Source organism: Xanthomonas sp. GW, assembly GCF_014236815.1.
Classification (GTDB): domain Bacteria; phylum Pseudomonadota; class Gammaproteobacteria; order Xanthomonadales; family Xanthomonadaceae; genus Xanthomonas_A.
In genome coordinates, this window is the sequence record NZ_CP051189.1 from 1,871,262 (window position 1) to 2,101,947 (window position 230,686).

The 230,686-nt window shown below is 66.6% G+C and carries 173 protein-coding genes, 3 tRNA genes and 6 pseudogenes (2 of these 182 only partly in view); 96 read left to right on the top strand and 86 right to left on the bottom strand.

Features of this window, described 5'->3' with window-relative positions:
* On the top strand, positions 1-93 hold the final stretch of the coding sequence (locus HEP73_RS07895) for a PadR family transcriptional regulator (protein WP_053834570.1). Its footprint begins 273 nt before the window's first position; only the last 93 of its 366 coding nucleotides appear in the window; the start codon falls outside the window, past its left edge; it ends in the stop codon at positions 91-93.
* A complete protein-coding gene (locus HEP73_RS07900) occupies positions 90-1,010 on the top strand; it encodes a sensor domain-containing protein (RefSeq protein WP_185822771.1) in 921 nt (306 codons plus the stop codon). Before HEP73_RS07895 ends, HEP73_RS07900 begins: the two co-directional genes overlap by 4 nt.
* A gap of 46 nt (positions 1,011-1,056) precedes the next feature.
* Here the strand turns inward: HEP73_RS07900 and HEP73_RS07905 are convergent, their stop codons facing one another.
* Both HEP73_RS07905 and HEP73_RS07910 read right to left on the bottom strand, forming a co-directional pair.
* Positions 1,057-2,367 (bottom strand): polyhydroxyalkanoate depolymerase, encoded by a 1,311-nt coding sequence (locus HEP73_RS07905; RefSeq protein WP_185822772.1) that lies wholly within the window; start codon positions 2,365-2,367, stop codon positions 1,057-1,059.
* A gap of 63 nt (positions 2,368-2,430) precedes the next feature.
* A complete protein-coding gene (locus tag HEP73_RS07910; protein ID WP_185822773.1) occupies positions 2,431-3,036 on the bottom strand; it encodes a class I SAM-dependent DNA methyltransferase in 606 nt (201 codons plus the stop codon).
* Positions 3,037-3,117: 81 nt separating this feature from the next.
* Between HEP73_RS07910 and HEP73_RS07915 the strand changes: the two genes are divergently transcribed.
* Positions 3,118-3,573, top strand: a complete 456-nt coding sequence (locus HEP73_RS07915; RefSeq protein WP_185822774.1) for a CopD family protein — start codon at positions 3,118-3,120, stop codon at positions 3,571-3,573.
* Positions 3,574-3,627: 54 nt separating this feature from the next.
* Here HEP73_RS07915 and HEP73_RS07920 read toward each other — a convergent pair whose 3' ends face one another.
* The 24 genes from HEP73_RS07920 to HEP73_RS08035 form a co-directional block, all read right to left on the bottom strand.
* Positions 3,628-4,386: a tetratricopeptide repeat protein gene (locus tag HEP73_RS07920; RefSeq protein ID WP_185822775.1), complete on the bottom strand. Its 759-nt coding sequence runs from the start codon at positions 4,384-4,386 to the stop codon at positions 3,628-3,630.
* 24 nt (positions 4,387-4,410) lie between these two features.
* Complete coding sequence (locus HEP73_RS07925; protein ID WP_185815907.1) at positions 4,411-5,370, bottom strand: acetyl-CoA carboxylase carboxyltransferase subunit alpha; 960 nt, start codon at positions 5,368-5,370, stop codon at positions 4,411-4,413.
* Between the two features lie 196 nt (positions 5,371-5,566).
* Entirely contained in the window at positions 5,567-9,157 is a 3,591-nt protein-coding gene (gene dnaE, locus HEP73_RS07930) for a DNA polymerase III subunit alpha (protein WP_185822776.1), read from the bottom strand.
* Between the two features lie 151 nt (positions 9,158-9,308).
* The gene (locus tag HEP73_RS07935; protein ID WP_185822777.1) at positions 9,309-9,989 is read right to left on the bottom strand and encodes a ribonuclease HII; all 681 of its coding nucleotides are present in this window, start codon (positions 9,987-9,989) and stop codon (positions 9,309-9,311) included.
* Positions 9,986-11,269 (bottom strand): lipid-A-disaccharide synthase, encoded by a 1,284-nt coding sequence (gene lpxB, locus HEP73_RS07940; protein ID WP_185822778.1) that lies wholly within the window; start codon positions 11,267-11,269, stop codon positions 9,986-9,988. Before lpxB ends, HEP73_RS07935 begins: the two co-directional genes overlap by 4 nt.
* Positions 11,270-11,292: 23 nt before the next feature.
* Positions 11,293-12,084 (bottom strand): acyl-ACP--UDP-N-acetylglucosamine O-acyltransferase, encoded by a 792-nt coding sequence (gene lpxA / locus HEP73_RS07945; protein ID WP_185822779.1) that lies wholly within the window; start codon positions 12,082-12,084, stop codon positions 11,293-11,295.
* Positions 12,085-12,103: 19 nt separating this feature from the next.
* On the bottom strand, positions 12,104-12,559 hold the full coding sequence (gene fabZ / locus HEP73_RS07950) for a 3-hydroxyacyl-ACP dehydratase FabZ (RefSeq protein ID WP_185815912.1): 456 nt from the start codon (positions 12,557-12,559) through the stop codon (positions 12,104-12,106).
* Entirely contained in the window at positions 12,556-13,578 is a 1,023-nt protein-coding gene (lpxD, locus tag HEP73_RS07955; protein WP_185822780.1) for a UDP-3-O-(3-hydroxymyristoyl)glucosamine N-acyltransferase, read from the bottom strand. Before lpxD ends, fabZ begins: the two co-directional genes overlap by 4 nt.
* Positions 13,579-13,967: 389 nt before the next feature.
* Positions 13,968-16,334, bottom strand: coding sequence for an outer membrane protein assembly factor BamA (gene bamA, locus HEP73_RS07960; protein ID WP_185815914.1), 2,367 nt, complete (start codon positions 16,332-16,334; stop codon positions 13,968-13,970).
* 86 nt (positions 16,335-16,420) lie between these two features.
* Positions 16,421-17,785 carry an RIP metalloprotease RseP gene (gene rseP / locus HEP73_RS07965; RefSeq protein WP_185822781.1) on the bottom strand — a complete coding sequence of 455 codons (1,365 nt, stop codon included), beginning with the start codon at positions 17,783-17,785 and terminating at the stop codon, positions 16,421-16,423.
* A gap of 26 nt (positions 17,786-17,811) precedes the next feature.
* Positions 17,812-18,999, bottom strand: a complete 1,188-nt coding sequence (gene dxr, locus HEP73_RS07970) for a 1-deoxy-D-xylulose-5-phosphate reductoisomerase (RefSeq protein WP_185822782.1) — start codon at positions 18,997-18,999, stop codon at positions 17,812-17,814.
* A 2-nt stretch (positions 19,000-19,001) separates the two neighbouring features.
* Positions 19,002-19,826, bottom strand: coding sequence for a phosphatidate cytidylyltransferase (locus HEP73_RS07975; RefSeq protein WP_185815917.1), 825 nt, complete (start codon positions 19,824-19,826; stop codon positions 19,002-19,004).
* The gene (gene uppS, locus HEP73_RS07980) at positions 19,823-20,581 is read right to left on the bottom strand and encodes a polyprenyl diphosphate synthase (RefSeq protein WP_185822783.1); all 759 of its coding nucleotides are present in this window, start codon (positions 20,579-20,581) and stop codon (positions 19,823-19,825) included. Before uppS ends, HEP73_RS07975 begins: the two co-directional genes overlap by 4 nt.
* 17 nt (positions 20,582-20,598) lie before the next feature.
* Positions 20,599-21,156, bottom strand: a complete 558-nt coding sequence (frr, locus tag HEP73_RS07985) for a ribosome recycling factor (protein WP_185822784.1) — start codon at positions 21,154-21,156, stop codon at positions 20,599-20,601.
* Positions 21,157-21,357: 201 nt separating this feature from the next.
* Positions 21,358-22,080: a UMP kinase gene (pyrH, locus tag HEP73_RS07990; RefSeq protein WP_104558608.1), complete on the bottom strand. Its 723-nt coding sequence runs from the start codon at positions 22,078-22,080 to the stop codon at positions 21,358-21,360.
* A gap of 92 nt (positions 22,081-22,172) precedes the next feature.
* Positions 22,173-23,678, bottom strand: coding sequence for a sensor domain-containing diguanylate cyclase (locus tag HEP73_RS07995; protein ID WP_185822785.1), 1,506 nt, complete (start codon positions 23,676-23,678; stop codon positions 22,173-22,175).
* Between the two features lie 114 nt (positions 23,679-23,792).
* On the bottom strand, positions 23,793-24,671 hold the full coding sequence (gene tsf / locus HEP73_RS08000) for a translation elongation factor Ts (protein WP_185822786.1): 879 nt from the start codon (positions 24,669-24,671) through the stop codon (positions 23,793-23,795).
* Between the two features lie 148 nt (positions 24,672-24,819).
* On the bottom strand, positions 24,820-25,623 hold the full coding sequence (gene rpsB, locus HEP73_RS08005; RefSeq protein ID WP_185815922.1) for a 30S ribosomal protein S2: 804 nt from the start codon (positions 25,621-25,623) through the stop codon (positions 24,820-24,822).
* A gap of 281 nt (positions 25,624-25,904) precedes the next feature.
* Positions 25,905-26,615: a fimbrial biogenesis chaperone gene (locus tag HEP73_RS08010; RefSeq protein ID WP_185822787.1), complete on the bottom strand. Its 711-nt coding sequence runs from the start codon at positions 26,613-26,615 to the stop codon at positions 25,905-25,907.
* On the bottom strand, positions 26,616-26,933 hold the full coding sequence (locus HEP73_RS08015) for a hypothetical protein (RefSeq protein WP_185822788.1): 318 nt from the start codon (positions 26,931-26,933) through the stop codon (positions 26,616-26,618).
* 82 nt (positions 26,934-27,015) lie between these two features.
* Positions 27,016-28,032 carry a Csu type fimbrial protein gene (locus tag HEP73_RS08020; RefSeq protein WP_185822789.1) on the bottom strand — a complete coding sequence of 339 codons (1,017 nt, stop codon included), beginning with the start codon at positions 28,030-28,032 and terminating at the stop codon, positions 27,016-27,018.
* A complete protein-coding gene (locus HEP73_RS08025; RefSeq protein ID WP_185822790.1) occupies positions 28,029-30,392 on the bottom strand; it encodes a fimbria/pilus outer membrane usher protein in 2,364 nt (787 codons plus the stop codon). Before HEP73_RS08025 ends, HEP73_RS08020 begins: the two co-directional genes overlap by 4 nt.
* The gene (locus tag HEP73_RS08030; RefSeq protein WP_185822791.1) at positions 30,346-31,083 is read right to left on the bottom strand and encodes a fimbrial biogenesis chaperone; all 738 of its coding nucleotides are present in this window, start codon (positions 31,081-31,083) and stop codon (positions 30,346-30,348) included. The genes HEP73_RS08025 and HEP73_RS08030 overlap by 47 nt, the downstream gene beginning before the upstream one ends.
* 13 nt (positions 31,084-31,096) lie before the next feature.
* Complete coding sequence (locus HEP73_RS08035) at positions 31,097-31,600, bottom strand: Csu type fimbrial protein (protein ID WP_185815928.1); 504 nt, start codon at positions 31,598-31,600, stop codon at positions 31,097-31,099.
* Between the two features lie 226 nt (positions 31,601-31,826).
* Between HEP73_RS08035 and map the strand changes: the two genes are divergently transcribed.
* The 6 genes from map (at position 31,827) to asnB (ending at position 40,042) form a co-directional block, all read left to right on the top strand.
* Positions 31,827-32,603, top strand: coding sequence for a type I methionyl aminopeptidase (gene map, locus HEP73_RS08040; RefSeq protein WP_255423717.1), 777 nt, complete (start codon positions 31,827-31,829; stop codon positions 32,601-32,603).
* A 29-nt stretch (positions 32,604-32,632) separates the two neighbouring features.
* Complete coding sequence (locus HEP73_RS08045) at positions 32,633-35,239, top strand: [protein-PII] uridylyltransferase (protein ID WP_185823346.1); 2,607 nt, start codon at positions 32,633-32,635, stop codon at positions 35,237-35,239.
* On the top strand, positions 35,239-36,249 hold the full coding sequence (dapD, locus tag HEP73_RS08050) for a 2,3,4,5-tetrahydropyridine-2,6-dicarboxylate N-succinyltransferase (RefSeq protein ID WP_185822792.1): 1,011 nt from the start codon (positions 35,239-35,241) through the stop codon (positions 36,247-36,249). Before HEP73_RS08045 ends, dapD begins: the two co-directional genes overlap by 1 nt.
* Positions 36,250-36,411: 162 nt before the next feature.
* Complete coding sequence (locus HEP73_RS08055) at positions 36,412-36,768, top strand: Spx/MgsR family RNA polymerase-binding regulatory protein (protein ID WP_185822793.1); 357 nt, start codon at positions 36,412-36,414, stop codon at positions 36,766-36,768.
* A gap of 154 nt (positions 36,769-36,922) precedes the next feature.
* The gene (gene dapE / locus HEP73_RS08060) at positions 36,923-38,050 is read left to right on the top strand and encodes a succinyl-diaminopimelate desuccinylase (RefSeq protein WP_185822794.1); all 1,128 of its coding nucleotides are present in this window, start codon (positions 36,923-36,925) and stop codon (positions 38,048-38,050) included.
* A gap of 297 nt (positions 38,051-38,347) precedes the next feature.
* The gene (gene asnB, locus HEP73_RS08065; RefSeq protein ID WP_185822795.1) at positions 38,348-40,042 is read left to right on the top strand and encodes an asparagine synthase B; all 1,695 of its coding nucleotides are present in this window, start codon (positions 38,348-38,350) and stop codon (positions 40,040-40,042) included.
* Positions 40,043-40,341: 299 nt separating this feature from the next.
* Here asnB and HEP73_RS08070 read toward each other — a convergent pair whose 3' ends face one another.
* Positions 40,342-41,382, bottom strand: coding sequence for a right-handed parallel beta-helix repeat-containing protein (locus HEP73_RS08070; RefSeq protein WP_185822796.1), 1,041 nt, complete (start codon positions 41,380-41,382; stop codon positions 40,342-40,344).
* 110 nt (positions 41,383-41,492) lie between these two features.
* Positions 41,493-43,871 carry a penicillin acylase family protein gene (locus HEP73_RS08075; RefSeq protein ID WP_185822797.1) on the bottom strand — a complete coding sequence of 793 codons (2,379 nt, stop codon included), beginning with the start codon at positions 43,869-43,871 and terminating at the stop codon, positions 41,493-41,495.
* A 221-nt stretch (positions 43,872-44,092) separates the two neighbouring features.
* On the opposite strand from HEP73_RS08075, the gene bfr reads away from it, so the two are divergent.
* Complete coding sequence (gene bfr / locus HEP73_RS08080; protein WP_185822798.1) at positions 44,093-44,587, top strand: bacterioferritin; 495 nt, start codon at positions 44,093-44,095, stop codon at positions 44,585-44,587.
* Between the two features lie 128 nt (positions 44,588-44,715).
* On the opposite strand, the gene HEP73_RS08085 is transcribed toward bfr, so the two are convergent.
* The gene (locus HEP73_RS08085) at positions 44,716-45,609 is read right to left on the bottom strand and encodes an SDR family oxidoreductase (RefSeq protein ID WP_185822799.1); all 894 of its coding nucleotides are present in this window, start codon (positions 45,607-45,609) and stop codon (positions 44,716-44,718) included.
* A 98-nt stretch (positions 45,610-45,707) separates the two neighbouring features.
* On the opposite strand from HEP73_RS08085, the gene HEP73_RS08090 reads away from it, so the two are divergent.
* Positions 45,708-46,580 carry a helix-turn-helix transcriptional regulator gene (locus HEP73_RS08090; protein WP_185815939.1) on the top strand — a complete coding sequence of 291 codons (873 nt, stop codon included), beginning with the start codon at positions 45,708-45,710 and terminating at the stop codon, positions 46,578-46,580.
* A gap of 85 nt (positions 46,581-46,665) precedes the next feature.
* Here the strand turns inward: HEP73_RS08090 and parC are convergent, their stop codons facing one another.
* Positions 46,666-48,909 (bottom strand): DNA topoisomerase IV subunit A, encoded by a 2,244-nt coding sequence (parC, locus tag HEP73_RS08095; protein WP_185822800.1) that lies wholly within the window; start codon positions 48,907-48,909, stop codon positions 46,666-46,668.
* A 57-nt stretch (positions 48,910-48,966) separates the two neighbouring features.
* Positions 48,967-49,854: an AraC family transcriptional regulator gene (locus HEP73_RS08100; RefSeq protein WP_185822801.1), complete on the bottom strand. Its 888-nt coding sequence runs from the start codon at positions 49,852-49,854 to the stop codon at positions 48,967-48,969.
* A 140-nt stretch (positions 49,855-49,994) separates the two neighbouring features.
* Between HEP73_RS08100 and HEP73_RS08105 the strand changes: the two genes are divergently transcribed.
* The 5 genes from HEP73_RS08105 (at position 49,995) to HEP73_RS08125 (ending at position 56,406) form a co-directional block, all read left to right on the top strand.
* Positions 49,995-50,444, top strand: coding sequence for a MarR family winged helix-turn-helix transcriptional regulator (locus HEP73_RS08105; protein ID WP_185815942.1), 450 nt, complete (start codon positions 49,995-49,997; stop codon positions 50,442-50,444).
* Positions 50,445-50,452: 8 nt separating this feature from the next.
* Positions 50,453-51,937, top strand: coding sequence for an efflux transporter outer membrane subunit (locus HEP73_RS08110; protein ID WP_185822802.1), 1,485 nt, complete (start codon positions 50,453-50,455; stop codon positions 51,935-51,937).
* Between the two features lie 10 nt (positions 51,938-51,947).
* Complete coding sequence (locus tag HEP73_RS08115) at positions 51,948-53,129, top strand: HlyD family secretion protein (RefSeq protein WP_185815944.1); 1,182 nt, start codon at positions 51,948-51,950, stop codon at positions 53,127-53,129.
* A gap of 8 nt (positions 53,130-53,137) precedes the next feature.
* Positions 53,138-54,715 carry a DHA2 family efflux MFS transporter permease subunit gene (locus HEP73_RS08120; protein WP_185815945.1) on the top strand — a complete coding sequence of 526 codons (1,578 nt, stop codon included), beginning with the start codon at positions 53,138-53,140 and terminating at the stop codon, positions 54,713-54,715.
* A 134-nt stretch (positions 54,716-54,849) separates the two neighbouring features.
* A complete protein-coding gene (locus tag HEP73_RS08125; RefSeq protein ID WP_185822803.1) occupies positions 54,850-56,406 on the top strand; it encodes a GDSL-type esterase/lipase family protein in 1,557 nt (518 codons plus the stop codon).
* A 132-nt stretch (positions 56,407-56,538) separates the two neighbouring features.
* On the opposite strand, the gene HEP73_RS08130 is transcribed toward HEP73_RS08125, so the two are convergent.
* The gene (locus tag HEP73_RS08130) at positions 56,539-56,883 is read right to left on the bottom strand and encodes a helix-turn-helix domain-containing protein (protein ID WP_185822804.1); all 345 of its coding nucleotides are present in this window, start codon (positions 56,881-56,883) and stop codon (positions 56,539-56,541) included.
* Positions 56,884-57,179: 296 nt separating this feature from the next.
* On the opposite strand from HEP73_RS08130, the gene HEP73_RS08135 reads away from it, so the two are divergent.
* On the top strand, positions 57,180-57,377 hold the full coding sequence (locus HEP73_RS08135; RefSeq protein WP_053834605.1) for a hypothetical protein: 198 nt from the start codon (positions 57,180-57,182) through the stop codon (positions 57,375-57,377).
* A 190-nt stretch (positions 57,378-57,567) separates the two neighbouring features.
* Here HEP73_RS08135 and HEP73_RS08140 read toward each other — a convergent pair.
* The 3 genes from HEP73_RS08140 to HEP73_RS08150 all read right to left on the bottom strand — a co-directional run bounded on the left by HEP73_RS08140 (position 57,568) and on the right by HEP73_RS08150 (position 58,721).
* Positions 57,568-57,654: transfer RNA gene (locus tag HEP73_RS08140), tRNA-Leu, on the bottom strand.
* Positions 57,655-58,085: 431 nt separating this feature from the next.
* Positions 58,086-58,172: transfer RNA gene (locus HEP73_RS08145), tRNA-Leu, on the bottom strand.
* Positions 58,173-58,286: 114 nt separating this feature from the next.
* Positions 58,287-58,721: a VirK family protein gene (locus HEP73_RS08150; protein WP_185822805.1), complete on the bottom strand. Its 435-nt coding sequence runs from the start codon at positions 58,719-58,721 to the stop codon at positions 58,287-58,289.
* 428 nt (positions 58,722-59,149) lie between these two features.
* Here HEP73_RS08150 and HEP73_RS08155 point away from each other — a divergent pair.
* The 6 genes from HEP73_RS08155 (at position 59,150) to HEP73_RS08180 (ending at position 68,298) form a co-directional block, all read left to right on the top strand.
* A tRNA-Leu gene (locus HEP73_RS08155) sits at positions 59,150-59,236 on the top strand.
* 136 nt (positions 59,237-59,372) lie between these two features.
* Positions 59,373-61,841, top strand: a complete 2,469-nt coding sequence (gene rnr / locus HEP73_RS08160; protein WP_185822806.1) for a ribonuclease R — start codon at positions 59,373-59,375, stop codon at positions 61,839-61,841.
* A 108-nt stretch (positions 61,842-61,949) separates the two neighbouring features.
* The gene (locus tag HEP73_RS08165; RefSeq protein ID WP_185815950.1) at positions 61,950-62,420 is read left to right on the top strand and encodes a GFA family protein; all 471 of its coding nucleotides are present in this window, start codon (positions 61,950-61,952) and stop codon (positions 62,418-62,420) included.
* A gap of 343 nt (positions 62,421-62,763) precedes the next feature.
* The gene (gene rlmB, locus HEP73_RS08170; protein WP_003467227.1) at positions 62,764-63,510 is read left to right on the top strand and encodes a 23S rRNA (guanosine(2251)-2'-O)-methyltransferase RlmB; all 747 of its coding nucleotides are present in this window, start codon (positions 62,764-62,766) and stop codon (positions 63,508-63,510) included.
* Between the two features lie 34 nt (positions 63,511-63,544).
* Positions 63,545-64,741, top strand: coding sequence for an IS5 family transposase (locus tag HEP73_RS08175; RefSeq protein ID WP_255423718.1), 1,197 nt, complete (start codon positions 63,545-63,547; stop codon positions 64,739-64,741).
* A gap of 548 nt (positions 64,742-65,289) precedes the next feature.
* Complete coding sequence (locus tag HEP73_RS08180) at positions 65,290-68,298, top strand: diguanylate cyclase (RefSeq protein WP_458309658.1); 3,009 nt, start codon at positions 65,290-65,292, stop codon at positions 68,296-68,298.
* Positions 68,299-68,353: 55 nt separating this feature from the next.
* Here the strand turns inward: HEP73_RS08180 and HEP73_RS08185 are convergent, their stop codons facing one another.
* From HEP73_RS08185 to HEP73_RS08240, 12 genes are all read right to left on the bottom strand, one after another.
* The gene (locus tag HEP73_RS08185; RefSeq protein WP_185822807.1) at positions 68,354-68,812 is read right to left on the bottom strand and encodes a hypothetical protein; all 459 of its coding nucleotides are present in this window, start codon (positions 68,810-68,812) and stop codon (positions 68,354-68,356) included.
* Positions 68,813-69,093: 281 nt separating this feature from the next.
* A complete protein-coding gene (rnt, locus tag HEP73_RS08190) occupies positions 69,094-69,738 on the bottom strand; it encodes a ribonuclease T (RefSeq protein WP_179565798.1) in 645 nt (214 codons plus the stop codon).
* Between the two features lie 300 nt (positions 69,739-70,038).
* Entirely contained in the window at positions 70,039-70,785 is a 747-nt protein-coding gene (locus tag HEP73_RS08195; RefSeq protein ID WP_185822808.1) for an HvfC family RiPP maturation protein, read from the bottom strand.
* A complete protein-coding gene (locus HEP73_RS08200; RefSeq protein ID WP_185822809.1) occupies positions 70,778-71,662 on the bottom strand; it encodes an HvfB family MNIO-type RiPP peptide maturase in 885 nt (294 codons plus the stop codon). The genes HEP73_RS08195 and HEP73_RS08200 overlap by 8 nt, the downstream gene beginning before the upstream one ends.
* Positions 71,649-72,011 (bottom strand): HvfA family oxazolone/thioamide-modified RiPP metallophore, encoded by a 363-nt coding sequence (locus tag HEP73_RS08205; RefSeq protein ID WP_185822810.1) that lies wholly within the window; start codon positions 72,009-72,011, stop codon positions 71,649-71,651. The genes HEP73_RS08200 and HEP73_RS08205 overlap by 14 nt, the downstream gene beginning before the upstream one ends.
* Positions 72,012-72,366: 355 nt before the next feature.
* Positions 72,367-73,077 (bottom strand): phosphate signaling complex protein PhoU, encoded by a 711-nt coding sequence (phoU, locus tag HEP73_RS08210; protein WP_185822811.1) that lies wholly within the window; start codon positions 73,075-73,077, stop codon positions 72,367-72,369.
* A 71-nt stretch (positions 73,078-73,148) separates the two neighbouring features.
* Positions 73,149-73,976, bottom strand: coding sequence for a phosphate ABC transporter ATP-binding protein PstB (gene pstB / locus HEP73_RS08215; protein WP_185815957.1), 828 nt, complete (start codon positions 73,974-73,976; stop codon positions 73,149-73,151).
* Between the two features lie 19 nt (positions 73,977-73,995).
* On the bottom strand, positions 73,996-74,862 hold the full coding sequence (gene pstA, locus HEP73_RS08220) for a phosphate ABC transporter permease PstA (protein WP_185822812.1): 867 nt from the start codon (positions 74,860-74,862) through the stop codon (positions 73,996-73,998).
* Entirely contained in the window at positions 74,863-75,837 is a 975-nt protein-coding gene (gene pstC / locus HEP73_RS08225) for a phosphate ABC transporter permease subunit PstC (RefSeq protein WP_185815958.1), read from the bottom strand.
* 240 nt (positions 75,838-76,077) lie between these two features.
* Entirely contained in the window at positions 76,078-77,178 is a 1,101-nt protein-coding gene (gene pstS / locus HEP73_RS08230; protein ID WP_185815959.1) for a phosphate ABC transporter substrate-binding protein PstS, read from the bottom strand.
* A gap of 471 nt (positions 77,179-77,649) precedes the next feature.
* Entirely contained in the window at positions 77,650-78,669 is a 1,020-nt protein-coding gene (pstS, locus tag HEP73_RS08235) for a phosphate ABC transporter substrate-binding protein PstS (RefSeq protein ID WP_185822813.1), read from the bottom strand.
* 165 nt (positions 78,670-78,834) lie between these two features.
* Positions 78,835-80,085, bottom strand: a complete 1,251-nt coding sequence (locus HEP73_RS08240; RefSeq protein WP_185815961.1) for an OprO/OprP family phosphate-selective porin — start codon at positions 80,083-80,085, stop codon at positions 78,835-78,837.
* Between the two features lie 290 nt (positions 80,086-80,375).
* On the opposite strand from HEP73_RS08240, the gene HEP73_RS08245 reads away from it, so the two are divergent.
* From HEP73_RS08245 to HEP73_RS08255, 3 genes are all read left to right on the top strand, one after another.
* Positions 80,376-80,717, top strand: coding sequence for a hypothetical protein (locus tag HEP73_RS08245; RefSeq protein ID WP_185822814.1), 342 nt, complete (start codon positions 80,376-80,378; stop codon positions 80,715-80,717).
* A 180-nt stretch (positions 80,718-80,897) separates the two neighbouring features.
* Positions 80,898-81,587, top strand: coding sequence for a carbonic anhydrase (locus tag HEP73_RS08250; RefSeq protein ID WP_185822815.1), 690 nt, complete (start codon positions 80,898-80,900; stop codon positions 81,585-81,587).
* A gap of 11 nt (positions 81,588-81,598) precedes the next feature.
* Positions 81,599-83,170: a SulP family inorganic anion transporter gene (locus HEP73_RS08255; protein WP_458309659.1), complete on the top strand. Its 1,572-nt coding sequence runs from the start codon at positions 81,599-81,601 to the stop codon at positions 83,168-83,170.
* Between the two features lie 863 nt (positions 83,171-84,033).
* On the opposite strand, the gene nth is transcribed toward HEP73_RS08255, so the two are convergent.
* The 3 genes from nth to HEP73_RS08270 are packed head-to-tail and all read right to left on the bottom strand — an operon-like array spanning position 84,034 to position 85,869.
* Positions 84,034-84,708, bottom strand: coding sequence for an endonuclease III (gene nth, locus HEP73_RS08260; protein WP_185822817.1), 675 nt, complete (start codon positions 84,706-84,708; stop codon positions 84,034-84,036).
* Positions 84,705-85,079 carry a hypothetical protein gene (locus HEP73_RS08265; protein WP_185822818.1) on the bottom strand — a complete coding sequence of 125 codons (375 nt, stop codon included), beginning with the start codon at positions 85,077-85,079 and terminating at the stop codon, positions 84,705-84,707. Before HEP73_RS08265 ends, nth begins: the two co-directional genes overlap by 4 nt.
* Before the next feature lie 7 nt (positions 85,080-85,086).
* Positions 85,087-85,869 (bottom strand): enoyl-CoA hydratase-related protein, encoded by a 783-nt coding sequence (locus HEP73_RS08270; protein ID WP_185822819.1) that lies wholly within the window; start codon positions 85,867-85,869, stop codon positions 85,087-85,089.
* Between the two features lie 161 nt (positions 85,870-86,030).
* Here HEP73_RS08270 and HEP73_RS08275 point away from each other — a divergent pair, with 161 nt between their 5' ends.
* From HEP73_RS08275 to HEP73_RS08290, 4 genes are all read left to right on the top strand, one after another.
* On the top strand, positions 86,031-86,732 hold the full coding sequence (locus HEP73_RS08275; protein WP_145707454.1) for an FKBP-type peptidyl-prolyl cis-trans isomerase N-terminal domain-containing protein: 702 nt from the start codon (positions 86,031-86,033) through the stop codon (positions 86,730-86,732).
* Between the two features lie 115 nt (positions 86,733-86,847).
* Positions 86,848-87,648, top strand: coding sequence for an NUDIX hydrolase (locus tag HEP73_RS08280; RefSeq protein WP_185822820.1), 801 nt, complete (start codon positions 86,848-86,850; stop codon positions 87,646-87,648).
* Positions 87,645-88,526, top strand: coding sequence for a sulfurtransferase (locus HEP73_RS08285; RefSeq protein ID WP_185822821.1), 882 nt, complete (start codon positions 87,645-87,647; stop codon positions 88,524-88,526). Before HEP73_RS08280 ends, HEP73_RS08285 begins: the two co-directional genes overlap by 4 nt.
* Before the next feature lie 74 nt (positions 88,527-88,600).
* Entirely contained in the window at positions 88,601-89,533 is a 933-nt protein-coding gene (locus HEP73_RS08290; RefSeq protein WP_185822822.1) for a DUF1684 domain-containing protein, read from the top strand.
* Between the two features lie 147 nt (positions 89,534-89,680).
* Here HEP73_RS08290 and HEP73_RS08295 read toward each other — a convergent pair whose 3' ends face one another.
* Positions 89,681-90,274: an N-acetylmuramoyl-L-alanine amidase gene (locus tag HEP73_RS08295; RefSeq protein WP_185822823.1), complete on the bottom strand. Its 594-nt coding sequence runs from the start codon at positions 90,272-90,274 to the stop codon at positions 89,681-89,683.
* Between the two features lie 22 nt (positions 90,275-90,296).
* Here HEP73_RS08295 and HEP73_RS08300 point away from each other — a divergent pair, with 22 nt between their 5' ends.
* The 5 genes from HEP73_RS08300 (at position 90,297) to rlmKL (ending at position 96,031) form a co-directional block, all read left to right on the top strand.
* On the top strand, positions 90,297-90,788 hold the full coding sequence (locus HEP73_RS08300; protein WP_185822824.1) for an MOSC domain-containing protein: 492 nt from the start codon (positions 90,297-90,299) through the stop codon (positions 90,786-90,788).
* Positions 90,785-91,312 carry an alpha/beta fold hydrolase gene (locus HEP73_RS08305; protein WP_185822825.1) on the top strand — a complete coding sequence of 176 codons (528 nt, stop codon included), beginning with the start codon at positions 90,785-90,787 and terminating at the stop codon, positions 91,310-91,312. Before HEP73_RS08300 ends, HEP73_RS08305 begins: the two co-directional genes overlap by 4 nt.
* Before the next feature lie 43 nt (positions 91,313-91,355).
* Positions 91,356-91,865 (top strand): GNAT family N-acetyltransferase, encoded by a 510-nt coding sequence (locus HEP73_RS08310; RefSeq protein WP_179565752.1) that lies wholly within the window; start codon positions 91,356-91,358, stop codon positions 91,863-91,865.
* 169 nt (positions 91,866-92,034) lie between these two features.
* On the top strand, positions 92,035-93,648 hold the full coding sequence (locus tag HEP73_RS08315; RefSeq protein ID WP_185822826.1) for an ATP-binding cassette domain-containing protein: 1,614 nt from the start codon (positions 92,035-92,037) through the stop codon (positions 93,646-93,648).
* Positions 93,649-93,850: 202 nt separating this feature from the next.
* Positions 93,851-96,031 (top strand): bifunctional 23S rRNA (guanine(2069)-N(7))-methyltransferase RlmK/23S rRNA (guanine(2445)-N(2))-methyltransferase RlmL, encoded by a 2,181-nt coding sequence (gene rlmKL, locus HEP73_RS08320; RefSeq protein WP_185822827.1) that lies wholly within the window; start codon positions 93,851-93,853, stop codon positions 96,029-96,031.
* A gap of 137 nt (positions 96,032-96,168) precedes the next feature.
* On the opposite strand, the gene HEP73_RS08325 is transcribed toward rlmKL, so the two are convergent.
* The 3 genes from HEP73_RS08325 to HEP73_RS08335 all read right to left on the bottom strand — a co-directional run bounded on the left by HEP73_RS08325 (position 96,169) and on the right by HEP73_RS08335 (position 102,837).
* The gene (locus HEP73_RS08325) at positions 96,169-97,212 is read right to left on the bottom strand and encodes a response regulator (RefSeq protein ID WP_185822828.1); all 1,044 of its coding nucleotides are present in this window, start codon (positions 97,210-97,212) and stop codon (positions 96,169-96,171) included.
* A gap of 57 nt (positions 97,213-97,269) precedes the next feature.
* A complete protein-coding gene (locus HEP73_RS08330) occupies positions 97,270-101,355 on the bottom strand; it encodes a CHASE domain-containing protein (protein ID WP_185822829.1) in 4,086 nt (1,361 codons plus the stop codon).
* Between the two features lie 180 nt (positions 101,356-101,535).
* Entirely contained in the window at positions 101,536-102,837 is a 1,302-nt protein-coding gene (locus tag HEP73_RS08335) for a DUF445 domain-containing protein (RefSeq protein ID WP_458309660.1), read from the bottom strand.
* A gap of 227 nt (positions 102,838-103,064) precedes the next feature.
* On the opposite strand from HEP73_RS08335, the gene HEP73_RS08340 reads away from it, so the two are divergent.
* Positions 103,065-104,522: a hypothetical protein gene (locus tag HEP73_RS08340; RefSeq protein WP_185822830.1), complete on the top strand. Its 1,458-nt coding sequence runs from the start codon at positions 103,065-103,067 to the stop codon at positions 104,520-104,522.
* Positions 104,523-104,677: 155 nt separating this feature from the next.
* Here HEP73_RS08340 and HEP73_RS08345 read toward each other — a convergent pair whose 3' ends face one another.
* On the bottom strand, positions 104,678-105,532 hold the full coding sequence (locus HEP73_RS08345; protein WP_185822831.1) for a plasmid replication/partition related protein: 855 nt from the start codon (positions 105,530-105,532) through the stop codon (positions 104,678-104,680).
* Positions 105,533-105,690: 158 nt separating this feature from the next.
* Here HEP73_RS08345 and HEP73_RS08350 point away from each other — a divergent pair, with 158 nt between their 5' ends.
* The 4 genes from HEP73_RS08350 to HEP73_RS08365 all read left to right on the top strand — a co-directional run bounded on the left by HEP73_RS08350 (position 105,691) and on the right by HEP73_RS08365 (position 107,147).
* Complete coding sequence (locus HEP73_RS08350) at positions 105,691-105,849, top strand: hypothetical protein (protein WP_185822832.1); 159 nt, start codon at positions 105,691-105,693, stop codon at positions 105,847-105,849.
* A gap of 3 nt (positions 105,850-105,852) precedes the next feature.
* Positions 105,853-106,020 carry a hypothetical protein gene (locus tag HEP73_RS08355; RefSeq protein ID WP_185822833.1) on the top strand — a complete coding sequence of 56 codons (168 nt, stop codon included), beginning with the start codon at positions 105,853-105,855 and terminating at the stop codon, positions 106,018-106,020.
* 75 nt (positions 106,021-106,095) lie between these two features.
* Complete coding sequence (locus tag HEP73_RS08360) at positions 106,096-106,491, top strand: ribosomal maturation YjgA family protein (RefSeq protein WP_185822834.1); 396 nt, start codon at positions 106,096-106,098, stop codon at positions 106,489-106,491.
* Positions 106,488-107,147, top strand: coding sequence for a hypothetical protein (locus tag HEP73_RS08365; protein ID WP_185822835.1), 660 nt, complete (start codon positions 106,488-106,490; stop codon positions 107,145-107,147). The genes HEP73_RS08360 and HEP73_RS08365 overlap by 4 nt, the downstream gene beginning before the upstream one ends.
* A 46-nt stretch (positions 107,148-107,193) precedes the next feature.
* On the opposite strand, the gene HEP73_RS08370 is transcribed toward HEP73_RS08365, so the two are convergent.
* The 5 genes from HEP73_RS08370 to HEP73_RS08390 form a co-directional block, all read right to left on the bottom strand.
* Positions 107,194-107,508, bottom strand: coding sequence for an EthD family reductase (locus tag HEP73_RS08370; RefSeq protein ID WP_185822836.1), 315 nt, complete (start codon positions 107,506-107,508; stop codon positions 107,194-107,196).
* A gap of 434 nt (positions 107,509-107,942) precedes the next feature.
* Entirely contained in the window at positions 107,943-108,299 is a 357-nt protein-coding gene (locus HEP73_RS08375; protein ID WP_185822837.1) for an immunity 22 family protein, read from the bottom strand.
* 151 nt (positions 108,300-108,450) lie between these two features.
* Entirely contained in the window at positions 108,451-109,944 is a 1,494-nt protein-coding gene (locus HEP73_RS08380) for a CoA-acylating methylmalonate-semialdehyde dehydrogenase (protein WP_185822838.1), read from the bottom strand.
* 25 nt (positions 109,945-109,969) lie between these two features.
* Positions 109,970-111,082 (bottom strand): alanine dehydrogenase, encoded by a 1,113-nt coding sequence (gene ald, locus HEP73_RS08385; RefSeq protein ID WP_185822839.1) that lies wholly within the window; start codon positions 111,080-111,082, stop codon positions 109,970-109,972.
* A 64-nt stretch (positions 111,083-111,146) separates the two neighbouring features.
* Positions 111,147-112,523 (bottom strand): aminotransferase class III-fold pyridoxal phosphate-dependent enzyme, encoded by a 1,377-nt coding sequence (locus tag HEP73_RS08390; protein ID WP_458309661.1) that lies wholly within the window; start codon positions 112,521-112,523, stop codon positions 111,147-111,149.
* Between the two features lie 260 nt (positions 112,524-112,783).
* On the opposite strand from HEP73_RS08390, the gene HEP73_RS08395 reads away from it, so the two are divergent.
* Positions 112,784-113,332, top strand: coding sequence for a cupin domain-containing protein (locus HEP73_RS08395; protein ID WP_185815986.1), 549 nt, complete (start codon positions 112,784-112,786; stop codon positions 113,330-113,332).
* A gap of 88 nt (positions 113,333-113,420) precedes the next feature.
* A complete protein-coding gene (locus HEP73_RS08400; RefSeq protein WP_185815987.1) occupies positions 113,421-114,923 on the top strand; it encodes an aldehyde dehydrogenase in 1,503 nt (500 codons plus the stop codon).
* A 305-nt stretch (positions 114,924-115,228) separates the two neighbouring features.
* On the opposite strand, the gene HEP73_RS08405 is transcribed toward HEP73_RS08400, so the two are convergent.
* Entirely contained in the window at positions 115,229-115,699 is a 471-nt protein-coding gene (locus HEP73_RS08405; protein ID WP_185822840.1) for a DUF1203 domain-containing protein, read from the bottom strand.
* 227 nt (positions 115,700-115,926) lie between these two features.
* Complete coding sequence (locus HEP73_RS08410) at positions 115,927-116,520, bottom strand: hypothetical protein (protein ID WP_185822841.1); 594 nt, start codon at positions 116,518-116,520, stop codon at positions 115,927-115,929.
* A gap of 447 nt (positions 116,521-116,967) precedes the next feature.
* Here HEP73_RS08410 and fdhD point away from each other — a divergent pair, with 447 nt between their 5' ends.
* From fdhD to HEP73_RS08430, 4 genes are all read left to right on the top strand, one after another.
* Positions 116,968-117,807 (top strand): formate dehydrogenase accessory sulfurtransferase FdhD, encoded by an 840-nt coding sequence (gene fdhD, locus HEP73_RS08415; protein ID WP_185822842.1) that lies wholly within the window; start codon positions 116,968-116,970, stop codon positions 117,805-117,807.
* A complete protein-coding gene (locus HEP73_RS08420) occupies positions 117,804-120,152 on the top strand; it encodes an FdhF/YdeP family oxidoreductase (RefSeq protein ID WP_185822843.1) in 2,349 nt (782 codons plus the stop codon). Before fdhD ends, HEP73_RS08420 begins: the two co-directional genes overlap by 4 nt.
* Positions 120,142-120,390 (top strand): hypothetical protein, encoded by a 249-nt coding sequence (locus HEP73_RS08425; RefSeq protein ID WP_185815992.1) that lies wholly within the window; start codon positions 120,142-120,144, stop codon positions 120,388-120,390. Before HEP73_RS08420 ends, HEP73_RS08425 begins: the two co-directional genes overlap by 11 nt.
* A 75-nt stretch (positions 120,391-120,465) precedes the next feature.
* Positions 120,466-121,746: an MFS transporter gene (locus tag HEP73_RS08430; protein ID WP_185822844.1), complete on the top strand. Its 1,281-nt coding sequence runs from the start codon at positions 120,466-120,468 to the stop codon at positions 121,744-121,746.
* A 13-nt stretch (positions 121,747-121,759) separates the two neighbouring features.
* On the opposite strand, the gene HEP73_RS08435 is transcribed toward HEP73_RS08430, so the two are convergent.
* From HEP73_RS08435 to HEP73_RS08445, 3 genes are all read right to left on the bottom strand, one after another.
* Complete coding sequence (locus HEP73_RS08435) at positions 121,760-123,064, bottom strand: diguanylate cyclase (RefSeq protein ID WP_185822845.1); 1,305 nt, start codon at positions 123,062-123,064, stop codon at positions 121,760-121,762.
* 103 nt (positions 123,065-123,167) lie between these two features.
* A complete protein-coding gene (locus HEP73_RS08440; protein WP_185822846.1) occupies positions 123,168-124,475 on the bottom strand; it encodes an NAD(P)/FAD-dependent oxidoreductase in 1,308 nt (435 codons plus the stop codon).
* Positions 124,476-124,567: 92 nt separating this feature from the next.
* Complete coding sequence (locus HEP73_RS08445; RefSeq protein WP_185822847.1) at positions 124,568-125,947, bottom strand: glutamine synthetase family protein; 1,380 nt, start codon at positions 125,945-125,947, stop codon at positions 124,568-124,570.
* A gap of 259 nt (positions 125,948-126,206) precedes the next feature.
* Here HEP73_RS08445 and HEP73_RS08450 point away from each other — a divergent pair, with 259 nt between their 5' ends.
* The 3 genes from HEP73_RS08450 to HEP73_RS08460 are packed head-to-tail and all read left to right on the top strand — an operon-like array spanning position 126,207 to position 128,777.
* On the top strand, positions 126,207-126,962 hold the full coding sequence (locus HEP73_RS08450) for a gamma-glutamyl-gamma-aminobutyrate hydrolase family protein (RefSeq protein ID WP_185822848.1): 756 nt from the start codon (positions 126,207-126,209) through the stop codon (positions 126,960-126,962).
* 13 nt (positions 126,963-126,975) lie between these two features.
* Positions 126,976-128,355: a glutamine synthetase family protein gene (locus HEP73_RS08455; RefSeq protein WP_185815998.1), complete on the top strand. Its 1,380-nt coding sequence runs from the start codon at positions 126,976-126,978 to the stop codon at positions 128,353-128,355.
* A gap of 35 nt (positions 128,356-128,390) precedes the next feature.
* On the top strand, positions 128,391-128,777 hold the full coding sequence (locus HEP73_RS08460) for a hypothetical protein (protein ID WP_185822849.1): 387 nt from the start codon (positions 128,391-128,393) through the stop codon (positions 128,775-128,777).
* Positions 128,778-128,820: 43 nt separating this feature from the next.
* Here the strand turns inward: HEP73_RS08460 and HEP73_RS08465 are convergent, their stop codons facing one another.
* Positions 128,821-129,138, bottom strand: a complete 318-nt coding sequence (locus tag HEP73_RS08465) for a hypothetical protein (RefSeq protein ID WP_255423719.1) — start codon at positions 129,136-129,138, stop codon at positions 128,821-128,823.
* Between HEP73_RS08465 and HEP73_RS08470 the strand changes: the two genes are divergently transcribed.
* The 6 genes and pseudogenes from HEP73_RS08470 to HEP73_RS08495 all read left to right on the top strand — a co-directional run.
* Positions 129,137-130,501 (top strand): aspartate aminotransferase family protein, encoded by a 1,365-nt coding sequence (locus tag HEP73_RS08470; RefSeq protein WP_185822850.1) that lies wholly within the window; start codon positions 129,137-129,139, stop codon positions 130,499-130,501. The genes HEP73_RS08465 and HEP73_RS08470 overlap by 2 nt on opposite strands.
* Positions 130,502-130,599: 98 nt before the next feature.
* Positions 130,600-131,724, top strand: coding sequence for a polyamine ABC transporter substrate-binding protein (locus HEP73_RS08475; protein ID WP_185822851.1), 1,125 nt, complete (start codon positions 130,600-130,602; stop codon positions 131,722-131,724).
* Positions 131,725-131,883: 159 nt separating this feature from the next.
* Positions 131,884-133,014: an extracellular solute-binding protein gene (locus tag HEP73_RS08480; protein WP_185822852.1), complete on the top strand. Its 1,131-nt coding sequence runs from the start codon at positions 131,884-131,886 to the stop codon at positions 133,012-133,014.
* Positions 133,015-133,491: 477 nt separating this feature from the next.
* The gene (locus HEP73_RS08485; RefSeq protein WP_185822853.1) at positions 133,492-133,881 is read left to right on the top strand and encodes a BlaI/MecI/CopY family transcriptional regulator; all 390 of its coding nucleotides are present in this window, start codon (positions 133,492-133,494) and stop codon (positions 133,879-133,881) included.
* Positions 133,881-135,218: a M56 family metallopeptidase gene (locus HEP73_RS08490; protein ID WP_185822854.1), complete on the top strand. Its 1,338-nt coding sequence runs from the start codon at positions 133,881-133,883 to the stop codon at positions 135,216-135,218. Before HEP73_RS08485 ends, HEP73_RS08490 begins: the two co-directional genes overlap by 1 nt.
* Before the next feature lie 215 nt (positions 135,219-135,433).
* Positions 135,434-136,378 (top strand): annotated as a pseudogene (locus tag HEP73_RS08495) (IS1595 family transposase); the annotation flags it as partial.
* Between the two features lie 56 nt (positions 136,379-136,434).
* On the opposite strand, the gene HEP73_RS08500 reads toward HEP73_RS08495, so the two are convergent.
* The 3 genes and pseudogenes from HEP73_RS08500 to HEP73_RS08510 all read right to left on the bottom strand — a co-directional run.
* Entirely contained in the window at positions 136,435-138,165 is a 1,731-nt protein-coding gene (locus HEP73_RS08500) for a cyclic peptide export ABC transporter (protein WP_185822855.1), read from the bottom strand.
* Positions 138,162-140,618 carry a penicillin acylase family protein gene (locus HEP73_RS08505; RefSeq protein WP_185822856.1) on the bottom strand — a complete coding sequence of 819 codons (2,457 nt, stop codon included), beginning with the start codon at positions 140,616-140,618 and terminating at the stop codon, positions 138,162-138,164. Before HEP73_RS08505 ends, HEP73_RS08500 begins: the two co-directional genes overlap by 4 nt.
* A 246-nt stretch (positions 140,619-140,864) precedes the next feature.
* A pseudogene (locus tag HEP73_RS08510) lies at positions 140,865-141,972 on the bottom strand (IS3 family transposase); the annotation flags it as partial.
* A 263-nt stretch (positions 141,973-142,235) separates the two neighbouring features.
* Here HEP73_RS08510 and HEP73_RS08515 point away from each other — a divergent pair.
* The 19 genes and pseudogenes from HEP73_RS08515 (at position 142,236) to HEP73_RS08595 (ending at position 190,103) form a co-directional block, all read left to right on the top strand.
* Entirely contained in the window at positions 142,236-144,173 is a 1,938-nt protein-coding gene (locus HEP73_RS08515) for a fused MFS/spermidine synthase (RefSeq protein WP_185822857.1), read from the top strand.
* A gap of 211 nt (positions 144,174-144,384) precedes the next feature.
* Positions 144,385-145,227, top strand: a pseudogene (locus HEP73_RS08520) (IS5 family transposase); the annotation flags it as partial.
* A gap of 195 nt (positions 145,228-145,422) precedes the next feature.
* Positions 145,423-151,896 (top strand): non-ribosomal peptide synthetase, encoded by a 6,474-nt coding sequence (locus HEP73_RS08525; protein ID WP_185822858.1) that lies wholly within the window; start codon positions 145,423-145,425, stop codon positions 151,894-151,896.
* A complete protein-coding gene (locus HEP73_RS08530) occupies positions 151,893-158,588 on the top strand; it encodes a non-ribosomal peptide synthetase (protein ID WP_221899388.1) in 6,696 nt (2,231 codons plus the stop codon). Before HEP73_RS08525 ends, HEP73_RS08530 begins: the two co-directional genes overlap by 4 nt.
* Positions 158,585-161,980 carry a non-ribosomal peptide synthetase gene (locus HEP73_RS08535; RefSeq protein ID WP_221899389.1) on the top strand — a complete coding sequence of 1,132 codons (3,396 nt, stop codon included), beginning with the start codon at positions 158,585-158,587 and terminating at the stop codon, positions 161,978-161,980. Before HEP73_RS08530 ends, HEP73_RS08535 begins: the two co-directional genes overlap by 4 nt.
* 58 nt (positions 161,981-162,038) lie before the next feature.
* Positions 162,039-173,060 (top strand): annotated as a pseudogene (locus HEP73_RS08540) (amino acid adenylation domain-containing protein); the annotation flags it as partial.
* A gap of 174 nt (positions 173,061-173,234) precedes the next feature.
* A pseudogene (locus HEP73_RS22815) lies at positions 173,235-174,617 on the top strand (non-ribosomal peptide synthetase); the annotation flags it as partial.
* Between the two features lie 186 nt (positions 174,618-174,803).
* Positions 174,804-175,814, top strand: a pseudogene (locus HEP73_RS22820) (thioesterase domain-containing protein); the annotation flags it as partial.
* On the top strand, positions 175,814-176,617 hold the full coding sequence (locus tag HEP73_RS08545; RefSeq protein ID WP_255423720.1) for a thioesterase II family protein: 804 nt from the start codon (positions 175,814-175,816) through the stop codon (positions 176,615-176,617). The pseudogene HEP73_RS22820 and the gene HEP73_RS08545, both read left to right, overlap by 1 nt.
* Positions 176,589-177,659 (top strand): TauD/TfdA family dioxygenase, encoded by a 1,071-nt coding sequence (locus HEP73_RS08550; protein WP_255423721.1) that lies wholly within the window; start codon positions 176,589-176,591, stop codon positions 177,657-177,659. The genes HEP73_RS08545 and HEP73_RS08550 overlap by 29 nt, the downstream gene beginning before the upstream one ends.
* A 121-nt stretch (positions 177,660-177,780) precedes the next feature.
* A complete protein-coding gene (locus HEP73_RS08555) occupies positions 177,781-178,809 on the top strand; it encodes a TauD/TfdA family dioxygenase (RefSeq protein WP_185822860.1) in 1,029 nt (342 codons plus the stop codon).
* A gap of 10 nt (positions 178,810-178,819) precedes the next feature.
* The gene (locus HEP73_RS08560; protein ID WP_185822861.1) at positions 178,820-179,845 is read left to right on the top strand and encodes a TauD/TfdA family dioxygenase; all 1,026 of its coding nucleotides are present in this window, start codon (positions 178,820-178,822) and stop codon (positions 179,843-179,845) included.
* A gap of 1,305 nt (positions 179,846-181,150) precedes the next feature.
* Entirely contained in the window at positions 181,151-182,365 is a 1,215-nt protein-coding gene (locus HEP73_RS08565) for an HlyD family secretion protein (RefSeq protein ID WP_185822862.1), read from the top strand.
* Complete coding sequence (locus tag HEP73_RS08570) at positions 182,362-183,945, top strand: DHA2 family efflux MFS transporter permease subunit (RefSeq protein ID WP_185822863.1); 1,584 nt, start codon at positions 182,362-182,364, stop codon at positions 183,943-183,945. The genes HEP73_RS08565 and HEP73_RS08570 overlap by 4 nt, the downstream gene beginning before the upstream one ends.
* 7 nt (positions 183,946-183,952) lie before the next feature.
* Complete coding sequence (locus HEP73_RS08575) at positions 183,953-185,449, top strand: efflux transporter outer membrane subunit (RefSeq protein ID WP_185822864.1); 1,497 nt, start codon at positions 183,953-183,955, stop codon at positions 185,447-185,449.
* Positions 185,450-185,563: 114 nt separating this feature from the next.
* Positions 185,564-186,724, top strand: a complete 1,161-nt coding sequence (locus HEP73_RS08580; RefSeq protein WP_185822865.1) for an ABC transporter ATP-binding protein — start codon at positions 185,564-185,566, stop codon at positions 186,722-186,724.
* Positions 186,721-187,680, top strand: coding sequence for an ABC transporter permease subunit (locus HEP73_RS08585; RefSeq protein ID WP_185822866.1), 960 nt, complete (start codon positions 186,721-186,723; stop codon positions 187,678-187,680). Before HEP73_RS08580 ends, HEP73_RS08585 begins: the two co-directional genes overlap by 4 nt.
* Positions 187,677-188,522, top strand: coding sequence for an ABC transporter permease subunit (locus tag HEP73_RS08590; protein WP_185822867.1), 846 nt, complete (start codon positions 187,677-187,679; stop codon positions 188,520-188,522). Before HEP73_RS08585 ends, HEP73_RS08590 begins: the two co-directional genes overlap by 4 nt.
* 216 nt (positions 188,523-188,738) lie before the next feature.
* Positions 188,739-190,103, top strand: coding sequence for an NAD-dependent succinate-semialdehyde dehydrogenase (locus HEP73_RS08595; protein WP_185822868.1), 1,365 nt, complete (start codon positions 188,739-188,741; stop codon positions 190,101-190,103).
* Positions 190,104-190,295: 192 nt separating this feature from the next.
* On the opposite strand, the gene HEP73_RS08600 is transcribed toward HEP73_RS08595, so the two are convergent.
* The 12 genes from HEP73_RS08600 to HEP73_RS08655 all read right to left on the bottom strand — a co-directional run bounded on the left by HEP73_RS08600 (position 190,296) and on the right by HEP73_RS08655 (position 200,677).
* A complete protein-coding gene (locus HEP73_RS08600; RefSeq protein WP_185816009.1) occupies positions 190,296-191,288 on the bottom strand; it encodes a magnesium and cobalt transport protein CorA in 993 nt (330 codons plus the stop codon).
* 25 nt (positions 191,289-191,313) lie between these two features.
* Positions 191,314-192,399: a lipoprotein N-acyltransferase Lnb domain-containing protein gene (locus HEP73_RS08605; RefSeq protein WP_185823356.1), complete on the bottom strand. Its 1,086-nt coding sequence runs from the start codon at positions 192,397-192,399 to the stop codon at positions 191,314-191,316.
* Between the two features lie 215 nt (positions 192,400-192,614).
* Positions 192,615-193,496: an HlyC/CorC family transporter gene (locus tag HEP73_RS08610; RefSeq protein ID WP_184410344.1), complete on the bottom strand. Its 882-nt coding sequence runs from the start codon at positions 193,494-193,496 to the stop codon at positions 192,615-192,617.
* A gap of 112 nt (positions 193,497-193,608) precedes the next feature.
* On the bottom strand, positions 193,609-194,214 hold the full coding sequence (locus HEP73_RS08615) for a hypothetical protein (protein ID WP_185822869.1): 606 nt from the start codon (positions 194,212-194,214) through the stop codon (positions 193,609-193,611).
* A 58-nt stretch (positions 194,215-194,272) separates the two neighbouring features.
* The gene (locus HEP73_RS08620) at positions 194,273-194,743 is read right to left on the bottom strand and encodes a hypothetical protein (RefSeq protein ID WP_185822870.1); all 471 of its coding nucleotides are present in this window, start codon (positions 194,741-194,743) and stop codon (positions 194,273-194,275) included.
* Between the two features lie 49 nt (positions 194,744-194,792).
* The gene (ybeY, locus tag HEP73_RS08625) at positions 194,793-195,278 is read right to left on the bottom strand and encodes an rRNA maturation RNase YbeY (RefSeq protein WP_185816012.1); all 486 of its coding nucleotides are present in this window, start codon (positions 195,276-195,278) and stop codon (positions 194,793-194,795) included.
* 55 nt (positions 195,279-195,333) lie between these two features.
* Positions 195,334-195,486 (bottom strand): hypothetical protein, encoded by a 153-nt coding sequence (locus tag HEP73_RS08630; RefSeq protein WP_185822871.1) that lies wholly within the window; start codon positions 195,484-195,486, stop codon positions 195,334-195,336.
* Between the two features lie 82 nt (positions 195,487-195,568).
* Positions 195,569-196,081 carry a hypothetical protein gene (locus HEP73_RS08635; RefSeq protein ID WP_185823357.1) on the bottom strand — a complete coding sequence of 171 codons (513 nt, stop codon included), beginning with the start codon at positions 196,079-196,081 and terminating at the stop codon, positions 195,569-195,571.
* Between the two features lie 41 nt (positions 196,082-196,122).
* Entirely contained in the window at positions 196,123-197,109 is a 987-nt protein-coding gene (locus tag HEP73_RS08640; protein WP_185816014.1) for a PhoH family protein, read from the bottom strand.
* Between the two features lie 135 nt (positions 197,110-197,244).
* Positions 197,245-198,699: a tRNA (N6-isopentenyl adenosine(37)-C2)-methylthiotransferase MiaB gene (miaB, locus tag HEP73_RS08645; protein WP_185822872.1), complete on the bottom strand. Its 1,455-nt coding sequence runs from the start codon at positions 198,697-198,699 to the stop codon at positions 197,245-197,247.
* 188 nt (positions 198,700-198,887) lie between these two features.
* Positions 198,888-199,958, bottom strand: coding sequence for a DUF4344 domain-containing metallopeptidase (locus HEP73_RS08650; RefSeq protein ID WP_185822873.1), 1,071 nt, complete (start codon positions 199,956-199,958; stop codon positions 198,888-198,890).
* 98 nt (positions 199,959-200,056) lie between these two features.
* Positions 200,057-200,677: a glutathione S-transferase family protein gene (locus HEP73_RS08655; protein ID WP_185822874.1), complete on the bottom strand. Its 621-nt coding sequence runs from the start codon at positions 200,675-200,677 to the stop codon at positions 200,057-200,059.
* 77 nt (positions 200,678-200,754) lie between these two features.
* Here HEP73_RS08655 and HEP73_RS08660 point away from each other — a divergent pair, with 77 nt between their 5' ends.
* The 8 genes from HEP73_RS08660 (at position 200,755) to HEP73_RS08695 (ending at position 207,030) form a co-directional block, all read left to right on the top strand.
* Positions 200,755-201,720 (top strand): helix-turn-helix transcriptional regulator, encoded by a 966-nt coding sequence (locus tag HEP73_RS08660; RefSeq protein ID WP_185822875.1) that lies wholly within the window; start codon positions 200,755-200,757, stop codon positions 201,718-201,720.
* 103 nt (positions 201,721-201,823) lie between these two features.
* The gene (locus HEP73_RS08665) at positions 201,824-202,795 is read left to right on the top strand and encodes a lytic transglycosylase domain-containing protein (RefSeq protein WP_185822876.1); all 972 of its coding nucleotides are present in this window, start codon (positions 201,824-201,826) and stop codon (positions 202,793-202,795) included.
* Positions 202,796-202,932: 137 nt separating this feature from the next.
* Complete coding sequence (petA, locus tag HEP73_RS08670) at positions 202,933-203,556, top strand: ubiquinol-cytochrome c reductase iron-sulfur subunit (RefSeq protein ID WP_009598116.1); 624 nt, start codon at positions 202,933-202,935, stop codon at positions 203,554-203,556.
* A 3-nt stretch (positions 203,557-203,559) separates the two neighbouring features.
* Positions 203,560-204,822 carry a cytochrome b gene (locus HEP73_RS08675; protein WP_185822877.1) on the top strand — a complete coding sequence of 421 codons (1,263 nt, stop codon included), beginning with the start codon at positions 203,560-203,562 and terminating at the stop codon, positions 204,820-204,822.
* Positions 204,815-204,967 (top strand): hypothetical protein, encoded by a 153-nt coding sequence (locus tag HEP73_RS08680; RefSeq protein ID WP_185816021.1) that lies wholly within the window; start codon positions 204,815-204,817, stop codon positions 204,965-204,967. The genes HEP73_RS08675 and HEP73_RS08680 overlap by 8 nt, the downstream gene beginning before the upstream one ends.
* Before the next feature lie 11 nt (positions 204,968-204,978).
* Positions 204,979-205,710, top strand: coding sequence for a cytochrome c1 (locus tag HEP73_RS08685; protein WP_458309683.1), 732 nt, complete (start codon positions 204,979-204,981; stop codon positions 205,708-205,710).
* 170 nt (positions 205,711-205,880) lie between these two features.
* Positions 205,881-206,516: a glutathione S-transferase N-terminal domain-containing protein gene (locus HEP73_RS08690; protein ID WP_009598113.1), complete on the top strand. Its 636-nt coding sequence runs from the start codon at positions 205,881-205,883 to the stop codon at positions 206,514-206,516.
* Positions 206,517-206,595: 79 nt separating this feature from the next.
* Positions 206,596-207,030: a ClpXP protease specificity-enhancing factor gene (locus HEP73_RS08695; RefSeq protein ID WP_185816023.1), complete on the top strand. Its 435-nt coding sequence runs from the start codon at positions 206,596-206,598 to the stop codon at positions 207,028-207,030.
* Between the two features lie 257 nt (positions 207,031-207,287).
* On the opposite strand, the gene HEP73_RS08700 is transcribed toward HEP73_RS08695, so the two are convergent.
* From HEP73_RS08700 to HEP73_RS08715, 4 genes are all read right to left on the bottom strand, one after another.
* Positions 207,288-207,632, bottom strand: a complete 345-nt coding sequence (locus tag HEP73_RS08700) for a DUF3301 domain-containing protein (RefSeq protein WP_184410328.1) — start codon at positions 207,630-207,632, stop codon at positions 207,288-207,290.
* A gap of 253 nt (positions 207,633-207,885) precedes the next feature.
* Entirely contained in the window at positions 207,886-208,968 is a 1,083-nt protein-coding gene (locus HEP73_RS08705) for a DUF2272 domain-containing protein (protein ID WP_185822879.1), read from the bottom strand.
* Positions 208,969-209,033: 65 nt separating this feature from the next.
* Positions 209,034-209,912, bottom strand: a complete 879-nt coding sequence (gene nadC / locus HEP73_RS08710) for a carboxylating nicotinate-nucleotide diphosphorylase (RefSeq protein ID WP_185822880.1) — start codon at positions 209,910-209,912, stop codon at positions 209,034-209,036.
* The gene (locus tag HEP73_RS08715) at positions 209,909-210,178 is read right to left on the bottom strand and encodes a Trm112 family protein (RefSeq protein WP_039005221.1); all 270 of its coding nucleotides are present in this window, start codon (positions 210,176-210,178) and stop codon (positions 209,909-209,911) included. The genes nadC and HEP73_RS08715 overlap by 4 nt, the downstream gene beginning before the upstream one ends.
* Positions 210,179-210,236: 58 nt before the next feature.
* Between HEP73_RS08715 and purE the strand changes: the two genes are divergently transcribed.
* A complete protein-coding gene (gene purE, locus HEP73_RS08720) occupies positions 210,237-210,740 on the top strand; it encodes a 5-(carboxyamino)imidazole ribonucleotide mutase (protein WP_185816026.1) in 504 nt (167 codons plus the stop codon).
* Positions 210,737-211,885 (top strand): 5-(carboxyamino)imidazole ribonucleotide synthase, encoded by a 1,149-nt coding sequence (locus tag HEP73_RS08725; RefSeq protein ID WP_185822881.1) that lies wholly within the window; start codon positions 210,737-210,739, stop codon positions 211,883-211,885. Before purE ends, HEP73_RS08725 begins: the two co-directional genes overlap by 4 nt.
* A 139-nt stretch (positions 211,886-212,024) precedes the next feature.
* Here HEP73_RS08725 and HEP73_RS08730 read toward each other — a convergent pair whose 3' ends face one another.
* Positions 212,025-212,603: a superoxide dismutase gene (locus HEP73_RS08730; protein WP_185822882.1), complete on the bottom strand. Its 579-nt coding sequence runs from the start codon at positions 212,601-212,603 to the stop codon at positions 212,025-212,027.
* A gap of 128 nt (positions 212,604-212,731) precedes the next feature.
* Here HEP73_RS08730 and grxD point away from each other — a divergent pair, with 128 nt between their 5' ends.
* From grxD to HEP73_RS08790, 12 genes are all read left to right on the top strand, one after another.
* Positions 212,732-213,052 carry a Grx4 family monothiol glutaredoxin gene (grxD, locus tag HEP73_RS08735; RefSeq protein WP_179565437.1) on the top strand — a complete coding sequence of 107 codons (321 nt, stop codon included), beginning with the start codon at positions 212,732-212,734 and terminating at the stop codon, positions 213,050-213,052.
* Positions 213,053-213,141: 89 nt separating this feature from the next.
* Positions 213,142-213,789 carry an SDR family NAD(P)-dependent oxidoreductase gene (locus HEP73_RS08740; RefSeq protein WP_255423783.1) on the top strand — a complete coding sequence of 216 codons (648 nt, stop codon included), beginning with the start codon at positions 213,142-213,144 and terminating at the stop codon, positions 213,787-213,789.
* Positions 213,786-214,385: a MarC family protein gene (locus HEP73_RS08745; protein ID WP_185816030.1), complete on the top strand. Its 600-nt coding sequence runs from the start codon at positions 213,786-213,788 to the stop codon at positions 214,383-214,385. Before HEP73_RS08740 ends, HEP73_RS08745 begins: the two co-directional genes overlap by 4 nt.
* A gap of 282 nt (positions 214,386-214,667) precedes the next feature.
* The gene (locus HEP73_RS08750; RefSeq protein WP_185822884.1) at positions 214,668-217,049 is read left to right on the top strand and encodes a TonB-dependent receptor; all 2,382 of its coding nucleotides are present in this window, start codon (positions 214,668-214,670) and stop codon (positions 217,047-217,049) included.
* A gap of 761 nt (positions 217,050-217,810) precedes the next feature.
* Positions 217,811-221,098, top strand: coding sequence for a TonB-dependent receptor (locus tag HEP73_RS08755; protein ID WP_255423724.1), 3,288 nt, complete (start codon positions 217,811-217,813; stop codon positions 221,096-221,098).
* A gap of 105 nt (positions 221,099-221,203) precedes the next feature.
* The gene (gene ppnN / locus HEP73_RS08760) at positions 221,204-222,592 is read left to right on the top strand and encodes a nucleotide 5'-monophosphate nucleosidase PpnN (protein ID WP_185822886.1); all 1,389 of its coding nucleotides are present in this window, start codon (positions 221,204-221,206) and stop codon (positions 222,590-222,592) included.
* Positions 222,593-222,761: 169 nt separating this feature from the next.
* Positions 222,762-223,271, top strand: a complete 510-nt coding sequence (locus HEP73_RS08765) for a GspH/FimT family pseudopilin (protein ID WP_185822887.1) — start codon at positions 222,762-222,764, stop codon at positions 223,269-223,271.
* A complete protein-coding gene (gene pilV / locus HEP73_RS08770) occupies positions 223,268-223,750 on the top strand; it encodes a type IV pilus modification protein PilV (protein WP_185822888.1) in 483 nt (160 codons plus the stop codon). Before HEP73_RS08765 ends, pilV begins: the two co-directional genes overlap by 4 nt.
* A 35-nt stretch (positions 223,751-223,785) precedes the next feature.
* Positions 223,786-224,985: a PilW family protein gene (locus HEP73_RS08775; RefSeq protein WP_255423725.1), complete on the top strand. Its 1,200-nt coding sequence runs from the start codon at positions 223,786-223,788 to the stop codon at positions 224,983-224,985.
* 3 nt (positions 224,986-224,988) lie between these two features.
* The gene (locus HEP73_RS08780) at positions 224,989-225,471 is read left to right on the top strand and encodes a pilus assembly PilX family protein (protein ID WP_185822890.1); all 483 of its coding nucleotides are present in this window, start codon (positions 224,989-224,991) and stop codon (positions 225,469-225,471) included.
* Between the two features lie 10 nt (positions 225,472-225,481).
* Positions 225,482-230,494, top strand: coding sequence for a PilC/PilY family type IV pilus protein (locus tag HEP73_RS08785; RefSeq protein WP_185822891.1), 5,013 nt, complete (start codon positions 225,482-225,484; stop codon positions 230,492-230,494).
* A gap of 65 nt (positions 230,495-230,559) precedes the next feature.
* Positions 230,560-230,686: the 5' end (the start) of a type IV pilin protein gene (locus tag HEP73_RS08790; protein ID WP_185823358.1), read on the top strand. The gene runs 284 nt beyond the window's last position; 127 of the gene's 411 nt are visible here — the first part of the coding sequence; the start codon lies at positions 230,560-230,562; its stop codon lies off the right edge, out of view.

Here is a 230,686-nt window from a genome sequence, read left to right on the forward strand (position 1 = left end):
GAACCCGGCCACGCCACCTTGCAGCAGTGGGCCGCGGCGTGGCGCGCCACCCGCGATTCCGTCGATTCCGTCCTGAAGGGGATTTCAGAATGAGCAGCGAACAATTCCAGGCGCGGCCGTTACCGGCCACCATTCCCGATTACCTGGCGCAACTGCGCGCGGCGCTGGCCGGGGCCGATCCGGCGCTGATCCAGGATGCGTTGTACGACGCGGAGGAATACCTGCGCGCCGAGCTGGCCGAGCAGGCTGGCAAGAGCGAGGCCGAGGTCATCGCCGAAGTGGCCGGCAGCTACGGCGCGCCGGAGGAGGTGGCGGCGATCTACCGCGACACCGAGGTCACGGTGAACCGCGCGCTGAAGCCGCCGGCACCGCCCAAGCGCAAGTCGCTGCTGGGCCGCTTCTTCGGCGTGGCCGCCGATCCGCGCGCCTACGGCGCGTTCTTCTACATGCTGCTGTCGCTGGTCACCGGCATCTTCTACTTCACCTGGGTGGTCACCGGGGTCAGCGTCTCGCTGGGCATGCTGGTGCTGATCATCGGCGTGCCGTTGCTGGTGCTGTTCTTCGGTTCGGTGCGGCTGCTGTCGCTGGTGGAAGGGCGCATCGTCGAGGTCTTGCTGGGCGAGCGCATGCCGCGGCGGCCGCTGTACAGCGCGCCCGAGCAGCCGTGGCTGCGGCGCATCGGGCAGATGTTCACCGACGCGCGCACCTGGACCACGATGCTGTATTTCGTGCTGATGCTGCCGCTGGGGATCTTCTACTTCACCGTCTTCATCACGCTGCTGAGTACGGGATTGGCGCTTGCGGCGGCACCGCTGGGATTTTTCCTCCCGCAGCAGTTCAACATCATGTTCGTCGACTGGAACGTCACCGAAAGCGCGCCGTGGCTGCTGCCGCTGTGGAGTGCGCTGGGAATCGTGCTGCTGTTCGCCACGCTGCACCTGGCGCGTGGCATCGGCAAGTTGCACGGCATGCTGGCCAAGCACCTGTTGGTGCACAGCTCTGCGCAATGATCGTGTCGCCGCGGCCGGCTGCTGCCGGCCGCGAGCGGTACGCCGCTCAGCCTGCCTTGCGGCTGCCGCGGCGCTTGAGCGGGGTGACGTTGCCGCTCGGCGCCTGCGCCGTGGCGGACGCGTTGGCGGCGATGAACGCACGCACCTGCGGATAGACGATGTCGCGCCAGCGGCGGCCGCTGAAGATGCCGTAATGGCCGGCGCCTTCCACTTCCAGATGCTGGCGGCGGTGCGCGGCGATGCCGGTGCACAGGTCCTGCGCGGCGGCGGTCTGGCCCAGGCCGGAGATATCGTCCAGTTCGCCTTCGATGCTGAGCAGCGCGGTGTCGCGGATCGCCGCCGGATCCACGCGCTCGCCGCCGATCACCCATTCCCCGCGCGGCAGCAGGAATTCCTGGAACACCACCCGGATCGTGTCCAGGTAGTAGGTCGCCGGCATGTCCAGCACCGCGTTGTATTCGTCGTAGAAGCGGCGGTGCGCCTCGGCGTCCTGCAGGTCGCCCTTGACCAGGTCGGCGTAGAAATCCCAGTGCGACATGAAGTGCCGGCTGGGGTTCATCGCCAGGAACCCGGTGTGCTGCAGGAAGCCCGGATACACCGCGCGGCCATGCCCCGGATACGCCTGCGGCACGGTGTGGATGACGTTGTGCTCGAACCACGACAGCGGATTGCGCGTGGCCAGGTTGTTGACCTGGGTGGGGCTGCGGCGCGCGTCGATCGGCCCGCCCATCATCACCAGCGAGCGCGGCGTGGCTTCGCCGCGGCCGGCCATCAGCGACACCGCGGCCAGCACCGGCACGGTCGGCTGGCATACGCTGATCACGTGCAGCTTGTCGGCGCCGATGTGGCGGATGAACTCCTGCACGTAGTTGACGTAGTCGTCCAGGCCGAAGTCGCCTTCGCTCTGCGGCACCATGCGCGCGTCGATCCAGTCGGTGACGTAGACCTTGTGGTCGCGCAGCAGGGTGCGCACGGTATCGCGCAGCAGCGTGGCGTGGTGCCCGGACAACGGCGCCACCACCAGCACCGCCGGCTGCTGCTTGAGCCCGGCCACGACCTTGGCGTCGTCGCTGAAGCGCTTGAAGCGCAGCAGGCGGCAGAACGGCTTGCGCAGCACTTCCTGCTCGACGATCGGCAGCGGATGGCCGTCGACCTCGACATGGTCCAGCGCCCAGGCCGGCTTCTCGTAGTCCTTGCCGAGCCGGTGCAGCAGTTCGTTGGTGGCGGCCAGACGCTCGGCGCCCGGGAGCGTGGCCCACAGGCTATTGGCGTCGGAGAAGATCTTGGCGTTGGCCGCTGCCTGGTGGACCCAGGGGGCGAGCAGGTTGCGGGTCAGTTCGTGCCACTGGTAGAGCATGCCGGTGTTTCCATCCTGAGCGTATGCTGCCGTGCAGCATATCCTATCCGGTGTGGTTGCACCTTAATGGGGCACCAGACCAATTGTTTCCAGTGCCGCTGCATCCCCCGCCAGCGCTGGCGATAGCCAGCAATGACTGCCGACCGGGCGCAGCCCGAGTGCACCAAACTGGCGCCGGTACCAGCGCGCCGGACGCGGCTGGAAGCCGGCATGGTCGCCGTCGAAGTCGTCCTCGCTGGCGAAGGTCTCCAGGAACGCGACGCCGCCGCACAGTTCGGCCAGGCCCGGCAGGCCCTGGCGCAATTCGCGGTTGGGCACGTAGTGCAGCACGTCCGAACACACCAGCAGGTCCACCGGCGCGCACGGCCGCAGCCAGGCGAAATCGCCGAACCGTGCCGGGCGCAGGTCGCGATGGCGGCCGTAGCGCGCGATCGCATACGCGCTGCTGTCGAAGCCCAGGTAGCGCAGTTTCGGCCGCAGTTTCATCAGCGGCGCGCGCCAGGCGCCTTCGCCGCAGCCGATGTCGAGCACGCTGCGGATCGGCCGTTCCAGGTAGTACTCGGCCTGGGCCACGGCGAGCGCGACCTTGCGCGCCAGGCGCGCGTTGCCGCCGATATCGTCGCGGCGATACCAGCGCTGGAAATAGTCGGCGTCGTACTGTTTGTCCATGCGGGGTCGTGGTCCGTGCGGGCGCGATGCGAATCGGCGAAAATGGCGTGACATCCTACGCCAGCGACCCGGAGCCAGCGCATGCAACTCTATCTGTGGATCAAGTCCCTGCACCTGCTGTTCGTGGTCGCATGGATGGCGGCGGTGTTTTACCTGCCGCGGATCCTGGTCAACATCGCCGAGAGCGCAGGGCAGGCGGAGGTGCAGGCGCGGCTGGTGCTGATGGGGCGGCGCCTGTACCGCTTCGGCCACATGATGTTCGGCCTGGCCTTGCTGCTGGGGCTGACGCTGTGGCTGGGCTACAAGGTGTTGCCCGATTTTCCGACCATGGTCGCGCCCGGCCACAGCGGCTGGCTGCACGCCAAGCTGGGGCTTGTGGGGCTGCTGCTCGGCTATTACATCTTCAGCGGGCGCTGGCTCAAGGGCGTAACGCAGGCGCGCGCGCTGCCGTCCTCGCGCGCGCTGCGCCTGTTCAACGAAGTGCCGGTGCTGGTGCTGCTGGTGGTGATCTGGTTGGTGTTGGCGAAGCCGTTTTGAGCGGGGATTCGGGATTGGGGATTGAAAATCCCGGTGCCGATTCTTCTCGGGCCGCTAGGCGTTGCGGCTGTCCAGTTGTTTTAGTTCGCTGCGGGCCAGGTCGATCCATTGGCGTTGGTCGCGCTGGTAGTAGCGCGGGGCCAGGCTGGAGCGCTTCAGTGCTTCGTTGAACACTTCGCGCGCGCGCTGCGGCTGGCCGGCGCGCTGCAGCAGTTGCGCGTAGCGCACGCGCGCTTCTTCGCCGGGGTAGTCGTCGGCGAGCGCGGCGTATTCTTCCAGCGCCGCGTCGGTCTGGCCCAGCGCCTCGGTGGCGCGCGCGTAGAGCAGGTGGCCGTCGTGCGAGCGGAACTGCGGGTTGGCGGCGATCAGCCGGTCCAGCGTGGCTTTCACCGCGGCCGGCTGGTCCAGGCCGAACTGCGCCTTGGCCAGGCCCAGCAGCAGCCCCGGATCGTCGCGATGGATGCCGCGCAAGCCGCTCTCGAACACCTCGGCCGCCTGCGCGTAGTCGCCGTTGTCCAGGTGCACCTCGGCCAGTTGCCGGCGGTTGTCCACGGTGTCGGCCAGTTCCAGGCGATTGCCGGCGGTGCGCTTGTCGCGGTTCGGATCGAGCGTGGCGCCGACCTTGCGCAGGTGGCGGCGCGCGCGCGGATCGTTGCGCCATTCCGGCAGCAGTTCGGCGATCACGTAGATCAGGATCCCCAGATACGAAAAGATCAGCAGGATGAAGATCCAGTACAGCGGGCGGCCGCTGCGCACCACGTGCACACAGCAGGCCAACTGCAAAGCCAGCGACAGCAGGACGATGGGATTCATGGACAACGCTTCCTTGTGTCGCGATCAGGCCGCTTCGTACGCCCCGTAGCCGCGCAGGCGCTCGTAGCGCTTCTGCAGCAACTGCTCGACCGGCAGCTTTTCCAGCGCGTCCAGTTCGTTGAGCAGCACCGCCTTCAGGCGCTTGGCCATCTGCGTGGGGTTGCGGTGTGCGCCGCCGATCGGCTCGCGCACGACCTTGTCGACCAGGCCCAGCGCGGACAGGCGCTTGGCGGTCAGGCCCAGTTGCTCGGCGGCGTCCTTGGCCTTGCCGGCGTCCTTCCACAGGATCGAGGCGCAGCCTTCCGGCGAGATCACCGAATAGGTGCCGTACTCCAGCATCAGGGTGCGGTCGCCGACGCCGATCGCCAGCGCGCCGCCCGAGCCGCCTTCGCCGATCACGGTGCAGATCACCGGCACTTTCAGTTCGGCCATCTCCAGCAGATTGCGCGCGATCGCCTCGCTCTGCCCGCGTTCTTCCGCGCCGATGCCCGGATAGGCGCCGGGGGTGTCGATGAAGGTCAGCAGCGGCAGCTTGAAGCGCTCGGCCAGCTTCATCAGCCGCAGCGCCTTGCGGTAGCCCTCCGGACGCGGCATGCCGAAGTTGCGCGCGACCTTGGTCTTGGTGTCGCGGCCCTTCTGGTGGCCGATGATGACCACCGGGCGCCCGTCGATGCGGCCCAGGCCGCCGACGATGGCCTTGTCGTCGGCGAACGCGCGGTCGCCGGCCAGTTCCTGGAATTCGTCGCAGAACACGTTGATGTAGTCCAGCGTGTACGGACGCTGCGGATGCCGCGCCAGCTGCGAGATCTGCCACGACGACAGGTCGCGGAAGATCTGCGCGGTGCGCACCCGCAGCTTGTCCTGCAGCGCCCGCACCTCGGTCTCGACGTTGACCGCCGGGCCGGTGCTGGCGTTGCGCAGTTCCTGGATCTTGGCTTCCAGATCGGCGATGGGTTGCTCGAAGTCGAGATAGTTCGGATTCATTGGAGGCCGTCGTGAACGTAAGGGGCGCAGTTTAGCCGAACCGATGTCCGGCGCCCGTACGGGGCCGTGCGGTTTGGGGGCCGGGATTCGGGATTGGGGATTGGGGATTCGAAAAAGCCGGGCGGCTCCTGCCGCTGCGGACAGCGCGGATCCCGCTCCTACGAATCCCCAATCCCGAATCCCGAATCCCGGCCGTTCAAGCCCACGGCGGGCTGTACTTGACCTTCACCGCGCGCACGCCCGGATCGGCGCGCAGGGTGTCCAGCAGCTGCGGGTCCACGCGCACCGCGTGGCTGCCGTTGAGGTCGAGCATGCCGGCCACGGCGCCGTGTTCGGATTGCAGTAGCAGGTCCAGGCGCAGCGGCGTCTTGCCGGGGCGGTGGCGTGCCAGCAGCGCGTCGATGCGCTGCCAGGTGCTGCGCTGGCGCAGGTCCAGGCGCAGCGACAGGCGCTGCGCGTGGTGGGTGCAGATCTGTTCGTAGTCCCAGCATTGGCGGATGCGCATCGCATAGCCGCCGTTGAATTCGTCCTCGCGCACGCCGCCCTTGACGATCAGGATGCGGTCGCGGGTGAGCAGGTGGCCGAACTCGGCGATGGCGTCGGTGAACGCGCTGCACTCGACCCGGCCGCGGCCGTCCTCGAGTTGCACGAACACCTGGCTGTCGCCCTTGCGCCGCACGCCGACCACCTGGCCGGCGAGGATCGCGCTGGTTTCCGGGCGCCAGGCGCGTTTTTCGCCGTCGCCGCCACCACCGCGTCCGCCGCCGGATTGCGCGCAGATCTTTTCCAGCGCGCTCAGGTCGCAGCCGACCAGCTCGCGCACTTCCTCGCGGTAGGGGTCGAACGGATGGCCGCTGAGATAGAAGCCCAGCGTTTCGCGCTCGCCGGTCAGCAGCTGGCCCAGCGGCCATTCCTTGCTTTCCGAAAGATCCAGGTGCAGGGCCGGGGCGCTGGTGTCGGCGCCGCCGAACAGCGAGTTCTGCCCGGAGGCGCGCTCGCGCGCCATCTGCTCGGTGGCCTTCATCACCTCCGGCAGCTGCAACATCAGCGTGGCGCGGTTGCTGCCCAGCCCGTCCATCGCGCCGGCGTTGATCAGCGCTTCCAGGGTGCGCTTGTTGAGCTTGGCCGATTCCACGCGGGTGCAGAAATCCAGCAGCGAGGCGTATTCGCCGCCGCGCTCGCGCTCGGCCACGATCGCCTCGCAGGCGCCGCGGCCCACGCCCTTGATCGCGCCCAGGCCGTACTGGATGGTGTCCGGCGTGGCCGCTTCGAACATGTACGCCGAGGCGTTGAGCCGCGGTGGCAGCACGGTCAGGCCGAGGTTGCGCACCTCGTCGAGGAAGCCGACTACCTTGTCGGTGTTGTCCATGTCCGAAGACAGCGTCGCGGCCATGAACTCGGCCGGGTAGTGCCGCTTCAGCCACGCGGTCTGGTAGCTGACCAGCGCATAGGCGGCGGCGTGCGACTTGTTGAAGCCGTAGCCGGCGAACTTCTCCATCAGGTCGAAGATTTCGTCGGCCTTGGCCTCGCCGACGCCGCCCTTGGCCGCGCCCTCGCGGAAGATCTCGCGGTGCTTGGCCATCTCCGCCGGCACCTTCTTGCCCATCGCGCGGCGCAACAGGTCGGCGCCGCCCAGCGAGTAGGCGCCGACGATCTGCGCCATCTGCATCACCTGCTCCTGGTACACCATGATGCCGTAGGTGTCTTTCAGGATCGCTTCGGTGCGCGGATCGGGGTAGATGATCTCCTGCTGGCCGTGCTTGCGCGCGTTGAAGTCCGGGATCAGGTCCATCGGGCCGGGGCGGTACAGCGACACCAGCGCGATCAGGTCTTCGAAGCGGTCGGGCTTGGCGTCCTTCAGCAGCCGGCGCATGCCCGAGGATTCGAACTGGAACACCGCGCCGGTGTTGCCCGAGGCGAAGATGCCCTTGTAGGTGGGCGCGTCGTCGAGCGGGAGCGCGGTGATGTCCACCGGCGGGATGCCGGCGCGCGCATGGCGCACGTTGATCGCCTTCACCGCCCAGTCGATGATGGTCAGCGTGCGCAGGCCGAGGAAGTCGAACTTGACCAGGCCGACCTGCTCGACGTCGTCCTTGTCGAACTGGGTGACCGGGTTCTTGCCCAGGTTGTCGACATCGTGTTCGGCGAACAGCGGGCAGAAATCGGATAGCGGCGTCGGCGCGATGACCACGCCGCCTGCGTGCTTGCCGGCGTTGCGGGTCAGGTCCTCCAGCTGCCGCGCCAGGTCCATCAGGTCGCGGACGTCGTCCTCGCTCTGGTAGCGCTGGATCAGCTCCGGCGAGGCCATCTCGCTGTCCTTGCCTTCGCCCATCGCGTCCTTCAGCGTGATGCCGAGGATGTTGGGGATCAGCTTGGCCACGCCGTCGACCAGGCCGTACGGGAAGCCGAGCACGCGGCCGCAGTCGCGCACCACCGCCTTGGCCGCCATGGTGCCGTAGGTGATGATCTGGCTGACCCGGTCGCGCCCGTACTTGCGCGCGACGTAGTCGATGACCTCGTCGCGGCGGTCCATGCAGAAGTCGATGTCGAAGTCGGGCATCGACACGCGTTCGGGATTGAGGAAGCGCTCGAACAGCAGGTTGTACGGCAGCGGATCCAGGTCGGTGATCTGCAGCGCCCACGCCACCAGCGAGCCGGCGCCGGAGCCGCGGCCCGGGCCGATCGGAATGCCCTGGTTCTTGCCCCACTGGATGAAGTCGGCCACGATCAGGAAGTAGCCGGGGAAGCCCATCTTGATGATCGTGTCCAGCTCGAACTCGAGCCGGTCGACGTAGTCCTGGCGGGTCTTGCCCGGCGCCAGCGGATTCTTCTCCAGGCGCGCGGCCAGGCCGTCGCGCGACTGGCTGCGGATCCAGCTGTCCAGCGTCTCGTTGTCGGGCACCGGATACGCGGGCAGGAAGTAGGTGCCCAGCTGCATCTCGATGTTGCAGCGCTGCGCCAGCGCCAGGGTGTTGTCGAGCGCGTCGGGAATGTCGGCGAACAGCGCGGCCATTTCCTCAGGCGACTTCAGGTATTGCTGGTCGCTGTAGTCGCGCGGGCGCTTGGGATCGTCGAGCACGCGGCCGGAGGAAATGCACACGCGCGCCTCGTGCGCGGCGAAGTCGCTGGCGTACAGGAAGCGCACGTCGTTGCTGGCCACCACCGGCAAGCCACGCATGCCGGCAGCGTGCAGCGCGAACTGGTTGAACGCTTCCTCGCCGTCGCGGCCGGTGCGGGTCAGTTCCAGGTGCAGGCCGTCGCCGAAGATGCGTTGCCAGTCGGCCAGTTGCTGCTCGGCCAGGTCGTGGCGGCCTTCGCTGGCCAGGCGTCCGGCCAGGCTGTCGCGCCCGGCCAGCGCGAACAGATTGTCGCTGCCGGTCTGCAGCCACTCCGGGCGGATCGCCACGCCGCCTTCGTTGCGTTGGCCTTCCAGCCAGGCACGGGTCAGCAGGCGCGACAGGCTCAGGTAGCCGTCGCGGTTGCGGCACAGCACGGTGAGCCGCCACGGCGTCTCGCCGGGGCTGTCGGCGATCAGCAGGTCGGCGCCGGCGATCGGCTTGATGCCCACGGCTTCGGCGGCCTTGTAGAACTTGACCAGCGCGAACAGGTTGTTCAGGTCGGTGACCGCGAGCGCGGGCAACTCCAGTTCGACCGAACGGCTGAGCAGGTTGGCCTGCTTGGCTTTCTTCGGGTCGGCCTGATCCGGTTTCTCGGGCACACGGATGGTCGAATCCGCCAGCGAGAACTCGGTGTGGACGTGCAGATGAGCGAAGCGGGAAGTGGACATGCGGAACCAGAACGATGCCCGGGCAGGTTAGCGGCGGGGGCGGAGACGGGCAAGGCTTGACAGCCGGGATTCGGGAGTCGGGATTGGGGATTCGTCGCAGTCTCAGGCAGTGCTGCGCCGCGTACCGTCGCTGCAGATCCAGCTTGCACGTCTAAGCGAGTTGCAGTGACTCCATCGAACCCCGAATCTCCACTTCCGACTCCCGGCCCGCCAGCGCCATCCTGACCGGCGCGAAACTGCGCCGATGCTGCGCGCACGGGCCATGCGCGGCCAGCGCGGCCAGGTGCGCCGGGGTGGCGTAGCCCTTGTGCAGGTCGAAGCCGTAGTGCGGATGCTGTTCGTGCAGGCGTTGCATGATGTGGTCGCGGGTGACCTTGGCCACGATCGAGGCGGCCATGATCGCGCGGTCCAGGCCGTCGCCGCCGATCAGCGCCTCGGCGGCGCAGGGCAGGCCCTTGGGCACCCGGTTGCCGTCGATGCGCGCGAACCCGGCCACGTGCGCCACGCCTTCGACCGCACGGCGCATGCCCAGCATGGTGGCCTGGTAGATGTTCAGCCGGTCGATCTCCTCGGCCTCGATCAGCACCACCTGCCAGGCCAGCGCACGCTCGACGATGCGCGCGTACAGCGTCTCGCGGCGCGCGGCGGTCAGCTGCTTGGAATCGTCCAGGCCGTTGATGCGGGTGCGCGCCGGATCGAACACCACCGCTGCCACCGCCACCGGCCCGGCCAGCGGCCCGCGCCCGGCTTCGTCGACGCCAGCGTAGAGCCGGGATTGGGGATTGGGGATTGGGGATTGGAACAGCGAGCCGGATCCGCCGGAAGACTTCATGACGCCGCTCCCGAATCCCGAATCCCGAATCCCGAATCCCGGCCCCAAAGCAACTCGAGCACCGCGTCGGCCGCACGCGCCGAGGCGTCCTGGCGCAGCAACTGGTGCAGGCGCGCGTACTCGGGCTGCAGCGCGGCCACCGCCTGCGGGTCGCGCAGCCAGTGCAGCAGCGCGGCGGCGAGCGCGTCCGGGGTGCAGGCGTCCTGCATCAGTTCCGGCGCCAGGTCGCGGCCGGCGAGGATGTTGGGCAGCGCGTAGCGGTCGACCTTCAGCAGGCCCAGCGCCTTGACGATGCGGTAGGTCAGCGGCGCGACCTTGTAGCCGACCACCATCGGCCGCTTCACCAGCATCGCCTCCAGCGTCGCGGTACCGGACGCCAGCAGCACCACGTCGGCGGCGAGCAGGGCGGTGCGGGCCTGGCCGTCGAGCAGGTGCGAATACACCACCGGCAACGCCGAGCGCGACAGCTGCTCGGCCAGCAAGGCCTTGCATGCGGGATTGGCCGCCGGCACCACCACGTGCGCGCCCGGCGTCTGCTGCAGTACCTGCCAGGCGGCGGCGAAGAAGGTATCGCCGAGCCGGCCGATCTCGCCCAGGCGGCTGCCCGGCAGCACCGCCAGCACGGTCGCGCCGGCCGGCAGGCCGAGTTCGGCGCGCGCCGCATCGCGGTCCTCGTGCAGCGCGATCGCGTCGGCCATCGGGTGGCCGACGAAGCGCGCATCCACGCCATGCCTGGCGTAGATCGGCGGTTCCATCGGGAACAGGCACAGCACCCGGTCGGCGCTGGCGCCGATCTTGGCCGCGCGCCGCTCGCGCCAAGCCCATACCGACGGGCTCACGTAATGCACGGTGCGGATGCCGCGCTGCTTGAGCCAGCGCTCCACGCCGAGGTTGAAGTCGGGCGCGTCGATGCCGACGAACACGTCCGGGCGCCAGTCCAGCAGGCGCTGGCGCAGCTCGCGGCGCAGTTTCAGCAGCCGCGGCAGATGCCGCAGCACCTCCATCAGGCCCATCACCGCCAGCTCGCTGGCATCGAACCAGGTCTGGCAACCGGTGTTGCGCATCGCATCGCCGCCGATGCCGGCGAATTCGGCATCCGGATAGCGCGCGCGCAACGCCTCGATCAGCCCGGCGCCAAGCTGATCGCCGGAGGCTTCGCCGGCGACCAGGGCGATGCGCAGCTTGGCTGCTGCGCCGGGAATGGGGAATGGGGAATGGGGAATGGGTGAGGCAAGAGCGGGACCGTGGCCGGGCGGGCTACCGCTCTTCCCATTCCCCATTCCCGATTCCCCATTCCCGGCACTCATCGCAACAACGGCCGCTCGCTGGCTTCGATGAATTCCAGCATCGCGCGCACGTCCTCGCTGCTTTCGGCCAGCACCGCCAGTTGCTGCTTGGCCTCGGCCAGCGGCAGGCCGGCCACGTACAGCGCGCGGTAGGCGCGCTTGATCGCGGCCAGGCGCTCGGTGTCGAAACCGCGGCGCTTGAGGCCTTCGCTGTTGATGCCGCGCGGGCGGCCCAGCGAGTTGCCGCCGACCATGGTGAACGGCGGCACGTCGCCATTGACCAGCGCGCCCATGGCGAGGAAGGCGTGATCGCCGATGCGGCAGAACTGGTGCGCGCCGGCGAAGCCGCTGATGATCACGTAGTCGCCGATTTCGACATGCCCGGCCAGGGTGGCGTTGTTGGAAAACACGCAATGGTCGCCGACCACGCAGTCGTGGGCGATGTGGGTGTAGGCCAGGAACCAGTTGTCGCTGCCGACGCGGGTGATGCCGCCGCCGTGGCCGGTGCCGCGGTTGACGGTGACGAACTCGCGGATCACGTTGCGGTCGCCGACCACCAGTTCGGTGCGTTCGCCGGCGAACTTCTTGTCCTGCGGATCGCCGCCCAGCGCGACGTGGCCGACCAGGTGGTTGCCGCGGCCGATCTTGGTCGGGCCGACGATGCTGCAGTGCGGGCCGATCACGCTGCCTTCGCCGATCTCGACCTCGGCGCCGATCAGGGTGAAGGCGCCGACGCGCACGTCCGCCGCCAGCGTCGCCGACGGGTCGATCACCGCGGTGGGATGGATGAGAGGGGCGTTGTCGCTCATTGCAGGTCTCCTGCCTGGCTCATTCGCGGGTGCCGGCGCACAGCACCTCGGCGCAGGCGACGACCTTGCCGTCCACCTTGGCTTCGCCGTAGTACACGGCCATGTTGCGGATCACCCGCTTGATCTGCACGTGCAACTCGAGCACATCGCCGGGCACGACCTGGCTGCTGAAGCGGGCGTTGTCGACCTTGACCATGTAGAACAGCTTGGACTGCGCATCGCGGCCCAGCGCGAGCTGGGTCAGTATCCCGCCGGCCTGGGCCAGCGCCTCGATGATCAGCACGCCGGGCATGATCGGCTGGCCGGGGAAGTGGCCCTGGAAGAACGGCTCGTTCACGCTGACGTTCTTGTGCGCGACGATCTTGCGATTCTCGAAGTCGAGCGACACCACCTTGTCCACCAGCAGGAACGGGTAGCGGTGCGGGATCAACTTCTGGATCTGCAGGATGTCCGGCAGGGTCTGGTCGTGGCTCATTGCTTCTCCTTGCTTACAGACAGGATGCGACGGGCCAGGGCATCGAGCTGCTTGAAGCGCGCGGCGTTCTTGCGCCACGTGCGGTTGTCGGTCAACGGGGTGCCGGAGGAATATTCGCCCGGCTCATGGATGGAATTGCGCACCACCGACTTGCCGGTGATCACCACCTTGTCGCAGATTTCCAGGTGGCCGACCACGCCGACCGCGCCGCCGAGCATGCAGTAGCGGCCGATCTTGGCGCTGCCGGCGATGCCGGTGCAGCCGGCGATCGCGCTGTGCGCGCCGATGTGCACGTTGTGCGCGACCTGCACCAAGTTGTCCAGGCGCACGTCTTCCTCGAGCGTGGTGTCTTCCAGCGCGCCGCGATCGACGCAGGCGTTGGCGCCGATCTCGCAATCGTCGCCGATCGACACGCCGCCGAGCTGCGGCACCTTGATCCAGTGGCCGGCGTCCATCGCCAGGCCGAAGCCATCGGCGCCGAGCACCGCGCCGGGATGGATGCGCACGCGCTTGCCCAGCCGCACCCGGGTGACCAGGGTGACGCGGGCGATCAGTTCGCAGCCGTCGCCGAGCTGGCAATCGTCGCCGATCACGCAGCCCGGACCGATCACGCAGCCGTCGCCGATCACGCTGCGCGCGCCGATGCTGACGAAGGCGCCGATATGCGCGCCGGCGGCGATCTGCGCGCTGGGGTCGATGCTGGCGCTGGGATGGATGCCGGGCGGCCGCGCCGGCGCCACGTCGAACAGCGCGGCGATCTTGGCGAAGGCGACATACGGATCGCGCGCGATCAGCGCGGTACCGGGCGCCGCTTCGGCATCGTCGGCACGCAGCACCACCACCGCCGCGGAGCTGTCGGCGAGCTGCGCGCGATAGCGCGGATTGGCGAGGAAACTGAGCTGGCCGGGACCGGCATGCGCCAACGTGGCGACGCCATGCACGGCGACCGCGCCGTCGCCATGCAACTGCAAGCCGAAGCGCTCGGCGATCTCGTGTGCGGTATGGGAAGGAGTATTCACGCAGCGATTCTACCGTGTGCCATCGGCACGGTCATGCTGCCCCTGCGCAGCGGGCCTGCGCGGCCCGATCAGCCGCCGCTTGCCGACTGCAGAAAAGACCTGCTCATGCCCAGGCCAAGAGCGCAGCCAACTGAGCGCAGACAAGCCCCCTTTAGTAAAGGGGGCGCGCCGACAGGCGCGGGGATTTGGGAGAAGACGAGCCGGGGCCCGCGATTCGCGCAGCGAATCGTGGGGCGTCAGCGCGAACGCGATGACGCGCTCCCCCCTTTAGTAAAGGGGGCGCGCCGAAGGCGCGGGGATTTGGAAGGCCAAGCCCCCGGGGCCCATGCTCCCGCGCAGCGGGAGCATGGGGCCGCCAGGGCAGCGCCCTGGCGGCGGGTGGGCAGTTCCTAGAACTGCCCACCAAAGGTGAACTGCAGACGCTCGATCTCGTCGTTGTCTTCCTTCTTCAGCGGCAGCGCGTAGCTGATCGAGATCGGGCCGACCGGTGCGCGCCACAGCAACGCCACGCCGGTGGAGGCGCGCAGTTCGTTGGTCTTGTAGTTGTCGACGCCGTTGAACACGTTGCCGACGTCGACGAACGCGGAGACGCGCGCCGAAGGGCTGTCGAACAGCTTCGGGAAGTACAGTTCCGCCGAGCCCACGGTCTTGAACGAGCCACCCAGCGGCTGCCCGCGGCTGTACGAGGCGGTGGCTTCCGAACGCGGACCGAGGGTGTTGTCCTCGAAGCCGCGCACCGAGTTGGTGCCGCCGGCGTAGAAGTTCTCGTAGAACGGCAGGCCCGACGCGGTGACCGTGCGGGTGGTGCCGTCGGCGTTGGTGATGGTGCGGCTGACGTCGCTGCCGTAGCTGTCGCCGTAGCCGAACTCGGCGCGGGTGTTGAGCACGATCGACGGGATGATCGGCCAGTACTTGGAGATCTGGTAGTTCAGCTTCCAGTACTCGACGGTGGAGCCGGGCAGGGTGGCTTCCAGGCCCACACGCTGGTACATGCCGCGGGTCGGCATGAAGTAGTCGTTGCGGGTGTCGCGCGCCCAGCCAAGTTCGCTGCGCCAGGCGTGGAAGGTCTTCTGCCCGATCGCGTCGATGTAGTTGATGATCGCCTGCGGCGTGTAGCCGGGATAGGTGGTGATCTGGTTGCTGTCGATGCCGAACATCAGCGAGACGGTGTCGTTCTCGGTGATCGGCACGCCGAAGATCATCTGCGCCGCGCCGTTCTTGCTGTTGTACTGGGCGGTACCGAAGTCGGAGTAGTCCAGCTTGCGGTAGGAGATGTTGTAGCCCAGCGACACGCCGTCGTCGGTGAAGAACGGGTTGGTGTAGGAGAACGCGTAGCGCTCCTGGTAGCTGCTGCGCGAGGCGTCCACCGAGACGCGGTTGCCGCCGCCCAGGAAGTTGTTCTGCGACAGCTGGATCGAGGTGGTGACGCCGTAGGTCTGCGAATAGCCCAGGCCGAAGGTGAAGCTGCCCGAGGTGGTTTCCTTGACGCTGTAGACCACGTCGACCTTGTCGTTGCTGCCCGGCACCGGCGGCGTTTCCACGTCCACCGCTTCGAAGTAGCCCAGGCGCTGCAGGCGGACCTTGGAACGGTCGATCGCGGCCTGCGAGTACCAGCTGTTCTCGAACTGGCGCATCTCGCGGCGCAGCACTTCGTCGGAGGTGCGGGTGTTGCCCTTGAACACGATGCGGCGGACCGACACGCGCGGGCCCGGCACCACCTGCAGGTTGATCGCGACGGTGCGCTTCTCGCGGTCGGTGGTGGGGACCGGGTTGACCTTGGCGAAGGCGTAGCCGATGTTGCTCAAGGTGTTGGTGATCGCGTCGGAGCTGAATTCCAGCAGCGCGCGCGAGAAGGTGTCGCCCGGCTTCGGGATCACCAGCTTCTCGACCTCTTCCTGCGGCAGCACGGTGTCGCCGGTGACCTTGATGTCGGAGATCTTGTACTGCTCGCCCTCGGTTATGCCGGCGGTCAGGTACATGTCGCGCTTGTCGGGGCTGATCGCCACCTGGGTGGAATCGACGCTGAAATCGACGTAGCCGCGGTCCAGGTACCAGGAGTTGAGCTTCTCCAGGTCGCCGGACAGCTTTTCCTTGGAGTACTGGTCGTCGCGGCGGTACCACGACAGCCAGTTGTGCTCGCGCGACTCCCAGTTCTCCAGGATGTCGTCGGTGGCGAACTTCTCGGTGCCGATCAGGTTGACGTGCTGGATCTTGGCGGCCTTGCCTTCCTTGATCGCGATCGCCACGTCGACCCGGTTACGATCCAGCGGGCTCACCGTCGGAGTGATCTCGACGTTGTACTTGCCGCGGTTGTTGTACTGGCGTGTCAGTTCCTGGGTCACCCGGTCCAGGCTCAGCCGGTCGAAGGTGCCGCCCTCGGTCAGGCCGATGTCGGACAGGCCCTTGAGCAGCTCTTCGCTCTTGATGTCCTTGTTGCCGGTGACGGTCAGCTTGTTGATCGCCGGACGTTCCTTGACCGTGACCACCAGGATGTTGCCCTGGCGATCGACCTGCACGTCCTCGAAGAAGCCGGTGCGGTACAGCGCGCGGATCGCTTCGCCGACCTTGGCGTCGTCGACCGTGTCGCCGCGTTCCACCGGAAGATAGGTGAACACGGTGCCGGAGGAGATGCGTTGCAACCCGTCGACGCGGATGTCGCTGGCGGTGAAGGGCTCCGTCGCCTGGGCCAGAACCGGCAAGCTGAGGCTGGCGGCGAGGGCGAGGGCTAGCAGGCGGCGAGTGGGAAATCTCGTCATGTCACGTCCGGTAGAGGTCGATATCGTTGTTGCATGGGCGCCGGCGTAAGACGACGACAGCGGGGTCGAGTGGATCAGCATCGGGTTCATCGCAGGACCTGGCCGAAGATGTCGTTGTAAAACGCCAACCCCATCAGCCCGGCCAGCATCGTCAGACCGACGAACTGCCCCGCAGCCATGGCACGCTCGCTCAGCGGGCTGCCCTTGACCAACTCAATAAGGTAATACAGCAAGTGCCCGCCGTCCAAGATTGGAATCGGCAGCAGGTTCATGATCGCCAGGCTCAGCGACAGCAGCGCCAGGAAATATAGGAACCAGTCCGGCCCCTGCTGGGCCGAGACGTTGGCCACCTTGGCGATGGTGATCGGCCCGGACACGTTCTTGATCGAGGCCTGTCCGGTCAGCATGCGCCGGATCAGCCCCAGGGTATCCCCGGCCAGCTTGCCGGTTTCGCGGAACGCGACCGGGATCGCCGCCAGCGGGCCGTACTGCAGCTTGGCGTCGAACGCCGGCGGCGGGCGGTCCTCCTGGCCAAGGTCCACGCCCAGGGACAGGCCCTTCAGGCGCGGGTCCTTGCTGGGGGTGAGACGCACCTCCAGCGCCAGCCGTTCGCCGTTGCGCTCGACCTCGACCAGGCCGCTGCCGCCGTTCTTGGCCAGCGTCCGGACCTGCGGCGCGACCTGGTCGGCGCCGGCGACCGAGGCGCCATCCACCGCCAGGATCAGGTCGCCGGGGCGCAGCACGCCGTCGGCGGCCGAACCCGGGGTCACCTTGGCGACGATCGCCGGCTGCAGGCTGAACCGCCAGGTGAGGCCGGCCAGGCGCGGCACCTGCTGTTCGTCGAAGCCGGCAGGCAGCTGCGACAGGCGCAGCGTATGCACGCGGCTGGCGCCGTCGCGCGTGTCCTCGGTCTGGATGCGCACGTCGGCGGCGTCCATCGCCGCCACGGTCAGCTGCATGCTGGCATCGCTCCAGCTGGAGACCTCGCGCTTGCCGATGCGCACGATGCGCTCGCCAGGCTGCAGCCCGGCCTGCAGCGCCAGGCCCTCGGCGCGGCCGACCACCGCCGCGTAATCCTGCTTGCCGATCACGAACATCGCCCACAGCAGCGCCACGCACAGCACCAGATTGGCGATCGGGCCGGCGGCGACGATGGCGATGCGCTGCCACACGCTCTTGTTGTTGAAGGCCTGGTCGCGCTCGGCCGGGGCGACCTCGCCCTCGCGTTCGTCGAGCATCTTCACGTAGCCGCCGAGCGGAATCGCGGCGATCGCGAACTCCGTGCCGTGGCGGTCGTAGTACGACCATAGCGGCTTGCCGAAGCCCACCGAGAAGCGCAGCACCTTGACCCCGCAGCGGCGGGCGACCCAGAAGTGGCCGAACTCGTGGAAGGTCACCAGGATGCCCAGGCTGACGATCATCCACCAGACGGACCCGATGAAGTCACCCATGCGCGTGGCTCATAGGGGCGTGCGTGTCAGACATGGGCAGGCTGGCGGGCAATGGCGAGTTCGGTGATCTTGCGCGATTGCGCGTCCGCCGCCAGCAGCGCGTCCAGGGAGTCGGCCGCGCCCGCGGGCAGCACGGTCAGGGCGTTCTCGACCAGCGCAGGAATCGATAGGAAACCGATACGGCCCTGAAGAAAAGCTGAAACAGCCACTTCGTTGGCCGCATTCAGGATCGCCGGGGCGCTGCCGCCGACCTGCATCGCGCGCCAGGCCAGGCCCAGGCAGGGGAAGGCCTCCAGGTCCGCGGGTTCGAAGTCCAGGCGGCCATGGGCCAGCAGGTCCAGTCCGGCGACCCCGGATTCGATCCGCTGCGGCCAGCCCAAACCCACCGCCAGGGTGGTGCGCATGTCCGGCAAACCCATCTGCGCCAAGGTGGAACCGTCGATGAACTCCACCAGCGAGTGCACCAGGCTCTGCGGGTGCACCAGCACCTCGATGCGCGAAGGCGGCAGCGCGAACAGGTGGTGCGCCTCGATCACTTCCAGGCCCTTGTTCATCAGGGTGGCCGAGTCGACCGAGATCTTCGGGCCCATCGACCACTTCGGATGCGCCACCGCCTGCGCCGGGGTCACGCCCTGCAGGCGGGCGCGGTCCCAGCCGCGGAATGGGCCGCCGGAAGCGGTCAGCAGTACCCGCCGCACTTCGGCGCCGGTCTGGCGCGAGCGCAGGCACTGGAAGATCGCGCTGTGTTCGCTGTCGATCGGGATGATCTCGGCGCCGGCCGCGGCGGCCGTGGCGGTGACCAGCTCGCCGGCCAGCACCAGCGATTCCTTGTTGGCCAGCAGCAGGCGCTTGCCGGCGCGGGCCGCGGCCAGGGTCGAGGGCAGGCCGGCGGCACCGACGATGGCGGCGACCACGCTGTCGCAGGCGTCGCTGGCCACCAGTTGCTCCAGCGCGGCGGCGCCGGCATGCGCTTCGGTGCGCAGCCCGGCATCGCGCAGGCCGTCGCGCAGCGCCGGGTACAGGGCCGGGTCGGCGATCACCGCGTGCGCCGGCCGGTGCGCGGCGCACAGCTCCAGCAGCCCGGCGACGTTGCTGCCGGCGGCCAGCACGCTGGCGCGCAGCCGCTGCGGATGGCGCGCGATCACGTCCAGCGCGGAGGCGCCGATCGAGCCGGTGGCGCCGAGCACGGCGATGGAGCGGACGGCGTCGGCCATGTTCAGAATCCGAAGATCTCTTTACCCAGCGCAAAGATCGGCAGTGCCGCCAGCACGCCGTCGACGCGGTCCAGCACGCCGCCATGGCCGGGGATCACGTTGCCCGAGTCCTTGGCGCCGACGTGGCGCTTGAGCAGGCTCTCGAACAGGTCGCCGACCACAGAGGCCAGCACGCTGACCGCGGCCACGATCAGCAGGCCGGGCAACTGCGGCAGGGTGACCCCGGCCAGCCAGCCGAAGCCGGCGGCGCAGATCAGGCCGGCCAGCAGCCCGCCGATCAGGCCTTCGACGGTCTTGTTGGGGCTGATCCGCGGCGCCAGCTTGTGCTTGCCGAACTGGCGCCCGGCGAAGTAGGCGCCGGAATCGGCGGCCCACACCGTGACCAGTGCGGTCAGCAGCCAGCGGTGCCCGTTCGGTTCGCTGGCATGGATCAGGCCCAGCGCGGCCCAGGCCGGGACGATCGCCAGGGTACCGGCGGCGAGCTTGAACACCCGCGCGTAGGTGGCGTGGTCGGAGCCGAACTGGAAGAAGCGCAGCCACAGCAGCGCCACGCACCACCAGCCGACGCCGACCAGGGTGGTCAGCTGGAACAGCACCAGCGAGCCGGCCGAGGCCCACACCAGCAGCACCATCAGCAGCAGGTTCAGCACCAGCAGGATGGTGCGCGGCAAGGTGTCGTCGACCTCCGCCAGCTTCAGCCACTCCCACAGGCCGATCAGGAAGATCAGCGCGGCCAGGGCCGCCAGCCATTGCGTCGGCAGCAGCAGGATGGCGCAAATGGCCAGCGGGGCCATGATCAGCGCGGCGATGACACGGGTACGGGTCATGCGGATGTGTTCTCCGTCGCCGGGGCGACTTGCGCGCTGGTCAGGCCGAAACGCCGCTCGCGGCTGGCGTAGTCGTCCAGGGCTTGTTGCAGCACCTCGGCGCCGAACTCGGGCCAGAGGGTTTCGGTGAACCACAGTTCGGTGTAGGCCAGCTGCCACAGCAGGAAATTGCTGATGCGCACGTCGCCGCCGGTGCGGATGAACAGGTCCGGCGGCGGCAGGTCGGCTAGCGCCATGTGCGCCGACAGCAGGCTCTCGTCGATCTGCTCGGGGCGCAGGCGTCCGGCCGCGACCTCTTCGGCCAGCGCCCGCGCGGCCTGCGCGATGTCCTGGCGGCCGCCATAGCTGGCCGCGATCGACAGGTGCAGGGCCTGGTTGTGCTCGGTGCCGGCTTCGGCCTGGGCCATGCGCTGGCGCAGCGACGGCGCGAAGCGCGAACGGTCGCCGATGAAGCGCACGCGCACGCCGCGCCGCTGCAGTTCCTCGACCTCGCGATCCAGCGCGTGCAGGAACAGCTTCATCAGCGCGTCCACTTCTTCCTGCGGCCGGCCCCAGTTCTCGCTGGAGAAGGCGAACAGGGTCAGCGCGGGGATGCCGCGCTCCAGGCAGAAGTCGATGGTGCGGTTGACCGCGCGCGCGCCGGCGCGGTGGCCGATCACGCGCGGCCGGCGGCGGCGCTGCGCCCAGCGGCCGTTGCCATCCATGATGATGGCGATGTGGCGGGGCAGGGACATGGAAGAGGGGTCCGAAGGCATGGCCGCGAGGCGCAGGCTCAGACCGCCATCAGTTCCTGTTCCTTGCCCTTGACCACGTCGTCGACGTCCTTGATCGCCTTGTCGGTCAGCTTCTGGATGTCGTCCTCGGCGGCGCGCGCCTCGTCCTCGGTGACACTCTTGTCCTTCAGCAGATCCTTGATCTGCTGGTTGGCGTCGCGGCGGATGTTGCGGATCGCGACCTTGCTGTCCTCGCCTTCGCTATGCACGACCTTGGACAGCTCGCGGCGGCGCTCTTCGGTCAGCGCGGGCAGGTTGAGGCGGATGGTGGTGCCGGAGGTGTTCGGGGTCAGGCCCAGGTCGGAGGCCAGGATCGCCTTCTCGACCGCGCTGACCATCTGCTTTTCCCACGGGCTGATGGTCAGCGAGCGGGCATCGGCCACGGCCACGCTGGCGACCTGGCTCAGCGGCATTTCCGAACCGTAGTAATTGACTTTCAGGTGTTCGACCAGAGCGGTCGAAGCGCGGCCGGTACGCACCTTGATGAGCGTATGGCGCAGCGCATCGATGCTCTTGGCCATGCGGGTCTGTGCGTCTTGTTTGATTTCGTTGAGCATCGCCGGTGTCCGTGCTGAATCTGAATCGGACGATTATAGCCGGGAACAGCGTGGTGCCGGGATTGGGGATTGGGGATTGGGGATTCGCTAAAGCGTTGCGCACTGCAGCAGCTTGTCTGCCGCGAGCGCCTCGCAACGGCGCATGCTAGCGGCTGTCGCGTTTGCGAATCCCGAATCCCGAATCCCCAATCCCGGCCGTTATCAGCTACGTCCCTTGACCAGCGTCCCGATCTCCGCGCCATGCAGGATCTTCAGCAGCTCGCCGGGCTGGCCCATGTTGAAGATGCGCAGCGGCAGGTCGCTGTCGCGGGCCAGCGCGAAGGCGGCGGTGTCCATCACTTCCAGGTTGCGCGCGATCACTTCGTCGTAGGTCAGGCTGTCGAAGCGCACCGCATCGGCGTGCTTCTTCGGGTCCTTGTCGTACACGCCATCGACCTTGGTCGCCTTCAGCAGCAGGTCGGCGCCGATCTCGATCGCGCGCAGCGCCGCGCCGGAGTCGGTGGTGAAGAACGGATTGCCGGTGCCGGCGGCGAAGATCGCGATGCGGCCCTTTTCCAGGTGGCGGATCGCGCGGCGGCGGATGAAGTCCTCGCACACGTCGTTGATCTTGATCGCGCTCATCACGCGCACCTTGGCGCCGAGCTTTTCCAGCGCGTCCTGCATCGCCAGCGCGTTGATGACGGTGGCCAGCATGCCCATGTGGTCGCCGGTGACCCGGTCCATGCCGCCAGCGGCCAGGCCGGCGCCGCGGAAGATGTTGCCGCCGCCGATCACCAGCGCCACTTCCGCGCCGGCCTGCTGCGCCTCGATCACTTCATGCGCCAGGCGGTTGATGACCTTGGGATCGATGCCGTAATCCCCATCCCCCATCAGCGCTTCGCCGGAAAGTTTCAACAGGATGCGGCGATAGGCGAGCTGGGACATGGTGACCTCGTGGGGGACGGGCAAACCACGAGATTCTAGCCGAAGCGCGGCGCGGAATCTGCCGCGCGCATGCGTGCGTGCAGTGGCCCGGTTCAGGCCAGGGTGTCGCGGAACGAGCGCGCGGTGACGCGGTTGCGGCCGCCGTGCTTGGAACTGTAGAGCATGTCGTCGGCGGCCTGCAGCAGTTCCTGCGCGGTGCCGAAGCGCTCGCGCCCGCCCTGGGTGGCGACGCCGGCGGAGAAGCTGATGTGCAGCGGCCCGCTCTGCAATTCGACCATCGGCCGCTGCACGATCTCGATGAGCACGCGCTTGATCACGCTCAGCGCGGCCTCCTCGCTGGTGTTGGGCAGCAGCACCAGGAATTCCTCGCCGCCGAAGCGCGCCACGGTGTCGCTGCCGCGCAACAGCGGCTGCAGGGCCTGCGCGAACGCGCGCAGCACCTGGTCGCCGATCAGGTGGCCATGGGCGTCGTTGATCTTCTTGAAGTCGTCCAAGTCGATGAAGGCGATCGACAGCGGCCAGTCGTGGCGGCTGGCCAGGTCGAACTGCTGGCTGAGCAGGATGTCCAGCTGGTGCCGGTTGTACACCCCGGTCAGCGCGTCGCGGCTGGCCTGCTCGGCCAGGCGCCGCGCGCGGTGCTCCGATTCGTCGGCCTGGTGCCGGGCGAGGGTGGCTTCCTGGATCTGCCGCAGGTTGCGCAGCACCATCAGTTCGCGGGCATGGCTGATGATCGCGTCGATCCGCTCCGGCTGCGCGATGCGCACGTCGAAGATCGGGCCGATGACCGGCAAGGCTTCGGCCATGCCGGCGATCACCTCGTCGAAGCGGCGGCTGTCCAGCTGCAGTTCGCGATAGGCGCGCTCCATCGCCAGGCAGCGCGCGGCGTCGACGTCTGTGCTCAGCCAGATGTCGGCGACGCTGCCGGACAGCAGTACGCACTTGCCGAAGGTGTCCGGCGCCAGTTCGGTGCCGGCGCTGTGGCCGATGCTGCGCTGCAGGTAACCGGGCAGCTTCCACTTCTGCGCCAGCCAGGCGCCGACCTCGGCGTGGTCGCAGCCGAGCCGCTCGCGTTCCATGGCGATCAGGGTCTCGCTGCCGCTGCCGCCGGCTTCGCGCAGCAGCGGCGCGTAGTCGTCGTGGCAGATGTGCAGCAGGGCCAGCGCGCCCATGTCCTGCAGCAGCCCGGCCAGCATCAGTTCCTCCTGCTTGCGCAGGCCCATGGCCTGGCCGAGCAGGCGGCTGGCCAGCGCCGACAGCACGCTGCGCCGCCAGACCCGTTCCTGCAGGTCGCCGGCACCGGCACCGTCGCGCAGGCTCTGCACCATCGAGAAGCCCAGCGCCAGGCTCAGCGCGGCGTTGAGCCCGAGCATGGTCAGCGCCTGGCCGAGGTTGTCGATGCGGCGCCGGCTGGCGTACAGCGGCGAATTGGCGATGCGCAGCATGCGCGCGCTCAGCGCCATGTCCATCGCGATGGTGTCGGCGGTGGTGGCCAGATCGACGTCCGGATCCTGGGCCAGGTCGATGATGCGCAGCGCAATCCCGGGCGGCGAGGGCAGGTTTCGGGAGTGAGCCAGGATGGCTTCGAGTTCAGGGCGCATGCGGTTCCGCGGGGAGTGTGATGGGGACAGCGATGCGTCCCTGCCCGCAGAGCGTACCACTGGCGAAAAAAAAGCCGCGACATGCGCGGCTTTTTTTCTGCGGACGGGCCGGACTCAGGCCAGGCCGGCCTGCTTCATCACTTCGGCGGCGTAGTCTTCCACCACCTTCTCGATGCCTTCGCCCACGGCCAGGCGCTGGAAACCGACCACGTCGGCACCGGCGGCCTTGACCGCCTGCTCCACGCTCTGGTCGGTGTTCAGCACGTAGGGCTGGCCGTACAGGGTGACTTCGTTGACGATCTTGGCGATCTTGCCGCTGATGATCTTCTCCAGGATGTCGGCCGGCTTGGCCTTGTCCTTTTCCGACATCTTGGCCAGCTCGATTTCCTTTTCCTTGGCGACGAAGTCGGCCGGGACGTCGGACGCCTTCACGTGCGGCGGGTTCATTGCCGCGATGTGCATGGCGATGCCGCGGGCCAGCTCGATGTCGCCGCCCTTGATCTCGACCAGCACGCCGATGCGGCCGCCGTGCACGTAGGCGGCGACGTTGTTGGCGCTGTCGATGCGCGCCAGGCGGCGCACCTGCACGTTCTCGCCGACCTTGGCGATGACCGCGGCGCGGGCTTCCTCGACGGTCTCGCCGCCGGGCAGCTTGGCGCTCTTCAGCGCTTCGGCATCGGCAGCGCCGGAGTTCAGCGCAGCCTGGGACACGGCTTCGGTGAAGGCCAGGAAGTTGTTGTCCTTGGCGACGAAGTCGGTCTCGGAGTTGATCTCGACCAGCACGGCCTTGCCGCCGTCCTGGGCCATCGCGATGCGGCCTTCGGCGGCGACGCGGTCGGCCTTCTTGTCGGCCTTGGCCAGGCCCGACTTGCGCAGCCACTCGGCGGCGTTGTCGATATGGCCGGCGTTCTCGGTGAGCGCCTTCTTGCATTCCATCATGCCGGCGCCGGTGCGCTCGCGCAGTTCCTTGACCAGGGAAGCGGTGATTTCCACGGGGTGACCTCACAAAAGGTGGGAAAGGGCCGGTTTGCGGCCGGCCGGGAATTCTGGGAAACGGGCGCTTGCGGCGCCCGCGGACCCGGGCGCGCAGCGCGCGCCGGGTGGCGACTGCGCATGCTCGCGCAATCGCATGGCGCGCCGATTACTCGGCGGCGGGAGCGGCGGCTTCTTCGGCCTTCTTGCCGTTCTTGCGCGGGCCACGGCCCTTGTCGTCGCCGGCTTCGCTGCTGAACTCTTCCTCGCGCACGCTGGCGGCGTTCGGCGCGGCGGCCTTGCCTTCCAGCACGGCGTCGGCGGCGGCGCGGGCGTACAGCTGCACGGCACGGATGGCGTCGTCGTTGCCCGGGATGGCGTAGTCCACCAGTTCCGGGTTGTAGTTGGTGTCGACCACCGCGATCACCGGGATGCCGAGCTTCTTGGCTTCCTTGATGGCGATGTCTTCATGGCCGATGTCGATGACGAACAGCGCGTCGGGCAGGCGGTTCATTTCCTTGATGCCGCCCAGCGAGGCCAGCAGCTTCTCGCGCTCGCGGCGCAGGGTCAGCACTTCGTGCTTGACCAGCTTGTCGAAGGTGCCGTCGGTTTCGGCCGCTTCCAGTTCCTTCAGGCGCGCCACCGACTGCTTGACGGTGCGGAAGTTGGTCAGCGTGCCGCCCAGCCAGCGCTGGGTCATGAACGGCTGGCCGCAACGCTCGGCTTCTTCCTTCACCGAGTCGCGGGCGCTGCGCTTGGTGCCCAGGAACAGGATGGTGCCGCGCTTCTGCGCGACGCTGGAGATGAAGTTCATCGCGTCGTTGAACAGCGGAACCGTCTTCTCGAGGTTGATGATGTGGATCTTGCCGCGCGCGCCGAAGATGTACGGCGCCATCTTGGGGTTCCAGTAGCGGGTCTGGTGGCCGAAGTGGACGCCGGCTTCCAGCATCTGACGCATGGTGACTTGGGGCATTGCAGTGACTCCTGATGGGGAACCGGCCGTGCGCGGGCAAGTAGGGTGAAGCCGCGCATGGACGTGCAGGCCTGCGACGGCGTGCACGACGATTCCGGGGTTGGGCCTCCCTGCAGCCTCCGTGACCGAACTCCTCGCGGAGCACCCCGGCACGGGCGATGGCAGCAGGTGTGTATTCGCCGGTGCGTCCGACGTGGACGGTTCGCTGGCCCTGGCGGGCGCAACAAAGCAGCGGAACTATAACGGGCTGCGGCCCGGCGCGCAAATGCGCGCCGGCCGGGTCATTCGGCCAGCAGCGGCTGCAGCTCGGCCTGGTTGTCGAGCCGGGCGGCGAAATGGCCGCCGCGCGCGGTCCCGAACTCGACCGGCAACGGCCAGCGCTTCTGTTCCCCGGCCAGCACGTAGCCGGCCAGGTTGTGGAACAGGGTCAGCTGGCGCCCGTCGGCGCCGACATGGCTCAGGTCGCTGAGCCGCGCGTGCGCCTTGCCGCGGTTGCGCACCTGCAGTTCGGGGCCGTAGGCGCCGGCGACCAGGCTGGCACTGAGCGCGGCGGCCGGTGCGGTACCCGGCGGGGACAGGAACACCGGGGTTGAATAGCGCAGCAGCAGGCGCGGATCGGCGGCTGCGTCCGCGTCCGGGCGTTCTTCCAGCACCAGACGGTAGGCGAGCTCGCCGTCGGTCGCGGCCGGCCCGGTACGCACCACCCGCAGCAGCTGCCGCCCCTGCGCGGGGACGTCGATCAGGCGCGGGCTGACCTGGACATCGTCGGTCGCCTGCAATTGCTCCATGCCTTCGGCCTGGTGCCAACGGTACAGCTTGGCCTGCGCTTGCCAGGTCCGGTCCTGGGTATTGCTCAACCAGATCTCGGCGGTCTGGGCGCCGGGCGGAATCTGCACGATGGTCGGGCTGATGCGCACGCCGGCGGCCGCGGCCAGGCTCGGCAGCAGCGCCAGCAGCAGGCCGGCGATCCAACCGCGAGAGCGGCCGCTCACTTAGAACGCGACCGTGGCGTAGCGCGAATCCTGGCGCGGCAATCCTTCGGCCAGACTCAGGCTCAGCGCCAGCGCGTTGGGCGCGGCGGTGCCATCGATGTTGACCTGGTAGGGCAGCGGGCGGCTGCAGGCCACCTGCGCGGCGGCCGCGCCCGGCTGGCTGCGGCCGGCGGTGTCGATCTCGCAGCTGCCCATCAGGCGGATGCCGACCCGGAACGCCGTGTTTTCGTTCGCGCCGGGATTCTGCGCCGCCGCGCTCGCGCAGACGGCGCACAGGCCAGCGAGCAGCAGCGATTGCATGAACGGGCTGGCGGTCATGATGGTGGTATTCCCAAGAGGATGCGACAGATAACGGCGTGCCGTGCAGCAACTTTACCGCGTCCGCGCCGGCGTTTACCTCTCAGTAGGTCACAGTCACCTTGACCACGTCGCTGTAGCTGCCCGGGGGCGGGGTCTGTGCGGCCGGCACCTGGCCGTACAGGGTCAGCGATTGGGTGCTGCCGGTCCCGGTGCCGGTCTGGGTATCGCTGTTCAGGGTGCTGCCCCAGCGCTGGCTGCGTGCCGCGTCGCGGTACAGCTCGTAGCGCAGGTACTGGCCTGCGGCATTGCGCATGCGCCGGATGTTGCCGCTGGCGTACTGGCCGTTGTCCAGGCTGACCTGCCAGGCGGTGCGCCGGCGGCAGTTCATGCTCAGCGCGGTGGTGTAGTTCAGTGCGCTGTCGACCAGGCCGGACTGGCTGCCGAAGTCCAGGTCGGCGATGCTGGCGATGGTGCACAGCGTGGCCGCGTTGGCCGAACTCACGAACGGGAACTGCGCCGCGGTGGCGCCGCCGGTGCCGCCGGTGGTGCAGGAGGCGGGCATGCTGGCCGGGGTGCCGATCAGCGGTTCGTCGTAGCGGTATTGCAGATTGGTGAACACCCCGCTGAAGCTGTTCTGGTACAGCCCGGTGGCGATGCCGCTCTGCAGCGGGACGCGTCCATAGATGGTGTAGCTGGCGCTGCCGCTGCCGCCGGTCAGCAGCGACGAATAGGTCAGGTCCACCTGCAGCGGCGTGGAGGCGTTCAGTGCGCTGCCCCAGATCAGGCTGCGGGCGCTGTCGCGGTACAGCTGGAAGCCGAGGCTGTCGCTGAGCGGGTTGAGCATGCGCCGCGCCGCGATGCCCAGGCCGCCGCCTTGCGCGCCCTCGCCGATGTTCAGGCACATGCGCACATAGATCGTGCCCAGGATGCTGAGCGCGCCGGTCTGGCAGGTGACCGTGATCTGCGCGCTGCTGTCGGTCGCCGCGCTGGCGGAGACGTTGCCGAAATCCAGCGCGGTGGTCACCGCCGTGCAGGTGGTGGTGGCGGCGGCCGGCGCGGGCGCCAGCGCCGCGACCAGCGCCAGCAGGGCGCCGCACAGCCATGCGCCGCGAGTCACGGCGCCGGCCCTGCGCTGCAACGCAGGGGCCCCAGGCGGGCCGGGCGCCGTTGCGGCGTGTATTCGATCGTGACCCTGCAGCTGCCTGCGGCCATGTCCACCTCCAGTTCGTTGCGGCCGAGCTTCAGCCCTTCCAGGTAGGCCTCGCCGTCGTAGCCGACCACCGCGGCGATGCCCGGGCCATGCACCCGGCTGCCGACCGGCAGCGGCGCGTCCTGCGCATCGTGCAGTTGCACCAGGACACCGTCGCTGCTGCGGATCGGGAAGTCCACCACCACGCCGCTGCGGTCGCGCGGCACCACGATCTGGTCGACCCGCTCCGGACGCATCTGCGGCGGCAACTGCATCGGATCGATCGATACCTGGTTGTGCTGCCAGCCCATCAGCGGCGTGATCAGCAGGAAGCCGCGTGCGTCGGTGACTCCGATCGGGCGGTTTTCCAGCAGCACCGGCACGTCGGCGATGCCGCCGGTGGAAACCAGGGCGAAGGCCTGGTCGAGATCGCGGCTGGGGAACCAGCCGCCGCCGATCCAGGCCAGGCCGCCGGAGGCTTCGGCATACCCATAGGCCTGGCCGCCGTAGCTGGCCAGGCCGGCGGCATAGCGTGCGGTGTCGCCCCGCCAGGTGGCCTCGGCCAGACCGCCGGCGCTGTCCTGGCCGCTGCGCGCCTGCAGCCGCCAGCCGCTGCCGCCGTCGGCGGCGGCCGAGCGGCTGAGATCGGCCGCCACGCTCATGCGCTCGCCGACCCGCTGCAGCGCGACGCTGGCCTGGCGCGCGCCGCTGAGCGCGATCGACCAGCCCAGGTACATGCTGCGATCGCTGGCCTGGTCCAGATTCTGGTTGACGCTCAGGTTCAGCGAGGACTGCCACGGCAGCGCGCGGGTCCAGAACAGGCTGGCATAGCGCACGTCGCCGCTGTCCGGGTAGGACAGGCGCACATAGCTCATCGACACGTTGCCCACCTGCTCCCAGCTGACCCCGGCCAGCGCGCGTTCGCTGATCCGCGGCGGCGGCGCGCCGTATTGCGAAGCCACGTCGCGGTAGCCGCGCTGCGCGCGCTGGGTATCCATCGAGACGTTGAAGCGGCCGTTGTTCCAGCGGTAGCTGAGCGCGTACTGGCGGCCGCTCAGGCCATTGCCCTGGCTGTGCGCCAGCGACGCGCCGACCACCCCGGCCCGCGGCAGCAGCCAGATGCCGCCGGCGCCGGCGTTGCGGATGCCGGCGCCGGCCTCGGCATGGGCCTCGGCGGTGAAGCCGGCGCTGAGGCCGCGGCGCCAGCTGGCGCTGCCGACGGTGTCGCCGGCGTAGGCGAAGGCGTCGCTGCCATAGCCTTCGCGAACCCGGCCCAGCGCCAGCGACCAGTCGTCCAGGCCATCGGCGAGCAGGTCCTGGGTGGCATAGAACGGAAATTCGACCGAACGGCTGCGGCCGTAGGCGTCGGTGATCACCAACTGCGCGTTGCCGGCGCCGTCCACGCCGGGCGCGGCGGACAACTGGAACGGCCCGGCCGGCAACTCCGAGCCGTACTGGCGGATGCCGTTGACGTACAGGTCCACGCTCGAAGGCACCGTCACTTCGCCGAGGAATTCCGGCAGCGGGGTGGTCACGCGGTACGGCTGCAGGCCGAAATCGCGGCCCACGCGCACGCCGCCCAGGCGCAGCGTGCGGCTCCAGCTGGTACTGCTGCTGAGCGTGTCGCCGAGCACCACGCTGGTCATGCGGTCGGGCAGCGACCACTGCCACTGCGTGTCCAGGCGGATCGCCTGGCTGCGCCAGTCGCGCTGCGGTTCGCGGTAGAGGCGGGCGACGAAGGACTGCCGGAACATGCCCTGGCCGAGCAGGCCGTCGCCCAGGCCGAAGGCGCGCACTTCGCCGCTGGTGGTGAGATTGCTGGCGCTGCCCTGGCGGCTGGCGTACACGTCGTAGTCGAGCAGGGCGCCGGGCGAACTGGTTGCCGGCAGCGCCGGGCCGCTGTCCTGCGCATCGATGCGGGTCAGCGGCACGTCGAGCAGCGCCACCGGCGCATCGATCGCCAGTTGCTGCAAGCCGCTGTCGTAGCGGTAGCGCACTCCCTCCAGGTCTTCCAGGGCGATCGCCGCGGCGTCGGCGTCGGCGCCGATGCGCAGGCCCAGCTGACGCAGCGTGGCCGCATCGGCGAGCATGCGCGCGCCGTCGCGTTCGAAGCGAAACAGTCCAGGCTTGCGGGTTTCGTTCAGGGTGACCTCCAGGTACAGCGTTTCCTGGTCGGGGGGCGGGCCGCTGGGCTGGGCGGCGGCGAGGTGTGCGGCGCTCGCCCACAGCGCCAGCAGCAGCTCAAGGAGCCTGTGCGTCCAGCGCGAGCGACTGAGCAATGGGCTCACCGTTGATCGTGGCCTTGAACGTGCCGTCGGCACGCACCAGCGCAGGAGGGAGCGGCCAGCGCTTGTGTTGGCCCGGCAGCACGTAGCCGGCCAGACCGTCGGCGATCGCGGCACGGGTGCCGTCGCTGGCGACGAAATGCAGGTCCACCAGCTGCGCGTGTTGGCTGCCCTGGTTGATGACCTCCAGCGCCGGCGCGGCGGCGTCGCGGATCAGCCGTGCCTGCAGGGCGGGAGCCGCGGCTGCTGCGGGCTTGACGAAGATGGGTACCGAGTAGCGCAGCACGAACTGCAGGCCGGACGCGTTGGCCGTGGCGTCCGCCGACGGCAGTTCGTCGACCAGCACGCGATAGGTGTCCTCGGTGGTCTTGGGCGCATCGTCCAGGCGGATGATGCGCACCAGTTGTCGCGAGTGCGGCGCCAGTTCCAGCATCGGCGGGCTGATCGCGATCTTGTCGCTGGGGTCGAGCAGGTCCTCGCCGTCCTGCTGGCGCCAGCGGAATACCCGTACCTGGGCCTGCAGCGGCGTGTCGCCGCTGTTGCTCAGCCACAGGCCCTGCGCCGACTGTTCCGCGGTCAACTGCACCGAGGTCGGTGCGACCTGCAGGCTGGCGGCCTGGGCTGCCAGGATCGCCGCCAGCCACAGCGCGGCGGCGATCGGCAAACGAAACACGAAAGGTCGGCGCAAGGGCATGGGAACGCTCCGGTTACCAGGTCACAGTGGCGGTGACGACGTCGCTGTACGAACCGGCAGGGTAGTTGGTGCTGGCGACCTGGCCGTAGACGACGAGCGGTTGCACTGCACCATTGCCGGTACCGGCCTGGGTGTCGTTGCCGATGGTCGAGCCCCAGTTCTGCGTGCGCGCCGAGTTGCGGTACAGGGCGTACGGCACGCGCGAGGTATTGCCGGCGTCGGCGCTGCCCATGGTGCGCGAGGACACCGTCGCCCCGGAGCCGCTGCCGGCGTTGAGCGCGATGTTGTACGGCGTGCCCGAGGTGCAGCGCACGTTCAAGGTGCCGGTGCTGTTGATCGAGGTCTGGGTGGAGTTGACGCTGCCGAAATCGACGTCGGTTGGTGCGGTCTGGATGTCGCAGACGCTGGTGATCACGATCTTGACGTTGAAGGTGCGCGAGTCGGTCTGGGCGGAAGCCACGCCGGTCCCGGCGGCCAGCAACGCGGTGATGGCGAGTGCGCGATGGAGTGCTTGCATGAGGTGAGGCTCTTCGGAATGACGGAGTCCGTCGGTACCGAAGCCAATGCAAAGTGTGGGCCAGTGCACATTTTTTTGGATGTTTATCTAGTTTTCACGTGGGATGCGCATCCCTGTTTTGCGGGTTGACTTTTGTGAAGACGGCGGTCTTATGGACAGGCGACAAAAAATCGGCAGCGCGCATGGACGCGTTCAGGAAAGCCCCGAATGAGCGATAATGGTGGGTATGACCGTCAATCTGAAAACCCCCCAGGACATCGAGAAGATGCGCATCGCCGGCCGCCTGGCCGCCGAGGTGCTGGACATCATCGGGCCGCATGTGAAGCCCGGCGTGACCACCGCCGAGCTGGACCGCATCTGCCACGACCACATCGTCAACGTGCAGCAGGCGGTGCCGGCCAATGTCGGCTATCGCGGCTACCCGAAGACGGTGTGCAGCTCGGTGAACAACGTGATCTGCCACGGCATCCCCAACGAGAGCAAGGTCCTCAAGGACGGCGACATCGTCAATATCGACGTCACCGTGATCAAGGACGGCTGGCATGGCGACACCAGCCGCATGTACTACGTCGGCACGCCGTCGGTGATGGCACGGCGCCTGGTCGAGGCCACCTACGAGGCGATGTGGCGTGGCATCCGTGCGGTGCGGCCGGGCGCCACGCTCGGCGACGTCGGCCACGCGATCCAGCAGTACGCCGAAGGCGAGCGTTTCAGCGTGGTGCGCGAGTACTGCGGCCACGGCATCGGCAAGGTCTACCACGACGAGCCGCAGGTGCTGCACTACGGCCGCCCCGGCGAAGGCCTGGTGCTGAAGCAGGGCATGACCTTCACCATCGAGCCGATGATCAACGAAGGCTCGCGCTATACCCGCGTGCTGCCGGACGGCTGGACCGTGGTGACCAAGGACCGCAAGCTGTCGGCGCAGTGGGAGCACATGATCGCGGTCACCGAGGACGGCGTGGAAGTGCTGACCTTGTCGCCCGGCGGCCTCGGCGAGCCGTGAGCCTGCTGCCGGCCGGTACCGATGCCGGCATGCCCGACGCGGCCGCCGACGATGCCGATTGGGCCGCGGCGGCCCGGCAACTGCTGCTCCAGGCCGACGCGCGGCTGTGCAAGCGCTTCGACCAGGGCGACGACATCGACCGCCTGCTGGCGCTGCGCGCGCGCGCGCTGGACCAACTGATCAAGCACGCCTGGAACCGCTGCCTGCCGCGCGACGCCGGGCTGGCGCTGTACGCGGTCGGCGGCTACGGCCGCGGCGAGTTGTTCCCGCGCTCGGACATCGACCTGCTGGTGTTCGGCGAACCCGAGCGCCAGCGCGCCCACGAGCAGGCGCTGGCGCGGCTGTTCGCGCTGCTCTGGCATGCCGGCGTGCCGGTCAGCCATGCGGTGCGTTCGGCCACGCAATGCACCACCGCCTGCGCCGACCAGACCGTGCTGACCGCGCTGATCGAGGCGCGCCCACTGCTCGCCGATGGCGCCGCGCGGGCGGCGCTGGCCGCGGCGATCGCGCCGCAGCGGGTGTGGACGCCGCGCGCGTTCTTCCTGGCCAAGCGCGAAGAGCTGCAGACCCGCCACCAGCGTTTCGGCGACACCGCCGACAACCTGGAACCGGACATCAAGGACGGCCCGGGTGGCCTGCGCGACCTGCACACGCTGGGCTGGATGGCGCTGCGCGCGTTCGGCGTGCGCGATCTGGAGCCGCTGGTCGGGCTCGGCCACGTCGGCAGCGACGAGGCCGCGGCGCTGCGCCGCGAGCGCCGCGAGCTGGCCCGTTTGCGCTACGGGCTGCATCTGGTCGCCAACCGCCCGGAGGAGCGCCTGCGCTTCGACTACCAGAAGACCCTGGCGCAGCGGCTGGGCTTCTCCGACGACGCCGAAAGCCTGGGCGTGGAGAAGATGATGCAGCGCTTCTACCGCAGCGCGGCGATCGTGCGCCGGCTCAGCGACCGTCTGCTGCAGCGCTTCGAGGAACAGTTCGACGGCGAGGCGCAGCCGCAGCCGCTGGGCGCCGGTTTTTCGCTGCGCCGCGGCTACCTGGCCGCCGATGCCGAGAGCTTGCCGCAGGCTGATCCGGTGCAGGTGTTCGCGCTGTTCGCGATCTGGGCCGCGCATGGCGAAGTGCGCGGCCTGCATTCGCTGACCGCGCGCGCGCTGGCCGAGGCGCTGCCGCAGTTGCCTGCCTACGGCAGCGCCAGCGCGTTGGCGCGCGAGCGTTTCCTTGCCCTGCTGCGCGGCCCGCGCGCGGTGCAGACGCTGACCCGGATGGCGCGGCTGGGCGTGCTCGGGCAATGGATCCCGGCGTTCGCGCAGGTCTCCGGGCGCATGCAGTTCGACCTGTTCCATGTGTACACGGTGGACCAGCACACGCTGATGGTGCTGAAGAACATCGCGGTGTTCGCCACCGCCCGCGCCGACGACCGTTTCTCGATCGCGCACGAGGTGTGGCCGCGGCTGCGCAAGCCGGAACTGCTGCTGCTGGCCGGGCTGTTCCACGACATCGCCAAGGGCCGCGGCGGCGACCATTCCGAACTCGGCGCGGTGGATGCGCGCGCGTTCTGCGCCGGCCACGGACTCAGCGCGGCCGATACCGACCTGGTGGTGTGGCTGGTCGAGCAGCACCTGCGCATGTCGGTGACCGCGCAGAAGCAGGACATCTCCGATGCGGACGTGATCCACCGCTTCGCCACCCTGGTCGGCGACCGCGAACGCCTGGACTATCTGTACCTGCTGACCTGCGCCGACATTGCCGGTACCAGCCCCAAGCTGTGGAACGCGTGGAAGGACCGGCTGCTGGCCGACCTGTACTTCGCCGCGCGCCGCGCGCTGCGCGACGGCCTGGAGCATCCGCGCCCGGTCGCCGAGCGGGTGCAGGAGGCGCGCGAGGCGACCCGCGCGCTGATGCACATCCAGGGCCACGACGACGCGGTCATCGACCGCCAGTTCGCCGGCATGCCGGACGAGAGCTTCCTGCGCTTCCGCCCCGAACAGTTGGCCTGGCAGGCCAGCTCGCTGATGGAAGTGGAACTGGGCGGCACCCTGGTCAAGGTGCGCCCGGTCACCCCCGACGACGACGCGCTGGAAGTGTTCGTGTATTCGCCCGACCGCGACGGCCTGTTCGCCGCGATCGTGATGACCCTGGACCGGCGCGGCTACGGCATACACCGCGCACGCGTGCTCGACGCGCCGCACGAGGCGATCTTCGATACCTTCGAGGTGATGCCGGCCGATGCCTTCGCCAGCGGCGATACCGCGCAGCTGGAAGCGGCGCTGCGCGAGGCGCTGTCCGGCGACCTGACCCGGCTGCGCCCGGCGCGGCGCGTGGTGCCGCGCCAACTGCGGCATTTCCGCTTCGCCCCGCGCATCGAATTCCGCGAGAGCGTGGACGGCCGCCGCACCCGCCTGAGCCTGGTCGCGCCGGACCGGCCCGGGCTGCTGGCGAACGTGGCGCAGGTGCTGCGCCGCCAGCAGCTGCGCGTGCACGACGCGCGCATCGCCACCTTCGGCGAGCGCGCCGAGGACGTGTTCCAGATCACCGACGAGCACAACCTGCCGTTGCCCGACTCCTCCCGCCAGGCGCTGCATGCCGCATTGCAGGCCTGCCTGGACCCCGATACCCCGCCTGGAGAATCCCGCTAATGGCCACCAAGAAGCCTGCCGCCGCCAAGAAGCCTGCTGCCAAGACCGCCGCCGCCAGCAAGACCGCCGCGAACAAGGCGGTTGCCAAGAAGTCCGTCGCCAGCGCTGCCGCCAAGCCGGTGGCCGCGCCGAAAGCGCCGGCCAAGCCGGTGCGCGCCAAACCGGCCGCTGCGCCCAGCGCCGACGAACTGAAGTTCACCATCGACAGCGCCTTCGAGCGCCGCGCCGCGCTGACCCTGGACGAGATCGAAGGCTCGACCCGGCCGGTGGTCAACCGCGTCATCGACGGCCTGGAATCGGGTGAGTTCCGCGTCGCCGAGCCGGACGGGCACGGCGGCTGGAAGGTCAACGAGTGGCTGAAGAAAGCGGTGCTGCTGTACTTCCGGGTCAACGAGATGGCGGTGGTCGAGGCGCAGCCGGCGCCGTTCTGGGACAAGGTCGAGTCGCGTTTCGCCGGCTACCACGAGGCCGAATTCCGCAGGGCTGGCGTGCGCGTGGTGCCGGGCGCGATCGCGCGCCGCGGCAGCTATTTCGGCAAGGACGTGGTGCTGATGCCGAGCTTCACCAACATCGGCGCGCACGTGGGCGTGGGCACCATGGTCGATACCTGGGCCACGGTGGGGTCGTGCGCGCAGATCGGCAAGCACTGCCACCTGTCCGGCGGCGCCGGCATCGGCGGCGTGCTTGAACCGCTGCAGGCCAGCCCGACCATCATCGAGGACCACTGCTTCATTGGCGCGCGTTCGGAAGTGGTGGAAGGCGTGGTGGTCGGCCACCACAGCGTGATCGGCATGGGCGTGTTCATCGGCCAGAGCACGCGCATCTACAACCGCGCCACCGGCGAGGTCTCCTACGGCTACGTGCCGCCGTACAGCGTGGTGGTGTCCGGCCAGTTGCCGTCCAAGGACGGCTCGCATTCGCTGTACTGCGCGGTCATCGTCAAGCAGGTCGATGCCAAGACCCGCAGCAAGACCAGCGTCAACGATTTGCTGCGTGGGCTGGCGGATTGATGTATTTCCTTCCCCCTCCGGGGGAAGGTGGCGCGAAGCGCCGGATGAGGGTACGGGCGAAGCTCCGTGTAGTTGGGTCAGCGAGACGCTTTCGCGCCGTACCCTCACCCCAACCCCTCTCCCGACGGGAGAGGGGCTTTATTCGCTTGATGGGACATTGCGATGACGACGTTGTACGGATTGAAGAACTGCGACACCTGCAAGAAAGCGACGAAGTGGCTCGACCGCTTCGGCGTGGCCTATGCGTTCGTCGACTACCGCGAACACAAGCCGAGCCCGGAGACCCTGGTCGCGTGGGCCGGCAAGGCCGGCGGCTTCGATGCGCTGATCAACAAATCCTCGACTACCTGGCGGCAGCTGCCGGACAACAAGAAAACGCCCGGTTCGGAAGCCGAATGGAAACTGCTGCTGCGCGAATACCCGCAACTGATCCGCCGCCCGCTGGTGGTCAGCGACGACGGCCAGCTCAGCCAGGGATTCTCGGACAACGGCTTCAAGCAGCGCTTCGGTGTGGGCTGAGCGTCGGTCGCGCATTTGCGCTCCCTGTAGGAGCGGCTTCAGCCGCGACCATGACGTCAGAACCCCGCCGCACCTCGAGCGTTCGCAATGGATGGCGTGCGTGACACTCTTGCCTCTTGTCGCGGCTGAAGCCGCTCCTACAGTGATTCCCGCCATGTCCGACGTCGTTGACCTCACCTGCGCATTGATCGCCCGCCCGTCGGTGACCCCCGACGACGCCGGCTGCCAGGAGCTGATCGCGCAGCGGCTGGCGCGTGCCGGCTTCGCCATCGAGCGGCTGCGCTTCGGCCAGGTCGACAACCTGTGGGCCACGCACGGCAGCGGTGCGCCGGTGCTGGCGCTGCTCGGCCATACCGACGTGGTGCCGCCCGGACCGCGCGAGGCCTGGGCCAGCGATCCGTTCGTGCCGCAGATCCGCGACGGCGTGCTGTACGGACGCGGCGCCGCCGACATGAAGAGCGGGGTAGCCGCGTTCGTGGTCGCCGCCGAACGGTTCGTCGCCGTGCATCCGCAGCACCCCGGCACGCTGGCGCTGCTGCTGACCTCCGACGAGGAAGGCGACGCGCTGGACGGCGTGCGCAAGGTCGCCGAGACCTTCCGCGCGCGCGGCGAGCGCATCGACTGGTGCATCACCGGCGAGCCTTCGTCCAGCGAGCGGCTCGGCGACCTGCTGCGCGTCGGCCGCCGCGGCAGCCTGTCGGCCACGCTCGTGGTGCAGGGCGTGCAGGGCCACGTGGCGTATCCGCACAAGGCGCGCAACCCGATCCACCTCGCCGCGCCAGCGCTGGCCGAGCTGGTCGCGCGGCATTGGGACGACGGCTACGAGAGCTTCCCGCCAACCAGCCTGCAACTCTCCAACGTGCATGCCGGTACCGGCGCCAACAACGTGATCCCCGGCGAGCTGCAGGTGGCCTTCAATCTGCGCTACAACCCGCACTGGGACGCGCCGCGGCTGGAAGCGGAGATCGCCGCGCTGCTCGACCGCCACGGCCTGGACTACACGCTGCGCTGGCATCGCAGCGGCGAACCGTTCTACACCCCGGAAGGGCGCCTGCGCAGCGTCGCGCGCGAGGTGCTGGGGGATTTCGCCGGCGCGGCGCCAGAGGAGAGCACTGGCGGCGGCACCTCCGATGCGCGCTTCATCGCGCCGCTGGGCGCGCAATGCATCGAGGTCGGTCCGGTCAACGCCAGCATCCACCAGGTGGACGAGCATGTGCGCGTCGCCGACCTGGAAGCGTTGCCTGCGCTGTACCTGCGCCTGATCGAACGGTTGCTGTCGTAACAGTTGCACCGTTGCGCCGCCCGGGTTACGTTCGCCGCATGACCTCGCTGTCCGCCCTCCGCCCGATCCACGCCAACGGCCGCAATAATGCGCTGGCGAATAATCGTGCGCGGCCGATGCGGGTCTGCGACTAGGCGCTACCGAAACACCACGCCCAGTCTCCAGAAAACCCGCATCGGCCGATGCGGGTTTTTTTATGCGTGCAATCTTTCGCCGCAGCGCGGTGCCGGCCGGCAACCGCTGCAGACCAACGCCGCAACGACCTGTTACCCCCACACACCATTCAGGAGCTTTTCCATGTGTTCGATCTTCGGCATCTTCGGCCTGCAACCGGGCGACGACCTGCAGGCGCTGCGCCGCCAGGCGCTGGATTGCTCGCAGCGGCAGCGCCATCGCGGTCCGGACTGGAGCGGCGTGTATGTCGACGACGGCGCGATCCTGGTGCATGAGCGCCTGGCCATCGTCGATCCGGCCGGCGGTTCGCAGCCGTTGCTGTCCGAAGACGGGCAACTGGCGCTGGCGGTCAACGGCGAGATCTACAACCACCGCGAACTGAAGACGCAGCTGACCCAGCCGTATGCGTTCCAGACCGGCTCGGACTGCGAGGTGATCAATGCGCTGTACCGCGAGCAGACGCCGGCCGCGCTGCTCAACCGGCTCAACGGCATCTTCGCCTTCGCGTTGTGGGACAAGGCCGCCGGACGCGTGCTGATCGCGCGCGATCCGATGGGCGTGTGCCCGCTGTACTGGGGCCACGACACCCAGGGCCGCTTGCGCGTGGCCTCGGAGATGAAGTCGCTGGCCGACAGCTGCGCCGACGTCGCCCAGTTCCCGCCCGGCCACTACTACGACAGCGTCAGCGGCGAACTGCAGCAGTACTACCGTAAGCCGTGGCGCGACTACGACGCCGTGCAGGGCGTGCAAGTGAGCAAGCAGGAACTGCGCGAGGCGTTCGAGCGCGCCGTGCACCGCCAACTGATGACCGACGTGCCGTACGGCGTGCTGCTGTCCGGCGGGCTGGATTCGTCGTTGGTCGCGGCGGTGGCGGCGCGTTTCGCGCGCAAGCGCATCGAGGACAACGACCAGGCCGAAGCCTGGTGGCCGCGCCTGCACTCGTTCGCGATCGGCCTGAAGGGCTCGCCCGACCTGGCCGCCGCGGCGATCGCCGGCGCGTCGCTGGGCACCGTGCACCACGGCTTCGAATACACCTTCGAGGAAGGCCTGGACGCGCTGCCGGAAGTGATCCGGCACATCGAGACCTACGACGTCACCACCATCCGCGCGTCCACGCCGATGTTCCTGCTGGCGCGGCGGATCAAGGCGATGGGGGTGAAGATGGTGCTGTCCGGCGAGGGCAGCGACGAGATCTTCGGCGGCTACCTGTACTTCCACAAGGCGCCGAACGCGCGCGAATTCCACGAAGAGCTGATCCGCAAGCTCGACGCGCTGTACAACTACGACTGCCTGCGCGCCAACAAGTCGATGATGGCCTGGGGCGTGGAGCCGCGCGTGCCGTTCCTGGACGTGGAGTTCCTGGACGTGGCGATGCGCATGGACGCGCGGTACAAGATGATCGACAAGACCAGCAGCGGCGCGATCCGCATGGAAAAAGGCGTGCTGCGCGAGGCCTTCGAAGGCTATCTGCCCGATTCGATCCTGTGGCGGCAGAAGGAGCAGTTCAGCGACGGCGTCGGCTACGGCTGGATTGATGGGCTCAAGGCGCATGCGCAGGCGCAGGTCAGCGACCGCGAACTGGCCGCGGCCGACAAGCGCTTCCCGGTCAACCCGCCGCAGACCAAGGAAGCCTATTACTACCGCACCCTGTTCGAGCGCGCGTTCCCTACGCCCGCCGCGGCCGAGACCGTGCCCGGCGGCAAGTCGATCGCCTGTTCCTCGCCAGCGGCGATCGCCTGGGATGCGAGTTTCGCCAACGCCGCCGACCCCTCAGGGCGTGCGGTGGCTGGGGTGCACGAGCAGGCGCTGAGCGCGTGATCGGCGCATGCCGCCGGCGGTCTGCCGGCGGCATGCAACGCATAAGTTGCGGCTGCGGCGATAGCCGGCGGTGGCGCGATGTCGTCGTTCGCTACGCGGCCATGCTGGCGCCAGCGAATTTCGGTCGAGATGCTGCCATGTAGGAGCGGCTTCAGCCGCGACCGGGCGTTACCGATAGCGCCTGTCGCGGCTGAAGCCGCTCCTACAAGTGCAGCTGTCCGAGTGGAAATGCGTTGGGCGATCATGTCCGCGCATTTTCGCGTACTGCTCGCGGCCGGTCGCTTGGCGCCGCCCAGCGCCTACTCGAAACGCATGCAGCGCCCGTAGCGCTCCGGCTGGATGTCCACGCCGGAGGCGTCGGCCTGGTTGTTCTTGCGCCACAGGTTCTGGCGGAAGTCCGGACCGCTGCAGTTGGCGGCGCGGTCCACGCCGATCGTGTAGGTGTAGGGGTTGCCCTGGAAAGTGTTGTTCTCGAAGGTGTTGTCCTGGCTCATGCTGTTGTCCCAGCACAGGATCTCCGGAGTGCGCTGGCGGATCGAGCAGGCCAGGTAGATGCCGGAGCCCTTGTTGCCGGTGAACTGGTTGCCGACGAACAGGTTGCGCCGCGCATCGGCCAGGTACACGCCCTGGCTGCCGTTGCGTTCCAGGCGGTTGTTGCGGATCTCGCTGTCTTCCAGGTGCTCGGTGGTGATGCCGGCGGCGACGTTGTCGTGGATGTAGTTGTCGATCAGCTTGACCTTGGCGGTGCGGTTGAACGACACGCCGTCCCAGATCGCGCCGGACACGTCGTTGCGCTCGATCAGCAGGTCGCGGCTGTCGTACTCGCTGAGCAGGCAGGCGCTGCGGCACTTGCTCACGCGCAGCCCGGACAGGCGGATGTTCTGGCCGGCGCGCACCACCACCAGGCTGTTGCTCAGGTACGGGCGCTCGGGCATGAATTCCTTCTCTGCGCTGCCGCCGACGATCTGCAACTGCTCGACCACGACATCGCGGATCGGCCGCTGCGGGCGTTCGTTCTGGTAGTCGCCGACCACGATGACCGGCTGCTGCACGCCGTCCTGCATGCGCAGCACGGTGGCGTCGCCCTGGCCGCGCAGGCGCAGGCCGTCGCGCTGGATCGACAGCAGCTTGGTGACGTGGAAATCGCCGGCGGTCAGGCACACCGTGGCCGGCTTGCCGTCGTTGGGCACGCGGTCCACTGCGGCCTGCAGGTCGTCGCCCGGCTCGGCGCGCACGCTGCAGTCGGTGGCGGCGGAGGCGGGTGCGGCGGCCGTGGCGCAGCCGCTCGACAGGCAGGCGGCGAGCGGCAACAACAGGGCGAGCAGGGGACGGGCATTCATCGGATACAGGCTCCGCTTGGGGGGAGGAGGAGGCGCCAGGACCGCAGGCGCCGCGCGCTGGGCGCGGCGGCAGGTCGGATCGCGTGGAGCGCATTGGCGCGACAAGGGACTCATTGTCGCGCAGGTGGCCTTAATGTCAGCGTGTAGCGGGCCGGGCCGGGCAGGAACGGCGAGGCGCGGCCTTGCACCCAGTCGTCGTGGCCGGCACCCCAGAACGGCGACAGCGGATGCTCGCTCTGGCCGCCGGGCATGTGCGCGATGCCGTCGGCCTCGTGGCCGGGCGCGACCACCATGCGCTCGGAGGCGCCGAAGTCCGGACGCTGCACCCGCGGCATCTCATTGTCGCCGGGCAAGGCCTCGGTCGGCATGCACAGCCAGCGCCGCAAGAATCCCGGCAGCGAGCGCGCCAGCGGATGGCAGATCGCGGCGGTGTTCTGTTCGCCCCAACGGCGCTGCGGCAACGGCGCGTCCTGCTCGGGTTGGTCGCGGACCTCGGCGGCGGCGTCCTCCAGCAATGCCTGCCAACTGGCGTAGCGGCGCGGCAGCAGATGCGGCGGTTGCTGCTGCAGCATCGGCCAGGCCACCGCTTCCAGCTGCGGCAGCGGCGGCATCGCGTAGTCGGCGCCCAGTTCGGCGCGGGCGGGAGCGATCAGGCCGTCGCGGATCCGGGTCAGCAGCGCCAGGCGCCAGGCGCGCACCAGCCGGTAACTCACCGAATCGGTGCTGGCGCGGCCCTCCCAATGCTTGCTGGCCTGGGCCAGCGCATGCAGCGCCGGGGTGGCGGCGCCGCTGTCGCGTTGCTGCAGCAACGTCCACCAGCGTTGCAGCAGCAGCGCGCGATCGTCGAGCTGGATCGACAGCAATTGGCGTTCGTCCAGCTGCGGATGCAGGCGCAGGTCGTCGCGGATCTGTTGCGCGCGCGCGCCCAGCGCGTAGCCGCCATCGCCGAGCACGGCCAACTCGTCGCCGCCGACGACGCGCGCATTGGCGCTCCACAGTTGCCCGTCGGCAGGATCGATCCGTTGCGGCGAATGCGCCGTGGACACCGGCCACGGCGCGCAGCGCTGCGCTGCCGGCACCGCCGCGCTGACGTCGTGGACCAGGGCATCGCTGGGGCAGTTGGGACCGCGCAGCGGCAGCGCGCCGAGCACGCGCCAGCCGATGTGCCCGGCGCTGTCGGCCAGCAGCATGTTCTGCGCCGGCGTGGCGATGTGCTGCGCGCTGGCGAAGCCGCTGGCCAGGGAATCGGCGCGGGCCAGGTCGGCCAGGCCCAGGTTCAGCGCGCCGGGCAACTGCGCCACCCAGCGTTGCGCCAGCGCGGTGCCGTCCTGCTCGTGCTGCAGGATCGGGCCGTATGCGGTGTCTTCCACGTCCAGCGTCACGTCCAGGCCGCCGGCCACCTTGATCCGTTCGCGGTGGTGGACGACCGCGGTGCAGCCGTGTTGCGGCGTGGCCGCGCAGGGCGTCAACCGGTACCAGTCGCTGGTGTCGGCGTAGCTGTTGGTGAAGCCCCAGGCGACGTGGCCGTTGCTGCCGACGATCACCGCCGGCAGGCCCGGCAGCGAAAAGCCGGTGACGTCCACGCGGCCGCCCGGCGCCTGCGCGTCGGCGTAGCGCAGGCGCACGCGGAACCACAGGCTGGGCGCGCCAAGCTGCAGATGCATGTCGTTGGCGACGATGGCGCGGCCGTCGGCGCTGCGGCTGCCGGCGATGGCCCAGTTGTTGCTGCCGGGTGCGGCATGGTCCGCGGTGCTGCCATCGCGCGGGGCGTCGGGCAGGGTGCGCAGGTCGACCTGGCTGGCATCGGGCAGCGTGGCGTCGCCGCGCGCCGGGGCATCCAGGGCCGCGTCCCAACTGCTGCCGTCGTGGCGCAGCAGCGCGAACAGCGGCGCCGGCAAGTGCTGTTGCAGGCGGTACAGCGACAGTTCGCGCTCGAGCTGGCGGCCTTGCAGATCGAAATACATCGCGTCGCCGGCCAGCACCGAGTCCACCGGTTGCCAGTCGCGCGGCGCCTTGACCAGCAGCAGGTAGGGCCACGGCCGCACCCGCAGCGCGTGCAGGCCGCGATTGACGCCGGCGCTGTAGGCCTGCAGCGCCGCGGCATGGCTGCCGCCGAAGCTGGCCAGTTGCGCGGCGGCGCGCGCGCGCAGGCGGTGCATGCGGCGATGCTTGTCCACTCCGAGCGTGGCGTTGCCGACCAACTCCGACAGTTCGCCGGCCGCGGCGCGGCGCATCAGGTCCATCTGGAAGTAGCGTTCCTGCGCGTGTACGTAGCCGAGCGCACGCATCGCATCGGCCTCGCTGCCGGCGTCGATGGTGACCGTGCCCTGGGCGTCGCGCTGGATCCGCACCGGCGCCGCCAGTCCGTCCAGATCGACCTGGCCGTCGAGCGTGGCCAGGCTGCCGCGCAGCAGCAGCCATGTCGCCAACACCAGTCCGATCGCCAACACCGCCAGCCACAGCAGTCCCCGTTTCCACTTGCTCCGCATCCAAGCATCTCCGCCGGCCAATCCTGGATTCTAGACGCGACTGCGTGTCGTTCCTGCGTACATCCGGCGGGCGTTCGCGAGCGGTTGGGCCGAGGTCATCTTCGCTCGCGCCGCTGCACGCTCCGTGCCGATGGAAAATCGGGATGCTAATGATTCCGATTGGAACGCGGTGCGAGCGGCTCGGGCACTATGGCGGCCTTAGTTGAGACGGAGCCTGCCCCATGAAGGGACATCCTGAAGTTGTGCAATGCCTGATCGAGTTGCTGCGCGGCGAACTCGCCGCACGCGATCAATATTTCATCCACTCGCGGCGCTACGAGGACCAGGGCCTGCAGGCGCTGTACGCGCGGATCAACCACGAGATGGAAGAGGAGACCGAGCACGCCGACGCGCTGCTGCGGCGCATCCTGTTCCTGGAAGGCGACCCGGACATGCGTCCGCATGCGTTCGAACCGGGGCGCACGGTCGAAGAGATGCTGCAGAAGGACCTGAAGGTCGAATACGAAGTGCGCGCGAACCTGGCCGCCGGCATGAAGCTGTGCGAGGAGCATGGCGACTACGTCAGCCGCGACATCCTGCTCAAGCAGCTGCAGGACACCGAAGAAGACCACGCCTGGTGGCTGGAACAGCAGCTGGGTCTGATCAAGCGGCTGGGCATGGCGCTGTACCAGACCTCGAAGATCGGCGACGGCGGCGTGTCCGGCAAGGACGCCTGAACCCAGCGCCCTCCTTGCTGGGCGCCCGCGAGGCGTCATGAAAGGAGTCGGTCGAGGCCGGCAGCAAGCGGGATGTCAGCGGGCAAGAAGCGCGCGCAACGCGATGCGCGCGCCGGCCCGACAGGGGCTTAGGACTCGGCGAACTTGCCTTCGTCGAGGTCGGCGATCAGCGTGGGTCCGGTCGGCTTCCAGCCGAGCCTGGCCTGCGTCAACGCACTCGAGGCCGGCATGTCGAGTTGCATGAACATCGCCATCCAACCGAAATGCGCGGCCGCTTCGTCCGGCGCGATCGATACCACCGGCAGCTTCAGTGCGCGCCCCAGCGCTTCGGCGATCTCGCGGCTGGGGATGCCTTCCTCGCCGACTGCGTGATAGCGCGCGCCCGGCTGCGCTTTCTCGATCGCCATGCGGTAAAGCCGCACCGCGTCGGACAGATGGCCGGCCGCCCAGCGGTTGCTGCCTTCGCCGACATAGGCAACCACGCCCTTGTCGCGCGCGATCGCCGCCAGTGGCGTGATCAGCCCTTGCCGATACGGGTTGTGGACCTGCGGCAGCCGCATCACCGAGACATTGACGCTGGCCTCGAGCAAAGCGTTGCCGGCCTGCTCGGAGCCGATGCGCGGATTCGGGTGGCTGGCGTTGAAGACATCCTCGCTGGCCGGCTCACCGTGTTCGCCGCTGCCCACCCCGGTACCCGAGGTGATCAGCAGCGGGCGATCGGAGCCCTTCAACGCCGAGCCGAGCGCCGCGATCGCGCGCTTGTCCTTCTCGCAGTTGGCGACGAAGTTGGCGAAATCGTGGTCGAAGGCCGCGTGGATCACGGCATCGGCCTGGGCGGCGCCACGACCCAGGCTGTCCGGATCCTCGAGCGTGCCGTGGTGGACCTCGGCGCCGGCCGCGCGTAGCGCCTGCGCACCTGCCTCCGAACGGGTCATGCCGAGTACGCGATGGCCGGCCTGAATCAGTTCGGGAACCAGGGCCGAGCCGATGAAACCGGTCGCGCCGGTCAGAAAGATACGCATGGTGAACTCCTTCGGGTCGTTGAGAGCGAACTCTCCGGCATCCGGTTATCCCGTTAAAGTAGTGAGGTCATCGTAGTAAAACGACTAACAGGCTTGCCATGAACTCCGGTCCCGCCCGTTCCCTGGGCGACTTCCTGCGCAGCCGGCGTACCCGGCTGGATCCCGCCAGCTTCGGCTTCTTGGGCCGCCGGCGCACGCCGGGGCTGCGCCGCGAGGAAGTCGCGCAGCGCGCCAACATCAGCCCGACCTGGTACACCTGGCTCGAACAGGGGCGTGGCGGTGCGCCGTCGGCGGAGGTGCTGGAACGGATCGCAGGCGCGCTGCTGCTGACCGACGCCGAACGCGAACACCTGTTCATGGTCGGGCTGGGGCGACCGCCCGAGGTCCGTTACCGCTCGGTGGCGGGCGTCAGTTCGCGCCTGCAGCGCGTGCTCGATTCGTTGCAGTCGAGTCCAGCCATCGTCAAGACGCCGACCTGGGACGTGGTGGCCTGGAATCGCGCCGCGGCCGTGGTGCTGACCGACTACAGCCAGCTGCCGGTCGGCGGGCGCAACATCCTGCGCTTCCTGTTCGGCAACCCCGCCATGCGCGCCAAGCAGCACGACTGGGAGGCGGTGGCGCGCTTCGCGGTGGGGGCGTTTCGCGCCGATGTGGCGCGTGCCGGCATCGCGTCGGAGGTGGGAGAACTGGTGGCCGAGCTGTGCGGGCTCAGCACCGAGTTCGAGGCGCTGTGGCACGAGAACGAGGTGTTGAGCCATGGCGAGGGCGATGGCGTGAAGCGTCTCAAGCATCCGCTGCTGGGCCCGATCGAGCTCGAATACTCGGCCTTCGCGGTGGACGGGCGGCCCGATCTGGGCATGATCGTCTACACGCCCGTCGATGCCGGCGTGGCCGCGCGGATTCACCAACTCGCGACCGCGCATGGCGCGGCCCCGGTCGCGCGCACGGACGCGGCGATGGGACCGGCATGAAACATCGAGCGCAACAAGAGGACGCGGCGCGCGCGCTGTCGCGCATGGCCGAGCCGGTCCCCAGGCCGTTGCCAGCGAGGAGCGCTTACTCCACCGCCAGGTCGTCCACCTTCTGCCAGCCGCGCGGCAGCAGGCCGCCGCGGCTGGCGCGCACGCCGAGGTAGGCGTCCAGGTCCTTGAACGACAGCGACATGGTGCGCTGCCCGCTCTTCACCAGCAGCGTGTTGCCCGGCGCGACCGCGGCGATCGCCACCACCCGCTCGGTGCCGAGCTTGGCCTTGGGAATGTCGATGATCTTGTTGCCCTTGCCCTTGTCCAACTCGGGCAGGTCGGCGATCGGGAACGCCAGCAGGTGGCCGGCACTGGTCACCGCGACGATGCGGTCGGTTTGCAGATTGCTCACCGAGGCCGGCGTCAGCACCTTGGCGTTCGGGGTCAGGTTGAGCATCGCCTTGCCGGCCTTGTTGCGGCTGGTCAGGTTCTCGAAGCGGGTGACGAAGCCGTAGCCGTGCGAGGACGCCAGCACCAGCCGGCTGTCGTTCTCGCCGCTGGTCATGGCCTGGAACGAGGCGCCGGAGGCCGGCGAGAAACGCCCGGTCAGCGGCTCGCCATTGCCGCGGGCCGAGGGCAGCGAATGCGCCAGCGTGGAGTAGGCGCGGCCTTCCGAATCCAGGAACGCCACCTGCTGCGTGCTGCGCCCGCGCACCGCGGCCAGCAGGCTGTCGCCGTCGCGGTAGGACAGGCCGGCCGGGTCCACGTCGTGGCCCTTGGCCGCGCGGATCCAGCCCTTCTCCGACATCACGATGGTCATCGGCTCGCTCGGCACCAGCTCGGTCTCGTCGATCGCCTGCGCCGCGCCGCGCTGCACCAGTGGCGAACGCCGCGCGTCGCCGAACTTCTTGGCGTCGGCGACCAGCTCATCCTTGATCATCTTCTTCAGCTTGGTCTTGCTGGCCAGCACCGCCTGCAGCTGTTCGCGCTCCTTGGCCAGCGCATCCTGCTCGCCGCGGATCTTCATCTCCTCCAGCCGCGCCAGCTGGCGCAGGCGGGTTTCCAGGATGTAGTCGGCCTGTTCCTCGCTGAGCGCGAAGCGCGCGATCAGCGCCGGCTTCGGCTCGTCCTCGCTGCGGATGATGCGGATCACTTCGTCCAGATTGAGGAACGCGACCAGCAGGCCTTCCAACAGGTGCAGGCGGCGCTCGACCTTCTCCAGGCGATGGTTGAGCCGGCGCACCACGGTGTCGCTGCGGAAGCGCAACCATTCTTCCAGCAGGGTCTTGAGGTTCTTGACCTGCGGGCGGCCATCCAGGCCGATCACGTTGAGGTTGACCCGGTAGCTTCGCTCCAGGTCGGTAGTCACGAACAGGTGGTCCATCAGCTGCTCGGCGTCGACCCGATTGGAGCGCGGCACCAGCACCACCCGCACCGGGTTGGCGTGGTCGGACTCGTCACGGATGTCTTCCAGCCACGGCAGCTTCTTGGCGCGCATCTGCTGCGCGATCTGCTCGATCACCTTCGACGGCGACACCTGGTAGGGCAGCGCGGTGATCACGATGTTGGCGTGTTCCTTCTGGAACGTGGCGCGCGCACGCACGCTGCCGTGGCCGGTCTCGTAGATCGCGCGCAAGTCGGCGGCCGGGGTGATGATCTCGGCGGTGGTCGGGTAGTCCGGGCCGCGCACGTGTTCGCACAGGTCGGCGACGCTGGCGTCGGGATCGTCGAGCAGGCGGATCAGCGCGCTGACGATCTCGTTGAGGTTGTGCGGCGGCACGTCGGTGGCCATGCCCACGGCGATGCCGGTGGTGCCGTTGAGCAGCAGGTGCGGCAGCCGCGCCGGCATCCAGGTCGGCTCGTCCATGGTGCCGTCGAAGTTCGGCGACCAGTCCACCGTGCCCTGGCCGAGCTCGCCTAGCAGCACTTCGGCGATCGGGGTCAGCTTGGATTCGGTGTAGCGCATCGCCGCGAACGACTTCGGGTCGTCGGTGGAGCCGAAGTTGCCCTGGCCCTCGATCAGCGGGTAGCGGTAGGAGAACGGCTGCGCCATCAGCACCAGCGCCTCGTAGCAGGCGCTGTCGCCATGCGGGTGGTACTTGCCGATCACGTCGCCGACGGTGCGCGCGGATTTCTTCGGCTTGGCCGTTGCGTTCAGGCCCAGCTCGCTCATCGCGTAGATGATGCGCCGCTGCACCGGCTTCAGGCCGTCGCCGAGGAACGGCAGGGCGCGGTCCAGCACCACGTACATGGAGTAGTCGAGGTAGGCGCGTTCGGCGTATTCGCGCAGCGGCAGCTGTTCGAAACCATGGAAGGCGGGGCGGGCGAGATCGGTCATGCGCAGGAAATACCTATAGGGGAACACGGCGGCGGGCGCCGCAGGTCAGCCGGTCGATTATCCGGATGCGGCCGGCGATGCCAAGCCGCGCGTGCTGCCGACGCGGCCGGTGCTGGCCAGGTAGCGGGCCGGAGGATGGCCGAAATGGCCGCGGAAGGCGGTGACGAAGGCGCTGGGGCTGCTGTAGCCGAGCCGGTGCGCGGCATCGGCGACGCTGGCGCCGTCGCTGAGCTGACGCAGCGCCTCGGCCAGCCGCGCCTGCTGCCGCCAGCCGGCGAAGCCGAGTCCGGTCTCGTCGCGGAAATGCCGGCTCAGGCTGCGTGGCGACAATCCGGCCCAGCGCGCCCATTGCGCCAGCGAGCGATCGTCGGCGGGCGTGGCGAGCAGTTGCCCGGCGATGCGCAGCAGGCGCCGGTCGCTGGGCATCGGCAGGTGCAGGCCCTGCAGCGGCGCTTTGCGCAACTCGTCCAGCAGCACTGCGCCGATCCGCTGCTGGTCCGCGTCCAGGGTCTCCGGAAGGTCCCACGAGGCCACTCGCAGCAGCAGTTCGCGCAGCAGGCCGTTGATGCCGATCACGCACGGGCGATCGGGCAGGTCGGCGCAGACGGACGGCGCCACCAGCAGCACGTAGCCGCGCAACGGCCCGGAGATCTGCACCGTATGCAGCGCCTGCGGCGGCATCCAGCCGGCGCAACCGGGCGGCAGCGACCAGTGGCCGTGCTCGGTGCGGGTGCTCAGCAGGCCTTCTTCCACGCAGATCATCTGGCCGCGGACATGGCGGTGCCAGTCCACCTCGTGCTCTAGCGCGACCGGCTTGTGCGCCAGGAACGCGAGCAGCGACGGGCCGTCGGCGCGCTCGAACCAGGCCTTTGCCCGCGGATCGAGCAGATGGGCCGGCTCGTGGACGGGCGGCGATGGCGACAATGGCGCGATTTCGATATTCATTGTCTCGATTGTAATACTTGGCCACGCTCGTGCGGGACTAGAGTGTGCGCTCGCCGGCGTTGCGTTGTTGCAACGCAGCATTTGTTTGTAGGTGCGATATTTCCTTGACATATATTTCCAAATGAAAATAATTAGCGCCCATGAACTGCGCTCCCTCCCTTCCCGGTCCACCGTCGTTCGGCCTGCTGCTGCGCCAGGTGCGCGACGGCCTGATGCGGCGCCTGGATGAGTCCATGGCCGAGCTCGAACTCGGCCTGGGCTTCAGCCACTACCTCGGCATGAAGGCGCTGGCCTACATGGCGCCGTGCACCGCAAACGAACTGGCCCAGGCCATCGACCAGAACCCCAGCGCGGTCACCCGCCTGCTGGACAAGCTCCAGGACCTGGGCTGGGTGCGCCGCGAAGCGCATGCGCAGGACCGCCGCGCGCTGCAGATCGTGCTCACCGACGAAGGCCGCGCGCTGTGGAAGCAGCTCAAGCGGCGCGGCGACGAGACCATCGCCAGCGCGCTGCGCGACCTCTCCGCCGACGAGCGCCAGCACCTCACCTCCTTGTTGACCCGCGTCCGCGACTCCCTCAATTCGCCGTGAATCCGCTTATGAACCTCTCCGCTTCGTCCCATCGCTTGCGCCCGTTCGCGGCCGCGGCACTCACCCTGGCGCTGGCCGCCTGCGCCAGCAGCCGTGGCCTGGAGCCGCAGGGCCGCAGGCTCGATGCCGACCAGCACCTGCAGGCCGGCAAGACCCTGGCCGCCGACCAACTGGCGCCGGCCGCCTGGCCGCAGCAGGACTGGTGGAAGGCGCTGGGCGACCCGCAGCTCGACGCGCTGATCGCCGAGGCGCTGCAGGGCACGCCCAACCTGGAAGCGGCCGACGCGCGGCTGCGCCTGGCGCAGGCGCAGGCCGGCGCGGCCAATGCCGATCGCGGCGCCAAGCTGTCGCTGTCGGCCGGCTATACCGGCCTGCAGTTGCCCAAGGGGCTGGCCGGCGACGAGATCGGCGGCAAGTACATCCACAACGAGCAGGCGCTGCTGGACTTCAGCTACGGCTTCGACCTGTGGGGCGGCAAGCGCGCGGCCTGGGAAGCGGCGGTGGACCAGGCGCATGCGGCGCAGGTCGATGCGCAGGCCGCGCGCCTGGACCTGTCGGCCGGCGTGGCCCGCGCCTATGCGCAGCTCGGCTACGCCTGGCGCCTGTACGACCTGGCCGGCGAGGAGCTGGCGCGCTCGGACAACAGCCTGAAGCTGGTGCGGCAGCGTGTCGGCGCCGGCATCGACAGCAACCTGCAGCTGCGCCAGGCCGAGGCGCGGGTGCCGGCCGCGCGCCAGCAGCAGCAGGCGGCGCAGCAGCAGATCGACGAGGCGCGCACCGCGCTGGCGGCGCTGCTTGGCCGCGGTCCGGATCGCGGGCTCGAGATCGAACGCCCGCGCCCGCTCGACCCGGTGGCGGTGCAACTGCCGTCGGTGCTGCCCAGCGACCTGCTCGGGCGCCGCCCGGACGTGGTCGCCGCGCGCTGGCGGGTCGAGGCGGCATCGCAGAGCATCGGCGCGGCCAAGGCGCAGTTCTATCCGACCATCAATCTGCTCGCGCTCGGCGGCGTCGCCGCGGCCAATCCCGCCGACCTGTTCAAGGGCGACGCACTGCTCGGCGTGTTCGCGCCGAGCGTGAGCCTGCCGCTGTTCGACAGCGGCCGCCTGCGCAGCCAGCTGGCCGAGCGCGATGCGCAATACGACCTGGCGGTGGCCACCTACAACCAGGCGCTGGTGGCGGCGCTGCGCGAGGTCGCCGACCAGGTCAACGCGGCGCGTTCGCTGGCGCAGCAGGCGCAACAGCAGGCGCAGGCGGTGGGCACCGCGCAGGCCGCCTTCGACCTGGCGCAGCAGCGCTACCGCGCCGGCATCGGCAACTACCTGGACGTGCTGAGCGTGCAGCAGCAGTTGCTCGAGGCGCAGCAACGCCTGGCCTCGCTGCAGTCCAACCAGATCCTGGTGTCGGTGCGCCTGAACCAGGCGCTGGGCGGCGGCTACGAAGCCACCTCCGCCGCCGACGCGCCATTGACCTCCTCCGTTTCCACGCATTCCTGAGACCGCTGCAATGAATCAGACAACGACCCCCGATTCCTCCGCTCCCGCCCCGAGCCGGCGCGGCATGCTGCTGCGCGGCCTGGCCGTGCTGGTGGTGCTGGTGCTGATCGCGCTGGCGATCTGGTACTTCGTCTCCGGCCGCTGGCACGAAGACACCGACGACGCCTATGTGCAGGGCAACCTGGTGCAGATCACGCCGATGGTGGCCGGCACCGTGGTCAGCATCGGCGCCGACGACGGCATGCGCGTGGAGCGCGGCCAGTTGCTGGTCAAGCTCGATCCGGCCGACACCCAGGTCGCGTTGCAGCAGGCCGAGGCCAATCTGGCGCGCACCGTGCGTCAGGTGCGCGGCCTGTTCCGCAGCGTGCAAGGCGCGCAGGCCGAACTGTCGTCGCAGCAGGTGACCCTGCAGCGCGCCCGCGCCGACGTCGCCCGCCGCAGCAGCCTGGTCGCCACCGGCGCGATCTCCGCCGAGGAACTGGCGCATGCGCGCGACCAGCTGGCTGCCGCCGAGGCCGCGGTCAGCGGTTCGCGCGAGACGGTGGAGCGCAACCGCGCGCTGATCGACGACAACGGCGTGGCCCACCAGCCCGACGTGCAGGCCGCCGCCGCGCAGGTGCGCCAGGCGTTCCTCAACAATGCCCGCAGCGCGATCGTCGCGCCGGTGTCCGGCTATGTCGCGCGGCGTTCGGTGCAGGTCGGCCAGCGCGTGCAGCCCGGCACCGCGCTGATGGCGGTGGTGCCGCTGGAGCAGGTGTGGGTGGAAGCCAACTTCAAGGAAACCCAGCTCAAGCACATGCGCCTGGGCCAGCCGGTGGAACTGGAGTCGGACCTGTACGGCGGCGCGGTGCGCTACCAGGGCACGGTGCAGAGCCTGGGCCTGGGCACCGGCAGCGCGTTCTCGCTGCTGCCGGCGCAGAACGCCAGCGGCAACTGGATCAAGATCGTGCAGCGCGTGCCGGTGCGCATCGCCATCGATCCCAAGCAGCTGGCGCAGAACCCGCTGCGCATCGGCCTGTCGATGAAGGTGGACGTGAACCTGCACCAGCAGAACGGTGGCGTGTTGCCGACCAAGTTCGCCACCGGCACGCTGCTGGATACCGACGTCTATGCGCAGCAGTTGGGCCAGGCCGACGAGACCATCGCGCAGATCATCCACGCCAACCTGCCCGACGCCGCCAAGGCGAACTGAGTCCGGCCATGTCCAACCAAGCTGCCACTCCTGCCGCGCCCGGGGCTCCGGGCGCACCGGCCGCCGCGTTCCGCCCGCCCAGCGTGGCGTTGTGCACGGTGGGCCTGGCGATGGCCTCGTTCATGCAGGTGCTCGACACCACCATCGCCAACGTCTCGTTGCCGACCATCGCCGGCAACCTCGGCGCCAGTTCGCAGCAGGCGACCTGGGTCATCACCTCGTTCGCGGTCAGCAACGCGATCGCGCTGCCGCTGACCGGCTTTTTGAGCCGGCGCTTCGGCGAGACCAAACTGTTCGTGTGGGCCACGCTGTCCTTCACCATCGCCTCGCTGCTGTGCGGCCTGGCGCAGAGCATGGGCATGCTGGTGGTGTCGCGCGCGATCCAGGGTTTCGTGTGCGGGCCGATGTACCCGATCACGCAGAGCCTGCTGGTGTCGATCTACCCGCGCGAGAAACGCGGGCAGGCGCTGGCGCTGCTGGCGATGATCACCGTGGTCGCGCCGATCGCCGGCCCGATCCTGGGCGGCTGGATCACCGACAACTACAGCTGGGAATGGATCTTCCTGATCAACGTGCCGCTGGGCATCATCGCCGCGATCGTGGTCGGCTCGCAGCTGCGCGACCGCCCGGAACCGACCGAGCGCCCGCGCATGGACTACGTCGGCCTGATCACCCTGATCATCGGCGTCGGCTGCCTGCAGCTGGTGCTGGACCTGGGCAACGACGAGGACTGGTTCAGCTCGACCAAGATCGTGGTGCTGGCCGCGATCTCGGTGGTGGCGCTGGCGGTATTCCTGATCTGGGAGCTGACCGACAAGGATCCGATCGTCAACCTGCGCCTGTTCCGGCACCGCAACTTCCGCGCCGGCACCATGGCGCTGATCGTGGCCTACGCCGCGTTCTTCAGCGTGTCGCTGCTGATCCCGCAGTGGCTGCAGCGCGACATGGGCTACACCGCGATCTGGGCCGGCCTGGCCACCGCGCCGATCGGCATCCTGCCGGTGCTGATGACCCCGTTCGTCGGCAAGTACGCCTCGCGCTTCGACCTGCGCATGCTCGCCAGCATCGCCTTCATCTTCATGGCGGCGACCAGCTTCATGCGTTCGGACTTCAGCCTGCAGGTCGATTTCGCCCACGTGGCCGGGGTGCAGTTGCTGATGGGCGTGGGCGTGGCGCTGTTCTTCATGCCGGTGCTGCAGATCCTGCTGTCGGACCTGGACGGGCGCGAGATCGCGGCCGGTTCCGGCCTGGCCACGTTCCTGCGCACGCTGGGCGGCAGCTTCGCCGCCTCGCTGACCACCTACCTGTGGGCCAAGCGCACCCAGTTGCACCACGCGCACCTCACCGAGCACATCTCCACGTATACGCCGGGGATGCAGGAGCAGGTGCAGGCGATGGGGCAGGGCGACCTGCAGACCGGGGCTGCCTTCCTCAACAACACCATCAACCACCAGGCCTCGCAGATGGGCTTCAACGACATCTTCTACCTGCTGGGCTGGACGTTCCTGGGCATCATCTTCTTCCTGTGGCTGGCCAAGCCGCCGTTTTCCGGCGGTGGCGGGGCCGCTGCCGCGGGCGGTCACTGAGTCCGGCTTGCCGGCAACGACGAAACCCCGCCACGTGCGGGGTTTCGTTTGTGCGGCGGATGCATGCGCGCTTGCCGCCGCGGCGACCGGCGGACCAGAATGCCGCTTCCTCGCACGTATCGGCAGGTTCGGACATGCAGCGTTTTCTGCGCGCCTTGTGGTCCCGCTCGGATTCCCCGCGGCCGCGCCGCGGCGCTGCACGCGCCCGGCAGCGTGCGGTGCTGCTGCTGTGTCTCGGCGCCCTCGGCGTCGGCAGCGTGCAGGCCGAGCCGAGCGTGGCGGCGATCACTCCGGCCGACCGCCTGCACGAAGCCTGGTGGGCGCAACGCCACCAGCAGGTGCTGGAGCAGGCGCGTGCGCATCCGGACACGCCGCTGCTGCTGATCGGCGACTCGATCACCCACAACTACGACAAGGCGAACGCGCCGGACGAGGATTTCCAGCCGACCTGGCAGACCTTCTATGGCAGCCGCGGCGCGCTCAACCTGGGCTTCAGCGGCGATGCCACCGAGCACGTGCTGTGGCGGCTGCAGCACGGCGAAGTGGATGGCCTGCAGCCCAAGGTCGCGATGCTGCTGATCGGCACCAACAACACCGGCCACGAACAGCAGAGCGCCGCCGATACCGTGCTCGGCATCGACGCGGTGGTGGCGACGCTGGAGCAGCGCCTGCCGAAGACGCGCATCCTGCTGCTCGGCCTGCTGCCCAGCGCCGGATCGGCGCAGAAGAGCGCGCGCGACGCCGAGGTCAACCGCGCGCTGGCGGTGCGCTACGGTGACAATCCGCGCGTGGCCTATCTCGACATCGGCGCGGTGTTCCGCAAGGACGGCGCGCTCGACCAGGGCACGCTCGACCAGAGCCTGTTCTACGACCCGCGGCTGCGTCCGCCGGGCGACGCCCTGCATCCGGATACGCGCGGCCAGCGGCGCATGGCCGAGGCGATCGAGCCGACCCTGGCGCGTTTGCTCGGCGAGCCGCCGCGGGTGCCGCTGGCGGCGATGACCGAGATCAATCCGGCGCTGGTGCCGGTGCCGTGGCTGGAGCAGGATTCCTACGACTGGTACGCGCGCCACCACGCGGCGCTGGAGGCGGCGCGCGGGTTGCGTCCCGATGTGGTGATGCTCGGCGACTCGATCACCCACTTCTGGGGCGGGCCGCCGCAGGCCATCCGGGTCGGCGGCGCGCAGGCCTGGCAGCGCACCTTCGGCGCGGCCAAGGTGTTGAACCTGGGCTTCGGCTGGGATCGCACCCAGAACGTGCTGTGGCGGCTGCGGCAGGGCGAAGTGGACGGATTGGCGCCGCGCTGGGTGGTGATCAACATCGGCACCAACAACCTCACCGGTACCGAGAACGCGCGCGCCAGCACGCCGCAGGAAGCGGCCGACGGCGTGGCCGCGGTGGTCGCCGAGGTGCGCCAGCGGCTGCCGCGCAGCAAGATCGTGCTGATGGGCATCCTGCCGCGCGGTTTCGCCGCCGACGCGCCGCTGCGCGAGCCGATTGCGCAGACCAACCGTCTGCTCGCCGCGCGTTTCGGCCACGATCCGGCGGTGCGCTGGCTGGACATCGGCGCGCGCTTCCTGCAGCCCGACGGGCGCCTGCCGCAGGCGCTGATGCCCGACAGCACCCATCCCAGCGAGGAAGGTTACCGGATCTGGGGCGAGGCGCTACGCGAGATTGGCGTCGGCGGTTGAAACCCGTAGGGAATGGTCAAGGTCAAGATCGACACTGTAGGAGCGGCTTCAGCCGCGACACGCGTTACCGATAACGCCTGTCGCGGCTGAAGCCGCTCCTACAGGGATGCCTTGCCGGCGGATGCGGCGCGCTCAGCCCTTGTCCGGCTTGAGCAGCTCCAGCACCGCTTCGCGGCGCCGCGCCGGCAGGTTGCGGTAGCGGGTCAGCAGCGCCTGTTCGTGGGTGTCGTGCGCCTGCAGCGCGTAATCGGCCGGCAGGTCGTGCAGGCGTGCGCTGCCCTGGCCGCAGATCAGTTCGTCCAGCGAGCGCTTGAGCACGCCGCGCAGGTTCGGCAACAGGCGGAAGCTCGGGGTCTCGCGATTGTTCTCCCACGCCGACACCGACGACTTGGTCACGCCCAGCGCGAAACCCAGTTGTTCCTGGGTGAGCCCGGCGGCTTTCCTGGCTTCGCGCAACCGGTCGCCGAAGCTTTTCATCGCGGTGGGCCTTGCAGTTACGGGGCCTACCAAGATATGGAGCATCCGTAACCTTGTCGTACAGCCATGCTTGACTCTAGATGTTCGGAGATTCGATACTTTGGCGGTGCGGGCCACGCTGACGCGTGAGGGCGCGCACGGCGGACACGGACGACCGAGGAGTGCATGGTATTTCGCCTAGTTTCCATTGCCGTTGCAGCGGCGGCGCAATGGCGCCGCGTGGCGTTGTTTCCCCGGGCAGGCAGGGCCGCGGCGCGCGAACGTCGTGCGGCCGCCGCCGTGGCGGAGGGTGGGGCATGGCCACCTACGAAGTGAAGCTGCGCCGCGTGGCGCATCTGGAGCCGGCGCTGTACGTGCTGGTCCACGCCGCCAACGCGTATCTGGCCGCGCGCGCCGCCGAGCGCCACAACCCGGGCTATCGGGCGTACATGGTCGCGGTGTGGGTGGACGGCGTGCGCGTGGACATCGGCGCGTTCCGCCCGCCGGATCGTTGAGTGCGCGGCGGCCAATTGCGTGCGGGGCGGTGCCATGCGGTTGCCAGGGCGTGATCGCGTACGTTGAGGCGATGCGGGCGCGGAATCCTAGTGAGTTGGTTCGCCGCTGCCGAGTGGCGGCATCGCCTGCGCCGCAGGCAACAAAAAACCCGCCGGAGCGGGTTTTTGTTTACAACGCTTGCCGTATCGATGGTGCCCAGGAGAGGACTCGAACCTCCACGAAGTTGCCCCCGCTAGCACCTGAAGCTAGTGCGTCTACCAATTCCGCCACCTGGGCGATACAGGCGCGGAATTCTGCTGGCAGTGCCGGGGACTGTCAAGCAAGTTTTTGCAGGCGCGGCGCGACTGCCATGCGACAGCGGCTGTTGCTCGCCGAATCGCTCATGCCACTGGCCGCGCATGCCGGACCATTGGCGGCATGACGCTTCGGTCGCGATACCGCGAACTGGAGTAGGGAATGCTGGCTGTACCGGCGATCGCGGAGGGGCTGTGCGGCATCGACACTTCAGCGGCTGACTTTGGTGGAAGCGACTTCAGTCCTGACACGCCATTGCCGGCGGAGCGTTGCGACTACGGCAGAACATCCACGCAGGCCTGCACGGAGGCCGTGCGCTGGCCGCGGCGCTGCACGAAGCATCGCGTCACGGCAGCAAACCGCAGGCAAAAAAAATCCCGCCGGAGCGGGTTTTTCTTTGCTGCTGTATCGAATGGTGCCCAGGAGAGGACTCGAACCTCCACGAAGTTGCCCCCGCTAGCACCTGAAGCTAGTGCGTCTACCAATTCCGCCACCTGGGCGATACAGGCCGAGAATTTTGTCGGTTGCGCGCGTCGCTGTCAAGCGGCGTTTTGCATGCGCGTTTCGGCGGTACGCGTGCCGTGCCTGCGGCGCACGTACCGCCTGCCGGCGCATCAGCTGGCGGTGAAGCGCAGGCCCTGGTTGATCGCGCAGCGGTAGCCGAGCGTGGCGCCGTTCTGCTGGTAACCGGGCAGGGCGAACACGGCCATGCTGAAGTCGATGCGGCTGTCCGGGTGCACCTGGTAACGCAGGAACTGCTGGATCGGCTTGCCGTCGCGGCCCACGGTGATGTGCTCGTCGGCGAAGGACAGGGTGCCGTCTTCGGTCACCCGGTATGCGCCGATGCGCAGGCCGCCGCGGGTCTGGGTCGGGGTGGCGCCGCCGGCACTGGGCGTGCACTGGCTCAGGTCGATCGCGACCGCGACCGAGGCGCCGCTCTCCAGCGAGCGTTCGATCTCGGCGAGCGAACCGAGTGGCGTGGCGGCGCCAGCAGGGTGGGCGAAGGCGAGCAGCGAGGCGGCGAGCAGCGAAAGGGACAGGGACTTCATGCGGAACTCCGGAGCGTGGGGGAGGGGTGGTGCGCCGCACGCACGCTAGCCCTTTGAGCTGCGCGGTCAACCGACAAAATCGCGTTCTCCTGGCTGCGTCACAGCGCTTGTTCGAAGCAGGTCCGTTCGCCCTGGCGCGGGTTTCGCGTCGTGTCCGGATCCGCGCCAAACATGCGGTTTTCTGCAGAATGCGCGGCGCTCGCGGATGCCGATGCCGCCACGCGGTTGCCGCACGATCCGGTGCCGCGCGGCGGTGCAGGCGCCGCCGTCGCCATCGCATGCCGCGGGCGAATGCGCGTCGTCTGGCGTGGCGATCGGGGATCGCGAAATGCGGGCTGCGTCTGGCGGTGGCGCGCGTCGCCGGACCGCGCAGCGCGCGCCGGCATTGACAAGGGCGCGCGCTGCCCGCAGAATTCGCCGCCTTCAGCGCCCAGATGGCGGAATTGGTAGACGCACTAGCTTCAGGTGCTAGCGGGGGCAACTTCGTGGAGGTTCGAGTCCTCTTCTGGGCACCACATGCAACACGCGGGAGCGCTGAACTCCCGCAACGACCGGCCCGCTGACGCGGGCCTCGTCGTTTCTGGGCCACTCCGCCGCCGGGTCCGGTCGCCGGTTTGCCTGTGTTGACGACCCAGCGAGTACCATGGGCGGATGACCAATAGAAAAACCAAGTCCGGCAAGCCCGGCAAATCCGCATCCAACGACACGCCCGCCAGCAAGGCCAGCGCCCCGGCGGCTCCGCCTCCGCCGAAGAAATCCAAGATGCCGTCGTGGATGCCCAGCCTCCCCAGTTTCCTGCGGCGCAGCCCCAAGCCGCCGTTGCAGCCGCTGCATCCGCCTGAGCCGGTGTCCGCACCGTCCTCGCGCAAGAAGCCGGCCGCTGCGGTGGCCGATCCGTTCGCCGCCCGCGAGGCCGAGCGCTATGCCGAGCCGATCGCTAGCCGCGAGGCGATCCTGCAGTTGCTGGACCGCTGCGACGGCCCGCAGACGCTGGAAGAACTCGCCGGCCAGCTCGGCCTGACCGAACCTTCGCGCATGGAGGCATTGAGCAAGCGCCTGGGCGCGATGCTGCGCGAGGCGCAACTGGTGCAGAACCGCCGCGGCGGCTACGCGCCGGTGCAGCAGACCAACCTGATCCCCGGTGTGGTGATCGCCAATCCCGACGGCTTCGGCTTCCTGCGTCCGGACGAGGGCGGCGACGACCTGTTCCTGCCGCCCTATGAAATGCGCAAGGTGCTGCATGGCGACCGCGCGCTGGCCAACGTCACCGGCATCGACCGCCGCGGCCGCCGCGAAGGCAGCATCGCGCGCGTGATCGAGCGCGGCCTGAGCCGGCTGATCGGCCGCTTCAGCATGGAAGGCGGCATCGCCTACGTGGTGCCGGACGACAAGCGCATCCAACGCAACATCCAGATCCCGACCGATGCGATGGGCGAGGCCCGCGACGGCCAGTTGGTGGTGTGCGAACTCACCTCCACCCCGGACGGGCGGCGCCCGCCGATCGGCAAGATCATCGCGGTGCTCGGCGACAAGCTGACGCCGTCGCTGGTGGTGGAAACCGCCATCCACGGCCGCGAGCTGCCGTACGAATTCCCGCAGGCGGTGCTCGACGAAGCCGCGGCGGTGCCGATGACGGTGGAGCCGGCCGCGATCAAGGGCCGCGTTGACCTGCGGCAGACCCCGCTGGTGACCATCGACGGCGCCGACGCCAAGGACTTCGACGACGCGGTGTTCTGCGAGCCGAACGCCGAAGGCTTCCGCCTGGTGGTGGCGATCGCCGACGTGTCGCATTATGTGCGCCCGGGCACGCCGCTGGACGTGGAAGCGATCCGCCGCGCGACCTCGGTGTATTTCCCCGGTTTCGTGGTGCCGATGCTGCCGGAGACGCTGTCCAACGGCATCTGTTCGCTCAACCCGAAGGTCGACCGCATGTGCTTCGTCTGCGACATGCAGATCGATCGCCAGGGCGAGGTGGCCGGCGCGCGCTTCTACGAGGCGGTGATGAATTCGCATGCGCGGCTCACCTACGACCAGGTGTGGCAGGCGGTGGGCGAGAAAGACGAGCAGGTGCGCAAGGACGTGGCCGCGGTGCTGCCGCAGATCGAGCGCCTGTACCAGCTGTTCCACGTGCTGGCCAAGGCGCGTTCGCGCCGCGGCGCGATCGAGTTCGAGACTTCGGAAGTGCGCTTCGTGCTCGACAACACCGGCGAAGTGACCCAGGCCGGCATGCTGGTGCGCAACGACGCGCACAAGCTGATCGAGGAATGCATGATCGCCGCCAACGTGGCCGCGGCACGGCACTTGCTGGAGGCGCGCATCCCGGCGCCGTACCGCGTGCACGAGCGGCCGCCGGAGTCCAAGTACGCCGACCTGCTGGAGTTCCTCAAGGAATTCAAGCTGAGCCTGCCGCCATGGAGCAAGGTGGTGCCGGGCGACTACACCAAGCTGCTGAAGAAGGTGCGCGAGCGCCCCGATGCGGCCTTGCTGGAGTCGGTGCTGCTGCGCAGCCAGAGCATGGCGGTGTACTCGCCGGACAACGCCGGCCACTTCGGCCTGGCGCTGGAGGCGTACGCGCACTTCACTTCGCCGATCCGCCGCTATCCCGACCTGCTGGTGCACCGCGCGATCAAGTACGCGCTGACCCACGGCGCGCCGGACAAGTACCTGTATTCGCCGCGCGAGATGGCGGCGCTGGCGTTGCAGTGCTCCGAGCGCGAGCGCCGTGCCGACGAGGCCGAGCGCGAGGTCGACGAGCGCTACCGCGCGGCGTGGATGGAAAAGCACGTCGGCGGCCAGTTCGACGGCGTGGTCAGCGGCGTCACCAGCTTCGGCCTGTTCGTGGAGCTGGACCAGTCCAAGGTCAACGGCCTGATCCACGTGACCCAGCTGCCGCAGGACTATTACCAGTTCGACGCGGTGCGCAAGACCCTGTCCGGCGAGCGCCGCGGCATGCAGTTCCGGCTCGGCGACCGGGTCCGCATCCTGGTGCTGAAGGCGAGCATGGAAGAGCGCAAGATCGACTTCCGCCTGGTGGTGGAAGGCGAGCCGCTGACCGACATGCCGCCGCCGCCGGAACGTGGGCAGCAGCAGCCGGCCAAGCGCAAGAAAAAGAAGTACTGACGGCGCAGGGTCGCGGCGGGCCGCCCAGCGGCCGCCGCGATCGCTGGCTCCTTGCGCGACGCGCAGGGGGCGCTTCCTGCGCGATGCGATTCGCAGCGGAGAGCAGATATGGACCACGACGACTACAGCGGCGGTTGCCAGTGCGGTGCGGTGCGCTTCCGGGTGCGCGGCCGGCTCGACGACGCCTCGATCTGCCATTGCCGGATGTGCCAGAAGGCGTTCGGCGCCTATTACGCGCCGCTGGTGTCCACGCGCGGCGCCGAGTTGGCGTGGACGCGTGGCGCGCCGAAGCATTTCCAGTCTTCCAATCTGGTGCGGCGCGGCTTCTGCGCCGACTGCGGCACGCCGCTGACCTACGAGGCGCCGGACGGCGTCGCCGTGGCCGCTGGCGCGTTCGACGATCCGGCGGCGCTGCCGCCGCGGATCCAGTACGGGCTGGAAGGCAAGCTGCCGTTCGTGGACGGCCTGCATCGGCTGCCGTCGATCCGTACCGAGGCCGATCTGGACGCGGCGCCGTTCCTGGCGCAACTGGTGTCTCACCAGCATCCGGACCACGACACCGAGCGTTGGCCGGGCTGAGCGGGCTGTCGCCGAGCCACGCCGGACGCCGATCCAGGTCTGCTCGCCGGGATTTTCGCCGAAGGCTTGTGGGGCACGAGGCAGTGCCGCCGCATAGACGTTCGGACGTGTCGCGGTGGTCGTTGTGGCCGCTGCAGGCAGTTTCTGTTCGTGCCGGGCGAACGGGATCCTCGTGCGTGCCGCCAGCTTGGCACCGCTGCGCGGTCGCTGCTCCATCGGTCCTGTCGCCCTGCTGCACATGACGCGGATGCCCTGGTCGACGCGGTCATGCGCCGCCTGCGATGTGACGTGGGCGCCGGCAACGCCTACCATTCCCGCTTTCCTTCCTCGCAGTCCCCGCCTCATGAGCAAGCAGAACCAGTGGATCGTCGGCGTCAACGCCGTGGCCTCGTCGATCGAGAACGATGCCGACAACGTGCGCGAAGTGCTGATCGAGGCGGGCAGCAAGAACCCGCGGCTGGTGGAGATCGAGGAGAACGCGCGGCGCAAGGGCATCGAGGTGCGGCGGGTGAATACCCAGGCGCTGGACGGCGTCGGCGGCTCGGTGCGGCATCAGGGCGTGGCCGCACGCTATGCCGCGGCGCGTACCTGGGGCGAGAACGAACTGGAAGGCCTGGTCGCCGCCGCCGAAGGCCGCGCGCTGCTGCTGGTGCTCGACGGCGTGCAGGATCCGCACAATCTCGGCGCCTGCCTGCGGAGTGCGGCCGCGGCTGGCGCGACCGCGGTGGTGATCCCGAAGGACAAGTCGGCGCCGGTCAACGCCACCGTGCGCAAGACCTCGGCCGGCGCCGCCGATCGCATTCCGATCGTGGCGGTGACCAACTTGGCGCGCTGCCTGCGCGACCTGCAGAAGCAGGGCGTGTGGATCTACGGCCTGGTCGGCGAGGCCGAAACCTCGCTGTACGCGCAGGACCTGCGCGGCAATGTGGCGCTGGTGCTGGGCGGCGAATCCGACGGCCTGCGCCGCCTGACCCGCGAGCACTGCGATGGCCTGGTCAAGATTCCGATGCCGGGCGACATCGAGAGCCTCAATGTGTCGGTGGCGACCGGCGTGACCCTGTTCGAAGCGGTGCGGCAGCGCATGGGGTGAGGCGCTGCGCGCTCGCGTCCGAGTCACGGATGGTTTGCTGCGCGAGCAAATGGATGCGCAGGCATGGCGCATTTGTAGGAGGGGCTTCAGCCCCGACCTAGGCCGACATCGTTCGGCTCTCCCGCTTCGTTGGTCGCGACTGAAGGGCACCTCTAAAAACCTCCTTCTTTGGCATCATATGGTCAGAAGAGAGAGCCGAGGCCCCGCGATGATCAGCCTGTTTGCCGGACACGAACGCGAAGCCAAGCGCCAGCAGATAGGCGACCCGCTGACCCTGCTTTCGCGCCATATCGATTTCGCAGCGATTGCCCAAGCCGTCGATGCGAAGCTGTCCTTGGGCACCGGTACGCGCGGGGGTCGTCCGGCCTGGCCGACGGTGGTGATGGTCAAACTGCTGCTGTTGCAGCAGCTATACAACCTCTCTGACGATGCGCTGGAGTACCAGGTGCTGGATCGGCGCAGTTTCCAGCAGTTCCTTGGACTGGAACACAGCGGCAAGGTGCCTGACGCCAAGACGATCTGTGTGTGGCGCGAGCGGCTCAAGGCGCAGGATGTGATGGGCGACATCAGCGCAGCGGTCGGCGTGCAATTGCAGCGTGCGGGATTCATCGCGCGTGGCGGTCAGATCATCGATGCGAGCATCGTCAGCGCCCCGATCCAACGCAACACGCGCGAGGAGAACGCACAGATCAAGCAGGGTGGCGAGGTAGGCCAAGACTGGAGCGACGCTAAGCGCGCACAGAAGGATGTGCAAGCCCGCTGGACCCGCAAGCACGGCAAGGCGCATTACGGCTACAAGCTGCACGCCAGCACCGATCGGCGTTGGGGCTTCATCCGCCGACATGCGGTGAGCGCAGCCAACGTGCATGACAGCCGACACTTCGAGGAGGTGCTGGACCCCAGCAATGGCGGACGCACGGTGTGGGCGGACAGTGGCTATGCCGACGCATCGCGGGAGGCCGATCTGACGCAACGCGGCTATCGGGCGGCCATTCAGCACCAGGGCCAGGCGCGCAAGCCGCTAAGCGCGGCCGAACAGCGCCGCAACCGGCGGCTTGCCAAGGACCGGGTGTTCGGCGAACACCCGTTCGCGCGGCTGGCGCAGCAGGGCGGTAAATGCCTGCGCACCATCGGGTTGGCACGGGCCACGGTGGTGATCGGGTTGAAGGTCGCCAGTCACAACCTGATGCGGCTGGCGCGGCTGCAGCAGCGGGCCATGGCGCCCGCGTGAGCGGGTGAGGCGGCCAATCGGGCCGCTCTTCCCACATCCAGGACGCCCAGCGCCCCCTGCGAAGCACGTCGGCTTCCTCAAACAGACGTAGCGGGAGCGTCTTTGCAGCTCACATCAGTGAAATGACGGGTTGTTCGAGGTGACCTGAAGTCGCTCCTACAGTGGGTGCCGGATGCTTGGCTCGGTGTGCTTTGAAGCCTGCGTGCAATGGGCGGCGCCGCTGCGCCGCAGCTGAACGCGGCACGCGCGTCCACCGCGGCGGCGGATTTTTGCCTACCATGTGCGCTCTTCCCGTGTTCCGTTCCGGTAATGAGCCAGCATCGCCCCCGTCTCGCCGATCCTGGCCGGCCGCCGTGCCCCGGGGCATGGCGCCCATTGCCTCCTGGCAGCACCGACCCGCAGAGCCGCGCTGGCGTCCGCCCGGCGCGGCGTCATGGTGCTGCGGCGCCCGCCCGACTCGCTGGTTCAGCCCGCGCATGCGCAAGCCTCGTGCGACCCGCACGGGGATCGATGGCATGCGCTAGCGCTCTCCAGGCCGGATCCACCCGGTGAGGGCGGCGGCGTCGGGGCATGCGGCGGCGGTTCGCCGCGCCGCGCATGCGTGGCTGCTGCTGGCGCTGTTCGCGCTGTCGCTCGGAATAGGCCCGGCCGCTGCCGCCGATCCGGCCGCGGCCGGGCCGCCGCCGCTGCGCGACTACGCCGTGGATGCCTGGACCTCGCGCAATGGCCTGCCGCACAACTCGCTGCGCGACCTGGCGCAGACCCCGGACGGACGCCTGTGGTTCGCCACCTGGGAAGGCCTGGTGCGCTACAACGGCCTGGACTTCGCGGTGATCGACCGCAGCACCCGTCCCGGCCTGCCCGACAACGGCGTCGGCGCGCTGTACGTCGGCCGCGACGGCGCGCTGTGGCTCAGCGATTCGCGCGGCAACCTGGGCCGCTACGACCGCGCCGGCAACTGGCGCTTCTGGCGGCAGCCGCCCGGCTGGCCGCGCGCGCTGATCCACGCCATGACCGAAGACCGCCAGGGGCGGATGTGGCTACTGTTCGAAGGCAATGGCCTGGGTTGCCTGTGGCCGGACGGCCGCTTCGACTACCAGCCGGCGCCGCCGGACCTGCCGCTGGCCAACAGCTTCCCGCGGATCGCCGTGGACGACCGCGGCCGGGTCTGGATCGGCAGCCTCGACGGCCTGCTGTACCGCGACGCGCAGGGCGTGCTGCGGCGCGCGCCGCAATCGTTCGGTCTGCCGCCCGGCCTGGCCTGGCCATACCGCGATGCCGGCGGCACGCTGTGGCTGGTGGCCGGCGAGAACGTGTACCGGCTGCAGGACGAGCGCGCCGTGCTGGTGCAACGCCTGCCGGGCTACGGCCACTTCACCGCGATGCTGCGCGACCGCGACGGCGCGCTGTGGCTGGGCACCGAGAACCAGGGCCTGCTGCGCATCGGCCGGCACGGCATCGAGCACATGGCACCGGGCGAGGTGTTGCCCAACGGGCGCGTGGTGAGCCTGCTCGAAGACGCCGAGGGCAGCGTCTGGATCGGCGCCAACGGCGGCCTGTTCCGGCTGCGCGAAACCCTGTTCACCAGCTACACGCGCCGCGACGGACTCAGTGGCGACTACGTGCGCGCGCTGCTGGAAGCGCCCGGCGGCGCGCTGTGGATCGGCAGCGCCGCCGGCCTGGACCGGATGACGGCGGATGGCAGCATCGCGCCGTCGGGCCTGCGCAACGCCGACGGCAGCGCCTCGTCGGTGCTGAGCCTGGCGCGTGGCAACGACGGCGACCTGTGGGTCGGCACCTACGCCGACGGCGTGTACCGGCTGCGCGACGGCCGCGTGCGCCGCCACTACGACAAGGGCGACGGTCTGCCCAGCGGCCACGTCCGCGCGATCAGCGTGGACGCCGCCGGCACGGTGTGGATCGGCACCCAGCGCGGCTTGGTGCGCATCGACGGCGAGCAGGCGCGCGTCGCCGATGTGCCGGGCTTGCCGCAGGGCCTGATCACCGCGCTGGCCAGCATCGACGGCGCGTTGTGGATCGGCTCGGTCGAAGGCGCCTCGGTGCTGCGCGACGGCCGCGTGCAGCGGCTGCCGCTGGAACCGCTGGGCGGCGCACGCAGCGTGTTCGGCTTCCAGGCGCTGGGCCGCGACGTGTGGATCTCCACCGACCGCGGCCTGCACCGTTATCGCGACGGCCGCCTGGCGCGGGTCGGGCTGGAGCAGGGCATGCCGGTGGACGCCGTGTTCCAACTGGTCCGCGACCGCCTGGGCAACGTCTGGATCAGCAGCAACCGCGGCGTGTTGCGGACCAGCGCCGACGCGCTGGACGCGGTCGCCGACGGCCGCGCCAGCAGACTGCAGGTGGCACGCTACAACGAGATCGACGGCATGGCCAATGCCCAGGGCAACGGCAGCTCCGGCCCATCGGAAATCGTGCGCGGCGACGGCAGCGTGTGGCTGGTCACTGCTGGTGGCATCAGCACGGTCGATCCGCGCCGGCTGCAGCGTTTCCGCGAGCGCCTGCCGCCGCCGGCGGCGATCGAGAACGTGCTGCTGGACGGGCAGGCGTTCGATTGGCGGCGCCAGTCGCGCCTGCCCGGCGCCACGCGTATCGCGGTGTCCTACGTCGGGCTCAGCTACCTGCTGCCCGAGCGCATCCGCTACCGCACCCGGCTCGACGGGCTGGACAAGGACTGGGTGGAACGCGGCCAGCAGCGCAGTGTCGAATTCATCGGCCTGCCGCCCGGCGACTACACCTTGCGCGTGGCCGCGGCGCATCCGGATGGCGCCTGGAGCGCGCGCGAGGCGGTCTGGCACTTCAGCGTCGCCCCGCTGTGGTGGCAACGCGGCAGCGTGCAAGCCGCTGCCGCGCTGGTGTTGCTGCTCGCGCTGGTGGCCCTGTACCGCTACCTGATCGCCCGCTACAAGCGGCGCAACCTGCGCCTGGAGCGGCTGGTCAAGCAGCGCACCGGCGCCCTGCAACTGCAGACCGAGCGGCTGCTGCGCGCCGACGCCGACAAGAGCCAGTTGCTGTCCGAACTGCAGGACCAGGCCGACGCGTTCGAGCGCCAGGCCCACGAGGACGCGCTGACCGGGTTGCCGAACCGCCGCCATTTCGACGAAGTGCTGCTGCGCGAACTGCGCCGCGCGCAGCGCGGCGGCAGTCCGCTGTGCCTGCTGGTGATCGACATCGACCGCTTCAAGCAGATCAACGACGGCTACTCGCACGCCACCGGCGATGCGGTGCTGCGCGAGGTCGGACAACTGTTGCTGAGCGCCTGCCGCGGCTCCGACCTGCCGGCGCGACTGGGCGGCGAGGAATTCGTGGTGCTGCTCGGCGACACCCCGCTGGCCGACGCCGAGCGCATGGCCGCGCGCCTGCGCGACCTGTTCCACGCGCGCCTGCAGTGGGCCGACGCCCCGGCGCTGCGGGTGACCTTCAGCGCCGGTCTAGTCGCGCTGAGCGGAGAGGAAACGCCGAGCCAGCTGCTGCAGCGCGCGGATGTGGCGTTGTATCGGGCGAAGAGTGGGGGGCGGGATCGGATTTGTGTGGGGTGAGGAGCGATGCGTGCCGTTGCGCTCTGCGTCGCGATCCGTGGGCGCCTTGGGGTCGTCAGGCCACCCTGGCCTTGGCCTGGGTGGCGCGAATTTGCTGTTCCATGCGTCTGGCAGACCAGGCATCGGGGACGTCGATATCGACTCCCTGTGCCTCCAGTATGGAAAAGAGCATTGCTGCCGCTTGAACCGGGTAGATGCGCAAATTGATTTTAAGCGGCGGGCCTTTGCGCGGTTGTATCCAGAAGCTCGCAACTCCCTGCGGTGCCTTGGGGGAATGTTTCACTGAGATGTAGGCGCCAGCCACGTCTTTGAATTGAACGAGGTCAGAGCCAAAAATGCTTCTGCGTTTCAGCAGGTTTGGGCTGATTTCGAGTCGAAGCGTGCTCAAAACAAATAACAGCGCGGCGGTGGAAGCCAAGACGCCAAGCAGGAAGCCGTGGTTCCCTTTCTTGAGCCAGAGAAGCACACCAAGCGTTGAGAAAAGCGACGCTGCGACACCAACCACGACGAGCAAGTGCGCTCCTGCGCGGAATGTCTTTGCGATTCCAGGGTTCATTTGCGTTTGTCTTCCGTGTGGCCCAAGACCGTAACGCGGCATCGAAGCAGCGACAAGCGTGGTTGCAGCTGCAGGCCATCCCGATGCGTTGCGCTGGAAGTGCCTCATCTCATGCATCGGCAGTTGCGAGGGAAGCCGGCGCGGGGGGAGAGCATCCGGCAGCGCAAGCGTTCACCGTCTTGCTAAGTGTCGATGGCGTTCGGCGCTGCCGGATGATGTCCAGCAGCGCAGGGAACGCTCTAGCCGATCTGCGGCGCCGGCCACGCGTTGGCGATCTTGCAGAACAGGCGCGCGGTCTGCTCGGTGTCGTAGACCGCGCTGTGTGCGTCGGCGGCGTTCCAGTCGAAGCCGGCCGCCTGCACGGCGCGCGCCAGCACGGTCTGGCCGTAGGCGATGCCGGCCAGGGTCACGGTGTCGAACACGCTGAAGGGATGGAACGGATTGCGCTTGTGGCCGCAGCGGGCCACGGTGGCGTTGAGGAAGTTCAGGTCGAAATGGGCGTTGTGGCCGACCAGGATCGCGCGCTGGCAGCCGTATTTCTTCACCGCTGCGCGCACCGGCGCGAACACGTGGTCCAGCGCCTCGCGTTCGGGCTTGGCGAAGCGGAACGGGTGGTCGAGGATGATGCCGGTGACTTCCAGCGACTTCGGGTCGATGGCGGTGCCGGGCGCCGGCACCACATGCGCGCTGGCGGTGGCGCCGGGGTACAACTGGCCGGCGTCGTCCATCTCGATCGGGACCACGGCGATCTCCAGCAGCGCATGCCGGTTCCAGTCGAAGCCGCCGGTCTCCACGTCCACCACCACCGGCAGATAGCCGCGGAAACGCCGCGACATCGGGGTGGCGGCGAGGGGCTGGGACGGGCTTTCGACGTGATCGTTCATGCGTGCAGGGTAGCAGAGCGTGGCTAAACCTCCGCCACGACAGGGCGCGCGCGGGCTTGGCGAAGACGGATCGGGTCAGACGCGCGCCTTCGACACAGGCGCCGCGGCACGCGGCGAGACGAATTTCTGCAGATCGGTGACGCGACGTCAGATCGAGGGTTCGCTGTCGGCGGAGTGTTGTGGGAGCAACTTCAGTCGCGACGGGCGTTCCCATAGGGCCTGTCGCGGCTGAAGCCGCTCCTACAGTGGCATGGCCGGTGGACCGAAATGCCGCCGTGCTTGGTTAACGCGTTGCGCACCTCAGGCCGGCAGGCGGGTGCCGAGCACGCTGCTCTGCTGGCGCATGCGCTCGAGCAGCGCGGCACCGTCGTGCAGTAGCGCGTCCGGGTCCTGGCCGTGCTCGGCGGCCAGGTGCAGCAGCAGCGCGCGTCCGCTGTGCTCGCCGTCGTGCAGCCGCTCCACCAGCGCATACGCCAGCGGCGCCAGTTCGGCGAAGCGCGCCTGGCCGTCGGCATCGCGCCGCGCCAGCAGGCAGGTCGCCTGCGCAGGCGCCTCGCCCGGTTGCCAGGCCGGGCCGATGCGCTGCACCGGCCAGCGATAGCGCAGCAGGCGCAGCCAGGGCGAGAGCTGCGCAATGCCGTCGAGCAGGTCGCCGTGCGGATCGTGCGGCGGCAGTGGCGCAGCGTCGATCTGCACCTCCAGCTCGACCGTTTCGTAATGCGCCAGTTCCGCCAGCCATGGCCGCTGCGGATCCTCGCCGCGTTGCTGCAGAAAGCCTACGAACTCGCCGCCGACGCGCGGGAACAACGGCGTGCGTGCACGGTGTTCGGCGCAGAATGCACGCAGCAGTGCTTGCCATGCGTCCTCGCCGAGGGTGGCGCGCAGCACCGGGAAATGCGCGGCGAGCAGTTGCGCGATGTTGTCGAAGAACAGCGCGCGGTACACCGCCAGCCGCCGCGGCTCGATGTCCGGCGGCGGCGCGTGCCGCTGCGGATCGCGCAGGTGCAGGGCCAACGCGGACTGCTGCGCTTGCAGGGAGTCAGCCATGCGCCACATGCGCCATCTGCGCTGCTTGCACCGTCATGACCTGCGCCTGTGCGTCGCGGATGCGCTGCACCTCGTCCAGCAATTCGGACAGCGGCGGGAACTGGCTGTCGCGCTCCAGCAGGGTCGGGCGCACCCCGTGCAGGCGGTAGGCGGCGTCGAGCAGATCCCACACGTCCGCGGCCACCGCCGCGCCGTGGGTGTCGATCTTCAGCGCGCTGGCGGCGTCGTCGCGATGCCCTGCGATGTGGTACGACGCGATGCGCACGCTCGGCATCGCGGCGAGGAAGGCGAGGGCGTCGTAGCCGTGGTTGGCGGCGTTGACGCAGACGTTGTTGACGTCGAGCAGCAGGTCGCAGTTGGCTTCGGCCAGGACCGCCGCAACGAACTCGGCTTCGCTCAACGCCTGGCCGGGCGCAGCGTAGTAGGACACGTTCTCCACCGCGATGCGCCGGCCCAGCGCGTCCTGCGCCTGGGCGATGCGCGCGCCGGCGTGGCGTACCGCTTCGTCGGTGAACGGCAGCGGCAGCAGTTCGTAGAGCTGGCCGTCGTCGGCGCTGTAGCTCAGGTGTTCGCTGTACAGCGCGACGCGGTGCCGATCCAGGAACTGCCGGGTCTGCCGCAGCAGGTCCGCGTCCAGCGGCGCGATGCCGCCGAGCGACAGCGACAGGCCATGGCAACTCAGCGGGTGGCGCGCGGACAGCGTGTCCAGCATCGCGCCCAGGCGGCCGCCGACGCCGATCCAGTTGTCCGGTGCGCACTCGAGAAAATCGAACGCGGCCGGCGCGGCCTGCAGCAGCTCCGGCAGCAGGCCGCGGCGCAGGCCGAGTCCGGCGCTGGCTGCGGCCGGCCTGCGCAGGGCGGAATCAGCCGCCGCCACCGCACTTGCCTTCGCCGCACTTGCCTTCGGCCATCGCCTTGTCGTCGTGCTGGGCCGTGGCGGCGGCGGACTTGTCCGGCTTGGCCGTGGCGGCTTGCTGCGCATGCGCACCGCAGCTGCCCTCGGCGGCCTTGTCGGTGCCGGCGGCATCCGCGGACTTGGACTTGGATTTGGGCTGCGCCGGCACGGCGGTCGCTGCCTTGTCGGCGCTCGGCGGCGCCGCGGCCTGGGCGCCGAGCGCATAGCCCTGGGCCAGGTCGGTCATCGCCAGGGCAGAGGCGGACAGGCCCAGGCCGCCGAGCAGGACAGCGCCGGCGAGGGCGGTGGACGGACGCGAGGGGATGGACATGCGGACTCTCCTGGCAGACGGATGTGGTGCCGACGTAGCCACGCTGGCGGTGTCCGCCAAGCGTACCCGCTGGCGCCGTCCGCCGCATGCGGCGCTGCGCCGTGCGCAACGAAAAGGCCCCGCAGAAGCGGGGCCTTCCGATCGCGCCTTGCGCTGCAGCCTCAGCGGCTGTTGGCGATGACGCTGCTGATCACGCCGGTGGCGACCTGTCGGGCGGTCGATGGGGAACGGCTCCACGCGTTCCCACACGCTAAGCGCCAGCCGGTGAATAGGCGTTTCCTGGCGATTCCATCATTTGCACGCGTCGCTATGTGTCGTCAAGTATCGATCGCGTCGGAGCCGCTTGAATCCGGACTCAGATGCCCGAGGTGCTGCTGGTTTCGTCGCGCTTGTCGCGCGGCGGCAGCGGCTGGTCGCCATGCACCAGGAACCACACGTTCTCGGCGATGTTGGTGGCGTGGTCGCCGATCCGCTCCAGGTTCTTGGCCATGAACAGCAGATGCGTGCACGGGGTGATGTTGCGCGGATCCTCCATCATGTAGGTCAGCAGTTCGCGGAACAGCGCGGTGTACTGCGCGTCCAGCAGCGCATCGCCCTGGCGGACCCGCAGCGCGGCGTCGGCGTCGTTGTTCTGGTAGGCGCGCAGCGCCTCGCGGACCTGCTCGGCGGCGAGCTTGCCGAGCTGGCGCAGGCCCAGCGTCTGCGGCATCGGCGGCGAGGTATTCAACGCGATCGAGCGCTTGGCCACGTTCGCCGCGTAGTCGCCGATGCGCTCGATGTCGGCCGGGATGCGCAGGCCGGCGAGGATCTCGCGCAGGTCGCGCGCCATCGGTCCACGCAGCGCCAGCCGCATCACGTCGCTGCTGATCGCATGCTCGAGCGCGTCGATCGCTTCGTCGTTGACGACGATGCGCAGCGCGGCGTTGTCGTCGCGGCGTTCGACCACGTCCAGGGCCGCTTCCAGCTGCGCCACTGCGGTCTCGCCCATGCGCACGATCTCCGCGGCGATGCGATGCTGTTCTTCGTCGTAGCTCTTCACGATGTGCTCGTTCGGCTGGGTGTTCATGTCGTAGGTCCGTTGGATTCGTTAGTGTCGCCGCGGCCGTCCTGGCGTCGCGGGGCTGGCGTCGGGGCGTCTCAGCCGAAGCGGCCGGTGATGTAGTCTTCGGTCTGCTGCTTGCTGGGCTGCGAGAAGATGATCTCGGTGCGGTCGTGTTCGATCAGGTCGCCCAGGTACATGAAGGCGGTGTAGTCGGACACGCGCGCGGCCTGCTGCATGTTGTGGGTGACGATGACGATGGTGTAGTCGTTCTTCAGCTCTTCGACCAGTTGCTCGATGCGGCTGGTGGAAATCGGGTCCAGCGCCGAGGTCGGCTCGTCGAGCAGCAGCACGTCCGGGCGCAGGGCGACGGCGCGGGCGATGCACAGGCGCTGCTGCTGGCCGCCGGACAGGCCCAGCGCGCTCTGCCCGAGCTTGTCCTTGACCTCGTCCCACAGCGCGCCCTGGCGCAGCGCCTGTTCGACGCGGTCGGTCATGTCCGCCTTGGACAGCTTCTCGTGGTGGCGGATGCCGTAGGCGACGTTCTCGAAGATGGTCATCGGGAACGGCACCGGCTTCTGGAACACCATGCCGACCTTGCTGCGCAGGCGGTTCATCGGGTACTTCGGCGACAGGATGTTCTCGCCGTCCAGCAGCACCTCGCCGCGCGCCTCCAGCTTCGGATACAGCGCATAGATGCGGTTGAAGATGCGCAGCAGGGTCGACTTGCCGCAACCGGACGGGCCGATCAACGCGGTGACGCGCTTTTCCGGCACCTCGATGTTGATGCCCTTCAGCGCGTGGTACTTGTCGTAGTAGAAGTCCAGGCCGCGTGCGGCCACCTTGACCGGCGATGGCGCCAGCGCGGTGTGTCCGGCGGGCATGGCGATGCGGTGCATCGGTGCGGTGTTGTGGTGATCGTTCATGGCCGGTTCCATAGGGGAATCAATCGTTGGAAGTCTTGTAGCGGCGCAGCAGGCCGCGCGCGCCGAGGCTGACCAGCAGCACGAACACGGTGAGCACCAGCGCGCCGGACCAGGCCAGCTGCTGCCAGCTGGGGTAGGGGCTGCCGGCGAAGGAGTTCATCACCACCGGCACGCTCGCCATCGGCTGCATCACGTTGTTGTTCCAGTACTGGTTGCCGAAGGCGGTGAACAGCAGCGGCGCGGTCTCGCCGCTGATCCGCGCCAGCGCCAGCAGCACGCCGGTGACGATGCCGGCCGAGGCGCTGCGGTACAGCACCTGCACCGTCACCTTCCACTGCGGGATACCCAGCGACAGCGCCGCTTCGCGCATCTGCGAAGGCACCAGGCGCAGCATTTCGTCGGTGGTGCGCACCACCACCGGCAGCACGATGAAGGCCAGCGACAGCGCGCCGGCCATCGCCGAGAAGCGCCCGCCGGTCTGCATCACGTACAGCGTGTACACGAACAGGCCGAGCACGATCGACGGCGCCGACAGCAGGATGTCGTTGACGAAGCGCACCACCTGGCCGGTCTTGCGCGCATTGCCGTATTCGGCCAGCCAGGTGCCGGCGGCCACGCCCAGCGGGGTGCCGATCAGCAGCGCCAGGCCGCACATCACCGCGCTGCCGAAGAACGCGTTGGCCAGGCCGCCTTCTTCGCCCGGCGGTGGGGTCATGCGGGTGAACAGGTCGAGGTTGATGCCGGCGATGCCCTTGGACAGCAGGGTCCACAGGATCCAGCCCAGGAACGCCAGCCCGAACAGCGCGGTGCAACAGGACAGCAGCAGCGCGAACACGTTGACCACGCGGCGGCGGTTGTACAGGCGGTCGGCGATGTCGGCGGCCATTTAGTTGCCCTCCCGGCGCGACAGTTGCTGCAGCATCAGGCGGGCGATCGCCAGCACCACGAAGGTCACGATGAACAGCACGAAGCCCAGCAGCAGCAGCGCCGAGCGGTAGGTCTCGGTGGCCTCGCCGAAGTCGTTGGCGATCAGTGCGGCGATGGTGGTGCCCGGCTCCAGCAGCGACGGCGACAGCCGCACCGTGTTGCCGACCACGAACGCCACCGCCATGGTCTCGCCGAGCGCGCGGCCCAGGCCCAGGAAGATGCCGCCGATCACCGCCGAGCGGGTGTAGGGCAGCACGATGTCCCAGCTCACTTCCCACTTGGTCGAGCCCAGCGCGTAGGCCGATTCCTTCAGGCGCGTCGGCACGGTCAGGAACACCTCGCGCATCACCGAGGAGATGAACGGGATCACCATGATCGCCAGCACGAAGCCGGCGGTGAGCAGGCCGATGCCCAGCGGCGGGCCCTGGAACATCGGGCCGATCACCGGCAGCGTGCCGATGTGGTCGTTGAGCCACGGCGTGCCGTATTCGGTCATCACCGGTACCAGCACGAACAGGCCCCACATGCCGTAGATGATCGACGGGATGCCGGCCAGCAGCTCGATGGCGGTACCGATCGGGCCGCGCAGCCAGCGCGGCGACACTTCGGTCAGGAAGAAGGCGATGCCGTAGCTCACCGGGACCGCGATCAGCATCGCGATCATGGCGGTGACCAGGGTGCCGTAGATCGGCGCCAGCGCGCCGTACTTGTTCTCGACCGGATTCCATTCGCTGGAGTAGAAGAAGCTCAGGCCCTGCATCTGCAAGGCATGGCGGCCGCCCCACAGCATCGACAGTGCCGCGCTGGCCAGGGCGATGAGGACGAAGACGACGGTGGCGGTGAGCGTCCAGCGGAACAGACGGTCGGCACGGGCGTCGCGCAGGTCGCGTCCGCTGGGCGCCGATATCGCTTCGGGAATGACAGTGGCGTTCATGGGCTCGGTGTTTGCCGGAGCGCGCGGTGGCGCGATCCGATCGTTGCCGCGGCGGCGGTGGCCGCGCGCGGTGGGTGGCTGCGTCGCTCCCGCGCAGGCGGGAACCCGAAAGTCCGGAATACGTCGTACCGATGCGGCGCCCGGCGCTGCCTGCAGCGACGCCGAGCGGGAGTCACGTGCGCGGCGCGTCCTGCCGCCGCGCACCCGCTTCCGCCGGCGAGGGCGGAAGCGGGGTGGCGCTTACTTGAACTCTTTGGCCCAGTACGCCTCGATCTGCTGCACCAGTTCCGGCGGCAGCGGCACGTAATGCAGGTCGTTGGCCTGCGGCTGGCCCTTCTCGAACGCCCACTTGAAGAACTCCAGGGTCGCCTTGCTGCGCGCCGCATCCTTGGGCTGCTTGTGCATCAGCATGAAGTTGGTGGCGGTGATCGGCCACGCCTGCGCGCCGGCGGCGTTGGTGATGACCAGGTTGAAGTCCTTGGCGTTGGCCCAGTCGGCCGACGCGGCCGCCGCGGCGAAGCTTTCGGCGTTGGGCTGGACCCAGTTGCCGGCCGCATTCTGCAGCGAGGCGTACGGCATCTTGTTCTGCAGCGCGTAGGCCAGTTCGACGTAGCCGATCGAGCCCTTGATCTGCTGCACGTAGGAGGCCACGCCTTCGTTGCCCTTGCCGCCGACGCCGCCCGGCCACTGTACCGAGGTGCCTTCGCCGACCTTGCTCTTCCACTCCGGGCTGACCTTGGACAGGTAGTTGGTGAAGTTGAAGCTGGTGCCCGAGCCGTCGGAGCGGTGCACCAGGTTGATCTTGGTGCTGGGCAGGGTGGTGCCCGGGTTCAGCGCGACGATCGCCGGATCGTTCCAGGTGGTGACCTTGCCGAGGAAGATGTCGGCCAGCACGCTGCCGGTCAGCTTCAGCTTGCCCGCTTCCATGCCGTCCATGTTGATCACCGGCACGACGCCCCCAATCGCCGACGGGAACTGGCCAAGGCCGGCGGCAGCCAGCTCGGCGCTGTCCAGCGGCTTGTCGGAGGAACCGAAATCGACCGTGCCGGCCTTGATCTGGGCGATGCCGCCGCCGGAGCCGATCGACTGGTAGTTGATCTTGTTGCCGGTGGCGGTGTGGTAGTCGGCCGACCACTTGGACACCAGCGGGTAGATGAAGGACGCGCCGGCGCCGGAGATTTCCGCGGCGGTCTTGGCGCCGTCGGCCGGAGCGGCTGCGGGCGCACCACCTGCCGCATCGGCGGCACCCTGCGGCTTGTCGCCATTGCCCGGCTGGCAGGCAGTGACGGCGAAGGCGAGGGCCAGGGACAGAACGGCAAAGCGTGCCGGCTGCAATTTCATGGGGTCACTCCGTAGCGAAGAGGGCCGGAAGGTCCGGCGGATGTTCGCTATGAAATGATGTTTTTGTTACAGCCTCATGACGCGGCTGCCCGTGCGTGAAATTGGTCAAGGAAAACAACCGCTTCGCTTCCATCTCCCGTCGGGAGAGGGGTCGGGGGTGAGGGTACGGGCGAAGCCACGCGCAGATGGGCGGAGTCGCTGCGGCCGTGCTTGAATCGTGTATCCGGCGGCACCCCTACATCCTGCGGCATCCGGGACCGCTTTGCCCTGCTGTATGTCTTGCGGTATCAGGCGCTGCTTCGCGTCCCGATCAGGCACCGCCTCGCGCCTACCCTCATCCGCCCTGCGGGCACCTTCTCCCAATGGGAGAAGGGGAGGGGGGGCGGCAGGGAGCCGGTGGAAGAAGGAAATAAAAAACGCGGACCCCGTGAGGGGCCCGCGTCGGGTAGCGATCGGCGGAGAGAGAGCCGATCAATACTTCAGGTTGGCGCTCCAGTAAGCGTCGATCTGCTTGACCAGCGCGTCCGGCAACGGCACGTAGTCCAGCTGCTTGGCCTGGGCGTCGCCATTGGCGTAGACCCACTTGAAGAAGTCCTTGGTGGCCTTGGCGCTGGCCGGGTTCTTCGGCTGCTTGTGGACCAGGATGAAGTTGGTCGCGGTGATCGGCCACGAGGCCTCGCCCGGGGCGTTGGTCATCACCAGGTAGAAGTCCTTGGCGTTGGCCCAATCGGCGCTGGCAGCAGCGGCGGCGAAGCTCTCGTCGCTGGGCTGCACGAACTTGCCGGCGGCGTTCTTCATCGCGGTGTAGGCCATCTTGTTCTGCAGCGCATACGACAGCTCGACGTAGCCGATGCCGCCCTTGATCTGCTTGACGTAAGCGGCGACGCCTTCGTTGCCCTTGCCGCCGATGCCGACCGGCCACTGGACCGCGGTGCCTTCGCCGACCTTGCTCTTCCAGTCCGGGTTGACCTTGGACAGGTAGTTGGTGAAGTTGAAGCTGGTGCCCGAACCGTCGGAGCGGTGCACCACGGTGATCTTGGCGTCGGGCAGTTTCGCGCCCGGGTTCAGGGCGACGATCGCCGGGTCGTTCCAGGTCTTGACCTTGCCCAGGAAGATGTCGGCCAGGGTCTTGCCGTCCAGCTTCAGCGCGCCCGGGGCGATGCCCTGCACGTTGACCACCGGCACCACGCCGCCGATCACCGACGGGAACTGGGCCAAGCCGGACGCGGCCAGGTCGTCGGGCTTCAGCGGCGCATCGGAAGAACCGAAGTCGACCGTGGCCGCCTTGATCTGGGCGATACCGCCGCCGGAACCGATCGACTGGTAGTTGACCTTCTTGCCGGTGGCGGTGTTGTAGTCGGCCGACCACTTGGACATGACCGGATAGATGAACGAGGCGCCCGCGCCGGTGACATCGGCGGCGTTGGCGGCGAACACGAACGACGCGGCGACGGCGGCAGCCGCGACGCGGGATTTGAGCGAGAGGATCACGGAGGAAGCTCCTGAAGGGTGGTATGCGGGGCACCGCATGCGGGCATTACATAACCGTTCGATGACGGTGCCGGGGCTGGTACATGACGGAAACATGACGCTGCCTGGAACAAGGCGCCGATGCAGCGCACGGCATGCGCCGCGCGCTGCATCGGGCCGCGGCGATTACCAGTAGAACTGCGCGCGCGCTTCGAGGATGTTCGGCTTGTCGCTGACGTTGCCGCGGGTGGTGCTGCTGTACTTGCTGCTGTCCACCATCACGTAGTTCAGCGCCAGCTTGAAGTTGGAACGCCAGTACCAGTTGGCGCCGACCGTCCAGGTGCTCATCTTGCCGCCGAGCACGCCGTCGACCAGCGGTGCGCCGACCGGACGCGCGATCAGGTCGCCGTCGTTCATATCGATGCTGTCGTAGCGAACGCCGAGCTGCCACATGCCGCTGGCCGGCTCGTTCGGCAGCGGGGTGGTCGGCACGCCGGCCTTGTAGCCCCAGGTCTCGCCGGTGATGTTCCACACGCCGCTGAGGTACCAGCCGTCGCTGCTGTAGTTGTCGCTGGAGCCGTAGCGCTCGACCTTGGCGTTGTAGTACTCGGCCTGGGTCTTGAACGGGCCGCTGACCCACATCGCTTCGCCGCCGATCACGCCGATGCGGTCGGTGTTGGTCAGGTTGCCGCTGTCGACCAGGCGCACCGAGGCCAGGTCGGCGTCCGGACGCGCGCGCAGGCGCAGCGTGTCGGCGTCGGTGTCGTAGTTCACGTAGCTCAGGCCGAAGTGCAGGATGTTGCCCGCCTCGTTGATCGGCGCGAAGGTGCCGCGCGCGCCGTAGCCGCTGCCGTGCGCCAGGTTGCGGCTCAGCTCGCGGCCGAACACGCTGCCGACCACGCTCCAGTTGTTGTCGCCGTAGCCGACCGCGCCGCCGAGCCGACGCGACACCGCGTAGGTGTTGGTGACCGAGGCCTTGGAGATGAAGTCGTTGTTCTTGGTGCTGGACAGTTCTTCCAGGCTGTTGGGCTGCTTGTACTGGCCGAGCTGCAGGAAGTTGTTGGCGTTGCCGCCGAACTTGTACTTGATGTTGTTGTCCAGGAACTTGCCGGTGCTGCGCACGGTGGTGCCGTTGTTGGCCGACTCGCGCAGGACGCTGGCATCGTAGCCGGCAACCCACTCGAAGTTGCCCGGGCCCTTGCCCTTGACCACCAGCTCGGCGCGGCGGATGCCGAACTCGGAGTTCTTGCCGTTGTTGCCGGTGGTGCCGTTGAGGTCCTGGACGTCGTTGTCGTACCAGTTGCCGTCGGCCTGGACCAGGCCTTCGAAGGAGACTTCCGAACCGCCGATCACGTCGATGGCGATTTCGGCGTGCGCGGCAGGCGCGAACACGGCGGTGAGCACGGCTGCCGAGAGGAGGGTGCGAGACAGTTTCATGGGTTGCCTGGGCGGTGGGAAGATGCGCGCAGGCTAATATGTGAAGATTGCGTAAATGTGACAGTTGGCGGACGGCTGCCACGCACGCCGCTGCACGCCACCGCGTCCTTTGCGCCATTGGACGCGCGCCATGTTGCGGTCCGATGGCGCGCAGATGAAACGCCGCATGCTGATTGCAGCGGACGACGGACATCACAAAGCGCGGCATCGTCTCGCCAGCGCGCCATCGATTGGCTCTTTTGTGCGCTGCACCACTTGTCGGTCGCGGACCCGCTGGGTAGCGTGGAGACATGAACTCGCATGCCCGCAAACGGATGCCGATCCTCGCCGCACTGTTGCTGATCGCGCTGATCGCGCTGCTGGCGCTGATGCCGGCGTTGCGCTCGGCGCCGACGGCAGTGTCGCCTGCGCCGGCCGCCATCGGCCAGGCCGTTGCGTCGGACATGCAGGCGGCGGATGCGCAGGAAGACGCATCGCGCAGCAGTGCCGATCAACTCGCGTACGACGACACGCCGGTGCTGCCGGCCGCGCCATGGCGGCCAGTGCGCATCGCGCCGACCTGGCCCGAGCCGGCGGCGTGGCACGGCGCCGGCACCCATCCGCAGCCGCGCCTGCGACCTCCCAGCGGCTGAGCTGGCGGATCCGATCCCGCTCGGCCGCTGGCCTCGGGATCGATCGCCGATCCAACTTCCACCGCCCGCCAGCGCCTGCCGCACTCGCAAAGTGCGCCCGCGCTTTGGCTCTCGCTCTCTGTTCCCCGTTCTGCGGCATCCGCCGCGGCGACGCCTTTCCCTTGTCCCGAGGTTCCCCCCATGGAAAGTCTGCTCAATGGTTTCCGCCACTTCCGCAAAGAGGTCTATCCGCGCCAGCGCGGCCTGTTCCGGCAACTGGCCGGCGGCCAGACCCCGCATACGCTGTTCATCACCTGCGCCGATTCGCGGGTGATGCCGGAACTGATGTTCGCCGCGCAGCCTGGCGAACTGTTCGTTTACCGCAATATCGGCAACGTGGTGCCGCCGTACTCGCAGCACGTCAGCGGCGTGGTCGCGGCGATCGAATACGCGGTGGCGGTGTTGCAGGTGAAGCACATCGTGGTCTGCGGCCACACCGACTGCGGCGCGATGAAGGCGGTGCTCAATCCCGACTCTCTGCAGGACGTGCCGAACGTGGCCGCCTGGCTCAAGCACACCGACAGCGCGCGCCAGGTCGCGGCGCAGCACGATCACGCCGGGCACCCCGAGGACGCGCTGCACTGCCTGACCGAGGAGAACGTGGTGTCGCAGCTGGACCACCTGCGCACCCAGCCGGTGGTGGCGGCGCGGCTGGCCCGCGGCGCGCTGCGCATCCATGGCTGGATCTACGACATCGCCCACGGCGAGATCCGCGCCTTCGACGCCGAGCAGGGCCGCTTCGTGCCGCTGCTGCCGGAAGAGGGCAAGCGCGCGCCAGAAGCCACCCCGCGCCCGCGCCTGGTGCCGGTCCTGCGCAACGTCGCGGTCTGAAGGAGTCGAACATGCGAACCATGACAGAACCCTCCCGCGCCGGCGCGTCCGCGCTCGCCGGCTACCTGCGTAACGGCGCGTTCGGCCGCGACCTGCTGGCCTCGGTGGTGGTGTTCCTGGTCGCGCTGCCGCTGTGCATGGGCATCGCCATCGCCTCGGGCATGCCGCCGGCGGCCGGCCTGATCACCGGCATCGTCGGCGGCCTGGTGGTCGGCATGATCGCCGGCTCGCCGCTGCAGGTCAGCGGCCCGGCCGCCGGCCTGGCCGTGCTGGTGTTCGAACTGGTCCGCCAGCATGGCGTGGCCGCGTTGGGACCGGTGATCCTGCTGGCCGGCGCGATCCAGTTGATCGCCGGGCTGTGCCGGGCCGGGGTGTGGTTCCGCATGACTTCGCCGGCGGTGGTCGCCGGCATGCTCTCGGGCATCGGCATCCTGATAGTTGCCTCGCAATCGCACGTGCTGATGGATGCGGCACCGAAGGCGCGTGGGCTGCAGAATTTCGCCGCCTTGCCGGCGGTGCTGTGGCAGGCGCTGGAGGCGGGCGTGGGTCGCGCCGCGCTGTTGGTCGGGCTGGGCACCATCACGATCATGCTGGCCTGGGAGCGGCTGCGTCCGCAGCCGCTGCGCTTCGTGCCCGGCGCGTTGCTGGCGGTGGTGGCGATGACCACGCTGGTGCAGCTGCAGGGCATGGACGTGCGCAAGGTCGACGTGCCGGCCAACCTGTTTTCGGCGATCCAGACCCCGACCTTGGCCGAGATGCTCGGCGTGTTCGACGCGACGCTGCTGCTGTCGGCCTTCACCTTCGCCTTCATCGCCAGCGCCGAGACCTTGTTGTCGGCGGCGGCGGTGGACCGCATGCACGACGGCCCGCGCACCCACTACGACCGCGAACTCGCCGCGCAGGGCGTGGGCAACATGCTGTGCGGCTTTCTCGGCGCGTTGCCGATGACCGGGGTGATCGTGCGCAGCGCGGCCAACGTGCAGGCCGGCGCCGCCACGCGCATGTCCACCATCCTGCACGCCGGCTGGCTGCTGGTGTTCGCGCTGCTGCTGCCGTGGCTGCTGCGGATGACCCCGGTGGCATGCCTGGCCGGCATCCTGGTCTACACCGGGCTGAAGATGGTCAAGCTCGGGCAGGTACGCGACCTGGCCGCCTACGGCCGCGGTACCGCCGCGATCTACCTGGCGACCACCTTCGCCATCGTCGCCACCGACCTGCTCACCGGCGTGCTGATCGGTTTCGCGTTGTCGCTGTTGCGGCTGGCGCTGCAGCAATCGCGGCTGAAGGTCGGCGTGCATGCGCACGAGGATGCCGGCGGTGATGCCGTGGCCGGTGGCGGCAAGCTGCGCCTGTCGCTGGAGGGTTCGGCGACCTTTCTGCGCGTGCCTAAGATGGCGCGGACCCTGGAGCGGCTGCCGCCCAACACCGAGCTGCATCTGGACGTGGCGCGGCTGCATCACGTCGACCATGCCTGCCTGGAACTGCTGCGCGATTGGAGCCGCAATGCCGCCGCCCGCGGCTGCGCGCTGGTGGTGGACTGGAAGGAACTGGACCGGCGCGTGGAGGGGCAGCGCGCGGCGTAGCGGCCGCGTCGTTCTGATGCGTGTCCACGGGAATCGTGCAGGAGCGGTTTCGGTCGCGACGCGTGCAGCTGCGGGCATTCGGCTTCGGACATTGTCGCGGCTGAAGCCGCTCCTACAGTGCACCCAGCCGGCTATCCGCAGGCTGTTGTAGGAGCGGCTTCAGCCGCGACGAGCGAAGCGGTGGATGTTCCGAACTGGCATGCAGTCTGGGCTGAAGTCCCTCCCACAATAGCGCTCGCAGCTCGGCTGCGCTTGGGACGCTTTTGTGGGAGCGACTTCGGTCGCGACGAACGCCGCGATGGGTTCTCCGGCTGCACGAGCTGTCGCGGCTGAAGCCGCTCCTACAGTGCACCCAGCTGGCTATTCGCAAGCCTTTGTAGGAGCGGCTTCAGCCGCGACGAGCGAAGCGGTGGATGTTCCGAACTGGCATGCGTCGGGACTGAAGTCTCTCCCACAAAAGGCCTTGCGGCTCGGCTGCGCTTGGGAAGCTTTTGTGGGAGAGACTTCGGTCGCGACGAACGCGGCGATGGTTTCTCCGGCTGCGCGAGCTGTCGCGGCTGAAGCCGCTCCTACAGTGCACCCAGTCGGCTATTCGCAAGCCGTTGTAGGAGCAGCTTCAGCCGCGACGAGCGAAGCGGCGGATGTTCCGAACTGGCATGCAGTCTGGGCTGAAGTCTCTCCCGCAAAGGTCTCGCAACTCGATAACTCGATTGCGCAGCGGAAACCATTGTGGGAGCGACTTCAGTCGCGACGAGAAATGCGGCGGGTGTTCCGGTTTTGGATGCTGTCGCGGCTGAAGCCGCTCCTACAGGGCAGCTACAGTGCAACCGATCGGCGATACCACGGCTGTCGTTCGAACAGCCTCACGCCGGCGTCTTGTCCTTGAACCTGCACAGGTCGCGGATCACGCAGCGCGGGCAGTCCGGTTTGCGCGCCTTGCACACGTAGCGGCCGTGCAGGATCAGCCAGTGGTGCGCATCGTGCAGGAACTGCGCCGGCACCCGCTTGAGCAGGCCGTCCTCGACCGCGCGCACGTCCTTGCCCGGGGCCAGGCCGGTGCGGTTGGCGACGCGGAAGATATGCGTGTCCACGGCGATGGTCGGCTCGCCGAAGGCGGTATTGAGCACCACGTTGGCGGTCTTGCGGCCGACCCCGGGCAAAGCCTCCAGCGCCGCGCGCTCGCGCGGTACTTCGCCGGCGTACTGCTCGACCAGGATGCGGCAGGTGGCGATCACGTTCTTGGCTTTCGCGTTGAACAGGCCGATGGTGGAGATGTAGCGCTTCAGGCCATCCTCGCCCAGCGCCAGGATCGCCGCCGGCGTGTTCGCCACCGGATACAGGCGACGCGTGGCCTTGTTGACCCCGACATCGGTGGCCTGCGCCGACAGGATCACCGCGATCAGCAACTCGAACGGCGTGCTGTAGTCCAGCTCGGTGGTCGGCGTCGGGTTGAGTTCGGACAGGCGCGAGAACAGTTCGTGGATCTCGGCCTTGCTCAAGGTGGGCCCGCGCCGCGGCGCGGCGACCGCGGCGCTCATTGCGGACCCCGCGTGGCGGCCTTGGCCTTGGCCCGCGCCAGGATCGCCGCCGCGGCCGGCGGCAGCGACGGCGCCGCGGCGGCGACGCTCGCTGGCGGCGCGCGCCGTGCCTCGCGCGCGGCGGCGCGGCGTGCCAGGCGCGCGCTGCGCGCGCGGTAGCGTTCGCGCGCGGCCCAGGCCTCGCGCAGGCGCCGTTGCGCCGCCAGCAGCTGCGTGCGCAATTGCGGATGCGCCGGATCGAGCAGATCGTCGTCGGCGGCACCGACGTACTCCATCAGGCCGCCATCGAGCGCCGCGTCGAGATCGTCGTCGAGCACCCAGCGCAACAATTGCAGCGGCGAGGCGGGGGAGGGCAGGTCGGGCATCGGCACGCGCGGCTCAGCGATTGCGGAACAGCGGCGGGCGCCGCTCCAGGAATGCGCGCGTGCCTTCGCGCATGTCTTCGCTGGAGAACAGCAGGCCGAACTGCGCGGTCTCGTACTCGAGGCCTTGCTCGATCGCCGATTCGGCGCCGACCTGGATCGCGTCGAGGATGCCGCGCAACGCCAGCGGCGCGGCGGCGGCCAGTTGCCGCGCCAGCTGCAGCGTGGCCTCGTGCAGTTCGGCCGCAGGCACCACGCGGTTGACCAGGCCCAACTGCAGCGCGCGCGCCGCATCGATCGGCGTGCCGAGCAGGCACAGTTCCAGCGCCGCGGCGCGGCCGGCCAGGCGCACCAGGCGTTGGGTGCCGCCGAAGCCGGGGATCAGCCCGAGGTTGATCTCCGGCTGGCCGAGGCGGGCGCTGTCGGCGGCCACGCGCAGGTGGCAGGCCATGGCCAGTTCCAGCCCGCCGCCGAGCGCGAACCCGTTGACCATCGCCAGCACCGGCTTGGACAGGCGCTCGATGCGGCGCATCAGGCGCTGGCCCAGTTGCGAGAAGTCGCGACCCTGAACCGGTGTGAGTTCGTTCATTTCGGCGATGTCGGCGCCGGCCACGAACGCTTTCTCGCCGGCGCCGGTCAGCACCACGACGCGGATCGCGGGGTCGGCCTCGGCCTCGGCAAAGGCCGCGTCCAGCGCCTGTAATGTTTGGCGATTCAACGCGTTGAGCTTGTCAGCGCGGTTGACGGTGACGATGCGGATCGCATCCTGGGTCGCGGTGACGACCGGCGTGCCGGACATGGCCATTCCTAAAGATGTAAAAAAAGAGTGAAGGGAACTCCGGCGGCGCTTCTTTGTCAGAGTTGCGTCGTCGGTAGCGGTTACGCGCCGCGGCGGCTATCCTAACGCGTCAACTCAGGCGGCACAGGCCGCTCTGTGCCACCACCCTGGAGAATTGTTTGATGAAGTTGCGTTCTATTGCGGTCGCTGTGGCGGCCCTAGCCCTGAGCGGCAATGCGTTCGCCCAGGACACCTCGTCCGAGAAGGGCAAGCTGAGCTATTACTTCGGTTACGACTACGGCAACAACCTTGCCGAACTGTCCGGCCGCGGCGAGCAGCTCGATATCAATGCGGTGGTGAAGGGCTTGCAGGATGCCTACGCCAAGAAGCAGCCGGCGGTCGCCGCCGACCAGCTGAAGCCGGCCGTCGAAGCGTTCCAGAAGCGCGAGCAGGCCCGTGCCCAGCAGGCCAAGGCCGACTACGAGAAGGCCGCTGCCGAGAACAAGACCAAGAGCGACCAGTTCATCGCGCAGAACAAGGCCAAGGCCGGCGTGCAGACGCTGCCCAGCGGCGTGCAGTACCGCGTGATCGAAGCCGGCAAGGGCGCCAAGCCGACCCAGGCCAGCACCGTGCAGCTGGAAGTGGCCGGTCCGTACCCGTTCGGCCAGCGCCCGGCGCAGGCGCGTCCGGCGCAGCAGATCCCGTCGATCAAGGTCAGCGAAGTCGAGATGCAGGCCATGCGCGACACGCTGCTGCAGATGCCGGCCGGTTCCAAGTGGGAAGTGACCCTGCCGCCGGACAAGGCCTATGGCGCCGACCCGCGCACGCCGTTCCCGCCGAACGTGGCGGTGCAGTTCGAGATCAAGCTGATCAGCGTCAAGTAAGCGCGCTGTCCAGTGCATGACCATTGCGCCGGCGGCAACGCCGGCGCAATTTTTTTGCGGCAGGGAAAGTGCCGCTGCCGGCGAATCGCGCTAGTCTGAGCAGGTGTCGAATCCGATGGATCCCGTCCCCCATGCGTTGCTCACGCCCTGCATCGGTCTGTGCACGCTCGACGCGCAGGGCTACTGCGCGGGCTGCCTGCGCAGCGGCGACGAGATCGCGCGCTGGCGCGGCATGAGCGACGCCGAGCGCCGGCGCTATATCCACGAGATCTTGCCGGAGCGCGGCTGGTCGCCGACCCCAGGCCAGCGCCTGGCCGAACGCACACGGCTGCTGCGCGCGCTGCATCCGCTGCAGTCGCCGCCCGACGGCCCCGGCTGGAACCACCACGAACTGCACGACTTGCTGCCAGACGGCGTACTGGCCGAGGCGGCGGTGCTGGTCGGGCTGTTGCCGCGCGCCGACGGCACCCACGTGCTGCTGACCCGGCGTACCGACAGCCTGCGCCACCATGGCGGCCAAGTCAGTTTTCCCGGCGGCCGCATCGAAGCCGACGACGCCGATGCGGTGGCCGCAGCGCTCCGCGAGAGCGAGGAAGAAATCGCGCTGTCCGCGGCGCAGGTGGAACCGCTGGGCTATCTCGATCCGTTCGTGACCATCAGCGGTTTCCGGGTGATGCCGGTGGTGGCCGCGATCGATCCGGCGTTCGTGCCGCAGCCGCATCCCGGCGAAGTGGCGGACGTGTTCGATGTGCCGCTGGCCTACCTGATGGCGCCCGACAACCTGCGCAGCATCGAGACCGACTACCGCGGGCGGCCGCGGGTGGTGCTGGAATACGGCTGGCCGGGGCAGCGGATCTGGGGCGCGACCGCGGCGATCCTGCTCAACCTGCGCCGCCGACTGGAGCAAACCGCATGAGCGAACCCTTTCCCGAGTGGCAGCATCTGGTCGATGCGCCGGCGCTGGCCGCCGCGCTCGGCCACCCTGACCTGCGCATCGTGGATGCGCGTTTCGCCGCTGCCGCGCTGGCCGATCCGCAGGCCGCGCAGCTCGCGCGCCAGGCCTACGCGCAATCGCATCTGCCCGGCGCGGTGTACGCCGATTTGAATACCGATCTGTCCGACCTCGGCCGCCGCGGCCTGGGCCGGCATCCGTTGCCCGAGGCCGACGCGTTCGCGCAGACATTGGGGCGCTGGGGCATCGCGCCGCACACCCAGGTGGTGGTCTACGACGCCGGCGACGGCAGCATGGCCGCCGCGCGGCTGTGGTGGATGCTGGGCCTGCTCGGGCATCGCCGCGTCGCCGTGCTCGACGGCGGCCTGGCCGAATGGCGCCGGCTCGGCCTGCCGGAAACCGATGCCGCCGCGACGCCTGCGCCGCTGCCGCCGTATCCGCAGCGCTTCGATGCCAGCCGTATCGCCGATGCCGAGGAAATCGCTGCGCGCCTGCACGAGGCGCCGGGCTGGTTGCTGGATGCGCGCGCCGCCGAGCGCTTCCGCGGCGAGGTCGAACCGATCGATCCGGTCGCCGGGCACGTGCCCGGCGCGATCAACCGCCCGCTGGGCCAGAACCTGCGCGATGGGCGCCTGCGCCCGCCGCAGGAATTGCGCGCCGAGCTGGAGCCGCTGCTGCACGGGCGCGATCCGCGCGAGGTGGTGCTGATGTGCGGGTCGGGCGTGACTGCCTGCCATCTGCTGTTGGCGCTGGAACATGCCGGCCTGCACGGTGCGCGCGTGTATGCCGGATCGTGGAGCGGCTGGATCGCCGATCCGGCGCGGCCGCGCGCCAGCGGCTAGCCGACACGGCCAAGCGACGTGGCGCGTCGGCGTGCGTGGAGGAGACATGCGTGGCAAGTACAAGGGCTGAGGCGATGCGCTGGCGTGGGATGTGGATGCTGACGGCGGCGCTGAGCCTGGCCGGCTGCGGCGAGCGGCCGCGCGGCAACGGCGCCGATGCCTCGCCGCGCTCGCAGTCCGACGCCCACTACCGGCTGGCCGTGGAACAGCGCCGCGCGCAACGCGTGGCGCGGCTGCGCGCGCCGGGCGGCTGGCTCAGCTATACCGGCTCCGGCCGGCTGCGCAACGGCGTGCATCAGGTGGGCAGCGCCGCAGGCAACGACGTGCAGCTGCCGGCCGGCCCCGCGCATCTGGGCAGCCTGCGCATCGACGCCGATGCCGGCGTGGCGTTCGAGGCCGCCGCAGACGCCGCGCCGACGGTGCGCGGGCAGCCGTTCCACGCCGGTCGCCTCGGCACCGATGCGGCGCACGGCAGCGAGACGCGGCTGGCGCTGGGCGAGCAGGAGTTCTACGTGGTGCGCACCGGCAAGCTGTTCGGTTGGCGCTTCCGCGATCCGCATGCCGCTGCGCGCGGCAGCTTCCGCGGCATCGATTATTTCCCGATCGATCCGCGCTGGCGTGTGGTCGCCGATTGGCATCCGGCGCCGGCGCCGCGCGCGATCGTGCTGCTCACCTCGATCGGCACGCCGCAGCCGCTGGCGCTGGCCGGCAGCGCCGAGTTCATCCTCGACGGCCGCCGCTACCGCTTGCAGGCGCTGCGCGACGACGACGGCAAGCGCCTGTTCTTCCCGTTCACCGATCGCACCAGCGGCCGCGAGAGCTACGGCGGCGCGCGCTATCTGTTCGTGGAGCCGCCGCAGGGCGAGCGCATCGTGCTGGACTTCAACCTGGCGCAGAACCCGCCGTGCGCGTTCACCGTGCACGTGGTGTGCCCGCTGGCGCCGGTCGGCAATCGCCTGGAACTGGCGGTGACTGCGGGCGAGAAGAACTATGTCGGTCCGCGTTGAGCCTGTGGCGCTGGGGCGGGAAGGTGCGATGGCGTTGCTGCTGTTTTTGTAGGAGCGGCTTCAGCCGCGACATACACCATCAGTGTGCCTGTCGCGGCTGAAGCCGCTCCTACATGGGGTACAGGGCGCGGGTTACAGGGCGCGGTGTCAGTGGTCGGAAAGCGCATCTGCCGGAGGCGCATACGGCGTCAGCGCCACCGCCTCCAGCACCTGCGCCCAAGGAAACATCGGGCCGGGATCGAGCTTGCGCTGCACCTGCAGCGCCGGATCGTCGCTGGCGCTTTCGCGGCTGCGGTCCAGCGCGTCGTGGCCGGCGATGTGGCGCAGTTGCGGCACCTGCGCCTGCAACTGGCGCAGCAGCGCGATCAGCGCCTGGATCTGCGCCGGCGGATACGCTTCGTCCAGCGTCTGCTGGCGCGAATCCAGCCAATGCGGATAGCGGCCGCGGTTGACCAGTTCGATGCCCAGCGAGCGCGGGTTGTAGCCGCGCACGTGGTGCGCCACCCGCTGCAGCGGCACGTAGCGGTACACGCTGCCGTCGCGGTCGATGTAGAAGTGGCCGCTGTTGCCGGTGCCGGACGGATACAGCACGCGTTCGCCGTAGGCGCGCGCGCTGGCCAGGTCGGGCAGTTCGGTGCAATGGATCACCGCCAGGTCGATCGCGTCCAGCGTGCGCGCCTGCAGCCGTTCGACGTAGGGCAGGGGAGCATCGTGGATCGGCAACGGTGGGGTCTGCGACATGCGCGGATGCTAGCATTCGCCGATGACTCTGAATCCCGATAGCCCGCTGGCGACGCTGCTCGCCACGTTGCCGCGCGCCGGACGCGTGGACTGGATAGGCCTGCGCCCGGCACGCGACGTGCCGATGCTCGAAGTGGAGCAGGCGGTGGCGCACGCCGATGGCGGCCTGTTCGGCGACCGCTACGCCGGCCGCAACGGCAAGCGCGGGCTGACTCTGATCCAGGCCGAACACCTGCCGGCGATCGCCGCATTGGCCGGCCATGCGCAGGTGGCGCCGGCGACGCTGCGGCGCAACCTGGTCGTCTCCGGCATCCCGCTGATCGCGCTGAAAGGGCGCCGTTTCCGCGTCGGCGAGGTCGAGCTGGAAGGCATCGCGCCGTGTGATCCGTGCTCGCGCATGGATGACGCGCTGGGCCCGGGCGGCTATAACGCGATGCGCGGCCATGGTGGCCTGTGCGCACGAATCGTGCACGGTGGCACGCTGCGGCTCGGCGATGCGGTGGTGGCGCTGTGAGCCGCGGCCACTGCATTCTTGCGCACGGGTTCGAGAGCGGTCCGGACGCGATCAAGGTGGCGGCGTTGGCCGAGGTCGCGCAGCGCCTGGGCTGGAGCCACGAGCGTCCGGATTTCACCGACCTGGACGCGCGCCGCGAGGTCAGCCAGCTCGGCGACGTGCCGGCGCGGCTGCAGCGCCTGCTCGCGTTGACCCAGGCCGCCGCGCAGCGCGGGCCGGTGGTGCTGGCAGGATCCAGCCTGGGCGCGTACATCGCCGCGCAGGTGTCGCTGCAGGTGCCGGTGCGCGGCCTGTTCCTGATGGTGCCGCCGACGCGCATGGGCTGGATGCCGGCGCTGGACGCAGCGCCGGTGCCGATCTCGATCGTGCACGCCTGGCACGACGAACTGATTCCCGCGGCCGAGGTGATCGCCTGGGCGCAGGCGCGCGCGGCGCGGCTGCTGCTGGTGGACGACATGCATCGGCTCGGCGGCCACGTCGAGACCGCGGCGCGCGCGTTCGCCGAATTGCTGGAAACGCTGTGAGCGGCATGTTCCGCGCAGCAGGCCGCATCGACTGGAGTCACCGATGGAACTGAACATCCGCGCCGAGACCCAAGCCGACCACGCCGCGATCGAGGCGCTGACCCTGGTCGCGTTCTTCCGCGTCGCGCACAGCCGCCACGACGAGCAGCAGATCATCGAACGGCTGCGCGCGGACGGCGCGCTGACCCTGTCGCTGGTGGTCGAGCACGACGGCTACATCGTCGGCCATGTGGCGGTGTCGCCAGTGCAACTTTCCGATGGCAGCCGCGGCTGGTACGCGCTGGGGCCGCTATCGGTGGGGCCGGGCCACCAGCGCCAGGGGCTGGGCACACGGCTGGTGCGCGAGGCGCTGGCGCAGCTGCAGGCGCTGGGCGCGGCCGGCTGCGTGGTGCTCGGCGAGCCTGCGTTCTACGCGCGTTTCGGCTTCGCGCCGGAACCGGGACTGGTGCTGCCCGGGGTGCCGGCCGGGTACTTCCAGGCGATCGGTTTCGGCGACCGCCTGCCGCCGGTGGCCGAGGCCGAATACCACGACGCGTTCCTGGCCGGCGGCTGAGCGCCGCCGCCGCGTCGCTGCATGGCCGCGCGCATGCGGGTTACCATCGTGGCTCAGTGTAGTTAGCCAGCCGAGGATGCCTCCGATGCGCCATTGATGCCGCCGTCTTCGACGGCCTTGTCCGTTCCTGCCGAATGCGGCGGGCGTGACCGGCATCCCTGGAGTTCCCATGACGCATCCGTGGCTCGCGCTGGACAGCGCGTCGTATGTCCTGCCCGACGGCAGGCCCTTGTTTTCCGCTCTCGATTTCGCGCTCGATGCGCGCCGCACCGGCCTGGTCGGGCGCAACGGCGTCGGCAAGAGCGTGTTCGCGCGCCTGCTCGCCGGCCAGCTGGCGCCCAGCGCCGGGCACTGCCGCCGGCATGGCCGCGTGCATTACCTGCCGCAGCAGATCGCGCGCGCCGCCGGCGACACGGTGGCGTCGCTGGCCGGGGTCGGCCCGGCGCTGGAGGCGCTGGCGCGGATCGAGGCCGGCAGCGCCGATCCGGTCGATTTCGATACGCTCGGCGAGCGCTGGGACATCGCCCAGCGCCTGCACGCCGAACTGGAGCTGTGCGGACTCGGCCATGTGACGCCGCAGCGGCCGGCGGCCGAACTCAGCGGCGGCGAGGCGATGCGCGTGGCGCTGCTCGGCGCCTGGCTGTCCGACGCCGACGTGCTGATCCTGGACGAACCGAGCAACCATCTCGACCTTGCGCAGCGCCAGCAACTGCAGCAGCAACTGCAGCGCTGGCCGCACGGGCTGCTGGTGGTCAGCCACGATCGCGCGCTGCTGCGGGACATGCAGCGCATCGTGGAACTGTCGTCGCTGGGCCTGCGCGACTATGGCGGCGGTTACGCGTTCTACACGCAGTGCAAGGCGCAGGAGCGACAGCAGGCGCTGGCCGAGCTGGAACGCTGTAAACACGAACGCCGGCGCCAGGGCGATGCGCTGCGCGAGCAGCAGGCGCGCCAGCAGCGGCGCAGCGCGCATGGCCGCCGCCAGGCGCAGGACGCCAACCAGGCGCCGATCCTGCTTGGCCGGCAGAAGCAGCGCAGCGAACACAGCGCCGGCAGGCACCGGCAGCAAGCGGCCGCCGCGCACGCACGGCTGTCCGCGCAGGTGTGCGAGGCCGCGCACGCGGTCGAGGCCGCGGCGCCGGTCGCCTTGTTCGCGCCGATGCCGGCTGCGGCGGCCGGGCGCCGGGTCGCCGACCTGCGCGGCCTGCGGCTGCCGTACGCGCCGGCCGCGCGCGCCGCGCTGGACCTGTGCATCGGCGGCCGCCAGCGGATCGGCGTGGTCGGGCCGAACGGCAGCGGCAAATCGACCTTGCTGCGGGTGCTGGACGGTCAATTGGCGCCGCTGGCCGGGCGCTGCGCGGTGGAGGTGCCCAGCGCCTACCTGGACCAGGCGTTGCAGCTGCTGGATCCGGCACAGCCGCCACTGGCGCAGCTGCAGGAAGCCAATGCCGTGGCCGACGTGGCTGCACTGCGCACGCGGCTGGCCTTGCTCGGCCTGGACGCGCAGCGCATCGGCGTGCCCAGCGGCCGGCTCAGCGGCGGCGAGCGCCTGAAGGCGGCGCTGGCCTGCGCGTTCTACCGCGATCCGCCGGCGCACCTGCTGTTGCTCGACGAGCCGGACAACCACCTGGACCTGGACGCGCGCGAGGCGCTGCGACAGGTGCTGCTGCAGTATCCGGGCGCGCTGCTGGTGGTCTCGCACGATGCCGCCTTCCTCGACGGCCTGCGCCTGGACACGCGCCTGCAGGCCGACCCGGACGGTTGGCGGCTGGCGCCGTGGTGAGCGCGCGCCGCGCGCCCTGGGCGGCAAGCGCCGGGCGTGGAGCGCGGCCCGGGCTGGTAATGGCGGGCGCGATGGCCGACCATTCGCGTCTTCCCGTCCGTTGCTGCCGCCCGCCCGCCGTGGGCCGCGCTGCCGCGATACGCGCGGGGCGGGCCTGGCGCCCGCCCGCGCATCCTTCCTTCTTCGTGTGGTTCGCATTCCCGTGAAATTCTTCGTCTCCTGCGCCAAGGGCCTGGAATACCTGCTCGTCGACGAGCTGCTCGCGCTCGGCGTCGCCAAAGCCACCGCCACCGTGTCCGGGGTCAACAGCGAGGGCGAGCTGCGCGATGCGCAGCGCGCGGTGCTGTGGTCGCGCCTGGCCAGCCGCGTGCTGTGGCCGCTGGACGAGTTCGACTGCCCCGACGAGACCGCGCTGTATGCCGGCGTGGCGGCGTTGCCGTGGCGCGAGCACCTGACCTCGCAGCACACCCTGGCGGTGGACGCGCACGTGTCCGGCACTGCGATCACGCATGCGCGCTATGCCGCGCAGCGGGTCAAGGACGCGGTGGTGGACACGCTGCGCGGCGAAGGCCTGGAGCGGCCGTCGGTGGACGTGGAGGATCCGGACCTGCGCCTGAACCTGTCGCTGCGCAAGGGCCGCGCCACGCTGTCGGTGGACCTGGGCGGCGGCTCGCTGCACCGGCGCGGCTGGCGCCAGGTGCAGAACGCCGCGCCGCTGAAGGAGAACCTGGCCGCGGCGGTGCTGCTGCGCGGGCAATGGCCGCAGCTGTACGCGCAGGGCGGCGGCCTGCTGGATCCGATGTGCGGCAGCGGCACGCTGCTGATCGAAGGCGCGCTGATGGCCGCCGACGTGGCTCCGGGGCTGCTGCGCGGCGATCTGGCCGCCGCGCGCCGTGGCGACGCCGGGCCGCTGCAATTCAGTGCCGCGCCGAGCCGCTGGCTGGGCTTCGACCAGGAGGCCTGGCGCGCCCTGTTGACCGAGGCGCGGCAGCGCGAGGCGGCCGGCCGCGCCGCGTTGCAGCCGGTGATATACGGCGGCGACATCGATCCGCATGCGATCCGCGCCGCGCGCGAGAACGCGCAGGCGGCCGGGGTCGCCGCGGCGATCGTGTTCGAGGTGCGTGACGTCGCCGACCTGCGCACGCCGGCGCAGGCGCTGGGCACGGTGGTGTGCAATCCGCCGTACGACGAACGCCTGGCCGCCGACACCGCGCTGTACCGGCGCCTGGGCGAGGCGCTCAAGCGCGCGGTGCCGCAGTGGCGCGCCAGCCTGCTGTGCGGCAATGCCGACCTGGCCTACGCCACCGGCCTGCGCGCGGCCAAGAAATACCAGATGTTCAATGGCGCGCTGGAATGCCCGTTGATCGTCTGCGACCCGATCGCGGTCGCGCAGCGCGAACCGGCCGAGGCGCCGCGCGCGCTCAGCGACGGCGCGCAGATGGTCGCCAACCGGCTGCGCAAGAACCTGCGCAAGTTCAAGAACTGGCGTGCGCGCGAACGGGTCGGCTGCTTCCGCGCCTACGACGCCGACCTGCCCGAATACGCAGCGGCGATCGACGTGTACCAGGAAGACGGCGGCCAGGCGCGTACCTATCTGCACGTGCAGGAATACGCTGCGCCGGAGGAAATTCCCGACGCCGATGTGCGCCGCCGCCGCAACGAGTTGCTGGCCGCCGCGCGCGAGGTGTTCGAGGTCCCGGCCGAGCGGGTGGCGCTGAAGTCGCGCGAGCGCGGCAAGGGCGGCAGCAAGTACGGCCGTTTCGAGCAGCGCGGCGAGTTCCTGGTGGTGCGCGAACACGACGCGCTGCTGCGGGTGAACCTGTTCGATTACCTGGACACCGGCCTGTTCCTGGACCACCGCCCGCTGCGCGGGGCGATGGCGCAGCAGGCGCGCGGCAAGCGCTTCCTCAACCTGTTCTGCTACACCGGCGTGGCCAGCGTGCAGGCCGCCGTGGCCGGCGCCGATTCCACCACCAGCGTGGATCTGTCCGGCACCTACCTGCAGTGGTGCGCCGACAACCTGGGCTTCAACGGCAAGGGCGGCGCCCAGCATCGGCTGGTGCAGGCCGACGCGCTGACCTGGCTGGAGGCGGAGAAGAACCGCTACGACGTGATCTTCTGCGACCCGCCGACCTTCTCCAACTCCGCGCGCGCCGAGGATTTCGATCTGCAGCGCGAGCACGTGCGGCTGCTGCGCGCGGCGGTGGCGCGGCTGATGCCGGAGGGCGTGCTGTACTTCTCCAACAATTTCCGCCGCTTCAAGCTGGACGAGGACGCGCTGGCCGAATTCGCCTCGTGCGAGGAGGTCACCGCGCAGACCATCGCGCCGGATTTCGAGCGCAATCCGCGGATTCATCGTGCCTGGCGGCTGCAGCGGCGCTGAGGGCGGCGCGGGGCAGAGCGTTTTCGTCTTACTTCGTCGCTGTTGTAGGAGCGGCTTCAGCCGCGACAGGCTCTACGGATAGGGTCTGTCGCGGCTGAAGCCGCTCCTACAATTGGTGTGGACGGAGCGCGCGCGGCTCAGCCGTCGCTGTGCTGCACCGAGGCATGCGCGCTGGCGCGGTGCGGCACGTCGTCGCCCGGCTCGCGTTCGCTCCAGTAGTCCTGGATCTGCAGGATCTGCGGCAGGATCTCGGTGAACAGGCTCACCAGGCGCGGCTCGAACTGGGACCCGGCCTGCTGCTGGAACATCGCCATCACCTTCGCCAGCGGCCATGGTTCCTTGTACGGGCGCTGCGTGGTCAGCGCATCGAACACATCGGCCAGGGCTACGATCCGCGCCGACTCGGGAATGCGTTCGCCGACCAGGCCGGCCGGATAGCCATTGCCGTCCCAGTGCTCGTGGTGGTACAGCGCGACCTCGGCGGCGAGCCGGAACAGCGGCGCGCCGCTGCGGCTGAGGATGTCGTAGCCGATCTGCGGATGCCGCTTCATCACCGCCCATTCGTCCGCATCCAGCGGCCCCGGCTTCTTCAGGATCGCGTCGGGGATGCCGATCTTGCCGGTGTCGTGCATCGGCGCGGCCTGCTCGAGCAGCTTGGCGTCCTCGCCCGACCAGCCGGCGGCCACCGCCAGGGCGCGGGCGTAGGCGGCCATCCGCCAGATATGGGTGCCGGTATCCGAATCGCTGTAGTGGCCGGCCATGCCCAGCATCTGGATCGCGTCGCGATGGCTGCTGGCCAGGCTGGCGGCGCTGACCAGCGACAGATGGGTGCGCACCCGCGCGCGCAGGATGCTCGGCGAATACGGCTTGGTGATGTAGTCCACGCCGCCGGCCTCGAAGCCGATGCTCTCGTCGGCGTCCTTGTCCTTGCCGGTGACGAAGATGATCGGGATCGCCGCGGTGCGCGGGTCCTGTTTCAGGGTGCGGGCGATGGTGTAGCCGTCCAGGTCGGGCAGGTCGACGTCGAGCAGGATCAGCGCCGGGCGGTGCTTGACCACCGCGCGCAGCGCCTCGGCGCCGTTCTTGGCGAAGGTCAGCGCGTAGTCCTCGCGCAGGATCTGGCGGATCAGCGCCAGGTTGCTGGCTTCGTCGTCCACGCACAGGATGGGGAGCTGGACCATCGTGGTTCCTTGTCGGGTGCATCCAACGGCAGCCGGATTGGACCGGCGCTGCGGATGCTAGTGGATTGCATCGGCCTGCCAGCGCCTGACTTGAGCCTCGGCCTCGCGGAAGGAAAAACTCTCGACCAACTGCTTCAGCTCCGTGGCCATCGCCGCGGGCAGCGAGGGCGCCAGGTCGTGCAGCACCCGTTCCACGCGGTCCAGGTCGTCGCTGTCCAGGGCCTGCAGCAGCTGCTGCAGCTGTTGCTGCAGCGGGACTGCGGCCGCGGCGCCGTCGTCCGCGACGGCGGAGGCGGTCGGCGGCACCGACCCGGGCAACGCCTCGGCCTCGGCCACGAAGCGCTGGATCGCCGTGGCGGTGGCGCTCATAGCCGTGCCCAGCGCCGCGATCGCGGCGTCGGCCTGGTCCGGCGCGTCGCCGAGCCGTTCCTCCAGCGCGGCGCTGGCCGCGACCAGCGCCGGCAGCGCCAGCGAGCCGGCCGAGCCGCGCAGCTTGTGCACGTAGGAGATCGCCGCCGCCGGCGCCTGCGCATCCAGCAGGGTCTGCAGCGTCGCTGTCGGATCGGGGTTGTCCTGCAGCAGTTTCAGCAGGTAGCGCTGGTAGGGCACGCGCTCGTTCCACAGGCGTTGCGCCTGCGCGGCGTCGAGCAGCTGTGGATCGGCCTCGGGCCAGACCTCTGCGGCGGAGGTCGGCAGCGGCTCCAGCGGCAGCGACAGGCGCAGCGGCAGGAACTGGCGGATGATCGCGATCAGTTCCTCGACCTGGAACGGTTTGGCGATGAAGCCGTTCATGCCGCTGGACAGCGCCAGCTCCTGTTGCTGGCGGTAGGCGCCGGCGGTCAGTGCGATTACCGGCAGGCCGGCCAGGCGCGGGTCCTCGCGCAGCAGGCGGGTGGCCTCGTAACCGTCCAGGGTCGGCATCTGCACGTCCATCAGCACCAGCTGGAAGCGGCTGGGATCGCGCCGCAGCCGTTGTAGCGCCTGCTCGCCGTCGTGGGCCAGTTCCACCAGCGCGCCTTCGCCTTCGAGGATGCGCTGCGCGACCTCGCAATTGATTTCGCTGTCGTCCACCACCAGCAGCCGCGCGCCGGCCAGGCGCGGGGTGCCGTCGCCGCTGAGCAAGGGCGCCGGGCCGTCGCCGCGGCGCCGCGCCAGCAGCGTGGCGATGGTGCGGTACAGCGCCGAGGCGGTGACCGGCTTGGTCATCACCGCGTCCACGTCGCTGGGCGCGTAGTGCTGCTCTTCCAGCAGGCGGCGCTCGTAGGCGGTGACCATGACGATGATCGGCTGCCGGTCCGGCGCCGATTGCGCGCGGATGCGCTGCGCCACGCGCAACCCGTCCAGGTCGGGCATGCGCCAGTCGAGCAGGATCACGTCGAAGCCCTCGCGTTCCGGGCCGGCCGCGGCGATCGCGTCGGTGCCGTTGGCCACCGCTTCCACCTGCCAGCCGAAGCCGCTGGCGATGCTGCTCAGGTTGCTGCGCACCAGGTCGTGGTCGTCGGCGATCAACACCCGCCGCGCCTCCGGATGTTCGACCTCGGCGGCCGGCGCCGGCAGCACCGGGAAGCTGATCGCGAAATAGAAGTCGCTGCCGCGGCCCGGCGTGCTCTGCACTTCGAGCTGGCCGCCCATCAGCTCCACCAGGCGCCGGCTGATGGTCAGGCCCAGGCCGCTGCCGCCGTAGCGGCGGCTGGTGGACGTGTCGGCCTGCAGGAACGGCGAGAAGATCAGGCTCTGCTTGTCGCGCGCGATGCCGATGCCGGTGTCGCGTACCGAGAAGAACAGCTTGATCTTGCCCGCTTCGCCGCTGGGGAAGCTGCGCACCGACAGCGCCACTTCGCCCTGCTCGGTGAACTTGATGGCATTGCCCACCAGATTGATCAGCACCTGGTTCAGGCGCAGCGCGTCGCCGCGCAACCAGCGGCAGCCGGCCGGCAACGGTTCGACGATCATCTCCACCGGCTTGGCGCTGATCGCCGAGGTCATCAGCGCGGCGATGTTCTCCAGCAGCTGGTTCAGGTCGAACGGTTCCGATTCCAGGTCGATGCGCCCGGATTCGATCTTGGAGAAGTCGAGGATGTCGTTGATGATCTCCAGCAGCGCGCGCGCCGACGCGTCGCTCTTCTGGATCATGTCCTTGGCCGCCTGCGGCAGTTCGCTGTGCTGCAGCAGGTAAAGCATGCCCAGGATCGCGTTCATCGGCGTGCGGATCTCGTGGCTCATGTTGGCCAGGAAATCGCTCTTGGACTGGTTGGCGGTTTCCGCCGCGTCGATCGCCAGGCGCAGTTCGCGCTCGTGGCGCTTCTGCTCGGTCAGGTCCACCGCGATGCCCAGGTAGCCGATCACCTGGTCGTTGTCGTCGCGCAGCGTGCTCAGCGTCAGCAGCACCGGGAACGGGCGGCCGTCCTTGCTGACGTAGGTCCACTCGCGGGTGTCGCTGCGCCCCAGCGTGGACAGCGCGGCCACCGATTCGAACGCCGGCGCCACCGCCATGCCCGACTGCGCGGCCATGCTTTCGGCGCGGCTGGCCAGTTGCTCCGGATCCAGGAACAGGCCGGTGGCCTTGCGCCCGATCATCTCGTGCGCGGGATAGCCGAGCATGGTTTCGGCGGCGGGGTTGAACAGGGTGATGGTGCCGTCCGGGTCGGTGGCCACGATCGCGTAGCCGGCGTTGGCCAGGATCGCGCGCTGCAGCGCCGAATAGGTGACCAGTTCGCTGGTGCGCTGCGCCACCTGCTGTTCCAGGGTGGCGTTGAGCTCCAGCACCCGCGCTTCGGCACGCACCCGTTCGGACACGTCGTGCAGCAGGTGCGAGTGGCCGGCCATGTCGCCGTCGTTGTCCAGGATCGGCGAGGCGCTGGCCAGCACGCTGACCCGATGGCCGTCGCGATGGCGTAGTTCCCGCACCTGCGTGCCGTTGCCGGCAGAGTCGCGGATCTGGCTGCCGAGCAGTTCCTGCAACGGCTGGCCGATGGCCTGCGCCGCGGCATAACCGAAGATGCGCTCGGCGGCCGGATTCCAGTGGGTGATGCGGCCATCCGGGTCCTCGGCCACGATCGCTTCGCTGGAACCGCCGACCAGTGCGGCCAGCTGGCTCTGCTCGCGCAGGATCAGGTCGCGGCGGTGGCGGCCGGTCAGGTACAGGTACAGCAGCGCGGCGAGCAGCACGGAGATGCCGCCGACCAGGCCGCCAGCCAGCAGCGGCGAGGTCTGGTTGAGCGAGCGCACGAAGGCCGGCGTCGCCTGCGTGCTGAGCAGCCAGCGGCGGCCGTACACCGGCATGCTGCGTTCGGCGCGCAGCCCGGTCGCCGACGCCTGGGCGGCGCCGTCGCCGCGATAGAACGGCTGGGCGCTGTTTTCGCTGTCGGCCAGGGTCAGCAACAGTTCGTGGGAATGGTTGGGGGAGGCCACCAGCACTTCGGCGATGTTCAGCGGCGCATAGGCCCAGCCGGTGGTGGCCTGCCAGCGTTGCTCGGCGGTCTGCAGCGGCAGGTCTTCGCGGTAGATCGGCAGCAACAGCAGGAAGCCGCTGTTGCCGATTCCCGGCGTCTGTACCAGGCGGATCGGCGCGGTGATGGTCGGCTTGCCGGATCGCACCGCGGCGATCGCCGCCGCGCGCCGCGCCGGTTCGGAGGCGATGTCGAACCCCAGCGCGGGATTGTTGGCGCGCCGCGGTTGGATATACAGGATCACGAAGCGATCGCCGTCGTGCGGCGTCAGCTGGTGGATCTGCAGCGATGGCGCGCCGTCGCTGTGTGCCTGTTGCAGGAACGCCGCCTCGTCGGCCGGCGCCACCCGGCGGATATAGCCGAAGCCGCGCACGCCGGGGAATTCGCGCCGGTACTCGCGCGAGGCGCTGTAGCGGTCGAAGCGATCGCGCGAGATATGGTCGCCGCCGGCGGCGATGACCGCGCCGCGCGCGCCGCGCAGACCGTGCTCGTAGACATTCAGGCGTTGCTGCAGCTCGCCGGTGACGTGGGTGGTCAGTTGCTGGAAGCGGTCGCGGGCCTCCTGGCGATTGCGCTCGTGCAGGCTGCGGGCGAGCAGCGCCGCGGCCAGCAGCCCCAGCAGCAGCACCGCCAGCGCGGCGCCGAGCGCCGACCGTGCAGGGCCGACAGCGGGTGTCCAGCGGTTCTTCGACATGCGCCCCTTTCCTTTGGCGAACGCTGGCGATGCAAAGGCATCGGCGTCCCTCCAGTCCGTACGGGATGGCTTTCACGATTGAAGCGACGGTCCTGCCCCGACCGTGCATCCCACGCTAGCGCGATCGTCGCGGCCGCACCAGCCCCCGCGGCGTATTGCAGGAGCGACCGTCTACGACCTTCATGGAATCAGCGTGACGGCTGCGTGCAGCGCGAGTCCGATCAGGCCGCCGACCAAGGTGCCGTTGAAGCGGATGTACTGCAGGTCGCGGCCCACGCTCAATTCCAGTTGCTCCACCAGATGGCGTTCGTCCCAGCCTTTCACGGTCTGCGCGATGTGTTCGGTGACGCCGCTGCGCAGGCGCTGGGTCAGCTTCTCCGCGCCGCCCAGCAGGTGCTGGTTGAGCGCATCGCGCAACGCGCTGTCCTGTGAAAGCGACTCGCCGAGCGCCCCCAGCGAGCGCTGCAAATGCTGCACCAGCACACCGTCGCTGCGCGACAGGTCCTCGCGCAGGCTGGCGTGGATCTGGTCCCACAGGCCTTGCACGTAGTCCTGCACGCCGGGATGCTCGATCAGCCGCTGCTTCATCGCCTGCAGCTTGTCGGCGGTGGCCGGGTCGCTGCGCAGGCGTTGCACGTAACCGCCGAGCCAGCGCTCGTAGTCCTGGCGCAGCGGATGCTGCGGTTGCGACAGCACGTCCTGCAGTTCGTCCAGCAATGCATGCGCCAGGCGCTCGGCCAGGGTGTCGGCGATGCCTTCCACCGGTTTGACCCATTCCACCGTGCCGACCAGCTTGGGCCATTCGCGGCGCGCGTACTTGACGATCATCGCCGACACGCGCTGCTTCACCGTCGCATCGTCCAGGTGCCGGCCGAGCCGGGTTAGCGCTTCGTCGAGCAGGGCCTGGTGGCGGCCATCGGCGGTGAGCAGGCCGAGGATCTCGCCGGCGGTGGCGGCGGCGTTCCATTCGCGCAGGCGCGCCACCACGAAGCCATGGATGCGGCGCCGCACCGCGGCCTCGTCGAGCAGGTCCAGCGCCTGCAGCGCCCAGCCGCGCGCCAGGTCGGCCAGCTTGCCGGCCTGCGCCGGTTCGGCCAGCCACTGGCCCAGCCGCTTGGCCGGATCGAATGCGCTGAGCTTGGCCAGCAGCGCCGCCGGTTCCAGGAAATGGTCGCGCACGAACACCGCCAGGCTGTCGGCGATGCGCGCCTTGCCGTGCGGGATGATCGCGGTGTGCGGGATCGGCAGCCCCAGCGGATGGCGGAACAGCGCCACCACCGCGAACCAGTCGGCCAGCGCGCCGACCGTGGCCGCCTCGCAGAACGCGCCGATCCAGGCCCAGGCGCCGTGCATGCCCATGACGTGGCTGAGCAGGAAGCCGGCCAGCATCGCCAGCAACAACAGCGCGGCCAGCAGTTTCATGCGCCGCAGCTGCGCGCGGCGCGGATCCTGGGGCGTGGAGACATCGAGATAGGCACTCATGCTTGCAGTTTACGCAGCGCAGCACACTTGCATACGGTCGGTGTCGATGCTTGTGCGCCGTTGTCCACATTCGGCATAGCCGTGGGACGCAGCGCCCGGATGAAATGTAAGTGAAGATTGCCATCTGGTGATGCTAATGTTGCTGCGCTCTGCGAAAAAGCGCCTGGCTGTTGTTGAAATGCACTAAATCTAACGATCAAGCCCAATTACCTGAAAAAGGACGTTCCGTGATCAAGATTTTTTGGAAAGTCCAGCCGCAAGTGCCTGCCACTGCGGTTGCCGATACGAAAAAGCAAGTACAGACCTGGGCCAATGCCAATTCCGACAATTGGGAAAACAACCAGAAAATAAATCACCGCATGCCCATCGAGACGAAGGGCGGGGAGATCGTGGTCCAGCTGAAAATGAGCGTTGTGAAGGAGCAGGGCGGGTTTCCCCAGGCCAACGTGTCCAGCTGCAAGCAGGTCACCAGCCTGGGCGAACACGCGGATTCGCCATTGGTGGACCCGACGATGTCCTACCTTTTGCAGCCTCAGGTGGATGGCGGGCAATACAAGACCATGATCCTCTCCGCGGTGGCCGATGGTTTCGGCTTGCGTGGGACATTGGCGCCCTGGGCGATGGATCCGGACGATGCTGGCGGCAATCCGCAAGTGCAACTGCTGTTCGTGCCTCTGGACAACGGCCTGTACGCGATAACGATAGTCGACTGCGATATCGTCGACGACAACGGTGCAGGCTACGCGCTGACCGATGGCGTCTCCAGCGTGGACACGGGCGGGGCCATCACCCAGTTCCTGCCATATACGGGTGGCCTGTCCCAAGCTTGGTCGCTGGTCGACAATGGCGACGGCACCCTCTCGATCAAGTCGGCGGGTACGGATTCGTTGCTGGCGGTCTACGACGAGGCCAATTGCGACGTGGGCGGGATGTCCGTCGGCAGCGGCTCCCTTTATATGGTCAAGAGCGATGGGTCGCAACAATTCGGCGATCGCCGCGTGGCATCGGCGTTCATGCTGACGGCGTTGACCCGTTGCGGCACCTACCCGGCGGCCGTTGGGCCAGTGCAGACGCCTGTCCCGCTTCCGCCGACGCCGACATCGGTCGACCAGCAGATGCCGACTCGCGTTCCCGACGATTCATCGAACGATCCGGTATTCGGGGAAGTGGTGCTTCCCTACTTCATGGTGCTGGGGGACTTGGCAGTGGACCGCCAGGTCAACGTGAATCCGTACTATTTGCTGCGGCATTCGCGTTACTACGACCGTACCAGCATCTACCAACGCCAGACCGGGCCTCAGTACACCGCCACATTGGATATCACCACGGGCATGACCCAGACCGATTCGCAGAGCATCACCGACACCACCACCATGCAGGTGATGGCGGACGGTGGATTTTCTTTCGGCCCTTTGTCCGCTGATGTGTCGGCGTCCATTGAGAACAGCCTGGTGGTCGAGCGTACCAGCACGACGGAAGTGATGACGACAGTGCAATCCTCGGTGTCGCAGACGCTGAACGATGGAGAAGGCGCGCTCTTCGCCAATTACGTGCTGGTTCATGCCTTCGAGTTGTTCCGTGCCGACGGCACCAGCGTGCGGCGCTGGGTGATGTCCAATCAGAACGACGTGTATGCGGCGGAATATATAACGCCGCAGCCGCATTCCGAGAAGGTGGAGCTGTAACCTACGGCGCATTGAGGCGAGGACGCGTGACATCCTCTTTTTCTCACGTGGAATCTGAAGAAGAAGCATGCGCCGACGTCGTTTGCCGGACGTCGGCGCTGGCCTTGAACCAAATGCGGTTTCAGGCATGGCATGCACATAGGTGTCGCTTTGTATCAGTCGGCCAACTGCGCCCGCAACTCCGCCACTTCCTCGCGCAGCGCCCGGTTCTCGGCGTCCAGCTCGGCCACGCGCTGGCGCAGTGCGGCCAGTTCGGTGTCGCCCGGCATGGCGTCGCCATCGCCGTCCTGCTCGGTGGCCGGCGTTTCGCGCGGTTTGCGTTTGGATTCGCGGGCGCGCTTGGCCGCCTGCTTGAGTTCGTCCTTGCCGGCGATCGCCGCGGCGCGCTGTTCGTCCTCGGGCAGGCTGGCCACCGCGGCGGCGGCGTTGATCGAGATCGCGCCGGATTTCACCGCTTCCACCACCTCGGCGGTGGCCTGTTTCTGGATCTTCTCGATCTGCAGCACCTGGCTGTTGCTGAGCCGCGCGGCCCGCGCCAGGTCGGCGCGGCTCAGCGGCGCCGGCATCGCCTCGACGCTCACGCCGTCCGGCGCATCGGCCCAGGGCGCGGCATCGTCGTGCGCATCGCCCGCTGCTGCATCGGCGCCGGCAGTGGACTCCGCGGGCGGGGCGGCGGCGCGGCTGCGGCGCTCGGCCAGGATCTCGCGCTTGCGCAGCGCCAGCACGCCGCGCTGGAAATCGGACACGCTGCGCCGGCCCAGGTGCTGGTCGATCATCCACAGGTGCACGTCCTGCAGCGACTGGAAACGGGTGTTCTGCACGGTCTGGAACGGCAGTCCGTGCTTCTGGCAGATGCCGTAGCGGTTGTGCCCGTCGACCAAGATCTCGCCCCACAGCACCAGCGCATCGCGGCAGCCTTCGGCGAGCAGGCTGCGCTCCAGCGCTGCGTATTCGTCGGCGGTGAGCGGATCGATATAGGCCTTGAGGTCTTCTTTGACGACGATGTTCATCGGGGGCGCGGCACGGTGTTGCGAGGGGGCAGGCATTGTAGAGACTTGCGCGCGGCCGCGCCTGGCAGCATGCGTCGTTGACGCTGTCTCGGGGCGGGCACAGAATCCGCACGGCCTGGCGATCGGGGGATCGCGGCCCGGCCGATGGAGGCGCGACGATGATCTTGTGGGGCTGGGGCGAGAGCAACGTCGCCTGTGGCGTGGAAGAACGCGCGTTCTGCAAGAACTGCGACCAGGAGCAGGCGTTCGCGATGCGCCTGCAGTATTCGTATGGGCACTTCTACCATCTGTTCGGCTGGGTGCGCGAAAAGCAGTAGCAGTTGGTGTGTCCGGTGTGCTGCCACGGCTGGCTGCTGAACCAGGCCAGCGCCGAAAGCAGGCTGCAGGCCGTGCCGATCCCGTTCCACCAGCGCTGGGGGTGGCTGGTGATGCTGGTGCTGGCGGTGCTGATCGCCGCGGCGGCGCTGTTGCACGGGAGCGGCGCCTAGCGGTCGCGCCAGGCTGCCGTCGTCATCGCCACGCCAGTCTGCTGTAATGCGCGGCCCTGCCGCCGACACGTCGCCATGCCCGTTTCCGCAACCGGACGCCGCCGCCTGTGGTTGAGCGCCGCCATCGTGGCGACGATCGCCGCCGGATTGGCGTCGCGGCAGTTCCCATGGTTGCTGCCGTCGTGGCTGGGCAAGTTTCCCGGCGATGCGCTGTGGGCGCTGATGGTCTACCTCGGCCTGGCGTGGCTCGTGCCCCGCGCGCGGCCGCTGCGGGTGGCGGTCGTGGCATTGGCCGTGTGCTGGCTGGTGGAAGCGTCGCAGTTGTACCGCGTGCCCTGGCTGGACGCGCTGCGCGCCACCACGCTCGGGCACCTGGCCTTGGGTTCCACGTTCGTGTGGCTGGACCTGCTCGCCTATGCGGTGGGCGTGGCTGTCGGCGCGTGGCTGGACCGGTGTTGCGCGCGCCGATGAACGCGGTCCAGGATCCGAGGAAATCCATCATCGACGTCCTGGCCGCCGGCTTCGCGGCGCATGGGTTTGTATTGAAGCGCGGCCGCGCATTCGAGAAAGCCGGTGCCGACGGCCTGTTGTATCGCTACAACGTCAACCTCTCGAAAAGGAAGGGCTGGCACGCGCTGCACCTGACGCTCGAGGTGCTGGACCGGCCATTGATGGCCGAGGTAAACCGCATCCTGGCGCGGGTGCTGGACGACGATTCCTACGACTATCCGGACAGCTGGTCGCGGAAGATCGTAGAGTCAACCAAGGCCGGCCGGATCCGCAACCAGGTCGTGGCCGGACTGACCGACTGGCGTGAACTGAGAGACGCAGGCGAGAGCCTGCAGGACTTCAATGGCCGGTTCTCGCTGTGGTTGTATGCGTTCGACGACATCGGAGAAAGGGCCGACTGGCGCGAACAGCTGTCCACCAGTATCGAACTGTCCGTGCGTTGGTTCGAGAGGGCGGGTACCCTGGAATGGATCATCGAAAACACCGAACTGCCGGCGCTGTACCTGCTCAAGCGCCAGGGCCGGGACCCGGAACTGGCGGAGAAATACGCGTATCTGCAGCAGCGCGTCGCGGACCGCAAGGAACTCGCGCTGTTCTGCAAGTGCCTGAACCTCTAAGCGCGATCAGGAAGGCCGCTGCGCCAACGCGAAGCGGCCGCAGCGCTCAGTCGACCACCACCTCGCTGATCTGCATCACCGGGGTCAGGTCGGTGTAGTTCTTGATGTCGCCGAGGATCTCGTCGGCATGCGGGCCGAAGCCGGCCTGGAACGCTTCCACCGAGTCGCTGTAGATGTGGCACATGCCGACATAGGTCGGATCGCTGCCGGGTGCGCCGCCGGACAGGCCCTTGTCCACGGTGTAGCGCTTGCAGGCCGCGCCCATGCGCGCCTGCAGCAGCGGCATGTGCGTGTCGCGGTAGTAGGCGTGGTCGAAACGGGCGCCGGGCGTATACGGGTACATCACGCTGACCTTGATCATAGAGCGACTCCTGTGGCTGTGGCGGTAGGGTATGCATGCTGCGTAAGTCGTGTCAGGCTACACCCTCGCGCTGGTATGCCCGTGCTGCGCTGCGGCGGCAACGCGCTGCTGGAAGATTTGCCGCCTCGGCAGTGCACCGTTACCGCGCCTCGCGTGTGGACGGCTCAGGCCCGAATGGATGCACCGGGACCCCGCTGCCGGGCTACATCGGCATTGATCAGCAAAGACAGAATGTCCCCATCACCGGTCCATCTCCGCCTCATGGCCAGGAGTTTCGGCAATGCCCCGGCGCTGCGGCCACCTGGGCCTGCGGTCTGCCTCGACGATCGCATGTGTGCCGTGTCGTCTTGCGACTGGGCGTCGTCGAAGCGACGAATCGCCTAAAATTTCGCGCCGGATCGAATCTGGGCAAGACGCAGCGCTGGCCCGAATGGTCAGGCGGCGTAGTCGAACGAACCGATGTGTCTCACCGAGGCGCCAGCGGGATGGTTCGGCTGGTTTGGCGCAAACACGCAGATCGCCGCATCCGCCACGATGCTGCCATCCACTTCGTGCCGCCATTGATCCCAGTACGAAGCGTCGGACAGCAGTTCGTTCAACTTTTCAGGGATTCCCGATGCGGAAATGACCGCCTCGATGCAAGCGGGTTCGCAACGGCTCAGCCCGATCTCGCGCATGAATGGCGACGCTACGCCGTCGCCATCCTCGGTATAGGTCCGATCGATGTAGCCTCGCAATTCTTCCATGGTGGCGAATCTGCCACTGGATACGAAGACGTGAACGATGGGCATAGGGGCAATTTGCCGGGCAAACGAATCCGACCGTATCACGAGGCGCAGCCATCTGGCAGGGGAATGCGCTCGGTGATTCCGTCATGGCGTTCGTCGATGATTCCGGTACCTTCAGCGCGAACAAAAAAGTTCTTCGGCGTGGGGTGCGCTGTTACCGCATCGTCGGCATCGCGAACTCGGCATCGCGCGCCGCCGCCGGCCAGCGCGCGGTGACAGTCTTGAGCCTGGTGTAGAAGCGCACGCCGTCGGGGCCGTGCACGTGCAGCGGACCGAACAGCGAGCGTTTCCAGCCGCCGAAGCTGTGGAACGCCATCGGTACCGGGATCGGCACGTTGATGCCGACCATGCCGGCCTGCACGCGCCGGGCGAAGGCGCGCGCGGCGCCGCCGTCGCGGGTGAACACCGCCGCGCCGTTGCCGTATTCGTGCGCGTCGATCAGCTGCAGCGCGGCTTCGGCGTCGGCCACCCGGACCACGCACAGCACCGGGCCGAAGATCTCTTCGCGATAGATGCGCATGTCGGCGCGGACGTGGTCGAACAGGCTGCCGCCGAGGAAGAAGCCATCGGCCGTGGCCGGCGTTTGCGCGTCGCGCCCATCCACCACCAGCGTGGCGCCGTCGGCCACGCCGCTGTCGATGTAGCCGCGCACGCGTTCGCGATGTGCGGCGCTGATCAGCGGGCCCATGTCCGGTTCGTCGGTGCCGGCGCCGAGGCTCAGCGCGGCTACGCGAGGGGCCAGTTTGGCGACCAGCGCATCGGCGACCGCATCGCCAACGCACACCGCCACCGAGATCGCCATGCAGCGTTCGCCGGCCGAGCCGTAGCCGGCACCGAGCAAGGCGGACACGACGTCGTCCAGGTCGGCGTCGGGCAGTACCACCAGGTGATTCTTGGCCCCGCCCAGCGCCTGCACGCGCTTGCCCAGCGCACTGCCGCGCGCATACAGGTCGGCGGCGACCGGCGTGGAGCCGACGAAGCTCAGCGCCTGCACCTGCGGGTGCGCGAGCAGCGCGTCCACCGCCGGTTTGGCGCCGTGCACGACGTTGAATACACCATCCGGCAGGCCGGCCTCGTGCAGCCAGTCGGCCAGCAACAGCGAAGCGGACGGATCGCGCTCGGACGGCTTGAGCACGAAGCTGTTGCCGCAGGCCAGCGCCACCGGCAGCATCCACAGCGGCACCATCGCCGGGAAGTTGAACGGGGTGACGCCGGCGACCACGCCCAGCGGTGCGTACTCGCTCCACGAATCCACGCCGCGGCCGACATCGACCGAGTGCTCGCCCTTGAGCAGGTGCGGAATGCCGCAGGCGAATTCCACCACCTCCATGCCGCGGGTGACCTCGCCGCGCGCATCGGACACCACCTTGCCGTGCTCGGCGCTGATGCAGCGGGCCAGGGTGTCGGCATGCCGTTCGAGCAGGTCGCGGAAGCGGAACATCACCCGCGCGCGCTGCAGCGGCGGGGTCGCGGCCCAGGCCGGGAACGCCTGCGCGGCGGCGGTCACCGCCATGTCTACAGCATGCGCGTCACCCAGCGGCACGCGCCGTGCCACCGCGCCGCTGGCCGGGTCGAACACTTCGGCGTAGTCGCCGCTGCGGAAATCGACGCGGCCGCCGCCGATGTAGTGGGACAGTGTTTCGGTCATGGTCGGTGGTCCTCGAAGGAAAAGCTCAGCCCAGCGCGTCCAGCGGCCGCACGAAATCCTCGCCCAGCGCCTGCGCCACCGCGCGGTGGGTGAGCTTGCCGGCGTGCACGTTGAGGCCGTTGCGCAGGTCCTGGTCGTCGCGCAGCGCCTGCAGGCCGTGTTCGGCCAGCTGCAGCACGAACGGCAAGGTGGCGTTGGTCAGGGCGAAGGTGGAGGTGCGCGCGACGCCGCCAGGCATGTTGGCCACGCAGTAGTGGACGATGCCGTCGACCTCGTAGGTCGGCTGCTGGTGGGTGGTGGCGTGGCTGGTCTCGAAGCAGCCGCCCTGGTCGATCGCCACGTCCACCAGCACCGAGCCCGGCCGCAGCAACGCCAGCTGCGCGCGCGACACCAGCTTGGGCGCGGCGGCGCCGGGGATCAGCACCGCGCCGATCACCAGGTCGGTGTGCGGCAGGCACTGCTCGATCGCATCGCGGGTGGAGTACAGCGTGGTCAGCTGGTGGCCGTACAGTTCGTCCAGGTACTTGAGCCGTTCCAGCGAACGGTCCAGCACCGTCACCCGCGCATGCAGGCCCATCGCCATGCGCGCGGCGTTGATGCCGACCACGCCGCCGCCGATCACCAGCACTTCGGCCGGCTTGACCCCGGGCACGCCGCCGAGCAGCACCCCGGAGCCGCCTTGCGCCTTCTCCAGCGCGTGCGCGCCGGCCTGGATCGCCATGCGCCCGGCGACCTCGCTCATCGGCGCCAGCAGCGGCAAGCCGCCGTTGCCGTCGGTGACGGTCTCGTAGGCGATCGCGGTGCAGCCGGAGCGCAGCAGCGCGCTGGCCTGGGCCGGATCCGGCGCCAGGTGCAGATAGGTGAACAGCAATTGCCCCGGGCGCAGCAGCGCGCATTCGTCCGGCTGCGGTTCCTTGACTTTGACGATCATGTCGGCCTGCGCGAACACGCTGGCCGCGTCGTCGGCCAGACGCGCGCCGGCGCGTTCGTAGTCGGCATCGGTCAGGCCGATGGCCTGGCCGCCGTCGCGCTGCACCAGCACCTGGTGCCCGTGCAGCACCAGTTCGCGGACGCCGGCCGGGGTCAGCCCGATCCGGTATTCGTGGTTCTTGATCTCTTTCGGGACGCCGACCAGCATGAGCGGTTCTCCAGGCATGCGGCGCGCGTGGGGAGCGCGGAGCGGGTTGGGATGAGGGCGGGGATCAGGGCGTGGTGCGGATCATGTCGGCGAGCACCGCGAAGATGCGGTCGATGTGCTCGCGCTCCACGATCAGCGGCGGCGACAGCGCGATGGTGTCGCCGGTGACGCGGATCAGCAGGCCGGCGTCGTGGAAGCAGCGTTCGAAGATCTCGTAGGCGCGCGCGCCGGGCGCATCCTTGCGCGGCGCCAGTTCGATCGCGCCGATCAGGCCGAAATTGCGGATGTCGACGATGTGCGGCAAGTCCTTCAGCGCATGGATCGCCTGCTGCCAGTAGCCGCCCAGTTCGATCGCCTTGTCGAACAGCTGCTCTTCCGCATAGGTGTCCAGCGTCGCCAGCGCGGCGGCGCAGGCCAGCGGATGGCCGGAATAGGTGTAGCCGTGGAACAGGTCGATGGCGCCGGCCGGGCCGTGCGCGAACGCATCGTGGATGGCGTGCGAGACGAACACCGCGCCCATCGGCACGCAGCCGTTGGTCAGCCCCTTGGCGGTCGTCATCAGGTCCGGGGTGACGCCGAAGCGCTGCGCGGCGAAGGCCTTGCCGACGCGGCCGAAGCCGGTGATCACCTCGTCGAAGATCAGCACGATGCCGTGCTTGTCGCACAGCTGGCGGATGCGCTGCAGGTAGCCGAGCGGCGGCAGCACCACGCCGGCCGAGCCGGAGATCGGTTCGATGATCACTGCGGCGATGGTGGAGGCGTCGTGCAGCGCGACCAGCCGCTCCAGATCCTCGGCCAGCTCCACGCCGTGTTCGGGTAGCCCCTGCGAGAACGCGTTGCGCTCGATGTCCAGGGTATGCCGCAGGTGGTCCACGCCGGCCAGCAGCGGACCGAACCACTTGCGGTTGTTGGGCAGCCCGCCGACCGAGATGCCGCCGAAGCCGACCCCGTGATAGCCCTTCTCGCGGCCGAGGAAGCGGGTGCGCTGGCCCTCGCCGCGGGCGCGGTGGTAGGCCAGCGCGATCTTCATCGCGGTATCGACCGACTCGGAACCGGAATTGGTATAGAACACGTGGTCCAGGCCCGGCGGGGCGAGTTCGACCAGCCGTTCGGCGAGCACGAACGGCAGCGGCGAGCCCATCTGGAAGGTCGGCGCGAAATCCAGCGTGGCGATCTGCCTGGACACCGCCTCGACGATGCGCGGCCGTGCGTGTCCGGCGTTGCAGCACCACAGCCCGGCGGTGCCGTCGAGGATCTGGCGCCCGTCCACGTCGCGGTAGTACATACCCTCGGCCGAGGCCAGCAGCCGCGGTCGCGCCTTGAACTGGCGGTTGGCGGTGAACGGCATCCAGAACGCGTCCATGCCGTCCGGCGCCTGCGTGGCCTGGGCGGCGTAGCGATCGGCCAGCGCCTGGGAGGAGGGGGGCGACTCGGTACTCATCACAGGCTCCACGGGCGAGAGGTGTTGAAAAAACTTTACACCAACCGGGCGCGTGGCGGCGGGTGGGCCTCCGCCGCCGCGGCGGCGCATCCCGGCCGTGCCGCCGCCGGTTGCATAGCGCCGGAACGCACGAAACGGCGCCACGACAGGTCCGTGCAGGCGCGCATGCCGGCAGCCACGCGCGGCTGCCGGCAAATTGACCGCGAGGGCCGGCTGTGTAAAGTATCCGGCAACACCGCCAAGGCCCTCCTGATCACGCGATGGATATCGGCGCCCGCCTGCATCGGGTTCGCACCGCCCACGGATTGAGCCAGCGCGAGCTGGCCAAGCGGGTGGGCGTGACCAACAGCACCATTTCGCTGATCGAACAGAACAAGGTCAGCCCCTCGGTGAGTTCGCTGAAGAAGGTGCTGGACGGCATTCCGATCTCGCTGGCCGATTTCTTCACCCAGGACCTACAGATCGGCCCGGCCGATGCGCCGTTCTATGCCGCCGACGAACTGCCCGACGTGGGCAGCGACGGCATCCACTACTACCTGGTCGGGCAACACCGTCCGCAGCGGCAGATGTGCATCCTGCGCGAGGTGATGCCGCCGGGCAGCGACACCGGCACCGCGATGCTGGTGCACGAAGGCGAGGAGGGCGGCGTGGTGGTGGCGGGCGAAGTCGAGATCACCGTCGGCACGCAGGTGCGCGTGCTGCGCGCCGGCGAGGGGTACTATTTCGAGAGCCGGGTGCCGCACCGGTTTCGCAACGTCGGCAGCGAGGCGGTGGTGATCGTCAGCGCCAACACTCCGGCCACGTTCTGAGCGCCGCCTGCGCCGCGGCGCGCACGCCCGCCTCGCCGCGACCGTACCACCCGCAGATCCGTTCCTTCCTTCCGATCCGGAGCTTCCGATGACCGCACCCCGCACCCGCGACGCATGGCAGGCGATGGCCGACGCGCTGCACCTGCGCACCCAGGCCTTCATCGACGGACGCTACGTCGCTGCGGCCAGCGGCAAGACCTTCGACTGCATCAGCCCGATCGACGGCCGCGTGCTCGGCCAGGTCGCCGAGGGCGGTGCCGAGGACATCGAGCGCGCGGTCGCCGCGGCGCGGCGCAGCTTCGATGCCGGGCACTGGTCGCAGGCCAGGCCGGCGCAGCGCAAGAAGACCCTGATCAAGCTGGCGCAGCTGGTCGAACAGCATGCCGACGAGCTGGCGCTGCTGGAGTCGCTGGACATGGGCAAGCCGGTGCGCGACGCGCGCAGCGTGGACGTAGCGGCCACGGTGCGCTGCCTGGCCTGGACCGGCGAGGCGCTGGACAAGCTGTACGGCGAGGTGGCGCCGACCGGGCAGGACGAGTTGGGCCTGATCACCCGCGAACCGCTGGGCGTGGTCGGCGCGATCGTGCCGTGGAATTTCCCGCTGCTGATGGCGGCGTGGAAGATCGCCCCGGCGCTGGCGGCGGGCAATTCGGTGGTGCTCAAGCCCTCGGAGAAATCGCCGCTGAGCGTGCTGCGCCTGGCCGAACTGGTGGCCGAAGCCGGCATCCCCGATGGCGTGTTTAATGTGGTGCCCGGTTTCGGCAAGAGCGCCGGCGAACCGCTGGCGCTGCACATGGACGTGGACGGACTGGTGTTCACCGGCTCCACCGCGGTCGGCAAGCGCCTGCTGCAATGCGCCGGGCTGTCGAACATGAAACGCGCCTACATGGAATGCGGCGGCAAGAGCCCGAACCTGGTGTTCGCCGACGCGCCGGACCTGGAGCAGGCGGCGCAGGCCGCGGCCGGCGCGATCTTCTACAACCAGGGCGAGGTCTGCACCGCGGCCTCGCGGTTGCTGGTGGAGCGCTCGATCAAGGACGACTTCGTCGCCCGCGTGGTCGCCGCAGGGCGCGCGCTGCAGCCGCGGCATCCGTTCGACGACGACGCGGCGATGGGCGCGCTGGTGGACGAGGCGCAGACCCATCGCGTGCTCGACTACATCGCGCGCGGCAACGAGGAAGGCGCGCGGCTGCTGCTCGGCGGCAAGCGCGTGGAGGTGGTCGCCGGCGGCTGCTACGTGGAGCCGACCATCTTCGACGAGGTCGGCCACGAGCACACCATCGCCCGCGAGGAGATCTTTGGCCCGGTGCTGTCGGTGATCGCCTTCGACGACGAAGCGCACGCGTTGCGCATGGCCAACGACAGCGACTACGGCCTGGCCGCGGGCGTATGGACCCGCGACATCGGCCGCGCGCACCGGGTGGCGCGCAAGCTGCGCGCCGGCAGCGTGTGGGTGAACTACTGGGACGGCGGCGACATGACCGCGCCGTTCGGCGGCTACAAGCAATCGGGCAACGGCCGCGACAAGTCGCTGCATGCGTTCGACAAGTACACCGAGATGAAGGCGACCTGGATCAATCTGGCTGTGTGAGCCGGGATTGGGGATTCGGGAATGGGGATGACCAGCCATTCGGCTGTGGAAAAGCGGGAATTCGCAAGTGCGCCGCACCTGCGCTTTTCTGTAGGAGGGGCTTCAGCCCCGACGCCTTACCGGTAACGCGTCGGGGCTGAAGCCCCTCCTACAGGAAGCGCTTGGCTAGAACCATAAAAAAGCTTTTTTAGACGTGGCATTTTTCCGCAATCGCTTGACGGCGATTTGCCGCAGGACATCATCCCGAATCCCGAATCCCGAATCCCGAATCCCGAATCCCGAATCCCGAATCCCGAATCCCGAACTCAAACCCGCTCCACGCGGCAGGCGAAACAGCCCTGGCGCGCATTGTGCAGATGCAGGTAGCGCACGCGCGGATCGGCGAAGGCCTGCACGATCGCCGCCGCGACGGTTTCGCCGGGATGCACGTCGGCGGCAAGCAGCATGTCGTCGGCGTCGTAGCCGCGCAGCGAGATCAAGCGCCTGCGGATCGCGTCGGGCACGTGGTCCGGTGCCAGCGTCGCAGTCTGCACGTGGCGGCGCACGTAGATCGGCCCGGCGGCGCGGTATGGCGTGTCGGCCGGCTGGTGCAGGTAGTGCAGCAGCAACAGTTCTTCGCCGGGTTGCGCGTCTTCCAGGCTGATCCGGCACGGGAAGCCCGGGGTCTGGTCGGCGCGGACGCGGCGCGCGCCGTGCGCGTGCAACTGCGCATCGTCGAGTGCGAACAGCGGTGCGAACGGCGCGGCGGGCAGGCCGATGCAGACGAAGCTGGACATGTGCGCTCCAAGAGGCGATGGAGCGCATAGCGTGCCCGCGGTCGCGGCGCCGCGCTGGCCGGATTCGGACGTGGCAGCGGCCGCCGGCCAGGACGAAAGGCCCCAGCCTGGCGCCGTCGCATGCGAGCGCCTCGATCGGGCACGACGCCGGTTGCAACCAATGCCGTCGCTACGCTCGGCCCGGTCGCGCAAGCGCGGGGCAGGGCGTGCGTGCCGGTTGCGCGGCCTCAGTTCGGCACGTACTCGGCAAAAGTGACCGGATGTTTGGGATCGGCGGCATCCACCTTGTCTGCGGTCTTCTTCAACGCATCGGCGTCCGGCGCCGGATCCGAGTTCAGCTGCCAGCTCTGGCGGATGCGCTTGTGGAACAGCCAGGTCTTGCGCTCGGGGTCGTAGCGGAAGGTAATGAAGTAGGTCCAGTGCTGGCCGCAGGAGACGCCGTTCTGCACGGTGAAGTAACGGCCCTTGGCCGCGAACGGATCGTCGCTGTCGGTGAACGGATCGCACTGGCCGCCATCGTCGCGCTTGAGCACCACGTGGTCGTTGCGCGCGGCCAGCCGGTAGTGGCCGTCGGCCTGCTGCACGAAGATCAGCAGCGGCCGTGCCGGCGCCGGTTCGCGCTCGGCTTCGCCGCGTTGCTGCAGCGCCACCAGATAGTCGGCGCGGCCGTCACCGTCGAGATCGGTGCGCAGCTGTTCCAGCGGCAGGTAGCCGGCCGGCAACTGGCGCTGCACGTCGGCGGGCAGGTCGGCGGCGCGTGCGGCCTGCGTGGCGAACAGGCAAAGAGCGGCGGCAAGACCGTGGCGGAGCAACATGGACATCGTGGGGCCATCCAAAGCGAGGGGCGCAAAGCCTAACCGACCGCGCCCAGCTATGGGCGATCGACACTGCCCGGTCCAGCTGACCTGCGCTGTGCGCAAGCGGCGGCGTGGCACTTCGCTTGCAGTCTGTTCGCACCCCGTGTCGCCAAGCACGCGGCAGGCCAGGTGCTGCGCCGCCGCATGCGTGGCTTTGCCGCATCGCAGCACCGAACCGGCACGATCTCACGGCGTCGTGCACCCTGGCGGGTATGCTGTGCGGATTGTTGTGGCCGTTTTTCCAGCGCGTAGCCCGGACCTCGGGCAGGCTGGCGGCGGGCCGCGCACTGGCGCAGGATAGGCCGTCCGCCACTGCCGGTCGGACTGGCGATTGAGGCGACCAGGCAGTTGGCATCTGGCTTGCAGTGCAGAAGGCGATCGTGTTGTTCCACTGAATGGGGGGCGTACACCATGTACTCGCGTGCGTCTTCCCGGCCCGGCGCCGTCGCGCGCGGTGTGCGCCGCCATCGCGACGGGCGTACCGCGCTTACCCAGGATCTGGTGGCGGCCGAGGTGCCGGTGGCGTTCGCCTACAACGGCGAACCGTTCGTGGTGATGATGGCGACCCCGGAAGACCTGCACGACTTCGCGTTGGGTTTCTCGCTCAGCGAAGGCATCGTCGAGGACCCGACGCAGTTGCAGGTCGTCAGCGTGGACACCTTCCTGGAAGGGGTTTCGCTGCAACTGCAGATCCCGCCCGCGCATGCCGCGGCCCTGCTGGCGCGACGCCGCAACCTGCACGGCCGCAGCGGCTGCGGGGTGTGCGGCAGCGAATCGATCGAGGCGGTGCTGCGCGCGCCGCGGCCGCTGCCGGCCGGCGCCGCGATCGCGCCGGCGGCGCTGGCGCGGGCGTTGCGCGAGCTGCGCCAGCAGCAACCGCTCAACGCGATCACCGGCGCCACCCACGCCGCGGGCTGGGCTGACGCCGATGGTTGCGTGCAGCTGGCACGCGAGGACGTCGGCCGGCACAACGCGCTGGACAAGCTGATCGGCGCGCTGGCCACGGCCGGCGTGGACCCGGCCAGCGGTTTCGCCGTGGTCACCAGCCGCGCCAGCTACGAGATGGCGATGAAGGCCGCGCAGGCCGGCATCCCGCTGCTGGCTGCCATTTCCGCACCTACCGCGCTGGCGATCGCGCTGGCCGACTCGGCCGGCCTGACCCTGATCGGTTTCGCCCGCGACCACGACTATGTCGTCTACAGCCATCCGCAGCGCCTGACCCAGGCCGAGCACGCCGGAGAGCCCGCATGAGCAAGAAAACCATCCAACCCTATACGCAGCCGGCCGGCGGTTGGGGCGCATTGCGCGCCGTCGCCACCCACCTGCTGCAGCAGGACGTGGCGGTGCAGGGTTCCAAGACCCTGCTGCACGTGAACCAGCCCGACGGCTTCGACTGTCCCGGCTGCGCCTGGCCCGACCGCGACCACACCTCGACCTTCGAGTTCTGCGAGAACGGCGCCAAGGCGGTGGCCGCCGAAGCCACCGCGCGCCGCGCCACGCCGGAGCTGTTCGCGCAGCACAGCGTGACGCAGCTGGCCAAGTACAGCGACTACTGGCTGGAAGGGCAGGGCCGGCTGACCCATCCGCTGCGCTACGACAGCGCCAGCGACCATTACGTGCCGGTGAGCTGGGACCAGGCGTTCGCGCTGATCGCCACGCACCTCAACGGCCTGGCCTCGCCGGACGAGGCGATCTTCTACACCTCCGGGCGCACCAGCAACGAGGCCGCGTTCCTGTACCAGCTGTTCGTGCGCGAGTTCGGCACCAACAACTTCCCCGACTGTTCGAACATGTGCCACGAGCCGTCGGGTACCGCGCTCAAGTCGCAGATCGGGGTCGGCAAGGGCACCGTGTCGTTGCACGATTTCGAGCTGGCCGATGCGATCTTCATCTTCGGCCAGAATCCCGGCACCAACCATCCGCGCATGCTCGGCGAGCTGCGCCAGGCGGCCAAGCGCGGCGCGGCGATCGTGTCGTTCAATCCGCTGCGCGAGCGCGGGCTGGAGAAGTTCGCCGATCCGCAGGACAAGCTGCAGATGCTGCACAACGGTTCGACGCGGATTTCGTCGGATTATTTCCAGCTGAAGATCGGCGGCGACCTGGCCGCGGTCAAGGGCATCATCAAGCACGTGCTGGAGCGCGATGCCGAGGCCGCGCGCGCGGCGCAACCGCGGCTGCTGGATCTGCCGTTCATCACCCAGCACACCGCCAACTTCGATGCCTTCGCCGCGGACGTGATCGCCGAGCCGTGGGCGACCATCGTCGAGGAGTCCGGGCTGAGCGAGGCCGAGCTGCGCCACGCCGGCGAGATCTACCTGAAATCCGAACGGCTGATCGCCTGCTGGGGCATGGGCATCACCCAGCACAAGCATTCGGTGGCCACGATCCACATGATCGCCAACCTGTTGCTGCTGCGCGGCCATCTGGGCCGCCCCGGCGCCGGCGCCTGCCCGGTGCGCGGCCACAGCAACGTGCAGGGCGATCGCACGATGATGATCTACGAGAAGCCGCCGGCCGCGTTCCTGGATCGGCTGCAGCAGGTGTTCGGTTTCGATCCGCCGCGCGCGTCCGGGTTCGACACGGTCGGCGCGATCGAGGCGATGGGCGACGGCCGCGCCCGGACCTTCTTCGGCATGGGCGGCAACTTCGCCACCGCCACCCCCGACACCGACGCCACGCACCGCGCGCTGCGCCGCTGCGACCTCACCGTGCACGTGACCACCAAGCTCAACCGCAGCCACCTGGTGCACGGCCGCGACGCGCTGATCCTGCCGTGCCTGGGGCGCACCGAGATCGACATCCAGGAGGGTGGGCCGCAGAGCGTCAGCGTCGAGGATTCGATGAGCATGGTGCACCTGTCGGCCGGCATCAATCCACCGGCGTCGCCGGAGCTGCTGTCGGAGCCGGCGATCGTCGCGCGCCTGGCCGAGGCCACGCTCGGCGCGCGCAGCGCGATCCGCTGGCGCTGGCTGGTGGCCGACTACGACCGCATCCGCGAGCTGATCGCGCAGGTGTTCGAGGATTTCGCCGATTTCAACACGCGGGTGCGGGTGCCCGGCGGCTTCCGCCTGTCCAACACCGCACGCGACCGCGTGTGGGACACGCCGGAAGGCCGCGCGGTGTTCAAGCCGCACGCGGTGCCCACCGACAATCCGATCCACCGCGCGCGCCGCCAGCGCCCGGAGCAAGTGGTGTTCACCCTGGCCACCACGCGTTCGCACGACCAGTACAACACCACCATCTACGGCCTGGACGACCGCTACCGCGGCGTGTTCGGCGAGCGCCGGGTGCTGTTCATCAACGCCGCCGACATCGCCGACCTGGGCCTGCAGGCCGGCGCCTGGGTGGACCTGGAGAGCCTCGGCGAGGACGGCGTGCAGCGCCAGGCCAAGCGTTTCCTGCTGGTCGAGTACAACATCCCGCGCGGCTGCCTGGCCGCGTACTACCCGGAAACCAACGGCCTGGTGCCGCTGTCCAGTTTCGCCGACGAGGCGCGCACGCCGACCTCCAAGTCGATCCCGGTGGTGGTGACCCCGCACCTGGCCGACGCCGCCGACGCGGCCCCGCGCGACATCGGCGTGGCGCTTGTCCGCTGATCCAGCGCTGACCCAGGCGCTGTTCGAGGCGTTGGCGCCGGAGCCGGAGGGGGTCGCCCTGGCGCGGCTGTGCAAGCGCCTCGGCGTGCGCATGAGCGTGCTGCTGCGCACCCTGGCCTGGCTGGGCGAGGCCACCCTGGACGGGCGTGCGGGACCGGGCTGGATCCGGGTGGAGACGCGCGGCGAGCGCGAGGTGGCGGTGCTGACCGCCGCCGGCCGCGCGCAACTGCCGCGCTGAACGCCATGCGGCGTGGCGCTGCGGCGCCGCGGCCGATCTGCCAGAATCGGGCGGTTTTCCATCGATGCCGCTTCCATGACCGCTGCCGCGCTTCCCGCTTCGCCCGTCAATTCGCCGCGCCGCGTGCTGTTGGCCAGCCTGGTCGGCACCACCATCGAGTTCTTCGATTTCTACATCTACGCCACCGCCGCGGTGCTGGTGTTCCCGAAGCTGTTCTTCCCCGAGGGCGACGCCGACGCGGCGCGGCTGCAGTCGCTGGCCACGTTCGCGGTGGCGTTCGTGGCGCGGCCGGTCGGCTCGGCGCTGTTCGGCCATTTCGGCGACCGCATCGGGCGCAAGGCGACGCTGGTGGCGGCGCTGCTGACCATGGGCCTGTCCACGGTGGTGATCGGCCTGTTGCCCAGCTACGCCAGCATCGGCATGTGGGCGCCGGCGCTGCTGGCGCTGTGCCGCTTCGGCCAGGGCCTGGGCCTGGGCGGCGAATGGGGCGGTGCGGTATTGCTGGCCACCGAGAACGCGCCGCCGGGCAAGCGCGCCTGGTATGGCATGTTCCCGCAACTGGGCGCGCCGCTGGGTTTCCTGCTGTCCTCCGGGATCTTCCTGCTGCTCGGCGCGGTGCTCGACGATGCGCAGTTCATGCGCTGGGGCTGGCGCATCCCGTTCGTGGCCAGCGCGCTGCTGGTGGTGACCGGGCTGTGGGTGCGCCTGCGCATCCACGAGACCCCGGATTTCCAGAAGGCGCTGGAACGCAACGTGCGGGTGGCGCTGCCGATGTGGACGGTGCTGTCGCGGCACGCCGGCGCGCTGCTGCTCGGCACCTTGGGCGTGTTCGCGACCTTCATGCTGTTCTATCTGATGACGGTGTTCGCGCTGGGCTACGGCACCGCGGTACTCGGCTACGGCCGCGAGCAGTTCCTGCTGCTGCAGATGGTCGGCATCCTGTTCTTCGCCGCCGGCATTCCGCTGTCGGCGCACTACGGCGACCGCTTCGGCACGCACCGCGCGATGATCGCGGCCGGCGTCGTCATCGTCCTGTTCGGGCTGGGCTTCGCGCCGCTGTTCAGCGCCGCGCATCCGTGGCAGCTGCTGGTGTTCCTGTCGCTGGGCTCGTTCTTCATGGGCCTGACCTACGGGCCGTGCGGCACCTTGCTGGCCGAGCTGTATCCGGTGCAGGTGCGTTACACCGGCGCCTCGATGTCGTTCAACCTGGCCGGCATCATCGGCGCGGCGCCGGCGCCGTACGTGGCCAGCTGGTTGGCCAAGCACTACGGCCTGCCATGGGTCGGCTACTACCTCAGCGCCGGCGCGGCGTTGAGTCTGCTGGCGCTGCTGGTGATCGGCGCCAGGCGCCGCTGAGGCCCCCGCGCGCTCAGGCGGCGTGCTCGACCCGGTTGCGGCCGCCGGCCTTGGCCAGGTACAGGTGCTTGTCGGCCTCGGCCAACAGCGGATGCAGCGCATCGCGGCGCGCGTCGCTGCTGCACACGCCGATGCTGATGGTGATGCGCAGGGTCTGCCCACCCGCCTGCACCTGCAGCGTATCGATGCGCTGGCGCAGGGTCTCGAAATAGGCGCTGGCCGCCGCCGCGTCCAGGCCCGGCACCAGCATGCAGAATTCCTCGCCGCCGAAGCGCGCCACCAGGTCCTGTGGGCGCGCATGCGCGGCCACCGTGGTCGCCACCGCGCGCAGCGCGTCGTCGCCGGCCTCGTGGCCCCAGCTGTCGTTGATGTGCTTGAAGTGGTCGATGTCGAGCATCGCCACGCTGACCGTGTCGCTGCGCGCCAGCCATTGCGGCAGCAGGCGCTGGCTCTGTTCCAGGAAATGCCGGCGGTTGGGCAGGCCGGTGAGGAAGTCGCGCGTGGCCAGGTCCTGCAGCGTGCCGATCAGTTCCAACTGGTCCACGTTCTGCGACACACGGCAGAAGAATTCTTCGCGCGAAAAGGGTTTACGCAGGAAATCGTTGGCGCCGTTCTTGAGGAAGCGCGGCACCAGCGACGGGTCTCCGTTGCCGGACAGGCCGATCACCGCCAGCTTGTCGCGGGCGCGGATCGCGCGCAGCCGGCGGGTGAATTCCACCCCTTCCATGCCCGGCATTTCCTGGTCCACCACCGCCAGGCGGATCGCCGGATTGGCCTCCACCGCCTTCAGTCCGGCGGCGCCGTCGGCGGCTTCCACCACCTGGTAGCCGTACATCGACAGCAGGCTGGCGGCGTAGGCGCGGGCCGAGCGCGAATCGTCCACCACCAACGCGGCGATGCTGCGGTTGCGCGCCAGCCGCTGCACCAGCCAGGCCAGGTAATCGATGCTGCCGGGCGCGTTCTTCAATACGAAGTCGATGATCTGCTGGGTCAGCACGCGCTTGCGCAGGCTTTCGTCGTAGACCCCGCTGACCACCACCGTGGGCAGGCCGCGGGCGACGAAGAAATCCACCACCGTGTCGCGGTCGCCGTCGGCCAGCACCAGCCCGGTCAGGGCCAGGAACCAGGAGCCGCCATCGTCCAGCGCATGCGCCGCTTCGGCCAGGGTCGAGACCACGGTGACCGGCAGTTCCACCCGCTGCTCGATCGCCTCGCGCAGCAGGCCGGTGAATGTGCGCGAATTCTCCACCAGCAGGATGCGCTGCTGCGTAGCCGCGCTTTCGCTGGCGATCGGGTAGGCCGGCAACGGTTGCAGCATGCGAGCCGCGCAAGGCGCCCTTGGGAAGTAGACCTGAGTTAGCGGCCGTGCCGCCGGCAACTTTAGGCCGTCCGGCGGCGGGCGCATGCCGCCGGCGCGGCGCTCACCACAAAGCGTCGCGCAGCTTGTACCAGGACATCGCCGCCACCAGCAGCGGCGTGCGCAGCGCACGGCCGCCGGGGAACGGCGCGTGCGGAATCCTGGCGAACAGGTCCAGGCGCTGCGACTGCCCGGCGATGGCCGCGGCGATGGCGTCGCCGGCCAGGCCGGTGGCGGCCACGCCATGGCCGGAAAAGCCCTGCGCGAAGTACACGTTCGGGGTCAGCCGGCCCCAGTGCGGGGCGCGGTTGCGGGTGATGTCGACATAGCCGCCCCACACGTAGTCCAACTCGACCTGGCGCAGCTGCGGGAACACCCGGCGCATGCGCCGGGTCATGACCCCGCGCAGGCCCGGCGGCGGCAGCGAGGAGTAGCTGGCGCGGCCGCCGAACAGCAGGCGGTGGTCGCGGCTGAGGCGAAAATAGTCCAGCGCCCAGTTCACGTCGGCCACCGCCATGTCGTTGCCGATCAGTTCGCGCGCCAGTGCCGCGCCCAGCGGTGCGCTGGCGCCGATGTAGGTGCCGACCGGCATGATCCGCGATTCCAGTTCTGGCGCGATGCCGCGCAGCCAGGCATTGCCGGCCAGCACCGCGAAATCGGCCTGCACCTCGCCGTGCGCGCTGCGCAGGATCGGCCGCGCGCCACGCACCAGCGCGGTCACCGGCGAGTGCTCGTAGATGCGCACGCCGGCGGCCAGCGCCGCGCCTGCCAGTCCGTGCGCGTATTCGAGCGGGTGCAGGTGGCCGCTGGCCGGGTCGTACATCGCGCCCAGGTAGCGCTCGCTGCGCAGGTGCTGGCGCAACTGCTCGCGGTCCCACCACTGCAGCGGATAGTCGTAGCGCTGCGCCATCTCGACGATACCGGCCTGCAACGCACGCACCTGGCGCGGTTTGATCGCCACGTGCGCATGACCGTCGCGCCAGTCGCAGGCGATGGCATGGCGCTGGATGCGGTCGCGCAATAACCGCATGCCGTCGCGCGAGAAATCGAACAGCAGCCGCGCCTCGGCATGGCCGAGCAGCGTTTCCAGCGTGTGCTGCTCGCAGCCGTAGCCGACGATGGCCTGGCCGCCGTTGCGTCCGGACGCGCCCCAACCCACACGCTGCGCTTCCACGATCGCTACCTGGTAACCGGCCTCGGCCAGCGCCAGCGCCGTGCTCAGTCCGGTATAGCCGGCGCCGAGAATGCACACGTCGGCCCGCACCTGCCCGTGCAACGGCTGCTGCTGCGGCAGCGGCGTGGCGCTGTCGGTGTACCAGTTGGAGCCGGGACTGGGGACTTGGGACTCGGGACTCGTGGAAGAGCGGGTCATGGTGGCGAGTTGCTGGGAAGGGGGATCATGGGGTCAGCCTCCGGATGCTTGGCGTTTGCTTTTTCGATTCCCCATTCCCGATTCCCGGCTTTTCACACCGTGCGTAAGTACCATCGGTAATCCAGGTCGCTCACCTGCGCATGGAAATCCAGCATCTCGCGGTGTTTCTGCTGGCCGTAGACGTGGCGGAAGCGGGTGCCGAACCGGTCGGCGACGAAGTCGCTGGCGAGGAAGCCGGCGATCGCGCCGCGCCAGTCCGGATGGCGGATCTGGGTCTGTTCGTAGGCGTTGCCCTGCACCGGCGGGCCGGGGTCGAAGCCATGTTGCAGGCCGTGTTCGATGCCGGCCAGCACCGCCGCGGCGACCAGGTACGGATTGGCGTCGGCGCCGGCGATGCGGTGTTCGATGCGGGTATTGGCCGGATCGCTGTACGGCACCCGCATCGCCACGGTGCGGTTGTTGAAGCCCCAGCTGTCGTTGAGCGGCACGAACGCATTGGGCACGAAGCGGCGGTAGCTGTTGGCGTGCGGGGCGAACAGCAGCAGGCAGTCGTCGGCGCTGCGCTGCAGGCCGCCGATGGCGTGGCGCAGCGCGTCGGCCGGCGCCTGCGCGGTGCCGGCGAAGACGTTGTCGCCGGCTTCGTCGAGCAGGCTCACGTGCAGATGCAGGCCGCTGCCGGACTGCGCGGCGAACGGCTTGGCCATGAAGCTGGCGAGCAGGCCCTGCTGCTGCGCGATCGCCTTGATCGCGCGCTTGAGCATCAGCGCGTCGTCGCAGGCGGCCAGCGCGTCGCCGCGATGCTTGAGGTTGATCTCGAACTGGCCGGGCGCGTACTCGGCGACCGCGGTATCGGCGGGAATGCCCTGCGCACGGCAGGCCTGCGCGACCGCGTCGGTGAAGCCGCGCTGGTCGTCCAGTTCCTGCATGTAATAGACCTGGGTGCTGTCGTTGCGCAGCCCGGTGTGCGCTTGCAGCGGCGGCTGCGGCCGGCCGTCGGCGTCGGCGCGCGGATCGAACAGATAGAACTCCAGTTCCACCGCGATCACCGGGGTCAGCCCGCGCGCGCGCAGCCGCGCCAGCACCCGCGCCAGCACTTCGCGCGGCGCGAACTCCAGCGGGTCGCCGGCTTCGTTGCGCATCGCCAGCAGCAACTGCGCCGAGGGCACCGGTGCCCACGGCACCGGCTGCAGCGTGCCGGGGATCGGGAAGCACAGCCGGTCCTCGTCGCCGATGTCGTAACCCAGGCCGGTTTCCTCGACCGTATTGCCGGTGATGTCGGTGGCGATCAATGACATCGGCAGGCACACGCCGTCGCGATAGACCTTTTCCAGCGCGTCGCGGGCGATGCGCTTTCCGCGCAGCAGGCCATTGCTGTCCGGCAGCAGCAGGTCGATCTGTTCGCAGCCGGGGATGCGCTGCAGGGCCTGGGCGGCGTCCGGGGGCAGGGGCGGAGCGTCGTGGGTGCGGGTCATGAGGGCGGCCTGCGGGAGTGCGACGAGCTTAGCAGAGCCGGGTTCGCGTCAAGAATACTCAACAGGCGCGATGCGCCGGACCGGGAGTGCATGACGCGCGCTGTGTGAGCGTAGCTGCTACTTCGTCCTGTAATAAAGCGCGTGGTGCTTGCTGTGAGCGCAACCGGCAGATGCCGGCCCGCCGCCGTGCACCGTCGCGGCGTGTTGTAAAAATAAAACGCCCGGGGTAACTTGCGGCGACGCCACACGAGTTCTTCGCATGGCTGTATCGCCACTGGTCGGCCTGTCGACCGACCGCAAGCTCATCGGCCAGCATCCGTTCCTGGCCGCTGGAGAAAAGTATCTGCGCGCCGCGGTCGATGGCGCCGGGGTGACGCCGGTGCTGCTGCCGTCGCTGCAGCCGCCGGTTGCGCCGTGTGACTGGCTGGCGCGGCTGGACGGCTTGCTGCTGACCGGCGCGGTCAGCAACATCGAACCGCATCACTACGGCGACGAATCCAGCTGGCTCGGCAATCCGCACGATCCGGCGCGCGACGCCAACATGCTGGACCTGATCCCGCAGGCGATCGCGCTGGGCCTGCCGATCCTGGCGATCTGCCGCGGCTTCCAGGAAGTCAACGTCGCCCTGGGCGGCAGCCTGCACCAGAAAGTGCATGCGGTGCCCGGGCTGTCCGATCATCGCGAGGACACGCAGGCCGCGCTGGACCTGCAGTACGCGCCGGTGCACGAGGTGACCCTGAGCGAGGGCGGCTGGCTGGCGGAAATCGCCGGCAAAGAGCGGGTGCGGGTCAACTCGCTGCACGGGCAGGGCGTGGCCCGGCTCGGAGGCGACCTGATCGTGGAGGCGCGCGCGCCGGACGGATTGATCGAGGCGTTCCGCGGGATCGGTCCCGGCTTCCTGCTGGGCGTACAGTGGCATCCGGAATGGCGCGTCCTCGACGACCCGTTCTACCTGGGCATCTTCCAATCTTTCGGCGATGCCTGTCGCCACTACGCGGCTCGCCGCACGCACTGAATCGAATTCCCCCATGGCCAGACCGCGCTCGCGCAAGAACACCCCCGAACAGCAGGAAAGCTCGCTGCGCCGTTGGCTGAAAGATCGCCACATCACCGAGGTCGAGTGTCTGGTGCCGGACATCACCGGCAATGCGCGCGGCAAGATCATTCCCGCGGCCAAGTTCTCCCACGACTACGGCACGCGCCTGCCCGAAGGCATCTTCGCCACCACCGTCACCGGCGAGTATCCCGACGATTATTACGACCTGACCTCGCCGTCGGACTCGGACATGCAACTGCGCCCGGACCCGGACACGGTGCGGATGGTGCCGTGGGCCACCGACCCGACCGCGCAGGTGATCCACGACTGCTACACCAAGGACGGCCAGCCGCACGACCTGGCGCCGCGCAACGTGCTGCGCGGCGTGCTGCAGGCCTATGCGGAGCTCGGCCTGAAGCCGGTGGTCGCCCCGGAACTGGAATTCTTCCTGGTGCAGAAGAACACCGACCCGGACTTCCCGCTGCTGCCGCCGGCCGGGCGCTCGGGGCGGCCGGAGACGGCGCGGCAGTCGTACTCGATCGACGCGGTCAACGAGTTCGACCCGATCCTGGACCTGATGTACGACTACTGCGACGCGATGGAACTGGACGTGGACACCTTGATCCACGAATCCGGCGCGGCGCAGCTGGAGGTCAACTTCACCCATTCCGATGCGCTGTCGCGCGCCGACCAGGTGTTCCTGTTCAAGCGCACGATGCGCGAGGCGGCGATGCGCCACGGCGTCTACGCCACGTTCCTGGCCAAGCCGATGGAGAACGAGCCGGGCAGTGCGATGCACATCCACCAGAGCCTGGTCGACAAGAACGGCAAGAACGTGTTCAGCGGACGCCGCGCCGGCGAGTACAGCCGCACCTTCGGGCATTACCTGGCCGGCCTGCAGAAGTACGTGCCGATGGCGATGGCGGTGCTGGCGCCGAACGTCAATTCCTACCGCCGGCTGATGTTCGGCGAGGTGTCGCCGAGCAACGTGCTGTGGGGCTTCGACAATCGCACCTGCGGGCTGCGGGTGCCGATCGACACGATCGAGAACATGCGGGTGGAGAGCCGCTTCGCCGGCTCCGACGCCAATCCGTATCTGGCGATGGCGGCGACGCTGGCCTGCGGGTTGCTGGGCATCCGCGAGAAGCTGGAGCCGACCGCGCCGATCAGCGGCAACGGCAAGGAGATGGGCTATCAGTTGCCGCGCTCGCTGGGCGAGGCGCTGGACGAGCTGGAGCGGTGCACGCCGCTGCAGGAGATGCTGGGGCCGCGCTTCGTGCGTGCCTACATTTCGGTCAAGCGCAAGGAATACGAGACGTTCTTCCGGGTGATCAGTTCGTGGGAGCGGGAGTTCTTGTTGTTGAACGTGTGAGTTCGCTCTTGCTTGCGATGGCGAATCGAGAAGGCATGCAATTGCATGCTGTTGCTGTTGCTGTTGCTGTTGCTTTGCTTTTGATCTACCGGGTCCCCTCAGCGCGGCAGACCCGGCGGGCGAATACCCGAAGGGCGGCGCGCAGGATGCGCGACGTTTTTCGTTGGCACATGGATGTGCCATCGAAAAATGCCCGTCGGGGCTGCGGACCCGGAGCGCGTAGCGCGGAGGGCGCGCTGCGGGGTGTGCTTTCTTTTGGTTACTTTTCTTTGCACAAGCAAAGAAAAGTGACCCGCGTAGCGGAAGCTTTTGCTCCTGCTCATGTTGTTGCTCAAGGCTTGCAAGCAAAGGTAGAAAAAAGCAAAGGCAAAGCTTTCGCCTTGCGGCGAGTCACTTTTCTTTGCTCGCGCAAAGAAAAGTAACCAAAAGAAAGCGCGCCCTGCCGAGCGCCTTCCGCGCTGCGCGCTACAGGTCCGCGTCCATGACGGGGATTCGCGGAAGGGGCATCCTGCCCCTGCCGCGAACGGCGCACATCCTTGTGCGCCGCCCTTCGGGTTTCTCCCCGCCATGGCCGCCGCTGCGGAAGGGAACCCGGTAAGTCAAAAGCAATTGCAAAGGCCAAAGCCAAAGCGACAGCATGAGCAGGAACAGCAAGAGCAAGAGCAGCAGCAGCAGCAACAGCAGCAACAGCAGCAGCAACAGCAGCAACAGCAGCAACAGCAGCAACAAGAGCCACAACAACAGCGGTAGCAACAGGCACAGCCACGAGCACGGAGTGGACATGGATCGGATAGACACGCGGGCCCTGCAGGATCTGGATGCGGCGCATCACCTGCACCCGTTCAACGATAACGGCGCGCTGGCCCAGAAAGGCACGCGCATCCTTACCCGCGGCGATGGCGCCTACGTCTGGGATGCCGACGGCAACAAACTGCTCGACGCCTTCGCCGGGCTGTGGTGCGTCAACGTCGGCTACGGGCGCAAGGAACTGGGCCAGGCCGCCGCGCGGCAGATGGAACAGCTGGCGTACTACAACAGCTTCTTCCAGTGCACCACCGAGCCGACCATCCGCCTCGCCGCCAAACTCGCCGAACTCACCCCCGGCGACCTCGACCATGCCTTCTTCACCAACTCCGGCTCCGAGGCCAACGACACCATCCTGCGCCTGGTGCGGCACTTCTGGGCCGTGCAGGACCAGCCGCAGAAGAGCATCTTCATCGGCCGCCACGACGGCTACCACGGCACCACCATGGCCGGCGCCAGTCTCGGCGGCATGAAGGGCATGCACCGCCAGGGCGGGCTGCCCATTCCCGACATCCACCATATCGACCCGCCATACCCATTCGGCGACGGCGGCGACATGGACCCGGAGGAATACGGCCTGCTGGCCGCGCGCCGGCTCGAGGACAAGATCCTTGAGCTGGGGCCGCAGCGCGTGGCCGCCTTCATCGGCGAGCCGATCATGGGCGCGATCGGCGTGTACATCCCGCCGCGCAGCTACTGGCCGGAGATCGAGCGCATCTGCCGCCGCTACGACGTGCTGCTGGTCGCCGACGAAGTGATCTGCGGCTTCGGCCGCACCGGCGAATGGTTCGGCGCGCAGCACTTCGGGTTCCAGCCGGACGTGATGACCATCGCCAAGGGCATCACCTCCGGCTATATCCCGCTCGGCGCGGCGATGTTCGGCAAGCGTGTGGCCACGGTGCTGAAGGAGCAGGGCGGCGAGCTGGCGCACGGTTGCACCTATTCGGGGCATCCGGTGTGCGCGGCGGTGGCGCTGGAGAACCTGCGCCTGCTGCAGGACGAGGGCATCGTCGAACGCGCGCGCCGCGAGATCGCGCCGTACCTGGCGCAGCGCTGGGCCGAGCTGGGCGAGCACCGGCTGGTCGGCGAGGCGCGCATCGTCGGCATGATCGGTGCGCTGGAACTGGTCCCGGACAAGCCGCGCCGGCACTACTTCCCCGAGCGCGGCAAGGTCGGCGCGCTGTGCCGCGACCATGCGCTGCGCCGCGGTCTGATCCTGCGCGCGACCAACGATGCGATGCTGCTGTCGCCGCCGCTGATCCTCAGCCGCGCCCAAGTCGACGAACTGTTCGACAAGGCCTGGCTGGCGCTCGAGGACACCGCGCAGGCGCTGGGCAAATAGCCCGGCGCTGGTTAGTCTGGGCCGGCCAGTCTAGACCCGTCCGCGCGACGCCGCGGCGTGTATCTTCGATCTTCCCCATGGACCTGCGGAGACCTGCAATGAAGCTGCGACTGCTCACCCTTTCCCTTTCCGCGGCGCTGCTCGCCTCCTGTGGCGGTTCCGGCGGCGGCGAAGGCGGCAAGCCCGCGGCGGGCGAGGACCAGGTCCTCAACGTCTACAACTATTCGGACTACATCGCCGAGAACACCGCGCCCGCGTTCGAGAAGGCCAGCGGGGTCAAGGTCACCTACGACGTGTTCGACAGCGACGAGATGGTCGAGACCAAGTTGCTGGCCGGCGGCAGCGGCTACGACGTGGTGGTGCCGACGCTGAACTTCTTCGGCCGGCAGATCCAGGCCGGCGTGTTCCTGCCGCTGGACAAGAGCAAGATCCCGAACCTGGCCAACCTGGATCCGGAAATCATGCAGCGCATCGCGCAGCAGGATCCGGGCAACAAGTACGGCGTGCCGTACATGGTCGGCACCACCGGCATCGGCTACAACGTGGACAAGGTCAAGGCCGCGTTCGGCAGTACCGACATCGCCAACAGCTGGGACCTGGTGTTCAAGCCGGAGAACATCGCCAAGCTCAAGGATTGCGGCGTCACCATCCTCGACACGCCGTCGGACCTGATCCCGATCGCGCTGCACTACCAGGGCGAGGATCCGCACACCACCGATGCCGCCAAGATCGAGAAGGCCGCGGCGCTGATCAAGAGCATCCGCCCGTACGTGCAGAACTTCCACTCCTCGCAGTACGTGACCTCGCTGGCCAACGGCAGTACCTGCCTGGCGGTGGGCTGGTCCGGCGACATCATCCAGGCGCGCGATCGCGCCGAGGAAGCCAAGAACGGCGTGCACGTGGCCTATTCGATTCCCAAGGAAGGCGCGCCGCAGTGGTTCGACATGCTGGCGATCCCGAAGGATGCCAAGCATCCGGAGAACGCCTACAAATTCATCAACTACCTGCTGACGCCGGACGTGGCCGCGGCCAATTCCAACTTCATCCACTACGCCAATCCGGTGCCGAAGGCGACGCCGCTGGTGGATGCGGCGATCCGCAACGACCCGACCATCTACCCGCCGCCGGAGGTGGCGGCGAAGATGTTCACCTATTCGATCAACCCGCCCGAGGTGGACAAGCTGTATACCCGCCTGTGGACGGAGATCAAGACCGGCCGCTGAGCCGGTCGCGTCCGTGGTCCATGGCGCGGCGCTTCGGCGCGGCGCCTGCACGCAGTACGGCCGCGCCGCGCGCGGCCGCCAAAGGGGAGGACCACCGGGACGCGCGCCAGCGCGGCGTTCCGCCAACCGCTGCCCGCAACGGGCGGCACGGAGACGACGATGAAGCGGCGAGCGATAGCGGGGATGGTGGCGGTGCTGGGCCTGGCGGGCTGCGGCGGATCGGGCCAGGGGGATGGCGCGACGGATGCGGCCGGTGCCGGCGAAGCGAAGCAATTGAACGTCTACAACTGGTCGGACTACATCGCCGAAGGCACTGTGCCCGGCTTCGAGCGGCATAGCGGTGTTCACGTCACCTACGACGTGTTCGACAGCAACGAGGTGCTGGAAGCCAAGCTGCTGGCCGGCGGCAGCGGCTACGACGTGGTGGTGCCGTCGCTGAGTTTCCTCGGCCGGCAGATCCAGGCCGGCGTGTTCCTGCCGCTGGACAAGAGCAAGATCCCCAACCTGGCCAATCTGGACCCGGCGATGATGCAACGCATCGCGCAACAGGATCCGGGCAACACCTACGCGGTGCCGTACCTGTGGGGCACCACCGGCATCGGCTACAACGTCGACAAGATCCAGGCCGCATTCGGCACGACTGATGTGGTCAACAGCTGGGACCTGGTGTTCAAGCCAGAGAACCTGGCCAAGCTCAAGGACTGCGGGGTGACCTTCCTCGATACCGCCTCGGAGATCGTGCCGACCGTGCTGCACTACCTGGGCGAGGACCCGAACAGCACCGACCCGAAGGTGATCGAGAAGGCCGCGGCCAAGCTCAAGGAAATCCGGCCCTACATCCAGAATTTCCATTCCTCGCAGTACATCGACGCGCTGGCCAAGGGCAGCACCTGCCTGGTGGTGGGCTGGTCCGGCGACATCCTGCAGGCGCGCGACCGCGCCGAGGAAGCCAAGAGCGGCGTGCACATCGCCTATTCGATTCCGAAGGAAGGCGCACTGCAGTTCTTCGACATGCTGGCCATCCCCAAGGACGCCAAGCATCCGGAGCAGGCCTACCAGTTCATCAACTACCTGCTGACCCCGGAAGTGGCCGCGGCCAACACCAACTTCGTCAGCTATCCGAATGCGGTGCCCAAGTCGCTGCCGCTGATCGATGCGGCGATCAGCGGCGACCGCACCATCTATCCGCCGGCGGAGGTGCAGGCCAAGCTGTTCGCGTTGGCGGTGATGCCGCCGGAAGTGGACCGCCAGTACACGCGATTGTGGACTCAGTTGAAGACCGGCCGCTGAGGGGCGTGGCAGAGGGACTTTTCATCGCGTCAACCGGCTTGAGGCTAGGAGAACTGCGCGGGCGGCCGGCCCACGCAGCGTCCACCCAATTGCCGACGTTTTGACCGACATGTCCTACTGAAGAGCCGCCCTGGCGCGACTGATCGACTCTGTCAAGGCAGTCGCTCGGGCCTTGAAAATCGGTCGTGTAGCGACGATCGGTAATGCGTCGCATGGAAACCTCCCGGTTGCGATGAAAGTATCGCTTCCTGGTGTCCGTTTCAGCGGGACAGGTTCAGTCGCGGGCTATCTGCGATACCTTCGCGCTGGCAACTGGGTCAGCCCAACCGCCTCGCGTTTGTAAAGTGTCCATGCCATCAGGGGGAGGACCCGCGTTACCTGCACGTGTAATGACCATCGCCACCGCCCTTTCACCTATTGACTTAGTACGATCGAATTAGTACTAATGGATGTGTACCCACTTTGGCACAGCTCCACATGTCTGCTCCTCACCCCACCGAAGGCGAACTGGCGATCTTGCACGTGGTGTGGTCGCGCAGTCAGCCGATGACCGTGCGCGAAGTTCACGCCATGCTGTCGCAGAACAAGGATACCGCCTACACGACAGTACTGAAGATGCTCACGATCATGGCCGGAAAAGGTCTGGTTCGGCGCGATGAGAGCGAGCGTAGCCACACCTATAGGGCCGTACATACCGAGCCGGTGGTGCAAGCGTCGCTGTTGAAGGATCTGATGCGCCGGGCCTTTGCCGGCTCGGCGCTCACACTGGTGCAGCGGGCGCTGGACGACGAAATCGCCAGCGCCGACGAAATAGATGCTATCTCCAAGCTGATCGCAGATGCCAAGGCGAAGCGGAAGCCGCGTTGATGGACACGCTGGTCTTCAACGAATACGGAGTTGCATCAGCGCTTGCCTCGGCGCTGGTGCATTCGCTGTGGCAGGACACGCTGCTGGCGATCGCCGCCGCATTCACATTGGCGCTGCTGAAACACTCAAGCGCCGCATGGCGGCATACCGTGGCAATGGCGTTCCTGGTGATGATGCTGTTGGTGCCGACGACGCAGTTTCTGCAGTTGTGGCAACAGCCGGTCGCGAGCGTGAGCGCGAAACTACCTGCCGTGACGTTGTTGGACTTTGGTCCGTTTCCTGGCGCATTTGTGCAGGAATCGGAACCGGTAGCCGGCATTGTAGTGCTGCTGTGGTTGCTGGGCGCAGGCTGGATGTTGGCGCGGCACGTCGTTGGCCTGCGCATGCTCGATGTGATGGAGCGCGGGACGTGGCGCGCATTGCCGCCGCATTGGCAGCAGCGTGTCCGCGAGCTGCAAGGCGCGATAGGAATCGCCCGCGAGGTCGTCGTACGGCTCTCGCACGATGTGGTGACGCCGTTTGCCGCACGCCTTTTGCGGCCGGTGATCTGGTTGCCGATGTCGCTGCTTAGCCAGACGCCGGTGGCGCAGATAGAAGCTTTGCTGGCGCACGAGTTGGCGCACATCGCCCGCAAGGACTGGCTGTGGAACGGCTTGCAGTGCGTGATCGAATCGTTGCTGTTCTTCCATCCCGCGGCATGGTGGCTCGGCCGGCGTGTCCGGCAGGAGCGCGAACATGCCTGCGACGATCTCGCGGTGGCGGCGTGCGGGGACGCCATCGCGCTGGCCGAGGCACTGATGGCACTCGAATGCCAGCGGCATCCTTCCCCACATCTCGTTCTGGCAGCCCAAGGAGGCTTACTCATGCAACGTATTACCAGACTGCTCTCCGGTCCGCCGTCGCGCGGACGCTTGGGCGCGCGCGTGGCGCTCGGAATTCTACTGGCCTCGGCGGCGCTGATCGCCACGCAGGTGTGGGCGAACAAGCCCAATGTGCACATCACGTCCACCGCCAAAGGTGCGACGACCAGCAACGCCACGCTGGGTCCCGGCGACGTCCGCGAAATCACCGCCGACGATGACGGTATGCAACGCTCTTATCGCGCGAGCGTCGACGCACAAGGTCGACTGGTTGAAGTCTATAAGGAAAACGGCCAGCCGCATCCGATCGACAGCAATGTGCGCGCCTGGATAGCAAAGGTGGGGGCGGAAACAAAGAGCGCGGAAAAGGCGACTAGGGCTGCGGAGGCAGAGGCAAAAGAGGCGGAGCAGGAGGCCCAGAAGGCCGAGCAGGAGGCCAAAAAGGCGGAGCAGGAGGCCAAAGAGGTGGAGCAGTAGTCCAAAGTGGCGGAGGCGGCCCATTTGGCTGAACTCAACGCAATTGCAAGGATAGTTGCCGCCGCACCTGGGAGTGATGGCGAAGCTCGAGACGCCTTTAGTGGACATGGTCGACGAAGCGACCTGATTAGCACGAACTCTCAGGGCAGTCGCTGTCGCAGTCGTCGAGAAGGCGGCCACCGAAGTTGGGGTTCTTGTTCACGAGAGATCCGATGATGAGCATGAACCGAGTGCAGTTCTCAAGCGCCAAGGAACCCCCGGCGCAGTGCGAAAAGGGGTTGAAGCGGCGCATTGGCCGCAGAGCTTCGTCTGTCCGCAGTGCGCCGACACGGCGCACTGCCGCTTTCATCGCAAGGGTGTGGCATTACTTACAATGCTCTGGGTGTCGCCACCAGAGCAGCCTGACAGCCCACGGTGATGGACGCACGGCGATGGACAACAGCAAGCTGCCGCTGACCACCTGGATGCTGGCCATATATCTGCGGGGCCAGAGCAAGACAACATGTCTGCGTTGGAGCTGATGCGACACCTGGGTGTCAGCTACCCGGCGCCCTGACAGCTCAAGCAAAAGCTGATGCAGGCGATGAGCGAGCGCGAAGCGAGCCGCCAGCTGGGCGGCGTCGTGCAGTTGGACGACGCCTGCCTGGGCGGGAGCGCAATGGCGGCAAAGCCAGTCGCGATTCGAAGAACAAGCACCCTTTCACGATCGCCGTCGAGACCGTTGAAGACCGCAGTTCGCGACATGCCGTGATCGATCCGTACCGGGCTTCACCAAGCAGGCGCTGGCCCTGCGGATCCTGCAGCGCCTACGTCCCGGAGCCGATCTCTACGGCGATGGGCTGGGAGCGTTCCGGGCATTGGAGGCAGAGCACGTCCATACGGTGACCGAAGGTCGCGGCCGTGTGCGCTGCGAGCATGACAATGCACGCTGGGTCGATGTGGTGTCGTCGAATCTGAAGCGGCCCCTGGACGGTGCCTACCACGCCTTCAAGTTCGTTAAGTACACCCAGCGTTAGCCGGCCGAAACGATGTGGCGGTTCGATCGGCGGTTCGATCCGCCCGCCCTGGTGCCGCGACTGTCGGTCGCGGCGGCCAGGACCGGTCCTTGGCTGGAGCAAGCGTTGCGCGATGTCCCGGTGTTTGCTGCTGAAGGTTCGTGCCAATCAGGTCAGGTTATGCGCGCGGGCACTCCGACAATGGCACGCTTCCGTACGTGTCACGTCGGAGTGAGAAAATTTCTGGGAGCTTCCAAGCCTGACGGGTCCGCTTGTTGCACTCGCTGCCTGCGTTCGATCCGCGCGACTTTGCCCTCTTCCATCACGATGAGCTGATCGGCAAGGTCGAAATAGCGATCATCGTGGGTGATCGCGACGACAGCCTTGTCTTGTGCGCGAAGCGATGGAAGGATTTCGTTGTAGAAGACGGACTTGAAAGTCGGATCCTGATCCGCGGCCCATTCGTCGAAAAGATAGAGCTCCTTGTCGTCAATGATGGACGACAGCAGTGCCATGCGACGACGTTGGCCATCAGACAATGCGAGCGTGGAAAACCTTCCGTCCTTATAAGAAACCTTGCGATCGAGATGCAGCGCGGCGAGATAGTGCTCGACCTGTGCCTGGAGGCCATCGTCATCGACACCGAGCAATTGGTCGAAAAGGTGGTAATCGGAATAGATTGCGCTGATCGATTGCCGGCACGCACCAATAGTGGCATCGTCCACACGGGTGTCGCCAAACAGGATGTCGCCGGACTCCGCACGGTAATGTAGCGTCAACAGCTTGCTCATCGTGGATTTTCCCGAGCCATTCCCGCCGACGATGAAGGTGACTTCACCCTTCTTGACCTCGAAGTCCAGAGGGCCGACTCTGAAGCTGTCCTCCTTTCCGCTACCATTGCCATGGTGATAGCACACCTGCTGAAAACGCACGCTTCGCCAATCTGGTGAAGGACTTCCGGTCTGCCGGATGCCTTCGCCAGGAATCTCGGAGAAAAGCCTCTTCACCCTTTGCAAAGAAACACGCGATACGGAGATCAACGGTATGACGTGAAGGAGAGCGGAAATCGGGCCGGTGATGTATAGCAGCGCCATGATCACGCCGACCAGCTCTTCATTGCTGATCGACCTGTAGTTCACCAGGATAAAGATGATCGATCCAATGATGAAGAAGCTCAGGAGGTCGCCATAGTTGTTAGCGGCCTGAATGACAGTGTGGCCAGTCTTTTCGTTGTGCTGGACTGATCGTTCGTGCTGCATCAGTACGGATTCGAAGAAAGCTTCGCGCTTACGGTCGTTGAGTTTGAGTTCCTTGATGCCGCGAATGAGTCCATGGATTGATGCTTGGAGATCGTCGAATCGCGCGCGAGCTCTGACGAAGTAGCGGCGGCCGAGCAACATCGGCACCTGAAAGGTAACCACGCCGAATACAATGCAGCCGATCACGTACCAGAAGACGTCACTGTTGAGTACGAGCAGGAATCCCAGCATGCCAATCAGCGTCACAATGTTGACGAGAACATCGGGAAGGGTGCGCGCACCCTGGACTATCCGAGGAACGTCCGAGGTCAGTGCTGCGATGAGACGCGCCGATCCGATTCGTTCCAGCGCAGCGAGCGGCGCATCGGCGATGCGATCGTAGAGCTGGGTACGAAGGCCGGACGCGACATCGATCGCGACCCGGGTCAGCATCACTTGTGACAGCGTGCGTGTGGCCATCACGAACAGGCAGGTGAGCGCGAACACCATCGCGAACGGCGCGTTGGCAATTTCTAACGAGAGCAGATGAACTGGCGCATCCGCCACGGTCTGCAGGTGGTCGTTCGGAGCCTCGATCACGGATAGCATTAAGGGGATGAGCAGCGAGTAAAGCAGACCGGACAATCCGCCGAGCACAATCGACAGCGCGATCTTGTTCGGTGCGTAACGGGAGAACTCAGAAAACAGGTTCATTGCGTCTTCCCATCGGCTTTCGCGGGAATGAAATGATTTGGCGTGATCAACCTTCGCGCGTGCGCACGGTCGTAGGTGGCGACCAGGGGCTGGAGTCGCGCGTCACGGAACATTTCAATCATATCGTCGTAGTGCGGACTGAAGACGTTGCCGGACTGCCCGGTCGAATTCATGTAGAAATGGCGGATGCCGGCAGGATCCAGCGAGATGACCTGGCGGAAGCCGGGGCCGAGGGTTTGCACATACCCTTCCGATCCTTGGTACTTAGATGCTGCGGCATCGATAGTGTTCGCCGAACCGCCATTGGATATTCGGCGCTCAAAGATGCGTGCGAGCGCTTTCGATTGACTGAATGGCATGTGCGCATATTTCGTGGATTGGTTCTCGGACCAGTGCCAGTCATCCATGTCCCACGTGCCGTTCCGCTTGTGAAGTTCCCACAGCGCCGCGTCGAGCGCGCGCCCGAGTGCGGCATCGCAGTCCTGCATGCACCATCCGCCGCGATCTTCGCGGAGGACGGCGAGGAGATCGCCATACTCGACACTTTCGCCCATTTTCGACAATAGGTCGGAGGCAACGTTACGCCCCCAGTCGGCGCGCATCCGCGGCGCAAACAATTGCAAGCGCAGTTGGCGCATCCACTCGGTGAAAATCGTCGCGGCCGCACTTTCGCCCCCCATGTCGCCGCGCCAGTCGCGCAGCAGACGAGCGGCGGCATCGCGACGCCCGCCCTTTGGCAGGCGGCCACGAAGGTAATCCATCAATTGCGCCGCGGAGAGATCAAGTGTGTCGGACTGGATGCTGCGCATCGACTCGATCGAGAGTGGATGCCCCGTTGCAATCGCGCCGCGCAAAAGCTGCTCTATACGCTCGGCGCGAGCGGGTGGCGCCCAGTCGTTTGAAATGAAATACGGATAGCCCGAGTCGACAACCTTGTTGTTCGCAGTCACGATGTAACCAGAAGGTGGATTGAACACACTCGGCCAAGCGGTCGGCGGAACGTAATCACGCCAGCCCCACTCATCACTCCAGCCTGGCGATGGCAGCACACCTTCCCCGCGCTTGCGAATGGGGATTCGACCGGCGGCGAGATACCCGATGGCGCCTTCGCGATCGGCGTAGACCATGTTCATTGCGGGTGCCACATGAAGACGCAGCGCGGCACAGAATTCATGCCAGTCACGCGCGTGGTTCAACCGGTAGAACGCCTCGTAACTGGTGTCGTCGTCATCTAGTGCGGTCCAGCGAAGCGAGACCGGACTGTCGAAGACGCCATAGCGATCGCTGATCACCGGGCCGTGGCGCGTGGTTCGTACAGTGATTCGCACCGGCACATAGCGCTTGCGCAGCGCCTGCGGAAATTCCTGCCGGACCTCGATCAGCTCCACGCGATGATCGAAACGAATCCAGCGACCCTCGGCCTCGTAGCGAGTGCCTTCGGGGTTTGTTCGTTCGAAGAAAAGGTCCTGTGCGTCCGCCATCATATTGGTGCCGCCCCAGGCTATTCGATCGTTGCGACCGAACACTACAAGCGGAAGCCCAACTAGCCCCATCCCGGAGGCCTTAAGCTTGGGCGTATCGATGCTGATCGCGTACCACGATGACGGGATGCGCAGGCCGAGATGTGGATCGTTGGCGAGCAATGCGGCGCCATCGGCAGTATGCGTGCCTGCGACGACCCACGCGTTGCTGCCAGTGCCCGGGACCGACAGGCCAAAGTCCTGCTGTCGTGTGCGCTGTGCGTCAAGCATGGCGTTAAGAGTGGAAGTGACCTGCGGAGCGCCGGTACGTATGGTAGTCGGAGCGTCCTCGGGATATGTAGGGAAGAAGGTGGCGATCTGAGCTTCAGTCATCGACTGGCGGGCTACGAAATGGCGCATCTCCTGGTCAAAATTGCCGCCGAGATCAAGCGCGAACATCTTCACCCAGGCCAGCGAGTCGAGTTCCGTCCAGGGCTCGGGTGCGACGCCGAGCGTTCTGAATTCAATCGGCAGCGGATGACGCTCGGAAAGCCAGGCGTTGATGCCAGCGGTGTATGCGGTAAGCGACTCGCGTGCCGACGGACTCAATCCATGCCAAGCCGATTTAGTCGATGCGTAAAGGCCTAGCGTTCGGAACCACGCATCAGCATCGATGCTTTTCTTGCCGAAGACCTCGCTGAGCCGGCCGCGAGCCATCCGTCGCTGCAGCTCGAGCTGCCACAGTCGATCCTGGGCATGTACGTAGCCAACCGCGAAAAATGCGTCGTATTCGTTGGCTGCGCGGATGTGGGGGACGCCCGCGCTGTCACGGGTGATGACGGTTGACGCGCTGACGCCTTTGGGGATCGTGAGCGTACCCTCGGCCGGCAAGCTTGCGCGTAATTGCAGCCAGCCCCAGGCCGCGACGGCGACCAAGGGCAGCAGCACAACCAGGGTCAGGCGCGACGCGATCGGGTAGGAACGGAACAGCATGTTTGCACCTGCAACCGGAAAGAGCAGTCAAGGGATGAAGCGCACGGATCTAGTCAGGGCTTGCGGAGGCTGAGCATGGTGACGCCATTGCCGACGGGCGCTGGAACTAATAAGACACGAACGGCACTTTAACAGCACACGAATTGCCCTGCCATCAAGGTGTCCACCCAAGATAATTTGTGAGTATGGATGGGTCGTATCGACACCTGGACCGGCCAGAGTTTCATGGACACTATATGAGCCGTTCTGCGCATGGCGCCGTTCAAACTCTACAGGCGGCAGGTCGCCGGCTGAACCATGCCGACGAATCGTGCTGTAGAACATCTCGATGTAATTGAACGCGTCCGATGCTGCCGCCTGTCGCGTTGGGTAGATTTGCCGCTTGATCCGCTCCTTCTTCAGCGCACTGAAGAAGTTCTCGGCCACCGCGCTGTCATGGCAGTTTCCCCTACGACTCATGCTCGGCACCATTCGATGCGCTTTCGAGAACGATTGCTAGTCCTCGCTGGTGAACTGGCTTCCCTGATCCGAGTGCACCAGCACGTTCGGTCCGGTTCGCGCTTCCATACCACAGCCAGCAGCGCCTGCAATACCAGGTCGCGGGGCATCGTCGGTTGCGTGGCCCAGCGCACGATCTGCCGCGAGTACAGGTCCATCACCGCTGCCAGATACAGCCAGCCTTCGCAGGTGCGGATGCAGGTGATGTCCGTGACCCAGACCTAGTTGGGCATGTCGACGGCAAAGTCGCGATCAAGCACGTTTTCCACAACACCGAAAGGACCGACGCGATAACGCGGCTTGCTGCCGTAACCGATCTGCGCACGCAGGCCTTCGGCCTTCATCAGCCTGCGCGCGCGGCGGCAGCTGCGACGCTCACCGCCTTGGCGCAGGTCCATCGTGATCTTTCGATAACCGTAGGCCGCGCCACTGGCCAACCAATGGTGCTTGATCAGCCCCAGCGGGCGCTGGTCCTTGCACTCGCGAACACTGGGCCCAAGGAGCAGCCAGGCGTAGTAGCCACTGCGCTGCACGCCGAGTACGCGACACATTGCGCATAACCGAAACTCCCAGACGTGCGCCCGCATGAACGCGTACTTCGCCCTTGCCCCATGGCAAATTACGCGGCGGCTTTTGGGAGGATATCGCGCTCCTCGGTCAAGCGCTTGACCGAGGCCTTGAGTCGACGCGACTCCGCACGCTGGTCCAGTTCGACACGCCGAACCACTTCCGGTTGGCGGTACGTCTTCTTCCACCCGTACAAACTGTGCGTCGTGATGCCCAGCCGAGCGGCGACCTCCTTCACTGAGTGCCCGCGCTCGGTCACCTGCCGGACCGTTTCGATCTTGTACTCAATTTGTCTACCGCTTGCCGCTCACCTAGACCTCCTCGATCGCCTAAAGTATGGCCCTTGGCTGTCTACGAAAGACTGTTTGGTCCACCCCATTTTGCGGGCGTACCGCCTTGACGCCCAGGTTTGCGAGCGTTAGGGTCAAACGCGAGCGTCTGGGCCTAGGTTCTCCTCTTACGCGGCACGCAAGGACCACTCCGATACGCATGGAAGCGATACGCATGGACCCGATAGGAACTGCGACAGGAACTGGGTCCACGATAGAGGCCGTGGCGCTGCCCCGCTGGCTGCTCTACACCCTCTCCTTTGCGGGTGGCTTCTTGATCATGGTGCTCGAGATCTGCGGCTTCCGCGTGCTCGCCACCAACCTCGGCTCGTCCGTGATCGTGACAGGCACGTTGCTTACGGTTGTGATGATCGTGCTCTCGTTCGGCTACTACTTCGGCGGCTTACTTAGCCAGCGGCGCGGCGGTGCACGTAATCTGTTCGGTCTGCTGGTGCTGTCGACGGCGTACACCGGAGTAATGACCGTCGTCGCGATGGAGCCGCTGGCAGAGCTATCGCTTGAGCTGCACGACGCGCTCAAGAACCACGTGTTCCTGCGCTCCGGTCTGCCCGCGACCTTGCTCAGCGTCGTACTTTACGGACCACCCGTATTTGTGATGAGCATGATCTCTCCATACTTGATCCGCATGCATACGCTCGGCGCAAGTCAGGGCGACCCCGGTGTGCAGTCGGGCTTCTTCATGTCTCTGTCGACTTTGGGTAGCATCGCCGGCACGATGCTGGCTTCTTACGTGTTGGTGCCGTTCTTCGGCGTCGAGCGCTCGGCATTGTGGACAAGCGCGCTGTTCTTCTTGATCGCCTGCGCTTGCTGGCTCAAAGCTGGCACCCTCAGCGCACGGGCGCAGGGACTGGCGGTGTCGGGCGTGGTGCTCACGCTCCTGTTCCTGCTGACGCTCGGCGCACGCACGCCCGAACTCGATCCAAGCGTAGTCTATCGGCAAGAGTCGCACTACGGCGAACTGTCTGTGATGCGCGATGTCGATGACGCCGGACGCACAGTGCTCACCTATCATCCGTCGCGCATCTACATGCACTCCTTGCTTTACCCCGACGAGCCGCTGCGCGATCTGGAGGGCACGATGTACCTGGTGCCGGGCCTCGTGCGACCGCCGCAGAGTGTACTCGTACTGGGTTCTGCAGCGGGCGGTAGCCTGCGCGCTCTGGAGCTCGCCTTCCCCAAAGCGCGCATCACCGGTGTCGACCTCGACCCCAAGGTGCACGAGGTCGCGACCAAGATGTTTGGCGTCGACGCCAAGCGACACCACCTGGTCACTGCCGATGCGCGCATGCACCTTGCCTCCAGTACGGAGCGCTACGACCTGATCATCGTCGACCTGTTTTCGGGTGAGTTCATCCCCAGCCACTGCGTCAGCGTCGAGTTCTTCGAACTGGTGAAGCAGCGACTGTCGGCGAACGGCAGTTTGTTCATCAACACCAACATGAACGACATTCAGTACGAGCTCGACCCCGAAGGAGAGCCGTTCCGCGCTGTACGTCACCTGCAGGCGACCCTGCGTGCCGCCGGCTTCCCGAGCCTGTTCGAGAACAGCTTTTTCCATTCGTTGTTTGCCTTCCCCGATGTGTTGCCGGCAACGAAGCTGCGTGCCGACTTGCTGGCGCAGTTCGCCGACGCCAAGCGATCCGAGCCGCTGCGCGCGGCCGCCGGCATTGCCGCCTTCAGCACCGTCGAAGTGCCCGATCGTACTCGCTATCGCGTCTTCACCGATCGCTGGACGCCGTCGTTTTTGATCGAGCTCAAATCGAACGCCAAGAGCATCTACGACGAACTCGAGCAAGCGCCACCGAGCGGGAATCCCGACACCCTCATCTCCGAGCGCGTGCTCGCGCGTCACCACGCCGAGCGCGGCTCGGGCGAGGGCAGCTTGACCGATCCCGCCGCATTGATCACTAGCCTCAACGACGTGGTCACGCCGCTCGACAAGACTGCGCTCGACACCGCCGTGCGCCACTTCCGCTTCTCGCGCGATGCCGAGTCTAGCGATGCCGAGCCCACCTCCGACTGGGCTCGTCTCGCCGCGCTGTTCGCGCGCTTCCAGCAGCAGGCCTACGCCAACGATTACGAGTCAGTGCTCGGCACGCTCGGCGAGCTGCGCGACCTCGTCGCCGCTCCCGCCGACTGATGTCAGTCGTGTAAAGCCGTGCCAACAGTCGTCCAATTTTTCACATTGGTGACGTAGGGATTTTCTTGCGTATTAGTGTGAAGCCGATCTTCGATAATCCGAGCCGTTAGCCCGAGTGTCGGCTGGACAGTAGTTCACTGGGTCTATGGAAAGGTCTTATCAACACGCAAATTCTGGGCGGGATAGCTCAATGGATCCAGGGCAACGATCGATGCAGCTGACATTTGGTGACGCCGAGGGCTTGGACAAGCGGACGCGCTGGGAGTTCTCTCTAGCCGAGGTGTATCGGGTGGTGCCGTGGAATGCACTGTTGGCGTTGAGCGATGCCGCGCTGGAGGAAGACTCGTACGGCACGCCTATGATGCGCCGCTTTGCGCGGATGGACAGCCTGGACGACATCCCCGTCGAGACGATTCCTCAAGTTCCGCCAACTGCTGGACACGCACGATCTCGCCCAATAGTTGTTCGGACACGCGAACTCGCATCTGTCGCGCAGGGGGCTCAGCCTGTGCAGCCGCACGATCGTGGATGCCCCGATAATCGCCACGCTCGGCTCGACCAAGGACGCCGATGGCTAGCGCGATCAGGAGATGCACCAGACGAAGAGGGGCAACCAGCGGCACTTCGGCATCAAGGTGCACATTGGTGTGGACGGTCCATCCGTGTTGATGCGTTACGCCGCATGCACAGCGAAGAACGAGGTCGGTGTGGTGTAGGTCACAAATTGCCGCATGGCAAGGAAGGCACGCTCTGCAGCGACAGCGACTATAGCGATGCGGGCAAGCGCGAGGAGCTACACCAGTTGAAAGCAGGGTTCTGGATCGCGCAGAAGCTCTCGCATGTGCATGCGATCAGGAACAAGCGCGAGGGCTACTTCAAGTCCAGTATTCGTGCGATGGTGGAGTGCCGGTTCCGGGTAATCAAGTGGCAGTTCGGTTATGCCAAGGTGCGTTATCACGGCTTGGCTAAGAACGCGGCGCAGCTGCTGGCGTTGTTTGCGTTGTCGAACCTGTGGATGGTGTGCAAGCTATTGTTACCGGCGATAGGACAGATGAGCCGGAAAATCTGGGCAACGCAGCTTGGAAACCATGCCGGGAATCTCGCTTTAGAGACCGCTGATGCAAATCGCGCGGCATTTGGCGTGCTCAGGCTGCATTGTTCTTGTCTTCCTTGGCGCCTTGGGAGTCGGGGCCGATTTGGATTGGGTCGCGGTGAGAATTTTTGAATATTTCCGGAATGGAGCGAAAATATGTTTGGTGATTTTCCACTGACATTAGCGCAACGGGATATTTATTTTGATCAGCTGCAACATCCCGGTAGTCCTTTATATAATGTCGGCGGCTACCTAAGGCTGGGAAGGATCGACCTGCAGAGGGCGTCGCAAGCGCATGGCGCCGTTGTCCAAGGAAATGATGCGTTCGGTATCCGGATGGTCGATTCAAGGCGCGGACCGCGACAACGCATTGCGCTAGATCGGTCGACTGGCCTGCCGATTATCGATCTGTCCACGAGTGTCTGCCCTGAGAGTGAGGCTTTCAAGTGGGTAAAGCGTTTGTTTGAAGAGCCGCTGTCTATTGTCAATGTAGAACTGTTCAAGACCTTTCTACTCAAGCTAAGCGAATCCGAACATTGGTATGTGGGGTTAGCCCACCACTTGGCAATAGATGGCTGGGGGTTCGCCAACTGGGGAAGAGCTTTTTCTGCCCACTACAGTGCGACGGATTGGCAGCCGGAAGCGCTCAGTTTGCAAGGTATTGCAAGCAGTGACGAGCTATATTTATTTAGCTCACGCTATGAGCAAGATAAGAATTATTGGCTGGCGGAGTGTGCCTCGCTACCGGATAGGCTGCTCCCTCCCCATTATTGTCAGGAATCTGGCGTTGGCAGTCTGCGTTGTACTGTCGCAATCAGTGCGCCGGAATTGCATTCAGTCCAGGATCTGGCAAAAACATTGGGCGTATCCACAGCGCATGTGTTGCTTGGAGCATTGATTTCCTGCTTGGGATTGAGTTACGGTCAGCGCGACATCTTGGTCGGCTTGCCGATACATAATCGGAGTAACGTCGCTAAAAAGAAAGCGATTGGTATGTTCGCTAGCGTGAATCCGCTCAGGTTGATTCGAGATAAAGGTCTGAGTTTTTCGAGCTTCGTTCGGTATATCGCCGGTCGTCAAAGAGAGGGCTTCCGCCACCGACGGTATCCAGTCGGGGACATTGTTCGGGATTTGGGTTTATCTGGTCAGGATATTGGCCTGTATGATGTTGGCTTCAGCTATCTAAAGGTCGATGATGGGCCTCTCATGGAAGGAGTCTCATCAGAACTTGTCTATGTGAGCAATAGCCATGAAATGACGCCTCTAATGGTCACCGCTTGGGAGGGCGGAGGAGAGGAAGGAGGTGTTGAGGTCAAGTTGGATTGTAATGAATCCTATTTCAATGCAGACGAGGTGGAATTACTCGCCAATCGCTTCCGGCATGTTTTGCGTGTGGCCCTCCGGTCGCCCGATGTCGAACTCGGTCTTGCAGATGTGATGCCTGAGGAGGAGCGGGAGCAACTGATGCGGGCATTCAATGCCACGGCGGCGGAGTATCCGCGCGAGGCGCTGATTCATGAGTTGTTTGAAGCGCAGGCTGCGCAGCGACCGGAGGCGGTGGCGGCGGTGTACGAGCGGCAGTCGCTGAGCTACGGTGAGTTGAATGCGCGGGCGAATCAGGTCGCGCATCGGCTTATAGAGTTGGGAGTCAAGCCGGACGACCGGGTGGCGATCTGCGTGGAGCGCAGCCTGGAGATGGTGGTGGGGTTGCTGGGTATCTTGAAGGCGGGCGGAGCGTATGTGCCGCTGGACCCGGCCTATCCGGCCGAGCGGTTGGCTTACATGCTTGAAGACAGTGCGCCGGTGGCTTTGCTGACGCAAGAGGTGCTGGAAGATTATTTGCCGGCGCGCGGCGTGCCGACGCTGTCGTTGGATGCACACTACAGCCGGGCATTGTTCGCGGCCCAGCCGACTAGTAGCCCGGAGGTATCCGGATTGACGTCGCGGCATTTGGCGTATGTGATATACACATCGGGTTCGACCGGTACCCCTAAGGGGGTGATGGTCCAGCATGAAAATGTTGTGAGTTTTATCGCCGGGCATATTCGCCTGTGTAAGCTTGATCACTCTGACCGGGTGCTTCAGTTTGCATCATTCGGATTCGACAGTTCGGTCGCCGAGATGATGCCGACCCTTGCCGCGGGGGCAACAATTGTGTTGCGTCCGGAACACCTGAGTCCTGATCAGTTGAGTGGGTTTCTGGAAGCGCAGCAAATAAGTGTGGTGGATTTGCCGACTGCATTTTGGAGCGCATGGTCAAGACAGGTTTCAGGGAGTTCTGCACTGTCAATCGGCAGCGCATTGCGACTGGTGATCGTTAGTGGCGAAGCGGTTGATCTCCGACATCTGCAGTTATGGAAAGACAACCCGAATACTCGTCTATGCCGATGGCTAAATAATTACGGCCCGACCGAAACCACTGTGAATGCTACTGCATTTGCGTTGGAGTGTTTCACTGAGGATTTTGCGAATAGAAGTGTGCCAATTGGTCGGCCCATTGATAATGCAAAGATCTATATATTGAGTGTATGTGGCGCGCCCATGCCAATTGGAGTGTCGGGCGAAATCCATATTGGGGGTGCCGGGGTGGCGCGGGGTTACCTGAACCGCCCGGAGTTGACGGCGGAGCGTTTCCTGAAGGATCCGTTTTCGCCGGCCCCGGAGGCACGGATGTACAAGACCGGCGATCTGGGCCGCTGGTTGCCGGACGGGACGATTGAGTTTTTGGGGCGCAATGACTATCAGGTCAAGATTCGGGGATTCCGGATCGAGCTGGGGGAGATCGAGGCGCAGCTGACGGCATGCGCCGGTGTGCGCGAGGCGGTGGTGGTGGCGCGTGAGGATGAGGCGGGCGACAAGCGTCTGGTGGCCTATCTACTCGCCGAGGCGGGCACCGCGCTGTCGGCGGTCGAGTTGCGTGCCGATCTGTCCTCACGGCTTCCGGACTACATGGTGCCAAGCGCGTTTGTGCAGTTGGAAGCCTTTCCCTTGACGCCGAACGGCAAGCTGGACCGCCGGGCATTGCCGGCGCCGGACGAGGCGTCTGTGGCCAGTCGCGAGTATGAGGCCCCGCAGGGCGAGATTGAGGAGACGTTGGCCGGGATTTGGCAGGAACTGCTGGGTGTTGAGCGGGTGGGACGCCGCGATAACTTTTTCGAGCTGGGTGGACACTCGCTGCTGGCGGTGACACTGGTGGAGCGTCTGCGTGAATCGGGCTGGGGGATGGCGATGCCGACGATCTTCACTGCCCCGACGTTGCACGCGCTGGCAACGACGCTGAGCCGCAAGTCCAGCACGGCAGAATCGCTGATACCGGAAAATCTGATCGGCCTGGATACCACGGAGATCACACCGGACCTGTTGCCGCTGGTGAGCCTGACCCAAGAGGAGATCGACCGCATCGTGGCGTCCGTACCGGGTGGCATTGCCAATATTCAGGATGTCTACCCGTCGCTGCCGATGCAGGAAGGTATGCTTTTCCACCATTTGCTAGAAGAGAAAGGGGATACGTACCTGTCGCGCGATGTGTTGGCGTTCGACAGTCGGGAGCGGCTGGATGCCTTTGTGGCGGCTCTGAATCAGGTCATTGCGCGGCACGATATCCTTCGCACTGCGATGCTGTGGGAGGGGAGGCTGTCGAAACCGGTGCAGGTGGTGTACCGAGAGGCGCCGTTGCCGGTGCACGAAGTAGCGCTGCCGGAGACGTCGGCAGCGACCGAAGCGCTGCACCGGCAGGTCGATCCACGGCAGATGCGTCTGGATGTGCGACGGGCGCCGTTGCTGGCAGCGTATGTCACGGAGGATCACGAGCACGGCGAATGGTTGCTGGCGCTGTTGCACCATCATGTGGTGTGCGATCACGTTACGCTGGAGTTGGCGCTAACCGAGGTGGAGGCGGTGTTGCGCGACGCCAGCGCCTCGTTGCCGACGGCGCTGCCGTTCCGTAACGTGGTGGCGCAGGCGCGCCAGACGCCGATAGCCGAGCACGAAGCCTATTTCCGGCAGGAACTTGGCGAGATCGACGAGTCGACGGCGCCATTCGGCGTGTTGGACGTGCAGCACAGCAGCACGGAGGTGTCCGAGTCGGTGATGCCGCTGGATGTGGAGTTGTCGCGCCGGATTCGCGCTTGCGCGCGTCGCGAGGGGATATCGCGGGCGGTGCTGTTCCATGTGGCTTGGGCGCAGGTGCTGGCTAGGTGTACCGGGCGTGAGGAGGTGGTATTTGGAACCGTGCTGTCGGGCCGAATGCAGGGGTTGAGTGGGTTGGATCGAGTGCTGGGCATGACTATCAATACGTTGCCTCTGCGGGTGTCGCTCGGGGAGCGCAGCGTACGCCGGGTGGTGCAGGAGAGTGCACAGCGCATGCAGGCGCTGGTGGCGCATGAGCAAGCGCCGCTGGCGTTGGCGCAGCGCTGCAGCAGTGTGTCGCCATCGATGCCGTTGTTTACGACATTGTTGAATTATCGGCATGGTGATGTGAGGGCAGACGGAGGCTTCTTCTCTTTGGTAGAAGGCGTACGCCTATTCCCGGTGAAAGAATTCACAAACTATCCCATCGTTGTCGCTGTCGACGATATAGACGCGGGCTTTATCGTAAGAAGTCAATGTACTTCAATGATTAGTGCGTCGCGTCTGAATCATTACTTGTTGACCGCATTAACTGGCTTGGTGGAAGCATTGAGCGAGGATGCGGAAACGCCGCTGTGCAAGGTCGACGTACTGCCGAGTTCCGAGCGCGCGCAGCTGGTCGAGGAGTTCAACGCCACGGCGGCTGAGTATCCACGCGAGGCGCTGATTCACGAGTTGTTCGAGGCGCAGGCCGCGCAGCAACCGGAAGCGTTGGCGGTGGTGTATGAAGACCGGCGCCTGACGTACGGAGAGCTCAATGCGCGGGCGAACCAGCTGGCGCATTATCTGATGGGTCGGGGGGTAAAGCCAGACGACCGGGTGGCGATCTGCGTGGAGCGCAACCTGGAGATGGTGGTGGGGTTGCTGGGGATCTTGAAGGCGGGCGGGGCGTATGTGCCGCTGGACCCGGCCTATCCGGCCGAGCGATTGGCTTACATGCTTGAAGACAGTGCGCCGGTGGCGTTGTTGACGCAGGCGGATGCAGCCGCACACTTGGCGGCGCTGGAGGTGCCGGTGCTGGAGCTGGATGCAGCCGAAACCTGCGGGTTACTTGCTGAGCAGTCGACGGGCAATCCCGATGCACGTGCCGGCGGCCTGACGTCCGGGCATCTGGCGTATGTGATTTACACCTCGGGTTCGACCGGCATGCCCAAGGGTGTGATGGTTGAGCATCGCAGTGTTGTTAAATTAGCAAATTCTGGAGATTACATTAAGCTTGATGTCGATACCGTCGTGGCGCAGGCGTCCAATGTGTCATTTGACGCGGCTACCTTTGAAATCTGGGGTGTATTGGCGAATGGGGGAAAGCTGGTTGTTGTTAAAAAGGATGTGCTCATTCATCCAGAGCGTCTGCAGGAAATTATCGATAATGAGAATATTGACGCGTTGTTTGTTACAACAGCGCTCTTTAATTGCATTGCGCAAAGTAATCCATCCAGTTTGATGGGGCTGGATACTCTCCTGTTTGGTGGGGAGGCTGTGTCCCCCCAGGCAGTGACGATGGTTATAGAAAATGGAATGCCTAATCGATTGGTTCATGTGTATGGCCCAACTGAGAACACGACCTTCAGCACCTGGTTCCAGGTTGCAGGCCTCACGCCAGGCATAACGGTGCCGATTGGCCGTCCGATCGCGAACACCCAGATTTACATTCTGGATAGGCACGGGGAGCCGGTGCCGCTGGGGGTGCCGGGCGAAATCCATATTGGGGGTGCCGGTGTGGCGCGGGGTTACCTGAACCGCCCGGAGTTGACGGCGGAGCGTTTCCTGAAGGATCCGTTTTCCCCCGTCCCCGAGGCGCGGATGTACAAGACCGGCGATCTGGGCCGCTGGTTGCCGGACGGGACGATTGAGTTTTTGGGGCGCAATGACTATCAGGTCAAGATTCGGGGATTCCGGATCGAGCTGGGAGAGATCGAGGCACGGCTGGCGGCATGCGCCGGTGTGCGCGAAGCGGTGGTGGTGGCGCGTGAGGATGAGGCGGGCGACAAGCGTCTGGTGGCCTATCTACTCGCCGAGGCGGACACCGCGCTGTCGGCGGTCGAGTTGCGTGCCGATCTGTCCTCACGGCTTCCAGACTACATGGTGCCAAGTGCGTTTGTGCAGTTGGAGGCCTTTCCCTTGACGCCGAACGGCAAGCTGGACCGCCGGGCATTGCCGGCGCCGGACGAGGCGTCTGTGGCCAGTCGCGAGTATGAGGCCCCGCAGGGCGAGATTGAGGAGGCGTTGGCCGGGATTTGGCAGGAACTGCTGGGTGTTGAACGGGTGGGACGCCGCGATAACTTTTTCGAGCTTGGTGGACACTCGCTGCTGGCGGTGACGCTGGTGGCACACGTCCGCGATGTGCTGCAGGTAGAAGTGCCGCTGCGTGAGTTGTTCGCGCGGCCGACACTGCGGGCGCTTGCCAAACACGTGGAGCAACAAGGGCAATTGTGCGAGCTGCGCCGGGTGCTTATTGCTGGGCATGCGAAAAACAACGATGAAATAGTGGTCGAAATATGAGCTTGCTGAATATATTGCGAGAGTGTCAGCGCAAGGGAATTAGACTGGCAATTAAAAATGACAAATTGTTGGTTAGCGCGACGAAGGGGGAGTTGACGCCGGAGTTGCGTGCACGATTGTCTGAGTTTAAACCGGAAATTTTGGATTGGCTGACGACAAAATCTTTGTCCATTACCGCTATTACGCGAAAATCGGTGCGTGATTTGCCGCTGCCGCTATCGTTGGCGCAGCACCGGCTGTGGTTTTTGGACCGTCTGGATGCGTCGGCGAGCGCGGCTTACCACATTCCGGCGGCGCTGCGCCTGTCGGGCGCACTGAACCGGGAAGCGCTGCAGGCGACGCTGGACCGACTGGTGGCGCGGCACGAGTCCTTGCGCACCCACTTTGTGGTGACCGAGAACGAGCCGTGCCAGGTGGTCGCTGCCGAGGACTGCGGTTTTACGCTGACCGAGCAGGATCTGCGCAGCCTGGAGGGCGAAGCGCAGCAACGGGAGGTCGAGCGATTGGCGCGGGAAGAAGCCGGCGCGGCGTTCGACTTGACGAGCGGTCCGTTGATCCGGGGTCGGCTGTTGCAGTTGGCGGCCGAGGAGCACGTGTTGCTGATCACGCAGCACCACATCATCACCGATGGCTGGTCGCTGGGGGTGATGGTGCGGGAGGTGGGTGCGCTGTACACGGCGTTTAGCCAGGGGCAGGCGGATCCGTTGCCAGCGCTGGAGATCCAGTATGCGGACTATGCGGCATGGCAACGCAGCTGGCTGCAAGGCGAAGAGTTGGAGCGTCAGCTGGGTTTTTGGCGCGAGCACCTGGTCGGGGCGCCAGGGTTGTTGGAGTTGCCGAGCGATCGGCCGCGTCCGGCGGTGCAAAGTTATGCTGGCGGTAGCGTACCGTTCGAGTTGACGCCGGAGTTGACGGCGCAGCTGCGAGGCTTGGCGCAACGCCACGGGTGCACGTTGTTCATGGTGTTGCTGGCGGGCTGGTCGGTGTTGTTGTCGCGTCTGAGCGGGCAGGAGGACGTGGTGATTGGCACGCCGGTGGCGAACCGCCAGCGCCGCGAGGTTGAAGGGCTGATCGGGTTTTTTGTCAACACGCTGGCGCTGCGGGTGCGGATGGAGGAGGCGCCGAGCGTGGCGGAGTTGCTGGCGCAGGTGAAGGCGACGGCACTAGCGGCGTTTGCTCATCAAGAGCTGCCATTTGAGCAGGTGGTGGAGGCGTTGCGTCCGGCGCGCAGTCTTGGCCACGGCCCGGTCTTTCAAACGATGCTGGCGCTGAACAACACCCCGGATGGAGGAGCGTTGGAGCTGCCGGGATTGACGCTGGCACCGCAGGACAGCGCTATCCCCACCACCCAAGTCGACCTGTCCTTGCACCTGGCGGATGGCGGCAATGTTTTTAGCGGGATGTTGGTCTATGCCAGCGACCTGTTTGACCGCGGGACCATTGAACGTTGGGCGGTTCACTTGCAGCAGTTGCTGTCGGCGCTGGTGGCCGAGGAGCAGCGGAGCGTGGCCACGCTGCCGCTGCTGACGCAGGGCGAGCGCGCGCAATTGTTGGAAGGATTCAATGCGACGGCGGCGGAGTATCCGCGCGCGACGCTGATTCATGAGTTGTTCGAGGCGCAGGCCGCGCAGCAACCGGAAGCGGTGGCGGTGGTGTATGAAGACCAGCGCCTGACGTACGGGGAGCTCAATGCGCGGGCGAACCAGGTCGCGCATCGGCTTATAGCGCTGGGAGTCAAGCCGGACGACCGGGTGGCGATCTGCGTGGAGCGCAGCCTGGAGATGGTGGTGGGGTTGTTGGGGATCTTGAAGGCGGGCGGAGCGTATGTGCCGCTGGACCCGACCTATCCGGCCGAGCGATTGGCTTACATGCTTGAAGACAGTGCGCCGGTGGCGGTGTTGACGCAGGCGGATGCAGCCGCACAGTTGGCGGCGCTGGAGGTGCCGGTGCTGGAGCTGGATGCAGCCGAAACCTGCGGGTTACTTGCTGAGCAGCCGACGGGCAATCCCGACGCACGTGCCGGCGGTCTGACGTCCGGGCATCTGGCGTATGTGATTTACACGTCGGGTTCGACCGGCATGCCCAAGGGCGTGATGGTCGAGCATGTCAGCGCCATGAATTTGATCGCGGCACACGCTGTGCAATGTGGACTTGTATCGACAGACCGTGTATTTCAGTTTTCTTCGTTTGCCTTTGACGCATCTGTAGAGGAAATCTTCCCGGCGCTTTCTACTGGTTCGACAATTATAGTTAGATCCACAGAATTTTCATTATCGAACGAGTCATTTTCTGAATACATCAATCGATACGGTATCACTGTCGTCGAGTTGCCGACGGCGATTTGGCATCAATGGGCGCTAACACTTAGTAATGCCGTCTACCGTTCATTGCGTTTAGTGGTGGTTGGTGGGGAAAAGGCAGAGCGCCGAGTTATTCGGGTATGGCGCGATGCAGGTGGAATGAGAAGCTGTTGCTGGTTAAACACATATGGGCCAACGGAAAGCACGGTTTATTCAGTAGCTATTTCATTTGATGAGACGGTGGATCTCCCTTTAGGAGAAATTCCCATAGGCCGTCCGATCGCGAACACCCAGATTTACATTCTGGATAGGCACGGGGAGCCGGTGCCGCTGGGGGTTTCGGGCGAAATTCATATTGGGGGTGCCGGTGTGGCGCGGGGTTACCTGAACCGCCCGGAGTTGACAGCGGAGCGTTTCCTGAAGGATCCGTTTTCCCCCGCCCCGGAGGCGCGGATGTACAAGACCGGCGATCTGGGCCGCTGGTTGCCGGACGGGACGATTGAGTTTTTGGGGCGCAATGACCACCAGGTCAAGATCCGTGGATTCCGGATCGAGCTGGGAGAGATCGAGGCACGGCTGACGGCATGCGCCGGGGTGCGCGAAGCGGTGGTGGTGGCGCGTGAGGATGAGGCGGGCGACAAGCGTCTGGTGGCCTATCTACTCGCCGAGGCGGACACCGCGCTGTCGGCGATCGAGTTGCGTGCCGATCTGTCCTCACGGCTTCCCGACTACATGGTGCCAGGCGCGTTTGTGCAGTTGGAGGCCTTTCCCTTGACGCCGAACGGCAAGCTGGACCGTCGGGCATTGCCGGCGCCGGACGAGGCGTCTGTGGCCAGTCGCGAGTATGAGGCGCCGCAGGGCGAGATTGAGGAGGCGTTGGCCGGGATTTGGCAGGAACTGCTGGGTGTTGAACGGGTAGGACGCCGCGATAACTTTTTCGAGCTGGGCGGGCACTCGCTGCTGGCGGTGCGGCTGATGGCGCATGTGCGCAGTGTTTTAGGGGTCGAGGTGGCCTTGCGCGAGTTGTTTGCCCATCCGACATTGCAAACGCTAGCCAACGTGGTACAGGAGGCACAGCACAGTACATTGGGGGCCATCACGAGCGCCGACCGCACTGAGCCGCTGCCGCTATCGTTGGCGCAGCACCGGCTGTGGTTTTTGGACCGTCTGGATGCGTCGGCGAGCGCGGCTTACCACATTCCGGCGGCGCTGCGCCTGTCGGGCGCACTGAACCGGGAAGCGCTGCAGGCGACGCTGGACCGACTGGTGGCGCGGCACGAGTCCTTGCGCACCCACTTTGTGGTGACCGAGAACGAGCCGTGCCAGGTGGTCGCTGCCGAGGACTGCGGTTTTACGCTGACCGAGCAGGATCTGCGCAGCCTGGAGGGCGAAGCGCAGCAACGGGAGGTCGAGCGATTGGCGCGGGAAGAAGCCGGCGCGGCGTTCGACTTGACGAGCGGTCCGTTGATCCGGGGTCGGCTGTTGCAGTTGGCGGCCGAGGAGCACGTGTTGCTGATCACGCAGCACCACATCATCACCGATGGCTGGTCGCTGGGGGTGATGGTGCGGGAGGTGGGTGCGCTGTACACGGCGTTTAGCCAGGGGCAGGCGGATCCGTTGCCAGCGCTGGAGATCCAGTATGCGGACTATGCGGCATGGCAACGCAGCTGGCTGCAAGGCGAAGAGTTGGAGCGTCAGCTGGGTTTTTGGCGCGAGCACCTGGTCGGGGCGCCAGGGTTGTTGGAGTTGCCGAGCGATCGGCCGCGTCCGGCGGTGCAAAGTTATGCTGGCGGTAGCGTACCGTTCGAGTTGACGCCGGAGTTGACGGCGCAGCTGCGAGGCTTGGCGCAACGCCACGGGTGCACGTTGTTCATGGTGTTGCTGGCGGGCTGGTCGGTGTTGTTGTCGCGTCTGAGCGGGCAGGAGGACGTGGTGATTGGCACGCCGGTGGCGAACCGCCAGCGCCGCGAGGTTGAAGGGCTGATCGGGTTTTTTGTCAACACGCTGGCGCTGCGGGTGCGGATGGAGGAGGCGCCGAGCGTGGCGGAGTTGCTGGCGCAGGTGAAGGCGACGGCACTAGCGGCGTTTGCTCATCAAGAGCTGCCATTTGAGCAGGTGGTGGAGGCGTTGCGTCCGGCGCGCAGTCTTGGCCACGGCCCGGTCTTTCAAACGATGCTGGCGCTGAACAACACCCCGGATGGAGGAGCGTTGGAGCTGCCGGGATTGACGCTGGCACCGCAGGACAGCGCTATCCCCACCACCCAAGTCGACCTGTCCTTGCACCTGGCGGATGGCGGCAATGTTTTTAGCGGGATGTTGGTCTATGCCAGCGACCTGTTTGACCGCGGGACCATTGAACGTTGGGCGGTTCACTTGCAGCAGTTGCTGTCGGCGCTGGTGGCCGAGGAGCAGCGGAGCGTGGCCACGCTGCCGCTGCTGACGCAGGGCGAGCGCGCGCAATTGTTGGAAGGATTCAATGCGACGGCGGCGGAGTATCCGCGCGCGACGCTGATTCATGAGTTGTTCGAGGCGCAGGCCGCGCAGCAACCGGAAGCGGTGGCGGTGGTGTATGAAGACCAGCGCCTGACGTACGGGGAGCTCAATGCGCGGGCGAACCAGGTCGCGCATCGGCTTATAGCGCTGGGAGTCAAGCCGGACGACCGGGTGGCGATCTGCGTGGAGCGCAGCCTGGAGATGGTGGTGGGGTTGTTGGGGATCTTGAAGGCGGGCGGAGCGTATGTGCCGCTGGACCCGACCTATCCGGCCGAGCGATTGGCTTACATGCTTGAAGACAGTGCGCCGGTGGCGGTGTTGACGCAGGCGGATGCAGCCGCACAGTTGGCGGCGCTGGAGGTGCCGGTGCTGGAGCTGGATGCAGCCGAAACCTGCGGGTTACTTGCTGAGCAGCCGACGGGCAATCCCGACGCACGTGCCGGCGGTCTGACGTCCGGGCATCTGGCGTATGTGATTTACACGTCGGGTTCGACCGGCATGCCCAAGGGCGTGATGGTCGAGCATGTCAGCGCCATGAATTTGATCGCGGCACACGCTGTGCAATGTGGACTTGTATCGACAGACCGTGTATTTCAGTTTTCTTCGTTTGCCTTTGACGCATCTGTAGAGGAAATCTTCCCGGCGCTTTCTACTGGTTCGACAATTATAGTTAGATCCACAGAATTTTCATTATCGAACGAGTCATTTTCTGAATACATCAATCGATACGGTATCACTGTCGTCGAGTTGCCGACGGCGATTTGGCATCAATGGGCGCTAACACTTAGTAATGCCGTCTACCGTTCATTGCGTTTAGTGGTGGTTGGTGGGGAAAAGGCAGAGCGCCGAGTTATTCGGGTATGGCGCGATGCAGGTGGAATGAGAAGCTGTTGCTGGTTAAACACATATGGGCCAACGGAAAGCACGGTTTATTCAGTAGCTATTTCATTTGATGAGACGGTGGATCTCCCTTTAGGAGAAATTCCCATAGGCCGTCCGATCGCGAACACCCAGATTTACATTCTGGATAGGCACGGGGAGCCGGTGCCGCTGGGGGTTTCGGGCGAAATTCATATTGGGGGTGCCGGTGTGGCGCGGGGTTACCTGAACCGCCCGGAGTTGACAGCGGAGCGTTTCCTGAAGGATCCGTTTTCCCCCGCCCCGGAGGCGCGGATGTACAAGACCGGCGATCTGGGCCGCTGGTTGCCGGACGGGACGATTGAGTTTTTGGGGCGCAATGACCACCAGGTCAAGATCCGTGGATTCCGGATCGAGCTGGGAGAGATCGAGGCACGGCTGACGGCATGCGCCGGGGTGCGCGAAGCGGTGGTGGTGGCGCGTGAGGATGAGGCGGGCGACAAGCGTCTGGTGGCCTATCTACTCGCCGAGGCGGACACCGCGCTGTCGGCGATCGAGTTGCGTGCCGATCTGTCCTCACGGCTTCCCGACTACATGGTGCCAGGCGCGTTTGTGCAGTTGGAGGCCTTTCCCTTGACGCCGAACGGCAAGCTGGACCGTCGGGCATTGCCGGCGCCGGACGAGGCGTCTGTGGCCAGTCGCGAGTATGAGGCGCCGCAGGGCGAGATTGAGGAGGCGTTGGCCGGGATTTGGCAGGAACTGCTGGGTGTTGAACGGGTAGGACGCCGCGATAACTTTTTCGAGCTGGGAGGGCACTCGCTGCTGGCGGTGCAAGTAATAAAACGCTTGCAAGGGCATTTCCACGTTGTTGTCTCGTTGCAATCCATTTTCAATACCCCACAACTCGCGGCCTTTGCCGAGAAAATTGATGCGGCGCAAAGGGAGCAGATATCTAGTGCTGATTTGTCCGTAATCCAAGCGCAATTGAACGTAATGTCTGATGAAGAGTTGCTAGCATTTCTAGAGGAAGATAATTCGTGAATGAAGTCATTTCAACACGCGAAATGTTGCTGCGCGCTGCGCTGCATAAGAAACTTCGAATCAAAAACGCGGAACAGCAAGGGGCGCCTGTTCACATTGTGCCGGCCGACCGTACCGAGCCGCTGCCGCTATCGTTGGCGCAGCACCGGCTGTGGTTTTTGGACCGTCTGGATGCGTCGGCGAGCGCGGCTTACCACATTCCGGCGGCGCTGCGCCTGTCGGGCGCACTGAACCGGGAAGCGCTGCAGGCGACGCTGGACCGACTGGTGGCGCGGCACGAGTCCTTGCGCACCCACTTTGTGGTGACCGAGAACGAGCCGTGCCAGGTGGTCGCTGCCGAGGACTACGGTTTTACGCTGACCGAGCAGGATCTGCGCAGCCTGGAGGGCGAAGCGCAGCAACGGGAGGTCGAGCGATTGGCGCGGGAAGAAGCCGGCGCGGCGTTCGACTTGACGAGCGGTCCGTTGATCCGGGGTCGGCTGTTGCAGTTGGCGGCCGAGGAGCACGTGTTGCTGATCACGCAGCACCACATCATCACCGATGGCTGGTCGCTGGGGGTGATGGTGCGGGAGGTGGGTGCGCTGTACACGGCGTTTAGCCAGGGGCAGGCGGATCCGTTGCCAGCGCTGGAGATCCAGTATGCGGACTATGCGGCATGGCAACGCAGCTGGCTGCAAGGCGAAGAGTTGGAGCGTCAGCTGGGTTTTTGGCGCGAGCACCTGGTCGGGGCGCCAGGGTTGTTGGAGTTGCCGAGCGATCGGCCGCGTCCGGCGGTGCAAAGTTATGCTGGCGGTAGCGTACCGTTCGAGTTGACGCCGGAGTTGACGGCGCAGCTGCGAGGCTTGGCGCAACGCCACGGGTGCACGTTGTTCATGGTGTTGCTGGCGGGCTGGTCGGTGTTGTTGTCGCGTCTGAGCGGGCAGGAGGACGTGGTGATTGGCACGCCGGTGGCGAACCGCCAGCGCCGCGAGGTTGAAGGGCTGATCGGGTTTTTTGTCAACACGCTGGCGCTGCGGGTGCGGATGGAGGAGGCGCCGAGCGTGGCGGAGTTGCTGGCGCAGGTGAAGGCGACGGCACTAGCGGCGTTTGCTCATCAGGAGCTGCCATTTGAGCAGGTGGTGGAGGCGTTGCGTCCTGCACGCAGTCTGGGCCACAGCCCGGTGTTTCAAGCGATGCTGGCGCTGAACAACACCCCGGATGGAGGAGCGTTGGAACTGCCGGGATTGACGCTGGCGCCGGTAGCCAGGGATCAGGTGACAACGCACTTCGATGTGTCGCTATCCCTGAGCGATGACGGGGGTGGGATAAGCGGTGCCATTGGCTATGCCAGCGACCTGTTTGACCGCGGGACCATTGAGCGTTGGGCGGTTCATTTGCAGCAGTTGCTGTCGGCGCTGGTGGCCGAGGAGCAGCGGAGCGTGGCCACGCTGCCGCTGCTGACGCAGGGCGAGCGCGCGCAATTGTTGGAAGGATTCAATGCGACGGCGGCGGAGTATCCGCGCGAGGCGCTGATTCACGAGTTGTTCGAGGTGCAGGCCGCGCAGCAACCGGAAGCGGTGGCGGTGGTGTATGAAGACCAGCGCCTGACGTACGGGGAGCTCAATGCGCGGGCGAACCAGGTCGCGCATCGGCTTATAGCGCTGGGAGTCAAGCCGGACGACCGGGTGGCGATCTGCGTGGAGCGCAGCCTGGAGATGGTGGTGGGGTTGTTGGGGATCTTGAAGGCGGGCGGAGCGTATGTGCCGCTGGACCCGACCTATCCGGCCGAGCGATTGGCTTACATGCTTGAAGACAGTGCGCCGGTGGCGGTGTTGACGCGGGCGGATGCAGTCGCACACTTGGCGGCGCTGGAGGTGCAGGTGCTGGAACTGGATGCAGCCGAAACCTGCGGGTTACTTGCTGAGCAGCCGACGGGCAATCCGGACGCACGTGCCGGCGGTCTGACGTCCGGGCATCTGGCGTATGTGATTTACACGTCGGGTTCGACCGGCACGCCCAAGGGCGTGATGGTCGAACACTATAATGTGAATCGACTGGTCATCAATAATCCGTATTTTCAGGCTGGGCCGACAGACTGTCTGGCGCATTGCGCCAACCTGGCATTTGATGCAACGACGTGGGAAATCTGGGGCGCATTGCTCAATGGAGCAAAGCTGCTGATCGTCGACCAGTCGGTGGTGTTAATGCCAGAGTCTTTTGGTAGGCATTTGCAGGAGGGGGGAGTAACGGCATTGTGGCTGTCCGTTGGTTTGTTCAACCAATACGCAAATGTACTGCAAGGAACATTGGGTGGGCTACGTTATTTGTTGGTAGGAGGTGACACTTTACATCCAGGCACGATAAGGCAGGTTCTGACGAGTAAGTACCGTCCCAAGCATGTGGTTAACGGTTATGGCCCGACAGAAACTACAACCTTCGCGTGCACGCATGACATCCAGGCGGTGAGCGAGGATGCAAGTTCAATTCCCATAGGCCGTCCGATCGCGAACACCCAGATTTACATTCTGGATAGGCACGGGGAGCCGGTGCCGCTGGGGGTTTCGGGCGAAATCCATATTGGGGGTGCCGGGGTGGCGCGGGGATACCTGAACCGCCCGGAGTTGACGGCAGAGCGTTTCCTGAAGGATCCGTTCTCGCCCGCCCCCGAGGCGCGGATGTACAAGACCGGCGATCTGGGCCGCTGGTTGCCGAACGGGACGATTGAGTTTTTGGGGCGCAATGACCACCAGGTCAAGATTCGGGGATTCCGGATCGAGCTGGGGGAGGTCGAGGCGCAGCTGACGGCATGCGCCGGTGTGCGCGAGGCGGTGGTGGTGGCGCGTGAGGATGAGGCGGGCGACAAGCGTCTGGTGGCCTATCTACTCGCCGAGGCGGACACCGCGCTGTCGGCGGTCGAGTTGCGTGCCGATCTGTCCTCACGGCTTCCCGACTACATGGTGCCAAGCGCGTTTGTGCAGTTGGAAGCCTTTCCCTTGACGCCGAACGGCAAGCTGGACCGTCGGGCATTGCCGGCGCCGGACGAGGCGTCTGTGGCCAGTCGCGAGTATGAGGCGCCGCAGGGCGAGATTGAGGAGGCGTTGGCCGGGATTTGGCAGGAACTGCTGGGTGTTGAACGGGTAGGACGCCGCGATAACTTTTTCGAGCTGGGTGGGCACTCGCTGCTGGCGGTGAAATTAGTAAACCGAATTAAGGGCGAAATGTTCGTCGATATACCTTTGCGTCGGTTATTTGAAGATGCAAGCCTTCATCGACTTGGGGGTGCTGTCAGTTCAGCACAGTTTGACAAATTCTTGGGGGATGAGTTGATACGGATGGAAGAGGAGCTTTCGGATTTATCAGCTGATGAACTGCGCAACTTGCTAGTGGATGAGAAAGGGTCACAACATGGATAGCCAACGCTCAGTTGAAGAATTGAAGCGAGCAATATTGCAGCAGAGATTGCATAGGCGCATGGAGCAGTATCGCGCTGGGCAAGATATTCAGCTGATTATCACTGCCGACCGCACTGAGCCGCTGCCGCTATCGTTGGCGCAGCACCGGCTGTGGTTTTTGGACCGTCTGGATGCGTCGGCGAGCGCGGCTTACCACATTCCGGCGGCGCTGCGCCTGTCGGGCGCACTGAACCGGGAAGCGCTGCAGGCGACGCTGGACCGACTGGTGGCGCGGCACGAGTCCTTGCGCACCCACTTTGTGGTGACCGAGAACGAGCCGTGCCAGGTGGTCGCTGCCGAGGACTGCGGTTTTACGCTGACCGAGCAGGATCTGCGCAGCCTGGAGGGCGAAGCGCAGCAACGGGAGGTCGAGCGATTGGCGCGGGAAGAAGCCGGCGCGGCGTTCGACTTGACGAGCGGTCCGTTGATCCGGGGTCGGCTGTTGCAGTTGGCGGCCGAGGAGCACGTGTTGCTGATCACGCAGCACCACATCATCACCGATGGCTGGTCGCTGGGGGTGATGGTGCGGGAGGTGGGTGCGCTGTACACGGCGTTTAGCCAGGGGCAGGCGGATCCGTTGCCAGCGCTGGAGATCCAGTATGCGGACTATGCGGCATGGCAACGCAGCTGGCTGCAAGGCGAAGAGTTGGAGCGTCAGCTGGGTTTTTGGCGCGAGCACCTGGTCGGGGCGCCAGGGTTGTTGGAGTTGCCGAGCGATCGGCCGCGTCCGGCGGTGCAAAGTTATGCTGGCGGTAGCGTACCGTTCGAGTTGACGCCGGAGTTGACGGCGCAGCTGCGAGGCTTGGCGCAACGCCACGGGTGCACGTTGTTCATGGTGTTGCTGGCGGGCTGGTCGGTGTTGTTGTCGCGTCTGAGCGGGCAGGAGGACGTGGTGATTGGCACGCCGGTGGCGAACCGCCAGCGCCGCGAGGTTGAAGGGCTGATCGGGTTTTTTGTCAACACGCTGGCGCTGCGGGTGCGGATGGAGGAGGCGCCGAGCGTGGCGGAGTTGCTGGCGCAGGTGAAGGCGACGGCGCTAGCGGCGTTTGCTCATCAAGAGCTGCCATTTGAGCAGGTGGTGGAGGCGTTGCGTCCTGCACGCAGTCTGGGCCACAGCCCGGTGTTTCAAGCGATGCTGGCGCTGAACAACACCCCGGATGGAGGAGCGTTGGAACTGCCGGGATTGACGCTGGCGCCGGTAGCCAGGGATCAGGTGACAACGCACTTCGATGTGTCGCTATCCCTGAGCGATGACGGGGGTGGGATAAGCGGTGCCATTGGCTATGCCAGCGACCTGTTTGACCGGGGGACCATTGAGCGTTGGGCGGTTCATTTGCAGCAGTTGCTGTCGGCGCTGGTGGCCGAGGAGCAGCGGAGCGTGGCCACGCTGCCGCTGCTGACGCAGGGCGAGCGCGCGCAATTGTTGGAGGGATTCAATGCGACGGCGGCGGAGTATCCGCGCGAGGCGCTGATTCACGAGTTGTTCGAGGTGCAGGCCGCGCAGCAACCGGAAGCGGTGGCGGTGGTGTATGAAGACCAGCGCCTGACGTACGGGGAGCTCAATGTGCGGGCGAACCAGGTCGCGCATCGGCTTATAGCGCTGGGAGTCAAGCCGGACGACCGGGTGGCGATCTGCGTGGAGCGCAGCCTGGAGATGGTGGTGGGGTTGTTGGGGATCTTGAAGGCGGGCGGAGCGTATGTGCCGCTGGACCCGACCTATCCGGCCGAGCGGTTGGCTTACATGCTTGAAGACAGTGCGCCGGTGGCGGTGTTGACGCGGGCGGATGCAGCCGCACACTTGGCGGCGCTGGAGGTGCCGGTGCTGGAGCTGGATGCAGCCGAAACCTGCGGGTTACTTGCTGAGCAGCCGACGGGCAATCCCGACGCACGTGCCGGCGGTCTGACGTCCGGGCATCTGGCGTATGTGATTTACACGTCGGGTTCGACCGGCATGCCCAAGGGCGTGATGGTCGAGCATGTCAGCGCCATGAATTTGATCGCGGCACACGCTGTGCAATGTGGACTTGTATCGACAGACCGTGTATTTCAGTTTTCTTCGTTTGCCTTTGACGCATCTGTAGAGGAAATCTTCCCGGCGCTTTCTACTGGTTCGACAATTATAGTTAGATCCACAGAATTTTCATTATCGAACGAGTCATTTTCTGAATACATCAATCGATACGGTATCACTGTCGTCGAGTTGCCGACGGCGATTTGGCATCAATGGGCGCTAACACTTAGTAATGCCGTCTACCGTTCATTGCGTTTAGTGGTGGTTGGTGGGGAAAAGGCAGAGCGCCGAGTTATTCGGGTATGGCGCGATGCAGGTGGAATGAGAAGCTGTTGCTGGTTAAACACATATGGGCCAACGGAAAGCACGGTTTATTCAGTAGCTATTTCATTTGATGAGACGGTGGATCTCCCTTTAGGAGAAATTCCCATAGGCCGTCCGATCGCGAACACCCAGATTTACATTCTGGATAGGCACGGGGAGCCGGTGCCGCTGGGGGTTTCGGGCGAAATTCATATTGGGGGTGCCGGTGTGGCGCGGGGTTACCTGAACCGCCCGGAGTTGACAGCGGAGCGTTTCCTGAAGGATCCGTTTTCGCCCGCCCCGGAGGCGCGGATGTACAAGACCGGCGATCTGGGCCGCTGGTTGCCGGACGGGACGATTGAGTTTTTGGGGCGCAATGACCACCAGGTCAAGATCCGTGGATTCCGGATCGAGCTGGGAGAGATCGAGGCACGGCTGACGGCATGCGCCGGGGTGCGCGAAGCGGTGGTGGTGGCGCGTGAGGATGAGGCGGGCGACAAGCGTCTGGTGGCCTATCTACTCGCCGAGGCGGACACCGCGCTGTCGGCAGTCGAGTTGCGTGCCGATCTGTCCTCACGGCTTCCCGACTACATGGTGCCAAGTGCGTTTGTGCAGTTGAAGGCCTTTCCCTTGACGCCGAACGGCAAGCTGGACCGTCGGGCATTGCCGGCGCCGGACGAGGCGTCTGTGGCCAGTCGCGAGTATGAGGCCCCGCGGGGCGAGATTGAGGAGGCGTTGGCCGGGATTTGGCAGGAACTGCTGGGTGTTGAACGGGTAGGACGCCGCGATAACTTTTTCGAGCTGGGAGGGCACTCGCTGCTGGCAGTGCGGCTGATGGCGCATGTGCGCAGTGTTTTAGGGGTCGAGGTGGCCTTGCGCGAGTTGTTTGCCCATCCGACATTGCAAACGCTAGCCAACGTGGTACAGGAGGCACAGCACAGTACATTGGGGGCCATCACGAGCGCCGACCGCACTGAGCCGCTGCCGCTATCGTTGGCGCAGCACCGGCTGTGGTTTTTGGACCGTCTGGATGCGTCGGCGAGCGCGGCTTACCACATTCCGGCGGCGCTGCGCCTGTCGGGCGCACTGAACCGGGAAGCGCTGCAGGCGACGCTGGACCGACTGGTGGCGCGGCACGAGTCCTTGCGCACCCACTTTGTGGTGACCGAGAACGAGCCGTGCCAGGTGGTCGCTGCCGAGGACTGCGGTTTTACGCTGACCGAGCAGGATCTGCGCAGCCTGGAGGGCGAAGCGCAGCAACGGGAGGTCGAGCGATTGGCGCGGGAAGAAGCCGGCGCGGCGTTCGACTTGACGAGCGGTCCGTTGATCCGGGGTCGGCTGTTGCAGTTGGCGGCCGAGGAGCACGTGTTGCTGATCACGCAGCACCACATCATCACCGATGGCTGGTCGCTGGGGGTGATGGTGCGGGAGGTGGGTGCGCTGTACACGGCGTTTAGCCAGGGGCAGGCGGATCCGTTGCCAGCGCTGGAGATCCAGTATGCGGACTATGCGGCATGGCAACGCAGCTGGCTGCAAGGCGAAGAGTTGGAGCGTCAGCTGGGTTTTTGGCGCGAGCACCTGGTCGGGGCGCCAGGGTTGTTGGAGTTGCCGAGCGATCGGCCGCGTCCGGCGGTGCAAAGTTATGCTGGCGGTAGCGTACCGTTCGAGTTGACGCCGGAGTTGACGGCGCAGCTGCGAGGCTTGGCGCAACGCCACGGGTGCACGTTGTTCATGGTGTTGCTGGCGGGCTGGTCGGTGTTGTTGTCGCGTCTGAGCGGGCAGGAGGACGTGGTGATTGGCACGCCGGTGGCGAACCGCCAGCGCCGCGAGGTTGAAGGGCTGATCGGGTTTTTTGTCAACACGCTGGCGCTGCGGGTGCGGATGGAGGAGGCGCCGAGCGTGGCGGAGTTGCTGGCGCAGGTGAAGGCGACGGCGCTAGCGGCGTTTGCTCATCAGGAGCTGCCATTTGAGCAGGTGGTGGAGGCGTTGCGTCCTGCACGCAGTCTGGGCCACAGCCCGGTGTTTCAAGCGATGCTGGCGCTGAACAACACCCCGGATGGAGGAGCGTTGGAACTGCCGGGATTGACGCTGGCGCCGGTAGCCAGGGATCAGGTGACAACGCACTTCGATGTGTCGCTATCCCTGAGCGATGACGGGGGTGGGATAAGCGGTGCCATTGGCTATGCCAGCGACCTGTTTGACCGCGGGACCATTGAGCGTTGGGCGGTTCATTTGCAGCAGTTGCTGTCGGCGCTGGTGGCCGAGGAGCAGCGGAGCGTGGCCACGCTGCCGCTGCTGACGCAGGGCGAGCGCGCGCAATTGTTGGAAGGATTCAATGCGACGGCGGCGGAGTATCCGCGCGAGGCGCTGATTCACGAGTTGTTCGAGGTGCAGGCCGCGCAGCAACCGGAAGCGGTGGCGGTGGTGTATGAAGACCAGCGCCTGACGTACGGGGAGCTCAATGCGCGGGCGAACCAGGTCGCGCATCGGCTTATAGCGCTGGGAGTCAAGCCGGACGACCGGGTGGCGATCTGCGTGGAGCGCAGCCTGGAGATGGTGGTGGGGTTGTTGGGGATCTTGAAGGCGGGCGGAGCGTATGTGCCGCTGGACCCGACCTATCCGGCCGAGCGATTGGCTTACATGCTTGAAGACAGTGCGCCGGTGGCGGTGTTGACGCGGGCGGATGCAGTCGCACACTTGGCGGCGCTGGAGGTGCAGGTGCTGGAACTGGATGCAGCCGAAACCTGCGGGTTACTTGCTGAGCAGCCGACGGGCAATCCGGACGCACGTGCCGGCGGTCTGACGTCCGGGCATCTGGCGTATGTGATTTACACGTCGGGTTCGACCGGCACGCCCAAGGGCGTGATGGTCGAACACTATAATGTGAATCGACTGGTCATCAATAATCCGTATTTTCAGGCTGGGCCGACAGACTGTCTGGCGCATTGCGCCAACCTGGCATTTGATGCAACGACGTGGGAAATCTGGGGCGCATTGCTCAATGGAGCAAAGCTGCTGATCGTCGACCAGTCGGTGGTGTTAATGCCAGAGTCTTTTGGTAGGCATTTGCAGGAGGGGGGAGTAACGGCATTGTGGCTGTCCGTTGGTTTGTTCAACCAATACGCAAATGTACTGCAAGGAACATTGGGTGGGCTACGTTATTTGTTGGTAGGAGGTGACACTTTACATCCAGGCACGATAAGGCAGGTTCTGACGAGTAAGTACCGTCCCAAGCATGTGGTTAACGGTTATGGCCCGACAGAAACTACAACCTTCGCGTGCACGCATGACATCCAGGCGGTGAGCGAGGATGCAAGTTCAATTCCCATAGGCCGTCCGATCGCGAACACCCAGATTTACATTCTGGATAGGCACGGGGAGCCGGTGCCGCTGGGGGTTTCGGGCGAAATCCATATTGGGGGTGCCGGGGTGGCGCGGGGGTACCTGAACCGCCCGGAGTTGACGTCAGAGCGTTTCCTGAAGGATCCGTTTTCCCCCGCCCCGGAGGCGCGGATGTACAAGACCGGCGATCTGGGCCGCTGGTTGCCGGACGGGACGATTGAGTTTTTGGGGCGCAATGACCACCAGGTCAAGATTCGGGGATTCCGGATCGAGCTGGGGGAGGTCGAGGCGCAGCTGACGGCATGCGCCGGTGTGCGCGAGGCGGTGGTGGTGGCGCGTGAGGATGAGGCGGGCGACAAGCGTCTGGTGGCCTATCTACTCGCCGAGGCGGACACCGCGCTGTCGGCGGTCGAGTTGCGTGCCGATCTGTCCTCACGGCTTCCCGACTACATGGTGCCAAGCGCGTTTGTGCAGTTGGAAGCCTTTCCCTTGACGCCGAACGGCAAGCTGGACCGTCGGGCATTGCCGGCGCCGGACGAGGCGTCTGTGGCCAGTCGCGAGTATGAGGCGCCGCAGGGCGAGATTGAGGAGGCGTTGGCCGGGATTTGGCAGGAACTGCTGGGTGTTGAACGGGTAGGACGCCGCGATAACTTTTTCGAGCTGGGCGGGCACTCGCTGCTGGCGGTGCGGCTGATGGCGCATGTGCGCAGTGTTTTAGGGGTCGAGGTGGCCTTGCGCGAGTTGTTTGCCCATCCGACATTGCAAACGCTAGCCAACGTGGTACAGGAGGCACAGCACAGTACATTGGGGGCCATCACGAGCGCCGACCGCACTGAGCCGCTGCCGCTATCGTTGGCGCAGCACCGGCTGTGGTTTTTGGACCGTCTGGATGCGTCGGCGAGCGCGGCTTACCACATTCCGGCGGCGCTGCGCCTGTCGGGCGCACTGAACCGGGAAGCGCTGCAGGCGACGCTGGACCGACTGGTGGCGCGGCACGAGTCCTTGCGCACCCACTTTGTGGTGACCGAGAACGAGCCGTGCCAGGTGGTCGCTGCCGAGGACTGCGGTTTTACGCTGACCGAGCAGGATCTGCGCAGCCTGGAGGGCGAAGCGCAGCAACGGGAGGTCGAGCGATTGGCGCGGGAAGAAGCCGGCGCGGCGTTCGACTTGACGAGCGGTCCGTTGATCCGGGGTCGGCTGTTGCAGTTGGCGGCCGAGGAGCACGTGTTGCTGATCACGCAGCACCACATCATCACCGATGGCTGGTCGCTGGGGGTGATGGTGCGGGAGGTGGGTGCGCTGTACACGGCGTTTAGCCAGGGGCAGGCGGATCCGTTGCCAGCGCTGGAGATCCAGTATGCGGACTATGCGGCATGGCAACGCAGCTGGCTGCAAGGCGAAGAGTTGGAGCGTCAGCTGGGTTTTTGGCGCGAGCACCTGGTCGGGGCGCCAGGGTTGTTGGAGTTGCCGAGCGATCGGCCGCGTCCGGCGGTGCAAAGTTATGCTGGCGGTAGCGTACCGTTCGAGTTGACGCCGGAGTTGACGGCGCAGCTGCGAGGCTTGGCGCAACGCCACGGGTGCACGTTGTTCATGGTGTTGCTGGCGGGCTGGTCGGTGTTGTTGTCGCGTCTGAGCGGGCAGGAGGACGTGGTGATTGGCACGCCGGTGGCGAACCGCCAGCGCCGCGAGGTTGAAGGGCTGATCGGGTTTTTTGTCAACACGCTGGCGCTGCGGGTGCGGATGGAGGAGGCGCCGAGCGTGGCGGAGTTGCTGGCGCAGGTGAAGGCGACGGCGCTAGCGGCGTTTGCTCATCAAGAGCTGCCATTTGAGCAGGTGGTGGAGGCGTTGCGTCCTGCACGCAGTCTGGGCCACAGCCCGGTTTATCAAGTGTGGTTCAACTTGAACAACATGCCGAGCGGCGGAGCGCTAAACCTGCCGGGGTTGACGCTGTCCTCTGTCGATCGTGAGGAGGAGGTCGCGCATGCCGATCTGTCGCTGGCGCTGACAGACACAGCTGAAGGGCTAATCGGCAGCCTATCGTATTCTCTTGACCTATTCGACCGCAGTACGGTGGAACGCTTTTCACATTATCTGACAGTTCTGCTTGCCGGTATGGTTGCAGACGATACGCAGAAGATGAGCCATCTGCCGTTGTTGTCGGTGGCCGAGCGCGAGCAGTTGCTGGTTGGTTTCAATGCGACTGAGACGGAGTTTCCACAGGAGGCGCTGATCCACGAGTTGTTTGAAGCGCAGGCGGCGCAGCAGCCGGAGGCGGAGGCGGTAGTGTACGAGGGCCAGTCGTTGAGTTACGGCGAGTTGAATGTGCAGGCGAACCAGGTCGCGCATCGGCTTATAGATATGGGAGTCAAGCCGGACGATCGGGTGGCGATCTGCGTGGAGCGTAGTCTGGAGATGGTGGTGGGTCTGCTAGGGATACTGAAGGCGGGCGGGGCGTATGTGCCGCTGGACCCGAACTATCGATCCGAGCGGCTGGCTTACATGCTTGGCGACAGCGCGCCTGTGGCGGTGCTGACGCAGCGGGCGCTACGCGATGAGCTGTCGATGCTGGGCGCGACCATCCAGCCAGTATTAGTACTGGGCGAGGATTTTGGCGCGTCGGACGCTGAGCGGGTGGCCAACCCGCAGGTGGCAGGGCTGACCTCGCGGCATCTGGCATACGTGATCTACACTTCCGGGTCGACCGGCCAGCCCAAGGGCGTGATGGTTGAGCACCGTTCGGCGGTGAACTTCTGGCAGGTGATGAGCCGTACTACGCACCAGACCTGTGCGCCGCACTCGCGGGTGGCATTGAACGCGGCGTTCTCGTTCGACATGTCGCTCAAGGGCCTGCTGCAACTGCTGTCGGGCCATTGTGTGGTGCCGATACCCCAGGCTATCCGCGCCAGCGGTCCGGCGTTGCTGGCCTTCCTAGAAGAGGGGCGGATCGATGCGCTGGACAGCACGCCCTCACAACTGGAAGGAATGTTGTCGGCGGGCCTGCTGAAGCCGACCGGGTACCGGCCGCGCAACGTGCTGCTGGGTGGCGAACCGATTGGTCCGTTAATGTGGGAGCGACTGAAGGCGTCGCTGGGGGTGAACTTCCACAACATGTACGGCCCTACCGAGGCGACGGTGGATGCGACGATCGAAAACATCGCGCAGACCCAAGGCGGGTCGGTGATTGGCCGTCCGATCGCGAACACCCAAATTTACATTCTGGATAGGCACGGGGAGCCGGTGCCACTTGGAGTGTCGGGCGAAATCTATATTGGGGGTGCCGGTGTGGCACGGGGTTACCTGAACCGCCCGGAGTTGACGGCGGAGCGTTTCCTGAAGGATCCGTTTTCGCCCGCCCCTGAGGCGCGGATGTACAAGACCGGCGATCTGGGGCGCTGGTTGCCGGACGGAACGATTGAGTTTTTGGGGCGCAATGACGACCAGGTCAAGATCCGGGGATTCCGGATCGAGCTGGGAGAGATCGAGGCACGGCTGACGGCATGCGCCGGGGTGCGCGAAGCGGTGGTGGTGGCGCGTGAGGATGAGGCGGGCGACAAGCGTCTGGTGGCCTATCTACTCGCCGAGGCGGACACCGCGCTGTCGGCAGTCGAGTTGCGTGCCGATCTGTCCTCACGGCTTCCCGACTACATGGTGCCAAGTGCGTTTGTGCAGTTGGAGGCCTTTCCCTTGACGCCGAACGGCAAGCTGGACCGTCGGGCATTGCCGGCGCCGGACGAGGCGTCTGTGGCCAGTCGCGAGTATGAGGCCCCGCGGGGCGAGATTGAGGAGGTGTTGGCCGGGATTTGGCAGGAGCTGCTGGGTGTTGAACGGGTGGGGCGCCGCGATAACTTTTTCGAGCTGGGTGGGCACTCGCTGATGATGGTGACGTTGCTCGAGCGCCTGCGGGAGCAAGGTCAGCAGGTAGCATTACAGGCGATATTCACTGCACCGACGCTAGGCGCACTGGCGGCGATGCTGACTCAGGAGTCAGGTGGTGCGGAATGGACTGTCCCGGAGAATCTAATTGGTCCCACTACCACCGCAATCACGCCGGACATGCTGCCGTTGGTATCGTTGACGCAGGACGAAATTGATCGAATCGTCGCTACGGTGCCGGGCGGTGTGGGAAATATCCAGGATATGTACCCTTTGCTGCCGCTGCAAGAGGGCTTGCTATTCCATCATTTGCTGGAGGATGAGGGGGATACCTACCTGCAACGCATGGTGTTGGCGTTCGATAGCCGTGAGCGGCTGGATGCTTTTCTTGACGCGTTGAACCAAGTGATTGTGCGACATAGTGCCCTGCGCAGCGCCATACTGTGGGAGGGCTTGCCGCAACCGGTGCAGGTCGTGTGTCGGCAGGCGCCGCTGCAGGTAAATAGTTTTTCAGTGCCGATAGGGGAAGATGCAACCGGAGCATTGCTGCGGCATACCGATCCACGACAGATGCGTCTGGATCTGCGACGCGCGCCATTGCTGGGGGCGCATGTGGCCGAGGATCGGGAGCAAGGCGAATGGTTGTTGGTGCTGCTAAATCATCAGGCAATCTGCGACCATGTGACACGGGAACTGGCATTGTCTGAGGTGGTGGTGATGCTGCGCGATGCGGCCATATCATTGCCGACGGCGCTGCCGTTCCGGAATGTGGTGGCGCAGGCGAGCCGGACTCCTATCACTGAGCACGAAGCCTATTTCCGGCAGGAGTTTGGTGGCATCGACGAACCGACAGCCCCGTTCGGCGTGTTAAACGTGCAGTTGCGCGGGACGGAGTTGGCAGCGTCGGTCAATATTCCTGTTAAGGGCGATTTGGCACAATCAATCCGGGTGTGTGCGCGTCGCGAAGGTCTGTCGCCTGCGGTGCTGTTCCATGTGGCTTGGGCGCAGGTGCTGGCACGGTGCACTGGACGCTTAGAAGTGGTGTTCGGCACGGTTTTATCAGGGCGATTGCAGGGCGCGGCGGGCGCGGACCGGGTGTTGGGCATGGCGATCAATGTATTGCCGCTCAGGGTGTCGCTTGGGGATTGCTGTGTGCACGAGATGGTGCAGGAGAGTTATCGACGAATGCAGGCGCTGTTGGCGCACGAACAAGCGCCACTCGCGCTGGCGCAGCGTTGCAGTGCTGTGCCGCAGCCGCTGCCATTATTCACTACATTGCTGAATTACCGGCATAGCCATACGGAGACCGAAAACGAAGTTCAGTCCGTGATGGAGGGGATACGTCTGCTAACCGCAGATGACGCCACCAACTATCCAATAACATTGTCGATTGATGATTTAGGTGCGGATTTTGAGTTGTCGATGAAATGTATCGAAGGGATTGATGCACGGCGACTCAATGACTATGTGCTGACAGCGATTGTTGAATTGGTCGATAAGTTAAACGAGGGTGGCGAAGTGTCGGTTCGTGCAATTGATATATTGCCTCCTGCGGAGCGTGCGAAGTTACTGGAAGGGTTCAATGCGACGGCGGCGGAGTATCCGCGCGAGGCGCTGATTCACGAATTTTTCGAGGAGCAGGCCGCGCAGCAACCGGAAGCGGTGGCGGTGGTGTATGAAGACCAGCGCCTGACGTACGGGGAGCTCAATGCGCGGGCGAACCAGCTGGCGCATTATCTGATGGGTCGGGGGGTGAGGCCGGACGACCGGGTGGCGATCTGCCTGGAGCGCAGCCTGGAGATGGTGGTGGGGTTGCTGGGGATCTTGAAGGCGGGCGGGGCGTATGTGCCGCTGGACCCGGCCTATCCGGCCGAGCGATTGGCTTACATGCTTGAAGACAGTGCGCCGGTGGCGGTGTTGACGCAGGCGGATGCAACCGCACACTTGGCGGCGCTGGAGGTGCCGGTGCTGGAGCTGAATGCAGCCGAAACCTGCGCATTACTTGCTGAGCAGCCGACGGGCAATCCGGACGCACGTGCCGGCGGCCTGACGTCCGGGCATCTGGCGTATGTGATCTACACGTCGGGTTCGACCGGTACGCCCAAGGGAGTCGCGATGACACAGTGCTCCCTTCTGAACCTGTTGGTATGGGAGCGGGCCAGTGACAGTAGTATTCGTACCGAAGAGCGCGTGCTTCAGTTCTCTGCGCTGGGTTTTGATGTTTCCTTTCAGGAGGTGTTCCACACACTTTGCAGTGGAGGCTGCCTATTGCTGATCAGCGAAACAATGCGCCGGGATCCGATCTTGCTGGTGAAATATATCGAATCTCATCGAGTGCAACGAATTTTTTTGCCGTTTGTGGCACTTCAAAGACTCGTCGATGCGGCGGAACAGAGTGAAAAGGTACTGCCATCACTGACGAATGTGGTGAGCTCTGGTGAACAGTTGTTTATAAATAAATCAATCCGCAATTTCTTCGCGCGCTTACAAGGCCGTCGTCTGCATAATCAATATGGCGCGACAGAAACACATGTTGTGACCAGTTTCACCCTTGACAAAATACCTGAGTGCTGGGTGACTTCCCCCACAATTGGCCGTCCGATCGCGAACACCCAGATTTACATTCTGGATAGGCACGGGGAGCCGGTGCCGCTGGGGGTTTCGGGCGAAATCCATATTGGGGGTGCCGGGGTGGCGCGGGGGTACCTGAACCGCCCGGAGTTGACGTCAGAGCGTTTCCTGAAGGATCCGTTTTCCCCCGCCCCGGAGGCGCGGATGTACAAGACCGGCGATCTGGGCCGCTGGTTGCCGGACGGGACGATTGAGTTTTTGGGGCGCAATGACCACCAGGTCAAGATCCGTGGATTCCGGATCGAGCTGGGAGAGATCGAGGCACGGCTGACGGCATGCGCCGGGGTGCGCGAAGCGGTGGTGGTGGCGCGTGAGGATGAGGCGGGCGACAAGCGTCTGGTGGCCTATCTACTCGCCGAGGCGGACACCGCGCTGTCGGCGATCGAGTTGCGTGCCGATCTGTCCTCACGGCTTCCCGACTACATGGTGCCAGGCGCGTTTGTGCAGTTGGAGGCCTTTCCCTTGACGCCGAACGGCAAGCTGGACCGTCGGGCATTGCCGGCGCCGGACGAGGCGTCTGTGGCCAGTCGCGAGTATGAGGCGCCGCAGGGCGAGATTGAGGAGGCGTTGGCCGGGATTTGGCAGGAACTGCTGGGTGTTGAACGGGTAGGACGCCGCGACAACTTTTTCGAGTTGGGTGGACATTCGCTGCTGGCGATCAAGCTGATCCATGCGATCAGTGTCAGTTTGGGTGTGTCTATACCGTTAGCGACGATATTCTCGAAGCCCAATATCGCAGAACTGGGTTCGCTGATTGAAACCGACCAGCAGATAATTCCGTTGAATGCCACCAAGTCAGGCCGGCCGCTTTTCTGTATACATCAAGTCGGTGGGCATGTGTCCTTCTATAAGACGTTGGCGCGCCAGTTCGCCGATAAGTTTCCGGTCTACGGTATCCGGTCGCCGGAAGTAATTGGGCTGCCGCAACGATTCGATTCGGTGCAAGCGATGGCGGCTCAGTACGCAGCGTTGATCCGCACCACCTACTCCAGCGGCCCCTACCGGATACTCGGTTGGTCCACTGGAGGACTCATCGCCTTGGCTGTCGCCGATCATTTGGTGGAACAAGGTGAAACAGTTGAATATTTAGGTCTCTTCGATTCATGGCCGATCAATGGCGTCAGCACATTTGGTGAAGACCAACTACTGCTCCAAGCCGCGTTGGTAGAGCTACGTGGCAGCGGTCTCGCCCTACGCGAAGACGCGGATGGTGTGCTGGCGTTTACACCCATATTCGTGAAAGAACTACTGAAGATGGAGTTCGAGGAAGCAGCCGTACATCTTAACAATTGGATGCATCCAGGCCTTGACGCAGGGACGTTCGAGCACCTCAAAATGCAGGTGCCTATCATTGGGCGGCACCTGAAGTTGCTGTCGCAATACCAGCTGCGCCCGATAACTGTGCCGGTGCATGCTCTGTGGGCCGCGCAGAGCATGAGTGAGCATGGTGATGCAGCTTGGCCGAATGCCATTGCGACACAGCAAATCGCAACAGATCATGTAGGTTTGATGGTCGAACCCCACGTTCACGAAGTCAGCAAGGCCATCTTGGACTTTCTCGCGACGCGCGACTGGGTATCGAAGGAAGCTGGCGCATTAGGGTTAAAACAAAGCACCGTTGTAGGCGAATGCTAATGAGGAACAACGTCGCTATTCAATCGGCGCCTTGGCTGATCAAGGCATCGGTACCAGATCCGAAACTTCGTTTGTTCTGCTTTCCCTATGCGGGCGGCAATGCGTTCAACTACAATTCTTGGCGCCCGGAGCTCGATCCATCCATCGAGATATGCGCTGTGCAACTGCCGGGACGGGCTGTACGAATCAATGAGCCACCAATCACCTCGATGCCGGAGCTTCTGAGGCAGTTGGCACCGGTTGTCGCGCAGCAGGGAAACCTGCCTTTTGCCTTCTTCGGTCACAGTGTGGGTGGCTTGATTGCCTTCGAACTGGCTCGTTACCTGTGGCTGCATGATATAAATGGCCTCCAACATCTAATTGTGTCCGGCTGCCACGCGCCGCAGTTCCGCAACCCGTCGCGGAAGCTGTCCCGCTTGCCGGATGACGAGTTCATCTCCGAGCTACGCGATTACAATGGTACGCCGGCCAAAGTGCTGGCCAATCTTGAGCTAATGAACCTACTATTGCCCACCATTCGGGCCGATTTCGCCCTGGCGGAGGACTACATTTATCGCCCGGGTCCGCTGCTGCAAATGCCGATCAGTGTTTTCGCTGGCCGGGAAGAAGACAACAAAGGCCCGGGCCAAGTTGACGGCTGGATGAAAGAAACCACTGGCCCTTGCCAGGTTACTTGGTTCGACGGCGGGCACTTCTTCGTCAATAGCGACCACGAGACCGTCGTCAGGCAGGTCAACGCCGAGTTGATCGCAACAAAAACTAGGCTTCGCTCAGGTGGCGTGGCACGTCCGGATCTCAGATAAAGTCGTCGCATCAGGTGCTGTCAGCCGTTTTCCGATAATTTATGAATTTATTTCGCATTTGCAAAATAAGAGATGGTCATCTGAAATGAACGTAAATTTACTTTTTTCGAAGTTATATCATCCGATCGTCATTACGCCGAAGAAGGATGCTAGCCTAAATGCATTTAAAGAGTACTTGGCCGCCAACCATGTAGCGTTGCAACAGTTGCTTCACCAGCATGGCGGCATCCTGTTCCGCGGATTCGTTATCAACGGCGCACAAGATTTTCACAGCTGCTTGGCCAGCTTAGGCGCCAAGCCATTCCAATACGTTGGTGGCAACTCACCGCGTAAGCGTGTGATAGAAGACGTGTTTACCTCAACTGAATATCCTGCTACAGAGGTGATCTCGTTGCACAATGAAATGTCGTACCTGCCTGATTGGCCGACACGTTTGTTTTTCTACAGTGAGGCCCCGGCCAGCGTGGGCGGTCAGACCTCCCTTGCTAGCAGCAAAGACGTGCTTAAGGACATGCCGCAAGAGGTTGTCAACAAATTTCGCCAAAAGAAGATCAATTATATTCGTAACTTCCATTCGAAAATTTCGTTTGGCAAGAGCTGGCAGAAGACCTACCAAACCGAGGAACGCGCGGTGGTCGAGAAGATTGCGGCAGAGCAGAATTCGATTTGCGATTGGCTATCGGATGGAATGATGCGTATCTCCACTCGTAGCGACGCCTTAACAATCCACCCGGTGACTGGGGAGGAAGTATGGTTCAATCAAGCTGAACAATGGCATCCCTCTTCTTTGAACCCAGCCCTGCGTGACATGATTGAGCAGGTGGTGGGTAAGGGGAATATGCCCCACGAGTGCGAGTACGCCGACGGGGAGGCTGTAGATGGAAAGGTGCTGGATGAGGTTCGGCGCGTTCTTAACGGCAACAAACTTCTTTTCGATTGGCAACGCAACGACCTGCTGATGATCGATAACGTTTTGATGATGCACGGCCGCGAATCATTTAAAGGTGAACGCAAGACGCTAGCCTACTTGTCCTCGACATGATGTATCGAAATATATCGAGTCATTCTTAGTTATTTCATAAGGTCACACCTGACCGCGTGAGCTTAGAACCTTGGGCCGGATTGGATCGAAATGCAGGTCCGATATCATTGGAATATGAAAAATGAACCAGATGGCAAACGTTGAAATGATGGCGGCAGATTTTGATGCTTTTGTGCAGTCCATGCCTTCGGGGGTTGTATACGGACAGGAAAAGCTGCCGTTCCAGGTCCAAAGAGGGGGGGGAGGACAATCGCTGGAAGAGTGGATCGGGAAGCATCGCGACCAAGTCGATCGCGCGCTCCATCTCTTCGGTGCGATCTTATTCAGAGGGTTCGGTATCAACAGTGCTGAGAAGTTGAGCCGAGTTGCTATAGCTCATTCGGGCGAATTACTCGGCTACATCGAACGAGGCGCACGGCGCGTGCAACTGGGAGACAAGGTTTACTCATCCACTGAGTATGCGCCAGATGAAGTCATTCCAATGCATCATGAAATGTCCTACTCCCACCATTGGCCGTCGATGCTGTACTTCTGCAGCCAAATCGTTGCTGACGAAGGTGGATATACGCCGCTTGCCGATGATCGAAAAGTTTTCCGTGCGATACCCGAGGAGATCAAGCGCCGTTTCATTGAGAAAAAGGTCATGTACGTACGCAATTACGGCTTGGGAGTGGACATGCACTGGCGTGAGGCATTCCAGGTGCAAACTAAGGAAGAGGTGGAGAATTACCTTCGGGAGAGCCGGACCAACTTCGAGTGGTTGCCCGGCGGAGTACTCAGGACTCGAGCCATACGCCAAGCCATCTCAGTCCATCCGGTGACCAACGATACCGTCTGGTTCAATCATGCGCACCTGTTCCATAGCTCGAATATGCCGGCGGATGTCCGCGAATTCCTGACTAAGGAATTCACCGAGGAAGGGATGCCGCGCAATGCTTACTATGGAGACGGTACGCCGATAGAGGACTCGGTGGTCACTCTCATTCGTGACATCTATGACCAACACGCGGTGCGGTTCGAATGGGAGGAGGGCGATGTTCTCTTTGTTGACAATTTCCTCATGACCCACGGCCGTTCGCCGTTCAAAGGCATGCGTAAAGTCTGCGTCGCGATGTCCCAACTTTACACGAACAATATCTTGCACGGGTGAGGAGCACTGGATGTTCACTATTGATAACGTTAATGGAATTCGTCTTGATGGATACGAACTAGCCGTCTTCGATCAAGCGCAGCCGCTTCCACTGGTAGTGCAACCAGCGCCCGGTGCCAGCCCTGACCTGATGGCGCTAACCGCACAGAAAGCGGTTTTGGAGAAACTGCTCGTGCGGCACGGCGCCATTCTGTTCCGTGGCTTCGACGTCCCTGCGGTGCATACCTTCAACGATTTCATTTCCAGTCTTTCTTCCGATCCCATTTTCTATAGCGAGCGTTCCTCACCGCGGCATTCGGTGTACAAGAACATTTACACCTCGACCGACTATCCTGAGGACAAGGAGATCATCCAACACTCTGAGCAGTCGTACAACAAGTCGTTCCCGCGAAAAATTTTCTTCTACTGTGAGACGCCGCCGCGCAAGGGAGGGGCCACGCCTCTCGCCGACGCGAGGAAGATCTATAAACGTATTCCAGCACCCATAGTAAGCGCCTTTGAAGAAAATCACTATCGCTATTCGCGCTGCTTCTGGCAGACCATTGGCACCACGTGGCAGAGCGCATTCCAGACAAACCAGAAGGATAAGGTTGAGGAGTATTGCCTGGCTAACGACATCCATTTCGAATGGCATCCTGGTGGCGTGCTCAAGAGCTACCAGATTAGGCGTACCACAGCTTATCATCCAGTGAGCGGGGAGGCCTGCTGGTTCAATCACTGTATGTTTTTCAATGTATTGTCTCTGGACGAGGAAATACGACAGGTGTTGCAGTTCTCCTTTGAGCCCCATGAGTTGCCGAACCAGACCTTCTACGGCGACGGGCGGGAAATCCCGCCAGAAGTAATACGCGAACTACAACGTGCCTACGAGGATGAACGAACAGAGTTCGACTGGGAGAAGGGCGATATTCTGATGATCGACAATATCCTGGTGACCCACGGACGCCGAAGTTTTAAAGGTGAACGGTCGATCCTGTGTGGTATGAGCGAGATTACCCATTGGTCGGATGTCGCACAAAAGCTAGATCAATCATGAAAGTACCCCCGGCTCTGCCGGGTAGGTGGTAGACGTTTGACATATAAGGCAGTCCATCCCGGAGGCTCCGACTCGTGAGCCGCGAAGCACACGAGACGGAGAAACCGAGATGAATGCAACCTATTACCCGTCTTCCCTACACGGACGATTTAAAGGCCCAGGCGAGCGCCTTGGCAGAGTCGATTGGTCGCGCCAAGGCGGCCCCGTCAGTTGGGCATGTCCGTCAAGGCCTCGTGCAATTGGGCGGACGCTGCGCGTGCCGGCCGTCCGTGCAGTTCTCCTAGCAGCAAGCCCGTAAGTGAGATGGAGAGCGAGCTGGCTCAGCTACAGTCCGGGAACGCCACGCTCAAAATGAAGCGCGAAATCCTTACAAAAGTGATTGCCAGGGAGTCTAAGTGCGATACGCCTTCGCGCGTAAACTGACTTTCTACCTTGGCGGATATTGTGCCGCGTGCTGGCGGTGTCGGTCTCCCGCTTCCATGGTTACCTGCGTCGCCGCGATCGCCCTGACCTAGAGGCGGCCCAGTGCGCTGACATGCGCACGCTTCACGCAGGTAGCCGTTGCACGCCGCGCATGGTCTGTGAGCTGCGCGCATGCACGCACGCCGTGGGCCGCAAGCGCGTGTCCGGCTGATGCGGGATGACGAGCTGCTTGGCAAGACCAAGGACCGCTTCAGGCCGTCGCCAAAAGCTTCTTCGCTCCACTCAAGACGAAGAGGCCACCGGCGTCTACTAGACCCGGGCCGCTGCTCACGCCGCTATCGCTAGCGATAGCGATGGCTTCTATGATTCCGCTCGCTTGCTCGGCGCTTGGATACCTGTCCAACAACGCCTATGCCAAGACACGGAAACAAGCCGCTTAACCCGCGGCTGCTTGGCGTCCGTTCTTAGGGGCAGGTTCAGTATCGAAATTTCTACGCGGGCTCGGTGGCATGTCTTATTCGGTCTTCGTTGAGGATGATTATCCCTATCGGGGTGTCCACAAAATTAGACTAGGACACTCAGCCGCATGGGTGCGATTTTCCCTCTCACCGCGGGAGAGGGTTAGGGTGAGGTGCGGCGCGAAGCGACTCGTTGATTCAAGCCGTTTTCGCTGTGGGTAGAGCTGAGGAGACCGGCGCCACCCTCGGGCGCCTAAACGCTACCGCCAGCCGCACTCACACAATCTCGACCCGCCGCTACAGACACTTGTAAAGTCCGCCCTACGCCACCGTCTGGTGAGCGCGCCGCCTGGCAGTGCATCGCTGTCCCCGCACCGTCAAGCGCACCGGCGAGGATGGTCCCCACCCCCAGGAACCTGCGACTTTGAGCACCCACGACCCAGATCCCACGCAGACGCAACGGCAGGCGGCTTCGGACGAGGCGCGTGCCGCGCCCGCCCAGGACGATGGCAAGGACGGCAGCAAGCAAGCCGACAAGCCGTCGCCGCTGAAGAATCCCAAGGTGAAATGGACGCTGCTGCTGATCGGCCTGGTCGTGCTGATCGGCCTGGTGGCGTGGCTGGTCTACTACCTGACCACCGGCCGCTACCTGCAGGAAACCAACAACGCCTATCTGCAGGCCGATGCGGTGGCAGTGGCGCCGCGGGTCAACGGCTACGTGACCGGCGTGTTCGTCGGCGACAACCAGACGGTCAAGGCCGGGCAGCCGCTGCTGCAGATCGACGAGCGCAGCTACCGCGCCACGCAGCAGCAGGCGCAGGCCGTGGTCGCGGTACGCCAGGCCGATATCGCCGCTGCCGAGGCCGGTCTGCAGGCGCAGCGCGCGACCCTGCTGCAGGCGCGCACCCAGGTCACCGCGGCCGCGGCCAGCCTGCGCTTCGCCCAGGGCGAGGCCAAGCGTTTCGCGCCGCTGGCCGCATCCGGCGCCGATACCCACGAGCATTACGAGAGCATCGTCCACGACCGCGATCGCGCGCAGGCCCAGTACGACGCAGCCAAGGCCCAGGTGGTCGCTGCCGAGAGCCAGGTGCAGGGCGCAGGCGCGCAGCTCGACCAGGCCCGCGCCGGGCTGCAGCAGGCGCAGGCCGACGCCGACCAGGCGCAGGTGGCGATGGAGGACACGCGGCTGACCGCACGCATCGACGGCCGCATCGGCGACAAGACCGTGCAGGTCGGCCAGTTCGTCGCCGCCGGCACCCGGCTGATGAGCGTGGTGCCGGTCGATGCGTTGTACCTGAGTGCCAATTTCAAGGAAACCCAGGTCGGGCTGATGCGGCCCGGGCAGCCGGCGCGGATTGAGGTCGATGCGCTGTCTGGGGTCGAGCTGGACGGCGTGGTCGAAAGCATCGCGCCCGGCACCGGCTCGCAGTTCGCGTTGCTGCCGCCGGAGAACGCCACCGGCAACTTCACCAAGGTGGTGCAGCGGGTGCCGGTGCGGATCCGGCTCAAGGCCGGCGCGGAGGCGCGCAAGGTGTTGGTGCCGGGCATGTCGGTGACGGTCACGGTGGACACGCGCGCGGCCAAGGATGCCAAGGAGCGGGTCGAGCAGGAAGGCGAGCAGGGCGAGGGCAGGCCGTGAACGAGGCCGCCGCTGCGCCGGCGGCCGGTGCCGGCGCACAGCAGAAGGCCGACGCCGGCGCGTGGCTGGCGGTGGCCGCCGGCACCATCGGCTCGTTCATGGCGACGCTGGACATCTCCATCGTCAACGCGGCGTTGCCGACCATCCAGGGCGAGGTCGGCGCCAGCGGCACCGAGGGCACTTGGATCTCCACCGCCTACCTGGTCGCCGAGATCGTGATGATCCCGCTGACCGGCTGGTTCGTGCGCACGCTGGGGCTGCGCAACTTCCTGCTGATCTGCGCGCTGCTGTTCACCTTCTTCTCGGTGGTCTGCGGCTTGTCCAACAGCCTGAGCATGATGATCCTGGGCCGCGTCGGCCAGGGCTTCGCCGGCGGCGCGCTGATTCCCACCGCGCTGACCATCGTCGCCACGCGCCTGCCGCCGGCGCAGCAGACCATGGGTACCGCGCTGTTCGGCATGACCGTGATCCTGGGGCCGGTGATCGGGCCGCTGCTCGGCGGCTGGCTGACCGAGAACGTTAGCTGGCACTACGCCTTCTTCATCAACGTGCCGATCTGCGCCGGGCTGGTGGCGCTGTTGCTGCTCGGCCTGCCGCACGAGCGCATGAACCTGCGCGGACTGCTCGACGCCGACTGGCTCGGCATCTTCGGGCTCACCGCCGGACTCGGCGCGCTGACCGTGGTGCTGGAGGAAGGCCAGCGCGAGCGTTGGTTCGAATCCTCCGAGATCGTGCTGCTGAGCCTGCTCTCGCTGGTCGGCTTCGTCGCCCTGGGCGCCTCGCAGTTTTTCAGCCGGCAACCGGTGATCCGCCTGTCGATCCTGCTGCAGCGCAGTTTCAGCGCGGTGTTCGTGATGGTGATGGCGGTGGGCATGATTCTGTTCGGGGTCATGTACATGATCCCGCAGTTCCTGGCCACGATCTCCGGCTACAACACCGAGCAGTCCGGCTACGTGGTGCTGCTGTCCGGCCTGCCCACGGTGCTGTTGATGCCGCTGATGCCGAAGATGCTGATGCGCGTGGATGTACGCATCCTGGTGATCGGCGGACTCAGCTGCTTCGCCATCGCCTGCTTCGTCAACATGAGTCTCAGCGCCGATTCGGTCGGCATGCATTTCGTGATCGGCCAGTTGCTGCAGGGCTGCGGCCTGGCGCTGGCGATGATGTCGCTGAACCAGGCCGCCATCTCCTCGGTCCCGCCGGAGCTGGCCGGCGATGCGTCCGGGCTGTTCAACGCGGCGCGCAACATGGGTGGTTCGATCGGCCTGGCGCTGATATCCACCTTCCAGGAGCGGCGCATGGTGTTCCACACGCAGATGATCGGCAGCGGCACCAGCGCCAATTCGCCGCTGGCGCAGGACTACCTGCATGGCCTGGCCGCGCAGCTGCAGTCCGCTTCCGGCGCCGGCGCGGCGCTGCAGTCGGTGGCGCAGCTGGCACGCATGGTGCAGCAGCAGGCGCTGGTGATGACTTACAACGACCTGTTCTGGATCTTCGGGGTGATCGTGGTATGCACGATTCCACTGGGGTTGCTGCTCAAACCGCTGCCCAAGGGCAGCGCTCCGCTTGCGATGCATTGAGGATTCCATGGCTCAGCGTTTTTCCCGTGTGCTCGTCCCCGCCGTGCTGCCGCTGCTGCTATCGGCGTGCGTGCTCGGCCCGAACTACGTGAAGCCGCCGCCGGTGGCGGAGGCGGCGCAGGCGCAGCCGCAGCTGCATCGCGCCGATGCGGTCGCCGCCGCGGCAGGCGTGGTGCCGGCCGCGCCGCCGCAGCGCTGGTGGGAGGCGTTGCAGGATCCGCAATTGGACAGCCTGGTCGAACAGGCGCTGCAGAACAGCCCGAATCTGCGCGCCGCGCAGGCCAAGCTGCGCGCCTCGCGCGCGCTGGTGCAGCAGCGCCATGCCGAACAGCTGCCCAGCGTCGGCGCCAATGCCGCCTATCTCAACGCCAGGGCGCCGGACGCGCTGGTCGATGGCTTGGGCAGCGTCGCTGCCGGCAGCGGCCAGCAGCTGTCCATCGATCCGCATGCGCAGCTGTACAGCGTCGGCTTCGACGCCAGCTGGGAGCTGGATTTCTTCGGCCGCCGCCGCCGCGCCAGCGAAGGCGCGCTGGCCGACGCGCAGGCCGATGAGGCCGAGCTGGCCGACACCCAGGTGCAGCTGGCCGCCGAAGTGGGGCAGGCCTACCTGGGCTATCGCGGCACCCGCGAGCGCATCGCCATCGCCCAGCGCAACCTGGAGGCGGCGCGGCAGACCCTGCAACTGACCCGGCAGCGCCGCGAGCGCGGCGCCGACGCCGACCTGCAGGTGGAACGCGCGCAGGCGCAGCTGCAGCAGCAGGAAGCGGTGTTGCCGGACCTGCAGGCGCAGGCGAAGGAAGCGCTAGACCAACTGGCGCTGATGATCGGCCGCGAGCCGGGCGCGCTCGACGCCGCGCTGGCCGCGGACCGTCCATTGCCGACGCTGCCGGCGGTGGTGCCGGTCGACGATGCAGGATCATTGATCCGCCGCCGCCCCGACGTGCGTCGCGCCGAACGCCAGTTGGCGTCCTCGTCGGCGCAGATCGGGCAGGCGCTGAGCGCGTACTTCCCGCAGGTGACCCTGCTCGGCAACATCGGCATGGCCGCGACCTCGCCGGGCGACCTCGGCAGCGATGCGATCAACAGCGTGGTCGCCCCGTTCCTGCGCTGGTCGATCTTCGATTTCGGCGCGACCAAGGCCAAAGTGGCGCAAGCCCGCGCCGGCAATGAGGCGCGCCTGGCCGCCTACGAAGGCACGGTGCTGGCGGCGTTGCAGGACTCCAACAGCGCGCTGGCCCGGTTCGGCGCCGCACGCCAGCAGGCGCTGGCCGCGGCCAAGGCCGAAGCCTCGGCGGACCGTTCCGCGGCGCTGCTGCAGCAGCGCTACGCGGCCGGCGCCTCGTCGCTGATCGATGCGCTGGACGTGCAGCGCCAGCAGGCCTCGGCGCAGGACAGCGCAGTGCAGGCGCGCACCCAGGTGCTGCTGCGCTACGTGGCGCTGCAGAAGAGCCTGGGCCTAGGCTGGGCGTCGCCGCCGGCGCAGACGCCGACACCGGCGCAATAAACGCCTGCGCCGCGGTATCGCCGATGCGGCGGCCGCGGCTACACTGAGGTCGGCCGCGCAATCCCGGCAGCATCGGCGAACGCGCGCCGCGGTGTCTTCCACGGGGAGCAACAGATGGCGTTGAGCGAAGCGAGATCCGACCTGCCGCCTGCCGCGATCGCGGCTGCGGCGGCGCCGCCGGCCAAGGGCAGCGGTTACCTGTCCATCGCCGGCCTGCGCAAGGAATTCGACGGTTTCGTCGCGCTCGACGATGTCGACCTGGATATCCGCAAGGGCGAGATCTTCGCGCTGCTCGGCGGCTCGGGCAGCGGCAAGTCCACGCTGCTGCGCTGCCTGGGCGGGTTCGAACAGCCCAGCCGCGGCCGCATCGTGCTCGACGGCCAGCCGCTGGACGGCCTGCCGCCATACGAGCGCCCGCTCAACATGATGTTCCAGTCCTACGCGCTGTTCCCGCACATGACCGTGGAGCAGAACATCGCCTTCGGCCTGAAGCAGGACGGCCTGTCGCGCGCGGCCATCGCCAAGCGCGTCGGCGAGATGCTGGAACTGGTGCAACTGGGCAAGCTCGGCAAGCGCAAGCCGCATCAGCTCTCCGGCGGCCAGCAGCAGCGCGTGGCGCTGGCGCGTTCGCTGGCCAAGGGGCCGAAGCTGCTGCTGCTGGACGAGCCGATGGGCGCGCTGGACAAGAAGCTGCGCTCGCAGATGCAGCTGGAACTGGTCGGCATCATCGAAACCTCCGGGGTGACCTGCGTGATGGTCACCCACGACCAGGAGGAGGCGATGACCATGGCCACCCGCATCGCGCTGATGGATGCCGGCTGGATCCAGCAGGTCGGCACCCCGGACGAGATCTACGAGCAGCCGGCCAATCGCTTCGCCGCCGAGTTCATCGGTTCGGTGAATCTGATCGACGCGGTCATCGACGAGGACCTGCCGGACTACGTGACCCTGCGCACCGCCGCGTTTGCCGACAGCATCTACGTCGGCCACGGCATCACCGGCATCACCGGGCAGCCGGTGTCGTTCGCGGTGCGCCCGGAGAAGCTGGGCATCGGCAAGGACGCGCCGGCGCAGGCGCACAACAAGGCGCAGGGCACGATCGAGGACATCGCCTATTTCGGTAGCCATTCGGTCTACCACGTGCGCCTGCCCAGCGGCTTCAAGCTGATGGCCAACTTCGCCAACCGGCAACGCTGGGCCAGCGACAACCTGACCTGGGGCGATGCGGTGTGGGTGTGGTGGGGCGACAACGACGGCGTGGTGCTGACCGCATGAGCGCGCCCGCCGCCGCCGCGCCTGCCGCGCCGCCACGGCGCACGCTGCTGCAGCGCCTGCGCCAGCGGCACCTGCCGGGCGCGCGCTGGCTGGTGATCGCCGCGCCGTATCTGTGGCTGCTGCTGTTCTTCGCGATCCCGTTCCTGATCGTGCTGCGCATCTCCTTCGCCGAGCAGGCGATCAGCAGCCCGCCGTACAGCAACCTGCTGGACTACACCGACGGTGTGCTGACGCTGAAGTTCACCCTGCAGAACTACCTGGCGCTGGTGCGCGACAACCAATACATCGAAGCCTACTGGGGCTCGATCAAGATCGCCGGGATCTCCACTCTGTTGACCCTGTTGATCGGCTATCCGATGGCCTATGTGATTGCGCGCCTGTCGCCGTCGGCGCGCAACATCGCGATGATGCTGGTGGTGCTGCCGTCGTGGACCTCGTTCCTGATCCGCGTCTACGCCTGGATCGGCATCCTCGACAGCAACGGCGTGCTCAACCGCACGCTGCTGGCGCTGGGGTTGATCGAGCAGCCGCTGCGCATCCTGTACACGCCGATCGCCGCCTATATCGGCATCGTCTACTGCTATCTGCCGTTCATGGTGCTGCCGCTGTACGCTACGCTGGTGAAGCAGGACCACCGCCTGCTCGAGGCCGCCTACGACCTGGGCGCGCGGCCGTGGAAAGCGTTCGCGACCATCACCTTGCCGATGTCGCGCCCGGGCATCGTCGCCGGCTGCATGCTGGTGATGATCCCGGCGGTGGGCGAGTTCGTGATCCCGGAAATGCTCGGCGGGCCGGACACCTTGATGATCGGCCGGGTGCTGTGGGGCGAGTTCTTCAACAACCGCGACTGGCCGGCGGCGTCGGCGGTGGCGATCGCGATGCTGCTGTTGCTGATGGTGCCGATCCTGATCTTCAACCGCTACCAGCAGCGCCAGCTCGCAGGTGGCCAGGCATGAGCGCGCTGCGCGGCGGGCGCGTGCTGCGCTGGACGGTGCTGACCGGCGGCTTCGCCTTCCTGTACCTGCCGATCCTGCTGTTGATGGTGTACTCGTTCAATTCCTCCAAGCTGGCCACGGTGTGGGCCGGGTTTTCGACCAAGTGGTACGGCGAATTGCTGCGCGACCGGCAGATCCTGCAGGCGGCATGGATCAGCCTGAAGGTGGCGTTCTGGACCGCCACCGCGTCGATGGTGATCGGCACGTTGGCGGCGATGGTGATGACCCGTTTCCGCCGCTTCCCCAGCAAGAGCCTGTTCGGCGCGCTGGTGACCGCGCCGCTGGTGATGCCGGAGGTGATCATCGGCCTGTCGATCATGATGATGCTGGTGTCGATGGGCGGGCTGATCGGCATCCCGCCCAAGGGCGTCACTGCGATCTGGGCCGCGCATGTCACCTTCACCCTGTCCTTCGTCACCGTGGTGGTGTCCTCGCGCCTGCAGGAATTGGATCGCTCGCTGGAAGAGGCGGCGATGGATCTGGGCGCGAACCGGCTCAAGGTGTTCTTCCTGATCACCCTGCCGATCATCGCCCCGGCGCTGGTGTCCGGCTGGTTGCTGGCCTTCACCCTGTCGCTGGACGACGTGGTGATCGCCAACTTCGTCGCCGGGCCCAACTCGACCACGCTGCCGATGACCGTGTTCTCCTCGGTGCGGATGGGGCTGAAGCCGAAGATCAACGCATTGGCCACGCTGATGGTGCTGGCGGTGTCGATTGCGGCCTTTGTCGGCTGGTGGCTGATGGCACGCAGCGAGAAGCGCCGCCAGCGCGACATCCAGCTGGCGCTGCAGCAGGGCGGTTAGCGGAATCTGCGCTTTTCTGTAGGAGCGGCTTCAGCCGCGACCGGGTGTTACCGATAGGTATTACCAGTGACGCGATGCCCCGTCGCGGCTGAAGCCGCTCCTACAAAGGCTGCCGCCACCGCAGAACGCTGTGGTCCATCGCCTCGGCGCCATCGCCACGCCGCCGCAACCTTCGCGGCGCTAGGCTGGGCTGACTTTTTCCAGGAGTCCGTCGCGATGCCTTACGACACCGTCAATCCCGCCACCGGCCAAGTCGACTACAGCCTGGAGCTGATGGATGCCGCCGCCGTCGAGCGGCGCCTGGCCGCGTCCGCGCAGGCCTTCCCCGCATGGGCGGAAACGCCGCTGGAGCAGCGCGGCGCGCTGTTGCGGCAGGTCGGCGTGCAGTTGCGCGCGCGCCGCGAGGAGATCCAGCGGCTGATGACCGCGGAGATGGGCAAGCTGCGCAAGGAGGCGCTGGCCGAGATCGACAAGTGCGCCGATGCCTGCGACTACTACGCCGAGCACGCCGCCGATTACCTGCGCGAGCAGCCGATCGCCACCGATGCGCAGCGCAGCTACGTGCGCTACGAGCCGCTGGGCTGCGTGCTGGCGGTGATGCCGTGGAACTTCCCGCTGTGGCAGGTGTTCCGCTTCCTGGCGCCGGCGCTGATGGCCGGCAACGTGGCGCTGCTCAAGCACGCCAGCAACGTGCCGCGTTGCGCCGATGCGATCCACGCCGCGCTGGCTGCCGCCGGTGTGCCGGCCGGCGTGTTCGACGTGCTGCACATCGACAACGACCAGGCCGCCGAGGTGCTACGCGACGCGCGCATCGCCGCGGTGACCCTGACCGGCAGCGAGCGCGCCGGCCGCTCGATCGCCGCCAACGCCGGCGGACAGCTGAAGAAGTGCGTGATGGAACTCGGCGGCAGCGACGCCTTCGTGGTGCTGGACGACGCCGACCTGGACACCACGGTAGCTGCGGCGGTGAAGTCGCGCTTCGACAACGCCGGGCAGACCTGCATCGCGGCCAAGCGCTTTGTGGTGGTCGACGCCATCGCCGACGCCTTCGTGCGCCGCTTCGTCGCCGCGGCGGCCGAGCGCCGCCTCGGCGATCCGCAGGACGAAGCGACCACGCTGGCGCCGCTGGCGCGGCAGGACCTGCGCGACGAACTGCACAAGCAGGTACAGGCCAGCATCGCCAAGGGCGCCAAGCCGCTGCTCGGCGCCGCGCCCGACATGTCCACCCACGCCGGCTATCCGGCCTCGATCCTGGACCACGTGGTGCCGGGCATGCCGGCCTACGACGAGGAACTGTTCGGCCCGGTCGCCGCGATCCTGCGCGTGGCCGACGAGGCCGAAGCGGTACGCGTGGCCAACGACACCAGCTTCGGCCTGGGCGGCAGCGTGTGGAGCGCCGACCGCGCCCGCGGCGAGCGCGTCGCCCGCCAGCTGCAATGCGGCGCGGCCTTCGTCAACGCCATCGTCAAGAGCGACGTACGCCTGCCGTTCGGCGGCATCAAGCGCTCCGGCTTCGGCCGCGAACTGGCCGAGCACGGCATTCATGAGTTCATGAATATCAAGTCGGTGTATGTGGGTTGAAAGCGGGGATTCGGGAGTCGGGATTGGGGATTCGCTATAGCGGATCCCGATGGCTGAGCCGAACAGCCGCGTTTTAGCGCTCCTGTTGCAACGCTTTCATTTCGCAGCGCGTGGTGTACCGAATCACGTAGGTGAGACGATCAGCTCAGCCGCTTTTGCGAATCCCGACATCCCCAATCCCGAATCCCGGCCCTACAGCCACCTGGCCCGCTTGAACGCCACATACAAGCCCAGGCACACCGCAGCCACGCCGCCGATCATCAGCGGATAGGCCCAGTGCCATTCCAGTTCCGGCATCTGCTTGAAGTTCATGCCGTACCAGCTGGTGATCAGGGTCGGCGCCGCAAGTAGCGCGGCCCAGGCGCCGAGGCGCTTGACCGTCTCGCCCTGGGCCAGGGTCACCAGCGACAGGTTCACGCTCAGCGCGGTGCCGAGCATCTCGCGCAAGGTGTCGATCGCTTCGTTGGTGCGCACCGCGTGGTCGAGCACGTCGCGCACGTACAGCCGCACTTCGTCGGGAATCAGCGGGCCGGGGTTGCGCTTGAGGTGGGACAGCACGTCCTGCAGCGGCGCCACGCCCAGGCGCATCTGGTTGAGTTCGCGCTTGAGTTCGTACAGGCGGATCGCGGTGTCGCGCCGGTAGGCCTCGGCGAAGATGTCCTTCTCCAGGCGCTCCAGGCTCTGCCGGAATTCGTCCAGGATCGGCTGGTAGTTGTCGACGATGTAGTCCAGTACCGCGTACAGCGCGTAGGACGGGCCCAACTGCATCAGCGCCGCTTCGCGCTCCAGCCGCTCGCGCACCGGCGCGTACGGCAGCGAGGCGCCGTGGCGCACGGTCAGCAGGAAGCGCGCCCCGAGGAAGGCGTGGGTCTCGCCGTAGACGATGCGCTCGTCGATCACCTGCGCGGTGTGCACGGCCAGGAACAGCGAATTGCCGTAGGCCTCGACCTTGGGCCGCTGGTGCGCCATGCGCGTGTCTTCGATCGCCAGGTCGTGCAGCTGGAATTCTTCCTGCAGCTTCTGCAGCACGTGGTCGGCGGGTTCGTACATGCCGACCCAGACGAAGCCGTCGGGCGCGGCCAGCACGTCGCTGATCTGTTCCAGGGCGATGTCGTTGCGGCGGCCGTGGCCGTCGTAGTGCACGCAGTTGATGACGCAGGCGGGATTGGCGGGGACGGTGGCCATGGGCAGCAATGGTGTGCGGGCGGGATCAGCGCTGCAAGCGGCGCCGCGTGAACGCCCAGGCCAGCGCGGCGTGCACCGGCAGCAGCAGGGCGATCCACTGCAGGTTGAATTGCGGCTGCAGCATCGACAGCCAGTGGATCAGCAAGGCCGCGCCGGCCAATGCCACCACGGTCCACAGCGCGATGCCGAACCAACGCCCGGGCTGGCGGCCGCGCAGCTGCGCGATGGCGCCGCCGACCAGCAGCAGGCATAGCGGATCGAGCAGCAGCAGGTTGCGATTGGCCCAGGCCGCACGGTGGTCGCTGAAGCCCCACAGGTACAGCAGCACGCCGCCGCCGAGCGCGCACAGCAGCCAGAACGGCAGCGCCAGCGTCGCCAGCCAGCGCGGCCGCCGCGCCAGCGCGACCACGCCGACCGCGACCAGCAGCCCGGCCAGCAGCCATGGCCACCAGTGCCGCGCCTGTTCGCGCGGTTCCGGCGCCAGCCGCTGCGGCAGCAATTGTTGCCGTGCCTGCACCAGCGGGCGTCCGGCGCGGTTGCGCACTTCGCCCAGGCTCTCGGCCAGGCGCATCGGCACGAACGCCTCTTCCCAGCGCGACAGCGGCTTGTCGGCGAACGGCCCCAGGCCCAGGTCGAAGCCCAGCCACATCCACGGTGCCGGCGAGGCCAGGCGTACCGATTCGCTGCGATAGGTGTTGCCGCGCGAACGCCCCGACAGCTGCGCGTGCAGCGTGCCGTCCAGCGCGCGGTCCAGCGCATCGCGGACCATCGTGGCGCAGTTGGCGGTGTAGTAGTCGTAGCGGTAGCGCGCGTTTTCCGGCCGCGCGCGCCAGGCCAGCGCCTGCTGCAGCGCGCGCGCCTGCGCCGGCTCCATGTCCAGCCACTGGATGTCCACGCCGCGGCCGGCGTCGCGGTACTGCGCCAGGTCCTCCTGCAAGGGCAGGGCGACCAGGTAATACCTCATGTCGCCGGCGGCGAAGCGGCTGACGAAGTCCGGCTCGCTGGGATCGAAGAAGCCGAAGTTGTACGAGGTGGCCTGGCCGCTGCGCGGATCCACCACCACGATGGCGTCGTGACCGAAGCGTTCGAAGAACACCTCGCCCGGCTGCATCGTGGCCACGCCGATGCGCGGCGCCGGTGCCGACGCGTCGTCGCCGGGCGGACCGGCAACGGGCGCTGCGGCGGTGGCGGGCGCCAATGCCGGCGGCGCGGCCAGGTCCGCGTCGCCGGCCTGCGCGAACGCCAGCGCCGCCCAGCAGGCCAGCAGCGTGCCCAGCAGCCATTGTGGCCAGCCGCGTGCCGGCCCGCGCGACAGCGCACGCGCGATCAAGCGTCTTCCTGCGGGTCGGGCGGCAGGATGGTGACGTGGAAGGCCTGCACCCGGCGCGCATCGGCGCGCGCCACGCGGAACGCGAAGCGCCCCAGGGTCAGTTCCTCGCCGGTTTCCGGCAGGTGGCCGATGGCCTCGGTGACCAGGCCGCCGACGGTGTCGTAGTCGTCGTCGGAGAAGTCGGCGCCGAAGCGTTCGTTGAAATCCTCGATCGGCGTCAGCGCATCGACCACGTACTGGCCGTCTGCCTGCGCGGCGATCAGCGAGGCTTCGTCCTCGGCGTCGTCGTGCTCGTCGTCGATCTCGCCGACGATCTGCTCCAGCACGTCCTCGATGGTGACCAGCCCGGCGACGCCGCCGTACTCGTCGACCACGATCGCCATGTGGTTGCGCGAGAGCCGGAACTCCTTGAGCAGCACGTTGAGCTTCTTCGACTCGGGGATCAGCACCGCCGGGCGCAGCAGCTCACGCACCGTGCCGGGACCGTGGTCGGCGACCACGCCGCGCAGCAGGTCCTTGGCCAGCAGGATGCCGAGGATGTCGTCCTTGTTCTCGCCATGCACCGGGAAGCGCGAATGGCCGGATTCGACCACCTGCTTCATCAGGTCGAGAAAGCGCGCTTCGGCCGACAGCGACACCATCTGCGAACGCGAGACCATCACATCGCCGACGGTGAGTTCGGACACCGACAGCGCGCCTTCCATCATGCGCAGGGTATCGGCGGCGATCAGCCCGTCGTGCTGGGCGTCGCGCAGCACCTCGACCAGGTCGTCGCGGGTGTGCGGGTCGCCGGAGAAGACCGAGCTCAGGCGTTCCAGCCAGCCGCGGCGTTTTTCGTGGGTTTCCGGAGGGGAGCTACTAGAGTCGTCTTCTGACATGTTCTATGGATACGGCACCCGGTCTGCCGGGCGATGTGCGCAAGTCTAGCAGGGCCAATGGGACAGAGCCGCGACGCCGGCGGCGGCCGCGGCAGCGCGCGCGGGGACGGGTTCAGCCGCCGCTGGCGGGCGTGCGCAGCGGGTCCGGTGCCGGCGGCGCGTCCGGGTCCTCCGGCAGGTCCAGGCTGTAGCTGCAACCGGCCAGGGTCTGGCCCGGATGCGACTTCACCGTGGACAGGCTGAGGATGATCGATTCGATCATCGGCTCGCCGGTCTTCGGATCGGCCACGTCGCGGCTGACCAGCTCGCGGCCGAACATCGCCTTGTCCGGCGTGTCCACCGCCGCCTCCAGCTGCAGCTGCTTGGCCAGCGGGCGCGGATCGGGCAGGTCCAGGATCGCCATCACGCTGGCGCCGGCGACGGCGATGCGCGTGGTGCTGTGGCCGAACACCTGGATCGGCCGCACCAGTTCGTATTCGCTCATGAACAGGTTGGACTGCGGCAGCGGCCGCCAGCCCTGCGCGACGGCTTTCAGCGGATCGGCCAGCAGCGGCCCCAGCGCAGCGAAGTCGGCCACGCGCTGGCGGCATTCGAGCAGCGCCGGCAGGTCGATGGCGGGTGCAGGGGCGGGTGCGGGCGCAGGAGCGGCAGCAGCAGCGGCGGCCGCAGCGGGCAGTGCGGCCGCGAGCGCGAACAGAAGCAACGATGGACGGATCAACGCGCTGGACCTCGGGCCGGAAAGCGGGGAGTTGCGGCGCAGCGGCCGCACGGCAACGTTAGCGCCCGCGCCAGCGCTTGACCAGCCAGTGCCGCGTGCTGGACAAGGTCAGCAGCGCGCTGGCCAGGTACAGCACGGACAGCGCAGCGAGCGTGCCGCCGCTGTCGAACTGGGTGTTCAAGTGGCGGCAGCATAGCCACGCGCCGATCGACAACGGACACAGCAGCGCGACCCGTCCGGCCTGGGCGGCGACGCGCACCGGGCCGCCGACCCGCCCTTGCCGCCGGCGCAGGTAGAACCAGCGCCAGGCGCTGGGCGTGGTCGCCAGCACCAGCAGGGCGAGTGCGCCCAACCAAGGCAGCAACGGCTCGGGCAGGCTGCCGCTGCCGGCGAACAGCGGCGCCGGACGGATCAGGCCCAGATAGAGATAGGCGGCCAGGCCGGCGGCCCACAGCACCACGGCGATGCGCTGCAGCCGCGTGGCGCGTTGGCCGATTCGTTCCTGTGCGGGTTGTCCTGGTTCGAGCATCCGTGTCCACCTCGATCGCTTTCGAAAAACGCGCCGCGTGCGGCAGCCCTCAGCGTTCCCCGGCGTAGGGATCGCCCACGCCCAGGTCGGCCAGGATCTCGCGCTCCAGCTGCTCCATCGCGTCGGCCTCCTTGTCGTCCTCGTGGTCCCAGCCGAGCAGGTGCAGCACGCCGTGCACGGTGAGGTGCGCGTAGTGGGCGTTGAGCGGCTTGCCCTGTTCGGCCGCCTCGCGCGCCACCACCGGCGCACAGATCACCAGGTCGCCGAGCAATGGCAGCTTGACCCCTTTGGGCAGCCCTTCCGGCAGTTCGGCCGGGAAGCTGAGCACGTTGGTGGCGTAGTCCTTGCCGCGGTAGTGGTGGTTGAGCGAGCGGCCTTCCTTGTCGTCGACCAGGCGGATCGCCAGGTCGGCTTCGCGGATGCGGCCCTTCAGCGCCGCGGCCACCCATTTGCGGAAGCTCGCCGCCGCCGGCAACCCGGCGCGGGGCAGGGCGTAGCTGACGCCGACGTCGAGGTGGACCGGACCTTTGGTCATGGCGATACCGGCAATCAGAGCGGACAGGAGCCGACAGTATCGCGCGTGCGGCGCGTCACCGCGACTTCCCGTCGGCGGCGGCGTAGGCGATCTCGCCCACGTCGTTTGCGTCGGCATGCGCGTCGGCATCACGGTCGATGCCCGCGTCCTTGACCGAGTCGTGGCAGTTGAAGTCCTTGTGGGTCGTGGTCTTGCGGACCAGCTCCACGCCTTCTCGCTCTTGCTTGCCTCGTGCACGCACAAGAGCGGCGCGATCTGCTGTGGGATGGATGGTGCGCCCTACGGCAGGGTCAGGTGACGCATTCGGTCAGCGCCAGCACGGGCGGTCCGCCGGAGGCGGCGCGGTAGACCACACCGCCCATCGGCCCGTCCTGGCAGTCCGGGTTGGTGCGCTCGACCTCGATCGCCGGCACCAGGCCCGGCAGCGCGTCCATCCACACTGCGGCTTGTCCATGTTCGAGCAGCTGTCCCACGAAATACAGGCTGTCGGTGGGGACGTTCGCCTCTTCGGCCACGGCGCAGCCGAAGCGGTCGTGTGCGCCGCCGGCGACGGCCAGGAGCGCTTGCGCACGCCCTCCGGCGATCCAGGCCAACCGCTGTCGCTCGTCGTCTCTCGGCGCGGTGGCGGAGGCGCGCCAGGCGTCGGCGGCGCGTTTGAGTTCGGCGCCAGGGAGGCTGATGGTCGCGTTGTTTACCCTGACCGACAGGCACGGCGGTGCCATGGTTTGGGCGAGGGCGATGCGCTGTGGCGTCGCCGGAATCGCCGCCTGGGTCTGGGCGAGGCCGCACTGGTTGCAGGCCATGCCGAGCAGGGCCGTCAGCGCAACGCCGGGCCAGCGCCGGGTCACGCGGCCGGACCGGTCGCCTTGTCGGTGAAATCGCGCTTTTCGTAGGCGGTGACGATGCGCGCCACCAGCGGGTGGCGCACCACGTCGCGCGCCTCGAAGAAGGTGAAGCTGACCCCCTCGACCTCGTGCAGCACTTCGATCGCGTCGCGCAGGCCGGACTTGACGTGCTTGGGCAGGTCGATCTGGGTCAGGTCGCCGGTGACCACCGCGGTGGAGCCGAAGCCCAATCGGGTCAGGAACATCTTCATCTGCTCGATGGTGGTGTTCTGCGCCTCGTCCAGGATCACGTAGGCGTCGTTGAGCGTGCGCCCGCGCATGTAGGCCAGCGGCGCGATCTCGATGACGTTTTTTTCCAGCAGCTTGATCACCTTCTCCACGCCGAGCATCTCGTACAGCGCGTCGTACAGCGGGCGCAGATAGGGATCCACCTTCTGGCTCAGGTCGCCCGGCAGGAAGCCGAGCTTCTCGCCGGCTTCCACCGCCGGGCGCACCAGGATCAGCCGCTGCACGCGCGATTCGTTCAGCGCCTCGACCGCGCTGGCCACTGCCAGGAAGGTCTTGCCGGTGCCGGCTGGGCCGACGCCGAAGTTGATGTCGTGGCTGGCGATCTGGTGCAGGTACTTGGCTTGGTTGGCGCCGCGGCCGCGCACGGTGCCGCGCTTGACCTTGATCGCCACTTCCTGCGGTTCGTAGGCGCGCTGCGCGACGCGGTCGACATTGGCCTGGTTGAGCCGCAGGTGGATGGCCTGATCGTCGAACACCACGCTGTCGGCCTCGGCATACAGGGCCTGCAGCAAAATCTCGGCGGCGGCGACCGCGCTGGACGGGCCGGTGATCCGGAACACGTTGCCGCGGTTGGAGATCTCCACGCCCAGGCGCAGTTCGATCTGGCGCAGGTGCGCGTCGAACGGCCCGGCCAGGTTGGCCAGGCGTTCGGTGTCGGCGGGTTCCAGGGTGAAATCGCGTTGCGTGGGAATGGTCATTCGATGCGGACGCGGCGGGCGCGTGGCTGCCGGCGTCGTTCAGGACAGGGAAGGCAAGCGTAGCGCGCGCGGTGGTGAAGGACCAGTCGCGTCCCGCGCGGACGAAGCGGCGCGCGCTGGTGGCGCGCGCTGCGCTCAGCCGGCGTCGACGAGCAGGCGCCCGCGCAAGGAATTGCTCAGCGCCTCGGTGATCGCCACCTCGACGAACTGGCCGACCAGGCGCGGATGCCCGGGGAAGTTCACCGAGCGCATGTTCTCGGTCTTGCCGGTCAGCTCGGCCGGGTTCTTTTTCGACGGGCCTTCGACCAGCACCGTCTGCACGCTGCCGACCATGTCGCGCGAGATCTGCAGCGAGTGCGCGTTGATGTGCGCCTGCAGCCGCGCCAGCCGCGCGTGCTTGACCGCGTCGGGCGTGTTGTCTTCCAGGTCCGCCGCGGGCGTGCCCGGGCGGCGCGAGTAGATGAAGGAGAAGCTCTGGTCGAAGCCAACGTCCTCGATCAGCTTCATGGTCTTGTCGAAGTCGGCGTCGGTCTCGCCGGGGAAGCCGACGATGAAGTCCGAACTGATCGAGATGTCCGGGCGCACCGCGCGCAGCTTGCGGATCTTCTGCTTGAATTCCAGCGCGGTGTAGCCGCGCTTCATCGCGCTGAGGATGCGGTCGCTGCCGGCCTGCACCGGCAAATGCAGGTAGTTGGCCAGCTGCGGCACGTCGCGATACGCATCGACCAGCGAATCGCTGAACTCCAGCGGATGCGAGGTGGTGAAGCGGATGCGGCCGATGCCGTCGATCTGCGCGATGCTGCGGATCAGCAGGCCCAGGTCGGCGTACTGCGGCTGCTCGCCGGCCTCGGCGTCGGCGTATGGCCCGCGGTAGGCATTGACGTTCTGGCCGAGCAGGTTGATCTCGCGCACGCCCTGTGCGGCCAGTTGCGCCACTTCCACCAGCACGTCCTCGAACGGCCGGCTGATCTCCTCGCCGCGGGTATAGGGCACCACGCAGAACGAGCAGTACTTGGAGCAGCCTTCCATGATCGACACGAACGCCGACGGGCCGTCGGCGCGCGGTTCCGGCAGGCGGTCGAACTTCTCGACTTCGGGGAAGCTGATGTCCACCTGCGACTTGCCCGATTCGCGCCGCGCGCGGATCAGCTCCGGCAGCCGGTGCAGGGTCTGCGGGCCGAACACCAGGTCCACGTAGGGCGCGCGCTTGACGATCGCCTCGCCCTCCTGCGACGCCACGCAGCCGCCGACGCCGATGATCACCGGCTTGCCGCCGGCCTTCAGCGCTTTCCAACGGCCGAGCTGGCTGAATACCTTCTCCTGCGCCTTCTCGCGGATCGAGCAGGTGTTGACCAGTACCACGTCGGCTTCTTCGGGGTTGTCGGTCAGTTCCAGGCCCTCGGCGGCGGCGAGCACGTCGGCCATCTTGGCCGAGTCGTACTCGTTCATCTGGCAACCGTGGGTCTTGATGTACAGCTTGCCGCGCACCACCGCCGGCGCCGTCGGCCGGGTGGCAGGCAGCGGCAGCAGGGCAGGGGCGCCCGCGGCGGGAGCCGCGAGTGGCGAAACGGGGGCTGGCGTCCCGGGCATGGCGCTTACTCCAGACGGGTTGCGGGCGCGGCCGGCGATGGCCGCGATCAGCCGCGCATTGTATCGGCAACCGGCACTGCCGCGGCGGGCGGCGGCGAACCGGCGCCGCGCAAGGCGTTTCGCGTCGGGACGGCCCGCTGCCGTCCCCGCGCCGGCAGCGCGAGCGTCGCGCTGCCGCGGGAGGCGCCTCAGCGCACGTAAGGCGACTCGGCGTTCTCTTCCTGCTTGCGCTTCGCCTCGTCGTAGCGCTTCTGTGCTTCTTCGCCGCTCATCTGGTACTTGGGGGCGATGTGCGGCAGCAGCAGCTTGGCCCAGGCGGTGGTGATGCGGCTGCTCTCGGTGGGGCAGCGCTGGGCGCGGTCCTCGGGCAGCATGCCGCTGGTCACCAGGCGCAGGTACTTGCCCGGGTCGCGTCCGTACAGCATGCACATCAGGTTGTAGAAGCGCTGCTGGCCGAGCGAGTGCTCGTCGGCGAAGTCGGCCGCGCCGTACTGTTCCTTGGTGTTGAGCACGAAGAACAGCCCGGCCAGCCGCAGGTTCTCGGCCAGGTCGCCGGGCGACTCGTTGGGTGCCATGAACATCAGCATCAGCGAAGAGGCGAGCTGGTCGGCCGAATCCTCCTCGCGGCCGGTGCTGGGCAGGCTCAGCATGTCGATCAGCGCATGGCCGAATTCGTGCAGCATGATGAAACGGGTGTTCGCCAGCAGGAAACGTGCGCTGAAACTGTCGTCCTGGTTCTGCTCGCCCAGGCTGGCGCCGATCTTGGTCAGCATCTCCACCATTTCGTAGCACAGCACCAGTTCGTGCTTGGTCGGCGAATAGAAGGCGTTGGTCTGCTTGCACTCGGCGGTGATCAGGTGCAGCGGGCCGGGCAGCATCAACAGCCCGTCCATCGCGTTGACCTCGGGCAGGCGGTGCAGGATGTCGATCTTGACCGCGAAGTCGTACGCGTCCTGCAGCGCCGGATCGCGCGGCGGCACGTATTCGTAGGTGAACTTGACGCCCTCGGCCTTCGGCTCCTCGGTCGTCGCGTCCTTTGCCGGCTCCGGCTGCGGACCCTGCTGCGCATCGACCGCATTGCCGGCGGCGGCATCGGCGACCGCATCGGCGGAGGCGCCCTTGGCCGCAGGCTTTGCCGGCGGGGGCAGCGTCGCGGGCACGGCGGCGGCGGACTGTTGCCCCTTCCATGCGGTATAGGCCCAACCGCCGCCTACGGCGAACAGCGCCACGATCAAGATCGCGATGAGAGTCTTTTGCATGCGTTTCCTTCCTTGGTGACGGTGGCGGCCGGCGCTTCCCGGCTGAGCTGCGGCGAGATGGTACGGTGCCTATTGCCGTCTGGGAAGATGCCGCCGCGTCAGCCGCTGTCGGCGTCGATCGCCTGCGCGCGCTGCACCGCCGGCCGCGCCGCCATGCGTTCGACGTAGGCGCGGGTCGGCGCCGGCGGATCGACCAGGCCGAAGCCGATCATCCAGCCCAGCGCGCTGCCCCACAGCACGTCGGCGGCGGTACAGCGGTCGCCGAGCAGGTAGTCGCCGCGCGCCAGCTGGTCGTCGACCACGCCCATCACCGTGTCGCAGTCGGCGTACGGCGACATCGCCCGCGGCGGCGCTTCGCGCTTGAGCGCGCGGTCGATGATCGCCGGTTCGAACGCCGAGCCGTAGAACGCCAGCCAGCGCAGGTAGGGGCCGCGGCGCGGATCGCCCATCGCCGGGGCCAGTCCGGCTTCCGGGTAAAGATCGGCCAGGTATTGGTAGATCGCCACCTGTTCGGTGACCACCGCGCCGGCGTGGTCGATCGCCGGCACCTTGCCCATCGGGTTGATCGCCAGGTACTCCGGCGCCAACTGCTCGCCGCTGGCGAAGTCGATGCGTTCCAGCGTGTAGTCCGCGCCCAGCTCCTCGAGCAGGATCAGCACGCCTTTGGAGCGGGATTTGGGGTTGTGGTACAGGGTCACATGGCGGTCGGCGATGGGCATGGCGGCTCTCCTCGTTGATCGAGCGCCCATGCTAGGCGCTATTGCGGACGGATTCTGTCCGCAATACCGTGCGCCATATGGCTTCCCCTGCCTCCCGCACCTTGCGCCTGATCGGCTTGCTGCAGACTCGCCGGGTCTGGGCCGGCGCGGAGCTGGCCGAGCGCCTGGGCGTGGACCGGCGCAGCCTGCGCCGCGACATCGAGCGCCTGCGCGCCCTGGGCTACGCGGTGCAGGCCTCGTCCGGGGTCGGCGGCGGCTACCGGCTGGCGGCCGGGGCGCAGATGCTGCCGTTGCTGTTCGAGGACGACGAGGCGGTGACGGTCGCGGTGGCGCTGCGCGCGGCCGCGGCCAGCATGGGCGGCCTGGAGGACACCGCACTGCGGGTATTGGCCAAGCTCGACCCGCTGCTGCCGGCGCGGGTGCGGCAGCGCGCCGGGGCATTGCAGGCGGTCACCCTGTCGCTGGGCCAGGAGCCGGCGGCGGACACCCAGGTGCTGATCGGCATCGCCAGCGCCTGCCGCGATCGGCGCCTGCTCGGCTTCGGCTACTGCGACCATGCCGGACGCAGCAGCCAGCGCCTGATCGAGCCGCTGCGCCTGGTCAACTACGGGCGCCGCTGGTACCTGCTGGGCTGGGACCGCGACCGCGCCGACTGGCGCACGTTCCGCGCCGAGCGCATCGTGCCGCCGCTGCAGCCGGGCGAGACGATCGCGCCGCGCCTGCCGCCGCGCGATCCGGCGGCGATGGTGCGCGACGCGATCCAGCACAGCCCGCTGCCGCAGCAATTCGGGCTGAGCGTGCGCCTGCGCGGCAGCATGGCCGACCTGGGTCCGCGCATTCCGTCCTGGTGCGGAACCCTGCAGGCCGAGCAGGACGGTCATTGCCGGCTGACCATGCTGGCCGACACGCTGCCCTGGCTGGCGGCGCAACTGCTCACCCTGGGCGTGCCGTTCGCCGCGCTGCAGGCCGACGCGGCGGTGATGGCCGGACTGCGCAGCGCGCTGGCCGACCTGCTGGCGCAGCTGCCGGCCACCCCCGAATGAGCCGGCCAGGCGCGAGGCGGGCCGGGTGGCGAAACGGGCGGCCGGTCCCGCCGCCGTCGCCGCGCACTTGGCAAGCGCCGGCGAAGTTGGGACACTCGCCGCCATGAAGGGGATGGTGGGGCTTCTGGGGCTTGCAATCGCAACGCTGTCGGCAATGCCGGCCAGTGCGGGCACCCTATACAAGTGCATCGGCGGCGACGGCGTGCCCAGCTACGTCAGCAAGCGCGTGGCCGGTGCCAGCTGCAGCGTGGTCGGCAGCTATGCGCCCGACCGCCGCGCCGCACGCCCTGCGCCCGCAGTTGCCGCCGTCTCCGCCGAACGTGCGGCCAACCGCGGTGTCATCACCCTGGCCGCGCCGCAGTCCGGCGCCCCGGCCACCATCATCAGCACGCCGGTCGCAGCGCCGGCGCCGGTCGCCGCCAGCGTGGCGCCGAAGAGCGTGGCGCCGAAGAGCGTGGCGCCCGTGCCTGCGATGACCGGGACCGCGCCGCGGCGGGTGGTCAGCGGCCAGGTCTATTCCTATATGAAGGACGGGGTGCGCCACTACACCAGCGCGCGGCCGACCCAGGTCGCCAGCCTCGGCGCGGTGCGCACCATCCGCTACAGCTTCATCGAGACCTGCTACGCCTGCGCCAACCCCGGCCTGAACTTCGGTGCGGTGCGGCTGAATACCACCGCCTATCAGAGCGAGATCGCCGCCGCCGCGCGCGAGTACGGGGTCGACGAGGCGGTGGTGCGAGCGATCATCCATGCCGAGTCGGCCTACAACCCGATGGCGCTGAGCCGCGCCGGCGCGCAGGGCCTGATGCAGCTGATGCCGCCGACCGCGCGCCGCTTCGGGGTCAGCGATTCGTTCGATGCGTCGCAGAACATCCGCGGCGGCGTGCAGTACCTGGCCTGGCTGCTGAAGCGCTTCAACGGCAACCTGACCCTGGCCGCCGCCGGCTACAACGCCGGCGAAGGCGCGGTAGACAAACACGGCGGGGTGCCGCCGTACAGCGAGACCCAGCGCTACGTGCAGCGCGTCGGCCTGCTCGCCGACCGCTACCGCGGCGTGCTGGCGACGGCGCATTGAGGCATTCTCTTGCCGTCGCGACGATGCATTGTCTGCGCGTTAAGGGTTCCGCTACACTGCAGTGGATTTTATGCGGTTCGACCCCCACCGAACCGCTGGCAGCCTAATGCTACCCAATCAAAAAATCGGAGTGCCGGATGGCCAACGATGGGGTCAACGATTCTGTTAATGCAGGACGCCGCCGCTTTCTCACCGCCACCACGGCGGTGGTGGGCGCGGTGGGTGCGGGTTTCGTCGCGGTTCCTTTCATCAAGTCCTGGAACCCCAGCGCAAAGGCCAAACTGGCCGGTGCGCCGGTCACCGCGGACATCAGCGCATTGCAGGAAGGGCAGCGCCTGATCATGGAGTGGCGCGGTCAGCCGATCTGGATCGTCAAGCGCTCCAAGGCGATCCTGGACGCGTTGCCGACGCTGGATGGGCGGCTCAAGGATCCCAAGTCCGAGGTCACCGACCAGCAGCCGGCCTACATCAAGGGCGAGGGCCGTTCGATCAAGCCCGACATCTCGGTGCTGGTCGGGCTGTGCACGCACCTGGGCTGTTCGCCGGAGATGGTCGCCGAGATCCGCCCCGAACCCTACGATCCGGAGTGGAAGGGCGGCTATTTCTGCCCCTGCCACAAGTCGCGCTTCGACATGGCCGGCCGGGTGTTCCAGGGCGTGCCCGCCCCGATCAACCTGCTGGTGCCCCCGCATCATTACCAGGACGACAACACGCTGATCATCGGCGTCGATCCCAGTTCGTCCGCGAAGGGGGCAGCGTAAGCCATGGCCGAGAATCTCCTTACCCGCACCGCGGGCAACGTGTTCGACTGGGTCAACGAGCGCGCGCCGGGGCTGATGCCGTTCTACCGCAAGCACGTCGGCGAGTACTACGCGCCGAAGAACTTCAACATCTGGTACTACTTCGGTTCGCTGGCGATGGTGGTGCTGGTCAACCAGATCGTCACCGGCATCTTCCTGACGATGCACTACAAGACCAGCGCGGCCGAGGCGTTCAACTCGGTCGAGTACATCATGCGCGACGTCGAGTGGGGCTGGCTGATCCGCTACATGCACTCCACCGGCGCCTCGCTGTTCTTCATCGTGGTGTACCTGCACATGTTCCGCGGCCTGCTCTACGGCAGCTACAAGAAGCCGCGCGAGCTGGTGTGGATCCTCGGCATGCTGATCTACCTGGTGCTGATGGCCGAAGCGTTCATGGGCTACGTGCTGCCGTGGGGGCAGATGTCGTTCTGGGGCGCCAAGGTGATCATCTCGCTGTTCGGCGCGATCCCGGTGATCGGCAACGGCCTGACCGAGTGGATCATGGGCGACTACCTGCCGTCCGACGCCACGCTCAACCGCTTCTTCGCGCTGCACGTGATCGCGCTGCCGCTGGTGCTGTTGCTGCTGGTGGTGCTGCACCTGGGCGCGCTGCACGAGGTCGGCTCCAACAACCCCGACGGCGTGGAGATCAAGAAGGGACCCAAGGGCAACCGCTGGGATCCGAACAAGCCGGCCGACGGCATTCCGTTCCACCCGTACTACACGGTCAAGGACCTGGTCGGGGTCGGCTTCCTGCTGCTGATCGGCGCCTTCATCATCTTCTTCGTGCCCGCGTTCGGCGGCCTGTTCCTGGAGCACGACAACTTCACCGAGGCCAACCGCTTGGTCACGCCCGAGCACATCAAGCCGGTGTGGTACTACACGCCGTACTACGCGATGTTGCGGGTGGTGCCGAACAAGCTCGGCGGCGTGCTGGTGATGTTCTCGGCGATCGCGATCCTGTTCCTGGTGCCGTGGCTGGACCGCGCCAAGGTCAAGTCGATCCGCTACCGCGGCTGGATCTCCAGGGTGATGCTGGGCGTGCTGGCGGTGTGCTTTGTGTGGCTCGGGGTGATCGGTTCCGGTCCCGGTACCGATGCCAGCGAGACCATCATCGGCCGCGTGCTGACCGTGCTGTACTTCGGATTCTTCCTGACCATGCCGGTCTGGACCACGTTGGACCGGACCAAGCCGGTGCCGGAGCGGGTGACCACCCATGACTAAGCCCGTGATCGCCGTGCTGGCCTGCTCCGCGAGCGTTTCCTTGTTGTCCGCCATGAGCTACCTGTTGCCGTTGGGGCAGATCGTGTTCTGGGGCCGGCAGGCGCTCGGCTCCTTGTTCGGTGCGATGGCGGAGGGATCCCTATGAGCAAGCGCCTGATGTCCGTCCTGGCCTGCTTCGCCTCTGCGCTGCTGTTGTCCGCCTCGGCGCTGGCCGCCGAGGGCGGTGCCACCCAGCAGGCCGGCAACGACCTCGGCGACCGCGCCTCGCTGCAACGCGGCGCCAAGCTGTTCATGAACTACTGCTCCGGCTGCCATTCGCTGAAGTACCTGCGCTACTCGCGCATGGCCGAGGACCTGGGCCTGAGCGAGGACGAGGTGATGGCCAACCTCAACTTCACCGGTGCCAAGGTCGGCGAGCACATCGAGGCGGCGATGCCGCACGATGCGGCGGCCAAGTGGTTCGGCAAGGCGCCGCCGGACCTGAGCCTGATCGCGCGCGTGCGCGGCACCGACTGGGTCTACACCTACCTCAAGTCGTTCTATCTGGACCAGTCGCGCCCGTTGGGCTGGAACAACAAGCTGTTCGCCAACGCCTCGATGCCCAATCCGCTGTGGGAGCTGCAGGGCCTGCAGCAGCCGATCTACGGCAAGGCCGAGCAGCCCGGCGTGGACAAGCCGGTGGAACGGCTGCAGCTGTCTTCGCCGGGCAGGGAAACGCCGGCGCAGTTCGACCAGACGGTCCGCGACATCAGCAACTTCCTCGAATACGCCGGCGAACCGGCCGCGCTGAAGCGACAGAGCCTGGGCGTGTGGGTGGTGCTGTTCCTGGCGCTGCTGACCTTCCTCGCCTATCTGCTGAAGAAGGAATACTGGAAGGACGTGCATTGAGCGTCGGCCGCAATGCCGGCGCGTTGTCTGCATCGTTGCTGACCCGATCCCCTGTTCATCCTATTGGCTTTTGCGAGCGAGGGTTGCACACTCAGGGGCCGTGATGACCGTCAGCAGGGTGTTGGCGGCATCGATGCGGCCGGCGGATTCCGGTCGTCGGAGAGCCTTGAATGGCGGCGAGTGTGCGTATGCGAAATACCTTGACGTTGTTTTCTTCCACGGATGACGTGCTGTGCCACCGCGTCCGTCTGGTGCTCGCCGCAAAGGGCGTGACCTACGATTTCGTGGCGGTGGATCCGCAGAATCCTCCCGAAGACCTGATCGATCTCAATCCCTACCACTCGGTGCCGACGCTGGTCGAGCGCGAGCTGGTGCTGTACGCCGCCTCCGTGGTCAGCGAATACCTGGACGAGCGCTATCCGCATCCGCCGCTGATGCCGGTCGATCCGTTGTCGCGCGCGCGCCTGCGCCTGGCCATGCTGCGCATCGAGCACGACTGGGTGCCGCAGGTGCAGGCGATCCAGCTCGGCAACAAGGCCCAGGCCGAGGCCGGGCGCAAGCGGCTCAAGGAGCTGCTGACCGCGTCGGTGCCGCTGTTCAAGGCCAGCAAGTTCTTCCTCAATCCGGAAATGAGCCTGGCCGATTGCGCGATGGCGCCGATCATCTGGCGCCTGCAGGCGCTGGACATTCCGCTGCCCAAGGACGGCAAGGCGATCGAGGACTACGGCAACCGCATCTTCCGCAATCCCGGTTTCATCCGCAGCCTGACGGATCAGGAAAAGAAGCTGCGCGACCTGCCGGCCTGATGTTCCGGCCGCGCGTGGCGCATCCGGTTTTTCCCGCGTTGCGCCGGCGCCATTGCGTGCCGGCGCGTAGAATTGGCGCATGACCGACGATATTTCCCGCATGACCAGCCATCGCCCGTACCTGTTGCGGGCGCTGGTGGAGTGGATCAACGACAACGGCATGACCCCGCACATCCTGGTGGATGCGGGCCTGCCCAACGTGCAGGTGCCGCCGAGCGCGGTCAAGGACGGCCGGGTGGTGCTCAACATCGCCGAGCGCGCGGTGGTGCGGTTGCAGATCGACAACGACGGGGTCAGCTTCACCGCCCGCTTCGGTGGCGTCAGCTATCCGGTGCAGGTGCCGATGGCCGCGGTGCTGGCGGTGTACGCGCGCGAGACCGGGCAGGGCATGGCGCTGCCGGACGATATCCACGGCGCCACCGAACCGCCGGGCGACGATACACCGCCGCCGCGTCCCAGCGGTTCCGACGATGGCAGCGGCGGCAAGCGCCCGCATCTGCGCGTGGTGAAGTAACGACGACGTGGGGCTGCACCGGCCCGAATGTGGCCGGCGCGATGGTCCGATTCGCTGTTGGCGTCGATGCCCGGCGGATCGCGCGCATCGTCAGGCGCTGCGCATCATTCGCCGCGGCCCCCGCGCGCCAATCCCAGGTTGGATCGAGCCCTTGTAGGAGCGCCTTCAGGCGCGACCGACATCCATGCAAAACATCATTGTCCGCCCTGCGAGAGAGCCCTTGCGGGGTGCGTCTTCGCGAACGACGACCCAGCGCCTCACTCGCGCGGCGCACGTCCTTCGTGCAGCGCCGTCACCGTGGCCACCGAGGGGCCGGTGAAGGCGATCAGCTGGTCGCCGAGCAGCACCAGGCGGCCGCTGTGGCGATCGACGCCATCGTAGGAATAGTCGAAACGGAAGGTCCGCTCGAAGCCGAGCCAGCCGCTGGGCAGGCGCCGCAGGCGCAGGCCGGTGCCGTGCACGCTCTGGTCCAGCCATTGCACATCGGCGGCCTTGCAGGCATTGCGGCCGAGGCTTTCGGCGCGTTCGGCGGCGGCGCGCGACGCGTTCCAGAACGCGAACACCGCGGCGCCGGCAATCATCAACAGGATCAGGCTAGGCATGCGTCACTGTAGCGAGACGCGGGGTGGAGCGGCAATGCTTGGTTGGGGACTCGGGACTCGGGACTCGGGACTCGAGGCCGGGGCCGGAATTCGAAGAAGCGCCGATTGCGAGCGCAAAGTCTTCGTGTGCGGCTAATGGCTTCTTGTGGGGGCGACTTCAGTCGCGACGGGTCTCACCGACAAAGCCTGCCGCGACCGATGACCCGAAGCGAGTCGGCATGGATCCTGGAGGCCGCAAACAGTCGATAAAACGCTAGCGTCCCGGCTGCGGTTCGGTCGCTTGCGGTTGCGGCACGGGCATCGCCGGCGCAGCGGCTGGCGCGGCGCCGGATGCCGCCGGTGGCACCATCGGCGCAGTGGCCGGCAGCGGGACCTGCGGCGCGGCCGGATCCACGGCGGGAACGACGCCCGGCATCACTGGTGGCTGCAACTGCGCCTGCGGTTGCAACTGCAGCAGCGCCGCCCAGTCCTGGCGATTGAAGTCGCATAGCTCTTCGTGGCCGGGCGTGCACTCCAGGCCGGCACCGTCGTCGCCGACCTGGTCCTGCGCCAGCGGCGCCTCCAGTTGCAGGCGGCCGGCGCGGTCCAGCGGCAGCTTGCGCATGGTCACCGCGTTGAGCACGTTGCCGCCGATCAGGTACAGCGTGTGGTCGCCGCCGACGTTGGCCGCGACCACGATGTCGCAATGCGATTCCCACGGCAGCGCGCCGCCGCGTGCCAGCGCCTCGCGCAGCCCGGTCGCGCCCAGCGGCTGCTTGCGCCCGCGCAGGAAGCACAGCAGGTCGCCCGGCGCGGGTTTGTCCTGCTGCGGGTCGGCATAGCGGTAGGGCAGGCCATCGGTACCGGCCTGGTAGGCGGCGCGGATGTAGTCGATGTGCCGCACCGAGGTATGGAAGCCGCTGACGCCGGCGCGCACCATCACCCAGGACACGAACGCCGCCGACCACGGGTTGTCGACGATGAACGCGCGGCAATCCGCTTGCTGGTAGCGCGAACCGTCCAACTGCTGGCAACTGGCGGCGCCGTCGCTGCCGCCCATCGCGCCCAGCGTGCCGCTGTCGCGCCAATAGGCGGCCACGCGCTGCCAGGCCTCGATGCCGTGATCGGCGAGATAGCTGCGCTCGGCCTCGGTCACGCGCAGGCCGGCGAGCCGGCCATCGTGATCGATGAACGGCCGCCACCACAGGCGATGCTCGTTGCAGGCGGTGCGCACGATGGCGACGGCGGCGGGCGTCAGGCCGAAGCGCGGCGGCAGGTCGCACACCTCCGCGGCGGCCGCGCGGCCGGCGGGAAACAGGGCGGCGGCACACAACAACGCGAACCAGGGGCGGGCCATCGGCGAACTCGGTGAATAGGGGATGTCGTGCAGCGTCGCAGAGCGGCGTGGCCGCGGCCGTGAAGTCAGTGCGGCGGCGGTCCCAGCTTCAATGACAGGTCCACCGCCTGCACGTGCTTGGTCAGCGCGCCGATGGAGATGCAGTCCACGCCGTCGGCGGCGATCGCGCGCACGCCGTCCAGGTCGACGCCGCCGGAGACTTCCAGCGGAATCGCGCGATGGAACGGCGCCGCCGCGGCGATCGCCACCGCTTCGCGGCGCTGCGCCGCATCGAAATCGTCGATCAGGATGCGGTCGCAGCCCACCGTCAAGGCTTCGCGCAGTTGCGCCAGCGTTTCCACCTCGACCACCAGCGGCAGCGCCGGCCACTGCGCGCGCGCGGCCTGCACGGCCGCCGTCAGCGAGCCGGCGGCGTGGATGTGGTTTTCCTTCAGCATCACCGTGTCGTACAGGCCGACGCGGTGGTTGCTGCCGCCGCCGCAGCGCACCGCGTACTTCTGCGCCAGGCGCAGGCCGGGCAGGGTCTTGCGCGTGTCGAGGATGCGCGCGCCGGTGCCGGCGACCGCGGCCACGTAGGCGGCGGTGGCGGTGGCGGTGGCGGACAGGGTCTGCAGGAAGTTCAGCGAGGCGCGCTCGGCGCTGACCAGTGCGCGGCTGCGCCCGTGCAGCAGCGCCAGCACCGTGCCGGCGACGACGCGGTCGCCTTCTGCGATGCGCCAGTCGATCCGCACCTGCGGGTCGAGTGCGCGGTGGCAGGCGTCGAACCAGGGCCGGCCGGCGATTACCGCGTCCTGCTTGCACAGCAGGTAGGCGCTGTCGGCGCGATCGGGCAGCAGCATGGCGGTGACGTCGCCGCTGCCGATGTCCTCGGCCAGCGCGCGCGCCACGTCGGCGTCGATCGAGGCCTGCGCCGGCGGCTGCAGCGGCGCCGCGGCGCCGCTCATTTGCCGGGGAAGTCGGCGAGCTGGGCGGTGCCGATCGCTTCTTCGGCCAACAGCACTGGGATGCCGTCGTCGACGCGGAACAGCTGCTTGCGGTCGCGGGTGATCAGCGCCTCGCGCAGCGCTTGCGCCTGCGGACTGCCGTCGGCGCGCTGCACGCCGCCGGCGGCGATGGCGCGGTTCAGCGCCTCCAGCCCGCGCGCATCCAGCAGGGCCAGCGGTTGGCGGGTGTCGGGCGAGCACAGCAGGTCGAGCAGTTTGCGATCCATCCGGTCTTCGTCTTGCGTGGAAGACGGCTAGAATACGTCTTTAAGGCAGGGGACGGCCATGACCTCCAAGCAAACCGCGCCGCTCGTCGGCATCGTGATGGGTTCCCGCTCCGACTGGGAGACCATGCAGCATGCGGCGCAGAAACTCGATGCGCTGGGCGTGCCCTATGAAGTGAAGGTGGTGTCTGCGCACCGCACCCCGGACGTGCTGTTCGCCTATGCCGAAGCGGCCTCCAGCCGCGGCCTGCGCGCGATCGTGGCCGGCGCCGGCGGCGCGGCGCATCTGCCGGGCATGCTCGCGGCCAAGACCGCGGTGCCGGTGCTCGGCGTGCCGGTGCAGTCCAAGGCGCTGAACGGTCTGGATTCGCTACTGTCGATCGTGCAGATGCCGGCCGGCATCCCGGTGGCCACATTCGCGATCGGCAACGCCGGTGCGGCCAATGCCGCGCTGTTCGCCGCGGCGATGCTCGCCGCCGAGCACGCCGACATCGCCACCGCGCTGGACGATTTCCGCCAGCGCCAGACCGACGAGGTGATGGCCAAGGACGACCCGCGCCAATGAGCACCACTGTCGGAATCCTGGGCGGTGGCCAGCTGGCGCGGATGATGGCCGTGGCCGGCGCGCCGCTGGGCCTGCGCTTCGTGATGCTGGATACGGTGGCCGACGCCTGCGCCGGGCAGGTCGCGCCGCTGCAGGTCGGCGACTACCGCGACGAGGCGGCGCTGGCCGCGTTCGCGGCCAAGGTCGACGTGGCCACCTTCGATTTCGAGAACGTGCCGGCGGCCAGCGCCGAATGGCTTGCCGGGCAGGTGCCGGTGTTCCCGAACCCGCGCGCGCTGGCGGTGGCGCAGGACCGCCTGGCCGAGAAGACCCTGTTCCGCGAACTGGGTATCCCGGTGCCCGATTTCGCCGCGATCGACAGCCGCGCCGAACTGGACGCGGCGCTGGCGCAGATCGGCACCCCGTGCATTCTGAAGACCCGGCGCCTGGGCTACGACGGCAAGGGCCAGTTCCGGATCAAGTCCGCGGCCGACGCCGATGCGGCCTGGTCCGCGCTGGGCGCGCAGGCGGCTAGCGTGGGCCTGATCGTGGAAGCCTTCGTGCCGTTCCAACGCGAGATCAGCGTGGTCGCGGTGCGCGGTCGCGACGGTGAGTTCCGTACCTGGCCGCTGACCGAGAACTGGCATGTGCAGGGCGTGCTGTCGGCCAGCCTGGCCCCGGCGCAGGCCGACGCGGCGCTGGCGCAGGCGGCCATTGCCCACGCGCAGGCGCTGGCCGAGCGCCTGCAGTACGTGGGCGTGTTCGCGCTGGAGCTGTTCTGCCGCGACGGCGAACTGCTCGCCAACGAGATGGCGCCGCGGGTGCACAACTCCGGCCACTGGACCATCGAAGGCGCCGAGACCTCGCAGTTCCAGAACCACCTGCGCGCGGTGTTGGGCCTGCCGCTGGGGTCCACGCGCATGCTCGGCCATGCCTGCATGCTCAACTGGATCGGGCAGATGCCCGACGCCGCGCCGGTGCTGGCGCAGCCGGGCGGGCATTGGCACGACTACGGCAAGGAAGCGCGCGAGGGCCGCAAGGTCGGCCACGCCACGCTGCGCGAGGACTCGCCGGCGGCCCTGGCGCAGGCGCTGCACACGGTTGGCGCGCAATTGCAGCGCGGCGACCAGGTCGCGCCGGTGATCGAGAGGTTGCGCGAAGGCTGAGCGGACTGGGAATGCCGCGCCCAGGCTGCACCTGGGGGCGGCCCGAAAGGGTGGCAACGCCCACGCGGCTACGTGTCAGCCGTCATTCGACCAATCCACGCGGCCGCAGGCCGGTCATCCCCAATCCCCAATCCCGGCTTCACCGCAGATTCGCCGCCACGAACTCCCAGTTCACCAGCTTCCAGAACGCTTCCAGGTAGCGCGCACGGTCGCCGCGGTAATCGATGTAGTAGGCGTGCTCCCACAGGTCGCAGGCCAGCAGCGGGAGGTCCTCGCCGGTCAGCGGCGAGCCGGCGTTGACGGTAGCGAGCAACGCCAGCGTGGCGTCCGGGCGCTGCACCAGCCAGACCCAGCCCGAACCGAACACGGCCAGCGCCATGCGTGCGAACTCGGCCTTGAAGCGGGCGACGTCGCCGAAGCTCTTGGCGATGCGCTCGGCCAGCTCGCCGCCCGGTTCGCCGCCGCCGCGCGGGCGCAGCCCGCGCCAGTAGAACTCGTGGTTCCAAACCTCGGCCGCGTGCTGGAACAGGCGGCCCTGGGTGCGGCGCACCAGCTCCTGCAACGGCAGGTCGGCGAATTCGCTGCCGGCGATCTGCGCATTGAGGCGTTCCACCAGCGCGCGCTGGTGCTGGCCATGGTGCTGGTCCAGGGTCTCGGCGGACAGGTGCGGCGCCAGCGCCGCGCGGTCGTACGGCAGGGGAGCGAGTTCGATGGCCATGGATCCTCGGGAGCGGTTTCGGGAGCGCGTTTCGGTACTGTCGTGCGCAGGGCTTACACTATGCGGCTACGCGAAAGTCTAGCCGACCGCCGAGGTCCGTTTTTTCGCCCCAGCAGGAGAAATCCCCCATGCAGGTGATGGAGCGCATCCAGGCCGACGTCGAACACCACCCCATCGTGTTGTTCATGAAGGGCACGCCGCAGTACCCGATGTGCGGCTTTTCCAGTCGCGCACTGCAGGCCCTGTTGGCCGCCGGCGCCGACCGGCTGCACACCGTCAACGTGCTCGACGAGCCCGAGATCCGCGCCAATCTGCCGCGCTATTCGAACTGGCCGACGTTCCCGCAGCTGTTCATCCACGGCGAACTGATCGGCGGCTGCGACATCACCATGGAGCTGTTCGAATCCGGCGAGTTGCAGCGCATCGTGGCCGAGGCCTACCAGCCGTGACAGCGGAGGCGACGCCGCACGCGGACGCGCTGGCGCAGCGCGTGGTGCTGGTCTGCGGTGCCGCCGGCGGGCTGGGCAGCGCCGCGGCCATGGCCTGCGCCCAGGCCGGCGCCACGGTGGTGCTGCTCGGGCACAAGCCGGCGCGCCTGAACCGGGTCTACGACGCGATCGCCGCCGTTGGCGCGCAACCGCTGCTGTATCCGCTGGACCTGCTCGGCGCCACGCCGGAGGACTACGCGACGCTGGCCGAGCGGCTGCAGGCCGAACTCGGGCGGCTGGACGGACTGCTGCACTGCGCCGCCGATTTCGTCGGCCTGACCCCGTTCGAACACGCCGACCCGGCGCAGTTCGCGCGCGCCATCCATGTCAACCTGACCGCCCCGGGCTGGCTGACCCAGGCCTGCCTGCCGCTGCTGAAGCAGGCCGCGGACGCGGCGATCGTGTTCGCGCTCGACGACCCTGCGCGCGTCGGCCAGGCCTACTGGGGCGGCTACGGCGTGGCCCAGCACGGCCGTCGCGGCCTGCTGGCGACCCTGCACGGCGAACTGGCCGCCTCGACGGTGCGCGTGGCCGGGTTGCAACCCGGGCCGATGCGCACCGCGCTGCGCGCACGCGCCTACACCCACCAGGAAGACCTCGACGCGGTCGATCCGGCGCACTACGCCGCCGCCTGCGTGCAACTGCTGTCATCCGCCGGCGCCGCGCATCGCGGCGCGATCTGGAATCCCCTGGCATGACCATCCTGTCGGCAGCCCTGCTGCTGTTCCTGATCCTCGACCCGCTGGGCAACATCCCGGTGTTCCTCAGCGTGCTCAAGCCGCTGCCGGCCAAGCGCCAGCGCGTGGTGCTGGCGCGCGAACTGCTGATCGCGCTGGGCGTGCTGATGGCGTTCCTGTGGGGCGGCAAGTACGCGCTGGAAGTGATGCACCTGCGCCAGGAATCGGTGGCGATCGCCGGCGGCATCGTGCTGTTCCTGATCGGCATCCGCATGATCTTCCCGCGCCCGGAAGGGCTGATGGGCGAGATTCCCGACGGCGAGCCGTTCATCGTGCCGCTGGCGATTCCGCTGGTGGCCGGGCCGTCGGGCATGGCCGCGGTGATGCTGATGGGCAGCAACGAACCCACCCGCCTGGGCGAATGGAGCCTGGCGCTGATCCTGGCCTGGATCGGCACCTCGGCGCTGCTGTTTGCCGGCACGCTGCTGTACAAGCTGCTCGGCATGCGCGTGCTGATCGCGGTCGAACGGCTGATGGGCATGCTGCTGGTGGCGATCTCGGTGCAGATGTTCCTGGACGGCCTCGGCGTCTATCTGAAGCTGCCGGTCGCCGGCTGAGCGGGCCACCGCGCGCCTTTGTCGCGCCTGTCGCTACGCGCCAACGCTGCGACATCCCTGGCGTTTGCGGCAATTCGATGACATGTGCGGCGCTTTTTTGTGCCGCCGTGTGTCGCTGCGTGGCGCCAGATTAAGTTCCTGTAAACGCCCGAGGCATACGCGGGCGAAATAGCCCGCCTACCGTAGCGCCCTCCGAAGCGGTGGGCGCGCGTGCGCCGTGTCCATGCCAATCGCGCCCCCGCTCTCTGCCGCTCCCACGTTAGCCACAGAGGCGTTCGCCCGATGAAGTCCCGTTCCGCACACCGTATTTCCACTCTTTGCCTGGCGCTGGCGACCGCGCTTTCGGCGCATCCGGCCCTGGCTCAGGACGCCGGCACCGACACCGCGGAGCAGCGCGTCACCGCCTCCAGTACCTCCAACACCACCGCCGCCTACGAGACCAAGCGCGTGCAGCAGTTGGACAAGGTCAACGTCAATGCCGACAAGAGCAGCTACGTGCTCGGCGGCGGCAACATGACCGTGCAGACCGCCAGCAAGGCGATTTCCACGGTGACCCGCGAGGCCATCGCGCAGGCGTCCGGCGGCAGCAACTTCACCCAGATGATCGATGCGATCCCGGGCGTGGACGCCGCCACCAGCGACGTGACCGGACTCAACAATGGCAACTACAGCCTGCGCGGCTTCGACTCCTCCGCGATCGGCATCACCGTCAATGGCGCGCCGGTGACCGACAGCGGCAGCTACTCGGTCTACGCCACCGAATACGGAGATGCCGAGAACTACAACGACATCACTGTGACCCAGGGCACGCCCAACGTGGACCAGCCGGAAATGGGCGCCACCGGCGGCCAGATCGCCTGGTCGACGATGGACCCGAGCCACACGTTCGGCGTGGACTTCACCCAGAGCTTCGGCAGCAACGACTATCGGCGCACCTTCGTGCGCGTGAACACCGGCGATACCGGCGCAGTGCGTTCGTGGGTGTCGTTCTCGACCAACAGCGCCGACAAGTGGAAGGGCAATGGCGACATGTCGGTCAACAAGATCGACGGCAAGAGCGTATGGGACATCAGCCCCGGCAACTCGATCAGCGCCTCGTTCCAGTACAACCGCCAGTCCAATTACTCCTACAACACCGCCAGCAAGGCGCAGCTGGCCAGCGATTACGACTACGACTACAACGACACCTGGGGCGGCGGCAGCACGTCGGCCGACCAGTCCTACTGGAAGTTGCGGCGCAATCCGTACAAGAGCCTGCTGGCCAGCCTGGACGGCGAGTTCACCCTGAGCGACAGCCTGCGCCTGTCGGTGGTGCCGTACGTGTGGTGGGGCGACGGCGGCGGTTCCAGCGCCGCGTCGGTGTATCCGTCCACCAGCGGCGGCAACGTCTATGGCTACTCCAGCGGCGTGAGCGGCAGTCGCGACGTCGACTACACCTATTCCTACTCCAGCACGGTGCGTCCGGGCGTGGTCGCCAAGTTCTTCCAGGACATCGGCATGGACCACAACCTGGTCTATGGCCTGTGGTACGACCGTTCGCGCAAGAGCCAGAACAACAGCATCGTCAAGACCGACCAGAGCACCGGCCAGGCCTGCGACATCTGGGCCGACAGCGACGATTGCTTCCTGGCCTACGCCGATGGCCAGGTGCAGCAGAGCTACCGCACCTACACCGTCACCGACGTGCAGAAGTACTTCATCCAGGACAACTGGACCCCGGCCGACGACTGGGCGGTCAACTACGGCGTGTCCTGGATCCATGCCACGCGCAAGGGCCACAACTACCAGTGGCCGGATACCGCCAAGGAGATCGGCGTGGACTTCGACAACAGCTACAGCAAACTGCTGCCGGCCTTCGGCATCAAGTACGCGCCGGATAGCCGCAACCAGTTCTACTACGGCGTGGCCAAGACCTTCCGCGTACCGGCGACCAATTCGATTTCGGTGAACCTGTCGGCCGCGCAGGAGATTCCGGAGCCGGAATCGGCCTGGACCCACGACCTGGGCTGGCGCTACTACGGCGACCGCTTCTCGCTGTCGGCCATGCTGTACCAGAGCAACTATAGCAACAAGCAGATGTCCAGCTACGACCAGGCCACGGCGCTGACCACCTACATCTCGATCGGCAAGGTGCGCATGCGCGGCTTCAACAGTGAGGCCAGCTACAACATCACCGACAATCTCAAACTGTATGGCTCCTACACCTACACCCAGGCCAAGATCCTGAGCGACACCCTGGCGGTGGGCACGTCCAACGGCATCTACGACTATGCGGTCGGTGGCAAGCAACTGGCCAATACGCCGAAGAACCTGGCCAACCTGCGCCTGAGCTACAGCATCGGCGACTTCTGGGTCGCGCTGAAGGGCCGTTACTCCGGTTCGCGTTACGGCGACTACATGAACACCGAGCGGGTAGGGGGCTACACCACCTTCGGCGCCGATGCCGGTTACGCGTTCGCCGACTGGGGCTGGCTGAAGAAGCCGTCGATCAAGCTCAATCTGTACAACCTGACCGACAAGCAGGCGGTCACCTGGGCCAGCACCACGCAGGTGTTGGCGGCTTCCGGCGCCAGCGAGTATCCGGACGTGGTGTCCACCGGCACCCCGTACTACTCCGTGTTGGAGCCGCGCGCGTTCGCGGTAACCTTCGGCGGTTCGTTCTGAGGAACGGCAGAGCCCCATACCGGGGCTGGAAACGGAAAGCAGTGCAAACGGCCGGGGTCTAGCCCCGGCCGTTTGCGTTTTTGCGGGCTTGCTCCGCCGTCAGGCCGTGCCAAGCCCGCCACGGGACTGTTGCAGTGTGCGGATATCTGCATCTGATCCTTGTCGGATCGTTGCCCATGGCTGCCCTCGCCAAGCCGTTTCCGGATCGGTCCGGCACCTGGGTGAGGGGCGCTCGCAGCACCATGCGGCGTGCCGGAGTGCGAGCCGCCGCCGTCTCGGTTGCGGAGCCGCGCGGGCGACCGTTAGCCCGGCCACCAGTCCTGGGACAGGCGAGATACGCGAGCGCCTGCGTACCACCGCCCGGCGGTCCGGAAAACGGCGCTGATTGCTGTGTCCGCTCACTTCGTGAGCCGACGATTCGAGCAAATCCTGCGCAGCCGACGCTACCGGCCAAACCATCGAGTATCTGCACTACCTGAGCAGGCGATGCGGGCCCCGAGGCGTGCGCGGCGGTGTCACCCAGTGTCCTGCACCGACATGGGAACTGCGATCCATGTCGTGTCATGTCCGTCTATGCCGGTTTGTCACGTTTCGGCAACAAATCGGCCCTATGGTGTTAAACTCGCGTTAACCCTTGCGGGGGATCCAGCAAGGGGGCACGAACCACATTCCGCTGCCGTGCGCCCACCAGGACGGCTAGCTATGCGCATTTCGTCAACTCCATCGAGGCTATTGCAATGACTCAACCCCGCCGTCTCCGGATGTCCAAGCTCACCCTTGGCCTCGTTGCTGCGCTCGCCGCCGCCCCTGTGTTCGCCCAGAGCACCTCCTCCGGCATCGGCGGCGTGGTCACCCACAATGGCCAGCCCGTCGCAGGCGCCGAAGTGACCATCACCCACGTCGAGTCCGGAACGGTCAGCCGCGCCAGCACCGATGCCAGCGGCCGTTACAACGCGCGCGGCCTGCGCGTCGGCGGCCCGTACAACGTCACCATCACCAAATCGGGCGACGGCACGCAGACCCAGGAAGGCATCTATCTGGGCCTGGATCAGGTCGCCAGCGTCAACGCGCAGCTGACCGGCGACGTCGCCACGCTGGAGTCGATGCAGGTCACCGCCTCGCGCGGTTCCGAGGCGTTCACCTCGGACAACAAGGGTGTTTCCACCAATCTGTCGCGCGGCGATCTCGACCGCACGCCGATGCCGGACCGCTCGATCCAGAACGTGGTGCGTTCCGATCCTCGCGTCGTGGTCACCGACCGCGATCGCGGCGCGTTCTCGGCAATGGGCCAGAACAACCGCTACAACAGCATCACTGTCGACACCATCAGCGCCGGCGATCCCTTCGGTCTGAACGATAACGGCCTGCCTACCAAGGGCACGCCGATCTCGCAGGACGCGATCGAGAGCTACAACATCTCCACCGCCAACTTCGACGTCGCCACCCGCCGTGGCGTGGGCGCGTGGGTCAATGCCGTCACCAAGAGTGGTACCAACGATTTCCACGGCTCCGCTTACTACGTCTACCAGAATGCCGACGACATGATCGGCAAGGGCAAGACCGACGCCAAGTGGACCGGCTACACCAAGGACACGACCAAGGGCGCGACCCTGGGCGGACCGATCCTCAAGGACAAGCTGTTCTTCTTCGCTTCCTACGAGGAGAGCGAGAAGACCAGCCCGGGCGCGATCTGGGGCACCTCCGATTCCAGCGCCACCAACAAGGTCACCGGCCTGACCACGGCGCAGCTCCAGCAGATCACCTCCACCGCCGAAAGCCTCGGACTCTCGCCGGGCGACGACGGTTCGACCAGCACCAACATCGAGAGCAAGCGCTACCTGGCCAAGCTCGACTGGAACATCAGCGACTACCATCGCGCCAGCCTGCGCTTCAGCCGGACCGAAGAAGACGAGCCGATCATCACCGCCAGCAGCTCCACCCAGCTGAAGCTGTCGAGCAACTGGTACGTCCTGAACAAGACCAACACCAGCTACGCGCTGAGCTTCTACGACGACTGGAGCGAGAAGTTCTCCACCGAAGCCTCGGTGGGTTACAGCAAGTTCGAGCAGGACCGCGCGCCGCTGGTCGGCGGCTACCAGCCGGAGGTCACCGTGCGCACCAGCGGCGCCGATACCGGCACCAGCGTGCTGCTTGGCACCGATTTCTCCAGCCAGGCGAACGTGCTTAGCGTGAAGAGCTGGAACGCGTACTTCGCCGGCAGCTGGTTCCTTGGCGACCACGTGGTCAAGGCCGGCGTGGACTACCAGCAGGACGAGGTCTACAACCTGTTCCTGCAGCGCTACAACGGCACCTACGCCTTCAACTCGATCGCCGATTTCGCCAGCGGCACCTATCGCCGCTACCAGCTCTCGCAGCCGGCCGCAGGCTATACCCTGGACAACGTCGCCGCCATCTTCAAGATGAAGCAGTACGGCCTGTTCCTGCAGGACACCTGGCAGGCGACCGATCGCCTGTCGATCCAGTACGGCCTGCGCTACGACATGCCCAAGGTCGATCCGCTGCCGACCTACAACCCGTGCTTCGCCGCGGACGCAGGCGTCACCGGCAATTTCGGCGCGTGCGGCCTGCGCGCGACGCCGGCCAACGCCAATGCGTCGGTGGGTGGCTTCGGCTTCCCCAACACCGGCACCATCGACGGCAACAGCGTCCTGCAGCCGCGCTTCTCGTTCAACTACGACCTTGGCACCGAGCGTCCGACCCAACTGCGCGGCGGCGCGGGCCTGTTCATCTCCAACACGCCGGCGGTCTGGGTGGGCAACCCCTATTCCAACAATGGCGTCGCGGTCACCACCTATGACGTCAACCGCCGCAAGACCGCCGCCGATCCGGCGTTCAGCGCAGATCCGTTCGGCCAGAACGTCCCGGGCGGCACGGTGACCCCGCCGGGCCTGGGCAGCTCGAGCATGACCGTGAACGTGGTCGATCCCAACTTCAAGCTGCCGGCCGTCTACAAGTACACCTTGGGCCTGGACCACCAGTTGCCGTGGCAGGACCTGGTGTTCACTGCGGAATACCAGCACCTCGACGTCGACAAGGGCATCCTGTACCAGGATCTCAACATGGGCGCGCCGACCGGCACGCTGCCGGACGGCCGCAACACCTACGCGCGCTTCCCGACCCAGGCGCCGGGCAGCGCCAATACCGCAAACTGGAACAAGAATGCCTCGTTCAGCAACGTCATCTATCTGACGAACACGGACAAGGGCAAGTCGGACAACTTCACCGTGTCGTTGAAGAAGCCCTTCGACGGCACCTGGAGCGCGATGCTGGCCTACACCTACAGCCGCGCCACCGAAGTGAACCCGGGCACCTCCAGCGTCGCCTACAGCAGCTACCAGAATCGCGCCTGGTACAACCCGTCCGACGATGCCGAAGGTATCTCCAACTACTCCATCCCCAACCGCATCATCGCGCAGCTGAGCTGGGAGCATAAGTTCTTCGGCGACTACGCGACCCGCGTGTCGGCGTTCTACGACGGCCACAGCGGCGCGCCGTACAGCTGGGTGTTCGGCAACGACGCGCAGGGCCTGGGCCTGTCCGGCCGCTCGCTGGCCTACGTGCCGTCCGGTCCGGGCGACGTGGTGTGGGCCAATGCGACCTCGCAGCAGCTGTCCTCGTCGTTCTGGGAGTACATCGGCAAGCATCCGGAGCTGGCGCGCTACAAGGGTGACGTTGCCGAGCGCAATTCCTCGCGTGCACCGTGGGTCAACCAGCTGGACATGTCCTTCAGCCAGGAAATCCCCGGCTTCGCCAAGGGCCACAAGGGCGAGATCCGCCTGGACATGTTCAACGTGCTGAACATGCTCAACAAGGATTGGGGCGTGGAGCGCCGTGCCGACTTCCCGCTGGTGCGCAACCTGGCCAACGTGGCCGGCGTGACCGCCGACGGCAAGTACATCTACGACATCTCCAGCACCAGCCTGTACAACCGCAACGGCACCTATGCGCCGACCGATCTGGCCATCAACGAAACGCAGAACCCGTCGCAGCGCTGGTCGCTGCTGCTGACCCTGCGCTATACGTTCTAAGCCTTGGCGCATGCGTTATACGAAACGGCCGGGGCAACCCGGCCGTTTTCTTTTGCGGGGGCTGACGCTAAAGTCGCCGTTGACGACAACGACAAGAATTCCGATATGACGACGAGCAATACGGCCGCGCGGGCGCTGCCGGTAGTGGACGCGCGGATCTACCCGCGCGGCGGCCTGGACATCCTCTCGCGCGCCGAAGTGGTGCGCCTGCGCGATGCCTCCAGCGGCGGCCTGCACGAACTGCTGCGGCGCTGCGCGCTGGCGGTGCTGACCAGCGGCAGCGCGTCCGACGATCCGCGCGCCGCGCGCGACCTGTATCCCGACTTCGACATCCAGGTGGTCCAGCGCGACCGCGGCGCGCGCATCGACCTGTTCAATGCGCCGGCGATGGCCTTCGTGGACGGGGAGATCATCAACGGCGTGGCCGAACTGCTGTTCGCCGTGGTCCGCGACCTGGCCTACATGGCCATCGAACTCGGCCCGGGCTCCGCCGCCGACCTCGAATCCAGCGAAGGCATCACCAGCGCCGTGTTCGGGCAGCTGCGCAACGCGCGCATCCTGCAACCGGCCGATCCGAACCTGGTGGTGTGCTGGGGCGGTCATTCGATTTCGCGCGACGAGTACCTGTACACCAAACAGGTCGGCTACGAGCTGGGCCTGCGCGGTCTGGACATCTGCACTGGCTGCGGCCCGGGCGCGATGAAGGGGCCGATGAAGGGCGCCACCATCGCCCATGCCAAGCAGCGCAAGCACGACAACCGCTACATCGGCGTCACCGAGCCGGGCATCATCGCCGCCGAGTCGCCGAACCCGATCGTCAACCACCTGGTGATCATGCCGGACATCGAGAAGCGCCTGGAGGCCTTCGTTCGCATCGGCCACGGCATCATCGTGTTCCCCGGCGGAGTCGGGACCGCCGAAGAGATCCTGTACCTGCTCGGCATCCTGCTGCGCGACGAGAACCGCGGCCTGCCGTTCCCGCTGATCCTGACCGGCCCGACCATCGCCGCGCCGTACTTCGAGCAGATCGACCGCTTCCTGCGCCTGACCCTGGGCGAGGCCGCCACCTCGCGCTACCAGATCATCGTCGGCGACCCGATCGCGGTGGCGCGCAAGATGGCCGAGGGCATCCAGGAAGTGCGCATGCACCGCAAGGAGCAGAAGGACGCGTTCTACTTCAACTGGTCGGTGGACATCCCGCTGGAATACCAGCGTCCGTTCGTGCCCACCCACGAGGCGATGGCCGCACTCGACCTGCACCACGGGCGCCCGCCGCACGCACTGGCGGCGGACCTGCGCCGCGCCTTCTCCGGCATCGTCGCCGGCAACGTCAAGGAAGACGGCATGCGCCGCATCGAGGAGTACGGCCCGTTCGAGATCCACGGCGACGCGGACATGATGCAGGCCCTGGACGAACTGCTGCGCGCCTTCGTCGAACAGCGCCGGATGAAGATTTCCGGGGAGTATCGGCCTTGTTATCGGGTCATGGCCTAGCTCGGCATTCCCGGGCGGGGAGGGTGCTGCCCGGACGCTGAGGTTGGGTTTGGACCGCGGCGCCTGAAGCCGGAGGGGGGGACTCCAGGGAGCGACCATCGCTCCTTTGGGGCTTGCGGTATGATGCGCCGGGGTTCAGGATTGCGCCATCACTCTGGGGAGAGTCTAGATGTCGTTTCGTCGTGCCGGGTTCACGCTAGTGGAACTCGTCGTCACCATTGCGGTGATGGCGGTGGTCATGGCGATTGCATTCCCTAGCTTCCAGAACACGTTGCGCTCCCACCGGGTGTCGACGTCGACCAATGACGTCATTTCGCTGATCTCGCTGGCCCGCAGCGAAGGCGTTCGCAGCACCCACGGCGGTGGCGTCTGCGCAAGTGGGGATGGCGCCACCTGCGGTACCGATTGGAGCGCCGGTTGGTTGGCTTGGGCTGATGCCAATGCCAATGGTTCGCTCGATGCCGGCGAGGTCGTATTGCGGTTCTCCAATGGCAGCGGACATATCGTGGCGACCGGCCCAAGCAGCCCGGTCACGTTTGACGCGCGCGGCTTGCGGAGCAGCGCCGGGACCCAGGTGATCGCGTTGCAGCCCGATAGCTGCGGAGGCCAGGCCTTCCGCCGCACGCTGACGATCACGCCCACTGGCCAGGTAAAGACGGTGGCGGGTGCCTGCATATGAGCCAGCGCCACCGCCGGTTGGTCAAGGGTCGGCAAGCTGGATTCACGCTGATCGAAGTGATGATCGCTGTTTTGATCCTGGGGTTCGGACTGCTCGCTTTTGGATTGCTGCAAACCATGAACGTCCGTTTCACCAAGAGCGCACAGCAGCGCACCGTCGCCAGTAACCTGGCCTACGAAGTCGTGGACATGATGCGGATGCAGCGCAGCGACTCGGGTCTGTATGCATACAGTGCGATCGACTACGCAAGTTTTGCCAGCGTCGCCGAAGGTGACTGCGCGAGCGCGACCGACGCCAGCATCGCGAACAACATCGCGCGCTGGAAGTGCCAGGTGAAAAATTCGCTGCCCGAGGGGGCGGCCGTGGTTCAACTGGAGAGCGACGGCAACGTCACCGTGACCCTGAAGTGGGGTGACGCTCCTTGGGAGACCCAAGCCGCCAAGAAAATCTCGAGTTTCACGCTGAGGAGCCGGATATGAGGCCGGTTCGCGTTGGGGCTCGGCACGTGCGCGGCATGTCGCTGATCGAGTTGATGATCGCATTGCTCATCGGATTGATCCTGCTGGTCGGTGTGATCCAGGTGTTCGCCGCTTCGCGTGCGTCTTACCAGATCTCGCAGGGCGTTGCGCGCAACCAGGAGAATGGACGCTTCGCGATGGACTTCCTGTCGCGCGACCTGCGCATGGTCGGCCATGCCGGATGCGTCAACGACCAATCCTTGCTGACACAGGATGCGTCGGGCGCGGTTTCCGGCGGCAATATCCGTTCGCTGTTCATGAGTGGGGCGGACCGGGACGCCAACAGCGTCGCCAACCTGGAATTCCCACTACGCTTCGACCTCGGCGTACAAGGTTTCGACGCGAATGGAACTGCGCCCGGCGATAGCCTGACACTGCCTGCCACGCCCGTTGCCGGTAGCGCAGCGAGTTGGACGCCGGCCTTGCCTAGCGTGATCTCTAACCTCAACCCGGTCGCCGGCAGCGACATCGTGGTCGTGCGCTATCTCTCCGCGGAGCAGGCGCCGCTGACAGGCCTGACCCTCGGGGCCACGTCTACTTTGCAGTACGCGGCTTCCGACGCGGCAGTGGCGACCCAAGGCTCCGGCCTGTATGCCATCGCCGATTGCAACAGCGCCACCGTCTTTCAAGCCGCATCGGCACCGACGACAACATCGATGTCGGTGGCGGTCAGTGGCTTGAACAAATCGAGTTTGAGCTATGTTTCCGGCAACGATGGCGCGTTGTCGTACAAGGCCGGCGGGACAATGCTGTATCGCGCGGAAACCCGCGTTTACTACGTCGCGATGAACCAGGAAAGGACTTCTCCATCGCTGTATCGCACCCGCTGGACGTCGGTGCCCGGTTCCAATGCTACGCAGGCCAGTACCGAGGAAATGGTCGAAGGCGTGGAGTCCTTGCAGTTGCTGTATGGTGAAGACGCTCAAAGCAACGTCTCGCTGCCGCCTTCGGGCCATATCACCAAAATCAATACGGCCGCCACGATCGGCGACGCTGCCAACGCCGCGCGCTGGCGCCGTGTAGGCGCGGTGCAGATGGCGCTGCTGGTGAGAGACGGGGATTCGCAGAAGTCGGGGACATTGGCGGCTTCCCATCATTCCTTGCTCCAGGTTTCCATGACGCCGCCAAATGATGGTCGCTACAGGTCGGTCTATGAAACGACCATCGCGATGCGCAATCGACTTTTCGGGAACTGATCCATGATGGCTCGTCGTCCGTTCTCGCCGGTCTCTCTTCGCTCTCAGCGCGGCGCTGTGTTGTATGTCGCGTTGATCATCCTCATTCTGCTGACCCTGATCGGTATCGTCGGCATGCAGGTGGCGACCATGCAGGAGCGCATGTCGTCCAACTATCTGGCCGCGAACCAGGCGTTCCAGAAAGCGGAACGCGGTGTGCGCAATGCGGAAGTGCAAATAGCGGCGAACGCGGCTTACGACTACGAAGACTGTGCCACGCCATTCTCCGCAGAAGCCTGGGCCGACAATGCTGACGATGCCCAGGTCGACGACGTGAGGGTGCGCAACATCAGCCGTTGCACGGGGCAGTGCAGCGCCGCTGCTGCTGCCGACGAATCGGAAACACTCTGTAACTGGTATCGAATCACTGCGTACAGTCGGGATCAGGATAGCGCTGCGGACTCGTCCTCGTTCGCTGCTGTCGACAGCATCTACATCAAGCCTTAATGGATCTCCGATGAAAATCAAGTACTGGATATTGTTGGGGCTGTTGGGCATCGCGGCATTCATCGTGGGGCGGGCGATCACCGCGCCTGCGGAACTGAATATCTCGCAGCAGCCCTTATTCTTGCGCAGCTCGCTTCCGCCGCTGAACATGCTGGTGATGGGGCGCGATCATAAGTTGTATTACGAAGCCTATAACGACGCATCCGATCTTAACGAGGATGGTGTGCTGGATGTGGGTTACAAGCCGGACACCATCAACTACTACGGCTATTACAATTCCAACGTCTGTTATGAGTCGGTGCAGGGGACGGGCGGGCAGTTGTTCCGGCCCGTAAGCCAGGCGACGGGTAGCAAAAACAAGCAGTGCAGCAATCTGTGGAGTGGCGACTTCCTGAACTACGTCACCACCTCGCGTATGGATGCGTTGCGGAAGGTGTTGTTTGGCGGCTATCGCGAAACCGATGGCGCAACTGAAACGATTTTGCGTGCAGCATATATTCCAGAGGATGCGCACAGCTGGGGCAAGGAATATCAAAGCATCACCCGGGATGGGTACGACATCAGTAAGTACACCCCCTATGCCGCGCCTGCCAATGGGCGTTATGTCCTGTTCGCGGTAACGACGCTTTCCGACAACGGCATTCCGCAGTTGCGCGTTCTCAACAATACGCCGTTCCGGATATGGAACTGGGTTTCGATCGAGCGCCCTGTCGCCGGTGACGATTGCTTTACTACTTCAAGTGTCCGGGTCAATTGCGTCAAGAGTGCGCAAACGGGATGGACGCTGGTCCCTAATGGCGCTTATGCAAATCCTTTGGATATCGTCACGTGGAGTGATTCTGTGGCGTCCCCAGCCAGCAAGGCCGAGATGGATGGCCTGTTTGCTGCCGATAAAGACTCCAATCGTTGCGGGTCGGGTAAGGTCGCCGCTATCAATACCAGTGGAGGAAATAATAATCCTTTTGCCAGTTCCAAAGGGTGCGGCCAAAACAACTATCACACGCTTATTTCTGGGAAAATAAATATAACCCAGGCGGGGAATTACTGGTTCGCGGTCAATGGCGACGATGCCGTTGATGTTGCGATCGACGGCACTATGGTCGCATCTTGGTATGGTGGACATGGTGTGAACTCCAGTACGGATGGTTTGAATAGCCACTCGGGAATGATCAATCTTTCCGCTGGGCTACATACAATCGTTTTTCGGCATGAAGACGGTACAGGCGACGATAGCTGGCAGCTCTATTGGGTGCCGCCCGCCACCCCAAATGCGACTGCGATGGATAACTATGCCTTGCGAGTCGAGGCTTGCCCGGCCACCGCCGAATTGCGCGAAGACAATTGCAAGATCTATCCCAGCGGCGGTATCAAACCGACCGGCATATTGCATGATTACGGCGAAACCGACCGCATGTATTTCGGCTTGCTCACCGGTTCTTATGTGAAGAACATCTCCGGTGGCGTACTACGCAAGAACATGGGAAGTTTTTCCGACGAGATCAATCCAAGCACCGGGCAGTACTGCCTGAACGGGAATTGCGGCGCCGGGCACGACGTCAAGGGCGTAGTGCACACCATCAGCACCTTCCGCATGCTGGACTTCAGATATAGCGACTACACCTACGGCTGCGGCTGGATCACCACGCGCCCGGTGAACGAGGGCGAGTGCTGGATGTGGGGCAATCCGGTCGCCGAAATGATGTACGAGACCTTGCGTTACTTCGGTGGCGCGAAGACGCCGCGCAGCGAATTCGACTACACCAACGGTGTCGACAGCTCCACGCTTGGGTTGTCCAAGCCCACATGGAAGCCGCCTTATGTGGCGGCCCAGGACGGCGGCGGCGGTTATCCGAAGTGCTCTCAGCCGACCATGACGGTGTTGAGCGACATCAATCCTTCCTACGATTACAGTGTGCCCGGTACGCACTGGGGGACGATGAGCTCGAACGGCGATCCCGCGTCTTTGCAAGGTCTGAATGTATCGTCGCAGGTCGATCAGATATGGGCTGACGAAGGAGGCGGTTCGCGAAGCGTATTCATTGGTGAATCGAATGGCGTCACCGACAATGCGCCGACGCCGAAGACGATCAGCAATCTCTCTACGGTCCGCGGTCTTTCGCCGGAGGAGCCCAGTAAGCAAGGTACCTTCTATTCGGCCGGCGTTGCCCGCTACGGCGCCACCAATTTCATTGGCGGTGAGAAGCACATGCGGACGTACTCGGTGGCGCTTGCGTCGCCGTTGCCGAAATTCAAGTTTCCGGTGGGCAATGGCAGCATCACCTTGGTGCCGTTTGCGAAATCCGTTGCTGGCTCTGCGGGCGTCGCTGGCTCTGCGGGCGGTGGCCCCATCAGTGCCACCAGTAATTTCCAGCCGACGAATCAGATCGTGGACTTCTATGTCCAGAAGGTGGCCAACACCGACGCGCAGGGGCGCGATAAGGACGAGAAAACCAATGGCGGGCGGCCCTATGCAGAGTTCCGCATCAACTACGAGGATGTCGAGCAGGGCGCCGATCACGACATGGATGCGTTCGTTGTATATACGCTTGCCGTCAATCAGACCAACCAATTGGTTGTAAGCCTATCCTCTGAATACGCCGCAGGTGGCATCAGCCAGTACATGGGCTATGTCATTTCCGGGACCGACGCCGATGGCGTCTATCTGGAGGTCAGGGATCAAGGTGGAGACAATGTTGCATATCGGCTCAATACGCCGCCCGGCCGCGCTCCCGGATACTGTAATACTCAGGCCCCTCCGAACGACTGTGTTGGCTTGCCGCTGAATGCGACCCGCACCTTCAATGTAGGCAACAGCGTGGGCGCCGGTCTGCTTGAAAGCCCGCTTTGGTACGCAGCAAAATACGGTACCGATCTCAATCCGGATGCCAACAACGACGGGACCCCGGACAATTATTTCCTGGTGACCAACCCGCTTTACCTGAAGTCGCAGCTCACCAAGACATTCGATGCGATCGAAAACCAGAACGGCAGCAGTGGAACCGTGACCGTATCGGGCGCACGGGTTTCCTCCAGCTCCTATGTGGTGGCGCCGAGTTACGGAAACTACAACAACGGGGCGGACTGGGTTGGTGATCTGCAGAAGTTCCCGGTGCTGTCGTCGGGCTTGCTGGGAACGGTGCAGTGGAGCGCTGCGGCCAAGATGCCGACGGATTCCGCTGGCGTAGCGCAACGCAAGATATACACCGCGCTTTCCAGTGTGAATTCCACCAACCGCGGCGACGTCGTGCGCGAGTTCACTGCAGCCAATTTGGTCGCAGCGTCGAGCGGCAGCGCGGTGGCGGATGCCTCCGAAATCTTCAACCGCCTCGGTTATACGACTGGCGACATCATCAACAAGTTCGGCGGCAGCGTGACGCCCAGCCAGCTCGTCGGCTACCTGCGTGGCGACCAGACGATGGAGGGGACGACCAAGAACACGGCGCCATTCCGCCGTCGTTCCAAGATCCTCGGCGATATCGTCAATTCTTCGCCGGTGATCGCGACCAAGCGGGCTAACTACGGTTGGGCAACGGCCACCGGGTTGGTCTCGGCGGCGCGCACAAGCTATGCGGCTTACTTGACCAGTAAAGCGCAGGCGTCGCACGAATACGTCTACGCCGGATTCAATGACGGAATGCTGCATGCATTCAACGACGCCGGCGACGAAGTCTTCGCGTATGTGCCCAATGGCGTGTTGGGGAAGACCGGGTTCCTCGCCGATGCCGGGCTGGACGGTGGCTCGGGCTACACGCACCGGTTCTATGTGGACGGTCAGTTGACTACAGCCGACGTCTATATGGGCGGGCAATGGAAGACGGTAGTGGTGGGCACCGCCGGCGCCGGCGGCCGCTCGGCATTCGCGCTGGATGTCAGCGATCCTTCCTCGTTCTCGGCCAACAACGTTCTTTGGGAGGTCAACGGGCAGAGCGACGCGGAGCTCGGCTACGCGATGGGCAAGCCTGTCATCGTGCCGCTTCAGAACGGCAAGTGGGTGGCGCTGATCGGCAATGGCTACAACAGCGCCAACAGCGATCCTGTGTTGTTTGTCGTGGATATCGAGACAGGCAGTGTCTTGGCCAAGTTGCGTCCCAACGATCAGGACGATGTCAATGTCAATGGCCTTGGCAATCTGGTCACGCTGGACGCCGACGGCAACGGCCTAGTCGATACCGTTTATGGCGGCGACCTTCAGGGTAATGTCTGGAAGTTCGATCTCAGTGGTGTCAATGCCTCCGACTGGAACGTCGCCTACAACGGCGTCCCGATGTTCGTCGCCCGCGACCTGCATGGCGTGCGGCAGCCGATTACCGGCGAATTCGAGGTGGCGACGGGGCCGGGTGCCGGCTACATGCTCTATTTCGGCACCGGGCGCTATTTCGCGGTGGGCGACAACAGCAGCGCGATCGGCCAACAGGTGCAGAGCCTCTATGGCGTTTGGGACAATGGAACGCCAGTGACCGGCAACCGGGATGCTGCGTTGGTCGCGCAGACCATCACCGCGGCGACGTCGGCGACCCGTTCGGTCTCGAGAAACGCGGTCAACTACTTGCAGAGTCGTGGCTGGTACCTGGACCTGCTCACTACCAATGCCACTGGGGTCGCCCAGACCACGGGCGAGCGCTTCTTTGGCCGGCCGCTCATTCAGAGCGGGTCGGTATCGTTCACGGCCTACCAGCCGGAGGCGGCATCTGATTGCAATCCGGGTGGTCAGAATTGGCTCTACCGCCTCAGTCTGCTGACGGGCGCGGCGGCGTATGGTCAGGTGACCTTGCCGGATGGGACGGTGGTGAGTGGAGGATCGGTCGGTGCCACTGCGACAGGTTCAGGCGCCCCCAGTCGCGGGGTGGCGGTCACGCAGCCGGTTGCCTCGGAGCCAGTGTATTGCGATCCTGCCGATCCGAAATGCGCTGGCGGCGGCGGATTGCAGCAATGTCAGGAGGTTACGTTGAATCCCAACAAGCCGGAGAATTCCTTGATCTCCCAGCGTTCTTGCGGAAGGCAGTCATGGCGGCAGATCAAATGACTTTGACGACGCCAGCCACATTCACAAAGGCGCAGGCATTGCCGACGGTGAATCGCATCCAGCGCATGCCGCGCGGCGCGCGCGGATTCACCTTGATCGAGCTGATGATCGTGGTTGCGATCATCGCGATTCTTGCGGCGATCGCCTATCCGTCGTACACCGAGTACGTGCGCAAGTCCAGGCGTGCGCAGG

What these genes read in the sequence shown, in the direction of transcription:
- HEP73_RS07900 (WP_185822771.1), top strand. Translation starts at nt 90, where the DNA reads ATGAGCAGCGAACAATTCCAGGCGCGGCCGTTACCGGCCACCATTCCC.
- HEP73_RS07905 (WP_185822772.1), bottom strand. Translation starts at nt 2,367, where the DNA reads ATGCTCTACCAGTGGCACGAACTGACCCGCAACCTGCTCGCCCCCTGG.
- HEP73_RS07910 (WP_185822773.1), bottom strand. Translation starts at nt 3,036, where the DNA reads ATGGACAAACAGTACGACGCCGACTATTTCCAGCGCTGGTATCGCCGC.
- HEP73_RS07915 (WP_185822774.1), top strand. Translation starts at nt 3,118, where the DNA reads ATGCAACTCTATCTGTGGATCAAGTCCCTGCACCTGCTGTTCGTGGTC.
- HEP73_RS07920 (WP_185822775.1), bottom strand. Translation starts at nt 4,386, where the DNA reads ATGAATCCCATCGTCCTGCTGTCGCTGGCTTTGCAGTTGGCCTGCTGT.
- HEP73_RS07925 (WP_185815907.1), bottom strand. Translation starts at nt 5,370, where the DNA reads ATGAATCCGAACTATCTCGACTTCGAGCAACCCATCGCCGATCTGGAA.
- dnaE (WP_185822776.1), bottom strand. Translation starts at nt 9,157, where the DNA reads ATGTCCACTTCCCGCTTCGCTCATCTGCACGTCCACACCGAGTTCTCG.
- HEP73_RS07935 (WP_185822777.1), bottom strand. Translation starts at nt 9,989, where the DNA reads ATGAAGTCTTCCGGCGGATCCGGCTCGCTGTTCCAATCCCCAATCCCC.
- lpxB (WP_185822778.1), bottom strand. Translation starts at nt 11,269, where the DNA reads ATGGGGAATGGGAAGAGCGGTAGCCCGCCCGGCCACGGTCCCGCTCTT.
- lpxA (WP_185822779.1), bottom strand. Translation starts at nt 12,084, where the DNA reads ATGAGCGACAACGCCCCTCTCATCCATCCCACCGCGGTGATCGACCCG.
- fabZ (WP_185815912.1), bottom strand. Translation starts at nt 12,559, where the DNA reads ATGAGCCACGACCAGACCCTGCCGGACATCCTGCAGATCCAGAAGTTG.
- bamA (WP_185815914.1), bottom strand. Translation starts at nt 16,334, where the DNA reads ATGACGAGATTTCCCACTCGCCGCCTGCTAGCCCTCGCCCTCGCCGCC.
- rseP (WP_185822781.1), bottom strand. Translation starts at nt 17,785, where the DNA reads ATGGGTGACTTCATCGGGTCCGTCTGGTGGATGATCGTCAGCCTGGGC.
- dxr (WP_185822782.1), bottom strand. Translation starts at nt 18,999, where the DNA reads ATGGCCGACGCCGTCCGCTCCATCGCCGTGCTCGGCGCCACCGGCTCG.
- HEP73_RS07975 (WP_185815917.1), bottom strand. Translation starts at nt 19,826, where the DNA reads ATGACCCGTACCCGTGTCATCGCCGCGCTGATCATGGCCCCGCTGGCC.
- uppS (WP_185822783.1), bottom strand. Translation starts at nt 20,581, where the DNA reads ATGCCTTCGGACCCCTCTTCCATGTCCCTGCCCCGCCACATCGCCATC.
- frr (WP_185822784.1), bottom strand. Translation starts at nt 21,156, where the DNA reads ATGCTCAACGAAATCAAACAAGACGCACAGACCCGCATGGCCAAGAGC.
- pyrH (WP_104558608.1), bottom strand. Translation starts at nt 22,080, where the DNA reads ATGTCCCAGCTCGCCTATCGCCGCATCCTGTTGAAACTTTCCGGCGAA.
- HEP73_RS07995 (WP_185822785.1), bottom strand. Translation starts at nt 23,678, where the DNA reads ATGCGCCCTGAACTCGAAGCCATCCTGGCTCACTCCCGAAACCTGCCC.
- rpsB (WP_185815922.1), bottom strand. Translation starts at nt 25,623, where the DNA reads ATGCCCCAAGTCACCATGCGTCAGATGCTGGAAGCCGGCGTCCACTTC.
- HEP73_RS08015 (WP_185822788.1), bottom strand. Translation starts at nt 26,933, where the DNA reads ATGACCGCCAGCCCGTTCATGCAATCGCTGCTGCTCGCTGGCCTGTGC.
- HEP73_RS08030 (WP_185822791.1), bottom strand. Translation starts at nt 31,083, where the DNA reads ATGCCCTTGCGCCGACCTTTCGTGTTTCGTTTGCCGATCGCCGCCGCG.
- HEP73_RS08035 (WP_185815928.1), bottom strand. Translation starts at nt 31,600, where the DNA reads ATGCAAGCACTCCATCGCGCACTCGCCATCACCGCGTTGCTGGCCGCC.
- map (WP_255423717.1), top strand. Translation starts at nt 31,827, where the DNA reads ATGACCGTCAATCTGAAAACCCCCCAGGACATCGAGAAGATGCGCATC.
- HEP73_RS08045 (WP_185823346.1), top strand. Translation starts at nt 32,633, where the DNA reads ATGCCCGACGCGGCCGCCGACGATGCCGATTGGGCCGCGGCGGCCCGG.
- dapD (WP_185822792.1), top strand. Translation starts at nt 35,239, where the DNA reads ATGGCCACCAAGAAGCCTGCCGCCGCCAAGAAGCCTGCTGCCAAGACC.
- HEP73_RS08055 (WP_185822793.1), top strand. Translation starts at nt 36,412, where the DNA reads ATGACGACGTTGTACGGATTGAAGAACTGCGACACCTGCAAGAAAGCG.
- dapE (WP_185822794.1), top strand. Translation starts at nt 36,923, where the DNA reads ATGTCCGACGTCGTTGACCTCACCTGCGCATTGATCGCCCGCCCGTCG.
- asnB (WP_185822795.1), top strand. Translation starts at nt 38,348, where the DNA reads ATGTGTTCGATCTTCGGCATCTTCGGCCTGCAACCGGGCGACGACCTG.
- HEP73_RS08070 (WP_185822796.1), bottom strand. Translation starts at nt 41,382, where the DNA reads ATGAATGCCCGTCCCCTGCTCGCCCTGTTGTTGCCGCTCGCCGCCTGC.
- HEP73_RS08075 (WP_185822797.1), bottom strand. Translation starts at nt 43,871, where the DNA reads ATGCGGAGCAAGTGGAAACGGGGACTGCTGTGGCTGGCGGTGTTGGCG.
- bfr (WP_185822798.1), top strand. Translation starts at nt 44,093, where the DNA reads ATGAAGGGACATCCTGAAGTTGTGCAATGCCTGATCGAGTTGCTGCGC.
- HEP73_RS08085 (WP_185822799.1), bottom strand. Translation starts at nt 45,609, where the DNA reads ATGCGTATCTTTCTGACCGGCGCGACCGGTTTCATCGGCTCGGCCCTG.
- HEP73_RS08090 (WP_185815939.1), top strand. Translation starts at nt 45,708, where the DNA reads ATGAACTCCGGTCCCGCCCGTTCCCTGGGCGACTTCCTGCGCAGCCGG.
- parC (WP_185822800.1), bottom strand. Translation starts at nt 48,909, where the DNA reads ATGACCGATCTCGCCCGCCCCGCCTTCCATGGTTTCGAACAGCTGCCG.
- HEP73_RS08100 (WP_185822801.1), bottom strand. Translation starts at nt 49,854, where the DNA reads ATGAATATCGAAATCGCGCCATTGTCGCCATCGCCGCCCGTCCACGAG.
- HEP73_RS08105 (WP_185815942.1), top strand. Translation starts at nt 49,995, where the DNA reads ATGAACTGCGCTCCCTCCCTTCCCGGTCCACCGTCGTTCGGCCTGCTG.
- HEP73_RS08110 (WP_185822802.1), top strand. Translation starts at nt 50,453, where the DNA reads ATGAACCTCTCCGCTTCGTCCCATCGCTTGCGCCCGTTCGCGGCCGCG.
- HEP73_RS08115 (WP_185815944.1), top strand. Translation starts at nt 51,948, where the DNA reads ATGAATCAGACAACGACCCCCGATTCCTCCGCTCCCGCCCCGAGCCGG.
- HEP73_RS08120 (WP_185815945.1), top strand. Translation starts at nt 53,138, where the DNA reads ATGTCCAACCAAGCTGCCACTCCTGCCGCGCCCGGGGCTCCGGGCGCA.
- HEP73_RS08125 (WP_185822803.1), top strand. Translation starts at nt 54,850, where the DNA reads ATGCAGCGTTTTCTGCGCGCCTTGTGGTCCCGCTCGGATTCCCCGCGG.
- HEP73_RS08130 (WP_185822804.1), bottom strand. Translation starts at nt 56,883, where the DNA reads ATGAAAAGCTTCGGCGACCGGTTGCGCGAAGCCAGGAAAGCCGCCGGG.
- HEP73_RS08135 (WP_053834605.1), top strand. Translation starts at nt 57,180, where the DNA reads ATGGCCACCTACGAAGTGAAGCTGCGCCGCGTGGCGCATCTGGAGCCG.
- HEP73_RS08150 (WP_185822805.1), bottom strand. Translation starts at nt 58,721, where the DNA reads ATGAAGTCCCTGTCCCTTTCGCTGCTCGCCGCCTCGCTGCTCGCCTTC.
- rnr (WP_185822806.1), top strand. Translation starts at nt 59,373, where the DNA reads ATGACCAATAGAAAAACCAAGTCCGGCAAGCCCGGCAAATCCGCATCC.
- HEP73_RS08165 (WP_185815950.1), top strand. Translation starts at nt 61,950, where the DNA reads ATGGACCACGACGACTACAGCGGCGGTTGCCAGTGCGGTGCGGTGCGC.
- rlmB (WP_003467227.1), top strand. Translation starts at nt 62,764, where the DNA reads ATGAGCAAGCAGAACCAGTGGATCGTCGGCGTCAACGCCGTGGCCTCG.
- rnt (WP_179565798.1), bottom strand. Translation starts at nt 69,738, where the DNA reads ATGAACGATCACGTCGAAAGCCCGTCCCAGCCCCTCGCCGCCACCCCG.
- HEP73_RS08195 (WP_185822808.1), bottom strand. Translation starts at nt 70,785, where the DNA reads ATGGCTGACTCCCTGCAAGCGCAGCAGTCCGCGTTGGCCCTGCACCTG.
- HEP73_RS08205 (WP_185822810.1), bottom strand. Translation starts at nt 72,011, where the DNA reads ATGTCCATCCCCTCGCGTCCGTCCACCGCCCTCGCCGGCGCTGTCCTG.
- phoU (WP_185822811.1), bottom strand. Translation starts at nt 73,077, where the DNA reads ATGAACACCCAGCCGAACGAGCACATCGTGAAGAGCTACGACGAAGAA.
- pstB (WP_185815957.1), bottom strand. Translation starts at nt 73,976, where the DNA reads ATGAACGATCACCACAACACCGCACCGATGCACCGCATCGCCATGCCC.
- pstA (WP_185822812.1), bottom strand. Translation starts at nt 74,862, where the DNA reads ATGGCCGCCGACATCGCCGACCGCCTGTACAACCGCCGCCGCGTGGTC.
- pstC (WP_185815958.1), bottom strand. Translation starts at nt 75,837, where the DNA reads ATGAACGCCACTGTCATTCCCGAAGCGATATCGGCGCCCAGCGGACGC.
- pstS (WP_185815959.1), bottom strand. Translation starts at nt 77,178, where the DNA reads ATGAAATTGCAGCCGGCACGCTTTGCCGTTCTGTCCCTGGCCCTCGCC.
- HEP73_RS08240 (WP_185815961.1), bottom strand. Translation starts at nt 80,085, where the DNA reads ATGAAACTGTCTCGCACCCTCCTCTCGGCAGCCGTGCTCACCGCCGTG.
- HEP73_RS08245 (WP_185822814.1), top strand. Translation starts at nt 80,376, where the DNA reads ATGAACTCGCATGCCCGCAAACGGATGCCGATCCTCGCCGCACTGTTG.
- HEP73_RS08250 (WP_185822815.1), top strand. Translation starts at nt 80,898, where the DNA reads ATGGAAAGTCTGCTCAATGGTTTCCGCCACTTCCGCAAAGAGGTCTAT.
- HEP73_RS08255 (WP_458309659.1), top strand. Translation starts at nt 81,599, where the DNA reads ATGCGAACCATGACAGAACCCTCCCGCGCCGGCGCGTCCGCGCTCGCC.
- nth (WP_185822817.1), bottom strand. Translation starts at nt 84,708, where the DNA reads ATGAGCGCCGCGGTCGCCGCGCCGCGGCGCGGGCCCACCTTGAGCAAG.
- HEP73_RS08270 (WP_185822819.1), bottom strand. Translation starts at nt 85,869, where the DNA reads ATGTCCGGCACGCCGGTCGTCACCGCGACCCAGGATGCGATCCGCATC.
- HEP73_RS08275 (WP_145707454.1), top strand. Translation starts at nt 86,031, where the DNA reads ATGAAGTTGCGTTCTATTGCGGTCGCTGTGGCGGCCCTAGCCCTGAGC.
- HEP73_RS08280 (WP_185822820.1), top strand. Translation starts at nt 86,848, where the DNA reads ATGGATCCCGTCCCCCATGCGTTGCTCACGCCCTGCATCGGTCTGTGC.
- HEP73_RS08285 (WP_185822821.1), top strand. Translation starts at nt 87,645, where the DNA reads ATGAGCGAACCCTTTCCCGAGTGGCAGCATCTGGTCGATGCGCCGGCG.
- HEP73_RS08290 (WP_185822822.1), top strand. Translation starts at nt 88,601, where the DNA reads ATGCGCTGGCGTGGGATGTGGATGCTGACGGCGGCGCTGAGCCTGGCC.
- HEP73_RS08295 (WP_185822823.1), bottom strand. Translation starts at nt 90,274, where the DNA reads ATGTCGCAGACCCCACCGTTGCCGATCCACGATGCTCCCCTGCCCTAC.
- HEP73_RS08300 (WP_185822824.1), top strand. Translation starts at nt 90,297, where the DNA reads ATGACTCTGAATCCCGATAGCCCGCTGGCGACGCTGCTCGCCACGTTG.
- HEP73_RS08310 (WP_179565752.1), top strand. Translation starts at nt 91,356, where the DNA reads ATGGAACTGAACATCCGCGCCGAGACCCAAGCCGACCACGCCGCGATC.
- HEP73_RS08315 (WP_185822826.1), top strand. Translation starts at nt 92,035, where the DNA reads ATGACGCATCCGTGGCTCGCGCTGGACAGCGCGTCGTATGTCCTGCCC.
- HEP73_RS08325 (WP_185822828.1), bottom strand. Translation starts at nt 97,212, where the DNA reads ATGGTCCAGCTCCCCATCCTGTGCGTGGACGACGAAGCCAGCAACCTG.
- HEP73_RS08330 (WP_185822829.1), bottom strand. Translation starts at nt 101,355, where the DNA reads ATGTCGAAGAACCGCTGGACACCCGCTGTCGGCCCTGCACGGTCGGCG.
- HEP73_RS08335 (WP_458309660.1), bottom strand. Translation starts at nt 102,837, where the DNA reads ATGAGTGCCTATCTCGATGTCTCCACGCCCCAGGATCCGCGCCGCGCG.
- HEP73_RS08345 (WP_185822831.1), bottom strand. Translation starts at nt 105,532, where the DNA reads ATGAACATCGTCGTCAAAGAAGACCTCAAGGCCTATATCGATCCGCTC.
- HEP73_RS08350 (WP_185822832.1), top strand. Translation starts at nt 105,691, where the DNA reads ATGATCTTGTGGGGCTGGGGCGAGAGCAACGTCGCCTGTGGCGTGGAA.
- HEP73_RS08360 (WP_185822834.1), top strand. Translation starts at nt 106,096, where the DNA reads ATGCCCGTTTCCGCAACCGGACGCCGCCGCCTGTGGTTGAGCGCCGCC.
- HEP73_RS08365 (WP_185822835.1), top strand. Translation starts at nt 106,488, where the DNA reads ATGAACGCGGTCCAGGATCCGAGGAAATCCATCATCGACGTCCTGGCC.
- HEP73_RS08370 (WP_185822836.1), bottom strand. Translation starts at nt 107,508, where the DNA reads ATGATCAAGGTCAGCGTGATGTACCCGTATACGCCCGGCGCCCGTTTC.
- HEP73_RS08375 (WP_185822837.1), bottom strand. Translation starts at nt 108,299, where the DNA reads ATGCCCATCGTTCACGTCTTCGTATCCAGTGGCAGATTCGCCACCATG.
- HEP73_RS08380 (WP_185822838.1), bottom strand. Translation starts at nt 109,944, where the DNA reads ATGACCGAAACACTGTCCCACTACATCGGCGGCGGCCGCGTCGATTTC.
- ald (WP_185822839.1), bottom strand. Translation starts at nt 111,082, where the DNA reads ATGCTGGTCGGCGTCCCGAAAGAGATCAAGAACCACGAATACCGGATC.
- HEP73_RS08390 (WP_458309661.1), bottom strand. Translation starts at nt 112,523, where the DNA reads ATGAGTACCGAGTCGCCCCCCTCCTCCCAGGCGCTGGCCGATCGCTAC.
- HEP73_RS08395 (WP_185815986.1), top strand. Translation starts at nt 112,784, where the DNA reads ATGGATATCGGCGCCCGCCTGCATCGGGTTCGCACCGCCCACGGATTG.
- HEP73_RS08400 (WP_185815987.1), top strand. Translation starts at nt 113,421, where the DNA reads ATGACCGCACCCCGCACCCGCGACGCATGGCAGGCGATGGCCGACGCG.
- HEP73_RS08405 (WP_185822840.1), bottom strand. Translation starts at nt 115,699, where the DNA reads ATGTCCAGCTTCGTCTGCATCGGCCTGCCCGCCGCGCCGTTCGCACCG.
- HEP73_RS08410 (WP_185822841.1), bottom strand. Translation starts at nt 116,520, where the DNA reads ATGTCCATGTTGCTCCGCCACGGTCTTGCCGCCGCTCTTTGCCTGTTC.
- fdhD (WP_185822842.1), top strand. Translation starts at nt 116,968, where the DNA reads ATGTACTCGCGTGCGTCTTCCCGGCCCGGCGCCGTCGCGCGCGGTGTG.
- HEP73_RS08420 (WP_185822843.1), top strand. Translation starts at nt 117,804, where the DNA reads ATGAGCAAGAAAACCATCCAACCCTATACGCAGCCGGCCGGCGGTTGG.
- HEP73_RS08430 (WP_185822844.1), top strand. Translation starts at nt 120,466, where the DNA reads ATGACCGCTGCCGCGCTTCCCGCTTCGCCCGTCAATTCGCCGCGCCGC.
- HEP73_RS08435 (WP_185822845.1), bottom strand. Translation starts at nt 123,064, where the DNA reads ATGCTGCAACCGTTGCCGGCCTACCCGATCGCCAGCGAAAGCGCGGCT.
- HEP73_RS08440 (WP_185822846.1), bottom strand. Translation starts at nt 124,475, where the DNA reads ATGACCCGCTCTTCCACGAGTCCCGAGTCCCAAGTCCCCAGTCCCGGC.
- HEP73_RS08445 (WP_185822847.1), bottom strand. Translation starts at nt 125,947, where the DNA reads ATGACCCGCACCCACGACGCTCCGCCCCTGCCCCCGGACGCCGCCCAG.
- HEP73_RS08450 (WP_185822848.1), top strand. Translation starts at nt 126,207, where the DNA reads ATGGCTGTATCGCCACTGGTCGGCCTGTCGACCGACCGCAAGCTCATC.
- HEP73_RS08455 (WP_185815998.1), top strand. Translation starts at nt 126,976, where the DNA reads ATGGCCAGACCGCGCTCGCGCAAGAACACCCCCGAACAGCAGGAAAGC.
- HEP73_RS08460 (WP_185822849.1), top strand. Translation starts at nt 128,391, where the DNA reads ATGCAATTGCATGCTGTTGCTGTTGCTGTTGCTGTTGCTTTGCTTTTG.
- HEP73_RS08470 (WP_185822850.1), top strand. Translation starts at nt 129,137, where the DNA reads ATGGATCGGATAGACACGCGGGCCCTGCAGGATCTGGATGCGGCGCAT.
- HEP73_RS08465 (WP_255423719.1), bottom strand. Translation starts at nt 129,138, where the DNA reads ATGTCCACTCCGTGCTCGTGGCTGTGCCTGTTGCTACCGCTGTTGTTG.
- HEP73_RS08475 (WP_185822851.1), top strand. Translation starts at nt 130,600, where the DNA reads ATGAAGCTGCGACTGCTCACCCTTTCCCTTTCCGCGGCGCTGCTCGCC.
- HEP73_RS08480 (WP_185822852.1), top strand. Translation starts at nt 131,884, where the DNA reads ATGAAGCGGCGAGCGATAGCGGGGATGGTGGCGGTGCTGGGCCTGGCG.
- HEP73_RS08485 (WP_185822853.1), top strand. Translation starts at nt 133,492, where the DNA reads ATGTCTGCTCCTCACCCCACCGAAGGCGAACTGGCGATCTTGCACGTG.
- HEP73_RS08490 (WP_185822854.1), top strand. Translation starts at nt 133,881, where the DNA reads ATGGACACGCTGGTCTTCAACGAATACGGAGTTGCATCAGCGCTTGCC.
- HEP73_RS08500 (WP_185822855.1), bottom strand. Translation starts at nt 138,165, where the DNA reads ATGAACCTGTTTTCTGAGTTCTCCCGTTACGCACCGAACAAGATCGCG.
- HEP73_RS08505 (WP_185822856.1), bottom strand. Translation starts at nt 140,618, where the DNA reads ATGCTGTTCCGTTCCTACCCGATCGCGTCGCGCCTGACCCTGGTTGTG.
- HEP73_RS08525 (WP_185822858.1), top strand. Translation starts at nt 145,423, where the DNA reads ATGTTTGGTGATTTTCCACTGACATTAGCGCAACGGGATATTTATTTT.
- HEP73_RS08530 (WP_221899388.1), top strand. Translation starts at nt 151,893, where the DNA reads ATGAGCTTGCTGAATATATTGCGAGAGTGTCAGCGCAAGGGAATTAGA.
- HEP73_RS08545 (WP_255423720.1), top strand. Translation starts at nt 175,814, where the DNA reads ATGAGGAACAACGTCGCTATTCAATCGGCGCCTTGGCTGATCAAGGCA.
- HEP73_RS08555 (WP_185822860.1), top strand. Translation starts at nt 177,781, where the DNA reads ATGAACCAGATGGCAAACGTTGAAATGATGGCGGCAGATTTTGATGCT.
- HEP73_RS08560 (WP_185822861.1), top strand. Translation starts at nt 178,820, where the DNA reads ATGTTCACTATTGATAACGTTAATGGAATTCGTCTTGATGGATACGAA.
- HEP73_RS08575 (WP_185822864.1), top strand. Translation starts at nt 183,953, where the DNA reads ATGGCTCAGCGTTTTTCCCGTGTGCTCGTCCCCGCCGTGCTGCCGCTG.
- HEP73_RS08580 (WP_185822865.1), top strand. Translation starts at nt 185,564, where the DNA reads ATGGCGTTGAGCGAAGCGAGATCCGACCTGCCGCCTGCCGCGATCGCG.
- HEP73_RS08585 (WP_185822866.1), top strand. Translation starts at nt 186,721, where the DNA reads ATGAGCGCGCCCGCCGCCGCCGCGCCTGCCGCGCCGCCACGGCGCACG.
- HEP73_RS08590 (WP_185822867.1), top strand. Translation starts at nt 187,677, where the DNA reads ATGAGCGCGCTGCGCGGCGGGCGCGTGCTGCGCTGGACGGTGCTGACC.
- HEP73_RS08595 (WP_185822868.1), top strand. Translation starts at nt 188,739, where the DNA reads ATGCCTTACGACACCGTCAATCCCGCCACCGGCCAAGTCGACTACAGC.
- HEP73_RS08600 (WP_185816009.1), bottom strand. Translation starts at nt 191,288, where the DNA reads ATGGCCACCGTCCCCGCCAATCCCGCCTGCGTCATCAACTGCGTGCAC.
- HEP73_RS08605 (WP_185823356.1), bottom strand. Translation starts at nt 192,399, where the DNA reads ATGCAGCCGGGCGAGGTGTTCTTCGAACGCTTCGGTCACGACGCCATC.
- HEP73_RS08610 (WP_184410344.1), bottom strand. Translation starts at nt 193,496, where the DNA reads ATGTCAGAAGACGACTCTAGTAGCTCCCCTCCGGAAACCCACGAAAAA.
- HEP73_RS08620 (WP_185822870.1), bottom strand. Translation starts at nt 194,743, where the DNA reads ATGCTCGAACCAGGACAACCCGCACAGGAACGAATCGGCCAACGCGCC.
- ybeY (WP_185816012.1), bottom strand. Translation starts at nt 195,278, where the DNA reads ATGACCAAAGGTCCGGTCCACCTCGACGTCGGCGTCAGCTACGCCCTG.
- HEP73_RS08635 (WP_185823357.1), bottom strand. Translation starts at nt 196,081, where the DNA reads ATGGCCTGCAACCAGTGCGGCCTCGCCCAGACCCAGGCGGCGATTCCG.
- HEP73_RS08640 (WP_185816014.1), bottom strand. Translation starts at nt 197,109, where the DNA reads ATGACCATTCCCACGCAACGCGATTTCACCCTGGAACCCGCCGACACC.
- miaB (WP_185822872.1), bottom strand. Translation starts at nt 198,699, where the DNA reads ATGCCCGGGACGCCAGCCCCCGTTTCGCCACTCGCGGCTCCCGCCGCG.
- HEP73_RS08650 (WP_185822873.1), bottom strand. Translation starts at nt 199,958, where the DNA reads ATGCAAAAGACTCTCATCGCGATCTTGATCGTGGCGCTGTTCGCCGTA.
- HEP73_RS08655 (WP_185822874.1), bottom strand. Translation starts at nt 200,677, where the DNA reads ATGCCCATCGCCGACCGCCATGTGACCCTGTACCACAACCCCAAATCC.
- HEP73_RS08660 (WP_185822875.1), top strand. Translation starts at nt 200,755, where the DNA reads ATGGCTTCCCCTGCCTCCCGCACCTTGCGCCTGATCGGCTTGCTGCAG.
- HEP73_RS08665 (WP_185822876.1), top strand. Translation starts at nt 201,824, where the DNA reads ATGAAGGGGATGGTGGGGCTTCTGGGGCTTGCAATCGCAACGCTGTCG.
- petA (WP_009598116.1), top strand. Translation starts at nt 202,933, where the DNA reads ATGGCCAACGATGGGGTCAACGATTCTGTTAATGCAGGACGCCGCCGC.
- HEP73_RS08675 (WP_185822877.1), top strand. Translation starts at nt 203,560, where the DNA reads ATGGCCGAGAATCTCCTTACCCGCACCGCGGGCAACGTGTTCGACTGG.
- HEP73_RS08680 (WP_185816021.1), top strand. Translation starts at nt 204,815, where the DNA reads ATGACTAAGCCCGTGATCGCCGTGCTGGCCTGCTCCGCGAGCGTTTCC.
- HEP73_RS08685 (WP_458309683.1), top strand. Translation starts at nt 204,979, where the DNA reads ATGTCCGTCCTGGCCTGCTTCGCCTCTGCGCTGCTGTTGTCCGCCTCG.
- HEP73_RS08690 (WP_009598113.1), top strand. Translation starts at nt 205,881, where the DNA reads ATGGCGGCGAGTGTGCGTATGCGAAATACCTTGACGTTGTTTTCTTCC.
- HEP73_RS08695 (WP_185816023.1), top strand. Translation starts at nt 206,596, where the DNA reads ATGACCGACGATATTTCCCGCATGACCAGCCATCGCCCGTACCTGTTG.
- HEP73_RS08700 (WP_184410328.1), bottom strand. Translation starts at nt 207,632, where the DNA reads ATGCCTAGCCTGATCCTGTTGATGATTGCCGGCGCCGCGGTGTTCGCG.
- HEP73_RS08705 (WP_185822879.1), bottom strand. Translation starts at nt 208,968, where the DNA reads ATGGCCCGCCCCTGGTTCGCGTTGTTGTGTGCCGCCGCCCTGTTTCCC.
- nadC (WP_185822880.1), bottom strand. Translation starts at nt 209,912, where the DNA reads ATGAGCGGCGCCGCGGCGCCGCTGCAGCCGCCGGCGCAGGCCTCGATC.
- HEP73_RS08715 (WP_039005221.1), bottom strand. Translation starts at nt 210,178, where the DNA reads ATGGATCGCAAACTGCTCGACCTGCTGTGCTCGCCCGACACCCGCCAA.
- purE (WP_185816026.1), top strand. Translation starts at nt 210,237, where the DNA reads ATGACCTCCAAGCAAACCGCGCCGCTCGTCGGCATCGTGATGGGTTCC.
- HEP73_RS08725 (WP_185822881.1), top strand. Translation starts at nt 210,737, where the DNA reads ATGAGCACCACTGTCGGAATCCTGGGCGGTGGCCAGCTGGCGCGGATG.
- HEP73_RS08730 (WP_185822882.1), bottom strand. Translation starts at nt 212,603, where the DNA reads ATGGCCATCGAACTCGCTCCCCTGCCGTACGACCGCGCGGCGCTGGCG.
- grxD (WP_179565437.1), top strand. Translation starts at nt 212,732, where the DNA reads ATGCAGGTGATGGAGCGCATCCAGGCCGACGTCGAACACCACCCCATC.
- HEP73_RS08740 (WP_255423783.1), top strand. Translation starts at nt 213,142, where the DNA reads ATGGCCTGCGCCCAGGCCGGCGCCACGGTGGTGCTGCTCGGGCACAAG.
- HEP73_RS08745 (WP_185816030.1), top strand. Translation starts at nt 213,786, where the DNA reads ATGACCATCCTGTCGGCAGCCCTGCTGCTGTTCCTGATCCTCGACCCG.
- HEP73_RS08750 (WP_185822884.1), top strand. Translation starts at nt 214,668, where the DNA reads ATGAAGTCCCGTTCCGCACACCGTATTTCCACTCTTTGCCTGGCGCTG.
- HEP73_RS08755 (WP_255423724.1), top strand. Translation starts at nt 217,811, where the DNA reads ATGTCCAAGCTCACCCTTGGCCTCGTTGCTGCGCTCGCCGCCGCCCCT.
- ppnN (WP_185822886.1), top strand. Translation starts at nt 221,204, where the DNA reads ATGACGACGAGCAATACGGCCGCGCGGGCGCTGCCGGTAGTGGACGCG.
- HEP73_RS08765 (WP_185822887.1), top strand. Translation starts at nt 222,762, where the DNA reads ATGTCGTTTCGTCGTGCCGGGTTCACGCTAGTGGAACTCGTCGTCACC.
- pilV (WP_185822888.1), top strand. Translation starts at nt 223,268, where the DNA reads ATGAGCCAGCGCCACCGCCGGTTGGTCAAGGGTCGGCAAGCTGGATTC.
- HEP73_RS08775 (WP_255423725.1), top strand. Translation starts at nt 223,786, where the DNA reads ATGTCGCTGATCGAGTTGATGATCGCATTGCTCATCGGATTGATCCTG.
- HEP73_RS08780 (WP_185822890.1), top strand. Translation starts at nt 224,989, where the DNA reads ATGATGGCTCGTCGTCCGTTCTCGCCGGTCTCTCTTCGCTCTCAGCGC.
- HEP73_RS08785 (WP_185822891.1), top strand. Translation starts at nt 225,482, where the DNA reads ATGAAAATCAAGTACTGGATATTGTTGGGGCTGTTGGGCATCGCGGCA.